Origin of the sequence: Solimonas aquatica (assembly GCF_900111015.1) — a bacterium.
GTDB classification, from domain to species: Bacteria; Pseudomonadota; Gammaproteobacteria; order Nevskiales; family Nevskiaceae; genus Solimonas; species Solimonas aquatica.
The window spans coordinates 1-182,836 of the sequence record NZ_FOFS01000013.1 but is presented as its reverse complement, the minus strand read 5'-3'; the positions used below and the strand labels follow the sequence as shown (position 1 = coordinate 182,836).

General features: G+C 67.0%; 164 protein-coding genes and 2 tRNA genes. 82 read left to right on the top strand and 84 right to left on the bottom strand.

What is annotated here, in order from left to right:
- Positions 1–378: 378 nt before the first annotated feature.
- The 3 genes from BMY12_RS16555 to BMY12_RS16545 are packed head-to-tail and all read right to left on the bottom strand — an operon-like array spanning position 379 to position 2,985.
- Positions 379–777 (bottom strand): hypothetical protein, encoded by a 399-nt coding sequence (locus tag BMY12_RS16555; protein ID WP_093288770.1) that lies wholly within the window; start codon positions 775–777, stop codon positions 379–381.
- A 3-nt stretch (positions 778–780) separates the two neighbouring features.
- Entirely contained in the window at positions 781–1,869 is a 1,089-nt protein-coding gene (locus BMY12_RS16550; protein ID WP_093288768.1) for a fatty acid desaturase family protein, read from the bottom strand.
- An 18-nt stretch (positions 1,870–1,887) separates the two neighbouring features.
- Positions 1,888–2,985: a ferredoxin reductase gene (locus tag BMY12_RS16545; RefSeq protein ID WP_093288767.1), complete on the bottom strand. Its 1,098-nt coding sequence runs from the start codon at positions 2,983–2,985 to the stop codon at positions 1,888–1,890.
- 156 nt (positions 2,986–3,141) lie between these two features.
- Between BMY12_RS16545 and fabR the strand changes: the two genes are divergently transcribed.
- The 13 genes from fabR to BMY12_RS16480 all read left to right on the top strand — a co-directional run bounded on the left by fabR (position 3,142) and on the right by BMY12_RS16480 (position 14,698).
- Positions 3,142–3,810: an HTH-type transcriptional repressor FabR gene (gene fabR / locus BMY12_RS16540; RefSeq protein ID WP_093288765.1), complete on the top strand. Its 669-nt coding sequence runs from the start codon at positions 3,142–3,144 to the stop codon at positions 3,808–3,810.
- 108 nt (positions 3,811–3,918) lie between these two features.
- Positions 3,919–5,196 (top strand): serine hydroxymethyltransferase, encoded by a 1,278-nt coding sequence (gene glyA / locus BMY12_RS16535; RefSeq protein WP_093288764.1) that lies wholly within the window; start codon positions 3,919–3,921, stop codon positions 5,194–5,196.
- 91 nt (positions 5,197–5,287) lie between these two features.
- Complete coding sequence (nrdR, locus tag BMY12_RS16530) at positions 5,288–5,815, top strand: transcriptional regulator NrdR (RefSeq protein WP_093288762.1); 528 nt, start codon at positions 5,288–5,290, stop codon at positions 5,813–5,815.
- A 2-nt stretch (positions 5,816–5,817) separates the two neighbouring features.
- Positions 5,818–6,900: a bifunctional diaminohydroxyphosphoribosylaminopyrimidine deaminase/5-amino-6-(5-phosphoribosylamino)uracil reductase RibD gene (gene ribD, locus BMY12_RS16525; RefSeq protein WP_245732585.1), complete on the top strand. Its 1,083-nt coding sequence runs from the start codon at positions 5,818–5,820 to the stop codon at positions 6,898–6,900.
- 13 nt (positions 6,901–6,913) lie between these two features.
- Positions 6,914–7,507 (top strand): riboflavin synthase, encoded by a 594-nt coding sequence (locus BMY12_RS16520; RefSeq protein ID WP_093288761.1) that lies wholly within the window; start codon positions 6,914–6,916, stop codon positions 7,505–7,507.
- A gap of 2 nt (positions 7,508–7,509) precedes the next feature.
- A complete protein-coding gene (ribBA, locus tag BMY12_RS16515) occupies positions 7,510–8,661 on the top strand; it encodes a bifunctional 3,4-dihydroxy-2-butanone-4-phosphate synthase/GTP cyclohydrolase II (protein ID WP_093288759.1) in 1,152 nt (383 codons plus the stop codon).
- The gene (gene ribH / locus BMY12_RS16510) at positions 8,654–9,193 is read left to right on the top strand and encodes a 6,7-dimethyl-8-ribityllumazine synthase (protein WP_245732584.1); all 540 of its coding nucleotides are present in this window, start codon (positions 8,654–8,656) and stop codon (positions 9,191–9,193) included. Before ribBA ends, ribH begins: the two co-directional genes overlap by 8 nt.
- Positions 9,190–9,648 (top strand): transcription antitermination factor NusB, encoded by a 459-nt coding sequence (gene nusB / locus BMY12_RS16505; protein WP_093288756.1) that lies wholly within the window; start codon positions 9,190–9,192, stop codon positions 9,646–9,648. The genes ribH and nusB overlap by 4 nt, the downstream gene beginning before the upstream one ends.
- 6 nt (positions 9,649–9,654) lie before the next feature.
- Entirely contained in the window at positions 9,655–10,590 is a 936-nt protein-coding gene (gene thiL / locus BMY12_RS16500) for a thiamine-phosphate kinase (RefSeq protein ID WP_093288754.1), read from the top strand.
- 10 nt (positions 10,591–10,600) lie between these two features.
- Positions 10,601–11,122 carry a phosphatidylglycerophosphatase A family protein gene (locus BMY12_RS16495; protein WP_093288753.1) on the top strand — a complete coding sequence of 174 codons (522 nt, stop codon included), beginning with the start codon at positions 10,601–10,603 and terminating at the stop codon, positions 11,120–11,122.
- A 137-nt stretch (positions 11,123–11,259) separates the two neighbouring features.
- Positions 11,260–12,912, top strand: a complete 1,653-nt coding sequence (locus BMY12_RS16490; RefSeq protein WP_093288751.1) for an electron transfer flavoprotein-ubiquinone oxidoreductase — start codon at positions 11,260–11,262, stop codon at positions 12,910–12,912.
- Between the two features lie 85 nt (positions 12,913–12,997).
- The gene (locus BMY12_RS16485; RefSeq protein WP_093288749.1) at positions 12,998–13,744 is read left to right on the top strand and encodes an electron transfer flavoprotein subunit beta/FixA family protein; all 747 of its coding nucleotides are present in this window, start codon (positions 12,998–13,000) and stop codon (positions 13,742–13,744) included.
- Positions 13,745–13,762: 18 nt separating this feature from the next.
- Complete coding sequence (locus BMY12_RS16480) at positions 13,763–14,698, top strand: electron transfer flavoprotein subunit alpha/FixB family protein (protein ID WP_093288748.1); 936 nt, start codon at positions 13,763–13,765, stop codon at positions 14,696–14,698.
- Positions 14,699–14,853: 155 nt separating this feature from the next.
- On the opposite strand, the gene BMY12_RS20830 is transcribed toward BMY12_RS16480, so the two are convergent.
- Positions 14,854–16,362, bottom strand: a complete 1,509-nt coding sequence (locus tag BMY12_RS20830) for an OmpA family protein (protein WP_093288746.1) — start codon at positions 16,360–16,362, stop codon at positions 14,854–14,856.
- A gap of 321 nt (positions 16,363–16,683) precedes the next feature.
- On the opposite strand from BMY12_RS20830, the gene BMY12_RS16470 reads away from it, so the two are divergent.
- Positions 16,684–18,222 (top strand): Ig-like domain-containing protein, encoded by a 1,539-nt coding sequence (locus BMY12_RS16470; RefSeq protein WP_177189039.1) that lies wholly within the window; start codon positions 16,684–16,686, stop codon positions 18,220–18,222.
- Positions 18,223–18,288: 66 nt separating this feature from the next.
- Here the strand turns inward: BMY12_RS16470 and BMY12_RS16465 are convergent, their stop codons facing one another.
- Positions 18,289–19,236, bottom strand: coding sequence for an alpha/beta fold hydrolase (locus tag BMY12_RS16465; RefSeq protein ID WP_093288743.1), 948 nt, complete (start codon positions 19,234–19,236; stop codon positions 18,289–18,291).
- 49 nt (positions 19,237–19,285) lie between these two features.
- On the bottom strand, positions 19,286–20,017 hold the full coding sequence (locus BMY12_RS16460) for a TetR/AcrR family transcriptional regulator (protein WP_093288742.1): 732 nt from the start codon (positions 20,015–20,017) through the stop codon (positions 19,286–19,288).
- 114 nt (positions 20,018–20,131) lie between these two features.
- Here BMY12_RS16460 and BMY12_RS16455 point away from each other — a divergent pair, with 114 nt between their 5' ends.
- A complete protein-coding gene (locus BMY12_RS16455) occupies positions 20,132–20,977 on the top strand; it encodes an SDR family NAD(P)-dependent oxidoreductase (protein WP_093288739.1) in 846 nt (281 codons plus the stop codon).
- Here BMY12_RS16455 and BMY12_RS16450 read toward each other — a convergent pair.
- The 8 genes from BMY12_RS16450 to BMY12_RS16415 form a co-directional block, all read right to left on the bottom strand.
- The gene (locus BMY12_RS16450) at positions 20,972–22,105 is read right to left on the bottom strand and encodes an alanine racemase (protein WP_093288738.1); all 1,134 of its coding nucleotides are present in this window, start codon (positions 22,103–22,105) and stop codon (positions 20,972–20,974) included. The genes BMY12_RS16455 and BMY12_RS16450 overlap by 6 nt on opposite strands.
- 66 nt (positions 22,106–22,171) lie before the next feature.
- The gene (locus BMY12_RS16445) at positions 22,172–23,440 is read right to left on the bottom strand and encodes a DSD1 family PLP-dependent enzyme (RefSeq protein WP_093288735.1); all 1,269 of its coding nucleotides are present in this window, start codon (positions 23,438–23,440) and stop codon (positions 22,172–22,174) included.
- Positions 23,437–24,819, bottom strand: coding sequence for a D-arabinono-1,4-lactone oxidase (locus tag BMY12_RS16440; RefSeq protein WP_093288733.1), 1,383 nt, complete (start codon positions 24,817–24,819; stop codon positions 23,437–23,439). Before BMY12_RS16440 ends, BMY12_RS16445 begins: the two co-directional genes overlap by 4 nt.
- A gap of 10 nt (positions 24,820–24,829) precedes the next feature.
- A complete protein-coding gene (locus BMY12_RS16435; protein WP_093288730.1) occupies positions 24,830–25,183 on the bottom strand; it encodes a c-type cytochrome in 354 nt (117 codons plus the stop codon).
- Positions 25,184–25,207: 24 nt separating this feature from the next.
- Positions 25,208–25,801: a TetR/AcrR family transcriptional regulator gene (locus BMY12_RS16430; protein WP_245732583.1), complete on the bottom strand. Its 594-nt coding sequence runs from the start codon at positions 25,799–25,801 to the stop codon at positions 25,208–25,210.
- Positions 25,802–25,889: 88 nt separating this feature from the next.
- The gene (locus BMY12_RS16425) at positions 25,890–26,663 is read right to left on the bottom strand and encodes a C1 family peptidase (RefSeq protein ID WP_093288728.1); all 774 of its coding nucleotides are present in this window, start codon (positions 26,661–26,663) and stop codon (positions 25,890–25,892) included.
- A 106-nt stretch (positions 26,664–26,769) separates the two neighbouring features.
- Positions 26,770–27,546 carry an SDR family oxidoreductase gene (locus BMY12_RS16420; RefSeq protein WP_093288725.1) on the bottom strand — a complete coding sequence of 259 codons (777 nt, stop codon included), beginning with the start codon at positions 27,544–27,546 and terminating at the stop codon, positions 26,770–26,772.
- A 33-nt stretch (positions 27,547–27,579) separates the two neighbouring features.
- Positions 27,580–28,350, bottom strand: coding sequence for a hypothetical protein (locus BMY12_RS16415; RefSeq protein WP_143068984.1), 771 nt, complete (start codon positions 28,348–28,350; stop codon positions 27,580–27,582).
- A gap of 265 nt (positions 28,351–28,615) precedes the next feature.
- On the opposite strand from BMY12_RS16415, the gene BMY12_RS16405 reads away from it, so the two are divergent.
- The 6 genes from BMY12_RS16405 (at position 28,616) to BMY12_RS16380 (ending at position 34,096) form a co-directional block, all read left to right on the top strand.
- Complete coding sequence (locus BMY12_RS16405) at positions 28,616–30,040, top strand: 3-oxoacyl-ACP reductase (RefSeq protein WP_093288718.1); 1,425 nt, start codon at positions 28,616–28,618, stop codon at positions 30,038–30,040.
- 393 nt (positions 30,041–30,433) lie between these two features.
- Positions 30,434–31,036 (top strand): GTP cyclohydrolase II, encoded by a 603-nt coding sequence (gene ribA, locus BMY12_RS16400; RefSeq protein ID WP_093288716.1) that lies wholly within the window; start codon positions 30,434–30,436, stop codon positions 31,034–31,036.
- 2 nt (positions 31,037–31,038) lie between these two features.
- On the top strand, positions 31,039–32,076 hold the full coding sequence (locus BMY12_RS16395; RefSeq protein ID WP_093288713.1) for a quinone-dependent dihydroorotate dehydrogenase: 1,038 nt from the start codon (positions 31,039–31,041) through the stop codon (positions 32,074–32,076).
- A gap of 135 nt (positions 32,077–32,211) precedes the next feature.
- Positions 32,212–33,324 carry an OmpA family protein gene (locus BMY12_RS16390; RefSeq protein ID WP_093288711.1) on the top strand — a complete coding sequence of 371 codons (1,113 nt, stop codon included), beginning with the start codon at positions 32,212–32,214 and terminating at the stop codon, positions 33,322–33,324.
- Positions 33,325–33,436: 112 nt separating this feature from the next.
- Entirely contained in the window at positions 33,437–33,631 is a 195-nt protein-coding gene (locus BMY12_RS16385; RefSeq protein ID WP_093288708.1) for a DUF1289 domain-containing protein, read from the top strand.
- Positions 33,632–33,649: 18 nt separating this feature from the next.
- Positions 33,650–34,096: an acyl-CoA thioesterase gene (locus BMY12_RS16380; RefSeq protein ID WP_093288706.1), complete on the top strand. Its 447-nt coding sequence runs from the start codon at positions 33,650–33,652 to the stop codon at positions 34,094–34,096.
- Between the two features lie 212 nt (positions 34,097–34,308).
- Here BMY12_RS16380 and purB read toward each other — a convergent pair whose 3' ends face one another.
- Entirely contained in the window at positions 34,309–35,676 is a 1,368-nt protein-coding gene (gene purB / locus BMY12_RS16375) for an adenylosuccinate lyase (protein WP_093288704.1), read from the bottom strand.
- Positions 35,677–35,783: 107 nt separating this feature from the next.
- On the opposite strand from purB, the gene BMY12_RS16370 reads away from it, so the two are divergent.
- Complete coding sequence (locus BMY12_RS16370; RefSeq protein ID WP_093288702.1) at positions 35,784–37,169, top strand: class II fumarate hydratase; 1,386 nt, start codon at positions 35,784–35,786, stop codon at positions 37,167–37,169.
- A 29-nt stretch (positions 37,170–37,198) separates the two neighbouring features.
- Here BMY12_RS16370 and BMY12_RS16365 read toward each other — a convergent pair whose 3' ends face one another.
- The 3 genes from BMY12_RS16365 to BMY12_RS16355 are packed head-to-tail and all read right to left on the bottom strand — an operon-like array spanning position 37,199 to position 40,624.
- Complete coding sequence (locus BMY12_RS16365; RefSeq protein ID WP_177189038.1) at positions 37,199–38,734, bottom strand: ArnT family glycosyltransferase; 1,536 nt, start codon at positions 38,732–38,734, stop codon at positions 37,199–37,201.
- Positions 38,727–39,725, bottom strand: coding sequence for a glycosyltransferase family 2 protein (locus BMY12_RS16360; RefSeq protein WP_093288697.1), 999 nt, complete (start codon positions 39,723–39,725; stop codon positions 38,727–38,729). Before BMY12_RS16360 ends, BMY12_RS16365 begins: the two co-directional genes overlap by 8 nt.
- A complete protein-coding gene (locus tag BMY12_RS16355; RefSeq protein WP_177189037.1) occupies positions 39,722–40,624 on the bottom strand; it encodes a lysylphosphatidylglycerol synthase domain-containing protein in 903 nt (300 codons plus the stop codon). Before BMY12_RS16355 ends, BMY12_RS16360 begins: the two co-directional genes overlap by 4 nt.
- 315 nt (positions 40,625–40,939) lie before the next feature.
- Here BMY12_RS16355 and BMY12_RS16350 point away from each other — a divergent pair, with 315 nt between their 5' ends.
- The 5 genes from BMY12_RS16350 to BMY12_RS16330 all read left to right on the top strand — a co-directional run bounded on the left by BMY12_RS16350 (position 40,940) and on the right by BMY12_RS16330 (position 45,997).
- Complete coding sequence (locus BMY12_RS16350) at positions 40,940–43,102, top strand: M3 family metallopeptidase (protein ID WP_093288692.1); 2,163 nt, start codon at positions 40,940–40,942, stop codon at positions 43,100–43,102.
- Positions 43,102–43,872, top strand: coding sequence for an acyl-CoA thioesterase (locus BMY12_RS16345; protein WP_093288690.1), 771 nt, complete (start codon positions 43,102–43,104; stop codon positions 43,870–43,872). Before BMY12_RS16350 ends, BMY12_RS16345 begins: the two co-directional genes overlap by 1 nt.
- A 200-nt stretch (positions 43,873–44,072) precedes the next feature.
- Positions 44,073–44,690 (top strand): alpha-ketoglutarate-dependent dioxygenase AlkB family protein, encoded by a 618-nt coding sequence (locus BMY12_RS16340; RefSeq protein WP_093288687.1) that lies wholly within the window; start codon positions 44,073–44,075, stop codon positions 44,688–44,690.
- A gap of 216 nt (positions 44,691–44,906) precedes the next feature.
- Positions 44,907–45,326: a hypothetical protein gene (locus BMY12_RS16335; protein ID WP_093288684.1), complete on the top strand. Its 420-nt coding sequence runs from the start codon at positions 44,907–44,909 to the stop codon at positions 45,324–45,326.
- A 116-nt stretch (positions 45,327–45,442) separates the two neighbouring features.
- Positions 45,443–45,997 carry a uracil-DNA glycosylase gene (locus tag BMY12_RS16330; protein ID WP_093288681.1) on the top strand — a complete coding sequence of 185 codons (555 nt, stop codon included), beginning with the start codon at positions 45,443–45,445 and terminating at the stop codon, positions 45,995–45,997.
- A gap of 108 nt (positions 45,998–46,105) precedes the next feature.
- Here the strand turns inward: BMY12_RS16330 and nth are convergent, their stop codons facing one another.
- From nth to BMY12_RS16310, 4 genes are all read right to left on the bottom strand, one after another.
- Entirely contained in the window at positions 46,106–46,762 is a 657-nt protein-coding gene (nth, locus tag BMY12_RS16325; protein WP_093288678.1) for an endonuclease III, read from the bottom strand.
- Positions 46,759–47,358, bottom strand: a complete 600-nt coding sequence (locus BMY12_RS16320; protein WP_245732581.1) for an RnfABCDGE type electron transport complex subunit B — start codon at positions 47,356–47,358, stop codon at positions 46,759–46,761. The genes nth and BMY12_RS16320 overlap by 4 nt, the downstream gene beginning before the upstream one ends.
- A gap of 13 nt (positions 47,359–47,371) precedes the next feature.
- A complete protein-coding gene (gene metG, locus BMY12_RS16315) occupies positions 47,372–49,426 on the bottom strand; it encodes a methionine--tRNA ligase (RefSeq protein ID WP_093288675.1) in 2,055 nt (684 codons plus the stop codon).
- 94 nt (positions 49,427–49,520) lie between these two features.
- Complete coding sequence (locus BMY12_RS16310) at positions 49,521–52,481, bottom strand: Rne/Rng family ribonuclease (RefSeq protein WP_093288672.1); 2,961 nt, start codon at positions 52,479–52,481, stop codon at positions 49,521–49,523.
- A 311-nt stretch (positions 52,482–52,792) separates the two neighbouring features.
- On the opposite strand from BMY12_RS16310, the gene BMY12_RS16305 reads away from it, so the two are divergent.
- Both BMY12_RS16305 and BMY12_RS16300 read left to right on the top strand, forming a co-directional pair.
- Positions 52,793–53,710: an RluA family pseudouridine synthase gene (locus BMY12_RS16305; protein ID WP_436278869.1), complete on the top strand. Its 918-nt coding sequence runs from the start codon at positions 52,793–52,795 to the stop codon at positions 53,708–53,710.
- 12 nt (positions 53,711–53,722) lie between these two features.
- A complete protein-coding gene (locus BMY12_RS16300; RefSeq protein ID WP_093288667.1) occupies positions 53,723–54,385 on the top strand; it encodes an HAD-IA family hydrolase in 663 nt (220 codons plus the stop codon).
- Positions 54,386–54,508: 123 nt separating this feature from the next.
- Here BMY12_RS16300 and BMY12_RS16295 read toward each other — a convergent pair whose 3' ends face one another.
- The 5 genes from BMY12_RS16295 to BMY12_RS16275 all read right to left on the bottom strand — a co-directional run bounded on the left by BMY12_RS16295 (position 54,509) and on the right by BMY12_RS16275 (position 60,434).
- A complete protein-coding gene (locus BMY12_RS16295) occupies positions 54,509–54,940 on the bottom strand; it encodes a universal stress protein (RefSeq protein ID WP_093288665.1) in 432 nt (143 codons plus the stop codon).
- Positions 54,941–55,009: 69 nt separating this feature from the next.
- Positions 55,010–55,798 carry a 16S rRNA (adenine(1518)-N(6)/adenine(1519)-N(6))-dimethyltransferase RsmA gene (gene rsmA / locus BMY12_RS16290; protein WP_093288662.1) on the bottom strand — a complete coding sequence of 263 codons (789 nt, stop codon included), beginning with the start codon at positions 55,796–55,798 and terminating at the stop codon, positions 55,010–55,012.
- Complete coding sequence (gene pdxA, locus BMY12_RS16285; RefSeq protein ID WP_093288660.1) at positions 55,795–56,790, bottom strand: 4-hydroxythreonine-4-phosphate dehydrogenase PdxA; 996 nt, start codon at positions 56,788–56,790, stop codon at positions 55,795–55,797. Before pdxA ends, rsmA begins: the two co-directional genes overlap by 4 nt.
- 26 nt (positions 56,791–56,816) lie before the next feature.
- The gene (locus tag BMY12_RS16280) at positions 56,817–58,151 is read right to left on the bottom strand and encodes a peptidylprolyl isomerase (RefSeq protein WP_093288657.1); all 1,335 of its coding nucleotides are present in this window, start codon (positions 58,149–58,151) and stop codon (positions 56,817–56,819) included.
- Between the two features lie 63 nt (positions 58,152–58,214).
- Entirely contained in the window at positions 58,215–60,434 is a 2,220-nt protein-coding gene (locus BMY12_RS16275; RefSeq protein WP_245732578.1) for an LPS-assembly protein LptD, read from the bottom strand.
- 154 nt (positions 60,435–60,588) lie between these two features.
- Here BMY12_RS16275 and BMY12_RS16270 point away from each other — a divergent pair, with 154 nt between their 5' ends.
- From BMY12_RS16270 to BMY12_RS16240, 7 genes are all read left to right on the top strand, one after another.
- Positions 60,589–61,587: an aminoglycoside phosphotransferase family protein gene (locus BMY12_RS16270; RefSeq protein ID WP_093288655.1), complete on the top strand. Its 999-nt coding sequence runs from the start codon at positions 60,589–60,591 to the stop codon at positions 61,585–61,587.
- The gene (gene murU, locus BMY12_RS16265; RefSeq protein ID WP_093288652.1) at positions 61,584–62,288 is read left to right on the top strand and encodes an N-acetylmuramate alpha-1-phosphate uridylyltransferase MurU; all 705 of its coding nucleotides are present in this window, start codon (positions 61,584–61,586) and stop codon (positions 62,286–62,288) included. Before BMY12_RS16270 ends, murU begins: the two co-directional genes overlap by 4 nt.
- A 313-nt stretch (positions 62,289–62,601) precedes the next feature.
- Positions 62,602–63,957, top strand: a complete 1,356-nt coding sequence (pmbA, locus tag BMY12_RS16260) for a metalloprotease PmbA (protein WP_245732576.1) — start codon at positions 62,602–62,604, stop codon at positions 63,955–63,957.
- A gap of 44 nt (positions 63,958–64,001) precedes the next feature.
- Complete coding sequence (locus tag BMY12_RS16255; RefSeq protein ID WP_093288647.1) at positions 64,002–64,517, top strand: molybdenum cofactor biosynthesis protein MoaE; 516 nt, start codon at positions 64,002–64,004, stop codon at positions 64,515–64,517.
- Positions 64,514–65,431: a bifunctional molybdenum cofactor biosynthesis protein MoaC/MoaB gene (moaCB, locus tag BMY12_RS16250; protein ID WP_093288644.1), complete on the top strand. Its 918-nt coding sequence runs from the start codon at positions 64,514–64,516 to the stop codon at positions 65,429–65,431. The genes BMY12_RS16255 and moaCB overlap by 4 nt, the downstream gene beginning before the upstream one ends.
- Positions 65,432–65,443: 12 nt before the next feature.
- Positions 65,444–66,679 carry a molybdopterin molybdotransferase MoeA gene (locus BMY12_RS16245; protein WP_093288642.1) on the top strand — a complete coding sequence of 412 codons (1,236 nt, stop codon included), beginning with the start codon at positions 65,444–65,446 and terminating at the stop codon, positions 66,677–66,679.
- 168 nt (positions 66,680–66,847) lie between these two features.
- Positions 66,848–68,053 carry an acetylornithine/succinyldiaminopimelate transaminase gene (locus BMY12_RS16240; protein ID WP_093288639.1) on the top strand — a complete coding sequence of 402 codons (1,206 nt, stop codon included), beginning with the start codon at positions 66,848–66,850 and terminating at the stop codon, positions 68,051–68,053.
- A gap of 68 nt (positions 68,054–68,121) precedes the next feature.
- Here BMY12_RS16240 and BMY12_RS16235 read toward each other — a convergent pair whose 3' ends face one another.
- The 12 genes from BMY12_RS16235 to BMY12_RS16180 form a co-directional block, all read right to left on the bottom strand.
- The gene (locus BMY12_RS16235) at positions 68,122–68,568 is read right to left on the bottom strand and encodes a CopD family protein (protein ID WP_093288636.1); all 447 of its coding nucleotides are present in this window, start codon (positions 68,566–68,568) and stop codon (positions 68,122–68,124) included.
- A gap of 28 nt (positions 68,569–68,596) precedes the next feature.
- Positions 68,597–69,406 (bottom strand): general secretion pathway protein GspB, encoded by an 810-nt coding sequence (locus BMY12_RS16230; protein WP_093288634.1) that lies wholly within the window; start codon positions 69,404–69,406, stop codon positions 68,597–68,599.
- Positions 69,403–71,058 carry an ExeA family protein gene (locus BMY12_RS16225; RefSeq protein WP_093288631.1) on the bottom strand — a complete coding sequence of 552 codons (1,656 nt, stop codon included), beginning with the start codon at positions 71,056–71,058 and terminating at the stop codon, positions 69,403–69,405. The genes BMY12_RS16230 and BMY12_RS16225 overlap by 4 nt, the downstream gene beginning before the upstream one ends.
- A 64-nt stretch (positions 71,059–71,122) precedes the next feature.
- A complete protein-coding gene (locus tag BMY12_RS16220) occupies positions 71,123–71,587 on the bottom strand; it encodes a GNAT family N-acetyltransferase (protein WP_093288629.1) in 465 nt (154 codons plus the stop codon).
- Positions 71,588–71,615: 28 nt separating this feature from the next.
- On the bottom strand, positions 71,616–72,974 hold the full coding sequence (gene astB, locus BMY12_RS16215) for an N-succinylarginine dihydrolase (RefSeq protein ID WP_093288626.1): 1,359 nt from the start codon (positions 72,972–72,974) through the stop codon (positions 71,616–71,618).
- A 77-nt stretch (positions 72,975–73,051) separates the two neighbouring features.
- Positions 73,052–74,575, bottom strand: coding sequence for a cryptochrome/photolyase family protein (locus BMY12_RS16210; protein ID WP_093288624.1), 1,524 nt, complete (start codon positions 74,573–74,575; stop codon positions 73,052–73,054).
- Positions 74,572–74,712: a DUF2256 domain-containing protein gene (locus tag BMY12_RS20940; RefSeq protein ID WP_093288621.1), complete on the bottom strand. Its 141-nt coding sequence runs from the start codon at positions 74,710–74,712 to the stop codon at positions 74,572–74,574. The genes BMY12_RS16210 and BMY12_RS20940 overlap by 4 nt, the downstream gene beginning before the upstream one ends.
- A 200-nt stretch (positions 74,713–74,912) precedes the next feature.
- The gene (gene lepB / locus BMY12_RS16200; RefSeq protein WP_093288619.1) at positions 74,913–75,590 is read right to left on the bottom strand and encodes a signal peptidase I; all 678 of its coding nucleotides are present in this window, start codon (positions 75,588–75,590) and stop codon (positions 74,913–74,915) included.
- A 73-nt stretch (positions 75,591–75,663) separates the two neighbouring features.
- The gene (locus tag BMY12_RS16195) at positions 75,664–76,509 is read right to left on the bottom strand and encodes a DNA ligase (protein ID WP_093288617.1); all 846 of its coding nucleotides are present in this window, start codon (positions 76,507–76,509) and stop codon (positions 75,664–75,666) included.
- A gap of 595 nt (positions 76,510–77,104) precedes the next feature.
- Positions 77,105–78,559 carry a succinylglutamate-semialdehyde dehydrogenase gene (astD, locus tag BMY12_RS16190; RefSeq protein ID WP_093288615.1) on the bottom strand — a complete coding sequence of 485 codons (1,455 nt, stop codon included), beginning with the start codon at positions 78,557–78,559 and terminating at the stop codon, positions 77,105–77,107.
- 2 nt (positions 78,560–78,561) lie between these two features.
- On the bottom strand, positions 78,562–79,569 hold the full coding sequence (gene astA / locus BMY12_RS16185) for an arginine N-succinyltransferase (protein ID WP_093288612.1): 1,008 nt from the start codon (positions 79,567–79,569) through the stop codon (positions 78,562–78,564).
- Positions 79,566–80,780 carry a hydrolase gene (locus tag BMY12_RS16180; protein ID WP_093288610.1) on the bottom strand — a complete coding sequence of 405 codons (1,215 nt, stop codon included), beginning with the start codon at positions 80,778–80,780 and terminating at the stop codon, positions 79,566–79,568. Before BMY12_RS16180 ends, astA begins: the two co-directional genes overlap by 4 nt.
- Before the next feature lie 107 nt (positions 80,781–80,887).
- Here BMY12_RS16180 and BMY12_RS16175 point away from each other — a divergent pair, with 107 nt between their 5' ends.
- From BMY12_RS16175 to BMY12_RS16165, 3 genes are read left to right on the top strand one after another with little or no spacing between them, the layout of a single operon-like run.
- On the top strand, positions 80,888–81,715 hold the full coding sequence (locus BMY12_RS16175) for a transporter substrate-binding domain-containing protein (RefSeq protein WP_093288607.1): 828 nt from the start codon (positions 80,888–80,890) through the stop codon (positions 81,713–81,715).
- Positions 81,705–82,658, top strand: coding sequence for an amino acid ABC transporter permease (locus tag BMY12_RS16170; protein ID WP_093288605.1), 954 nt, complete (start codon positions 81,705–81,707; stop codon positions 82,656–82,658). The genes BMY12_RS16175 and BMY12_RS16170 overlap by 11 nt, the downstream gene beginning before the upstream one ends.
- The gene (locus BMY12_RS16165; RefSeq protein WP_093288602.1) at positions 82,651–83,403 is read left to right on the top strand and encodes an amino acid ABC transporter ATP-binding protein; all 753 of its coding nucleotides are present in this window, start codon (positions 82,651–82,653) and stop codon (positions 83,401–83,403) included. The genes BMY12_RS16170 and BMY12_RS16165 overlap by 8 nt, the downstream gene beginning before the upstream one ends.
- Positions 83,404–84,189: 786 nt before the next feature.
- Here the strand turns inward: BMY12_RS16165 and BMY12_RS16160 are convergent.
- The 6 genes from BMY12_RS16160 to BMY12_RS16135 form a co-directional block, all read right to left on the bottom strand.
- The gene (locus tag BMY12_RS16160; RefSeq protein WP_093288600.1) at positions 84,190–85,335 is read right to left on the bottom strand and encodes an acyl-CoA dehydrogenase family protein; all 1,146 of its coding nucleotides are present in this window, start codon (positions 85,333–85,335) and stop codon (positions 84,190–84,192) included.
- A gap of 16 nt (positions 85,336–85,351) precedes the next feature.
- Entirely contained in the window at positions 85,352–86,044 is a 693-nt protein-coding gene (locus BMY12_RS16155; protein WP_093288597.1) for an acetoacetate decarboxylase family protein, read from the bottom strand.
- Complete coding sequence (locus BMY12_RS16150; protein ID WP_093288594.1) at positions 86,022–87,725, bottom strand: GMC family oxidoreductase; 1,704 nt, start codon at positions 87,723–87,725, stop codon at positions 86,022–86,024. The genes BMY12_RS16155 and BMY12_RS16150 overlap by 23 nt, the downstream gene beginning before the upstream one ends.
- Positions 87,722–89,215, bottom strand: coding sequence for a flavin-containing monooxygenase (locus BMY12_RS16145; protein ID WP_093288591.1), 1,494 nt, complete (start codon positions 89,213–89,215; stop codon positions 87,722–87,724). The genes BMY12_RS16150 and BMY12_RS16145 overlap by 4 nt, the downstream gene beginning before the upstream one ends.
- Positions 89,216–89,500: 285 nt before the next feature.
- A complete protein-coding gene (locus BMY12_RS16140; RefSeq protein ID WP_093288784.1) occupies positions 89,501–90,184 on the bottom strand; it encodes a DUF4336 domain-containing protein in 684 nt (227 codons plus the stop codon).
- Positions 90,185–90,228: 44 nt separating this feature from the next.
- Positions 90,229–90,870 carry a class I SAM-dependent methyltransferase gene (locus tag BMY12_RS16135; RefSeq protein WP_093288783.1) on the bottom strand — a complete coding sequence of 214 codons (642 nt, stop codon included), beginning with the start codon at positions 90,868–90,870 and terminating at the stop codon, positions 90,229–90,231.
- Between the two features lie 133 nt (positions 90,871–91,003).
- Here BMY12_RS16135 and BMY12_RS16130 point away from each other — a divergent pair, with 133 nt between their 5' ends.
- From BMY12_RS16130 to BMY12_RS20380, 5 genes are all read left to right on the top strand, one after another.
- Positions 91,004–91,762 (top strand): class II aldolase/adducin family protein, encoded by a 759-nt coding sequence (locus BMY12_RS16130; protein WP_093288588.1) that lies wholly within the window; start codon positions 91,004–91,006, stop codon positions 91,760–91,762.
- 81 nt (positions 91,763–91,843) lie between these two features.
- Positions 91,844–92,401, top strand: a complete 558-nt coding sequence (locus BMY12_RS16125; RefSeq protein ID WP_093288585.1) for a hypothetical protein — start codon at positions 91,844–91,846, stop codon at positions 92,399–92,401.
- 108 nt (positions 92,402–92,509) lie between these two features.
- Positions 92,510–93,139, top strand: coding sequence for a LysE family translocator (locus tag BMY12_RS16120; protein ID WP_093288582.1), 630 nt, complete (start codon positions 92,510–92,512; stop codon positions 93,137–93,139).
- Positions 93,140–93,390: 251 nt separating this feature from the next.
- Positions 93,391–94,278, top strand: coding sequence for a dienelactone hydrolase family protein (locus BMY12_RS16115; protein ID WP_093288781.1), 888 nt, complete (start codon positions 93,391–93,393; stop codon positions 94,276–94,278).
- 44 nt (positions 94,279–94,322) lie between these two features.
- Positions 94,323–94,469 (top strand): hypothetical protein, encoded by a 147-nt coding sequence (locus BMY12_RS20380; RefSeq protein WP_177189036.1) that lies wholly within the window; start codon positions 94,323–94,325, stop codon positions 94,467–94,469.
- A gap of 17 nt (positions 94,470–94,486) precedes the next feature.
- Here BMY12_RS20380 and BMY12_RS16110 read toward each other — a convergent pair.
- From BMY12_RS16110 to BMY12_RS16090, 5 genes are all read right to left on the bottom strand, one after another.
- Positions 94,487–94,563: transfer RNA gene (locus tag BMY12_RS16110), tRNA-Arg, on the bottom strand.
- Between the two features lie 92 nt (positions 94,564–94,655).
- A complete protein-coding gene (locus tag BMY12_RS16105; RefSeq protein WP_143068982.1) occupies positions 94,656–94,802 on the bottom strand; it encodes a lmo0937 family membrane protein in 147 nt (48 codons plus the stop codon).
- A gap of 114 nt (positions 94,803–94,916) precedes the next feature.
- Entirely contained in the window at positions 94,917–95,492 is a 576-nt protein-coding gene (locus tag BMY12_RS16100) for a lipid-binding SYLF domain-containing protein (protein ID WP_218140234.1), read from the bottom strand.
- An 85-nt stretch (positions 95,493–95,577) separates the two neighbouring features.
- Positions 95,578–95,790, bottom strand: a complete 213-nt coding sequence (locus BMY12_RS16095; RefSeq protein ID WP_093288574.1) for a CsbD family protein — start codon at positions 95,788–95,790, stop codon at positions 95,578–95,580.
- A complete protein-coding gene (locus BMY12_RS16090; protein WP_093288571.1) occupies positions 95,787–96,071 on the bottom strand; it encodes a hypothetical protein in 285 nt (94 codons plus the stop codon). Before BMY12_RS16090 ends, BMY12_RS16095 begins: the two co-directional genes overlap by 4 nt.
- A 186-nt stretch (positions 96,072–96,257) precedes the next feature.
- Here BMY12_RS16090 and nhaA point away from each other — a divergent pair, with 186 nt between their 5' ends.
- On the top strand, positions 96,258–97,589 hold the full coding sequence (gene nhaA, locus BMY12_RS16085; protein WP_093288568.1) for a Na+/H+ antiporter NhaA: 1,332 nt from the start codon (positions 96,258–96,260) through the stop codon (positions 97,587–97,589).
- A 70-nt stretch (positions 97,590–97,659) separates the two neighbouring features.
- On the opposite strand, the gene BMY12_RS16080 is transcribed toward nhaA, so the two are convergent.
- Positions 97,660–97,735: transfer RNA gene (locus tag BMY12_RS16080), tRNA-Arg, on the bottom strand.
- Positions 97,736–97,770: 35 nt separating this feature from the next.
- Positions 97,771–99,258, bottom strand: a complete 1,488-nt coding sequence (locus BMY12_RS16075; RefSeq protein WP_143068981.1) for an alpha/beta hydrolase family protein — start codon at positions 99,256–99,258, stop codon at positions 97,771–97,773.
- A 269-nt stretch (positions 99,259–99,527) separates the two neighbouring features.
- On the opposite strand from BMY12_RS16075, the gene BMY12_RS16070 reads away from it, so the two are divergent.
- Complete coding sequence (locus BMY12_RS16070) at positions 99,528–101,033, top strand: cellulase family glycosylhydrolase (RefSeq protein ID WP_245732573.1); 1,506 nt, start codon at positions 99,528–99,530, stop codon at positions 101,031–101,033.
- Between the two features lie 6 nt (positions 101,034–101,039).
- Here the strand turns inward: BMY12_RS16070 and BMY12_RS16065 are convergent, their stop codons facing one another.
- The 3 genes from BMY12_RS16065 to BMY12_RS16055 form a co-directional block, all read right to left on the bottom strand.
- Positions 101,040–101,318: a metal-sensing transcriptional repressor gene (locus tag BMY12_RS16065; protein ID WP_093288559.1), complete on the bottom strand. Its 279-nt coding sequence runs from the start codon at positions 101,316–101,318 to the stop codon at positions 101,040–101,042.
- Positions 101,319–101,415: 97 nt separating this feature from the next.
- Positions 101,416–102,159, bottom strand: coding sequence for a trehalose-phosphatase (gene otsB, locus BMY12_RS16060; protein ID WP_093288555.1), 744 nt, complete (start codon positions 102,157–102,159; stop codon positions 101,416–101,418).
- Entirely contained in the window at positions 102,156–104,411 is a 2,256-nt protein-coding gene (locus BMY12_RS16055) for an alpha,alpha-trehalose-phosphate synthase (UDP-forming) (RefSeq protein ID WP_093288552.1), read from the bottom strand. Before BMY12_RS16055 ends, otsB begins: the two co-directional genes overlap by 4 nt.
- 189 nt (positions 104,412–104,600) lie before the next feature.
- Between BMY12_RS16055 and BMY12_RS16050 the strand changes: the two genes are divergently transcribed.
- Complete coding sequence (locus tag BMY12_RS16050) at positions 104,601–106,367, top strand: glycoside hydrolase family 15 protein (protein ID WP_093288549.1); 1,767 nt, start codon at positions 104,601–104,603, stop codon at positions 106,365–106,367.
- Positions 106,368–106,377: 10 nt separating this feature from the next.
- On the opposite strand, the gene BMY12_RS16045 is transcribed toward BMY12_RS16050, so the two are convergent.
- Genes BMY12_RS16045 through BMY12_RS16025 form a run of 5 tightly spaced genes read right to left on the bottom strand, consistent with a single transcriptional unit; the run spans position 106,378 to position 110,721 of the window.
- The gene (locus tag BMY12_RS16045) at positions 106,378–106,689 is read right to left on the bottom strand and encodes a hypothetical protein (protein WP_093288546.1); all 312 of its coding nucleotides are present in this window, start codon (positions 106,687–106,689) and stop codon (positions 106,378–106,380) included.
- A gap of 43 nt (positions 106,690–106,732) precedes the next feature.
- Positions 106,733–107,482 (bottom strand): PepSY-associated TM helix domain-containing protein, encoded by a 750-nt coding sequence (locus BMY12_RS16040; protein WP_093288543.1) that lies wholly within the window; start codon positions 107,480–107,482, stop codon positions 106,733–106,735.
- A complete protein-coding gene (locus BMY12_RS16035) occupies positions 107,479–108,030 on the bottom strand; it encodes an FMN-binding protein (protein ID WP_093288540.1) in 552 nt (183 codons plus the stop codon). Before BMY12_RS16035 ends, BMY12_RS16040 begins: the two co-directional genes overlap by 4 nt.
- Positions 108,031–108,046: 16 nt before the next feature.
- A complete protein-coding gene (locus BMY12_RS16030; protein ID WP_093288779.1) occupies positions 108,047–109,336 on the bottom strand; it encodes a putative porin in 1,290 nt (429 codons plus the stop codon).
- A gap of 41 nt (positions 109,337–109,377) precedes the next feature.
- Entirely contained in the window at positions 109,378–110,721 is a 1,344-nt protein-coding gene (locus BMY12_RS16025) for a cytochrome-c peroxidase (RefSeq protein ID WP_218140232.1), read from the bottom strand.
- A gap of 219 nt (positions 110,722–110,940) precedes the next feature.
- Between BMY12_RS16025 and ald the strand changes: the two genes are divergently transcribed.
- Positions 110,941–112,083 (top strand): alanine dehydrogenase, encoded by a 1,143-nt coding sequence (gene ald, locus BMY12_RS16020; RefSeq protein WP_093288537.1) that lies wholly within the window; start codon positions 110,941–110,943, stop codon positions 112,081–112,083.
- Positions 112,084–112,935: 852 nt separating this feature from the next.
- On the opposite strand, the gene BMY12_RS16015 is transcribed toward ald, so the two are convergent.
- A complete protein-coding gene (locus BMY12_RS16015; RefSeq protein WP_093288534.1) occupies positions 112,936–114,333 on the bottom strand; it encodes an aminotransferase-like domain-containing protein in 1,398 nt (465 codons plus the stop codon).
- Between the two features lie 290 nt (positions 114,334–114,623).
- Between BMY12_RS16015 and BMY12_RS16010 the strand changes: the two genes are divergently transcribed.
- The 7 genes from BMY12_RS16010 to BMY12_RS15980 are packed head-to-tail and all read left to right on the top strand — an operon-like array spanning position 114,624 to position 120,328.
- Positions 114,624–115,106: an MSMEG_0572/Sll0783 family nitrogen starvation response protein gene (locus BMY12_RS16010; RefSeq protein WP_093288531.1), complete on the top strand. Its 483-nt coding sequence runs from the start codon at positions 114,624–114,626 to the stop codon at positions 115,104–115,106.
- Between the two features lie 8 nt (positions 115,107–115,114).
- Positions 115,115–116,131, top strand: a complete 1,017-nt coding sequence (locus BMY12_RS16005) for a Nit6803 family nitrilase (protein WP_093288776.1) — start codon at positions 115,115–115,117, stop codon at positions 116,129–116,131.
- Complete coding sequence (locus BMY12_RS16000; protein WP_093288528.1) at positions 116,088–117,185, top strand: MSMEG_0568 family radical SAM protein; 1,098 nt, start codon at positions 116,088–116,090, stop codon at positions 117,183–117,185. The genes BMY12_RS16005 and BMY12_RS16000 overlap by 44 nt, the downstream gene beginning before the upstream one ends.
- Before the next feature lie 10 nt (positions 117,186–117,195).
- Positions 117,196–117,747, top strand: coding sequence for an MSMEG_0567/Sll0786 family nitrogen starvation N-acetyltransferase (locus BMY12_RS15995; RefSeq protein WP_093288775.1), 552 nt, complete (start codon positions 117,196–117,198; stop codon positions 117,745–117,747).
- Positions 117,747–118,790: a sll0787 family AIR synthase-like protein gene (locus BMY12_RS15990; protein WP_093288525.1), complete on the top strand. Its 1,044-nt coding sequence runs from the start codon at positions 117,747–117,749 to the stop codon at positions 118,788–118,790. Before BMY12_RS15995 ends, BMY12_RS15990 begins: the two co-directional genes overlap by 1 nt.
- The gene (locus BMY12_RS15985; protein ID WP_093288522.1) at positions 118,753–119,034 is read left to right on the top strand and encodes an MSMEG_0570 family nitrogen starvation response protein; all 282 of its coding nucleotides are present in this window, start codon (positions 118,753–118,755) and stop codon (positions 119,032–119,034) included. Before BMY12_RS15990 ends, BMY12_RS15985 begins: the two co-directional genes overlap by 38 nt.
- Before the next feature lie 22 nt (positions 119,035–119,056).
- Positions 119,057–120,328, top strand: a complete 1,272-nt coding sequence (locus tag BMY12_RS15980) for an MSMEG_0569 family flavin-dependent oxidoreductase (RefSeq protein ID WP_093288774.1) — start codon at positions 119,057–119,059, stop codon at positions 120,326–120,328.
- Between the two features lie 812 nt (positions 120,329–121,140).
- On the opposite strand, the gene BMY12_RS15975 is transcribed toward BMY12_RS15980, so the two are convergent.
- The 4 genes from BMY12_RS15975 to BMY12_RS15960 form a co-directional block, all read right to left on the bottom strand.
- Positions 121,141–122,397 carry a c-type cytochrome gene (locus tag BMY12_RS15975; RefSeq protein WP_093288519.1) on the bottom strand — a complete coding sequence of 419 codons (1,257 nt, stop codon included), beginning with the start codon at positions 122,395–122,397 and terminating at the stop codon, positions 121,141–121,143.
- A complete protein-coding gene (locus tag BMY12_RS15970) occupies positions 122,394–123,071 on the bottom strand; it encodes a c-type cytochrome (protein ID WP_093288517.1) in 678 nt (225 codons plus the stop codon). The genes BMY12_RS15975 and BMY12_RS15970 overlap by 4 nt, the downstream gene beginning before the upstream one ends.
- Positions 123,072–123,138: 67 nt before the next feature.
- Positions 123,139–123,393: a hypothetical protein gene (locus tag BMY12_RS15965; protein WP_143068980.1), complete on the bottom strand. Its 255-nt coding sequence runs from the start codon at positions 123,391–123,393 to the stop codon at positions 123,139–123,141.
- Between the two features lie 255 nt (positions 123,394–123,648).
- Entirely contained in the window at positions 123,649–124,698 is a 1,050-nt protein-coding gene (locus BMY12_RS15960; protein WP_093288512.1) for a hypothetical protein, read from the bottom strand.
- A 161-nt stretch (positions 124,699–124,859) separates the two neighbouring features.
- Here BMY12_RS15960 and dinB point away from each other — a divergent pair, with 161 nt between their 5' ends.
- Positions 124,860–125,918, top strand: a complete 1,059-nt coding sequence (dinB, locus tag BMY12_RS15955; protein ID WP_093288772.1) for a DNA polymerase IV — start codon at positions 124,860–124,862, stop codon at positions 125,916–125,918.
- 317 nt (positions 125,919–126,235) lie between these two features.
- Positions 126,236–127,171, top strand: coding sequence for a patatin-like phospholipase RssA (gene rssA, locus BMY12_RS15950; RefSeq protein WP_093288509.1), 936 nt, complete (start codon positions 126,236–126,238; stop codon positions 127,169–127,171).
- Between the two features lie 147 nt (positions 127,172–127,318).
- On the opposite strand, the gene BMY12_RS15945 is transcribed toward rssA, so the two are convergent.
- Positions 127,319–127,966 carry an alpha/beta fold hydrolase gene (locus tag BMY12_RS15945; protein ID WP_093288505.1) on the bottom strand — a complete coding sequence of 216 codons (648 nt, stop codon included), beginning with the start codon at positions 127,964–127,966 and terminating at the stop codon, positions 127,319–127,321.
- A gap of 201 nt (positions 127,967–128,167) precedes the next feature.
- Between BMY12_RS15945 and BMY12_RS15940 the strand changes: the two genes are divergently transcribed.
- On the top strand, positions 128,168–129,007 hold the full coding sequence (locus tag BMY12_RS15940) for an aldo/keto reductase (protein ID WP_093288502.1): 840 nt from the start codon (positions 128,168–128,170) through the stop codon (positions 129,005–129,007).
- Between the two features lie 107 nt (positions 129,008–129,114).
- On the opposite strand, the gene BMY12_RS15935 is transcribed toward BMY12_RS15940, so the two are convergent.
- From BMY12_RS15935 to BMY12_RS15915, 5 genes are all read right to left on the bottom strand, one after another.
- The gene (locus BMY12_RS15935) at positions 129,115–129,876 is read right to left on the bottom strand and encodes a hypothetical protein (RefSeq protein WP_093288499.1); all 762 of its coding nucleotides are present in this window, start codon (positions 129,874–129,876) and stop codon (positions 129,115–129,117) included.
- Positions 129,877–129,986: 110 nt separating this feature from the next.
- Entirely contained in the window at positions 129,987–130,751 is a 765-nt protein-coding gene (locus BMY12_RS15930; protein ID WP_093288496.1) for a hypothetical protein, read from the bottom strand.
- Positions 130,752–130,931: 180 nt separating this feature from the next.
- A complete protein-coding gene (locus BMY12_RS15925) occupies positions 130,932–132,812 on the bottom strand; it encodes an OPT family oligopeptide transporter (RefSeq protein ID WP_436278870.1) in 1,881 nt (626 codons plus the stop codon).
- An 85-nt stretch (positions 132,813–132,897) separates the two neighbouring features.
- Positions 132,898–133,299: a TM2 domain-containing protein gene (locus tag BMY12_RS15920; RefSeq protein WP_093288490.1), complete on the bottom strand. Its 402-nt coding sequence runs from the start codon at positions 133,297–133,299 to the stop codon at positions 132,898–132,900.
- A 24-nt stretch (positions 133,300–133,323) separates the two neighbouring features.
- Complete coding sequence (locus BMY12_RS15915; protein WP_093288487.1) at positions 133,324–133,740, bottom strand: DoxX family protein; 417 nt, start codon at positions 133,738–133,740, stop codon at positions 133,324–133,326.
- Positions 133,741–133,947: 207 nt separating this feature from the next.
- On the opposite strand from BMY12_RS15915, the gene BMY12_RS15910 reads away from it, so the two are divergent.
- From BMY12_RS15910 to BMY12_RS15845, 14 genes are all read left to right on the top strand, one after another.
- Positions 133,948–134,604: a carboxymuconolactone decarboxylase family protein gene (locus BMY12_RS15910; protein WP_093288484.1), complete on the top strand. Its 657-nt coding sequence runs from the start codon at positions 133,948–133,950 to the stop codon at positions 134,602–134,604.
- Entirely contained in the window at positions 134,601–136,271 is a 1,671-nt protein-coding gene (locus BMY12_RS15905) for a class I adenylate-forming enzyme family protein (protein WP_093288481.1), read from the top strand. Before BMY12_RS15910 ends, BMY12_RS15905 begins: the two co-directional genes overlap by 4 nt.
- Positions 136,272–136,305: 34 nt before the next feature.
- Positions 136,306–137,055 (top strand): SDR family NAD(P)-dependent oxidoreductase, encoded by a 750-nt coding sequence (locus BMY12_RS15900; protein ID WP_093288479.1) that lies wholly within the window; start codon positions 136,306–136,308, stop codon positions 137,053–137,055.
- A gap of 11 nt (positions 137,056–137,066) precedes the next feature.
- On the top strand, positions 137,067–137,573 hold the full coding sequence (locus BMY12_RS15895) for a flavin reductase family protein (RefSeq protein ID WP_093288476.1): 507 nt from the start codon (positions 137,067–137,069) through the stop codon (positions 137,571–137,573).
- Positions 137,570–138,382 (top strand): IclR family transcriptional regulator, encoded by an 813-nt coding sequence (locus BMY12_RS15890; RefSeq protein ID WP_093288473.1) that lies wholly within the window; start codon positions 137,570–137,572, stop codon positions 138,380–138,382. Before BMY12_RS15895 ends, BMY12_RS15890 begins: the two co-directional genes overlap by 4 nt.
- 24 nt (positions 138,383–138,406) lie before the next feature.
- Positions 138,407–140,014, top strand: a complete 1,608-nt coding sequence (locus BMY12_RS15885; RefSeq protein ID WP_093288471.1) for an SMP-30/gluconolactonase/LRE family protein — start codon at positions 138,407–138,409, stop codon at positions 140,012–140,014.
- Between the two features lie 350 nt (positions 140,015–140,364).
- Positions 140,365–141,210: an SDR family NAD(P)-dependent oxidoreductase gene (locus BMY12_RS15880; RefSeq protein ID WP_093288468.1), complete on the top strand. Its 846-nt coding sequence runs from the start codon at positions 140,365–140,367 to the stop codon at positions 141,208–141,210.
- Positions 141,211–141,222: 12 nt separating this feature from the next.
- Positions 141,223–142,590: an aromatic ring-hydroxylating oxygenase subunit alpha gene (locus BMY12_RS15875; RefSeq protein WP_093288465.1), complete on the top strand. Its 1,368-nt coding sequence runs from the start codon at positions 141,223–141,225 to the stop codon at positions 142,588–142,590.
- Between the two features lie 50 nt (positions 142,591–142,640).
- Entirely contained in the window at positions 142,641–143,456 is an 816-nt protein-coding gene (locus BMY12_RS15870) for a TauD/TfdA dioxygenase family protein (RefSeq protein ID WP_093288462.1), read from the top strand.
- Between the two features lie 8 nt (positions 143,457–143,464).
- Complete coding sequence (locus tag BMY12_RS15865; protein ID WP_177189034.1) at positions 143,465–145,285, top strand: flavin-containing monooxygenase; 1,821 nt, start codon at positions 143,465–143,467, stop codon at positions 145,283–145,285.
- 36 nt (positions 145,286–145,321) lie between these two features.
- Positions 145,322–146,734, top strand: a complete 1,413-nt coding sequence (locus tag BMY12_RS15860) for an aromatic ring-hydroxylating oxygenase subunit alpha (RefSeq protein WP_093288456.1) — start codon at positions 145,322–145,324, stop codon at positions 146,732–146,734.
- A gap of 4 nt (positions 146,735–146,738) precedes the next feature.
- Positions 146,739–147,911, top strand: a complete 1,173-nt coding sequence (locus BMY12_RS15855; RefSeq protein WP_093288446.1) for an FAS1-like dehydratase domain-containing protein — start codon at positions 146,739–146,741, stop codon at positions 147,909–147,911.
- A 64-nt stretch (positions 147,912–147,975) separates the two neighbouring features.
- Positions 147,976–149,751 carry a thiamine pyrophosphate-binding protein gene (locus tag BMY12_RS15850; RefSeq protein ID WP_093288443.1) on the top strand — a complete coding sequence of 592 codons (1,776 nt, stop codon included), beginning with the start codon at positions 147,976–147,978 and terminating at the stop codon, positions 149,749–149,751.
- Positions 149,751–151,178, top strand: coding sequence for an aldehyde dehydrogenase family protein (locus BMY12_RS15845; RefSeq protein WP_093288440.1), 1,428 nt, complete (start codon positions 149,751–149,753; stop codon positions 151,176–151,178). The genes BMY12_RS15850 and BMY12_RS15845 overlap by 1 nt, the downstream gene beginning before the upstream one ends.
- 68 nt (positions 151,179–151,246) lie before the next feature.
- Here BMY12_RS15845 and BMY12_RS15840 read toward each other — a convergent pair whose 3' ends face one another.
- Together BMY12_RS15840 and BMY12_RS15835 are read right to left on the bottom strand one after the other, a co-directional pair.
- On the bottom strand, positions 151,247–152,563 hold the full coding sequence (locus BMY12_RS15840; RefSeq protein ID WP_093288437.1) for an amidohydrolase family protein: 1,317 nt from the start codon (positions 152,561–152,563) through the stop codon (positions 151,247–151,249).
- A gap of 177 nt (positions 152,564–152,740) precedes the next feature.
- A complete protein-coding gene (locus BMY12_RS15835) occupies positions 152,741–153,994 on the bottom strand; it encodes a cytochrome P450 (protein ID WP_093288433.1) in 1,254 nt (417 codons plus the stop codon).
- Between the two features lie 190 nt (positions 153,995–154,184).
- On the opposite strand from BMY12_RS15835, the gene BMY12_RS15830 reads away from it, so the two are divergent.
- The 3 genes from BMY12_RS15830 (at position 154,185) to BMY12_RS15820 (ending at position 156,511) form a co-directional block, all read left to right on the top strand.
- A complete protein-coding gene (locus BMY12_RS15830) occupies positions 154,185–155,594 on the top strand; it encodes an aromatic ring-hydroxylating oxygenase subunit alpha (RefSeq protein WP_093288430.1) in 1,410 nt (469 codons plus the stop codon).
- 142 nt (positions 155,595–155,736) lie between these two features.
- A complete protein-coding gene (locus BMY12_RS15825) occupies positions 155,737–156,279 on the top strand; it encodes a hemerythrin domain-containing protein (RefSeq protein WP_093288427.1) in 543 nt (180 codons plus the stop codon).
- A 43-nt stretch (positions 156,280–156,322) separates the two neighbouring features.
- Entirely contained in the window at positions 156,323–156,511 is a 189-nt protein-coding gene (locus BMY12_RS15820) for a hypothetical protein (RefSeq protein ID WP_093288424.1), read from the top strand.
- A gap of 66 nt (positions 156,512–156,577) precedes the next feature.
- Here the strand turns inward: BMY12_RS15820 and BMY12_RS15815 are convergent, their stop codons facing one another.
- Together BMY12_RS15815 and BMY12_RS15810 are read right to left on the bottom strand one after the other, a co-directional pair.
- Entirely contained in the window at positions 156,578–157,675 is a 1,098-nt protein-coding gene (locus BMY12_RS15815; RefSeq protein WP_093288421.1) for an NAD-dependent epimerase/dehydratase family protein, read from the bottom strand.
- Positions 157,672–158,532, bottom strand: coding sequence for an alpha/beta fold hydrolase (locus tag BMY12_RS15810; protein ID WP_093288418.1), 861 nt, complete (start codon positions 158,530–158,532; stop codon positions 157,672–157,674). Before BMY12_RS15810 ends, BMY12_RS15815 begins: the two co-directional genes overlap by 4 nt.
- 227 nt (positions 158,533–158,759) lie before the next feature.
- Here BMY12_RS15810 and BMY12_RS15800 point away from each other — a divergent pair, with 227 nt between their 5' ends.
- Positions 158,760–159,563, top strand: coding sequence for an SDR family NAD(P)-dependent oxidoreductase (locus BMY12_RS15800; RefSeq protein ID WP_093288411.1), 804 nt, complete (start codon positions 158,760–158,762; stop codon positions 159,561–159,563).
- Between the two features lie 13 nt (positions 159,564–159,576).
- Here BMY12_RS15800 and BMY12_RS15795 read toward each other — a convergent pair whose 3' ends face one another.
- On the bottom strand, positions 159,577–160,389 hold the full coding sequence (locus BMY12_RS15795) for an IclR family transcriptional regulator (protein ID WP_093288408.1): 813 nt from the start codon (positions 160,387–160,389) through the stop codon (positions 159,577–159,579).
- 128 nt (positions 160,390–160,517) lie between these two features.
- Here BMY12_RS15795 and BMY12_RS15790 point away from each other — a divergent pair, with 128 nt between their 5' ends.
- The 6 genes from BMY12_RS15790 to BMY12_RS15765 all read left to right on the top strand — a co-directional run bounded on the left by BMY12_RS15790 (position 160,518) and on the right by BMY12_RS15765 (position 167,428).
- A complete protein-coding gene (locus BMY12_RS15790) occupies positions 160,518–162,071 on the top strand; it encodes an acetate--CoA ligase (RefSeq protein ID WP_093288405.1) in 1,554 nt (517 codons plus the stop codon).
- A 272-nt stretch (positions 162,072–162,343) separates the two neighbouring features.
- Positions 162,344–163,480 carry an FAS1-like dehydratase domain-containing protein gene (locus BMY12_RS15785; protein ID WP_093288771.1) on the top strand — a complete coding sequence of 379 codons (1,137 nt, stop codon included), beginning with the start codon at positions 162,344–162,346 and terminating at the stop codon, positions 163,478–163,480.
- Positions 163,481–163,554: 74 nt separating this feature from the next.
- Complete coding sequence (locus tag BMY12_RS15780; protein WP_093288402.1) at positions 163,555–164,673, top strand: NADH:flavin oxidoreductase; 1,119 nt, start codon at positions 163,555–163,557, stop codon at positions 164,671–164,673.
- A 302-nt stretch (positions 164,674–164,975) separates the two neighbouring features.
- On the top strand, positions 164,976–165,272 hold the full coding sequence (locus BMY12_RS15775; protein WP_093288399.1) for a DUF1330 domain-containing protein: 297 nt from the start codon (positions 164,976–164,978) through the stop codon (positions 165,270–165,272).
- Positions 165,269–166,483, top strand: a complete 1,215-nt coding sequence (locus BMY12_RS15770; RefSeq protein ID WP_093288396.1) for a CaiB/BaiF CoA transferase family protein — start codon at positions 165,269–165,271, stop codon at positions 166,481–166,483. The genes BMY12_RS15775 and BMY12_RS15770 overlap by 4 nt, the downstream gene beginning before the upstream one ends.
- A 33-nt stretch (positions 166,484–166,516) precedes the next feature.
- Positions 166,517–167,428, top strand: a complete 912-nt coding sequence (locus BMY12_RS15765) for an SDR family NAD(P)-dependent oxidoreductase (RefSeq protein ID WP_093288392.1) — start codon at positions 166,517–166,519, stop codon at positions 167,426–167,428.
- 8 nt (positions 167,429–167,436) lie between these two features.
- On the opposite strand, the gene BMY12_RS15760 is transcribed toward BMY12_RS15765, so the two are convergent.
- The 8 genes from BMY12_RS15760 to BMY12_RS15725 form a co-directional block, all read right to left on the bottom strand.
- Positions 167,437–169,776: a CaiB/BaiF CoA-transferase family protein gene (locus tag BMY12_RS15760; RefSeq protein WP_093288388.1), complete on the bottom strand. Its 2,340-nt coding sequence runs from the start codon at positions 169,774–169,776 to the stop codon at positions 167,437–167,439.
- Positions 169,773–170,618, bottom strand: coding sequence for an alpha/beta fold hydrolase (locus tag BMY12_RS15755; protein WP_093288385.1), 846 nt, complete (start codon positions 170,616–170,618; stop codon positions 169,773–169,775). Before BMY12_RS15755 ends, BMY12_RS15760 begins: the two co-directional genes overlap by 4 nt.
- Positions 170,619–170,627: 9 nt before the next feature.
- Positions 170,628–170,909 (bottom strand): phosphopantetheine-binding protein, encoded by a 282-nt coding sequence (locus BMY12_RS15750; RefSeq protein ID WP_093288382.1) that lies wholly within the window; start codon positions 170,907–170,909, stop codon positions 170,628–170,630.
- 52 nt (positions 170,910–170,961) lie between these two features.
- Complete coding sequence (locus BMY12_RS15745) at positions 170,962–171,732, bottom strand: CatB-related O-acetyltransferase (protein WP_093288378.1); 771 nt, start codon at positions 171,730–171,732, stop codon at positions 170,962–170,964.
- An 834-nt stretch (positions 171,733–172,566) separates the two neighbouring features.
- Positions 172,567–173,334 carry a CatB-related O-acetyltransferase gene (locus BMY12_RS15740; RefSeq protein WP_093288375.1) on the bottom strand — a complete coding sequence of 256 codons (768 nt, stop codon included), beginning with the start codon at positions 173,332–173,334 and terminating at the stop codon, positions 172,567–172,569.
- Between the two features lie 44 nt (positions 173,335–173,378).
- Complete coding sequence (locus BMY12_RS15735; RefSeq protein ID WP_093288372.1) at positions 173,379–174,980, bottom strand: alkaline phosphatase family protein; 1,602 nt, start codon at positions 174,978–174,980, stop codon at positions 173,379–173,381.
- Positions 174,981–175,002: 22 nt separating this feature from the next.
- Entirely contained in the window at positions 175,003–179,862 is a 4,860-nt protein-coding gene (locus tag BMY12_RS15730) for a type I polyketide synthase (protein WP_093288369.1), read from the bottom strand.
- Between the two features lie 7 nt (positions 179,863–179,869).
- The coding region (locus BMY12_RS15725) for an SDR family NAD(P)-dependent oxidoreductase (protein ID WP_143068979.1) at positions 179,870–182,836 on the bottom strand (2,967 nt) is incomplete at its 5' end.

Genomic DNA, 182,836 nt, shown 5'->3' with positions numbered 1-182,836 from the left:
CTGCTGTTGCTGTTGCCGTGGCTTTTGACCTACCCCCCTTTGCCTCGCACCGAGCAGCGCAGCGAGCGCAGTGGGAGAGCCGGACACGAAGTCCGGCTCAGTTGCAGCCGCGCCATGGATGGCGCGTCTGCAACGGCCCCGAGCACGCGAGCAGCGCAGGCTGCCGGCGCCGCGACAGCGGCGACGGATGCGAGGCGTAGGGCGTGCTTTCTCTTGGGTACTTCTCTTTGCACGAGCAAAGAGAAGTACCTCGGGCGCCGAAGGGCGCACGAAACCAAGGGCAGATCTAGCGACTAGCTAAGAGCCAAGAGCGATGGCTTACGGTGCGCACGCGCCTTGTCCTCTGCTGAAGATTACCTGCGGGTGCGCGGCACCAACTTACTGACTCGTCATCTTCTTTGCTTTGCGCTTCGTCGCAGCTTTCTTTTTCGCGGCCGGTTTGCGTGCTGGCTTCGGCGCTGCCGGCTTGGCCGCCGGTTCGGCTTCACGCAGAGTCTTGGCAATGTGCTCGCCGTCTTCCGCCAGCTCGAACTGATCCGAGATCAGCTGCCCGATCTGGCGATTGATGCTGCGGATCGCGTCGTAGACCATGCCGATGGTGCGCCGCTGCTTCTCGCGCAGCTTCAGCTTGTCATCGCGCAGCAGCCCGCCTTTCTCCAGCATCTCGAAAGGCAGATCGGCGATGTACTGATGAATCTGCTCCACCGAAGTCGCGCCCCGGTCGATGGCCTGCTGCGCCAGATCCTTGAGCAGCTCGATGCGTTGCAGCTTGTTCATGCCTCAGGCTCCGCTGGTCGCCGGCTTGAGCGCGGCAGGCGAGGACGGTAGCGCATGACGCAGCACCTTGCCCAGCACCGTGCCGTACTGGCGCCAGATGCTGGCGTTGTTGTAGGGCAGGCCGTACTTGCGGCACACCGCTTCCACCTTGGGTGCGATCTCGGCATAGCGCGCCGCCGGCATGTCCGGGAACAGGTGGTGTTCGATCTGATGGCTCAGATGCCCGCTCATGATGTGAAACCAGCGGCTGCCCTTGATGTTGGCCGAGCCGATCATCTGCCGCACATACCAGTCACCCCGCGTCTCGTTCTGGCAGTCCTCCTCGCGGAACACCTTCGTGCCTTCCGGGAAGTGTCCGCAGAAGATGATGGTGTAGGCCCAGAGATTGCGGATCAGGTTCGCCAGGAAGTTGCCCAGCAGCACGCGCGGCGCATTCCAGAAGCTCAGCAGCGGGAACAGCACGTAGTCCTTGATCAGCTGCTTGCGGATCTTGCGGCGGAAGGGCTTGGCGCGCTGCTGCATCTGCGCAAAGCTCATCTCGCCCTTGAAGTAGCGCTCGGCCTGCACATCATGGCCACCCACGCCCCATTCAAAGGCCAGGGCCAGCACCGCGTTGGCGATGGGGTTGAGCAGATACAGCGGATGCCATTTCTGTTCCGGCGAGAGCCGCAGGATGGTGTAGCCGTAGTCGCGATCCTTGCCCAGGATGTTGGTGTAGGTGTGATGCTCGTAGTTGTGGAAGTGCTTCCACATGCCCGAATCACAGACATTGTCCCAGTCGTAATCCTGCGAATTGAGCTTGGGATCGTTCATCCAGTCGTACTGACCATGCAGTACGTTGTGGCCGATCTCCATGTTTTCCAGAATCTTCGCGTGCGCCAGCGCCGCCACGCCCAGCACGAAGCTGATGGGATCAAAGCCGAAGGCCAGCAGGCCGCGACCGGCGATGGCGCTGCCGCGTGCGATCTTCACCATGCTGCGGATATGCGCGGCATCGCGCGCGCCGAGGCTGGACATCACCTCGTCGCGGATGACGTCGAGGTCCTTCTGCAGTTCGGCGATCTGCTTGCGGCTCAGGGTATGGGTGCTCATGGCTTTAAGGCTTCGGTTTCAAAGATCGAGTTCCAGATCCGACTGCGCGCTGCTCACGCACAGGCGGATCCATTCATTGGGCTCACTGCTGACGGTGCCGGTCACCAGGTCCTGCACGGTGCCGCTGCGCTTGCGGCATTGGCAGCTGCGGCAGATGCCGATGCGGCAGCCGTAGGCGGGTGCAAGGCCGGCGCGCTCGGCTTCCGTGAGCAGGGCCGCGCCGCGACGGCTGGCAAAGCCGGCGCCACTGCGCTGCAGCTGCACCTGCACGGCCGGCGCATCGGGTGCCAGTTCAAGCGGCGCGGCGCCAAAGCGCTCCAGGTGCAGGGGCGCTGCGTCGGGAAGGCTCTGCCAGTAGCTTTCGACGTTCCGCATGAAGCCGGCCGGCCCGCAGAGATAGCTCAGGCGCTGGGCGTGGTCCGGCGCCAGCGCCAGCAGCTGCGCGGCTTCCGGGCGGGACTGCTGCGCGCTGTACCAGCGGATCAGACGCAGCGCCGGCCACTGCGCGGCGAGCGTGTCCAGCTCCTGGCCGTAGATGCAGTCCTGTTGGCTGCGGCAGACCTGAATCAGGCAGATACTGCCGGGCGCCGCGACGCCGCGTGCGTGCAGGGTCTGCAGCAATCCGCGCATGGGCGTGATGCCCGAGCCGGCCGCGATCAACAGCAGGCCGGCGGCCGGCAGCGTCGTGGGCGGAGTGAAGTCGCCGCTGGCCTGGCTCAGCTCGACCACCGCGCCCAGCGGCAGCTCATCGTGCAGATAAGACGAGACCTTGCCGCCGGCCTGACGCTGCACCGTGATTTCGATGCAGCCATCGGCCTGCGGGGCGGTGGACAGGCTGTAGGCGCGTTCGCAGCGCACACCCTTGATCTCCACGCTCAGACGCAGGTGCTGGCCGGCGACGAAGCCGCGCCACCAGCGATTGGGCTTGAAGCGCAGGCTGCAGCAGCTGGCGGTCTCGGCCTGACGGGCGACCAGGCGCGCCTTGACCGTGCCCAGGCTCAGCAGCGGGTCGATGCCGGCCAGCATTTCTTCGAGGGCGTGACGGTCATTGAGCGGATGCAGCCAGCCGGCACGCCAGAAGGCAGAAGTGCGGGGGGCAGTGAGTACGCTGGACATCGTGACTCCGGATCGGCTTTGAGTGAACAAATGTTTACTTAAAACCGGTTTGTAGTCAACAACTGTTCACTGAATGCTCTGTGTCAACTCCGGATATTTGGTAAATGTCAATAAAAAACAATATAGTGCTGCCGTGAACAAAGACCAGGACCCGTGATGGCCAAGCATGTGGAACCCCTGCCGGTAGCGGTGCTGAGCCGCAGCGAGCGCAAGCAGCACACCCGCGAGCGCCTGCGCGAGGCAGCGCTGGATCTGCTCAGCCGTGGCCAGAGCTTTCCGGGCCTGAGCCTGCGCGAGGTGACGCGTGAGGCGGGCGTGGTGCCCACGGCCTTCTACCGGCACTTCCGCGATCTGGACGAGCTGGGGCTGAGCCTGGTGGAGGAGGCGGGGCTGGTGCTGCGCCGTCTGCTGCGCGAGGCGCGCCAGGCCGGCCTGCCCACCGAGGACATCATCCGCAGCTCGGTGCGCATCTATTCGGCCTACGTGCGTGCACACCCGCGCCAGTTCCGCCTCGCCGCCAGCGAACGCGCCGGCGGTTCGCCGCTGCTGCGTCAGGCGATCCGCAGCGAGGTTGCGCACTTCGTGCGCGAGATGGCGCAGGACCTGCGCCTGCTGGGCTTTCGCGCCGATCTGCCCACTGCCGATCTGGAGCTGATCTGCAGTCTGGTGGTCAATACCATGCTGGGGGCGGCCGGCGAAATCCTGGATCTGCCGGAAGGCCAGGGTCAGGCCGCGCGCGAGCTGGAAGAGCGCTTCGTGGGCCAGCTGCGCCTGATTTTTCTGGGGGCCGAACGCTGGCGTGCCACAAGCGCTAGCGGCCCGTAGCCGAGGCCGGCCCCAGCCATCGTGGGGGCAGGGACGCGTTGCCAGGGCGGACCGGTTAGAATACGCGCCCTTTTTGTCACGCCCGTTTCTTTAAAGGACCGCCCCGCCATGTTCGAGCGCGCCCCCCGTCTTGCCGACTTCGACCCTGAACTGAACCGCGCCGTGCAGGCCGAAGCGGCGCGGCAGGAAGCCCATATCGAGCTGATCGCCTCGGAAAACTATTGCAGCCCGGCGGTGATGGAAGCCCAGGGCAGCCAGCTCACCAACAAGTACGCGGAAGGTTATCCCGGCAAGCGTTACTACGGCGGCTGCGAGTTCGTGGACATCGCCGAGCAGCTGGCCATCGACCGCCTCAAGAAGCTCTTCGACTGCGACTACGCCAATGTGCAGCCGCATTCCGGCGCCCAGGCCAATGCCGCGATCTTCCTGGCCATGGTCAATCCCGGCGACACGGTGATGGGCATGAACCTGGCGCAGGGCGGTCATCTCACGCACGGCAACCCGGCCAACTTCTCCGGCAAGCAGTACAAGATCGTGCCCTACGGTCTGGACCCGGAAACCGGCCTGATCAATTACGACGAGATGGAGCGCATCGCGCTGGAGACCAAGCCGAAGATGCTGATCGGCGGCTTCTCGGCCTACTCGCGCGTGAAGGACTGGAAGCGCATGCGCGCCATCGCCGACCAGGTCGGCGCCATCTTCTGGGTGGACATGGCGCATATCGCCGGTCTGGTCGCCGCCGGTGAATATCCCAGCCCGCTGCCCTACGCGCACGTGGTCACCAGCACCACGCACAAGACCCTGCGCGGCCCGCGCGGCGGCATCATCCTGTCCAAGGGCCAGAGTGAAGAATTCAACAAGAAGCTCAACTCCGCGGTGTTCCCGGGCATCCAGGGCGGTCCGCTGATGCACGTGATCGCCGCCAAGGCCGTGGCTTTCAAGGAAGCGCTCGATCCGGGCTTCAAGACCTACCAGAAGCAGGTGGTGGCCAATGCCCGCGCGATGGCCAAGGTGTTTCTGGATCGCGGCTACAAGGTGGTGTCCGGCGGCACCGACAATCACCTGTTCCTGCTCGATCTGATTGCCAAGAACGTCACCGGCAAGGATGCCGAGGCGGCGCTGGGCAAGGCCCACATCACCGTCAACAAGAACTCCGTGCCCAATGATCCCAAGTCGCCGTTCGTGACTTCGGGTCTGCGTCTGGGTTCGCCGGCCTCCACCACGCGCGGCTTCAAGGAAGCCGAGATGGCCCAGGTCGCCGGCTGGATCGCCGACATCGTCGATGCCATGAGCGCCGGCGATGCGGAAGGCACGATCACCAAGGTGCGCGGCGAGGTGGAAGCGCTGTGCGCACGCTTCCCGGTCTACGGAAAGCGTCCGGCGTGAGGAGCGCGGCGTGAGGCGTAAGGACAAGAGTACGGCAGGCGGCTGTTCGCGCTGCACGCCTCACGTCTGCCGCCTCACGGGCGTCTAGCCCATGCAATGCCCCTTCTGCAAAGCGCCCGACACCCGCGTGGTGGATTCGCGGCTGGCGGAGGACGGCACGCAGGTGCGACGACGGCGCGAGTGCGAGCACTGCGGCGGGCGCTTCACCACCTTCGAGCGCGCGCAGCTGACCATGCCCAATGTGGTCAAGCGCAGCGGCGTGCCCGAGCCGTTTCGCGAGGACAAGCTGCGCGAGGGCATCGGCCATGCGATCTACAAGCGGCCGGTGTCGCCGGAGGCGGTGGATCACGCGGTGGAGAACGTGATGCGCAAGGCGCGTGGCAGCGGCGAGCGTGAACTGCCCTCGCGCCAGATCGGCGAGTGGGTGATGGAAGAGCTGCGCGATCTGGACCATGTCGCCTACGTGCGCTTCGCCTCCATCTACCGCGCCTTCGAGGACGTCAACGCCTTCCGCGAAGAGATCGAGCGCCTGCAGTCGCAGCCGACCGCCGAAGAGCGCCGCTCGCAGCTGCCGCTGCTGGAAAACGAAACGCCCGCCAAGCGGCGCAAGAACGCCTGAACATGAGCAGCAGCGCCGCCGCAGCGGCCGAATACATGGCGCGCGCCCTGCAGCTGGCTGAGCAGGGCCGCTGCAGCACGCATCCCAATCCGCGCGTCGGCTGTGTGATCGTCAAGGACGGTCGGGTGATCGGCGAAGGCGCGCATCTGCGCGCCGGTGAGCCGCATGCCGAGGTGCACGCCCTGCGCGCAGCGGGTGCGGCGGCGCGTGGCGCCGAGCTCTATGTCACGCTCGAACCCTGCTCGCATCATGGCCGCACGCCGCCCTGTGCCGATGCCCTGATCGCCGCGGGCGTGGCCAAGGTCTGCGTGGCCAGCATCGATCCCAATCCCAAGGTCGCCGGCAGCGGCGTGCAGCGCCTGCGGCAGGCCGGCATCGCCGTGGAAACCGGGCTGCTGGAGGCGCCGGCGCAGGCGCTCAATCGCGGTTTCTTCTCACGCATGCAGCGCGGCCGGCCCTGGCTCACGCTCAAGCTCGCGGCCAGCCTGGACGGACGCACGGCCATGGCCAGCGGCGAGAGCCAGTGGATCACCGGCGCCGCCGCCCGCGCCGATGTGCATCGCCTGCGCGCCGAGGCCGGCGCGGTGCTCACCGCCTCCGGCACGGTGCTGGCCGATGATCCGCAGCTCTCAGTGCGCGACTACGCCACGCCGCGCCAGCCGGATCGCGTGGTGCTGGATGGCGGTGCGCGGGTGCCGGCCACGGCGCGTGTCTGGGGCGAGGGCGCAGCGCGCTGGTGGCTCACCGCCGAGGCGCAGCCGGCACCGGCCGGTGTGGAGAACCTCGTCATTGCGCGTGATGCGCAGGGGCAGCTGAGCCTGCAGCATGCGCTCAGCGCGCTGGCGCAGCGCGGCGTCAACGAGCTGCTGGTCGAATGCGGGCCGCGCCTGGCAGGCAGCCTGATGCGCGAGCGGCTGGTCGATGCGCTGATCGTGTACCTGGCCCCCAAGCTGCTGGGCGAGGCGGCGCGGCCGCTGCTGACGCTGCCGGGGCTTGAGACACTGGCGCAGGCGCCGCAGCTGCGCCTGCTGGATGCGCGCAGCGTCGGCCAGGACCTGCGTCTGCACTATGTTCCCTTGTGGTAATCGGAGTTTTCGAATGTTCACCGGCATCATCGAGGCCCTGGGCCAGATCGAATCCGTCGAAAATCACGGCGGCGACCGGCGCATGGTGTTCGCCGCGCCCGGCTATCTGCGCGGCGTGCGCATGGGCGACAGCATCGCCGTCAACGGCGTCTGCCTGACCGCGATTGCCTTCGACGAAAACCGCTTCACGGCGGACCTCTCCGGAGAGACCCTGAGCGCCACCACGGCTGGCGGCTGGCAGGCCGGGCGCCGCGTCAACCTGGAACGCGCGCTCACGCCGGACAAGCCCCTGGGCGGGCACCTGGTCTCCGGCCATGTCGATGGCGTCGGCCAGCTCGTCGAGCGTCACGAGGAGGACCGTTCCACGCGCATGGTCTTCGAGGTGCAGGCGGCGCTGGCGCGCTATGTGGCGCGCAAGGGCTCGATCTGCATCGACGGCATCAGCCTGACGGTGAACGAAGTCGATGGCCGCCGCTTTGGCGTTAACATCATCCCCCACACCCTGACGCATACCACGCTGGGGGGTCTCAAGGCCGGCGATGCCGTGAATCTGGAAGTGGACCTGATCGCGCGCTATCTGGAACGCCTGCTGGAAGCCAGGAGCTGAACATGAACAAGCCGGTAAAACTCGACACGCCGCGGCCCACGCATGGGCCGCTGGGCAAGCTCGATCCCATCGAGGACATCATCGCCGACTTTCGCGCCGGCAAGATGGTGGTGCTGATGGATGATGAGGACCGCGAGAACGAGGGCGACATCCTGATGGCCGCCGAGCTGGTCAAGGCCGAGGACATCAACTTCATGGCGCGCTTCGGCCGCGGCCTGATCTGCCTGACGCTGACCCGCGAGCGTTGCCGTCAGCTGCGTCTGCCGCAGATGGTTTCGCGCAATGAAGAGAATCACAAGACTGCGTTCACGGTGTCCATCGAAGCCGCGCAGGGTGTGACCACCGGCATCTCCGCGCATGACCGCGCGCACACCGTGCGCACCGCCGTGCAGCGCGAGGCGCGGCCCGAAGATCTGGTGCAGCCTGGCCACATCTTCCCGCTGATGGCGCAGCCCGGCGGCGTGCTGACCCGCGCCGGCCACACCGAGGCGGGCTGCGATCTGGCGCGTCTGGCCGGTCTGGAACCGGCGGCGGTGATCGTCGAGGTGCTCAACGAGGACGGCACCATGGCGCGGCGCGGCGATCTGGAAAAGTTCGTGCGCGAACACGATCTCAAGCTCGGCACCATTGCCGATCTGATCCGTTACCGGCTCGACAATGAGCACACGGTGGAGCGCGTGGCGGAGACGCACGTCAACACCGAGTTCGGCGAGTTCCGTCTGGTGACCTATCAGGACACCATCGACAACACCGTGCATCTGGCCCTGGTGAAGGGCGCGGTGGATTCGGACAAGCCGACCCTGGTGCGCGTGCATCTGCGCAACACCCTGCAGGACGTGCTGGGCGTGCAGCATGAAAACTTTCCCTGGCCGCTGCGCCGCGCCATGAAGCGCATCGCCGAAGAAGGCAGTGGCGTGGTGGTGCTGCTGCGCAAGTCCGAGTCGGCACGCGAGCTGGTGCAGCAGATCGTGGCCCTGAACATGCCCGATGAAGTGCCGCACGATCAGCGCCCGCTGCTGCGCACCTATGGCATCGGCGCGCAGATCCTGTTCGACCTCGGCGTGCGCCAGATGCGCGTGCTGTCCGCGCCCAAGCGCATGCAGGGCATTTCCGGCTTCGGTCTGGAAGTTCTGGAGTACGTGGCTTGTGACTAAGCTTGTGAAGAAGAACGTGAAGAAGAAAGCCGCTGCGCAGCTGCCGGCCGATGCCAAGACCGGCTATGCCGCGCCCGATGAGGCCAGGCCCGGTGAATTCGCCAAGGCGCGCATCGCGCTGCTGGCCACGCGCTGGAACACCGATATCGTCGATGCCCTGGTCGCCGGCGCCAGGCAATGCCTGCTGGACTGGGGCGTGGCCGAACAGCGCATCGAGCTGATCCGCGCGCCCGGCGCGTTTGAAGTGCCGCTGGCCTGTCAGCTGCTGCTGGAATCGCGCTTCGACGGCGTGGTGGCCCTGGGCGCGGTGATTCGTGGCGACACCCCGCATTTCGATTACGTGGCCGGTGAGTGCGCGCGCGGCCTGATCGAGGTGCAGCTGAAAACCGGCAAGCCGCTGGGCTTCGGTGTGCTCACCGTGAACACGGTCAGGCAGGCCAGGGAGCGCGCCGGTCCCGGTCGCGCCAACAAGGGTTATGAAGCGGCGGCGGCGATGCTGGAAATGCTGCGTCTGCGCAAGGAGCTGTCATGAGCGAGATGCCTGCCAATGCGCAGCCGCAAAGCCGTCGTGGTCTGGCGCGGCGCCTGACCGTGCAGGCCCTGTATCAGTGGCTGCTCAATGAAACGCCGGTGGAGATTCTGCTCAAGCAGTTCCGCGAGCAGGAAGAGGGCCTGGGTCGCGCCGATCCGGCTTACTTCGAAACCCTGCTCAACGGTGTGATGCAGGAGGCGCCGCAGCTGACCCTGGCCATCGTGCCGCATCTGGATCGTCCGCTCGCGCAGCTGGATCCCGTGGAGCACGCGATTCTGCTGCTGGGCGCCTACGAGATCGCGCATCGCAGTGATGTGCCCTGGAAGGTGGCGGTGAACGAGTCGGTGAACCTCGCCAAGATGTTCGGCGCCGAAGACGGCTACAAGTTCGTCAACGGTGTGCTGGACAAGCTCGCGCACGATCTGCGCGCCGACGAAGTCCGCACCGGCCTGTAAAAACGCATGGATGAGTTCGCGCTCATCCGCCGGTACTTTGCCGCGCTCACGCCGGCGCACCCGGCGGTGGCGCTGGGCATCGGCGATGACTGCGCGCTGCTCACGCCGCCGCCGGGCGAGCAGCTGGCGATCAGCAGCGACACCCTGATCGCCGGCCGGCATTTTCCGCGCGACACCGCGCCCGCCGACATCGGCCACAAGGCGCTGGCGGTGAATCTCTCCGACCTTGCCGCGATGGGCGCGCAGCCCCTGGCCTTCACGCTCGCGCTGACCCTGCCGCAGGCGGATGAGGCCTGGCTCGCCGCTTTCGCCGAAGGCCTGGGCGCACTGGCGCGTGCCTCCGGCATGGCCCTCATCGGCGGCGACACCACGCGCGGGCCATTGAGCATCAGCATCACGGTGCTGGGCAGCGTGCCCCCGGGGCGGGCGCTGCGCCGCGACGGCGCGCAGCCGGGCGATCTGGTCTGCGTGACCGGCACGCTGGGCGATGCCGCGCTGGCCCTGCAGCAGTTGCAGGTCGGTCAGTCGCCAGACCCGGTACTGCGTGCGCGCCTGGACCGCCCCAGTCCGCGCAACGCCGCAGGCCTGGCCCTGCGCGGCCTGGCGCACGCCGGCATCGATATCTCCGACGGCCTGTGTGGCGATCTGGGCCATGTGCTCGATGCCAGCGGCCTGGGCGCCGAGCTGCAGGTCGGGCAGCTGCCGATGTCAGATGCCTTTGCCCGTTCGGTCATGCCGGCGCAGCGTCTGCGCCTGCAAAATGGCGGCGACGACTACGAGCTCTGTCTCTGCCTGCCGCCGGCGGCGCTGGCGCAGGCCCGCGCAGCTTGCGGCGCGCTGCCGCTGAGCGTGGTGGGGCGCGTCGTCGCGGCACCCGGCTTGCGTATGCTGGATGCGTCCGGCGCGCCGCTGCCGGCGCCGGATTCCTATCAACACTTCTAGAACGACAGGCATGGCCGAGCATCCCCGCATTCCCAAACCGCCGGCGCAGCTGATTCTGTCCACGCCCGAACATCTGCTGGCCTTCGGCTTCGGCGCGGGCCTGGCGCCGCGTGCGCCGGGCACCTTCGGCACCCTGGTCGGCGTGCTGCTGTTCCTGCCCTTGCTGTGGCTGCCCTGGCTCTTGTACGCCGGACTGGTCGCGCTGCTGTTTGTCGCCGGCTGCTGGATCTGCGGCGAAAGTGCGCGGCTGCTGGGCGTGCACGATTACGGCGGCATCGTATTTGACGAGATCGTCGGCTATCTCATCGCCGCCGCGCCGCTGGTTTATGCCGCACCCGCCGGTCCCGGCGGCTGGGCGCTGGGCATGTTTCTGGCATTCGTGCTGTTCCGGCTCTTCGATATCGCCAAGCCCTGGCCGATCCGGGTGCTGGATCGCCGCGTCGGCGGCGGCCTGGGGATCATGGCCGATGACGTGCTCGCAGGCCTGGTGGCGGCCCTGTGTCTGCTCGGAATTCGCCGCCTGATGGCCTGATTTGCTTGGCCTTATTGCCAGTTTTGATTGTTCGCGCGGCGCTGCGTCAGAGACCGTCACGTAATACAATGATGGACTTGAAATCGGGTAGGCCGTGCGATGCCGGCCGCAGCCAGCCACTTTAGGAAAGCGAGCGAATGTCTGTAGAACGCGATGTGATGGAGTACGACGTGGTCATCGTCGGCGCCGGTCCTTCCGGACTCGCGGCGGCCTGCCGTCTGAAGCAGAAGGCGGCGGAGGCGGGCAAGGAGCTGGCAGTCTGCGTGGTGGAGAAGGGCTCGGAAGTGGGCGCCCATATCCTCTCCGGCGCAGTGCTCGAACCGCGTGCGCTCAATGAGCTGTTTCCGGACTGGCAGCAGCGCGGCGCGCCGCTCAACGTGCCGGTCAAGCGCGACGAGGTCTACTTCTTCCTGAGCGAGACCAGCGCCCTGAAGGCGCCGGGCCTGTTCATTCCCAAGCCCATGCACAACGAGGGCAATTACGTCATCTCGCTGGGCAATCTCTGCCGCTGGCTGGCCAAGCAGGCCGAAGACCTGGGTGTGGAGATCTACCCGGGCTTCGCGGCGCAGACGCCGATCATCGAAGACGGCGTGGTCAAGGGCGTGACCATCGGCGACATGGGCATCAACCGCGAAGGCGAGCACAAGGCCGACTTCGCGCCCGGCATGGAGCTGCGCGCCAAGTACACCTTCTTCGCCGAAGGCTGCCGTGGCCATATCGGCAAGCAGCTGATCGCCCAGTACCGGCTCGACAGCGAGGCCGATCCGCAGCATTACGGCATCGGCATCAAGGAAGTCTGGACCATCGATCCGGCCAAGCATGAGCCGGGCCTGGTGATTCACGGCGCCGGCTGGCCGCTGGGCAATGACACCCCGGGCGGTGCGTTCCTGTACCACTTCGAAAACAATCAGGTGCTGGTCGGCCTGATCGTGCCGCTGTCGTATTCCAATCCGCATCTGTCACCCTTCGACGAGTTCCAGCGCTTCAAGCACCATCCGGTGATTGCCAAGTATCTGGAAGGCGGCACGCGCACCAGCTACGGCGCACGCGCGCTGATCAAGGGCGGCCTCAACTCGCTGCCCAAGCTCACCTTCCCGGGCGGCGTGCTGATCGGCGACGACGCCGGCACGCTCAACTTCGCCAAGATCAAGGGCAGCCACACCGCGATGAAGTGCGGCATGCTGGCCGCCGATGCCGCCGCCGAAGCGCTGCTGGCCGGCGCCGAGGGTGGCGACGAGCTCAAGCGCTATCCGGAGCTGTTCAAGGCCAGCTGGCTGCACGAGGAGCTGTACAAGAGCCGCAACTTCGGCGTGCTGCTGCACAAGTTCGGCGTCTATATCGGCGGTGCGCTCAACTACATCGAGCAGAACTGGTTCGGCGGCAAGTTCCCGTTCACGCTGCATGATCTGAAGCCTGACTATCAGACCCTGAAGAAGGCTTCCGAGGCGCCGCGCATCAGCTATCCGAAGCCCGACGGCAAGCTGTCCTTCGACAAGCTGTCCTCGGTGTTCCTGTCCAGCACCAATCACGAAGAAGACCAGCCTGTGCATCTGCAGCTCAAGGACCCGAGCGTGCCGATTGCGCAGAACCTGCCGCTGTACGATGAACCGGCGCAGCGCTACTGCCCGGCCGGCGTGTATGAAGTGGTGGGCGAGCCGGGCGCCAAGCGCTTCCAGATCAATGCGCAGAACTGCGTGCACTGCAAGACCTGCGACATCAAGGATCCGGCGCAGAACATCAACTGGGTGGCGCCCGAGGGCGGCGGCGGACCCAATTACGCGAATATGTAAGACGGTAAAACCATAAGCGTGCCGCCTGCGCGCGGCGCGTATTGCTCGAAGATTTCTACAGCATCCGTAGTTCAAGAGGGAAGAAATGAAAGCCTTAGTCAGCGTCAAGCGCGTGGTGGACTACAACGTCCGCATCCAGGTGAAGTCCGACGGTTCCGGTGTGGTCACCGACGGCGTCAAACACTCGATGAACCCCTTCGACGAAATCGCCATGGAAGAGGCGGTGCGTCTGCGTGAGAAGGGCAAGATCACCGAGATCGTGGCCGTCTCCATCGGCAGCGAGAAGTCCGAAGAAACCCTGCGCACCGCGCTGGCCTTCGGCGCCGACCGTGCGATCCTGATCAAGGAAGCCGGCGAAGTGCAGCCGCTGACCGCCGCCAAGGCCCTGGCCGCCGTGTTCAAGAAGGAAGGCGCGCAGCTGTTCATCGCCGGCAAGCAGGCCATCGATGACGATGCCAACCAGACCGGCCAGATGGTGGCGAGCCTGCTCGACATCGCCCAGGCCACCTTCGCCTCCAGGGTGGACGTGGACGGCGGCAAGGCCGTGGTGACCCGCGAAGTGGACGCCGGCCTGGAAACCCTGGAAGTGGATCTGCCGGCGGTGATCACCGCCGACCTGCGCCTGAACGAGCCGCGCTATCTGAAGCTGCCGGACATCATGAAGGCGAAGAAGAAGCCGCTGGACACCACCACGCTGGGCGATCTGGGCGTGACCGCCGCCGCCGGCATCAAGACCACCAAGACCAGCCCGCCGCCCTCGCGCTCGAAGGGCATCGTCGTCAAGACCGTCGATGAGCTGGTCGCCGCGCTGAAGGCCAAGGGCCTCCTCTAAAGGATTGGGTGAAGACACATGAGCAAGATTCTCGTCATTGCTGAACACGCCGAAGGCAAGCTCAACGCCTCGGTGTCCAAGACGCTCGCCGCCGCCGCCAAGATCGGTGGTGAGGTGGATGTGCTGGTGCTGGCCGCCGATGGCGCCGCCGTCGCCGCGCAGGCCGCGCAGCTGGCCGGCGTCACCAAGGTGCTGGTGGTGAACAACGCCGCCAACACCCAGGCCCTGGCCGCCCTGCTGGCGCCGCAGATCGTGGAAGTGGCCAAGAGCGGCTACACGCATCTGCTGTTCCCCGGCACCACCTTCGGCAAGGACCTCGCGCCGCGCGTCGCCGCCAAGCTCGACGTGCAGCAGGTTTCCGACATCATGGCCGTGCACGGCGCGTCCAGCTTCGACCGTCCGACCTACGCCGGCAACGCCATCACCACCGTCGAGGCGCCGGCCGGCATCGTGGTCGCCACCGTGCGTCTGGCCTCGTTCACCGCCGTCGCCCAGGGCGGCAGCGCCGCAGTTGAAACCCTGAGCATCAGCGCCACGCTGCCGGGCCACACCCGCTTCGTGAAGCTGGAAGCGCAGAAGTCCGAGCGTCCCGACCTGCAGTCCGCCGCCCGCGTGGTTTCGGGTGGTCGCGCCATGGGTTCGTCCGACAACTTCAAGATCATCTACGAGCTGGCCGACAAGATCGGCGCCGGCGTCGGTGCCTCGCGCGCCGCCGTGGACTCGGGCTATGTGCCGAACGATATGCAGGTCGGTCAGACCGGCAAGATCATCGCCCCTGAGCTGTACTTCGCCATCGGCATCTCCGGTGCGATCCAGCATCTGGCCGGCATCAAGGATGCGCGCACCATCGTCGCCATCAACAAGGATGCCGAAGCGCCGATCTTCGAAGTGGCCGACTTCGGCCTCGTCGCCGATCTGTTCACGGCGGTGCCGGAGCTGAGCTCCAAGCTGTAAGCGCGGCTGGCGGTACACACAAAGGCCGGGAGCGATCCCGGCCTTTGTCGTTTCCGGCGCTTTTTCTGCAAGCCTGCGCGCCTGCCGGATCGCGCCAAGAAAAAGGCCCCGCGTTTGCACGCGGGGCCTGGTCAGGGAACGCCTTACTTCGTCGTTTATTCGATGACCGTCAGTTCCACGCGTCGGTTGTTCTCGCGGCCGGCGTCGGTTTCGTTGCTGTCGATCGGGCGCGTCTCGCCGTAACCCACCGGGCGCATGTGATCGGCCTTCACGCTGTGCTCGACCAGATAACGCTTCACCGCAATCGCACGACGCTCCGAGAGGCCCAGGTTGTAGCTGTCCGAACCGATGTTGTCGGTGTGACCCGCCACTTCCACGCTCACGTTCGGATAAGCCTGCAGGGTCTGCGCCACCTGATCCAGGATGCGCTTGGCTTCTGCAGTCAGGCGGTCGGAGTCGAACTCGAACTTCACGCCCTTGAGGATGAAGCTCTTCTCCAGCGCGCAACCGTTGGCATCGACCTGCTCGCCCGGACGCGGCTTGCGGCAGTCGCCGACCAGCGCGCAGCCATTGGGCAGCACCTTGGCGCCCGGCGGGGTGTGCGGGCATTCATCCAGATAATCCGGGATGCCGTCGCCGTCGCTGTCCAGCGGGCAGCCATCCGGACCCACCGGAATGCCCTTGGGCGTGTTCTTGCAGCGGTCGAGATCGTCCGGAATGCCATCGCCATCGGAATCGGCGCTGGAGCAGCCGTCGGCGTTGACCTTGGTGCCGGGCGGGGTGCCGGGGCACTTGTCGAGGTAGTCGGGCACGCCGTCGCCGTCGCTGTCGAGCGGGCAGCCTTCCGCATCCACCTGTACGCCGCGCGGCGTGTTCGGGCACTTGTCGAGACGATCCGGCACGCCGTCGCCGTCGGAGTCGATCTCGCAACCATCCGCGCCCACCGGGATACCCTTCGGCGTGTTCGGGCACTTGTCGAGGTAATCCGGCACACCGTCGCCGTCGCTGTCCAGCGGGCAGCCATCGGCATTCACGACCACGCCCTTGGGCGTGTCGGGGCAGCGGTCACGCCAGTTCGGCACGCCGTCGCCGTCATCGTCGTTCGGGTCGGGGCCGAAGCGGTAACGCAGGCCCACGGTGCCGCTCCACAGATTGAAGGTTGCATCCTGCACGGCGCCCTTGGAGCTGGCGAAGTCGAGGTTGTAGCGCACTTCCGTACGCAGATCGAAGCTGCGGCTGAGATTGAAGATCAGGCCGATGCCGGCGCCCGCGCCGCCACCGGTGAGCTTCTCCTGCAGGAAGTGGATGTAGTGGCCGTTGAGGTTGCCGACCAGGTAAGGACGGATCGCGGACTCGTCGCTGGTCAGGTAACCCAGCAGGTTGAAGCCGAGCACACCGCGCTTGTAGTCATTGGCCTTGATCAGGTCGCTGACGTCGTAGTAGCCGTAGCCGCCTTCGACTTCAACACCGAACCAGGGTGAAATGGAGCGGCCCAGGGCCAGGGAGCCCATGGGACCCGAGCCCGTGTCAGAGAAGAGGACGCCCAGCGAAGGCGCGATATACCAGCGCGCATCGTAGTCCACACCCCTGGGCAACTGCGTCTGAGCCATGGCGCTGGTCGCCCAGAGCGCGACGGCAGCAAGCAGCCAACCGAGTTTCCGCATTCCCAATCTCCCGTCCCTAGATGAGTCGCCGTTCCATCGCGAAATTGGCAATGAAGGGCGTCGAGCGCTTCTTACATCCTTACGTGTTTGTCTGTACTTCTTGTGCGGGTTTTCAATCGCACACAAAGTCTTGCTGATACTGTACCGCAGCAATTTCTGGATTATGATTGCTTCGCTCGGCGCCGTAAACACACAGTGCGGACTCCGATCAATATAATCTGGCCGGGAAGCGTTCCAAACAGGGAGTGTGAAATGAAAGCGGTTCGATTGCTTTTGGCTGCGCTGGGCCTCTTGGCCCTGGGCGCCTGCAGCGGGGGATCAGTGCAGGCTCCGGATTTCGAGTCTTCGCTGGACCAGCTGACGCTGAGCCTGGCCACGGGGCAGTCCGCCACGCCGGCTTTGGGACAGACTGTGCAGCTGTCGCTGCAAGGTCATTACAGCTGCCAGCCCGGCGTGGATTGCCCGAGCAGCAACACCTCGGCTGTCACCAGTGCCGACTACACGGCCTCGCCGGCTAACTCGGCAACGATCAGCAGCGCGGGTCTGGTGACCACCAAGGCCGCCGGCACGGTGATCATCACGGCGAGCAAGAATGGCGTGACCAGCAACTCGGTGACGCTGAACGTCACGCCGCCGGTGCTGACCTCGGTGGTGGTGCGGGTTCCGAACGACGACGGTACGCCTTCGGCCAATCCGGCGACGGGCGCTTCGCTGAATCTGCCGCTGGGCTCGACGCTGAAGCTGAAGGCCTATGGTGTCTACTCGGACAGCAGCATTTCGAATCTGCCCAGCGATGCGGTGGTGGACTGGACTGCGGCCGATACCGGCAAGCTCACGGTTTCTCCGGGCAGCAATCCGAATACTCAGGCGGACAAGGTCACGGTAGCGACGCCGGTGGCCACCGGCACCACCACCGTGAGGGCGGCGACCACGCTGGCCAGCACCGCGACGCTGCCTGACGCCACCGTGACGGTGGTGGTTGGCAATGCCGCGCTGACCGGCATCCAGGTCGATCTCGATCCGGCAACCGCCAGCATCGGCACCGGCAATACCAAACTGTTCAAGGCCATCGGCATCTTCGGTTCCGGCAGCAGCGCCACGACCGCGACGCTCGATCCCAGCCTGCTGAACTGGACCAGCTCGGATACTGCGGTGGCGACTGTCGATGCGACTGGTACCGCCACCGGCGTGTACACCGGCGCGGGCAGCAGCAATGCCTTTGGCAACACCACCATCACCGCGACGCTGAAGAACACCAGCGGCATGAGCAACAGCACCGCCACGGCGGCGCTGCTGGTGGGCAACAGCACCGTCGGCTGCACCACGCCGTTCCCGACTAACTCGCCACCTCCAACGGTAGCCTATGGCGGCCTGTGCAGTGGCGGCTTGCTGTGCAACGTCAGCGATGAGATCAACATCGTGGATGCCGATCCGGAGAACTACGGCAAGATGTCCACGCTGGTGGGCCTGCTCACCCTGGGCACCATGTCGGTGACGGTGACGGCACCGACCGGCACTCAGTTTGCGGCCAGCACCACAACGCCGCGCCGCGTTGGTTTCATTGTCGGCAACGATACCGGCTTGCTGGCGCAGGTGGATCTGGCGGCGCAGTTCACGGTTGACGTGCTGAGTGGCGGTACGGTGGTGGAATCCACCAGTTCGACGACCACGCCGAACTCACCGCTGACGGTGGATCTGCTGGGTCTGCGTCTGAGCGGCGCCGATACCGCGCTGGTGTCCATGCAGTCGCACAACAACTTCGACGCGATTCGCCTGACCTACAACCCCGGCGTTCTGGCCGTCATCGGCACGCGGCAGGTCTACGCCGCCTGCTCGACGGCAACCAGCGTCACGCCGTGATGATCTGAGCGGGACAGGTAAAAAAAGGGCGCCCTCGCGGCGCCCTTTTTTGTTTTGCCGATCCGCTCAGTGGCTCGCGGCAAGCCCGGCGCGGAAGCGCCGGTAATCCGCGGCGACGTGATAAGGATCTTCCAGCATCGGCAGATGGCCGATGCCCGGCAGCACCACAAGCTGCGAGTTCGGCAGCGCCTTGTGCAGCGCTTCACCGCCGCTGACATCCAGCACGCGATCCAGCTCGCCCCAGACGATCAGCGCCGGCGTGGCCAGGCCCGCGGCGGTCTGATCGAGTTCCGGCATGCCATCGACCAGTGACTTGAAGATGCGCGTGTGCAGCGGATAGTTGGCGGCGGCGGCCAGCGCCAGCTCGTGCTTGAGGCTGTAGGGCAGGGGCGGCTGCCTGGCCATGGCGATGTCCATCACCCCGGCGAACTGTTCCGGCGTCTGCGCGAACAAGGCCATGTCGCCGTGCTCGCGATAGCGACGCAGCATTTCCGATTCCTTGGCATGGCCGCGCACGCCGGCGGGATCCAGCAGCCACAGACTCTGCACGCGCTCGGGATGCTGGCGCGCGTACTCCAGCACGATGGCGCCGCCCATGGAGTTACCGCCGAGATGAACCTGCTGCAGATGCAGGGCATCGAGGAACTGGCCCAGATGCTCGGCCTGCGCCGTGATGGAGTAGTCGCCGTCCAGCGGTTTGTCACTGGCGCCGAAGCCCGGCAGATCCAGCGCAATCACGCGGTAATCGCGCAGGAACATGGCCAGCATGCCGAAGTTGTCCTTGTCGGCGCCGATGCCGTGCACCAGCACCAGCGGGACGGCGTCGGTGCTTTGCGAATCGAGATAGGCGATGCGGAATCCCGGAATCTCGGCTTGCGCAGGCTTGAGGCCTGCCAGCCGGTGTTGCAGCGCGAGCGTGGCGCGCGCCATGGGCGCCGGCGCCAGATGATCGGCTGCCAGATAGACGACCGCGAGCAGAGCCAGCCCCAGCAGGCTCTTGAGCAGCAAACGCATGGTGTTCCCCTTCTTGAATGGCGATGAATGAAACGAAACCGCGAAATCCTCAGTGCCGCGTCGTCTGTGCGGGCGTCGCAAGCAGGCGCTGCGCCTGCAGGCCGAGCGCTTCGTAGAACAATGCGCAGTGCGCGACGATGCTCTCCAGCGGCTCGCGAAAACCGCCGAAGGCCCAGTGCATGATCAGGTGCAGCGTGGAGCCCACCAGGCCGTTGGCCAGCAGCTCCACCTCGACGCCGTGCGCCGGCAGCTGCGGATACATCGCTGCCACCAGCTCGCCGACGATGCGCACAAAGCTTTGCGTGGCCAGGCGCGATTGCGCGCTGACCTCGGCGCCGATATCCAGCACATCGATCAGCAGGATGCGCGACAGGCGTGGATCGTCGCGCAGGGTCTGCAGCACCGCGCGGATCGCCTGACGCGAGAGCTGGCTGATGTCCTGCGGCGCGCTGGCGATGGCCACGGTCACCGCGTTGCGCAGACGCGCAAAGGCCTGCTCGTAGACGGCTTGAAACAGCGCTTCGCGATTGGCGAAGGATTCGTAGAAATAGCGCTCGGTGAGCCGCGCCTGCGCGCACAGCTCGCGCACGCCGCAGGCGGCAAAGCCGCGCGTGCCGAACAGTTCGAGCCCGGCCTGCACGAACTGCTCGCGACGCTGGGCCTGACGTTCGGCCGGCGCCAGCCCACGGAAACGGCGGCCCTCGGGTGCGGCCTTGGCGGCTTTCTTTCGTGCCGGTGCGGGCGCCTTGGCGCCGCGTCCGGATTTGCGTTTTTCAGGCATGCGGCAATGTTGACATGAACTGTTGTCAAATTTAAAGTGACAACGTCTTTTGTCAAATTTCAAAGAGCCGCGCGCTTGCGCGGCGATTCAATTCGGATAGCCAGGGGAGCGTCGATGAAATCGTTTCAGGACAAGGTGGCGGCCATCACCGGCGCCGGTTCCGGCATGGGCCGCGAACTGGCCATCGAGCTGGCCAAGCAGGGCTGTCATCTGGCCTTGAGCGATGTCAACGAGCAGGGCCTGGCGCAGACCATGTCGCTGCTCAAGGCTTATCCGGTGCGGGTGACGAGCACGCGCCTGGATGTCTCGCAGCGCGAGGCGGTCTACGCCTGGGCCGATGCGGTGGTGCGCGAGCACGGCAAGGTCAATCTGATCTTCAACAATGCCGGCGTGGCGCTGGGCAGCACGCTCGAAGGTGTGGCCTATGAAGACTTCGAGTGGATCATGAACATCAACTTCTGGGGCGTGGTCTACGGCAGCAAGGCCTTCCTGCCGCATCTGCGCGCCTCGGGTGATGGCCACATCATCAACACCTCCAGCATCTTCGGCCTGTTCGCGGTGCCGGCCAACGGCTGCTACAACGCCAGCAAGTTTGCGGTGCGTGGATTCAGCGAATGCCTGCGCCAGGAAATGGAATTGACGGCCGCGCCGGTGAGTGTGACCAGCGTGCATCCCGGCGGCATCAAAACCAACATCGCCCAGGCGGCGCGCATGTCCAGCAATCTGGACGGGCTGCTGGCCAAGGACGGGCAGTCCGCGCGCGACAACTTCGACAAGCTGTTCATCACCTCGGCCAATCGCGCCGCGCGCATCATTCTCAAGGCGGTGCGGGGCAACAAGCGCCGTGTGCTGGTGGGGCCGGATGCCAAGTTCATGGATCTGCTGGTGCGCCTGCTGCCCAGCGCCTATCAGCGCCTCGTCACCGCCGGCGCGCGCATGCAGGCGCGTCGCTCGCTATAAGAACAGCTGCTGCTGGCCGCGATAGGTCGGCCAGCGATCCACGAGCTGTTGTTCACGCACGACCAGCAGTTGCTCGCTGCGTTCCAGCAAGGCGAGAGTGTCCTGGCTCGAAAAGAATACCGGCTCGCCGAGCGTCGGCCGCGTGCCGGTGTCCAGGCGCAGGACCGGTCCGTCCGCGACCGACCGGAGCAGGCTGACGCCGCCCGGCAGCTGCACTTGCAAGGGCAGGCCACCGCCATGACAGACCCGTTGCGCATCGCCGGCACAGCGCAGCACCGGTAGGGCCAGCAGCAGCGGCGGCAGTTCATCGTTGCTGCCGCGCAGCAGGGCGTCGCCGACGCAGAGCTGCGTCAGGCCGCGCGCGCGCTCGGCGCCGGATTCCGGGTGCAAGGCACCGAGCATCAGCTCCGGCTCGAAGCCGACGTCGTGCAGCGCGGCGAGAAAGGCTTCGCGGCGTCTGATGCCAAGGCTTTGCTGGCGCTCCAGACGCTTGCGCTGCGCCAGACCGGCGAGCCCGGGCTGCAGGCGCTGTGCATCGCCGGCAAAACGATGCGCCAGCACGCCGCGCAGATGCACCAGCCCATTGCTGGCGCCGATGCGCTTGGCCAGACGCACGGCCTGCGTCGGTTCGCGCAGCGCGCTGAGCTGCGGCTGGCCGGCACGCGGCGAACCCAGATGCAGGTCCAGCATCAGTTCCAGCCGGCAACCCAGTTCGCGTGCCGCGTCCTCGGCCGCGTCGATCTGCAAGGGATCATCGATGGCCAGGCTGATGCGCCGGCCCAGCGTGGCCTGATGGGCAATGGCGCGCAGCTGTACCGGATCGAGGGTGGGCTGGCTCAGCACGATGTCATCCAGGCCCTGCGCCGCGAGCCAGATGGCTTCGCGCGGATCGTGGCAGAGCAGGCCCTGCCAGCGCGGATCCAGGTCGAGCAGGTGACGCAGCATCGGCAGGCAGCGCAGCGAGGAACTGAGCAGGCGCAGCGGCAGGTCGCCGGCTTCGCGCAGCAATTGCGCGGCGCGAGCCTCCAGCCGCTCCAGACAGAGCAGCGCCGCAGGCAGGCGCTGCTTGTGCAGCGCGCCGGCCAGCGCCGCGTAGCGTTCGGCGGCCGAGGGGGCAGGGCGGTTCATGGCGCGACACTTTAGCGGGAACGCGAGCCGGCGGCCTGCGCCCTGCGCCGTGACGCGGTGCTGCGATCAGCCGCGGAACACCGGCCAGCGCTCGACGATGCGGCCGCCGCGCAGCGCCAGCAGATCGCCGAACTCCAGAAGCACCTCCTCCGTGACCGTGGGCCGCAGGAACACCTGATCCTCCACGCGCAGGCCGGCGGCCGGCGAGGCGTTGACGATTTCCTGATTGGAGCTGTGTCCGAAGCTGGCATTGAACTGCAGGCCCGCCGGCGCTTCGTACTCGGCCATCCAGTTGCCGCCGTAGATGAAGTAGGTCTGGCGCTGGTTCACATCCCACCAGGAGATGAGGCGCGACTTTTCATCCAGGCCCGGCAGCTCGATGGCGCCGGTGGCCTTGAGCACCGGCGTGGCGATGTATACCGCCGGCATGTGCGCGGCCAGCGTGTCCAGATCGTAGTGCGAGGGCTTGAGCAGGCCGGTGCCGATGGAGACCTCGTTGCTGATCTGCTCCTCGCCATGCAGCTGATAGGTCGGGCTGCCGGCGCTGTTGAGCGTGAGGCTGTCCTGCCACAGCTGCGGGAACTCGCGGCGGACGAGCGCGACGCGCTCCTGGTAGATGGTCAGCGAGCGTGCCAGCAGTGTCTCGCGCGACGCGACGAGGGCCGGGATGGCGACGATATGCGGGTCATAGCCCATGAAGCCGGCAAACTGCAGCTGCTGCGGGTGCGCCGCGATCAGGCTCAGCATCTGCTGCAGGGTCTGCGCATCGCGCACGCCGCCGCGGTGCAGGCCGACGTCGATCTCGATGTTCACCCGCAGCCGCGTGTTCAGACCCTGCGCCAGCTCCAGGTACTGCTGCAGGCGCTGCGGGGTATCGAGCAGCCACTGCAGCTGTCGGGCCGGATCGAAGCCGCCCTTGAGCTGTTCGTAGAACAGCGCCGCCGAGCGCACCGGCAGCGGCTTGCCGAGCAGCAGATCGGCATCGGGAAAATACTGCGCGTCGTGATTGAGAAAGGGCTGGTGGAAGGACATCAGCCGGCGCGTGCCGCAGCGCTGCGCGATGTATTCGATCAGCGGCGCGCTGGGCAGGGACTTCTCGACGATGCGGTAATGCTTGCCGCTTTTCACCATGAAGGCCTTCACCACCTCGATGTTGTGGTCGAGGCGGTCGAGATCGATCAGCAGGCTCGGCCGCATCGGGCCATGCGCCTTGAGCTCGGCATTGAGCTGGCGGAAGTAATCGTTGTAGGGCGCGCCGTGATCGCGCGGCCTGAGTGCCGCCGCGCCACCGGCCAGCAGCGCCGCGCCGCCCAGCAGGAAGCTGCGGCGCTTCACGGGGCGACTCCGAACAGGCTGCGCAGATGCGCATTGAGAAACACGCCGCGCGGGTCGAGTTCGCGGCGCAGTTCGGTGAATTCCTTGAGGCGCGGATACAGCGCGCTGAGCTGACGGAAGTTGAGCGAGTGCAGCTTGCCCCAGTGCGGACGGCCGCCGTGCTTCCAGAAGATGGGCTCCACCGCCGCGAAGTAGTTGTGGTAGTCCATCGTGTAATGCTGATGCACGGAGATCGCGCAGCGTGCGCCGCCCTCGAACATGCTCAGCGGGATGTCCTCGCCCTTCACATAGCGATACTCGATGGGAAACCAGGTGGGCAGATGCTTGTCGCGGATCAGCTTGAGAATCTCGCGCAGGCAGGCCGGGCCGGCTTCGGCCGGCACCGAATATTCCATCTCGTTGAAGCGCACATTGCGGACATTGGCGAAGATCTTGTACGAGTCGTCGACGCGATCCTCGAAGCGGGCGGTGCGCGCGATCAGATTGAGAATCGCGGTGCGCGCCGCCGGCCAGTCGCTGCCGTACTTGTCCAGTTTCTCGATGGCCTTGACGTAATCATTGCCGCCTTCCGAGCCCGGATCCTTGGCGGGTGTGGCGGGGTCTTCGGTTTCGTTGTGCGAGATCGCGGCGGCGTAATCGGAGTTGGTGAGAACCTGCATCTCCCAGTGCTGGTTGTCGCGGACCAGGTTGTGCACATCGTCGAGCAGGTCCTCGGTCCTGGCCACCCACATGTGCTCGCGCAGGCGAAACGCCTTGCGGTTCTGCAGCCGCACGCGGGTGATGATGCCCAGCGCGCCCAGCGCGCAGCGCGCGGCATTGAACAGCTCCGGGCGGTGCTGCGCATCGCAATCGATGATCTCGCCCTGCGCGCTGAGCAGGCGCAGGCCGGCGACCTGTCCGGAATAGGAGCCGTAGCCGATGCCGGTGCCGTGCGTGGCGGTGGAGATCGCGCCGGTCAGGGTCTGGTAATCGATGTCGGCCATGTTGGGCAGCGCCAGCCCCGCCTGCTTCAGCGGCTCGCCCATCTGCGACATCGGTGTGCCGGCGGCGAACTCCGACTGCAGCTGCTCGGGATCGTGGCCGAGCATGCCGCGCAGGAAGGCCAGCGAGACCAGCGTGCCATCGGTGGGCACCAGCGGACTGAAGGAGTGCGAGGAACCCACCGCGCGGATCGGACCGCTGCTGCTGCGGATCAGCTGCGCGAGTTCGTCCTCGCTCTTGGGCGCCAGGCGGGCCAGCGGAATGCAGGACTGCGCGCCCGACCAGTTGCGCCAGGGAATGATGCGCCCGGCCTGCGCCAGTTCGCCGAAGGCACTGCCGCCCAGCAACAGGCCCAGGCGGCCGAACTGCGCGAGCAGCTCACGTCGGGTGATGGTCATGCCATGCTCCTCACTGCAGCTCGCTGCCGGACATGAAGGCGATCAGCGAAGCAAAATCATCCTCGCTGCAGCTCATGCACATGCCCATCGGCGGCATGCCCAGATAGCCGTTGATGGTGTGGTCGAGCAGGCTGTCCTTGCCTTGCGCCAGACGCGGCGCCCAGGCCGCGGCATCGCCCGCCTGCGGCGCGCCGGAGCCCGGCGCGGTGTGGCAGTCCCGGCAGCTGGATTCGTAGAGCGCCGCCAGCGCCGGATCGGCCGGCGAGGCCTTGCTGGCCGCAGCGGGCGGCGGCGCGGAACGGCCGCAGGCTGCAAGCGCGAACAGCAGCGCGACGAGTGGCAGGCGATGGGCTGTGATGTTCATCGTGTGGCCTGGCAAAGGAAATCCTCAGGGCAGCTTGCCGCCTTCGACGGCCAGACTGCGCAGTTGTTTGAGCACCCGGTTGCGCTGGCTCTTGCTGAAGGGGCTGGCATCGAGCAGCTCCATCAGCCACAGGCCTTCGGTGGCCAGATACACCAGCGCCGCGCGTTCGAAAGGCACCTCGCGCGCCAGCTGCTTCAGGCGCGCCGCGTAGAACTCGCGTACCGGGGCCATCAGCTGCGGATTGCCGGTGACCACGCCCAGCAGTGCGCGGCTGACGCGGTCGTTGTCCAGCGGATCGCCGACGCTGGCCTGCAGATAGGCCAGCAGCTCCTGGCCGTGTCCGGCCGGCAGCCTGGCGCGCTGCGCCGCGCGCGCCTGATGCGAGCGCTCGATGGCACGCGTCACCAGCGCCTGCAGCAGCGCGTCCTTGCTGGGGAAGTGGTACATGAGCCCGCCCTTGCTCACCGCCGCGGCCCGGGCCACGGCATCGAGCGTCAGGCGTGCCGCGCCTTGCTCGATCACCACGGTTTCGGCGGCGTCGAGCATCGCATCACGCGCACTGGGACGGCCTCGGGCTTTGCGGGCGGCGGGCATGGCGGCGCGCTGGGATTCTCGCATCGGATGGAGTCCTGACCTTAAAACAGGCGGATGCGAATTACTATGCCGACTGGTCGGTAAATTAAACCTAAGCGGGCGCCGCCGGGCTTCAGCGGCGCACGGTCCAGAAGTCGTCGGACAGGTTGCGGTTTTCCAGATACGCGTAGGGCATCGTGAAATAGCCTTGCTGGCCCCAGTCGCGAGCCCAGGAATTGCGGACCAGGAAGCGCCGCGCCCTGTCGTCGTAGCCCACCGCCATCACCGCATGACCGCCGAGTTGCGCCTCATGGCGTGCCGGCATTTCCAGCACGCCGCTGCGCGCCACGCGGGCCGATTCGAAACTCTCGTAAATGGAAAAGCCGAATACGAAGGGATAGCCCTCGGCCAGACAGTCGCGCATTTCCTCCAGCGTTTCCAGGCGCTGATAGGAACGGATGCAATGCCGGGTGGCCTGACGATAAGTGGGCGGTGGCGGCCGGACCTGGAACTCGCGGATGCGATACGGCCACAGCGCCTCTTCGCAGACGCCCTGTCGCACCAGGGTCTTGATGCCGTTGCGCAGCGAGGCGCCGGCGTCGCGCTCCACGCTGTGTTCGATGACCCGTTCGTTGTAGTAGACGAACAGGCGGCTCAGATTCACCAGGCGCTGGCCCGCACGCAGTTCCAGAAACTCCAGGGCGCTGCTCAGGGCATGCGCGGTGCAGCTGCCCAGGCTGCCTTGATTGTCCACGGGCGGGCAGTGCGCACGCAGATCGACCTGGCGCGGCAGGCGCCGCCGGCGACCGTGCACGGCGGCGTAGGGATGATCGCGATGATCGGGCAGGTCCGGCTGCCAGCCGTACCAGGGCACCCGATGCTGGCTGGCCTTGCGCAAGGCAGGCATGACGAGACTCCTTCGGGGGGAAGAATCGTCATAGCTTGCGCGAGCCGGCGCGCGCGCTGCTGTGAAACGGTGCTAGCTAGTGTGAAACGGATCCAGCGTCACGCCGCTAGATGCCACCGCAGCCGAGCAGGCCGCCATCGACGGCGAGCGTGGTGCCGGTCACATAGCTGGCCGCATCCGAAGCCAGATACAGAATCGCCGGCGCGATTTCCTCGGGCTGCGCGTAGCGGTCCAGTGGAATCTGCTTGAGCACCGAACTCAGGATCTGCTCGTTCTTGACCAGGGCCGAGGCGAACTTGGTGTCGGTGAGGCCCGGCAGCACGGCGTTGACGCGCACCTTCCAGGGTGCGCACTCGCGCGCGAAGGACTGCGTCATGTTGATCACCGCCGCCTTGGTGATCGAATAGATGCCCTGCATGTAGCCGGGCTTCACGCCGTTGACGCTGGCGATGTTGACGATGGCGCCGCCGCCTTGCGTGCGCATCTGCTGCGCGGCCAGCGAGGACAGTTCGAAGTAGCCGCGCAGATTGACCTGCACGGTCTTGTCGACCATGGCCATCGGCGTTTCCGCGACGTGGCCGAAGAAGGGATTGGTGGCCGCGTTGTTGACCAGCACATCGAGCCGGCCCAGCTGGCGCACGGTCTCGGCGACCAGGCGCTGCAAGTCCTCGCTGACGCCGGCATGCGCGGCAATCACCGTGGCCTTGCCCTGGCGGGCGATGATCTCTTCGCGCACTTTTTCCAGGTCCTCGGCCTTGCGCGAACTCAGCACCACGTGCGCGCCCTGCTGCGCGAGCAGATGCGCGGTGGCGGCGCCGATGCCGCGCGAGGCGCCGGTGACGACGGCGACGCGGCCGTCCAGATCAAACAGTGCGGTACGCATGACTTGCGGGCTTCCTCGAAGGCGATGGCTGAATCAGCGGACCTGGATGCTGCCCTGCAAGGCAGTGCCCAGCGTGCGGTTCTGGCGGTCGCTCAGCGCCGCGCCGATCTGCACGCGGTAGACGCCGAGATCGGCGAGCGGAAACACCAGCATGCTGGGATTGACGCTGTTGAGTTCCCAGTGCCCGCTCACCGGCTTGCCCGAGGCGTCGAGCACCTTGATCGTGGTGTTGGCGCTGTCGGCACTGGCGAAGGGCGCATTGCCCATCACCACCAGCGCACGGCGAAACGCCGCGGAGCCGGCATAGATCACGCTGAAGCCGGACGACGAGGCGGTGGACTGCCACCAGGCCTTGCCGCTGTCCTCGGCTTCATGGTTCGGGCTGCTGGCCTTGCCGGTCTTGGTGGCGGCCTCGGCCGGCCTGGCCTTCGGCGCCGGCTTCTTTTCCACCGCCGGCGGCGGTGCCTTGGGCGGCGGTACGACCTTGACCTCCGCGGCGGCTTCGCTGCTGGGCTTCTGGGTGTCGGCGGGTGGCGGCTCGGCCGCGACTTCGGCCGCACCCTGCGCGGCGGCGGGAGCTTCGACGGCAGCCGGCGCGGGCGCTGGCGGCGCGGCTTCGGTGGAAGGGCTGCTGCCCTCGTCACCGCTGGCCGCGGTGGCCGCGAACACCTGCTCGGCGGGCACCAGGCCTTCCATCTTCACCTCGACATGGTGGTAAGGCCTGAGCCATTCCAATGCGAGGTAGAGACCACCGCCGACGACCAGCGCCGCGATAGCCAGTTTCAAGCCTGCGTGCTTGCTCATGCCTTTTCCCTGAAGTGTGATCAACCATTCATCTGTGCCGGCGACAGGGCCGTGCCATATGCGTTATGGACCTTCGCAGCCTGCGATGAAGCGGATGGGTCGCGGCTGCAGGTACTGATGTGAGGGCGGCAATATGAGCAGCACCCCCGCGCGAGTCAATGGCAGCTGCGTCGACAGGCCGTGTTGGCGGAGCGGCGCTATTGCTTGTTGCAGTGCGTCGCGATAATTCGGGCATTCCTTTTGCCCTTTACTTACTGGAGCCGCGATGAGCGACCGCTACCTGGACTTCACGCATTCTTCTTTCGGCAAGAGCCTCGCCGGTCTGCTGGGCCTGCCCTCGCCGCCGCGCCTGAAGCGCGCCAGCGCGGCCTGGGCCGGCAATGTTCTGGAAGATCGTCCGGTGCTGGTCGGCGCGGCCAGCGGTTCGCAGCTGGCGGCGCCCCTGCTCGCGGCGCTGGCCGGGGCCGGCGCGCCGCTGCGCATCGTGCCGGAGCTGCCGGGTCTGGGCGTGATCAAGACCGCCGCGGCCGAGCTCAAGCTCTCGCTGCTGGGCAATCCCGCCGCCGAGTCGGGCGAGGCGCGCAATCATGCGCTGCTGTTCGACGCCAGCGGCCTGAGCTCGCCGGCGCAGCTGCGCGAGCTGTACGACTTCTATCAGCCGCAGCTGCGCGGTATCGCCGGCAACGGCCGCATCCTGGTGGTATCGCGCGCGCCGGAATCGCGTGAGGGCGTGGCCGGCAAGACCGTGTCCACCGCGCTGCGCGGCTTCATCCGCTCGCTGGCCAAGGAAGTGGGCAAGAACGGCAGCACCGCCAACCTGCTGGAAGTGCAGGCCGGCGCCGACGGCGCGCTGGATGCGCCGCTGCGTTTCTTCCTGAGCGAGCATTCCGCCTTCATCAGCGGCCAGGTGCTCACGATCAGTCCGCCGGCCAAGAAGGGCCCGCCGCTGCCCGGCAGCCTGGAAGGCAAGGTGGCGCTGGTCACCGGCGCGGCACGCGGCATCGGCGCGGCCATCGCCGCCACGCTGGCGCGCGAGGGCGCGCGCGTGATCGGCGTGGATCATCCGTCCGCCGAGGGCGGCCTGGGTGAAACCATGGCCAAGCTGGGCGGCGTGGGCCTGGCGCTGGACGTCACGGCGGCGGATGCCGCCGAGCGCATCGTCACCGAGGTCAGCGGCAACTACGGCGGACTGGACGTGATCGTGCACAACGCCGGCGTCACCCGCGACAAGATGCTGCGCAACATGCCGCCGCATTTCTGGGATCTGGTGCTGAACATCAACCTCAATGCCATCCTGCAGATCAACGAGGGCCTGCTGAAGAACAAGGGGCTGCGTGAAGGCGCGCGCGCGGTGTGCATCTCCTCCATCGGCGGCATCGGCGGCAACGCCGGCCAGACCAATTACGGCGCCACCAAGGCCGGCGTGATCGGTTATGTGGAAGCCATGGCGCAGACCTTTGCCGGACAGGGCGGCGCGATCAATGCGGTGGCGCCGGGCTTCATCGAAACCGCGATGACTGCTGCCATGCCCCTGGGCCCGCGCGAGATCGGCCGTCGCATCAACTCGCTGTCGCAGGGCGGTCTGCCGCAGGACATCGCCGAGGCGGTGGCGTTCTTCGCCTCGCCGGCGGCCGATGGCGTCAACGGCCGTACCCTGCGCGTCTGCGGCCAGAACTTCTTCGGCCAGTAAGACCGGCAGGGACGGCGCCCGGCGAAAGTCGGTTATGCTTGCGCCCCCCAAGAACTTATCCGTGGATTACGCACGCTAGCGTTGCTGCCGAAAATCGCGCCGGGCAAGGCGCGAAACGCAGGCCTTGGCCCAAAAGCGATTGAAGGGGCCAAGGCCAAGTTTCGCAACGCCGCGCGGCGCGATTTTCGGCGCAACCCTTCGGGACGGGGCCGTTTTGCCGCAGGGCGGCGTTGGCAGCCGCTGGCTTGGAATCACCAAGCGGCGCGTCTGCCGCCTTGCCCTGCGGCAAAACGACCTCCGTCGCAAGCGCGCGCAATTCACGGATAAGTTTCAAGGCTGCGGTCCACGAGGGCCGCAGCCTTTTTGAGTTCATGCCGCTGCCGTGAGATCGCTTTGAAGGGCCCGAAACACAAGCTGGAACGCATCGCCGAGTCGCGGCTGCCGACGCCGTTCGCCGAATTCCGCATCGCCATCTACCGCTCCGCCGATGGCAAGGAGCATGTGGTGGTGGCGCTGGGCGAGCTGTCCGGCGAGCCGCCGCTGATCCGCATCCATTCGGAATGCCTGACCGGCGATGCCCTGTTTTCCCTGCGCTGCGACTGCGGTGCGCAGCTGCAGTCGGCGCTCAAGCGCATCGCCGAAGAGGGTCGCGGCGCGGTGCTGTACCTGCGTCAGGAAGGTCGCGGCATCGGCCTGGGCAACAAGATCCGCGCCTATGAGCTGCAGGATCGCGGCGCCGATACCGTGGAAGCCAATCACCAGCTGGGCTTTCCCGACGATGCGCGCGAATACAGCCTGGCCGTGGAACTGCTGCGCGAGCTGGGCCTGTGCCGCATCCGCCTGATGACCAACAATCCACGCAAGCTCGACGCGCTGGTGCGCGATGGCGTGGAGATCGTGGCGCGCGTGGCCATCGAAAGCGGCCGCAATCCCTACAACGAGAAATATCTCGACGCCAAGGCGGCCAAGCTCGGCCATCTGCTCGGGTCCGAATAAGCATGTACGCCGCCGCCCGCAGCCTGTTGTTCCGGCTCGATGCCGAGCACGCGCATGAGCTGACCCTGGATCTGTTCCGGCGCCTGCCGCGTCTGGCCACGCTGCCTTTCGCGCACGGCCATGTGCAGGATCCGGTGGAGCTGCTGGGGCTGCGCTTCGCCAATCGCGTGGGCCTGGCTGCCGGCCTGGACAAGAACGGCGAGTGCCTGGCGGCCTGGAGCCGGCTGGGTTTCGGTTTCGTGGAGATCGGCACGGTGACGCCGCGTCCGCAGCCCGGCAATCCCAGACCGCGCATGTTCCGCCTGCCGCGCGAACAGGCGCTGATCAACCGCCTGGGCTTCAACAACAAGGGCGTGGACTATCTGCTGCAGCGCGTGGCGGAAAACGCGCAGAACCCGCAGGGCTTTCGCGGCGTGCTGGGCATCAACATCGGCAAGAACTTCGACACACCCATCGAGCGCGCCGCCGAGGACTACCTGATCTGCCTGCGCAAGGTCTATCGCGCCGCCAGCTATGTGACGGTGAACATTTCCTCGCCCAACACCAAGAACCTGCGCGAGCTGCAGGGCGAGGCGCAGCTGCGCGAGCTGCTGCAGCTGATCAAGCACGAGGCCGTGGGCCTGGCGCGCGAGCACGGCAAGCGCACGCCGATCCTGGTCAAGATCGCGCCCGATGTCAGCGAGGAACAGCTCGACGCCATCGCGCGTGTGGTGCGTGAATCGGGCATCGACGGCCTGATCGCCACCAACACCACCATCAGCCGGCCGCTGCCGGCCGACGAGCCGCTGGCGGCGGAAACCGGCGGCCTGTCCGGCGCGCCGCTGCGGCCCCTGGCCCAGGCCACCCTGCAGGGCCTGCGCCAGCGCCTCGGACCGGATTTTCCGCTGATCGGCGTCGGCGGCATCGACGCTGCGCAGGCGGCGCGTGAACGCGCGGCGGCCGGCGCGCAGCTGATTCAGGTCTACACGGGTTTCATCTATCGCGGCCCGATGCTGGTGCGCGAGTGTGCCGAGGCACTCAAACAGCAGGCATTGGGCTGATTTCGCGCTTGCCGCTGTCACAAATGATTCGCTAGAGTGGCCTGACTGAACCGGGTCTGTGGTCAAAACAAGCAATCGTGTCACCAAAAGCGCCGCAACCCGAGGCGCGCAAAAATCTGACGAGAGGGTTAGGCAATGCGCTTAATGCAGGTGTGCGCGGCTGTGGCCGTGTTGTGGGCGGGCAGTGCGGCGGCGATCGGTCCCGACAGTTACGACGACATTCCGTACTTCGGTGCGTCCTACCTCTACGAGCTGCCGGACTCCGACCGCGATTCCGACAACGGACAGGGCTTCCAGCTGCACTTCGGACTGCCGCTGCAGGAACAGGGCCTGCCGCGCCTGACGCCGGAACTGACCGTGCACAGTCTGGCGCGCAAGCGCGATGTCGACGGCAAGAAGGACTATCAGACCGCCGTCAATCTCGATCTGATCTACGACCTGGGCAGCCTGGGTGAGGGCTACAAGTTCAAGCCTTATCTGGTGGGCGGCCTGGGTGTGGTGCAGAACGATGTGCGCGGCAACAAGCACGAACGCCTGGGTGTGGACTTCGGCGCCGGCCTGATGCTGCCGCTGGCGCCGTGGCTCGACTGGCACGGTCTGGCGGCGCGGGTGGAAGCGCGCGCCCTGGTCTCGATCAACGACGACAGCACCGAAAACGCCTATCCCATCGACTACCGCGTCACCGCGGGCCTGCAGCTGCCGCTGTTCTTCCTGTTCCCCGAGCATCACCCGGTGGTGCCGGCGGCGCCGGAGTGCGAGCTGGCGGTGGTGGACCCGGACACCGGCCGCGCCGACTGCAGCGCCGATTCTGATCACGACAGCGTGCCGGATTCGGCCGACCAGTGCCCGGGCACCGTGCAGGGCATGGCGGTGGACAGCCGCGGCTGCCCCTCGGCGCCCGCGGCTGCGGAGGCGCCGCTGCTGAGCGTGCAGTTCCAGGAGAACAGCTCGCAGCTCGATGCCGAAGCCACCAAGCGCCTGGACAGCGTCGCCTCCACCTTGCAGGCGCAGGCCAATCTGTCGCTGCAGATCATCGGCAACGCCGACAGCCAGGGCGACAAGAGCTACAACCTGATGCTCTCGCAGGAGCGCGCCGACGCCGTGCGCCAGTATCTGATCGGCAAGGGCATCGACGGCAGCCGCCTGGTCACCAGCGGGCGCGGCGAGTTCTATCCGGTGGCCTCCAATGCCTCGCCGGAAGGTCGCGCCGAGAACCGCCGCGTGGAGTTCAAGCTGATCGTGCCGTAAGGCCCGGGCAGGCTCATGAAGACGCAGCCAGCTTCGGGTGGCTGCGTTTTTTTATTGCCGCGATTGCGCTGCGGGACTGGCAAGCCGGCCGCCGCTTGCCTATCGTGTCGCCATGAATGGTGAAGCGCATGGGCAGCCGCAGGGCACGCCCTCTCCTTGTATCGGTGTCTGTCAGCTGGGACCTGAGCAGTTCTGCCTGGGCTGTGGGCGCAGCCTGGAGGAGATTGCGGGCTGGCTCAAGGCCAGCGAGCAGGACAAGCGCGTGATCTGTGCTCACGCCGCGCAACGCCTGCAGGGTTCAGCTTAAGCAGAACAGGGGAGATCGATGCGCAGTCAGCTGCCGCAGCGCGAGGACTTCGCGCATTTTCATCGTCTGGAAACCCGCTGGTCGGATCTGGACATGCTGGGCCATGTGAACAATGCCCGCTATTTCAGCTTCGACGAGTCGGCGCGCCTGGATTACTTCGCGCCGCTGGCCTCGGCGCCGGATTTCTGGAAGAAGGAAGGCTTCATCCTGGCCCGCATCGGCTGTGACTTCCTGCAGCAGCTGCATCATCCGGCCGTGGTCGAGGTGGGTTTTCGCATCACGCGCATCGGCCGCAGCAGCATGGACACCGAGGGCGCGATGTTTGTCGGCGACAAGCTGATTGCGGTGACGCGCGGGGTGCTGGTGTGGTTCGACTACGCCAGCAACCGTGCCGCGCCGGTGCCGCCGCACGCGCGCAGCTTCATCCGCGGCAAGGAGAAGCTGGCGCCGGAAGAGACGGCTTAGCGCCGCGCGTCAAAGCGTGAAGCCGCACGCCAAAGGACAAGACGGCAAGAAGCAGCAGTCGCCAGGAGCCAGCCTGTCATTCCCGCGCAAGCGGGAATCCAAAGACCGCTGATGGCGTCTTGCCCGCCTGCCTGCCGGATGCCCGCTTGCGCGGGCATGACAGTCCTTGTTTGGCCTGCGCCTCTGCGCGATGCCGTTGCTGCGAAGAACCCTCAGCAGTCGCGCGCCTGGCTCGCAGCGTTGCCGGTGTAGCTGGCCGGCGTCATCTGCAGCAGGCGCTGCTTCTCGGCTTCCGGCAGGGCCAGGCCCGAGACGAATTCGCGGATCGCTTCGCGGCCCACTTTCTGGCCGCGCGTGAGGCGCTTGAGCTGCTCGTAGGGTTCGGGCAGGCCGTAGCGGCGCATCACGGTCTGGATCGCTTCGCCCAGCACTTCCCAGTTCTGATCCAGATCCTGGCCCAGGCGCCAGGCGTCGGCTTCCAGCTTGCCGATGCCCTTGAGCGCGGCCTGGTAGGCGATCAGCGCATGCGCCGCGCCCACGCCCAGATTGCGCAGCACCGTGGAGTCGGTGAGATCGCGCTGCCAGCGCGAGATCGGCAGCTTCTCGGCGAGGTGCTGCAGGATCGCGTTGGCAATGCCCAGATTGCCTTCGGCGTTTTCAAAGTCGATGGGATTGACCTTGTGCGGCATGGTGGAGCTGCCCACTTCGCCGGCCACCGGACGCTGCTTGAAGTAGCCCACCGAGATGTAGGCCCAGATGTCGCGGCAGAAGTCGATGAGGATGGTGTTGAAGCGGCTGAGCACATGGAAGTACTCGGCGATGTAATCGTGCGGCTCGATCTGCGTGGTGGCCGGGCTCTGCGTGATGCCCAGGCCGTCGAGGAACTGCCGGGCCACGGCCGGCCAGTCGATGTCCGGATACGCGGCGTAGTGCGCGTTCCAGTTGCCGACCGCGCCATTCATCTTGCCCAGGATCGCCACCTGGGCGAACTGCTCGCGCTGGCGGCGCAGGCGCTGCACGAACACCGCCATCTCCTTGCCCAGGGTGGTGGGCGAGGCCGGCTGGCCGTGGGTGCGGGCCAGCATCGGCTGCTCGGCATAGGCATGCGCCAGCTGGGTGATGGCGTGAATCACCTTGTCCAGCATCGGCAGCAGCACCTTCTCGCGCGCATCCTTGAGCATCAGGGCGTGCGAGAGATTGTTGACGTCTTCCGAGGTGCAGGCGAAGTGGAAGAACTCGCGGATGGCGGCCAGCTCGCCGCTCGCGCCGATCTTTTCCTTGAGGTAGTACTCCACGGCCTTGACGTCGTGGTTGGTGGTGTCCTCGATGGCCTTCACGCGCTGCGCTTCATCGATGGTGAAGTTCGTCACCAGCTTGTCGAGCTTGCTGTAGGACTCCGGCGAGAGGCTGGCCACCTCGCTGATCTGCGGATGCGCGGCCAGGGTCTCCAGCCAGCGGATCTCGGCCAGCACGCGGTAACGCATCAGGCCGTACTCGCTGAAGATGCCGCGCAGCTGCACGGTCTTTTCGGCGTAGCGGCCGTCGATGGGGGAGATGGCGGAAAGCGAGGTCAGATTCATGGGCCTGGGGTTCAAAAGGGAGCCGGATCAGTTCAGCGCCCGGGGTAGGGGTGCTAGGCTGGCCGGGTATTTTATCCGAGGCGGCCGTCCGATACGGCCGAAGGCGCATGACAGCGGAAACGCAGGTCTACCGCATCGAGCAGGACAGTTTCGGGGAAATGAGCGTGCCGGCCGAGGCGCTCTGGGGCGCACAGACCCAGCGTGCCGTCGACAACTTCCCGGTTTCCGGCCTGCGCATGCCGCCCGGTTTCATCCGCGCCCTGGGGCTGATCAAGGCCGGCGCCGCCGAGGTCAATGGCGCGCTGGGCCTGCTGCCCAAGAGCGTGGCGCTGGCCATCGCCCGTGCCGCGCAGGAAGTGGCCGACGGCGCCCATGACGCGCAGTTTCCCGTGGACGTGTTCCAGACCGGCTCCGGCACCTCCAGCAACATGAACGCCAACGAGGTGATCGCGCGCCTGGCCAGCCAGCGCCTGCGCCGCAGCGTGCACGCCAACGACCAGGTCAATTTCGGGCAAAGCTCCAATGACGTGATTCCCACCGCGATTCACGTCGCGGCGGCGCTGGCCCTGCAGCAATCGCTCAAGCCCGCGCTCAAGCGCCTGCAGCAGACCATCGAGGCGCGCGCCCGCGAGTTCAAGGGCGTGACCAAGACCGGCCGCACGCATCTGATGGACGCCATGCCGCTGCGCCTGGATCAGGAGCTGTCCGGCTGGGCGCAGCAGATCCGCCATGCGCTCGCGCGCCTGGACGCGGTGCAGCCGCGCCTGCTGCAGCTGGCCCTGGGCGGCACCGCCGTGGGCACCGGCGTCAATGCCGATCCGCGCTTCGGTCCTCGCGTGGCAGCCGCACTGGCGCGGCGCAGCGGCCTGCGCTTTCGCGTGGCCGACAATTATTTCGAAGCGCTCTCTGCGCAGGACACCGCCGCGGAGCTGTCCGGCCAGCTCAAGGTGCTGGCCTGCGCGCTGATGAAGATCGGCAATGATCTGCGCTGGATGAACTCCGGGCCGCTGGCGGGCCTGGGCGAGATCGAACTGCCGGCACTGCAGCCGGGCTCCTCGATCATGCCGGGCAAGGTCAATCCGGTGATTCCGGAAGCGGTCTGCATGGTCTGCGCGAAAATCATCGGCAACGATGCGGCGATCACGGTGGCGGCGCAGTCCGGCAACTTCCAGCTCAATGTCATGCTGCCGCTGATTGCGCACGAGCTGCTGCAGAGCATCGAACTCGCGGCCAGCGCCGCGCAGCTGCTGGCGGAGCGCGCCATCGCCGGATTGCGCGTGCGCCGCGAGCATCTGCGCGAGGCGCTGTCACGCAACCCGATTCTGATCACCGCGCTCAATGCCCGCATCGGCTACGAGAAGGGCGCCGAGATCGCCAAGCAGGCGTATCGGGAAAACCGGCCGATTCTGGAGGTGGCGGTGGAGGCCACGGGGCTGCCCAGAGCGGAACTGGCGCGGCTGCTGGACCCGAAGCGGCTGACGCAGCCGGGTTGAGCGGGTTTCACAGAGGGGGCTTTCCCCCGCTAGGACAGCCGCAGCAGCAGCGCCACGCCGCCCTGGCTGTATACCGGGCTCAGCTGCGCCTGCGGCAGTTCCTCGCGCAGCCCCGCGAGCTTGTCGATGCGCACGAACACCAGCTGTCCCACTTCCGGCAGGCCTTGCGGCGTGGGCGCGCCGCGATAGACGCTGAAGGTGGGCAGATAGGTGCGATACATCACCGCCGGCAGATTCAGCTCACGGGCCTTGAGCGCGGCCTCGCGCGTCGGTTCCTGATAGGCCTGCGCGAAGCGCGGCACGGCGATGCCCCAGAGCAGCACCGCCTGCACGCAGCCGGCCAGCAGCAGCGCCAGGCGCCAGCGCCTGGGCGCGATCCAGATCGCATACAGCAGCGCCGCCACGGCGAGCGAGGCCAGCACCACGTAGAGATGATCGAACTGCTGCGCCGCCAGCTCGAGCACGCCACGCTCATAGGCGCGCTTGCTGCCGGCGGCGAGGCGCGGCAGCAGCCAGGGCAGGCTCAGGAGTGCGCCCGCCAGGATCAGCCCGGGCAGCAGCGCCGCACGGCGCCATTTCACCTGCGCGTGATGCCGGCCCATCAGCACGAACAGCGGCGTGCAGCCGTACAGCAGGTAATGCGGCAGCTGCGTGGAGGAGCCGGAGAAGATCAGCAGCACCAGCAGGAACCAGAACAGGCAGTAGCGATCCAGCGCATCCCCGCCGATGGCGCTGCGCGCCAGCGACACGCGCAGCAGTCCGGTGTAGGGCAGCAGGATCAGCGGCAGCACCGCGAGGTAGTACCACCAGTGCCCGCCGTGGCTCTGCAGGGTTTTCTCGTAGCGGCCGATGTTGTGGTCGAGCAGGAAGTGCCGCAGGAACTCGCCCTGATCGTACTGATACGAGGCATACAGCCACGGCCCCACCACCACGATCAGCAGCAGCCAGCCCAGCGGATTGAACACCGCACGCAGCCAGTCGCCGAAACGGCCATGCGTGACAAAGAGCAGGAAAGAGGCGGCGCCCGGAATCACCGCTGCCACCGGGCCCTTGCACAGCAGGCCCAGGGCAATGGCCAGATACACGCGCAGCAGCACGCTGCGGCGCGGCTGCTCGAACCAGCGATAGATATCCAGGCCCGCCCAGGCGATGCAGAAATTGAGGATGGCATCGGCGGTGGCGGCGTGGCCGATCACGCTGCTCATCAGGCCGAAGCCCAGCGCGGCGCTGGCGATCAGGGCCTGACGCGGCTGGGTCTCGCGCTCCTTGACGAAGCCGTAGAGCAGCAGCAGCCACAGGCTCGCGGCGATCAGCGAGGGCAGGCGGAAGGCAAACTCATGCGCGCCGAAAGCCTTCACCGCGCCGGCCTGCAGCCAGTACGAGAGCATGGGCTTGTCGTAGCGCGGCTCGCCGTTGAGCGTGGTGGTGACGTAGTTGCCGCTGTCGATCATCTCCAGCGTGGCCTGGCTGAAAGCGCCTTCGTCCAGATCGAACAGCGGCGCGCTCCAGCCGTTGAAGGCGAAGCCCAGCAGGATGATCAGCGGCAACCACCAGCGCTCAGACATGGGGCTGCTTCCAGGACGGCGCGCTCGAGGCCAGCTCTGCCGGCGGCAGTTCGCGCGGCGCATACAGCACGCGCGAGACCATCTCGGCCAGAATGCCGGTGGTGATGAACTGGCCTGCAAACATCAGCAGCATCACGCTGATCAGCAGCAGCGGACGCGAGCCGATGGACTCGCCCAGTGCGAACTTCACGAAGGCCAGATACGTCATGCCCAGGCCGCCGAAGAAACCCAGGGCCAGGCCGATGGAGCCGAAGAAATGCCCGGGCCGCGCACGGAAGCGCAGGAAGAAGAACACCGTGAGCAGATCCAGAATCACGCGGAAGGTGCGCGAGATGCCGTACTTGGACACGCCATGGATGCGGGCGTGGTGCGCCACCGGAATCTCGGCGATGCGCTTGGGCGAGGTGACGGTGGCCACCCAGACCGGAATCAGGCGGTGCATCTCGCCGTACAGGCGCACGCGGCGGATCACGCTGGTGCGCATCAGCTTCAGGCTGCAGCCGTAGTCGTGCAGGTTCACGCCGGTGACGCGCGCGATCAGGCGGTTGGCGATCATCGAGGGCAGCTTGCGCGACAGCCAGGCGTCCTGACGCTTGGCGCGCTGGCCGCAGAGCAGGTCCAGCTTGCGCTCCAGCAGGATGTCCACCATGCGCGGAATGTCCACGGGGTCGTTCTGCAGATCGCCGTCGAGCGTGCAGATCAGCTCGCCGCGGGCGTGGTCGATGCCGGCCTGCATGGCGGCGGTCTGGCCGCTGTTGCGGGCCAGGCCGATGTAGTTCACATGCGCGCCGTACTGCGCCACCGCCTGCTCGATGCGCTCGGCGGTGGCATCGCTGCTGCCGTCGTCCACCAGCAGCAGCTCCCAGTTGCCCTCATACGCGGCCAGGCCTTCGTGCACGCGCGCCACCAGGGGCTGGATGTTGTCCTCCTCGTTGTAGACGGGGATGACGATGGACAGATTCGGTTTGCCCGCACTCTGGTTCTGGCTCATGGCTGTTTTTGAAGTTTGTGCAGTTCAGGAAGAGAGATCAGCGCGCAGCCCAGGGCGGTGCCCAGCAGCAGCAGATGCAGGGTGACCGCGCCGGCCAGGGACTGGTTCCAGTTGCTGAGCACGGACAGGCCCAGCATCACGCCGGCCTCGAAGGTGCCGGCTCCGGCCGGCGCGTGGAAGGGCAGCAGGGTGCTGGCATCGCCGCCGATGGCACCGAGCATGGCAGCCGCGTAAGGCAGGCCGGTGAGCACCTGCAGCACGGCGGTGAAGGCGGCGAGCTTGGCGATCCAGGCGGCCCAGGTCAGCGCCAGCTCGCGCAGCAGCACGCCCAGGCGCTCGGGCACCGAGGCGGCGATCACGTGCAGCCTGGGGATCTGCAGCAGCCGGCCACGCAGCAGGAACAGGCCGAAGGGCAGCAGGGCCAGGCCGGCACCGCCCAGCAGCGCCAGGGTGGCCAGCTGCTTGGGCAGCAGGTCCATCAGCGCAATCAGGGTCAGCGCCGCCACGCAGTGCAGGTCCAGCACCCGCAGCCAGACCAGCACGCTGCCACCCAGGGTCCAGCTGGTGCCGAAGCGCCGCCGCAGCAGCCAGGGCAGGCTCAGCTCGCCCAGGCGCGCGGGCATCAGGATGTTGGCGGCATTGTGCAGCCAGAGCAGGCGCAGGCTGGTGCCCCAATGGCCGCGCGGAATCTCCTCGCAGCTGCCGTAGAGGCGCAGCGCGCGCAGCGCATAACTGGCCAGCATCAGCAGCAGAAAGCCGGCCAGCAGCAGGGGCGAGAGCTGCAGCGCCGCCGCCAGCAGCTTGGGCCAGCCACAGAGCCATTGCACCAGCGCGATGTACGCCAGCGCCACCAGCAGCAGGATCAGGCTCTGGCGCAGGGCAGGGGTAAGGGCTTGCATAAGCGGCGGATTATAGACGCTCATGCTTGCGGCGAAGCCCTGCGGGACAGCGCGCGGCTCCTGCTGCGCCGCGCCGGCAGCGGCGAGGTCAAGGCGCAGGCGCGAGATCGTGCTGCGGCGCTGAGCCTTCAACTCCCTCTCCCTCATCGCGCAGCGATGGCGGAGAGGGTTGGGGTGAGGGTGCATCCGCATGCGATGCGGCCCGCTGGTGGAAGCCACCGGCTTGTCGCCCGCCGTCGCCCTGTGAAACGATCCGGGGCTTCGTGCGCCGCTGCTGCCGGCGGCGCAGCCCAGACAAACAAACCGAAGGAGCCGATGATGACCTCCGTCCGTATCGCGCTGGCCGCCGCCTTGCTGATGGGCGCCGGCCAGACCCTTGCCGCTGACACCGCCATGTCCAAAGACAATCCTTTCGCCCAGCCCAGCAGCCTGCCGTACCAGCTGCCGCCCTTCGACCGCATCCACGACAGCGACTTCATGCCCGCCTTTGCGGCCGGCATGGCCGAGCAGTTGCGCGAGGTGCAGCTCATTGCCGACAACGCGGAGGCCCCGAGCTTCGACAACACCATCGTCGCCCTGGAGCGCAGCGGCCGGCTGCTGTCGCGCGTATCCACGGTGTTCTTCAACCTGAGCAGCTCCGACACCAACGACACCCGGCAGAAGATCGAAGAAGAGATCGCGCCGCAGCTGTCCGCGCATCAGGACAGCATCCTGCTCAATGCCAGGCTCTATGCGCGGGTCGCGGCCCTGTATGAACAGCGCGACACGCTCAAGCTCGACGCCGAATCGCAGCGCCTGCTGGAGCGCTACCACACGCGCTTCGTGCGCGCCGGCGCGCAGCTCAGCGAGGCGCAGAAGGATCAGCTGCGCAAGCTCAACAGCGAACTCTCCGAGCTGACCACACGCTTCGACCAGAACCTGCTCAAGGAAACCAAGGCCGGCGCGGTGGTGGTGGACAAGGCCGAAGACCTGGCGGGCCTGTCGGAAGGCGAGATTGCCGCCGCAGCGGATGCCGCCAAGGCACGCGGCCTGGACGGCAAGTACCTCATCACCCTGCAGAACACCAGCGGCCAGCCGGCCGAGCAGTCGCTGCGCTCGCGCGCCCTGCGTGAAAAGCTCTACCGCGCCTCGGTGACGCGCGCCAATCACGGCGGCGATTCCGACAACAAGGCGGTCATCGCGCGCATCGTGCTGCTGCGCGCACAGCGCGCCGCGCTGCTGGGTTACGGCGATCACGCTTCCTATGTGCTGGAAGACGAAACCGCGCGCACCACGGCGGCAGTGAACAAGATGCTGGGCCAGCTGGCGCCGGCGGCGGTGGCCAATGCCCGTCGCGAGGCAGCCGACATGCAGAAGCTGATCGACGCGGATCGCGGCGGCTTCAAGCTCGCACCCTGGGACTGGTCCTACTACGCCGAGAAGCTGCGCAAGGCGCGCTACGACTTCGACGAGTCGCAGATGAAGCCGTACCTGGAGCTGGAGAACGTGCTGCAGAACGGCGTGTTCTACGCCGCCAATCGCCTCTATGGTCTCAGCTTCAAGGAGCGCAAGGACCTGCCGGTGTATCTGCCGGACGTGCGCGTGTTCGAAGTGTTCAACGCCGACGGCACGCCGCTGGCGCTGTTCCTGGCGGACTACTTCAAGCGCGACTCCAAGCGCGGCGGTGCCTGGATGAACGAGTTCGTCTCGCAGTCCGCACTGTTCGGCACCAAGCCGGTGGTGGTGAACAATCTCAACATCCCCAAGCCGCCGGCCGGCGAGCCGGTGCTGCTCACCTTCGATGAGGTGACCACCCTGTTCCACGAGTTCGGTCACGCCCTGCACGGCATGTTCTCCAATGTGCAGTACCCGTATTTCGCCGGCACCAATGTGCCGCGCGACTTCGTGGAGTTCCCCTCGCAGGTCAACGAAATGTGGGCCACCGATGCGCAGGTGCTGAAGAACTACGCGCGTCACTACAAGACCGGCGAGGCGATGCCGCAGGCCCTGCTGGACAAGGTGCTGGCCACGCAGAAGTTCAATCAGGGCTTTGCCACCACCGAGTATCTGGCCGCTGCGATTCTGGATCAGCGCTGGCACCAGCTGCCGATCGCGCAGGCCGAGATCAAGGACGTGAACCTGTTTGAAGCCCAGGCCCTGCAGAAGGCCGGCGTGGCCATGAGCCAGGTGCCGCCGCGTTACCGCAGCACCTACTTCGCGCATGTGTTTGCGGGCGGCTACGACGCCGGCTACTACGCCTACATCTGGAGCGAGGTGCTGGACGCCGACACCGTGCAATGGTTCAAGGAAAACGGCGGCCTCAAGCGTGAGAACGGCGACCGCTTCCGCAGCCTGCTGCTCTCGCGCGGCGGCAGCACTGATGCCATGACCCTGTATCGCGCCTTCCGTGGCCGCGATCCCGACATCAAGCCGCTGCTGGAACGTCGCGGTCTGGATCAGCCGGCGCCCAAGAGCAAGGCCAGGAAAAAGGTTCAGTGATGAAGTTTTCGCAAGTGCTGGCGCTGGATGATGCCGCGCCGGTTCCGGAAAGCTGGGCGCAGGGACGCACCTTGTTCGGTGGTCTGCAGGGCGCGCTGCTGCTGCGTGCCATGCGCCGCCTGGTGCCTGGCGAGATTCCGCTGCGCAGTCTGCAGGTGAGCTTCATCGCGCCGGTATCGCCGGGCGTGCCGCGCATCGAGGCGCGCCTGCTGCGCAGCGGCAAATCCGTGGTGCAGGTGGAAGCGCGCATCCTGGATGGCGACAACGTGGCTTGCCTGGCGGTAGGCATCTTCGGCCGTGCGCGTGAATCCAGCATCCGCCTGCAGCCCGCCGCGCCGCAGAATGTCGCGCCGCCCGAGCAGACGCCCGAGCGCGCCTACAAGGCCGGGCGCATGCCCGAGTTCCTGCAGCACCTGCAATTCCGCTGGGTGCTCAATCTGCCCTGTTCGGGCGCCAGCGAGGCCCGCACGCAAACCTGGGTGCGCTTGCTGGACGAAGCGCCGGTTGGCGAAGCCCAGCTCATCGCCCTGGCCGATGCCATTCCCACGCCGGCGATCTCGCTGCTGCGCCAGTCGCCCATGGCCAGCTCCATGACCTGGACCCTGGAACTGCTGCGGCAGGACTACGACGCCGATCCTGCCGGCTACTGGCTGATAGACGCCGAGGCCAATGCCGCCGCCGACGGCTACGTGAACCAGACCGCGACGCTGTGGAGCCCGGACGGCAAGGCCGTGGCCCTGAGCCGGCAGACGGTGGTGGTGTTTGCGTAAGCCTTGCAGGCTCACGCGTTTTAACAGTCTCAAGCGCTGGCATCCAGCAATCGCAGCCAACGCAGCAATCGCAGCCAGCCCGCAAAGCCGGCGCTGCGCTGTTCCCCTCTCCCCTCGCGGGAGAGGGGTAGGGGAGAGGGGGCGCTGGCGCAGCCAGCGTACCCGCCGCACAAACGCATCGCAGTCCTGATTCCATAAGCGTGGATCTCTTCCAACCCAGCTCAAGCTTCACGCGCATCGCACTGCACGATGCCGATGTACGCCTGCTGCCCGCCTTTCTCTCGCCAACCGAAGCCGCGCAGCTGCAACAGCAACTCATCGCACAAACGCCCTGGCGCTGCGACGAAATCTTCGTCTGGGGCAAGCGCCATCTGCAGCCGCGACTGGTCGCCTGGTACAGTGATGAAGGCTGCCGCTACACCTACTCCGGCATCCAGATGCAGCCCCTGCCATGGACGCCGCTGCTCGCCGATCTCAAGGCCCGCGTCGAACAGGCTTGCGAGGCGCACTTCAACAGCGTGCTGCTCAACTACTACCGCAACGAGCGCGACAGCATGGGCATGCACAGCGACGACGAACCCGAGCTGGGCCCGCAGCCCTGCATCGCATCGCTGAGCCTGGGCGAAGAACGCGTGCTGAGCTTCGCCTCACGCGGCATCGGCCCGCGCCGCACGCTGCGCCTGCCGCTGCCCTCCGGCAGCCTGCTGCTGATGCAGGGCGACACCCAGCACCACTGGAAGCACGGCATCGCCAAATCCACGCGCCACATGGCGGCGCGGGTGAATCTCACGTTTCGGCGCATTCTTCCGCCGGCTTGAGTGTCCGCTGACTGGAAACTGTTTCCTCCGATTGCTGCGGGTGCTATACCTTTGCCGTGACGCCTCAGGCTGCGAGAGCTTACTGGACATGAAATGCGTCGTTTTGCGTTGCCGATTTTCTAGATTTAGAGCGTTTGTCGGAGCAGTGATGATTTTATCGGACAGGACTGCGGTTTATTAGAAACGCTTGGCATCATCGAAATTTTTGAGCTCATCATGACGGCTGTTACCGCCACCATCGCTCTGCTGATTTCGCTAGCGAGCTTTGCATTCAGTGTTTATCAGTACCGCATTCTTCAGAAGGTGCGCGTCGGAGAGAAGGCAAGCGTAATGCTGCGTCTTGCGTATGATCTTAGGCGAAAATCTGAAGATCTAAAGCATAAGGTCGACTCCACAGATAACGTCCCTGACTATCCAGAATTGTTCGCCAAGGTAGATACATTCGTTGGAGAAGGAATCAAAGGCCTTATGCTCTCGCAAAAGCTATCGTGGGACGAGCTGCTCAAGATTGAGCAGCGTCTCCTTCCGCTTGAGCTAGAACTCGACCTCTTCTACAAGCAGGTCGTGGAAGCAGGCAGATTCAATGACGAAGTTCGAGCCTATGAGAAAGCCAAGGCGCAGAAACATGAACTCTAACCATCGCATGCAGCCAGCTTAGCCCGGATGCAATGAAATGAAATCCGGAATTGAGGCGGTCGACGCCACTGCCGTGCTCAGGTTTGGCAGTTATTTTTGTTCAATCTGAGAAGCCGATGAAGTCATTCGCCGAGATTGTCGAGAAAATCCGCACTGAACGCGGATTACCAAAGGAGAAGGTGCCCGCGTTTGATCCTCGTAATGGCAACGAGTCGGCAATATTTTTGTTTCTCCTGGAGGCTCCTGGTGCAGGCGCAGTCACGTCTGGAATTGTCTCTTTCGAGAACCACGATCAGACCGCAAAAGAATTCCAGCGGCAATTGGCAGCAGCGGGCATTTCTCGTGAGCAGATCGCCATTTGGAATACTGTTCCATGGTATGTCGGGTCAGAGGGAATCGAGAGAATCAGGGCGGCACAGGGATCTGATATACAAGCAGGACTTCAGTATCTGGAGCCTGTAATTCGCGCGATGCCGAATCTGAGGTACATCGTGCTTATGGGAGGTGCCGCGCGCCGTGCGCATGTGTTTCTGTCGCGAATAACCACAGCGCGGATCGTAAGTTGTCATCACACTTCGCCGAAGGTGAGTGCCAACAATAAGTTGGCAAGAGACGAAAACATTGCGGTGCTCAGGTTTATCAGCCAGCGCAGCCCAGATGCAATGAAATGAAATTCGGGCTGCCATGGTTCGAAAAGAGCCGCGCATGAATACAGTCACGAGCGGCCAAGCATCATTCGGCGCTGGTAATTGAAACCATCCAAGGCAAGATAAAAAGCCTCACCCCACCACCGGCGCCAGATCACGCGCCGTCTTGCCGCGATACTCGCACAGCTCATAAATCCCGCAGCGCGCGCACTCGGGTTTACGCGCCTTGCAGACGTAGCGGCCGTGCAGGATCAGCCAGTGGTGCGCATCGCGCGCGAACTCCGCCGGCGTGAACTTCAGCAGGCGGTCTTCCACCTGACGCACGTTCTTGCCGGGCGCGAGGCCCGTGCGGTTGGCGACGCGGAAGATGTGCGTGTCCACGGCGATGGTGTGTTCGCCAAAGGCAGTGTTGAGCACCACGTTCGCGGTCTTGCGGCCGACGCCGGGCAGGGCTTCGAGTGCTTCGCGGCTGCGTGGCACTTGGCTGCCATGCTGTTCAATCAGCCGCTGGCAGAGGCCGATCACGTTCTTGGCCTTGGTCTGATACAGGCCGATGGTCTTGATGTATTCGCGCAGGCCGGCTTCGCCCAGGGCCAGAATCTTCTCCGGCGTGTTGGCGACGGGAAAGAGTCTGGCGGTGGCCTTGTTGACGCCGACGTCGGTGGCCTGCGCGGAGAGCACCACGGCCACCAGCAGTTCGAACGGCGTGCTGTAGTGCAGTTCGGTGGTCGGCGCGGGATTGGCGGCCTGCAGGCGGCGGTAGATTTCCTGGCGCTTGGTGGGGTTCATGAGGATTGGTTCTGTCGCTTGGCCTGCGCCGCCGCCAGGGCGCGTGCCACGGGGTCGGCCAGATTGCGCAGACGCGCTTCGCGCTCGGCGCGGGCTTCGTCTTCCCAGCGTTGCAGGCGGGCCGCGCGCGCTTCATAGCGCTGCCGATACTGCGGCGCGGTCTGTTCGACGGGCAAGGCTTCGCCCACATCCACCATGCTGATGCAGTCCACCGGGCAGGGCGGGATGCACAGCTCGCAGCCGCTGCATTCCTCGGCGATCACGGTGTGCATGAGATTGGCGGCGCCGAGAATGGCGTCGGTGGGGCAGGCCTGGATGCACTTGGTGCAGCCGATGCACACGGCTTCATCGATGCGCGCCAGCAGACGCCGCGTGATGGCCAGACCGTTGACGGGATTCAGCGGCAGCGCTTCGCGTTGCAGCAGCGAGGCCAGCGCCTGCACGCCGGCCTCGCCGCCGGGCGGGCATTGGTTGATCTCGGCTTGCCCGCTGGCGATGGCCTCGGCATACGGACGGCAGGCCGGATAGCCGCAGCGCGTGCACTGCGTCTGCGGCAGCAGGGCGTCGATCTGTTCGATCAGTGCCGGCAGGCTCACGGCGAAGGCGCGCTTACTTCACCCGCATGCCGGGCTGCGCGCCCTCGTCGGGAATCAGCACGAAGGGCCGGCCGCCCTCTTCGCTGGCGGCCAGCACCATGCCTTCGCTCATGCCGAACTTCATCTTGCGCGGCGCGAGATTGGCCACCATCACGGTGAGCTTGCCGATCAGCGCTTCGGGTGCGTAGGCCGACTTGATGCCGGCAAACACCTGGCGCTTGCCCAGCGCGCCGAGATCCAGCTGCAGGCGCAGCAGCTTGTCGGCGCCCTCCACCTGCTCGGCGTTTTCGATGCGCGCGATGCGCAGGTCCAGCTTGGTGAAGTCGTCGATGCTGATGGTGCCGGGTTCGCTCACGGGTTCACTCTTGGCCTTGGCGGATTTGGCCGGCACCGGCGAGGGCGGCGGCGGCAGACTGGCGGCGGCTTCTTCGCCGAGCATGGTGGTGATGGACTTCTGTTCGATGCGGGTCACCAGCGCCTCGTAGGGCGCGATGCTGGCGCCCAGCAGGGGCTTGTGCAGATCGGCCCAGCTCAGCGGCTCCACGCGCAGGAAGGCTTCCACCTTGGCGACAATCGCCGGCAGCACGGGCTTCAGGTAGATGCTCAGCTGACGGAAGACGTTGATGAAGGTGGTGCAGACCTGATGCAGCCGCTCGCGCTGGGTCTCATCCTTCGCCAGCGTCCAGGGCGCCAGCTTCTGGATCTCGGCATTGGCGTCGTCGGCCATCAGCATGATTTCGCGCAGCGCGCCGGCAAAGTCGCCGTCCTGATACAGCTTGGCGATGGCATCCGCCTCGCCGGCCAGGTCTTCGAACAGCTGGCGATCATGCATCTGCACCGCGAGGCGGCCGTCGAACAGTTTTTCGATGAAGCCCGCGCAGCGGCTGGCGATATTCACGTACTTGCCCACCAGATCGCTGTTCACGCGGTTGGCGAAGTCGGTGAGATTCAGGTCCAGATCATCCACGCCGCTGCCGAGCTTGGCGGCGAAGTAGTAGCGCAGATATTCCGGCTGCAGATGGTTGAGATAGGTGCGCGCCTTGATGAAGGTGCCGCGGCTCTTGCTCATCTTGGCGCCGTCGATGGTGAGATAACCATTGACGTGCAGCTTGCTGGGCGTGCGAAAGCCTGCGCCCTTGAGCATCGCCGGCCAGAACAGGCCGTGGAAGTTGACGATGTCCTTGCCGATGAAGTGGTGCAGCTCGCTGCTCTGGGCCTCGGCGGCCCAGAAGTCCTCGAAGTTCAGGCCGGCCTTGTTGCACAGGGCCTGGAAGCTGGCCATGTAGCCGATGGGCGCGTCCAGCCATACGTAGAAGAACTTGCCCGGCGCGTCGGGAATGGCGAAGCCGAAGTAAGGCGCATCGCGCGAGATGTCCCAGTCCTTCAGGCCGGCTGCGAACCATTCCTTGAGCTTGGCCTTCACCGAAGGATGCGCCACCTCGCCTTCCAGCCACTGCTCCAGAAAGCTCTGGAACCTGGACAGCTCGAAGAAGTAGTGCTCGGAATCCTTCATCACCGGCGTGGCGCCGGAGACCACGGAGCGCGGGTTCTTCAGATCGGTGGGCGAGTAGGCGGCGCCGCAGTTCTCGCAGTTGTCGCCGTACTGATCCGCCGTGCCGCACTTGGGGCATTCGCCCTTGATGTAGCGGTCCGGCAGGAACATTTCCTTCACCGGATCGTAGAGCTGCTGGATGCTGCGCCGGGCAATGGCGCCGGCATCGCGCAGGCGGCGGTAGATCAGCTCGCTGTAGTGACGGTTCTCTTCCGAATGCGTGGAGTGGTAGTGATCGAAGCCGACCAGAAAGTCCGCGAAGTCGCGCGCGTGGTCTTTCTGGATGGCGGCGATGAAGGCCTCCGGCGCCACGCCGGCCTTTTCGGCGGCGAGCATGATCGGCGTGCCGTGCGCGTCGTCGGCGCAGACGTAGTGCACCTGATGGCCCAGCAGGCGCTGGAAGCGCACCCAGATGTCGGCCTGCACATAACCCACCATATGGCCGAGATGGATCGGGCCATTGGCGTAGGGCAGGGCGTTGGTGACGAGCAGTCGCTTGGTCGGGGAGCTGGGCATGGCGGCGCGCGGTATTCGTGAAGGGCGGGATTATCGCACGCATGAAAAAGGCGGCCACCAGGGCCGCCTTTTTCTCCAGCTCGCTTGTGCCTGTTCAGCCGGCGTTGCTGTTGCTCTCCGAACCGTTCTTCTGCGGTTGGGTGGCGTTCTCGAACAGCTTGAAGTAGTCCGAGGCCGGCGCGGTGGCGCGGTACGGCGAGTTGCCGGCCGGCTCCTGCGTGCCCGGCTCCGAACTGGGCGCGGGCTGTGGCGCCGGCTCCGCCGCGCTGGGCTCGCTGGCAGGCGGCTCCGGCTCCGGCTGCGGCGCAAGCTCCACCAGCACCGGTGCCGGCGCGGCCGCTTCCGCCGGTGCCGCGGGTTCTTCAACAAGCGGCGCGGCCGGCTGCGTCTCGGTCAGCACGGGCGTCACGGTTTCGACCGCTTCGGGCGCGGCCTCGGCCACTGCCGGCGCTGCGACTTCAACGGCGGCCGGCTCGACCACCGCTTCCAGCGGCTTGAGCTCGACCAGCACCGGCGCAGGCGCCGGCTCGACCTCGGCGGGCGACTCGACTGCCGCAGCTTCCTGCGGGGCGGGTTCCACCACCACCGTCACCGGGGACTGGGCCGGGGCCGGCGCGGCGCTGCGCTCTTCACGCGGAATTTCGCGCAGCAGCGGCAGCTGCTGTTCGATCGGCGTGTCCTGCGCCTCGCCGGTGCTCTGCAGCTGCGGTGCGTCTTCGGACAGCGCGTCGGCGGCTTCTTCCTCGCCTGCAATCAGCACCACGGCGGCGCCGGCAGCCGCAGCGGCTTCGCCGTTGCGCTCGCCACGTTCGCCACGCTCGCGACGGTCGCGGCCACCACGACGGCGACGACGGCCCCCGCCTTCGCGACCCTCACGCGGCGCCTGCTCGTTGCGCGGCTGCTCGCCGTTCACGGCGGCTTCGGTCACGGCGCCCACTTCCAGCAGCATCACTTCCTCGCTCGGCGTTTCCGGCTTGGGCTCGGGACGCGGCTGCGCCTGCGGAGCCGGCTGCTGCGGATTGCGCGGCTGCTGGTTCTGCTGCGGGCGCTGCTGCTGGGGCTGCTGCTGCGGATTGCGCGGCTGCGGGTTCTGCTGCTGCGGACGCTGCTGCTGGGGCTGTTGCTGCGGCTTGTTCTGCTGCTGGCCACGCTGCGGATTCTGCTGGCCGCGCTGCTGGCCGCGATCACCGCGATCATTGCGCTCGCCACGCGCATCGCGACGGTCCTGGCCACGCTGATCGCGACCGCGACGGTTGTCGTCGCGACGCTCATCGCGGCGGCCATCACGACGCTGCGGCTGCGCGGGTGCGGCAGCGGCCGGCGCGCTCTGACGGCCGAAGCCGAGCAGGCGCAGCAGCTTGGTCCAGAAGCTGTCGCCGTTCACCGCCACCGGCTGCATGGCCACGGGCGCGGCCACCGGCGCCGGCTGCGGGGCTTCCACCACCGGCGCGGGCGAGGACGGCAGAATCTGCTTCACCGCCGGCTCGGCCAGGCTGCGGGCCGGCGCGGCGCCGGTCTTCACCAGCTCCTCGACGGGCTTGGCGTTGAAATCCTCGCCGAGCAGATAGCTGCTGGCGCTGTTGTTTTCCTGCTGCAGATGATCGGCGCGGACGCGCTTGATCTCGTAATTGGGCGTCAGCAGGCTGGCATTGGGCACCACGGTGACGGCCACGCGGTTGCGCGCTTCCACCTCGCGGATCGCCATGCGCTTCTCATTGAGCAGGAAGGTGCCCACGTCCACCGGCACCTGCACGATGATGCGGCCGGTGCGCTCCTTCATGGCCTCTTCTTCGATCAGGCGCAGCACCGACAGCGCCATCGACTCCACGCTGCGGATATGGCCACGGCCGGCGCAGCGCGGGCAGGGCACCTGGGTATGTTCGGAGAGGCTGGGGCGCAGGCGCTGGCGCGACAGCTCCAGCAGGCCGAAGCGCGAAATCTTGCCGAGCTGGATGCGTGCGCGGTCCATCTCCACGGCGCGTTCCAGGCGCTTTTCCACTTCGCGCTGGTTCTTGCTCGAATTCATGTCGATGAAGTCGATCACCACCAGGCCGCCGAGGTCGCGCAGGCGCAGCTGGCGGGCGATTTCGTCGGCCGCTTCCAGATTGGTGTTGAAGGCGGTGTCTTCGATGCTGCCGCCGCCGGTGGCCTTGGCCGAGTTGATGTCGATGGCGGTGAGCGCCTCGCCCACGTCGATCACGATCGAGCCGCCGGAGGGCAGGCGCACGTGGCGCTCATGCGCGGTTTCGATCTGCGATTCGATCTGGTAGCGCGAGAACAGCGGGGTTTCTTCGCGATAGAGCTTGAGCCGCTGCAGGTGCGCGGGCATCACATGCTCCATGTGCGTGCGCGCCTGCTCGTAGATCTCGGGGTTGTCGATGATGACTTCGCCGATGTCCGCACGCAGATAGTCGCGCAGCGCGCGCAGGATGATGTTGTTTTCCTGATAGATCAGGAACGGGCCGGAACGCTCGGCGGCGGCTTTTTCCACCGCGCTCCAGATCTCGATCAGGTAGTTGGCATCCCACTGCAGCTCTTCGACGGTGCGACCCACGCCATTGGAGCGGATGATCACGCCCATGGTGTCGGGGATTTCGAGCTTTTCCAGCGCTTCCTTGGCTTCCTCGCGCTCATCGCCCTCGGCACGGCGCGAGACGCCGCCGGCCTTCGGGTTGTTGGGCATCAGCACCAGATAGCGGCCGGCCAGGGACACGAAGGTGGTCAGCGCCGCGCCTTTGTTGCCGCGCTCTTCCTTCTCGACCTGGACGATGATTTCCTGGCCTTCCTGCAGCTGCTCACGCAGATTGCCGGAGCCGGACTTGAAGTACGAACGCGCGATTTCCTTGACCGGCAGGAAGCCATGGCGCTCGGCGCCATAGTCGATGAAGCAGGCTTCTAAGGAAGGTTCGACGCGGGTGATGCGGCCTTTGTAGACGTTACCTTTTTTCTGTTCGCGGGCAGCGGTTTCGATATCAAGGTCTTGGAGCTTCTGGCCATCAACGATGGCGACGCGCAACTCCTCGCGCTGTGTCGCATTGATCAAAATACGCTTCATGTACAAATTCCTCTGAGGCGCAGCCGTGCTGGCAGGACGCTCGAGCTTGGACAGAGCGGTGTTGTTCGCTGGTCGTCATGGAGCTTTTCCCGGCGCAGCTGCTGCGCATTGTGTCGTTTGGATCGGGGCCGCGACGCTCTGACATCGTCGCGGAATTGGTTCGGAGTGGGTGTCGGGCTGGTACAATTCGAATCCGCCCTTCACCTCAAGTGTCTTCCGTAACCGTAGCTTCGGGAACGGAAAAGACTCGTTCCCTAACCCACGGATTGGCTATTTTGACACAAGATCGCCCGCAAGTCAGATATGTGTCGGTGGGGGCCAAGGAAGACGGCCAACGCATCGACAATTTTCTTTTAAAACAATTGCCTGGTGTGCCGAAATCGCACGTTTACCAGCTCCTGCGCTCGGGTCAGGTCCGGATCAACGGTGGCAGAGTCAAGGCTGAGCGGAAGCTGGCCAAGGGTGACGAGATCCGTATCCCGCCGGTGCGCGACGTGGACAAGTCGCAGGCGGTGCGTCCGCCGGACGCCATGCTCAACCGCCTGCGCGCGACCATCATCCATGAGGATGAGCACTATCTGGCCATCAACAAGCCGGCCGGCGTGGCCTCGCATGCCGGCAGCGGCATCCCGTACGGCGTGATCGAGGCGATCCGCGCCTGGAACAAGTACGAGTTCATCGAGCTGGCGCACCGCCTGGACCGCGACACCAGCGGCGTGCTGCTGCTGGCCAAGGACCGTCCGGCCCTGCTGCGCGCGCAGCGCGCCTTCAAGTACGGCGACACCGAGAAGCGTTACTTCGCGCTGCTGATCGGGCGCTGGCGCGGCGAGGATCGCGACGTTGACGCTGCCTTGGTGAAAAATCGCCTCAATGGCGAACAACACCGCGTGCAGATCGACGAAGAAGACGGCAAACCCTCGAAGTCGCGCTTCTCGCCCAAGGAGCGCTACCGCGACGCCACGCTCTGCGAGGTGCAGATCTTCTCCGGCCGTACCCACCAGATCCGCGTGCATGCCCTGGCGCTGGGCCATCCGGTGGCCGGCGACCAGAAATACGGTGAGCGCACGGACAACAAGCCGCTGCGCGAGCTGGGCCTGAAGCGCATGTTCCTGCATTCGCACTTCCTGAAGCTGCTGCCCGACGGCACTTTCGACAAGCTGATCGTCAATGCGCCGATGCCGGACGAGCTGCGGGACGTGCTGAGCCGGCTGCCGAAAATACGCTCCTGATCCAGGCAGGCCATGCACCGCGTCAAACTGCTGATCTTTGATTGGGACGGCACCCTGTCCGATTCCGCCGCGATGATCGTCGGCGCCATGCAGCGCGCGATCACCGACCTGAACCTGCCGCCGCGTCCGGACCAGGCGATCCGGGAGCTGATCGGCCTGGGTCTGAATGAAGGGCTGACGCTGCTGTACCCGGACATCGAGCTCAAGGCCTTGCGAGGCTTGCTGGACAGCTATCGCGCGCAATGGCTCAGCGAGGGCGCCGGCGAGGCGCCGCTGTTCCCCGGCAGCCTGGAGGCCCTGCAGCGCCTGCACGGCGAGGGTTATCGTCTGGCGATTGCCACCGGCAAGAGCCGCCGTGGCCTCAACCGTTCCCTGCGTCATCACGGCGAACTGGCCGGCTTGATCATCAATTCACGCACCGCCGACGAGACCCTGTCCAAGCCCGATCCGCTGATGCTGCGCGAGCTGCTGGCCGACGAGCAGCTGCAGCCCGAGGAGGCGCTGATGATCGGCGACACCGAATACGATCTGGCCATGGCCCGTGCCATCGGCATGCGTTCGGTGGGCGTGCTCTGCGGGGTGCATCATCCGGAGCGCCTGCTGGATGCCGGGGCGCATTGCTTGTTGGACGGTGTCTGTGATTTGCCGGGCTGGCTGAGCACGGCGAGGGCATGAGGGCATCAGCAGCTAGCAGCTGTTACCGCATTTTCGGGGTCGCTTGGCTTCTGTGGCTTTTGTAGGGCGGGTTAGGCGCGCTAGCGCCGCCCTGCGTCTTTATCTTTCTGTGATGTGGTGCTTTCAGCGCAGGCGCAGCGCCAGTACATCGCAGGGCGCGCGGTGGACGAGATTGTCTTCGGTGTGGCTGAGCCAGGCGGCCAGACCTTTGCGTGGCTGGTGGCCGACGATCACCAGGTCCACGCCCTGTTTCTGCACCAGCTGCTCGATCTGCGTCACCACCGTGCCGGTGCTGACGTGCGCGCAGTCTTCCGGCAGGTTCTGCTTGCGGCACAGCGCCAGCAGCTTGCCGCGCGCCTCTTCTTCCAGCTGCTGGGTGACGTCATAAGGGGTGGTCATCAGCAGCTCGCCACTTTCGATCGGCGTGTACTCGATGACGTGCAGCAGGCTCAGGCGGGCGCCAAAGTGCTGGGCCAGAACGTGGGCGCGGTCCAGGACGGCGAGACCGGCGTCGTCGAACACGATGGCGGCCAACAAGTGTTGGTAGGGCGGCATGATCGACTCCGATGCGTACGGGCGAGCCGGCAGTATCACCCACCCGCGCGCGCGGTCAACTGCGCAAAATCAATGCCCGGCGGACGGCAGCAGCGCGGCCAGACGCGCGAAGTCGCGCGCATGCAGGCGTTCGGCGCGGATGCCGGGGTCGATGCCGGCGGCGCGGATGGTGTCCGCATCCGCCACGCCGCGCAGGGCATTGGCCAGAGTCTTGCGCCGCTGCGAGAAGGCTTGCGTGATCACGCGGTCGAACTGTCTCTGGTCGGCGATCTCGAAATCCGGCGCGCGCGGAATCAGGCGCACGATGGCCGAGTCCACCTTCGGTGCCGGCTTGAAGGCGCCGGGGCCGACCTTGAACAGATACGCCACTTCGCAGCGCGCGGCCAGGGCCACGCTCAGACGCCCGTAAGCGTCCTCGCCGGGCAGCGCCACCATGCGCTCCACCACTTCCTTCTGCAGCATGAAGTGCATGTCATGAATCACCGCGCTCTGCTCCAGCAGATGAAACAGCAGCGGCGTGGAGATGTTGTAGGGCAGGTTGCCGACCAGGCGCAGACGCTTGCCGGGCTGCGCGAACTGCGCATAGTCCACGCGCAGCGCGTCGGCCTGCAGGATGTGCAGCTTGTCGCTGTGCGCGCAGGCCTCGCGCAGCCGCGGAATCACGTCGCGATCGATCTCCACCACCTGCAGCCCGCCGGTTTTCGCCAGCAGCGGCGCGGTGAGCGCGCCCAGGCCCGGGCCGATCTCCACCAGCACGTCCTCGGGCTGTGGATTGATGCTGCGGATGATGCGCTCGATCACCTGCGGGTCGTGCAGGAAGTTCTGGCCGAAGCGCTTCTTGGCCTGATGCTCGCTCATGTGCTTTTCGTGCTCAGCGTGATCGCCAGCTGCAGCGCGGCGCGCAGGCTGCCGGCATCGGCCTGGCCGCTGCCGGCCAGATCCAGCGCGGTGCCGTGGTCCACCGAGGTGCGCAGCATGGGCAGGCCGAGGGTGATGTTGATGCTCTCGCCAAAGCCGGCGTACTTGAGCACCGGCAGGCCTTGATCGTGAAACATGGACAGCACCGCGTCGGCGTCCTTCAGGTGGCGCGGCGTGAACAAGGTATCGGCGGGCAGCGGGCCCTGCGCAGCGATGCCCTCGGCGCGCGCCTGCGCGATGGCCGGCGCGATGATGGCTTCATCCTCGTGGCCCAGATGGCCGGACTCGCCGGCATGCGGATTCAGGCCGCAGACCAGGATGCGCGGCTGCGCAATGCCGAAGTGCTGCTGCAGATCGTGATGCAGGATGCGCAGCACCGCGAGCAGCAGCGGCTGGCTCAAGGCATCGGCCACCGCGCGCAGCGGCAGATGGGTGGTGGCCAGCGCCACGCGCAAGGGCTTGTCGCCCACGGTGGCCAGCATCATCACCGGCAAGGGCGCGCCGCAGCGTTCGGCGAGAAATTCGGTGTGGCCGGAGAAGGGGATGCCGGCGTCGTTGATCACGCTCTTCTGCACCGGCCCGGTGACCAGGGCCTGGGCCTGATGCTGCAGGCAGGCGTCGGTGGCGCGGCGCAGGGTTTCCAGCACGTAAGAGGCGTTGCGCACATCCAGCTGTCCCGGCTGCGCCGGCGTTGCCAGGGCCACCGGCAGTACGCGCAGCGTGCCCGGCGGCAGCGGTTGCGCCGGGGCGCCGAGATCCGCAGGCAGCAGCTTCAGCGGCAGCTGCAGCTGTGCGGCGCGCTCTTGCAGCAGCGCGACATCGGCCACCGCCACCAGCTCTGCAGGCCAGGCCTGCTGGGCGATCACGCAGAGCAGGTCCGGCCCGATGCCGGCGGGCTCGCCCGGGGTGATCAGAATGCGCGGCGTGCTCATCGGCGGCCGCCCGGCTCCTGGCCGCCTTAGCTGTTCTGCGCGCTGGCCGCAGCCGCGGCGTCTTCGGGCAGGCGGAATTCGACGTAGGCCTCGTTGCGCAGACGGCGCAGCCAGACGTCGTATTCCTCGCCAGCCTTGCGGTTGCCGATGGCGGTGCGGGCGCGGGCGCGGCGCTGGTCGTCGGTGACGTCGCGCTCGCGGCGCTCGATCACGCCGGCCACATGCCAGCCGAACTGGGTGTGGAAGGGCTGCGAGATTTCGCCGGGCTTGAGTTCGTCCAGGCGCGCCTGGAATTCCGGCACGAACACGCCGGGCGGCTGGAAGCCCAGATCGCCGCCGCTGTTCTTGGAGCCGGGGTCGTCGGAGAATTCCTTGGCGAGCTTGTTGAAGTCCTCGCCGGCCTGCAGGCGGGAATACAGATCGCGCGCGAACAGGCGCGACTGCTCGTCGTCGCGGATCGCATTGCTCTGAATGAGGATGTGGCGGGCGTGGGTTTCGGTGACGGTCTTGCGCTGCTCGCCGCCGCGGCTGTCGGCGAGCTTGAGGATGTGATAACCGCTGCCGGTTTCGATGATGTCGCTGACCTCACCCTTCTTCAGTCTGGCGGCGGCCTGCGCGAAGGCCACCGGCAGATCACTGCCCTTGCGCCAGTCCAGATCGCCGCCCTGCAGGGCCTGCTGGCCGTTGGAGTTGGCGATGGCCAGCTGCGCGAAGTCTTCGCCGGCGCGGGCGCGCTTGATCAGCGCCTCGGTTTTCTTGCGCAGCTGATCGCGCTGGCTCTGGTTGGCGCCGTCGGGCACTGCGATCAGGATGTCGGAGAGGCGGTATTCGCTGTTGCCGCTGCCGCCCTCGGATTTGAGGAAGCCTTCCACGTCCTGGTCGGTGACCACCACATGGCTGTCCACTTCCTTGCTGCGCAGGCGCTGGATGGTGACTTCGTCACGAATCTGTTCGCGCACCGCCAGATAGTCCATGCCGTTCTTGCGCACGGTCTCGGCAAAGCCGGACAGCGACAGGCCGTTCTGCTTGGCGATCTGGGTCAGCACCTCGTTGAGTTCGCGGTCGTCGATGCGGATGCCGGCCTGCTGGGCGCGCTGGGTCTGCACGCGCTGCTGGATGAGGCGCTCCAGCACCTGCTGGCGCAGCACGGCCTCGGGCGGCGCGCCCAGGCCACGCTGGCTGATCTGCTCGCGGGCACTGGCCATGGCATCGTCGAGCTCGCTCTGCAGAATCACGCCGTCGTTGACCACCACCAGGATGCGATCCAGGGGCGCGGCGGCGGCCAGGGCCAGACAGGGGGCGAGCAGCATCAGCAGCGCGGCCAGGATGCGGCGGGACGGCAGGCGCGGCAGCGGGATCATAGGCTTGTGAGTCCGGGTTAAGGCTGGCAGGAAAGGCGCGGATTATGGCGCAAGGCGGGTGGCTTAGTAGACATCGTTGTCGACGCGAAGGTTCGGGAAGCCCGAGCCGAGCTGGCCGAGTCCCTTGAGTTCGAGCTGGATGTAGTAGCCGTTATCGAAATTGCCCTGGGAGTCGACGATGTGGCGGCGGAACGCAAAATCGACGGCCCAGCAGCAGGTGTCGAAGCGCAGGGCGGAGTAGGTGTCCAGGCTCTGGCGGTCGCGCAGCGAGTAGCGCCAGCGGCCGGAGAAGCTGAAGCCATAGGCCAGCGGCGTGATCGCCAGCAGGTCGGTCTGCTCGAAGCTGCCGCTGCGATACCGGTAGGTCGCCTGGAACAGCTGCTTGCCGTCGCCGGTGTAGCGCAGGGCTGCGGCATTGCGGCTGAAGCGTGCATCGGCCGGCGACCACTGCGTCTGCAGGCGCGTGCCCCAGTGCTCGGAAAGCTTGTAGTCCAGACCGCCGACGAAGTCGGTGGCGCCGCTGTCGGGCGGCGATTCACCGGGCAGGCTCACGCGCGGCGCGCTGATGCGGTACAGCTGGCCCAGGGTCACTGCCGCCTTGACGCTGCCGTCGCTCATGTCCAGCTGGCGGCCGGTCAGGGCGAGCGCGAATTCGTTGGCGTCGGAAATGCGGTCCAGTCCGGAAAAGCGGTTGCGCGCGAACAGCTGCGTGATGTCGAAGTCCGGCTCGCCGCTGTCGAACACCGGCAGCTCGCTCTGGTCGCGGTACGGCACGTAGAGATAGAAGAACTGCGGCTGCAGGGTCTGCGGCGTGCCGTCGGCGAGCTGGCGCTCGAAGCGCAGGCCGTATTCGGTGCTGAGCACCGGCAGGGTGCGGCTGGGGCTCTGCGGCTGTCCGGCCGTGGCGTCGTGCAGCGCATAGCCGGTGTAGCGGTAATCGAGCTGGGTCTTGCTGTACCAGGCCACCGAGTCGCGCTCCATCTTCAGGTACGGGTCCAGGTCGTAGCGCAGACCCTGTACGGAGTTGGAGCGGGTGAAATTGCTGAACTCGCCGATGAAGCCGGCGCGCGTGTGGTAGTAGCTGTTGCGGGTCTGCGCGTTGAAGACGAGCTGCGGCAGACGCCGGTACGGTTCCTCGCCGGCCACCAGATTGCTGGCGATCTTCTGGTAGTCCTGCACCAGGGCCTGGATCGAATACGAGGCCGGGGCCTGATAGGTGAGCCTGGCGCTGCGCTCCAGATACGAGATCGAACTCAGGTCGATGGTGCCGCCCAGGTCTTCGAAATACGTGGGATCGCTGACGTTGGCGTAATGCGTTTCCAGGGCCAGGCGCCGGCTGATCAGCTCCTCGTGATTCCAGTAGAGATAGTCGCGGCGGCTGTCGGTGGCGCGGTCGTGGTTCAGGACCTGATAGCCCAGATCGCCCTCGGCGCGCGGAAACAGATAGCGACCGGCGCTGTTCAGCGCCAGGCCACGGTCGGACATGAAGCGCGGGGTCAGCGTCAGGTCGTAATTGGGCGCCAGATTCAGATACAGCGGGGTGCGGATGTCGATGCCGGTGCGCTTGGTGTCGGCGATCACCGGAAACAGCATGCCGCTGTGGCGCGCATCGTCCACCGGGAACTGCAGCCAGGGCGAGTAGAAGATCGGCACGTCCTGGAAGCGCAGCTGCGCGTTGCGTGCGGTGCCCACGCCCTTGTCCTGGTCGATGTCGATGCGGCTGGCTTCCAGATACCAGCTGTCGTTGCCGGGGGCGCAGCTGGTGAAGCGCGCATCGGCAAGGCGCGCGGTCTTGTCCGCGCTCAGCCACAGACGCCGGGAATTGCCGCGCGCCGGATGCGAGAGCAGGGTGAAGGCATTGTCCTTGAACAGTCCGCTCTTGTCGGCGAAGCTGATTTCCGCCTGCTGCGAATCCACCAGCAGGATCTCGCTGCGAAACAGCGACTCGCTGTTGATGATCGCGACTTCGCGGTTGTTGTCGTAGTCGATCTGGTTGGCGCTGACCTCGGTGAGGCCGCGGCGCAGCTTCACCGCGCCCAGCAGCTTGGACAGGCCATCCTGCGACAGGTCCACCTGGTCGGCGGTGAGCGTAACCTTGTCATCGCCGCTGGCGGTGAGCGGCGGCAGCGAATCACTGAGCTGCGCGCAGGAGGCGTTGATCTTTTCCTCCGGCCGCTTGCCGTACTGCCCCAGCGTGGGCAGGGTGTTTTGCGCAAGCGCCGTCGACGCCAGCAGGAGCGCAAGCGCGGGACAAGCCAGTGGCAGCAGTCGCAGGGAAGACAAAGCGGTGAAGGGCTGGGGGTGGAGCGAAAGACGCAAGTATCGGCGCAGGCTCGCCGACAGTGCAACGGCGGCACATCCGCGCTTCAGTTAAGCTTGCCGCCGGGCCGGCCCCGCGTGGCTGGCGTCCTCGCAAGATCATGACGACGAATTTTCCGTGAGCCCCGATTCGCCCCTGGACGAGCGCGCGCTGCGCGCCCGTGACTGGGCTGGCACGCAGCTGTCCCTGAGCGCCGCCAGCCGTTTTGCCCCGGCTTCCGCCGACGCCAGCTTCCGCCGCTATTTCCGCATCGAGGATCAGGGCGCCAGCTGGGTGCTGATGGACGCCCCGCCCGAGCGCGAGGACTGCGCGCCCTTCATCCGCATCGGCCAGCTGCTGCTGGACGCCGGGCTCAATGCCCCGCGCGTGCTGGCACAGGACCTTGCGCAAGGCTTTCTCTTGCTCAGCGACCTGGGCCGGCAGACTTATCTGCAGGCCTTCACCGAGGACAATGCGCAGGCGCTGATGGACGATGCCATCGCCGCGCTGATCCGCTGGCAGCTCGCCAGCCGCGCGGAGGTGTTGCCGGAATACGACGAGGCGCTGCTGCGGCGTGAGCTGTCGCTGTTTCCCGACTGGTATGTGGCGCGTCATCTCCAGCGCGAGCTGAGCCTGGCGCAGCGCGAGGCCCTGCGCGGCGTGGAAGACCTGCTGGTGGCCTCGGCCCTGGCGCAGCCGCGCGTCTATGTGCATCGCGACTACATGCCGCGCAATCTGATGCCGGCCACACCCAATCCCGGCATCCTGGATTTCCAGGACGCGGTGTACGGCCCCATCACCTATGACCTCGCCTCGCTGATGCGCGATGCCTTCTGGTCCTGGCCCGAGGCGCGCATCGAGCGCTGGCTGGCGCTGTACCAGCAGCAGGCGCGTGCCGCCGGCCTGCCGATTGCGCCCGAGCCGGAGTTCCGCCGCGCCTTCGACTGGATGGGCCTGCAGCGGCATCTGAAGGTGATCGGCATCTTCGCGCGCATCTGCTATCGCGACGGCAAGCCGCATTACCTGGCCGATGTGCCGCGCTTCATCCGCTATGTGCGCAGCGTCGCCGTGCGCTATCCGCAGCTGGCGCCGCTGCTGGGTCTGTTCGACGAACTGGGCCTGGTGGCCGCCGCGTGAAACCACGCGCGCTGATTCTGGCCGCCGGTCGCGGCGAGCGCATGCGTCCGCTCACCGACACCACGCCCAAGCCCCTGCTGCAGGCGGGGGGCTGCGCGCTGATCGAGCATCATCTGCATGCACTGGCCGCCGCCGGCGTGCAGGAGGTGGTGATCAATCTCGGATGGCTGGGCGCGCGCATCCGCGAGGCGCTGGGCGAGGGCGCGGCCTATGGCCTGCAGATCCGGTATTCCGAGGAAGGCTGGCCGGCGCTGGAGACCGGCGGCGGCATTCATCAGGCTCTGCCGCTGCTGGGCGGGCAGCCCTTTATCGTGCTCAACGGCGATGTGCACTGCGACTATCCGCTGGCGCCGCTGCTGGCGCAGGCGGCCCACTGGCCGGCGCAGCGCCTCGCGCATCTGGTTCTGGTGGCCAATCCGCCGCACAACCCGCAGGGCGATTTCTCGCTGCAGGACGGCCTGCTGCGGGAGCCGCCCGGCGCAGAGCGTTACACCTTCAGTGGCTTTTCGGTGCTGCACCCGCAGCTGTTCGCGGGCTGCACACCGGGCGCCTTCCCCCTGGCGCCGCTGCTGCGCGCGGCCGCGCGCCAGCAGCGCGTCTCGGCCGAGTACCATGCGGGTCTGTGGTCGGATGTCGGCACGCCCGAGCGCCTGACGGCGCTGCGCGCGCAGCTGGACGCCGGCCACACCAGGGTCGGTTGACATTTACTTTGCCCACTGCGTTGCTGCCGCAAATCACGCCAGGCAAGGCGCGAAACGCAGGCTTTGGCCCAAAAGCGATTGACGGGGCCAAAGCCAAGTTTCACAACGCCGCATGGCGTGATTTGCGGCGCAACCCGAAGGGACGGGGCCCCAGGTGGACTACTGGGGCCGCAGTGCGGCGTTGGCAGCCGCGGGCTTGGAACCACCACGCGGCGCGTCTGCCGCCTTGCCCTGCGGCAAAACGACCTCCGTCGCAGCGGGTAAAGTGAATGTCAGCAGACCCTCGATAGACATGACAGAACAGCACGAGACGATGAACGCCGAACTCAAGACCCGCGAAGCGCCGCTACCCGAGCCTGCACTGCTGCGCGAGCGCATCGAACACGCGCTGGCGCGGGCGCGCCAGGGCGGCGCCAGTGCCGCCGAGGCTTCGCTCTCCGCCTCGCGCGGTTTCAATGTCAGCGTGCGTCAGAACGAGATCGAGAGCCTGGAGTTCCAGCAGGACCGCGACTTCGGCCTCACCGTGTATCTGGGGCATCGCAAGGGCAGCGCCACCACCGGCGACTGGAGTGATGCAGGCTTGAACGCCGCCGTGGACGCGGCCCTGGCCATCGCCCGCGCCACCGGTGAAGACCCTTGCAACGGCCTGGCCGATGCCGAGCTGATGGCGCGCGAGTTTCCCGATCTGGATCTGGATCATCCCTGGGATCTGAGTGCGGATGCGGCCGTGGATCTGGCGCGCGCCTGCGAGGCCGCGGCCTTTGCCGTGGATGCGCGCATCAAGACCAGCGAAGGCGCCGGCGTGAGCAGCCATCGCGGCGTCTCGGCCTATGCCAACAGTCACGGTTTCTTCGCCGCGCGCAGCGGCAGCCAGCACTCGCTGAGCTGCGCGGTGGTGGCGGGCGAGGGCGAGGACCTGCAGCGCGACTACTGGTACAGCAATGCCCGCGACGCCAGCCGCCTGCTCGCGCCCGAGGCCATCGGCCGCAAGGCCGGCGAGCGCGCGGTGGCGCGTCTGAACGCGCGCAAGCTGTCCACGCGCAGCGCGCCGGTGCTGCTGCCGCCGGAAATCGCGCGCGGTTTCTGGAGTCATTTCATCGGCGCGATTTCCGGCAGCGCGCTGTATCGCAAGGCCACCTTCCTGCTCGATGCGCTGGGCCAGCCGGTGTTCGCGCCGCATGTCAGCCTGCGTCAGCAGCCTTATCTGCGCGGCGCCGCCGGCAGCGCCGCCTGGGATCAGGAAGGCGTGGCCACGCGCGAGCGCACCCTGGTCGATGCCGGTCGCCTCGAAGGCTGGCTGCTGGGCAGCTATTCGGCGCGCAAGCTCGGCCTGCAGACCACCGGCAATGCCGGCGGCGTGTACAACCTCATCGTCAGTCACGGTGATCTGGACTTCGCCGGGCTGCTGCGCGAGATGAAGGAAGGCCTGGTGGTCACCGAGCTGCTGGGCCACGGCGCCAATCTGGTGACCGGCGATTACTCGCGCGGCGCGGCCGGCTTCTGGGTGGAGAACGGCGAGATCGCCTATCCCGTGGACGAGCTCACCATCGCCGGGCATCTGAGCGAGATGTTCAAGGGCGTGGTGGCGGTGGGCAAGGATGTCGATGCGCTGGCCAATGTCCGCACCGGCTCGGTGCTCATCGAGAAGATGACCATCGCAGGGCATTGAGGCGCGCCTGCCCGGATAGGGCCTTTGCGCCATAATCCGGGCTCATGAATTCCGAACTTCCCGACTTCCCGCGCATCCAGCACCAGAGCCTGCAGCTGCAGGGCCTGCTGGCCGAGGGCGTGTTTGCCGATTGCGGCGGCATGGCGCTGTTTGCCGGCACCGTGCGCAATCACCATGAAGGCAAGCGCGTGCTGCGGCTGATCTACACCGCCTATGCGCCGCTGGCCGAAAAGCAGATCCGCGAGATCGAACAGGCGGTGGCGGCCAGGCATGGCGCGCCTTATGTGCGCGTGCTGCATCGCGTCGGTGAACTCGCCATCGGCGAAACCGCGATCTACGCCATCGCCCGCGCCGCGCATCGCGCCGAAGCCTTCGCCGCCTGTCGCGAGGCGGTGGACCGCGTCAAGCATGAAGTGCCGATCTGGAAGGAAGAGTTCTACGCCGATGGCAGCAGCGCCTTCGTCGAAGGCTGCTGCATCCGCCAGGACGGCGATGAGGATGGCGCGCCGCTGGCGCCGCCGTCGCGCTCCACGACATCACCCGGCAAGCCGCCCGCATGAAAGACGTCAGCCTCAAACCCGACAGCCAGCGCCGTGCCACCGCCAGCGCCGAGCTGCTGGCGCCGCCGCACTGCCTGGAGATGCTGCGCACGGGCCAGACCGAGAAGGGCGATCCGCTGAAGACCGCGCGTGTCGCCGGCATCCTCGCCGCCAAGCGCACCGATGAGCTGATTCCGCTCTGTCATCCGCTGCCCATCTACCGCGCCGATGTCGAGTTTGAGATCGAAGCGGACTGCGTGCGCGCCATCGCCACGGTGGAGACCATCGCCGCCACCGGCGTGGAGATGGAAGCGCTGACCGCCGCCAGCATCGCGGTGCTGACCATCTACGACATGCTCAAGCCCTACTGCGAGCCCGCCGAGCTGTGCATCCGCAGCTGCAAGCTGGATGAAAAGCTCGGCGGCAAATCGCATTTCGTGCGCCAGCTGCCGCGTGCGGTGCCGGCCGCGCTGCTGGTGATTTCCGATGCGATTCTCGCCGGACGCAAGCCGGACGAAGCCGGGCGCGGCGTGGAACAGGAACTCCGGCAGGCGGGCTTTGCGCCCCTGCATTACGAGCTGCTGCCGGATGACGGCGAGCAGCTGCGCGCGCGCGTCGAAGCCTTGCGCGCCGGCAACGCGCTGATCATCACCCTGGGCGGCACCGGCCTGGGCAAGCGCGATCTCACCGTGGACGTGCTGCGGCCGCTGATCCAGCGCGAGCTGCCGGGCCTGATGGAAGCCGCGCGCAGCTTCGGTCAGCGGCGCACGCCGTATGCGGCCTTGTCGCGCGGCGTCGCCGGGTTTTGCGCGGACAACACGCTGCTGGTGACGCTGCCCGGCAGCCGCGGCGGCGCGCGCGAGTCGATGGCCGCGATTCTGCCGGCGCTGGTGCATGTGTTCGCGGTGCGCCGCGATCTGACGCTGGGCAAATAGGTCTTCTCCGCCATGAGCGAATCCGACTGCGGTCACGGCGTGCTGCTGGCGCTGGACGAGGCCATCGCGCAGTACCACCGCCAGCTGCGGCCGCTGCCCGTGCAGCGCGCCGCGCCCGATGTGCTGCGCGGCCAGATGCTGGCGCAGGAGGTGTTTGCGCAGGTCGATCTGCCGATGTTCACGCAGAGCGCGGTGGACGGTTACGCGCTGCGCAGCGCGGACACGCAGGCGGCCAGCGCCGCGCAGCCCGCGCGTCTGCCGGTGGTGGCTGAGGTGCGCGCCGGCGTCGAAGCGGCGGCGCCGCTGGCGCCGGGCGAGGCCATGCGCATCTTCACCGGCGGCCGTGTGCCCGAGGGCGCCGACACCATCGCGCGTCAGGAAATCGTGCATCGCGACGGTCAGCACATGCTGCTCGCCGCGGCGCTGCCGGCGGGCACCGATATCCGGCCGCGTGGCGAGGAGCTGCGCGCCGGCGCCAGGGTTGCCAGCGCCGGACAGCGTCTGCATTCGGGGCTCATCGCGGCGCTGGCCATGGCCGGCGTCGGCGAGGTGGCGGCGTATCGCGCGCCGCGCGTCCGCGTGCTGATCACCGGCGATGAAATCAGCAGCGCGCCGGCTGGCGGCGCGCAGGTGTTCGACGCCAACGGCCCGCTCACGCGCAGCTGGTTTGCCGAGCGCGGCTATGCGCTGCCGGAGTGCCGCCTGGTGGCCGACACCCGCGAGGAGCTGCATGCGGCGCTGCGCGAGGCCCTGGACGAGGCGGACCTGGTCATCACCACCGGCGGCGTGTCGGTGGGCGATTACGATCTGGTGCGGCCGGTGTCGGTGGCACTGGGCGTGAAAGAGATTTTCTGGCAGGTGGCGCAGAAGCCCGGCAAGCCCCTGTACTTCGGCCTGCGCGAGGAGGCCGGCGCGCAGAAGGTGATCATGGGCCTGCCCGGCAATCCGGGCGCGGTGCTGGCCTGCCTGCAGGTGCATGTCGCCGAGGTGCTGGCGGCGCTGGGCGCGGGCGAGCGGCCGTGCTGGCGCGCCGGCGTGCTGACCGCGCAGCTGCGCGCCGACAGCCGCGAGCAGCTGCTGCGCATGCGCCTGGCGCTGGACGAGACCGGCCGCGCGCAACTCACGCCGCTGCCGCGCCAGGCCTCGCACATGCTCAGCAACATGGCCCAGGCCAGCGCCCTGGTGCGCATCGCGCCCGGCCGCGCCGTGCAGGCGGGCGAAACCGCGCAGTGGGTGGCGCTGCCGTAGGGCATCAGCAAAGCTGCGCGGGCGGGTCAACACCCTGCGCAAAAGCCCTTATAATCCGTTCGTTCCGACTGCGGATTCGCGGCGGAACCGCCATCCCGCCGAAGCGCGGGATTTTTTCTTTCACCCTTTGAGACCGCGTCAAACTCAGCGACGCTAAAGGCCAAGCCGATGTCCACGTCCGTCACGCGCCAGACCTTCGATCAGGTCATGGTTCCCAACTACAACCCCGCCGAAATCATCCCGGTGCGCGGTCAGGGATCGCGCTGGTGGGATCGTGACAACCGCGACTACCTCGACTTCGCCGGCGGCATCGCGGTCTGCGTGCTGGGCCATGCGCATCCGGCGATGGTGCAGGCCCTGCACGAGCAGTCGCAGAAGCTCTGGCATCTGTCCAACGTGCTCACCAATGAGCCGGCGCTCAAGCTGGCGCAGCGGCTCACCGAGCTGACCTTTGCCGACCGCGTGTTCTTCTGCAATTCCGGTGCAGAGGCCAACGAGGCCGCCTTCAAGCTCGCGCGCCGCTACGGCAACACCAGCTCCGGCGGGCGCAAGAACAAGATCATCTCCTTCTTCAACGCCTTTCACGGCCGCACCCTGTTCACGGTCTGCGTCGGCGGCCAGGCCAAGTACACGCAGGGCTTCGAGCCGCTGCCGGGCGGCATCCAGCATCTGCCCTTCAACGATGTCGCGGCCCTGGAAGCGGCGATGAGCGACGAGGTCTGCGCGGTGGTGCTGGAGCCGGTGCAGGGCGAGGGCGGTGTGCTGCCGGCCACCAGGGAATTCGTGCGGGCCGCGCGTGCGCTCTGCGACAAGCACAAGGCCCTGCTGATTTTCGACGAGGTGCAGACCGGCAATGCCCGCAGCGGTACGCTCTACGCCTATCAGCAGTACGGCGTGCAGCCCGATGTGCTGACCACCGCCAAGGGTCTGGGCGGCGGCTTTCCCATCGGCGCGATGCTGGCCACCGAGGCAGCGGCGCAGGCCCTGGCGTTCGGCACGCACGGTTCCACCTACGGCGGCAATCCGCTGGCCTGCGCGGTGGCCGGCGCGGTGCTGGAGGAACTGGTCAAGCCCGAGCTGCTGGCCAACGTGCAGGCGCGCTCGCAGCAGCTGCGCGAAGGCCTCACGCAGATCGGCGAGCGTTACGGCCAGTTCAGCGCGCCGCGCGGCATGGGCCTGCTGCTGGGCGCACCGCTCACGGACAGCTGGAAGGGCCGCGCCAAGGACATCGTCAACGCCGGCCTGAAGCAAGGTGTGTGGCTGCTGGTGGCGGGTCCGGACGTGCTGCGCTTCGCGCCGGCGCTGAACATCAGCGCGGCCGACATGGCCGAGGGTCTGGCGCGTCTGGATCGCGCCTGTGCGGCGCTGAAGTAAGAAGTAAACCGCCGCTGCGGCTCGACGCGGCCCCGCTTCGCCTCGTGCGAGCGGGGCCGTCTTGTTTTTCAGCGCGCCGACACGGCGGCGATCAGCACCAGCAGCGACAGGAACAGATTCACCGCCACCAGCCGGCGGATCGAGTTGAGCGCCGCAGCGGCCGCCGGCCATTCGCCGGCCTGGCTGTGGTGGCGCAGACGCGGATACAGCGCGCCGTAGACATAAGCGAAGATCGCAGCCATCAGCAGGCCCAGGCCCATCATCGCGTGCCAGCCGGGCGGTGCGTCGGCAAAACCGACATTGAGCAGCATCTTCAGGCCGCTGCCGATCAGCAGGATCAGCGCCAGACTCACATAGCGGAAGAAGCGGTGGAAGGTCTGCGTCCACAGCGGCAGACGCTGCGGCGGCTGCAGCAGCTGCACGGCGGCGGGGCGCAGACAGAAGTAGGCGAAGAACATGCCGCCCACCCAGATGATGACGCTGGCCAGATGCAGGAGCAGCAGAACGGCGTGCATGGTGTGCGGGCTTCCGGTGCGGGGCCGATCAGCGATTCGGCAGCAGCACCTGCGCGCCGCCGTAGTCGTAGATCACGCCGTCTTCGATGATGTGCGCGATGCGCGCGCCATTGGCCAGGCTGTCGCCTTCCTTGTAGCGCTGGCCGCCGACCATGATCCAGCTGCGGCCGGCCTCGCTGCTGTAATTGTGGATTTCGAGATTGAACTGCGGGAACTGCGCGCGATAGGACTCGGGCATCTCGCCCAGCTTGCGCGCCGTTTCGTTGACGGGCGCCGGATTGCCGTTGTCGGCGGGCGCGGTCTCGCGCGCGGGCGCCGGCGGCAGCGCCGGGTCCACCTTGATCACCTGGCGCTGGTCCAGGGGCGAGGTGTTGGGCGCGCTGGCGGCGGCCTGGTCCTCGGCGCTGCGGCTTCGGGCGCGGATCACGGTGGCGCCATCCTGCTCGGCAGCGGATTCATCGCTGGTCATCACATCATCGAGGCTGCTCAGTCCCTCGCCATTGCGGATGGCGGTGGCCGCATCCATCGCCGGCAGCGGGATGGCTTCGCGTGGGCTCGGCGCGCTGGCGGCGGCGGGCGCTGCCACTGGCGCTGCGGGCGCCGGCGCGGCACTGGCCACCGGCGCGGTTGCTGCGGGCGGCGGCGCGCGGTGATCGCGCAGCGCCAGCAGCAGCGCGGCGACGGCCACCGCCAGCGTCAGCAGCGCCAGCACCCAGATCGCCGGCGGCAGCCGCGCGGCGCCGGCGGCGATGCCGTGGCTCAGGCTCTCCACGCCCGGCGTCCTGCCGGCGTGGCGCTCGCGTTCCGCGCGGCGCAGGGCGTCGAGTATGTAGCTCATGGTTTCTCGCGGACCTGGAGGGTCGGCGTGTTGGCCTGGCCGCTGCTGAACGCAATCAGCGTGCGCGTGCCCACCACGCCGTCCACCTTCATGCCGTGCTCGATCTGGAACTGGCGGATGATCGCCGCCAGTTCCGGCGTGTAGCGATCGGGAACCGGGGAGGGCAGACGGGTGAGCTTGAGTTCGGCCAGACGGCGCCAGAGCCAGACGATGGGCGCGCCCCGGCTTTTCTGGTCGATGCGCCGCTCGCCCAGTTCACGACGCCAGAGCAGCAGGTAGTCACCGCTCCACACGCTCTCCAGGGTTTCGCGGGCCAGACGCACCGGGCCCAGCGCGGTGCCCAGGGTGGCATCCTTGTCGCCGAGCGCCGTGACCAGGAAGTACTGTGCGCCCAGCTTGGGCAGATCCAGGCGCAGCACCGCAGGATGGTTGAGCAGGCGCAGATCGTCCCACTTGCCGCTGTCGCGCAGGCATTCGAGCTTGCGCTTCTTGATGTCGCTGCACAGCTTGCGGCCGTCATCGACTTCGAAATCCGGCTCCCAGAGCTGGATCAGGCGGCCCATCACCGTGGCCAGCGGCTCGCTGGTCTTTTCCAGCATGTCGAGATCGGCCACCGGATCGACCTTCACCGCTGCCGGGCTGGCTTCGGCCGCAGGCGCGGCCGCTGCCGGCGCCGCTGCGGGGGCCGGGACGCCGGCCGCCGGCACCGCTGCCGTGGCCTGGGGCGGGTGCTGACGGGTGAAGCTCCAGACCAGCAGGCCGATGCAGATCAGCAGCGCTCCGCCCCAGCCGACCTCGATCAGGCGCCAGCGGCGGCGGGCCTGCGGATCGAAGACCTCGGGCTGGTGGCCCACCGCCTCACGCGCGGCATTGCGCACGATGGCGGGCGAGACGCGGCGCGCGTTCTGCGCATAGGCGCCGAGCAGGGCGCGGTCGCAGATGATGTTGATCAGGCGCGGGATGCCGCCGCTGTAGCGGCGCACGGCGGTCATCGCCGCCGGCGTGAAGATTTCGCCGGGCGCGCCGGCGATGCGCAAGCGATGCTCGATGTACTCGGCGGTTTCGCGCGCGCCCAGCGGCGTCAGGTGATAGCGCGCGGAGATGCGGCTGGCGAGCTGGCGCAGATCGGCGCGCGCCAGCAGCGCCGAGAGTTCCGGCTGGCCGACCAGCATGATGCGCAGCAGCTTTTCCTTGGCGGTTTCCAGATTGGTGAGCAGGCGCACCTGCTCCAGCACCGCCGGCTGCAGGTTCTGCGCCTCGTCGATGATCACCACCGTGCGCCGGCCCCGGGCATGCGCCTGCAGCAGATGCGCATTGAGCGCATCGATCAGGGTCTTCAGGCTCAGCTGTTCGCGCGCGTAGGGCACGCCCAGCTCGTCGCAGAGCGTCTGCACGAATTCCTGCTCGGACAGGCGCGGGTTGTGGATATAGGCCACGTCCACGTCCTGCAGCTTCTGGTCGAGCAGGGCGCGGACGATGGTGGTCTTGCCGGTACCCACCTCGCCGGTGAGCTGCACGAAGCCGCCGTACTGGCCGGTGCCGTAGAGCAGATGGCCCAGCGCCTCCTGGTGGCGCGACGACATGTACAGATACGCCGGATCCGGCGTGATCGAAAACGGCAGCTCCCGCAGCTGGAAGAATTGGAGATACATGCCTTGAGCGGTCTGCGTTTATTGAAGAGCGCGGGATTTTAAGCGCGATGGCCGGTGGGCATGCTCAGCGCGTCCAGGCCTTGCGCATGTCCACGTGCCAGATGCCGTCTTCCAGATACGGCTTGGAGCCGACTTCGAAGCCCATGCGCCGGTAGAAATCCTCCAGGTGCTGCTGCGCGGAGATGGCGATGTCCTGCTCCGGATAGCGCTCATGGCAGGCGCGCACGCCGGCCTGCAGCAGGCTGCGCGCCAGGCCCTGGCCGCGCGCCGAAGGCGCCACCACCAGGCGGCCCAGGCCGGGATAACGCGACTTCAGGCCCGGCGGCAGCAGGCGCAGATAGCCCAGCAGCGGACCGGCCGGATCGCGCGCGCAGAGATGCTCGCAGCGCGGGTCCAGGCCGTCGAGTTCGGAGAAGGCGCAGTTCTGTTCGGTGACGAAGGCGTCCACGCGCAGGCGCAGGAAGGCGTAGAGCGTGTCCGGGTCCAGGTCCTGCCAGGGATACCAGCGCCAGTTCAGATTCAGTCGCATCGTCTACATGAGTGTGGGGCCTGCGGCTTCAGGCCAGCTGGAAATCGTACACGTTGCCGAGCTCCAGCAGCACGCTCAGTTCGTCGAGCGCGGTATAGGTTTCGGCCAGCAGCTGCGGATCGGCCAGATCGGCGAGGCTCAGCCGGTCGCGGTAATGGCGATGCACCCAGCTTTCCAGCCGGCGCGCCTGCGCCGCATCGATCCAGCATGCCCGATTGACCGCCAGACGCTGGCTCTGGTTCAGCACCACGCGCAAACGCAGGCAGGCCGGGCCGCCGCCGTTGTGCATGGACTGGCGCAGATCGAAGACTTCCACGCCGCTGATGGGATTGTGCTCGTCGGCGATCAGGCGCTGGATGCAGGCCCAGACCGCCGCCTGCTCGCGGCACTCCGCCGCCACGATCAGGCGCATGCCGCCGCCCGGCAGGCAGACCAGCTGCGAGTTGAACAGGTAGGAACTCACCGCCTGCGCCAGACTGACTTCGCTGGCCTCGATGCGCACCAACCGCGGCGCACGCGATCCGGGCCAGGCGGCGCGCAGGCCGGCGAGCAGGGCCTCACCGTGCAAAAAGGCCTGCTCGTGATACAGCAGCAGCTCGCGATTGCCGACGGCGATGACATCGTTGTGAAACACGCCGGCGTCGATGGCGGCGGGATTCTGCTGCACGAAGAAGCAGCGCGCCTCGTAGAGTTCGTGCAGCCGCGCCACCGATTCGCTGGCCAGGCGCGTCTGCCGGGCCGGATAGCGCTGCGGTCGCGGCGCGGCGGCGTCCGCGGCGCCATACACGAACAGCTCCAGGCCGGGCTCGCCGTAATCGCTGCACAGGCGGGTGTGATTGGCCGCGCCCTCGTCGCCCAGCGCCGGCACGCCGGGCAGCGGCGGGTGGTGCACGAAGTGCAGGGGATCGGCGAACACCGCGCGCAGCACCCGCGCCGTGGTTTCGGCCTCGATGGCGCGATGCAGCTGCGTGCAGAGATTGGCCGGCGTGAAGTGCACGCGGCCGTCGGCGCAGTCGGCGCCCGGTGAAACCGTGGCGGCATTGGCAGTCCACATCGCCGCCGCCGAGCCGACCATGCCCAGCAGTTCCGGCGCCTGTCGCGCGACCCGTTCCAGAATCTGGCGATCGCTGCCGCTGAAGCCCAGGCGGCGCAGGCTGGGGATATGCGGACGCGGCTGCGGCGGCAGCAGGCCCTGCGCCAGACCCAGCGTGGCGAGGGCGCGCATCTTGGCCAGACCCTGCAGCGCCGCCTCGCGCGGATTGGAAACCTGCGCGGCATGCAGCTGGGAGGCGAGATTGCCGGCGGCCAGTCCGCCGTAATGATGCGTGGGGCCGACCAGACCATCGAAATTGGCTTCCACCGCAGTTGCTTCGACGCCGCCGTCCATAGACTGACTTCCGCCGCATCAAGACGATGCGTCCGATTCTACGCGTGCGCTTGCGCCGGCGGCGTCGGGGATTTCCGCTATTGCAGGCTGTCCAGAAAGCGCGCGGCGTCCTGCGTGATGGCCTCGCGCCGTGCCGCCGGCAGACGCTGCAGCGTGCGATAGGGCATGGCCAGGCGCGGGTTGCCGCCCAGCTTGTCCTGGTGGCGCTGCAGAAAATCCCAGTAGAGATAGTTGAAGGGACAGGCCTTGGGGCCGTTCTTCAGGCGCACCTGATACACGCAGTGCCGGCAGTAGTCGGACATGCGCTCGATGTAGGCGCCGGAGGCCGCATAAGGCTTGGAACCCAGCAGACCGCCGTCGGCGTGCAGCACCATGCCGTGGACGTTGGGCAGCTCCACCCATTCGAAGGCATCGGCGTACACCAGCAGATACCAGCGCTGCACCTCGAGCGGATCCAGTCCCGCCAGCAGCGCGAAGTTGCCGATCACCATCAGGCGCTGGATGTGATGCGCATAGGCATGCTCGCGGGTGTTGCGGATGCATTCGCGCAGGCAGTTCATCTGTGTCTGCCCGCTCCAGAAAAATTCCGGCAAGGGCCGCTGCGCCTCGAGATGGTTGCGCTGCGCGTATTCGGGCATGAAGGTCCAGTAGATGCCGCGCACGTATTCGCGCCAGCCCAGGATCTGCCGCAGGAAACCTTCCACGGCATTGAGCGGCGCCGCGCCGCGGGCATGGGCCGCCAGCGCCGCCTCGCAGACCTCGCGCGGCAGCAGCAGGCCCAGGTTCAGGGCCGGCGACAGCGCGCTGTGAAACAGCCAGTCCTGGTTCTGGCGCATCGCATCCTGGTAGTCACCGAACTGCGGCAGGCCGTGGGCGATGAAGGCATCCAGCTGTTGCAGCGCCTGCTCGCGCGTCACCGGCCAGGCGAAGGTATCCAGCTCGCCGAAGTGATGGCCGTAACGCGCCCGCACCAGCGCCATCACCGCCTGCGTGAGTTCATCGGGCGCAAAGCCCAGGCGCGGCGGCGGCACGACGTCATCGCCCAGAGGCTTGCGGTTGTCGGCATCGAAATTCCAGGCGCCGCCCTCGGGCTGATCACCGTGCATCAGCCAGCCGGTCTTCTGGCGCATGAGGCGGTAGAAGAATTCCATGCGCAGCTGACGCTTGCCCCGGGCCCAGCGCTGGAACTCGGGCAGCGGGCAGAGGAAGCGCTCGTCCTCGCGCAGCTCCAGCTGCAGGCCGAAGCGCTGCGGCCAGCTGCGCAGCATCTCCAGCACCCGCCATTCGCCCGGATGCGTGACGATCAGCCGGCGACTGCGGTGGCGCTCCAGGGCGCGCGCCAGCTCGGCGCTGAAGCTGCCGCGATTGTGCGGATCATCCAGGCGCACATAGTCCACGCGCACGCCCCGCGCGCGCAGCCGCTGCGCGAAGTGGCGCATGGCGGCCAGCACCAGCACCAGCTTCTGCTGATGGTGCGGCACATAGCTGGCTTCCTCGTGCACCTCGAACATCAGCACCACGTCCTGCGCGGGGTTCAGATCGCGCAGGGCGCTGAGCGAGTCGCTGAGCTGGTCGCCCAGCACCAGTCGCAGCGTGCTCATGGTTGCTTGCGCGCACGGCGGCAGCGCGCCGAGCAGTAGCGGACCTGCTCCCAGCAGCGCTGCCATTTGCGGCGCCATTGAAAGGGGCGCGCGCAGTGCGCGCAGGTTTTTTCGGGCAGCTGGGGTTTGCGGTGCATGCCGCTGATACGGCGCGCCGCAGGAAGCGGATGCCGGGGCTAGTGCAGCGCTGCCAACAAACCGTTAGTTCTGGCCGGCGCTTTTCGCGCAGCTCTGCGTTGTTCATCGTCGCCGTAGTGCCGGCTACGCCTCCGACTCACGCCTTGATCTGCGCGAAAAGCGTTCAGCCATCTCCTAACGTTTCGTTGGCAGCGCTGCACTAGGGCCGCAGACTCTGGCCGAAGCGCTGCAGGCGGGGCAGTCCGTGCTGCTGCAGGTCGGCAGAGGCCAGGATGAATTGTGCGCGACCGATCAGCAGCTCGCGCGGCACCAGGCCGAAGTATCGCGAGTCCGCGCTGTTGTCGCGGTTGTCGCCCAGCATCAGGTAATGATCGGGCGGCACCTGCAGCGCCGCGAAGCGGTCCACGGGCAGGGCCCCGGGCGGACTCAGCCACTGCACCACATGCCGGCCGCCGAGCAGGTTTTCATCCAGGCGCAGCGCGCCGATCACCCGGCCGTCCGGCAGCGCCTCCCGGGCTTCGGACAGCGCCGCATAGCGGGCGGCCTGGCCGTTGATGATCAGGGTCTTGTCGCGCATCTCCACGGTGTCGCCGGGCACCGCCACCAGACGCTTGATCAGACGCGTGCCGTCGCGCGGCGAGAAGAAGGTGACCACATCGCCGCGCTGCGGCTCGCCGGTGTGGGCGAGCACGACATTGCTCAGCGGCAGCTTGAGGTTGTAGGCCAGACGGTCGACAAACACCACATCGCCTTCCAGCAGCGTGGGGCGCATGGAGCCGGAGGGAATCGGATTCCAGTCGGCCACCGCGGTGCGGAACAGGCCGAACAGCAGCGCCAGGATCAGGAAGCCTCGGTTATTGCGTATCCATTGATTCATCGCATCTCATCCCTGGGGTCCGCAGCAGCAGACCGGCGCGCGGCGGCGCAAGTTCCCGCGAGGCCCTGCACGCTCAGGGTGGATCGCTGCGCAGGCCCAGGTAACGCGCGAAGCGCGGCAGGCCGCTGGCGGTGAGGCCGTTGTAGGCGTAGCGGATGCGGCTGCCCGGTGCGGGCGGCTTGCGACGCTGCGCGTCACTGAAGCCGCTACCGATACGAAACCGGCGGCCATCATCGCTGCGCACTTCCAGTGCGCCCATCAGGCCCGCAAGCCGACCTTGTCCCGGCACGGTGGCGATGACCAGGGCTTCGGCATCCTCATAGGGCTTGAACTTGCGCAGGTCCTCGCTGCGTCCGCTCACATAGCGCGATGCGCCCCGATGCAGCATCAGGCCCTCCCCGCCGGCGGCGACGACGGCTTCGAGGCGGGCTTGCAGGGCGTTGGCATCATCGAGCCGGAACTGTTCGACCGCCTGCGCCGCGGCGCCGAGCGGCAGGCTGCGCAGCGTCTGCAGGCGCTGATCGAAGCTGCCGGCCGTCTCCGGCAGATCGAAGATCATGTAGCGCAGGCTGCGCCAGCCGGCGTCATCGTCAGAGCCGTTGCGCACGATGCCGCTGGCACGCTCGAAGGCGCCGCGTCCGGCCCACAGCTCGCCATCCAGGCTGAAAGCCGGCAGTTCGCGCGTAAACCAGTCCGGCGCGGCGATGGCATGGCCGCCCCGGGTCCAGAGCCGCTGGCCATCCCAGCAGGCGCGCACGCCGTCGAGTTTTTCGCTGATCCACCAGTCGGCGAAATCCAGTGGCTGTTGCTTGCTGTACACCTGCGCGAGCATCAGGCCGCGGGGCTGGGGGTGTGCGGTCGGGCTGAGGCCGAGGCTGCCGAGGGCGAGCAGTTGCAGCAGGACTTGGCGGCGGTGCATGGCGGTCTCCTTGGAATGCGGGGATGAGCGCTGGCGAAGCAGACTAGTCCTGCGTTCGGGACTGAGCTGAGAACTGCGGCTCGCTGTGGCTTTGCTGATTGTTGCTGCGTGTGTCTCTTGATCTATTGGCTTCTTCCGCCGCCCTCCGGCGGCGGCGAGAAGCGCTCCCGTAGCTCGCTTCACGCTTTTCTTTGCTTGTGCAAAGAGAAGTAAGCAAGAGAAAGCACACCCCGGCTCTGGCGTCGGCTGCGCCGGTGCCTTCGCTACAGGCTGTGCTCGGGGCCGTTGCAGACGCGCCATCCTGGCGCGGCTGCTCTTTCGCCGGACTTCCCTGTCCGGCTCTCCCCTGCGCGCAGCCTTCCGCTCAGCGCCAGAGACAGGGACCCCAAAGGCAAAAGCCGCAGCAAAAGCAAAGCAGCAGGCGTAGCCCGGATGCAGCGCAGCGGAATCCGGGGACTCATCGCCCACCGCCATCAACAGCCCCGGATTGCGCTTCGCTTCATCCGGGCTACACAGGCTTCTGCCTGGCCTTTCAGCCCCCTTTTGCATCGCGCCGGGCGGCGGCGGGCGGTGAGGGGTGTGAGGGCTGGGCTTTCTAGAGCTGCATGCCGGGTGGCAGTTGTGCTGGCAGGCTGGCTTGCGGGGCTTCCTGGCTGGCGACTGGATAGTTGCAGTAGTCCGCGGCATACCAGGCGCTGGGATGATGGTTGCCGCTGGCGCCGGTGCCGCCAAACGGCAGTGCGCCGGAAGCGCCGGTGGTGGGACGGTTCCAGTTGAGTACGCCGACACGGGCGCGACGCGCGTAATGACGATACTCGGCCTCGTCCTCGCCGAAGAAGCCGGCGGCCAGACCGTAGCGCGTGGCATTGGCGATGGCGATGGCTTGGTCGAGTTCGCGATAGCGGATCAGCTGCAGCAGCGGTCCGAAGTGCTCCTCGTCGGGCACGTCGATGCCGCTGACCTCGATGAGGCCAGGGCTGAGAAACGCGGCGCCCTGCGGCAGACGCTGCATCGGCAGCAGCGCGCGGGCGCCGAGCGCCAGCAGCTGGTCTTGTGCCTCCAGCAGCTGCTGCGCCGCGCGCGGCGAGATCAGCGGACCCATGAAGGGCTGCGGCTGGTCTTCGCAGGCGCCGACGCGCAGCGTGGCGGTGGCGGCCAGCAGGCGCTGCAGGAAGGCCTCGCCCCAGTCGCCTTCCGGCAACAGCAGACGCCGCGCGCAGCTGCAACGCTGTCCGCTGCTGAGGAAGGCCGAGAGCAGCACATCATGCAGCGCAGCGTCCACGGCCTGCAGCGGCCGCACGATCAGCGGATTGTTGCCGCCCATTTCCAGGGCCAGGATGCGCCGCGTGTCGCCGGCGAACTGGCGATGCAGCAGCGCGCCGGTGCGCGAGCTGCCGGTGAAGAACAGGCCATCGAGTTCGCCGTCGGCGGCAATCGCCGCGCCGGTGTCGCGCTCGCCCTGCAGCAGATTGAGCAGGCCCGGCGGCAGACCCGCGTCCTGCCAGCAGGCGACCATGGCCTCGGCCACGGCCGGCGTCTGTTCGCTGGGCTTGAAGATCACTGCATTGCCGGCGAGCAGGGCAGGGACGATGTGGCCATTGGGCAGATGCCCGGGAAAGTTGTAGGGGCCGAACACCGCCACCACGCCGTGCGGACGATGCCGCAGCACCTGCGCGCCGTCCTGCCGCGTGCCGGCGCGCTCGGCCTGCGCGCGGATCGACAGCTCGATCTTGCCGATCATGCTCGTCACTTCGCCGCGCGCCTCCCACAGCGGCTTGCCCACTTCACGTGCGATCAGCAGCGCCAGCGCCTCGCTGCGCTGGCGCAGGCATTCGGCGTAAGCGCGCAGCAGCGCCTCGCGCCCGGCGGGCTCGCGCTCGGCCCAGGCGCTCTGCGCCACGCGCGCCGCAAGAAAGGCCTCGTGCACGTCACGGACATCCGCGCTGCGGCCCTGCCAGAGCAGGGTGCCATCGGCGGGATTGAAACTCTGGAGCGGCGCGCCGCGCCCTTCGCGCCACTGTCCGTCGATGAACAGCTGCCCCGTGTGCATGGCTACAGGCAGGCAACGCGCGCGAGTTCGCCGCTGCGCAGCTGCAGCGCGTCCAGCATCCCGGCGTCCAGACGCGGCGCCTCCGTGCTTTCATCGAGCTCGCCCAGCACGCAGCGCCAGTCGCGCAGGCGCTCCGTCGCGATCAGATGCGGCAGGCCCTTGGCCCCGCCTTCGCGCGCACTGATCAGGCGTGAGTGCTTGACGCTGACGATCTCCGCCAGCGGCGCTTCGACGGCGGGGCCGGCATCGAAGATGTCCACATAACCCTGGTAGCGAAAGCCCTCGCGCTCCAGCAGGCGCAGCGCCGGCGCGGTTTCCGGATGCACCTGGCCCAGGGCGGCCTGCGCGTCCTCGGGCAGCAGCACGGTGTAGATCGGATGCTGCGGCATCAGCTCGGCAATCATGGCCTTGTTGCCGCGCCCCACGGCGTGCTCGGCATCGTCGTAATCGATGCTGAAGAAATGCCGGCCCAGGCCATCCCAGAACGGTGAGCGGCCGTGCTCATCGGAGATGCCACGCAGCTCGGCAACGACCTTGCTGCCGAAGCGCTGCGGATGCGCGGCCATGAACAGGAAGCGTGAACGCGCCAGCAGCTGGCCCAGACCGGCGGCGCGCGCATCACGGCGCAGGAACAGCGAGCAGAGCACTGCGGCTCCGGTGAGATCGTTGGCCAGATACAGCGTGGGCACGCGCCGGTAGACCTGCAGGCGGCGGCTGGCATGCACGGTGAGGCCGACGCGGTAGTTGTAGAAAGGCTCGTCCAGACCGCAGGCGGCCTCGATGGCGCAGCAGCCCAGCAGCTCGGCGCGCTCGCCATCTTCCAGCACGAACATGTAACGCTCCAGACCCGGGGCCTGCACGCTGCTCGCGAACGAGGCCAGCGAGCGCTCGATCTTGCGCTGCAGGACACTGCGCACCGGCGGCAGCGAGGTGAAGCCGGTGCCGGCGGTCTGCGCGAGATGGAGCAGACCGTCGAGATCGGCTTCGGCAATCGGCCGGATGATTTTCATGACCAGCTCAGCGCGCCGCTGGCGAAGCGCAGCAGCAGCAGCGCGGACAGCTGCGCGCGCTCGGCGAGACTGGAATAGCGCATGGTTTCCTTGGCGGAGTGGATGTCGCGGCCCACCACGCCCATGTTGTCGAGATTGGGCAGGCCCAGGGCGGCGAGGTTGTTGCCATCGCAGCAGCCGCCGGTGGGCTTGAAGCTCAGCGGCAGTTTCAGTGCCTGTCCGCAATCGCCCACCCAGTGCATGAGCCGCTGCTGGGCCTCGTTGATCAGCTTCGGCGGACGCGTGAAGCCGCCGCGGATCTCGAAGCACAGGCCGTCGCCGCCCAGCTCCGCGCAGATGCGGTCGATCTGGTTGCGCAGCCAGGCTTCGTCGGCCGGCGCACTGGTGCGGACATTGAAGCGCAGCAGGCAGAAGTCGGGCACCACGTTCACCGCGCCGCCGCCGCGCACATAGCCGGGATTGAGCGTCACGCCCTCGCGCTGGCCGTTGAGGGCCTGCAGGCGCGTGGTGAAATGCGCGGCCGCCACCAGGGCATTGCGGCCCTGTTCCGGGTTGCGTCCGGCGTGCGCGGCAATGCCGTGCACCAGCACTTCGAAATTGCCGCTGCCCTTGCGCGCCGAAACCAGACAGCCGTCGGGCAGGGAGGGTTCGTAGATCAGGCCGAAGCGGTGGCGCGTGGCGGCCTCGGCCAGCAGCGGCGCCGAGGCGACACTGCCGATCTCCTCATCGGGATTGAGCAGCACCTCCCAGCCGATGCGCTCGCGCTGCGGGCTGCGCTCCAGGGCGGCCAGCGCCAGCCACAGGGTCAGCAGCCCGCCTTTGAGATCGGCCACGCCCGGACCATGCACGGTGTCCTCATCGGCGAAGCGTGCGGTCTGGAAGGAATGGTCGCGCGGATAGACCGTATCCAGATGGCCGGCCAGGAACACCTGCAGCCGCGCCTGCGGCCGCTGCCGCAGACGCAGGGCCGGACCGATCTTGCGACGGGTCTGCGCGCCGCTGTCGGTGGTCAGGGTGTAAGCCGGCAGTTCCAGCCATTCATGGCTGGCGCCCAGCTGGGTGAAGCGCGGCAGCAGGCGCTCGGCCACCGCGCGCACGCCGCCGGCATTGAAGCTGCCGGAATTGAGATTGGCCAGACCCAGCAGCTCCTCGCGCAGGCTCGGCGCGGTGTCGGCAATCCACTGCAGCTCGCTGGCGAACGATCCGGACATGGGCTCTCACAGGCTTGGCGCGGAATCTGCTGTAATCGAGCCCATCTTCGAACGAACAAGGCCGCAAGCGCCTGAGGAATAACCCGTATGCATCCGGTGCCCGCACGATGAGGCGTAGAGAACTGCTGACCGGCGGTGCCGGTCTGCTGCTGTGGGGGGCGCTGGGCGGGCGCGCGGCGCTGGCGCAGACGCTCTGGGAGCAGTCCGCGCTCAAGCAGATATTGAAACGCGGCGAGCTGCGCGTGGGCATGGAAGCCGGCTACATGCCGTTCGAGATGCGCGACAAGAGCGGCAAGATCGTCGGCTTCGACGTGGATCTGGCGCGGCTCATGGCGCGTTACATGGGCGTGAAGCTGAACCTGGTCAACACCCAGTGGGATGGCATCATTCCGGCGCTGCTCACCGCCAAGTTCGATCTTCTGATGTCGGGCATGACCATCACCCCCGAGCGCAATCTGCAGGTGAACTTTGCAGACCCCTACGTGAGCATCGGCCAGACCGTGCTGATCCGCAAAGGCCTGATCGGCACCATCAGCAAGCGCGAGCAGCTGGACGATGCCAAGTACGTGATCGCCACCAAGCTCGGCACCACCGGCGACATTGCCGCGCGCAAGTACTTCGCCAAGGCGCGCTTCAAGGCCTTCGAGACCGAGGCCGAGGCGGTGCTGGAAGTGCGCAACGGCCGCGCCGATGGCTTCGTCTACGATCTGCCCTTCAACACCATCTACGCCGGCCGCTATCCGGGCGAGGTGGGTTTCTTGAACGAGACCTTCACCGACGAGCCCATCGGCTGGGCGATCCGCAAGGGTGATCCGGACTTTCTCAACTGGCTGAACAATTTCCTGCGCGTGATCCGCGCCGATGGTTCCTACGATGCGCTGTACCAGAAATGGTTCCAGAGCACGGCCTGGCTGAAGACCGTCAATGCGCAGTAATCCCCTGGCAGGGCGCGCCGGCGCCTGGCTCATTTACCTGGTGGTGCTGGGCGGGATCATCGGCGGCCTGTATGTCGCCACCCAGCGCATCGACTACAGCTGGAACTGGCAGCGCATCCCGCAATACCTGATCAGCAATGAAGGTCAGGAACGCGTCGCGCCCTTCGACGGTTTCGTGGCCGTGGCGGAAGATGGCCACAGCCTCACGCTCAAGGAGATGAAGGGCTCGCGCAGCATCACGATCCGCGACTTCGATGAACTGCTGGTCGGCGATGGCGATCTGGTGTTCGAGAACGATCCGCTGGCGCGCAAGCGCGGCCTGGTGGCCGGGCCGCTGCTGGTGGGCCTGTGGATGACGCTGAAGATTTCCGCGCTCTCGCTGATGGCGGCGCTGGTGCTGGGTCTGCTGATCGGCCTGGGCCGGGTCTCGCGCAACAGCGCGGTGAGCGGTCTGGCCGCGACCTATGTGGAAGTGATCCGGGGCACGCCGCTGCTGGTGCAGATCTTCATCTTCTACTTCTTCGTCGGCACGGTGATGGAGCTCTCCGCCTTCACCGCCGGTGTCGCGGCGCTGGCGGTGTTCACCGCCGCGTATGTCGCGGAGATCATCCGCGCCGGCATCGAGGCGGTGCCGCGCGGCCAGATGGAAGCCGCGCGCAGCCTGGGCCTGAGCCTGCCGCAGGCCATGCGCCATGTGATCCTGCCGCAGGCCTTCAAGCGCACCCTGCCGCCGCTGGCCGGACAGTTCATCAATCTGATCAAGGATTCCTCGCTGGTCTCGGTGATGGCGCTGACCGATCTCACCAAGGCCGGTCGCGAGGTGGTGAGTTCCACCTTCAGTCCCTTCGAGGTCTGGTTCACCGTGGCGGGGATGTATCTGCTGCTCACCGGCTTGCTCTCGTATCTGGTGCGGCGTCTGGAAAAGAGGCTGGCGCATGACTGAGTCGCAGGTGTTGATCGAGGTGCGCGAGGTTGGCAAGGTCTACGGCAATGGCGTGGTGGGCCTGCGCGGCGTGTCGCTGCAGGTGAAGCGCGGCGAGGTGGTGTGCATCATCGGCCCTTCGGGTTCGGGCAAGTCCACGCTGCTGCGCACGCTCAATGCCCTGGAGCCGATCAGCGCCGGCGAGATCCGCGTGCTGGGCGAGTCGGTGCACGATCCGCGCACTGACCTGAACCGTCTGCGTGCACGTCTGGGCATGGTGTTCCAGAGCTTCAATCTGTTTCCGCATCGCACGGTGCTGGACAATCTGATGCTGGCGCCGCGCGTGGTCAGCGGCGTGAAGCCGGAACGCGCCCGCGAACGCGCGCTGGCCCTGCTGGCCAAGGTCGGTCTGGCGGACAAGGCCGACATGCATCCGGGCCAGCTCTCCGGCGGTCAGCAGCAGCGTGTGGCCATCGCCCGCGCACTGGCGATGCAGCCGGAGATCATGCTGTTCGACGAGCCCACGTCGGCGCTGGATCCCGAGAAGGTGGGCGAGGTGCTGGATGTGATGAAGGTGCTGGCCAGCGAGGGCATGACGATGTGCGTGGTGACCCATGAGATGGGTTTTGCGCGTGCGGTGGCGCATCGCGTGGTATTCATGGAAGCCGGCGAGATCGTCTACGAAGACGCGCCGGAGCGTTTCTTCACGGCGCCGGCCAATGAGCGTTTGCGGGCGTTTCTGGGGCAGGTGTTGAAGTCGGCGTAAGACTGAGCATCAGCATCCCATGCCAGCCATCGTAACCCGCCAGGGCTTTGCTGTTGCTGCTTGGCGTTCCGCGCAATTGAGCCTTGGTTTCGTGCGCCCTTCGGCGCCCGCGGCAGAAGCTCCCCCGTAGGTCGCTTCTGCTCTCTTTGCTCGTGCAAAGAGAAGTACCCAAGAGAAAGCACGCCCTACGCCTCGCATCCCTCGCCGCTGTCGCGGCGCCGGCAGGTAAGCGCTGCTCACGTGCTCGGGGCCGTCGCATACAGGCCATCCATGGCCTGTATGCAACTGAATCGAACATCCTGTTCGATTCTCCCCTGCGCTCGCTGCGCTGCTCGGTGCGAGGCAAAGGGGGGAAGGTCAAAAGCAAAGCAACAGCAGCTTCCAGCGATGAGCGTCGCTGTGCTGTTGCTTTTGATGTTGGGGTCCCCGTCTCTGGCGCTGAGCTGTGCGGCGAGCGCAGGGGAGAGCCGCCCAGGAAGGGCGGCTCAGTTGCGGCCACGCCAGGGATGGCGTGTCCGCAACGGCCCCGAGCACGTTGCACAGCGAAGGCACCCGCGCAGCGGGCGCCAGAGCCGGGGTGTGCTTTCTCTTGCTTACTTCTCTTTGCACAAGCAAAGAGAGCAGAAGCGACCTACAGGGGAGCTTCTGCGGCCGCCGCCGGAGGGCGGTGGAAGAAGCCAATCGATCAAGAGCCAAACCCAGCAGCAAACAACAAAGCCAAAGCGGCGGCTTACGGCGCTCACGCGCCTAAGCCGCCCTGCGCTTGGCTATGGTTTTGTGCGTGCATCAATCCGCATCGAGTGTCGAACGCGCGATGATCTCTTTCATGATCTCCGAGGTGCCGGCCAGGATGCGGTGGATGCGCTCGTCCTGATACATGCGGCAGATCGGATACTCTTCCATGTAGCCCGCACCGCCATGCAGCTGCACGCCCTCATCCACCATGCGGCCCTGCAGCTCGCTGGTGTAAAGCTTGGCGCGCGCCGCATCGGTGGCACCGAGCTTGCCGAGATTGTGCTGTTCCACGCAGCGGTCCACATAGACCTGCGCGATATCGATCTCGGTGTCCAGCGCGGCGAGCTTGAAGCGCGTGTTCTGCATCTGGCTCAGACGCTTGCCGAAGACCTTGCGGTTGCGCACGAACTCGCGGGTCACGTTCATCGCCGCGCGTGCACCGGCCAGATTGCCGACGGCGGCAATCAGACGCTCCTCGGCCAGACCCTGCATCAGATGATAGAAACCGCGATTCACCTGGCCCAGCACATGGCTCTTGGGAATCTTCACATCGCGGAAAAACAGCTCGGCGGTGTCCTGCGACTTCATGCCCATCTTCTTGAGCATGCGCCCGCGCTCGAAGCCTTCCATGCCGCGCTCGACCAGAAACAAGGTCACCGCATGAGCATTGCCCGGATCGGTCCTGGCGGCGACGATCACCAGATCGGCGAGGATGCCGTTGGAGATGTAGGTCTTGGAGCCATTGAGCAGCCAGTAGTCGCCCTTGTCCTCGGCGCGCGACTTCATGCCGGCCAGATCGGAGCCGGCATCCGGCTCGGTCATGGCGATGGCCAGAATGGTCTTGCCGCTGAGGATGCCGGGGTAGTAGCGCTGCCGCTGCTCCTCGCTGCCGAAATGCTGCAGGTACGGTGCCACCAGGCGGCTGTGCAGAGTGATGAAGTAACCCGTATCGCCATGCAGGGTGTTCTCCTCCATCAGGATCTGCTCGTAGCGGAAATCCTTCAGGCCCAGACCGCCGTAGCGCTCGTCGATCCACATGCACAGATAGCCCGCCTCGCCGGCCTTGAGAAAGGCCTCGCGATCGACGATGCCGGCCTCGCGCCAGCGCTCGCTGTGCGGACGGATCTCGGTCTGGAAAAACTTGGATACGGAGTCGCGGAACAGTTCCAGCTCGGGCTCCAGGGGCAGACGCTGCATGAAGAAGTCCTGATGATCAGTAATGGTCGAGAATCCGTGAAACCGGGAACACCATGCGAAAGCGCGAGACCGCCACGCTCAGCGGCGCGCGGGCCTGACTCAGATCGGCAAACAGCTGCGGATTGCTGTGCATGCGCTTGAGCTGCGCCGGCCTGATCCAGCCGCTGGCGCTGGGGGTGTAGATGAAGGTCTTGCCGTCGCGATGCTGGCCCAGGGTGCGCAGGCTGCCGGGCGTGAGCTGGCCGGGAAAGGGCAGGGGCAGCGGATAGCTGCGGTAATCGAGCTCGGCAATCAGCGCGCCGTCCTGCGTCACGCGTACGCGGTCCAGGCCCTGCTCGCCGTAGCGCACCTCGAACTGCGCCACTTCCTTGGGTATGCCCCAGTTGTTCTGGCCGTTGACCACGCTGGCGAGCGTGGAGACGAAGATGCGGCTGATGGAGAGATGACGACGGCCATCGGCAAAGGGAAAGCTGCCGGGGATGAACAGCAGTTCGTGGTACGGGCCCACGTCCGACTGGCTGTAATCGACGAACATCATCCAGGCCGTGCGCGAGTGGCCGCGACGTCCTTGCAGCGAGGCCGGCACGAAGCGGTCCTGTTCGCTGCTGCCCGGGGCGAAGCGCAGCATGCTGATGTAGCCGCGTCCGTGCAGCAGCCAGGGCGCAGGGGCGCGGGCGACGCCGGCCTCAGTGTGCGCTGGCAGGTTCATGGGGCTCCTTGCGGCGGATATCAGCGGCTGGATTGTCGGACTTTGCCGCCGGGAAATGGCGATTGTTTGCGTCCCGCAGAATCAGCTCGGCGGCCTTCTCGGCAATCATGCTGGTGGGCGCATTGGTGTTGGAGCCGTTGAGCGTGGGCATGATGGAGGCATCCACCACGCGCAGGCCCGCGATGCCATGCACGCGCAGCTGCGGATCCACCACGGCCTTTTCGTCCACGCCCATCCTGCAGGTGCCCACCGGATGATAGGTGCTCTCGGCGGCCTGCGCGATCCAGGCCCGCAGCGCGGCATCGCTCTGCACGGTCCAGCCCGGCGAAAGCTCTTCGCCGCGAAACGGATCCAGCGCGCGCTGCGACAGCACACGGCGGGTTTCACGCACGGCGTCGAGCAGGCGCTGCCAGTCGCGCTCCTGCGTCAGATAACAGGGATCGATCAGCGGCGGCGCCGTCGGATCGGCGCTGGCCAGCGTCACGCGGCCGCGCGACAGCGGCCGCAGATCGTAGACATAGGCGATATAGCCATAGCCCTTGAACATGGGCCGCAGATCGAAGCCGTGATGCACATTGGGCGCCGGCGCGAAGTGCCACTGGATATCGGGGATGGGCTCCTGCGGATTCGATCTGAAGAAGCCGCCGGCCTCCACCACATTGCTGGCGAACTCGCCCTTGCGCCAGAACACATAGCGCAGCACATTGCCCAGATTGCGCAGCAGCGAGAAGGGGTGCAGGGAGACGCCGGCGCGACCCTTGGCGCGGGTCTCGATGATCACCTCCAGATGATCCTGCAGGTTTTCGCCCACGCCGGGCAGCTCGTGAATCACGCCGATGCCGTGCTTCTCCAGCTCGGCCCGCGGGCCGATCCCCGAGAGCATCAGCAGCTGCGGTGACTGCAAGGCCCCCGCGCAGAGCAGCAGCTCGCGCCTGGCCAGCGCCGCCTGCTCCTGACCTTCGTGACGATAAGTCACGCCCTGCGCGCGACCCTGCTCGATCAGAATCCGCGTCGCCAGTGCACCGGTGCGGATCTGCAGATTGGGCCTTGCGCGCACCTCGGGCGGCAGATAGGCGCGGGCATTGCTGCAGCGCTGGCCGTCTTTCTGAAAGACCTTGAAACTGCCCACGCCTTCCTGGCGCGCGCCGTTGAAATCCTCGTTGCGCGCATGCCCGGCCTGCTCGGCGGCGCGGATGAAAGCCTGGCTGATGGGATTGAGCTTCTGTGGCGGCGCGATGTGCAGCGGTCCGTCGAAACCATGATAGGGACGGTCTTCCGCCGAGAGCGGGGCGCCGTAGCTTTCCGATTTGCGGAAGTACGGCAGCACTTCCTCATACGACCAGCCCTCGCAGCCCTGCGCGGCCCAGTGGTCGTAGTCCCAGCGATGGCCGCGCGTGCAGACCATGGCGTTGATGCTGCTGCTGCCACCCAGCACCTTGCCGCGCGGCTGGTAGGTGGGGCGATTGCCCAGCGCGGCCTGCGGCGTGCTCCAGAATTTCCAGTTGGCGAACCAGCCGCGCACCAGGGCCACCACGCCCAGCGGCATGTGGATCAGCGGATTGCGATCATCCGGACCGGCTTCCAGCAGCAGCACCTGATGACGCCCGTCGGCGGAAAGACGATTGGCCAGCACGCAGCCGGCCGAGCCGCCGCCGACGATCACATAGTCGTAGGTGTTCATGAGCCCTGGGTGCTTGCGCGCGGCTGGAAGCGGTAATGCGCGAGTTGCGGCGCACGCGTGCGGCGCGCGAACTCCAGCATCGAGCCCACCCAGTTGTTGGTGTTGCGGCCTTCGGCAGTCTTGTACCAGCTCTGGCAGTCGCCGCTGTAGGTGGTGCCGGCGCTGCGCTGCTCCATCTCCTGCACATAGGCCTGCTGCGCCTGCGCCTGAATCTCCACGCTGGCGGCTCTGCGTTTGTCCCGTTCGAGCAGCAGCTGCACCAGATAACGCTGCTGCCGTTCCAGCATGAACAGGATGGAGCCGGAGCCGACGTTGGTGTTGGGGCCGTAGAGCATGAAGAAGTTGGGGAAGCCCGCCACGCTCATGCCCAGATAGGCTTCGGCGCCGCGCGTCCAGGTTTCATGCAGGGACTTGCCGCCGGAACCCAGCACGCGCATCGGCGCCAGGAACTGCGTGGCGGCAAATCCGGTGCCGTAGATGATGGCGTCCACGCGATGCAGGCGGCCCTCGCCATCCACCACGCCCTCGGGCTCGATGCGGCGGATCGCGCTGTCGATCAGTTCCACATTGTCGCGTGCCAGGGTCGGCAGCCAGGCATTGCTGAGCAGGATGCGCTTGCAGCCGATGGGAAAGTCCGGGCGCAGGCGCGCGCGCAGCTGCGGATCGCGGATCTGCCACCAGGCCTGCAGGCGCGAGCCGGCGGTGATCAGCCAGGCCAGCGCGCGGTTGCCGTTGTAGGCGGCGGCCAGCAGCTCGGTCATGAAGAACACGCGCAGGCGATCCAGATCATGCAGCAGCGGCAGCGTGTCCAGCAGCCAGCGCTCGAAGCGCGAGAACCGCTTTTCCACCTTGGGGAAGGTCCAGCCCGGCGAGCGCTGGAACAGCTTCAGGGTCTGCACCTTGGGTGCGATTTCCGGCACGAACTGCACGGCGCTGGCGCCGGTGCCGATCACCGCCACGGTCTTGCCGCGCAGATCGAAGTCATGGTCCCAGTGCGCGGAGTGGAAGCTGCGTCCGGCAAAGCTTTCGCGGCCGGGGAGGTTCGGATAGGCCGGACGATGCAGCTGGCCCACGGCGCTGATCAGAATCCCGGCGCGCAGGCGGCGGCCATCCTTCAGCTGCAGCAGCCACAGCGCGCTGGCCTCGTCGTAGCGGGCCTCGCTGACTTCGCTGTGGTAGCGGATGTGCGCATCCAGCCGGTACTTGCGCGCGACATGCTGCTGGTAGGCCAGGATCTCCGGCTGCTGCGCATAGCGCCGCGACCAGGGGTAATGCGGCTCGAAGGAAAACGAGTACAGATGCGAGGGCACGTCGCAGCCGCAGCCCGGATACGTGTTCTCGCGCCAGGTGCCGCCCAGGCCGCCGGACTTTTCCAGCATCACGAAGTCTTCGATGCCGGCCTGCTTGAGCGCGTAGGCCATGCCCAGGCCGCCGAAGCCCGCGCCGATGATGGCCACCTTCAGCGGTGTGCCACCGTTCTCCTCAGTCATGTTCGTTTCCCGATTTTTAGTGGTGCAGCCTTGGGGCATGATGCCCGGCTTGTGGCCGCACGGGGGATGACGCTTGCGGCCAGTAAATTGATAGTTCTGGCCAATCGGCTCCGAAGCCGGCATGTCCGCGCCCGCCGTCCGCTGCTCACCACGGCGCATCTGAAGCGGGAGGAAGTGGCGCAGCGGGGCGATGCCGGACCGGCGAGCCCGATTCACGCCTGCAAGCGCCGGGAGGGCATGAGCCCGGCGGCGCTGGCGGCGCAGCGCACCGGCGCGGCCCGAAGCTTATACCTGCAGCCAGGCCAGACCGGCACGCAGCTGCGCGTGGGCGTCCTGCGTGATGATCTCGCCGTGCGCCAGGATCAGGCGCTCGAAGGGCAGGGCCAGCACGCGTTGCAGGCTGGCGCGCGCCTTGGCGCGGCGCACGTAGAGCAGACGCAGCAGCGGATGCCAGCCCACCTTGTCGAGGATGCCGCCCATGCGCAGGTACCAGCGCGTGAAGCCATGCGCGTGACCGTGGAAGTTCTCCACCAGATCGGAGCTGATCAGGCTGCGGCTGGCGGCGTGATAGAACACGGTTTCAAACAGCAGGCTGCCCTGGATGGTGATGGGCTGCAGATCGTCCTGCCATTCGCGATCCGGCGTGTCGGACAGCGCGGTGTCCAGACGCAGGTCGGGACGCTTGCGGCGCAGCAGCTCCGGACCGTAGCGGCGCGCATCCGGCCACAGCGCGGCCGCGGGCGCCGCGTACATGTGATGAAACATATTGGGACAGACGATGTGCCGCACCGGCCCCAGGGCTTCGATCTCGGCCTGCAGCGCCGCGTCGATGGTCACCGGCGAATGCAGCCACAGCGCGCCGCCCGAGAGCCGCACCACGGTCATGCGCGTGCCGATGTGCAGGCCGGCGAAGGCGTGCGGCGAGTCCACCACCCAGAGGTTGTCGGCGAGGGCTTGGAGTCTGGCCATATGCTGATTGTCCTGCATGCCTCCGGTTCTGTGCGTCGCGGCGATCAGGCGGCGCGGCGGCGCGCCACCGCGCGCATCACCACGGCCTCGCCCTGATGATAAGGGCCTTCGTCCAGTTCGACGACGGCGGTCTGCAGCTCGATGAAGTCCAGCCAGGCGCCGAACTCCGCGCGCAGCTGCGCTTCGCTGTACAGCCAGTCGATGTCCTTGGGGCCGCCGCTGGCGCGGCCCAGCTGCTCGCGGGCGAAGCCTTCCAGGATCAGCACGCCGCCGGGCTTGAGCGCGCGCGCGAAGCGGCCGTGCAGCAGGCCGCGCTGTGCCGGCGGCAGATGCGCGTAGATGCTCACCACGGCGTCGTACTGCCGCTCCGGCAGCTCGGCCGCCAGCAGATCCCCGACGCGCGCCTCGATGAGCACGCCGCGCTGCGCGGCCAGCGCCAGCGCCTTGGCCACGCCGACCTCGGAGGCGTCCAGACTCGACACCCGGTGGCCCTGCTGGGCCAGCCATACGCCGTTACGGCCTTCGCCGTCGGCGGGCACGAACAGCTGCGCGCCGGCCGGCAGATAGCGCGGCGCGGTCTGCGCCAGATAGGCATTGGGTGCCTGGCCGTAGGCAAAACCGGGCTCACCGTAGCGCTGGTTCCACTGCAACTGCGGCGCTGCCTTGCTGAGATCGGGCTGGGTCATGAGGCTTTCGCAAAAATCCGTGGCGATCATAACAGTGAGGCCGCGGGTATCCAGGCCTTGACCGGGCGCAGCGCAGCCGCGGGCGCGGCGCGGCACAATGGGCGCAGGAACAGACCCAGACCAGGAGAGATACATGTCCGCCGCATCCACAGTTCGCGATCAGGTTTCGCCCGAGGAATGGCAGCTGCGCGTGGATCTCGCCGCCTGCTACCGACTGGTGGCGCGCTACGGCTGGGACGATCTGGTGTTCACCCACATCAGCGCCAAGGTGCCGGGCGGCCAGGAACACTTCCTGATCAATCCCTACGGCATGATGTTCGAGGAGATCACCGCCTCCTCGCTGGTGAAAGTCGATGCGCAGGGTCGCAAGGTGCAGGACTCGCCGTATCCGGTGAACCCCGCCGGCTTTCTGATTCACAGCTGCGTGCACGGCGCGCGCGCCGACGCCGGCTGCGTGATGCACACGCATTCGCTCAACGGGGTGGCGGTGTCGGCGCAGAGAGACGGTGTGCTGCCGATCTCGCAGCAGGCGTTCTTCGTGCTGTCTTCGCTGGCGTATCACGATTACGAAGGCGTGGCGCTGCTGGAAGACGAGAAGCCGCATCTGGTGCGCGACATCGGCGCCAAGACCTTCCTGATGCTGCGCAATCACGGCCTGCTGACCGTGGGCAAGACGCCCGCCGAGGCGTTCATGGCCATGTACATCTTCGAGGCCGCCTGCGCGGTGCAGGTGCGCGCGCAGGCCGGCGGCGAGCTGATCCCGATTCCGCAGAAGATTCTCGACCTGGCCACGCAGCAGATTGCGCAGGTGACCCTGGGCATGGGCGGTGCGCTGGCCTGGCCGGCGCTGCTGCGCAAGCTGGATCGCGACAACCCGGGTTACGCCGGGTAAAGCCGCGGCGAAACGTTCACAATGGCGCCCCATTCGGACGGCGGCTCTCCGCAGCCGTCCTGGATCAGGAGCTTTGATGTCATGAGCTGGCGCAAGATCAGTGTCGGAATCTGCGGCGCGCTGCTGCTGGGCAGCGCCGCGGCGCAAGCCGAACCGGCGGTGCTCAGCGGCGAGGCGCTGGCGGCCTGCGCGCAGGCCGCCCTGCAGCTGCGCGAGCAGTCGCCGCGCCTGCTGCAGAGCAGCGAGCAGCTGGAAGCCGAGCGCGCCCGCATCAACCAGCGTTCCGCCGAACTCAAGGCGCAGGCCGCCGCCACGCCGCGCGACGATCTGCGCGCGCAGCTGGAACTGCGCGAGCGCCGCAACGCGCACAACGCGCAGGCGCGCGATTTCAATCTGCGCATGGACGCGCTCAAGCACGACATCGATGCGCTGAACGTGGTGAAGGACGATTACACGCAGCATTGCGCGCAGCAGTCCTACCGCCGTTCCGAGCTGGCGCAGCTGCCGCCGGCGGCGCAGGAGGCGATGCGCATGGGCCTGCAGGATCTGCAGGTGCCGTACATCGACAGCGCCGCGCCGTCGCCGGCCGCGCCTGCCCTCAGCGCGCCGGCACCGGCACCGGCCCCAGCGCCGCACTGAGTACAGCACGCGCTGCAAATCCCCTCGGCCTCATTGCGCGGCGACGGGGGCGAGGGCCGGCCTCGGTCAGGCGCCATCCGCGCAGCCTTCATTGCCAACAGGCTTCCCATGCTCGGCATCCACGACTTCCCGCTGTTTCTGCTCTCCTGCATCGCGCTCAATCTCACGCCGGGGCCGGACACGCTGTACATCCTGGGTCGCAGCATCGGCCAGGGCCGTGCGCAGGGCCTGGCCTCGGCGCTGGGCATCTGCAGCGGCTGCGTGGTGCATACCTTCGCTGCCGCGCTGGGTCTGTCGGGACTGCTGGCCGCGTCGGCTTCGGCGTTTCTGCTGGTGAAGCTGATCGGCGCGGCTTACCTGATCTATCTGGGCCTGAGCATGTTGCTGTCGCGCGGCGCGGGTCGCTTCAGCGCGGCGCCCGTCAGCGGTGACCGGCATTGGCTCGCGGCCTACCGCCAGGGCGTGCTCACCAATGTGCTCAATCCCAAGGTGGCGCTGTTCTTCCTCGCCTTCCTGCCGCAGTTCATCGCCGTGGACAGCGCGCACAAGCCGGCGGCCTTCGTGCTGCTGGGGCTGAGCTTCGTGGCCACCGGCACCGTGTGGAGCCTGTGTCTGGCCTGGTTCGCCGCTCCCATCGGCGCCTGGCTCAGGCGCAGCGAAAGGCTCGCCGCACGACTGGATCGTGCCCTGGGCGCGGTCTTTGTCGCGCTGGGGCTGCGCCTGGCCCTGAGCCGATGACGGACAGCGTGCTTAAAAAAACGAAGTGTCCGGCACGCGGTGCTTGGCACCTGGAGCTGCCGAGGGCCATCGAGCGCGCCAGCGCTTGACGGCCGGCAGCGCAGGAAAACCACGCTTTTGCGCAGCGACCTGAAAAACGCCTGGGATGGCGTTTTTCAGCAAGCTGGTAAAGTGCCGAAGCGTCGCCGCGCGCGCCTGCGCACCGGCCCATGTTCTTCGCCCCGAAACAGAGCCTGAAACGGAGAATGTTCATGCATCACCAGCAATACGGTCTGCTGCCGCTCGACTTCGCCAAGGCCAAGCCCGCCAATGGCGCGGTCTCGCGTCGCGGTTTCATCGTCAGCTCCCTGGCCAGCGGCTTTGCGCTGGCGGCCGGCGCCGCGCAGGCCAGCACCATCGTCACCGACAGCCGCGGCCTGATTGCCGGCGAGGTGAAGATTGCGGTGCAGGGCGGCGAGATTCCCGCCTATCGCGCCATGCCCGAGAAAGGCCGCGATCTGCCGGTACTGCTGGTGATTCAGGAAATCTTCGGTGTGCATGAGCACATCAAGGACGTCTGCCGCCGTTACGCCAAGCTCGGCTACTGCGCCATCGCCCCGGAGCTGTTCGCGCGCCAGGGCGATGTGTCGAAGATGAGCGACATCGGCCAGATCCTCGGCGAGGTGGTGAGCAAGGTGCCGGACGCGCAGGTGATGAGCGATCTGGACGCCGCCGTCGCCTACGCCAAGGGCACTGGCCGTGTGGACGTGAAGCGGCTGGGCGCGGTGGGCTATTGCTGGGGCGGGCGCACCGTGTGGCTGTATGCCGCGCACAATCCGCAGCTCAAGGCCGGCGTCGCGTATTACGGTCTGCTCAATGGCATGAAGTCCGAGATCAAGCCCGCCGATCCCATCGATCTGGCCGCGAACATCAAGGCGCCGGTGCTGGGCCTCTACGCCGGTCTAGACAAGTACATCAAGGAGGACGTGGTGGAGCAGATGCGCGGTCTGCTTGCCAAGGGCAGCTCGGGCTCCGAAGTGCTGATCTTCCCCGGCGTGGACCACGGCTTCAATGCCGACTACCGTCCGACCTACGACGCCATCGCCGCCGAGTACGCCGCCAAGCTCGCGCGTGAGTGGCTGCACGATCACGGCGCCTGAGACTTCAGGCAAAAGGCAGCGCGCCGGCGGCATCCTGTTAGCTATTGCGTGCCGGCCGATATCCGGAAGCGCGCCAGATTCTGCAGCTGCTGGCCGCGCAAGCGCATCAGTCCGATGCTGTTGAACAGGCACAGCGCATGCTCGCGAGTCTGGCGGAGCGCGAAGCCGCTGCGGCGCCGGCGACGCCGTAGCTGCACGCTGCGGGAAATGGTGCGCCCGGAGAGACTCGAACTCCCGGCCCTCTGGTTCGAAGCCAGATGCTCTATCCAACTGAGCTACGGGCGCATCGCGAAGGCGCGCATAGTACGCCGGGCCCGACGGCGGTGGCTATCCTGGGTCGTCCTGATGCGTCTGGCGGGCGGATGCGCCGACCGAACTCAGACCCGCCGGCCCTGGATGACGCGCACCAGAATCACGACGATGGCGACCACCAGCAGCAGGTGGATGAAGCCGCCCATGGTGTGGGCCGAGACCAGGCCCAGAAGCCAGAGCACCAGCAAGACCACGGCAATGAGTTCGAGCATGGCGAGTTCCTTCAAGAGCAGGCGATGGCCGGCCCACACAGCGGACGGGGCAGGAGCCGCGGTGTGGGCGGGATGTTGGCCGCCGGTCGAGAGGCGCGGTGGCGATGCGGGCGCTTAGCGCCTGATGCGGCTGATCTTGGTGCCTTCGATGCTGAAGCTCGCCATCAGGCCCTGCTGATCGAAGATGAAGGCGTAGGCGTCGTCCTTGAGCGTGGAGCTGGAAAGGTTCTTGGCGATGCCCTCATTGACCACGACCACCGTCGGTCCGACACCGAGTTCCCAGCCTTCGGACTTGTCGAGATAGCGCAGCGCCTTGTCGTTCATGAGGAAGACCGCGTAGCCGTAGGACTGCGCGCCGGCCTGCAGGCCCCAGGAGGCAGACACGGAGTTGTAGTAGCTGGTCTTGGCCGCGCCGTTCTTCAGCACGCCTTCGCCATAGGCGCCGCCAAACACCAGGCCGGCCCTGATGATCTTGGGAAACACCAGCGTGGCCTTGGCCTGCTTGGAAATCGACAGCGCCGTGGCATTGCTCTTGTAGAGAATCTGCAGGGCCTGCTCGGCGTCCTTGTCCAGTTCCTCGGCAGTGGCGGCCGCCTGTGCGGCAAGGCTGAACAGTCCGGCGCACAGCGCCGTGGCCCCGGCCAGAAGCATGGCGGGGAAGTGGAATCGGCTTGATGTCTTGGTGTGCATGAAAGTCTCCGTAATGGGGTGGCGTCGCGGCCACGCGCGCGGCCTCGCCCCTGCTCCGGCAGGGGCGACGGACGCGCGGCGAGGATCAGCGCCGCGACTTGTCGATGAAGTCCGCGACCTGCTTGTCGGCCTGTTCGCGGGTGATGGCGTAGCGTTCCTGGATCAGGCCCGCCAGCTTCTGGGCATGGCCTTGCGATTGCAGCAGCTCGTCTTCCGTCAGCTTGCCCCAGATGACCTTGGCGGCGCCGACCTGCTGCTTCCACAGGCCCTTGGCCTGCTCTGCACTGGGAAGGCTCATGAGCGCTTCTCCTGGGGCTTGGCAGACTTGTCGCTCTTCCCGCCGGCGGCAAGGCCCAGGGTGCCGGGGCGGGCGGCTGTGCCCGGACTGGGTTGATCGACAGCTTTCTTGGCAGTGACCTGATGATGGGTCTCCTGCGCGGTATCCTTCGGGTTGCCTTGAATGCGAGGCGTGGTGGACGGCGGCGCGCTGCCATTCTGCGCGCTGGCCGGGCGCGGCGCGGCGCCCTTGCTGAGGTTGGCGGCGTTGGCGGCGGGTGGGTGGGAGTTGGCGTTTTTCATGGGGTCTGCCCTCTGTGTCCTGTCGCCAGCGAAGCTGCGGGCGATCGGAATCGATGCGAGTGGCAAGCCTATCGCCGCAGCCACGCAGCGTCGGTGCGGCAAGCCACTTAGCGGTGCGGATGCAAAACCCGCCGGGCATCACCCTGTTAAGGTGGGCATCGCCGAACAGCGGATGAAGCGGATCAGATGAGCCAGCACCCAGCAGTTGGCGCGGACCTCGGCAAGCTCCCGAAGATGCCGGTCGATCGGCTGACGAAGCCGCTGGCCCGTTTTGTACAGATCGAGACCGCCGGCGGCGGCGCCTTGCTGCTGGCCACCTTCACCGCGCTGCTGCTCTCCAATTCGCCCTGGGCCGAAGCGTTCGCGCGCATCTGGGAAACGCCGGCGGGCCTGCACATCGGCAGCCTTGATTTCGCCCGCTCGCTGAAGGAATGGATCAACGATGCGGCGATGACCCTGTTCTTCTTTCTGGTGGCCCTGGAACTCAAGCGGGAACTGGTGCTGGGCGAGCTGCGCGATCCGCGTGTGGCCGCGCTGTCCATCGCCGGCGCCCTGGGCGGCATGACGGTGCCTGCCTTGCTCTATCTGGCGCTGCAGTGGCAGCAGCCGGGCGAGCGCGCCTGGGGCGTGGTGATGGCCACCGACACCGCCTTTGTCATCGGCTGCCTGGCACTGCTGGGCTCACGCATTCCGCACAGCCTGCGCGTCTTCATGCTGTCCCTGGCGATCGTCGACGATGTCGGCGCGATTCTGGTCGTGGCCATCGGCTACAGCGGCCCGATCGTGTGGAGCGCCCTGGGTCTGGCCGTGCTGGGTTTTGCCGGCGTGCGGCTCATGGGGCGCATCGGCATCCGCGGCTTTGCGCAGTACTTCCTGATCGGTGGCCTGATCTGGCTGGCGATGGATGCGTCCGGCATCCACGCCACGATCACCGGTGTGATTCTGGGTCTGATGACGCCGGCGCGGCGCTGGGTCAGCGATGATCGCCTCTACGCGATTCTGGACAAGGTCGTCGCCCATCCCGCCGGCGAGGCCAGCAGTGAGGACACCAAGGATCGCAGCACCTTGCAGCTGGCGGAAATCGCCAGCCGCGAAACCCTGTCGCCTGTCGAGCGGCTGGAGATCGGCTTGCATACCTGGGTGGTCTTCATCGTCATGCCGCTGTTCGCGCTGGCCAATGCCGGCATGCCGCTGCCGGTGACGGGCTTCGTGCCGGGGCTCACGCTCGCCGTGTTCCTGGGCTTTGTCATCGGCAAGCCGCTGGGCATCCTGCTGTTCACCTGGCTCGCGCTCGCCTCGGGCCTGGCGACGCGTGCGGACGATCTGAGCTGGCGTCTGCTGGCGGGAGGCGGCCTGCTCGCGGGCATCGGGTTCACGATGGCGCTGTTCATCACCCAGCTGGCGCTCGGCGATGCACTGATCGGCAGCGCCAAGCTTGGCATCCTGCTGGCTTCCATTGCCTCGGGTCTGGCCGGACTCGCGGTGCTGGCCGGCGCGTCGCGCCAGGCCGCGCCATAGGCGCCAGCTGTGGCCTGGTTTGGCTGCGGGAATGGCCGGGCCGGTGATGGCGCGAGGGCGGGGCAAGATCTGGTGCCCTCGGCAGGAATCGAACCTGCGACCTACCGCTTAGGAGGCGGTCGCTCTATCCACTGAGCTACGAAGGCTTGCGGCGCGTAGTTTAACCGCATCGCCCGCCGCCTCAGCAGCCAGCGCGAATATCCGCGCAGTCCGCGCGCTGGCCATCGCGCAGCACGAAGCTGCGTGCGGAGTGGAAGTGGAAGCTCATCCGATCCGCCCAGCTGGCATCGTCCAGCAGGCGGGCATCGGCGTCGGCGTAGCCGGCTTCGCCGGGCTGCTTCAGCCAGCGGTCGAACCAGGCCAGGGTGTAGTGCTGTGCCAGCGGCTGGCCCCAGCCACCGCTGCAGCGGCCATCGACGATCTGCGGGCACCAGGAGCTGGCGGGGAACGCCGGAAGCAGCGACCACTCGTAATGCGTGCTGCCGCGCAGTGTCACTTGCATCACCGGCAGGTTTTGCGCGCGCCAGGCCTGGTAGACGCTCAGATGGCTGTCGGCGGCCGGCTGCGTGAGGAACGGCGTGGGCACCAGGCCGTATTCGGATTGCTGCTCCAGCAAGGGCAGATGCGGCTGCAGAGTGATCCGCGTCTGAGTAAGTGCCAGGCCCGCTTCAGCCACGCCGGGCAATTCGGAGAGACCACCGAGCGAGATGTTGGGATTGAAGGTGCTGTCCCAGGCCACGGCGGCGCGCACCGGATTCTGTGCATCGATCAGGCCCGGCCAGGGCGCGGCGCCGCTGGCGCCGAACGCCTGTACGTTGTGCACGGCGTTGGCCCCGGCCGAGTGGCCGGCGATGCCCAGGCGCGCAGGGTCGATGGCCGCATGCAGCGGATTGAAGGCAGTGACCACCGTGGGGTAAGTGCCGGCGCAGCTCTGGTTGTGCGGGTAAGGCTGCACGCTGCTGGAACGGAAGAAGTCGATGGCATTGACCAGGCCGCTGGTGAAGACCTCGACATTGAGATTGCCGCCTTGCTGGCCACTGGGCGATTGCCAGTCCGACCGTCCCTGTCCGCGCGGATCGCTGGTCATCACCACATAGCCGGCGCGCACCAGCAGCTGCGCGGCCCACCAGTACAGGGTTTCACTGGCCTGCACCGAGCCGTTTTCGATCACCACGCCGGGCAGGCTGGCGCCACTCTGGCGGTTGCGCGGCGCCCAGATGCGGCCGGAGATGCGCGCGCAGTCCTGGTCGTAATACACCACCGGAATCACCTCGGCTTCCCCGGTGTAGAAGGGCGCGCCATCCAGGCCTTCGGCCTGCGCGTAGCGGAATGGATCGCCCACGCAGGGCAGGGCCCAGGTGGTGCACAGCGGAATCAACTCGGTGTTGGCACTGCGCAGCGCCAGCCAGCTGGGGTCATCTGCTGCGCGCGCCAGCCAGGACAGCTGATTGCTCAGCGACTGCGCCGAGAGCCGCGCGACGAAGGCCGGCTGCAGCTGTTCGGTCGGCGCCTCGCTGACGTGGGCATAGTTGAGTAGCTCGCATTGCGTCCAGGCCAGCGAGGGGAAGCGCGCCTCATCGCAGCTGCGGTCCCAGCCGGGCGTGCCGCTGCGTGGCGCAGCAACGCTTTCGGGACGGCTGGAGCTGCTGCAGCCAGACAATGCGGCCAAGCCCAGCATGGCCCACACCGCGCACCGCATGGCGCTCGTCATCCGCTTCATCGCTTCCCCCAGGTTCTTGGTGTTCACGCTGCCGCTGGCCGGCAGGCTGCGATGGATTATCGCGGGCCCGCTTCGCACAGCATTGGCCGCAGCGCAGTGCCCTGGGGCCTGCCGACCGCTTCTGGCCAGCCTCCCGCAGGCGGACGAGGCGCGCCGCGATACGCGGCCGACAATGCGGGGCATAGCGGCCGGATCAGAGCCGCGTTGGAGGGGCGATCATGCGTATCCGAATGGCCGGGTTGCTGGCGATCTTGCTATTGAGTGCCTGCGGCAGCCCGGAGCCGCCCACGTCCAGCGTCGCGCCACGCGATGCCGAAGCCGCGCCGCAGCTGCGTCGTGATGGTCGCTGGCTGGTTGATCCGCAGAATCGCGTGGTGCTGGTGCATGGCGTGAACGCGGTGTGGAAGCTGCCGCCGTACTACCCGCCCGACGATGCCGAAGGCTTTACCGCGCGTGATGCGCAGTGGCTGCGCGAGCAAGGCTTCAACGGTGTGCGTCTGGGGGTGCTGTGGGCCGGCGTGATGCCGCAGGAAGGCGTGATCGACAACGCTTATCTGCAAGCCTCGGATCGCGTGGTGCAGCTGCTGGCGGCACAGAAAATCTGGACGCTGTACGACTTCCATCAGGACATGATGAGCGAGGAGTTTGGCGGCGAGGGCGTGCCGGCCTGGGCGGTGGAAAAACTCAAAGGCCCGCTCAACACACTGCCGCCGCCGCAGCTGGGTTTCCCCTTCAATTACTTCACGCCGCAGGTCTCGACCCTGTTTGATCATCTCTGGGCTGGGCAGGCCGAGGTCTGGGCCAGCCACGCACAGGCCTGGACGGCAGTCGCCAGGCGCTGGCGTGATCAGGCGTATCACATGGGCTACGACCTTCTGAACGAGCCCTGGGCCGGCACGCTGTGGATCAACTGCCTGAACCCTGCGCTGGGCGGCTGTCCGGATGCGGATCGCGACAAGATCCAGCCGTTCATGGACAACGCACGTCGCGCGCTGCGCAGCGTGGATGCTGCAAATCTGGTCTGGTTCGAACCGCAACTGCTCGCGGGTGGCAGTGGTCTGCGCACTGGCTTCACGCCAGTGGTGGGCGAGAGCCAGCTGGGCTATTCCTTCCACAACTACTGCCCGCATGCCGCGCTGCTGCAGTCCGGCGCGCTGCCGATTCCGCTGGACCTTTCCCAGACCTGCCGCTACTTCATCGATCAGGTCACGGCGCAGGGCGAGGCCGCCGCGCGGCGCATGGACGCGGTGGCGGCGATGAGCGAGTTCGGCGCCTCGGACGATCTCACCATCATCCGCGACACGCTCGCCGCCGCCGACGCAAACCTCGGCAACTGGTTCTACTGGCAGTACAAGAACTGGCGCGATCCCACCACGCAGTCGCAGGGCAGCGGTGCGCAGGGCCTGTTTGCCGATGATACGGATCTGTCCAGCGCCAAGCCCGACAAGCTGCGCCTGCTGGTGCGCACCTATCCGCAGGCCACCGCCGGCATTCCGCTGGCGATGTCCTTTGATCCGGACAGCGGCGAGTTTTCGTATCGCTACACGCCGCGCGCCGCACAAGGGCTCACCGAGATCTATGTGCCGCTGGCGCTGCACTACCCGCAGGGCTATCAGCTGCAGCTCAGCGGCGCGCTGCAGCGCTCGGCCGACAACGCGGCCCTGCTGCTGCTGGAGAATGTGCCGGGCGCCGGCGAGGTGAGCGTGCTGCTGCGTCCGCGCTGAGCGCGCTCAGCGCAGATAGGTGCGGATCGCTTCGTCGATGCGCGCCATGTCCTTGCGGGCGGCGCGGCTGTTGCTGCTGAGCTGCTGCCGGGTGCAGCGCTGGATGCAGTCGGCGATGAAGTTGGCCACCAGGCCATCACTGGCGCCGCGCACGGCGGCCATCTGACGCAGGACTTCGCCGGTGTCGCGATCCTCGCTCAAGGCGCGCTCCAGTGCTTCCAGCTGTCCGCGCAGGCGCCGGATGCGGGCGATCTGCCGGGCCCTGGACGGGGCATGCGATGTCATGGTGCGATCAAAACCCTGATGTGGTGGGCGGACCGGAGCGGCCCTGAGCCCCTTATCTGGCAAAGTGCAGGCCCGCGCATTGATGGGCCTCAAGGCATCAGCGCAGCGGCGCGCGCAGCAGTTCCAGCAGCTCGTCGATGTCCGCTTGCGACTCCAGCAGGTATTCCGCCGCCGTGCGTTCGCAGCGGCCGACCCGCACGCCGAGCAGGCGCTGCGGATCGCGCCAGCGGAACACGGACTCGTCGGTTTCGTCATCGCCCACGAACACCGCGCGCGGGCAGCCCAGGCGCTCCAGCACCTGCCGCAGCCCCTGGCCCTTGCACGGGGCGTCGACGGGCAGGAGATTCAGCACCGATTTGCCGCCCAGCAGGCGCACGCCGGGCAGCTCGCGACACAGGCTGCGCAGCTGCTGCTCCACGGCGGCCGCATCATCGCAGTGGCGATAGTGCAGGCTCAGCGACAAGCGCTTGTCCTCGATCTGCACGCCCGGAAATTCCTGCAGCCGCGCCTGCAGCTGCTGGCGCCACTGCTCCACCCTCAAGGTCACCAGCCGCGGCGGCAGGCCATAGGCCTCGGCGCCGTGATTGCCCACCACCTCCAGCAGCGGAATGCCGGCCAGCAGACGCAGCACATCGGCGCGCGCGCGGCCGCTGAGCACGGCGGTCGGACGGCGTCGTGCCAGCGCCTGCAGCAGGCGCTGCGTGCGAGGGCGCAGCTGCGCTTGCGCGGGATCGTCGACGATCGGCGCCAGCGTGCCGTCGTAGTCGAAGGCGAGCAGGGTGTTGGGTCGCAGGAATTCGGCCAGTGCCGCGCGGCCACCGGGGCTGAGGATCGGAATCATGCGCTGCGTGCCAGGGGGTAGTCGTGCTGATCGGTCAGCAGCTCGATCAGCTGCTCGCGGCGGCGCAGGCGGCTGGCGTCGATCAGCATGCGCCCGGCCCAGCGGTAGACATTGGCTTCCGAGATTGCACGGCGCATCGCGCGCATGCGCGCGGTCTGCTCCTCCGCCGGCATCAGCAGGGCCTGCGCCAGCGCGCCGCTGGCCGCTTCGATGTCATAGGGATTGACGATCAGCGCCTCGCGCAGCTCGCGTGAGGCACCGGTGAACTGCGAGAGCACCAGCACGCCCAGTTCATCGTCGTGCGCGGCCACGTATTCCTTGGCCACCAGGTTCATGCCGTCGTGCAGGCTGCTCACATAGCAGAGCTGCGCGGCGCGGTAGAGCCTGAACACATCGGCGGGCTCGGTGTGGCGGCGGCGCAGCAGGATGGGCTGCCAGCCTTCGCGGCCGAAACGCGCATTGATGCGTGCGGCCAGTTCCTCCACATCGCGGTTCACCTGCTGATAGCGCTCGATCTGCGTGCGGCTGGGCGAGGCGATCTGCAGGAACACGAAGCGGCCGATGAGCGCCGCTTCTCTTTCCAGCAGGCGCTCGACGGCGCGGAAGCGTTCCTCGATGCCCTTGGTGTAATCGAGACGGTCGATGCCGATGCCCAGCAAGGTGTCGGGCGGCAGCTGCAGCTGTGCCAGGAGTTCGGCGCGGCATTGCGCCGCGGGCGGCGCCTCGCTGGCATGGTGATGCGGCCATTCGACCGAAATCGGGTACGCGCGCACCAGGGTGCGCTGGCCGTGACGGATCACCGCGAAGTCCTCGCGGTCCAGACGCGATTCGATGAAATGATCGGCCGCTTCCATGAAGTTGTTGCAGTGCTGCTGGGTGTGGAAGCCCAGGATGCTGCTGCCCAGCAAACCTTCCACCAGCTCGCGATGCCAGGGACAGATGCTGATCTGCTCGACGTTGGGCCAGGGGATGTGCCAGAAGGTGATGATGGTGGCGCGCGGCAGCCGCGCGCGCAGCATGCGCGGCGCCAGCGCGAAGTGATAATCCTGCACCAGAATCACCGGGTCCTCGCTGCTGGCTTCCTGGCAGACCGCGTCGGCGAATTTCTGGTTGACCTGCTGGTACTGCTGCCAGTCCTCGGTGCGGAACGTAGGCCGTGCGTGCGCGACATGACACAGCGGCCAGAGACCTTCGTTGGCAAAGCCGTAGTAGTAGCCACGCTCCTGCTCTTCGCTCAGCCACAGACGGCGCAAGAGATAGGACTCCTCGCCCGGCGGCACGCGCACATGATCCTGCGCGTCCACGGTCTGGCGGTCGGCATCGCCGGCGCCGTGTGCCACCCACACGCCCGAGCAGGCGCGCATCACCGGTTCCAGCGCGCTGACCAGACCGCTGGCCGGATGCACCACGCCGATGCCGCCTTCCGCATCATGCTGATGGATATAGGGCTCGCGATTGGCCAGCACGATGATGCGCTCGCCGTGCAAGTGCCGGCGCAGGGTGAGCTTGAGCCGCTGCGGATTCCAGATGCCGCCGTGCTGTTCGGCCTGCTCTTCCTGGGCAAGACGGTCGAGCAGATCACGCAGATCCTGGAGCAGCGGCTGGAACTCCGGGCGCTTGTCCACTTCCTGGGTCTCGCCCTTGGCGATGCGGCGCAGGCTCTTGTTCCAGGCCTGCCAGAGCAGACGCGAGGACACCAGGGTGATGGTGGCCGAGCCCAGCGCCAGCACCACGAAGGCCAGCAGCAGGAACAGCTGCGCGCTGCGCTCGCGGCGCGAGACGAAGCTCAAGTCGTGCACCAGCACCACGAAGCCGCGCAGCTCGCCCTGCTCCAGCAGCGGAATCGCGGCCAGGTAAACCGTGGTCTGCTTGAGCGGCACGTTTTCCCGCCAGGGCTTGTTGCCGGACAGCACCGCGCTGCGTACGCGCGCCAGCAGCGAGGGGCAGGAAAACACCGGCGGGTAGCTGGCACTGGCCGCCAGGGCCTTGCCCTCGGCATCGCACACCGCCGCCGCCATGATGCGTTCGTCGGTGATCAGATCGCCGAGCAGTAGCTGCAGATCCTGGGTGTCCTGTCCGTGCAAGGCGGAGAGCAGGGCGCGACGCGCGCTGCTCACGGCCAGTTCCGTGCGCAGATCGATATCACGCTCCGACCACTGGCGCGTGGTGTGCGTGACGGCGAACCAGGCGCCGACCACCAGCACGCTCAGCAGTGCCAGCCAGATCAGGACTGAAGGCGTGGCGCTTTTCATCGCCGAAGGCTAGCACGCCGATTGCGGCGCAAGGCAAGCAGCCCAGGACCATCAGGCGAAATGCCGGAGTGACTCACAAAATGCAGGAATCTCACTGGAAATTGCAGGGCCAGGAAAAATCGGTGGCAATGCCGAAACCGGCATGGGCAGTGGTTTTGGTGTGTGTCTTTATTTGATAGGGTCCTGTCCATGCGACTCGAAGATCTTGGTCTGATCGGCAACTGCCAGATCGCCGCGCTGGTGGCGCGCAGCGGCCAGATCGTCTGGTGCTGCCTGCCGCGTTTCGATTCCGAGCCGGTATTCGGCAGGCTGCTGGATGAGGACGGCGGGCAGTTTGCGGTGGGGCCGGCCAGCGGCGTGCCCGGCGAGCAGCGCTATCTGCCCAATACCAATGTGCTGGAGACACGCTTTGAAACCGCAGACGGGCGATTCCGCATCCTGGATTTCGCACCGCGCTTCATGCAGAACAACCGCATGTTCCGGCCCACGCAGCTGCTGCGCATCATCGAGCCGCTGGAGGGCACGCCGCTGATCGGTGTGCATTGCGAGCCGAGGCTGGGCTGGTCCAGGCGCGTGCCGGTGGCGGTGCAGGGCTCCCATCACATCCGCTATGAGGGTTATGCCGCGCCGCTGCGGCTCACCACCGATATCCCGCTTTCATACCTGGGTGGACAGAGCTTCGCGCTGAGCCAGAGACGGCATCTGATTCTGTCCTGGGGCGCGGAAGTGGACGAGTCGATTCCGCTGCTGGCCGAGCGTTTCCTGGCCGAGACCAGCCGCTACTGGCAGCGCTGGGTCAAGCATTCCAATATTCCGGCGCATTACCAGCAGGAAGTGATCCGTTCGGCACTGGCCCTCAAGCTGCATTGCTACGAAGACACCGGCGCCATCGCGGCGGCGCTCACCACCTCCATTCCGGAGTCGCCGGATCGCAGCGGCCGCAACTGGGACTATCGCTACTGCTGGCTGCGCGATTCGTATTACGTGCTGGGCGCGCTGCGCCTGCTCGGACACTTCGAGGAGCGCGAGCAGTTCATCCACTACCTGCTCAACGTCGCCGCCAACGAGCCCGAACTCGATCTGCGACCGCTGTATCGCATCGACGGCGGACGGGATCTGGACGAGCAGACCCTGCCGCACTGGGCCGGCTTCAATGGCCTGGGGCCGGTGCGCATCGGCAACGCCGCGGCGCAGCATCGGCAGCACGATGTCTTCGGCGAGATGATTCTGGCGCTGGCACCGATCTACCTGGATGACCGCTTCATCGATGATCGTTCGGTGGCCACGCTGGATCTGCTGGAGCGTCTGGCGCGCAAGGCTGCTGCAGTGGCGGGCACGCCCGATGCCGGCATCTGGGAATACCGCAAGGCCTGGGAGCCGCAGACCTTTTCCAGCCTGATGTGCTGGGCCGGCATCGACCGCGTGGCGCGCATCGCGCAGCGGCATCGCCCGCTGCATGCCGGCGAGTTCCGCGAAATGGCCGACCGCCTGCGCGCGCAGATCCTGCCGCAGGCCTGGAGCGCGCAGCGGAACAGTTTCGTCGGCGCCTACGGCGGCCAGGAACTCGACGCCGCGCTGCTGCAGCTGGTGCCGCTGCGCTTTCTGCCGCCGGACGATCCGCGTCTGGTCTCGACCGTGCAGGCCATCGCCGATGGCCTCACGCACGGCGGCTGGCTGTATCGCTATCGCGATGATGACGGCCTGGGTGTGCCCACCGTGGCTTTCGTGATCTGCACCTTCTGGCTGATCGAGGCGCTGGCGATGACCGGCAGCAGTGCCCAGGCCAAGGCGCTGATGGCGCGCGTCCACGAGGCCTTGTCGCCGCTGGGCCTGCTCTCGGAGGATTACGACACGCAGCGGCAGCGCATGTGGGGCAATTTCCCGCAGGCCTATTCGCATGTGGGGCTGATCCATGCTGCCTTCGCGGCCGCGCCGCGCTGGAGCGAGCTGCTGTGAGGCGCGTGGCTTAGGGTCGCGAGGCGCGTCGCAGCAGCACGACGAGCACGAAATTGCCCAGCGCCGCGACCAGCGCGATGAGTCCCGCGCCCAGACCGGTCTCCAGTTCGCGGCGTTCGCGGGCAATGTCTTCGCGCAGTTCGGCGACGATCTTGTCGCGCTGCTCGCTCTGCAAGGAGGGCGTGCGCTGCTGATCCAGGTGCAGGTTGAGTTCGGCGGACGCGGCGATATCCGCCTCGCTGTATCGCGGCAGCTGCCTCAGCGCCAGGCCGTAGTAAGCGCACAGGCCCAGGCCGACGGCGAGCAGGAGATAAGGCGTCATCAGGCGGCGGCGTGGTTTCATGTTAGGAAGGAAGACTGAGTTCTCAGTGCGGCCGGTGATGGCGCCGCCGCAGCGTCGCCCACAGGCCAGTGACGGCCAGCAGAATCGCCGCCAGTGCCACCAGATCAATGACGCGCTTGCCGGCCGTGCCAAAGAGCTGCCCGCTGTGCAAATCCGCCAGCACCCGCGTCAGCGGCAGGCTGGGGCGAAGACCGGCTGCGGCCTGCTGCGCCTCGCTCAGGGGCTGCGCCTGCGACCAGTTGGCGCTGGTCAGGTTCACCGCCTGCCAGCTTTCGCCGTCGGCCGAAGCGTAAAGCTGGTCCGCTTCCAGCAACAGCGCGTTGTCGTGCAGTGCCAGGCGGCGCAGCGGCGTGGCCGGCAGCGGCGGCGCGCGCAGCTCGTCGATGCGCTGACCATCGTCGGCCTTGAGCAGCACCAGACTCATCGGCGTGGCCACATAGAGCAGGCCGCCGAGTTCCACCATGCCCAGGGCCTCGGGAATCGGCAGCGCCAGTGGCTTGCCATCGAGCAGGGTCTGGCCCTCGTTGTTGAGCAGGTAGTGAGAGCCGGCGCTGAAGGCGGGCGTCTGTTCGCCATGCAGGCCGTAAGCGCGCATCAGCCAGGGCCAGTCCAGGCGCGTGCTGTCCAGGCCCAGCAGCGCGTGCTCGTTGAGCAGCAGGCCGGAGACGGCGAGCCAGATCAGGAACAGCGCCGCGAACAGACCCGCGCGATGATGCCAGCGATGCAGCAGCACGCCGATGCGATGGCGTTTTTGCGCGCGATGCGGACTCATGGCGCCAGGGCGTCGAGCGTGAGGGCGGTGCGCGCCATGCGCTGCATGGCGTCCACCGACATCGAGGCGCCGGAGATGGAGTCGATGCGCTTGTCGAGCTTGCCGTCCACCAGACGCGCGCCGTGGAACTGTTCGAGGAAGGCCGGGTAACGCACCTCATCGCCGCGCGATTCGCGATACACCAGCACGCGCGCGGCTTCCAGCACGCCGCCCTTGACCACGAAGCCGGCGGTGATCGGATATTCCTTGCCGATCTCGTCCAGCACCCAGAGGCTCTTGTTCTCGCCGCGCCAGTAGCGGATGCGTGCCTGCGGATAGCTGTGTCCGAGCGCGGCCTGCACGCGCGCCTGGGTGGCGGCGTCCAGCCACAGGAACTGCGGCGGCGGGGTCTTGCTGAAGGCTTCGCGGATGAACTGCTCGGGCGGCAGATACACGGTGTCGGCCCGTGCCGGCGTGCCGCAGGCCAGGCCCAGAACCAGCAGCGCGGCCACAGCAAGACGCCGGCGGGTGCCGGCGTCTTGCTGCGTGTCGGGTAGAGCGGGATTCATTGCGCGCAGTATAAAACTAGAAGGCCAGACCCAGGCCGAGATTCCAGCGGTCGAGGCTGTCGTCGAGGTCGAACATCTGGTAGTCGGCCTTGATCACCACCTGCGGATTCAGGTAGTAGCTGGCACCGAAGGTCCACACCGTTTCCGTGGGCTTGGGGCCGACCGTGGCGCCGCTGATCAGGCCCTTGTAGTCGTGCGCGAGGTTGTAGCGTTCCCAGCGCGCGAAGGGCACCAGACGCTGCTCCTGGTTCTTCCACACCGCGTAGGCGGCCTGCGCGTAGTAGCCGAAGAAGGATGAGGGAATCGGATTCACCGCGCCCGGATACAGGCCATTGGCCTCGGCGGTATTGGACACCGTGCCGCGCGCATACAGCGCGGAGAGATCCAGGTCGCCCGGCGTCCAGCGCGTGTGCGCTTCCCAGAGCGTCACGCGCAGCGGCGAGAGATCGCTGGTGGAGGTCGGCGCCGTGGCATTGCCGGTGTAGACGCTGGCGCCGAGGTTGTAGCCGGGGATGCCGTTGTAGTTGAGCGCCAGATATTCCTGCAGATGCGAGGCGTCGGCGTTCATCAGTTCCTGATGCGTGGCCGCCAGCACCGCCTGGTCTTCCAGCTCCGGCACTTCGATGAAGTTCCAGTCGGCGAAGTTCACGCCGGTGGTCACGCCGCCTTCCCAGGACAGACCGCTCGCCGTGCTGCCGTAGAGCGCGGCGCCGCCTTCGCGCCAGGTGGAGGGAATGATCAGGGTCTCGATGAAATTGCGGCGCACGCCGTAGTAACGGTTCGGCTCGTGCGACTGATTGATGTAGCCCGCCGGCATCAGGAACAGACCGGCCTTGGCGCCCAGCTGCGCGCCGAGCTTGTGATCGATGTAGAACTGCTCGACCTCCACCTCACCCTCGTCATCTGCCGAGGCCACGGCGTGCTCGATTTCGAATTCCGAGTTGAAGCGCGTGCGCTCGTTGAAGCGATAACCCACGCCCACCACCGCGCGCGCCAGGTCCATGGTCGTGCTGTCGGGATCATGGATGGGACGCGAGTAGACGACTTCGCCATAACCCCAGAGCGTGGCGGCGCCCGTCGCTGCGGCGCTGGCCGTGCTGCTGTTCGCGGCGGGCGCGGCCTGCTGTTCCTGCTGCGCGGCCAGCGCTTCGTTCTGCGCCTTGAGCTGCTTGATCTCGGCCTGCAAGGCTTCCACCTGCTGGCTCAGGGCGTCGAGACGCTGCTCGATGCCCTGCTTGCTGGAATCGGCGGCCTGGGCGCTGAGCGAGAAACTGGTGAGGGCAAGCGCGATGAGCGTTTTTTTCATGATGCGGTTCATCCGGCTGTGAATCGGTAAGGACAATGGGGTCAGGGCTGCGCCTGCGGGCACTGCGCAGGCCAGGCGAAGCTGGCGGGCGCGGCCGGGTCGTAGCCGTCGGTGAGGGTGCAGAGGAAGGCCAGCAGCTGCGTGATCTCGCTGCTGTTCAGATGCGCGGCCTGGCCGATGTGGCGCTCGTAGGGCACTTCGCTGGTGTTGACGTTGCCCAGGTAGGACAGATCGCTGCCGGCGAGATGGGGCGTGACCACGAACTGCCCGCCATCCGCGGCCGGCAGATCATCGAACTTGTTCACCGTGCCGTCGCCATTGAGCGTGAACCAGTCCTGCGGCGCGGTGTCGCGGGTGACGTAGAAGCGCAGCGCATCCTGCAGCGTCGCGAAGCGGCCGTTGTGGAAGTACGGCGCGGTGAGCGCGATGTTGCGCAGGGTCGGCACCTTGAAGGCGCCGCACAGCGCGGTCTTGTCGGCCAGGTCGCCGCGGACCGGTCCGCACAGGCCGGTGTCGTAGAAGCGGTGCACGCCGTCCGTGCCGTTGTAGTTCACATAGGCCAGGGTCTGGGCGTCATCGTTGACGGCCAGGTCCGCATTGCGCGGCACGCCGAGATTGTCGTAGGTGAAATCGGTGAACAGCGCCGGCACGGATTTGGAGACCGGCGTGCTGGGATGACAGCCCGCGCAATTGCCGCGCGTGGCGTCGTTGAAGATCGCCAGGCCCGCCAGCTCATCGCCGCTCAGGCTGGCCTTGCCGGCGGTCCAGGCGTCGTACTTGCTGCTGAAGGGATGAAACTTCGGGTCTTCGCTCTCGTAAGCGGCGATGGCCAGGGCCATGCGCTGCAGTGCGGTGGCAGGCGTGTCCAGCACCGCGCTGCCGTAGAGCGCGGTGAACTGTGGAAGATAAGGACGGGTCTTGAGGCGCGCGATCAGCTCGGCGGCGTCGGCATTGGCCATCTCGAAGGACGACAGGAACGGCCCCTGCGCCTGCTCCACCAGGGTGTTGGCGCGACCGTCGCGGAACATGCCGCCCACCGGCGTGCCGTCGCTCTCGAAATGAAAGGGCGGGGTGAAGGAGGCATACATGATCGAGGGCGTGTTGCGGATGCCCTGCAGGTCCATGTTCGGTCCGCCCAGGGGCACGGCCAGGGCGTCGTCGCCGGCAAAGGCGCGCGATTCCACATGGCAGCTGGCGCAGGACTGCTGGCCGGAAGCCGACAGCGCGGTGTCCTCGAACAGCAGCTTGCCCAGCTGGGCCTGTGCGGAAAGCTCGCCGCTGTCGGCCGAGCCGCTGTTGCCGCCACTGCAGGCGGCCAGCATGGCCGCCGCCAGCAAGACGATGACGCGGCCTCTACCCAGGCCCCGGGATTGCCCCTGTGACACGATGGATCCGCTCCCCATTTCCCAATACTGCAATTGATGCGAATTATGATGCTACTGAGAAATATTATCATCTACCGACGTCAATGCGGGCTTGCCGGTTTTGTGCTAGCCGCCCAGGTCCTGCAAGCCGCCCGCTGAAGGCTTTCCCGCTGGTCGTGACGGCCGGCCGGCCGCTAAGGTCGGCGGCAGAACCATCCCCCGAGCTGCCAGGAGTCCGCGATGCGTATCGGCACCCCCAAGGAAATCAAGAACCACGAATACCGGGTGGGACTGACGCCGGCCGGCGTGCGCGAGCTCTGCGCGCGCGGCCATGAGGTGCTGATCCAGAGTCAGGCCGGCGCCGGCATCGGCATCCGCGACGAGGACTATCAGCGCGCCGGCGCCACGGTGCTGGCCGATGCGGCGGCGGTGTATGCGGCGGCCGAGATGATCGTGAAGGTCAAGGAGCCGCAGCCTTCGGAGTTTCCGCTCCTGCGGCCGGAGCAGCTCCTGTTCACCTATCTGCATCTGGCGCCCGATCCCACGCAGACCCGCGCTTTGGTGGACAGCGGCTGCGTGGCGATTGCCTATGAAACCGTCAGCGACGGTCGCGGCGGTCTGCCGCTGCTGGCGCCGATGAGCGAGGTGGCGGGACGGCTGTCGATCCAGGCCGGTGCGCATGCCATGGAGAAGGCGCAGGGCGGCAATGGCGTGCTGCTCGGCGGGGTGCCCGGCGTGCCGCCGGCGCAGGTGCTGATCATCGGCGGCGGTGTGGTGGGCTACAACGCCGCGAAGATTGCGGTGGGCATGGGTGCGCGCGTGAGCATCGCCGACCGCTCGCTGGCGCGGCTCAACTGGCTGGACACGGTGTTCGACGGCCGTCTGGGCACGCTGTATTCCACGGCCGATGCCATTGATCAGGCCCTGGCCACGGCGGATCTGGTGATCGGTGCGGTGCTGGTGGCGGGTGCTGCCGCGCCCAAGCTGGTGACGCGCGCCATGCTCGCGCACATGAAGCCGGGCACGGTGATGGTGGACGTGGCCATCGACCAGGGCGGCTGCTTCGAAACCTCGCATGCCACCACGCATCAGAACCCGACCTTCGTGGTCGATGGCATCGTGCATTACTGCGTGGCCAATATGCCCGGCGCGGTGGCGCGCACCTCCACCTTCGCGCTGACCAATGCCACGCTGCCTTATGTGCTGGCGCTGGCCGACAAGGGTTATCAACGTGCGCTGCTCGATGATGCAGGTCTGCGCGAAGGTCTCAACGTCCATCTGGGTCGCGTCACCTATCGCGCGGTGGCGGAGACATTGGGTTACGAATACCTGCCGGCGATGGATGCGCTGAAACCTTGGTGGGTGCCGGGCACGATGGTTTGATGGCGGCGCGCCGTCGCGCGTGCCCGAAGTAGTGTGCAGATACGTAGGGCGGGTTAGGCGCGATAGCGCCGTAACCCGCCTTGGCTTTGCCATTCTGCGCTTTGCGCTGCTCTTGATCTATTGGCTTCTTCCACCGCCCTTCGGCGGCGGAGTCCGCGAAGCCTCCCCCGTAGGTCGCTTCGCTCTTTGCTTGTGCAAAGAAAAGGAACCAAAAGAAAGCACACCCCGGCTCTGGCGCCCGCTGCGCGGGTCCCTGAGCTGTGCAACGTGCTCGGGGCCGTCGCATACAGGCCATCCATGGCCTGTACGCAACTGAGCCGGACATCGTGTCCGGCTCTCCCCTGCGCGCGCCGCACAGCTCAGCGCCAGAGACGGGGACCCCAACATCAAAAGCAACAGCAGCTTCGCGCGACGAGCGTCGCTGCGCCGTGCTTTGCTGTGGCTTTGCTCTTAAACCCCTTTGCCTCGCACCGAGCAGCGCAGCGAGCGCAGTGGGAGAGCCGAACAGGAAGTTCGGCGAAAGAGCAGCCGCGCCAGGGATGGCGCGTCTGCAACGGCCCCGAGCACGCGGAGCAGCGCAGGCTGCCGGCGCCGCGTCAGCGGCGACGGATGCGAGGCGTAGGGTGTGCTTTCTCTTGCCTACTTCTCTTTGCACAAGCAAAGAGAGCAGAAGCGACCTACGGAGGAGCTTCTGCGGCGGGCGCCGAAGGGCGCACGAAACCAAGGCGAGATCGAGAACAACACGAAGCAACCAACAGCAAAGCCCGGCGGGTTACGGCGCTCACGCGCCTAACCCGCCCTACGAGAGCTTACCCGCGCTACGGTTGCTGCGACGCGCACATCTCACGGACCTCACAGCACCCGCGAGGCCAGCTCCGGTGCCTGCTCGATGGCGTCTTCGATGATTTCCAGCGAGTGCGCGCAGTCCTCGCGCGAGGCGCTGCCGCCCAGGCAGACGCGTACCGCTTCCGGTACCGGACCGCTGACGGTGAAGGTGTCGGCGATCACCACGCCCACGCCATGCGCGCGCAGGTGCGCGGCGAATTCGATGCGGTTCCAGGGTGGTGGCACCGAGAGCCAGAGATGAAAGGCCTCGGCCTTGCTTTGGTATTCGGCGCGCTTGAGGATCTGGCGCGCCAGCAGCTGGCGTTGACGCGACTCTTCACGGATCGCCAGCGTCACCGCCTCCACCGTGCCGTCCTGTATCCAGCGCCGCGCCAGGCAACAGGACAGCGGCGAGTTCATCACCGCCGTGGTGCGCAGCGTGGCGGCCAGACGCGCGGCGTAGCGGGCATTGGGTGAACACAGATACGCCACGCGCGGGCCCGCACCCAGATGCTTGGCAAAGCCGGTGACGTAGAAGCTCAGCTCCGGCGCCAGCGCCGTGAGCGTCGGCGGCACCTCGCTGGGCAGCAGACCGTAGGCATCGTCCTCGATGATCGGCACGCTGTAGCGGCGCGCGATTTCCACCACCGCCTGCCGCCGCGCCAGCGACATCACCGCCGTGGTCGGATTCAGATACACCGGATTGCAGTACAAGGCCTTCGGCGGCTCGGCGGCGCAGAGTGCGGCGAAGGCGTCGGGGTCGATGCCTTCATCATCGGCCGGCAGACCCTGCAGGCGGATGCCCAGCTGCGTGGCCAGCCCCTTGATGCCGGGGTAGGTGACGGCTTCGCAGGCGATGCTGTCGCCCGGCCGCGCCAGCACCGCGAACAAGGCCAGCAGCGCCGACTGCACGCCGGGACAGAGCAGCACGCGCTGATGATGCAGCTCGGGCACGCGCTTGCGCAGCCACCAGGCGCCGGCCTCGCGTTCCTCCACGTTGCCGCCGAATTCGCAGTAACGCAGCAGCTCGTAGGGATCATGCTCGGCCAGCCCCAGCAGGCCCTGACGCAGACGCTCCAGCAGCGCGCGATCGCGCGGCTCCGGCGGCATGTTCATGGTCATGTCCAGCAGGCCGCCGGCGCGCGGCCGGTGCACCGGCTGGCTGGCCACCAGCTCGCGCACCACGGTGCCCTGACCGGGACGCGCATCGATCAGGCCGCGCTTCTGCGCCTCGCCATAGCCGCGCGCCACGGTGGTGAAGTTCAGCTTCAGGTCCGCCGCGAGCTTGCGCAGCGTGGGCAGGCGCTGGCTGGCGCTCAGCGCGCCGGTCTGGATGTCCTCGGCAATGGCATCGGCAATCGCCAGGTAAGCCGGCCTGTCGCTGCCGCGCAAGGCCAGGGCCCAGCGCTTGGAATGATTGGACATTGATTGCATCCGAAAGTGTGTTTTGTGGTGCGGGCAGGCACTAAAAAGCCGCTGCGCCGCCTCGAAACGAAGCACGGCTTCCCTGGAGAAAAGCCTGCTGGCTTCAAGCTCCAATCGTCATGCAGCGACAGTGCCAGAAAAATTTTGAAGGCTTACAGAATTGTCTCGAATTGATTGCATGGCCTCGCGAAATTCCATGCAACAACTGGCACATCGGTTGCGATTTGACGTGGTGAAGCCGCCGGTCCGCAGCGGCCATCGACAACCAACATCGCTTTCGGAGATTGCACATGCCTGCCGTTACCGCCCCCGCGCACAAGAAAGGTGATTTCTTCGTTGACTACGAAGAGAAGGTGTTTGAAGACGTCAAAGCCAAATCCGGCGAGAAGGCCCTGGTCACCTTCCACACCGTGGCCTTCGAAGGCTCCATCGGTCTGGTCAATCTGCTGCAGGCCAAGCGTCTGCTGCGCAAGGGCTTCGAAACCTCGGTGCTGCTCTACGGTCCGGGCGTGACCCTGGGCATCCAGCGCGGTTTTCCCACCATCGGCGACGAAGCCTTTCCCGGTCATCAGAACTTCAACAATCAGCTCAAGGCCTTCATGGATGAAGGCGGCAAGGTCTACGCCTGCCGCTTCGCGCTGCAGGCGCTCTACGGTCATGGCGAGCCCTCGCTGCAGCCGGGCATCCGTCCGATCAATCCGCTCGACGTGCTGGACCTGATTCTCCTGCACCGCAACGACAACGCCTTCATGCTGCACACCTGGACGGTGTGAAGCGCGCGATGGCCTCGCGCATCGTCAAGGCCGCGGCTGCCCAGCTCTCGCCGGTGCTGGGCAGTCGCGAAGGCACGCTGGCCAAGGTGCTGGCGGCGATCGCATCGGCTGCGCGCGAAGGCGCGCAGCTGATCGTGTTCCCCGAAACCGTGCTGCCTTACTACCCGTACTTCTCCTTCATCACGCCGCCGGTGAGCATGGGCCCGCCGCACCTCCAGCTCTACGAGCAGGCGGTGACCGTGCCCGGCGCCGCCACTCAGGCGGTGGCCGATGCCGCGCGTGAGCACGGCATCGTCGTGGTGCTGGGCATCAACGAACGCGACCACGGCACGCTCTACAACGCGCAGCTGATTTTCGATGCCGACGGCAGCCTGCTGCTCAAGCGCCGCAAGCTCACGCCCACCTATCACGAGCGCATGGTCTGGGGGCAGGGCGACGGCAGCGGCCTGAAAGTGGTGGACAGCGCCATTGGCCGCGTCGGCGCGCTGGCCTGCTGGGAGCACTACAACCCGCTGGCGCGCTACGCGCTGATGAGCCAGCACGAAGAAATCCACTGCAGCCAGTTCCCGGGCTCGCTGGTGGGGCCGATCTTCGCCGAGCAGATGGAGGTGAGCATGCGCCATCACGCTCTGGAATCGGGCTGCTTCGTGGTCAATGCCACGGCCTGGCTGGACGAAACGCAGGTGGCGTCGCTGACCGCCGATCCGGGTCTGCAGAAGGCGCTGCGCGGCGGCTGCTACACCGCAATCATCTCGCCGGAGGGCAAGCACTTGTGCGAACCGCTGCGCGAGGGCGAAGGCCTGATTTTTGCGGATCTGGATCTGGCGCTGATCACCAAGCGCAAACGCATGATGGACTCGGTCGGCCATTACGCGCGGCCGGAATTGTTGTCGCTGAATCTGGACGCGCGTGCCACAAGCACCGCGCATGTGCAGGCCGGACCTGCGCCCTGGAGGCAAGATGAACCTTCCCACGGATTTGATGACGCAGCTGCAATCCCAAGGCCTGCGCCTGGCCAGCGATGAGGGCGCCCCCAGCCGTCGCGGCGGCGCCGGGCCTTCCGATCACAAGGCCCTGACGCTCGACGGCCGCACCCTGATGGTGCCGGTGCACACCGGCAGTGCCTCGGCCTCGCCGTTTTCGCTGGACCGTGCCGACGCGCAAGGCCGCGCCACGCTGCGCCTGCGCGATATTCCGGTGGCACAGATCAGCCTGCCCAGGAGTCCGCGCTTCTATCGCCTGCAGACGCTCGACGGCGTGCCGTACTCGCAGATCGCGCAGCTGCATGCGCAGGACGTGCTCGCCACCACGGTGCTGCAGACCTGCATCCGCTACGGACGGCGCAGCACGTCCTGCCAGTTCTGCTCGATTGGTGAATCGCTCCAGAACGGCCGCACCATCAACCGCAAGACACCCGAGCAGCTGGGCGAGGTGGCGCGCGCGGCGGTGCTGCTGGATGGCGTCAAGCACATGGTGATGACCACCGGCACGCCCAATTTCACGGATCGCGGCGCGGCCATCCTCTGCGAGAGCGCCATCGGCGTGAAACGCGCGGTGGCGCTGCCGATCCAGGGCCAGTGCGAGCCGCCGGACGATCCGGTCTGGTTCACGCGCCTGAAGCAGGCCGGCATCGACAGCTTGGGCATGCATCTGGAAGCGGTCACGCCCGAGGTGCGCGCGCGCATCATGCCGGGCAAGGCGAGCGTGAGCATCGAGCAATACCTGCAGGCCTTCGCCGATGCCGTGGCGGTGTTCGGGCGCGGCCAGGTCAGCACCTACATCCTCGCCGGTCTGGGTGATACGCCCGAGGCGATTCTGCGCATGAGCGAGCAGCTCATCGCCCTGGGCGTGTATCCCTTCGTGGTGCCCTTCGTGCCCAATGGCGGCACGCCGCTGGAACACCATCCAGCGCCCGGCAGCGACTTCATGCGCGCGCTGCTGGAACCCCTGGGCCGCATGCTGATGGCCGGCGGCCTGCGCTCGGAAGAGATCAAGGCCGGCTGCGGCAAGTGTGGCGCCTGCTCCTCGCTGTCGGCCTACGAGCAGCGCGCGCAGCAAGCGCCGGCGGTTGCCGCCTGAGGAGGCCGCCATGCAAATGCCCAACACGGTGTTCATGCCCGGCGCCTATCTGATCAAGGAGGTCGATGCCGGCTGGGAGCGCGCCGCCTGTGCCGCGCTGCGCCGCGAGGTGTTCTGCCGTGAGCAGCAGGTCTTCGAGCACGATGACCGGGATGCGATTGACGAGCAGGCCATCGTGATCGCCGCCATCGCCTGCGTCGCCGGCATCGGCGAGCGCGTGGTGGGCACGGTGCGCATCCATCGAGCCGATCCGCTGCGGCAGCCCGGACTCTGGCAGGGCTCGCGGCTGGCGGTGCAGCAGGATTACCGGCGCAGCGCCTGGCTGGGCAGCGAGCTGATCCGGCACGCGGTGGGCCGGGCGCATGCGCGCGGCTGCACGCGCTTTCTGGCGCAGGTGCAGGTGCAGAACGTGAAGCTGTTCCAGCGTCTGCACTGGCAGGGCCTGGAAGCGATCAGCGTGCAGAATCGTCCGCATGTGCTGATGCAGGCGCAGCTGGAACACTACCCGCCGCGCCACGCGCGCGAGCGCTGCTTCTACACGCAGCTGCGCGAGGCCGCCTGATGTTCGCGCAGCTGCTCGATGAAATCGTCGCGGGCCTGAAGGCCAGTCGCGGCCTGCGTGGCAAGCGCGATATTGCCTCGGTGGTTTCGCGCCTGGGCATCGCCGACCCGAAGGCCGCGGTGCCGGTGGGCGATGACTGCGCCGCGATTGCCGATGGCGACACGCATCTGCTGCTGGCCATCGAAGGCTTCATCAACGAATTCGTGGCCAAGGATCCCTGGTTCGCCGGCTGGTGCGGGGTGATGGTCAATGTCTCGGATGTCTACGCCATGGGCGGACGGCCGATGGCGGTGGTGGATGCCAGCTGGAGCGCGGATGCCGCGATGCAGGCGCAGCTGCTCGATGGCATGGCGGCGGCCTCGAAGACCTATGGCGTGCCGGTGGTGGGCGGGCACAGCAATCTGCGCAGCGAGCGCGAGCAGCTGGCGGTGGCCATCCTCGGCCGCGCCAGCAAGCTGCTGAGCAGCTTCGCGGCGCGGCCCGGTGATGCGCTGATCGCCGTCACCGATCTGCGTGGCGCGTATCGTCCGCCGTATCCGCACTGGAACGCCGCCACCGATGCGCCCGCGGCGCGTCTGCGTGGCGATCTGGAAGTCTTGCCGCGTCTGGCCGAGGACGGCTTGTGCGCCGCGGCCAAGGACATCAGCCAGGCCGGGGTACTGGGCACCTTGCTGATGCTGATGGAATGCTCGGGCGTGGGCGCGCAAGTGGAGCTGGACAGCGTGCCGCGACCGGCGCGCGTGAGCTGGGCGCACTGGCTGCTGTCCACTTTTCCCAGCTACGGCTTTCTGCTCGCGGTGAAGCCGCAGCAGGTGCGCAAGGTGCTGGCGCGCTTTGCCGCGCGCGAGCTGGCGGTGGCGCGCATCGGTGTCTGCGATGACAGCCGGCAGCTGCATCTGAGCCTGGGCGGGCAGCGGCGTCTGGCCTGGGATTTTGCCGTGCAGCCGCTGATGGGCTGCGGTGCCGGCGCTGCGCCGGCTGCATCGTTCACCGAGGAATCGACTCATGCCGGAAATGCATTTCCGCGTGCGCTGGCCGGATGACAGCACCAGCGTCTGCTATTCGCCGTCGAGCACCATCCAGGAGGCTTTCGTGCTGCAGCAGGCCTATGCCCGCGATGAGTTCGTGCAGCGCAGCCGCGACGCGCTGCTCCACGCCAGCGAGCGCGTCGCGCAGAAGTACGGCTATGGCTGCGGGCATGCGCTGGCGCAGATCGCCGAGATCGAGCGCCGCGCCCAGCAGTACCCGCCGCAATCCACGGTGACCGTCGAAGCTTTCGGGGTCTGAGGCCATGTCGCAGGAGCGCGAGATGAATCTGAAGTTCAGTGGCGCCGAGACCGGCGTCAGGCATATTCCGGTCGCCGTGATCGGCGGCGGACAGGCGGGCCTGGCCATCAGCTGGCATCTCAAGCAGCACGGCATCGAGCATCGCGTGTTCGAGCGCAAGCGCGCGGCAAACGAGTGGCGCGAGTCGCGCTGGGATTCCTTCTGCCTGGTGACGCCCAACTGGCAGTGCCGTCTGCCGGGCTTTCCCTATGCCGGCGATGATCCGCAGGGCTTCATGCTCAAGGATGAGATCGTCGCCTACCTGGATGCGTATGTCGCGTCCTTCAATCCGCCGCTGCTGGAGGGCGTGGACGTGCAGCGCCTGCGTCCGCTCAAGCAGGGCGGCTTCGAGCTGAAGACCAGTGCCGGCGACTATCAGGCGCAGCAGGTGGTGATTGCCACCGGCGGTTATCAGCTGCCGATCATTCCGCGCGCCGCCGAACGGCTGCCGGCGTCCGTCGCGCAGCTGCATTCCTCGCTGTATCGCAATCCGCAGCAGCTGCCGCCGGGCGCGGTGCTGGTGGTGGGCACCGGGCAGTCGGGCTGTCAGATCGCCGAGGACCTGCATCTGGCCGGACGCCAGGTGCATCTGGCCGTGGGCACTGCGCCGCGTTCGCCGCGCGTGTATCGCGGCCGCGAGGTCACCGACTGGCTCACCGAATCCGGCTACTACGCGATTGCCTACGAGGATCATCCGCAGAAGGAGACGGTACGCGAGAAGACCAATCACTATCTCACCGGCCGCGACGGTGGCCGCGAGATCGATCTGCGCCGTTTCGCAGTGGAGGGCATGAAGCTCTACGGACGCTTTGCCGATGTGTGCGGCAGCGAGGTTCACTTCGAGCCTGACCTGCGCCGCAATCTGGATCGTGCCGACGAGAGCTATCTGGCGATCCGCGCCAGCATCGATCAGTACATCGCCGCCAAGGGCATCGAGGCCCCGGTCGAGCCGCCCTATGTGCCGGTCTGGCAGCCGGAGGCGGAAATCACCGCGCTGGACTATCGCGAGGCGGGCATCGGCAGCGTGATCTGGTCGATCGGTTTCACCAGTGACTACCGCTGGCTGGAAGCGCCGGTCTTCGACGGTCGTGGTCAGCCGGTGCACCGGCGCGGCATCACGCCGGTCAGCGGTCTGTATTTCCTGGGCCTGCCCTGGCAGAACACCTGGGGCTCCGGGCGTTTTGCCGATGTGGGGCAGGACGCGGCGTATCTGATGAATGCCATCGAGCTGCAAGTGGGTCGGCGCGCTGCCTGAGGCGTGGCGGGCGGCTGTACGGTCGAGAGGCTTAGGCGCGCGAGCGACGTAACCCGCCAGGGTTTTGCTGTTGCTGCTTGGGCTGTTGCCTGATCCGGCCTTGGTTTCGTGCGCCCTTCGGCGCCCGAGGTACTTCTCTTTGCTCGTGCAAAGAGAAGTACCCAAGAGAAAGCACGCCCTACGCCTCGCATCCGTCGCCGCTGTCGCGGCGGCGGCAGCCTGCGCTGCTCGCGTGCTCGGGGCCGTTGCAGACGCGCCATCCCTGGCGCGGCTGCAACTGAATCGAACTTCCTGTTCGATTCTCCCGCTGCGCTCGCTGCGCTGCTCGGTGCGAGGCAAAGGGGGTTTAAAAGCAAAGCCACGGCAACAGCAATAGCAGCTTTGAGCACGGAGCGTCGCTACGCTGTTGCTTTTGATGTTGGGGTCCCCGTCTCTGGCGCTGAGCTGTGCGACGAGCGCAGGGGAGAGCCGGACATGGAAATCCGGCGAAAGAGCAGCCACGCCAGGATGGCGTGTCTGCAACGGCCCCGAGCACGTTGCACAGCGAAGGGCGCTTGCGCCAGCAAGCGCGCGCAGCCGGAGCTGGGGTGTGCTTTCTCTTGCTTACTTCTCTTTGCACAAGCAAAGAGAGCAGAAGCGACCTACGGGGGAGCTTCTGCCGCCGCCGCCGGAGGGCGGCGGAAGAAGCCAATAGATCGAGAAAAAACCAAGAAAAAAACAGCTGAATCTGAGGCGCCAGACGACACCGCAACGCCGCGAATCTACCAACGGTCAAGCATCTCAGCAGTCTTCGCAGACACGATGCCGCGCCGCTAGCGCTTCGCCACCTGCGCCGGCAACACCGCTCCCGCCTGATTGCCCCAGGCCGAACGCACATACGTCAGCACCGCTGCCACATCCTCATCACGCAGCTGCGGCCGGAACGGCGGCATGCCGTAGGGCATGGGATTGGCGGCCGTGCTCGGTGGATAGCCGCCATAAAGCACGATGCGGATGGCATTGGCCGGTGACGGACTGCCCAGCAGGCGACTGCCCGCCAGCGCCGGATAGTGCGAAGGCTTGCCTTCGCCCTGCTCGCCATGACAGTCCGCGCAGTGCTCGCCATACACCTGCTCGCCGCGCTGCTGCAGCGTCTGCAGCAGACGCGCATTGATGCGATCGGGCTTCGGCGTCTGTGCTTCGCCCGGCAGGCTGCGCAGATATTCGATCATCGCCGCCAGGTCTTCGCGGTGCAGGTATTGCAGGCTGTGAAACACCACCTCGGCCATCGGCCCGCTCACGGCATGGCGCTGCGACACGCCGCTGCTCAGCAGCGCCAGCCATTCGCCGGCCTGCGCATCGTCCAGCGGCGGTTCGCGTGTCAGCGGCAGCGCTTCCCAGTCCAGGCCGGCGATCTCGCCGCCGGCATAGGCGCGTGAATCGCGCACGCCGCCCAGCCAGTCGCGCCGCGCATGACAGGCATTGCAATGGCCCAGACCATCCACCAGATACGCGCCGCGGTTCCAGCTGGCGCTGCGCTGCGCATCGGCCGCGAACTCAGCAGGCCGGAAGTACAGGCGTCGCCAGAGCTGCAGCGCCAAGCTCGTGTTGTAAGGAAAGCGCAGCTCGGCGGCGCGTGGTGCGCGACGCACCGGCGGCAGCGTGCGCAGATAGGCCAGCAGCGCGTCGCTGTCGGCGCGCGTGATGCGCGTGTAATTGGGATAGGGAAAGGCCGGCGTGAGCAGGCGGCCGTCGCGCGAGCGGCCTTCGTGCAGGGCGCGGTAGAAGTCGGCCGCGCGCCAGGCGCCCAGGCCGGTGTCCACATCCGGCGTGAGATTGCTGCTGTAGACATCGCCGAAGGGCGTGGCGATGCGCCGTCCGCCGCTGTACTCGGGCGCACCGGGCTGCGTGTGGCAGGCGATGCAGTTGCCGGCGCGCGCCAGATAGGCGCCGCGCTCGATCTGCGCAGGACTCATCGGCAGCACGCTGTCGGCAATCGCCGGGCGATACAAGGCCGGCCAGTACAGCCACAGCGCGGCGCTGAGCAGCAGCAGGAGCAGACCGGCGCGACAGAGCCAGCAGCGCTTCACGGCACACTCCCGCAGTCCAGCGGCAGCTTGCCGTCCGGATGTTCGGCCGGCCGCGTCTGTGCGTTCACCGGCAGCGCCGCGATGTAGGCGCTGAGCGCGTTGATCTCGGCCTCGTCGAGCTTGCGTGCGATCTGCGCCATGCAGTCCGGCGCCAGCGCCTGACGCACGCCGCTGCGCCAGGCGCCGAGCTGCGCGGAAAGATAGTCGCGGCCCAGGCCGGCAAGGCTCGGGATGGCCGGCTGCACGCCGGCCAGCTGCCCGCCATGACAGCGGCTGCAGGCCGGCAGCTGGCGTGCGGCATCGCCTTCGCGCACCAGCTTCGCGCCGCGCGCCAGCAGCGCGGCATCGGCCACCGGCTCGCGGGCGGCGAGCGTGGGCGGCTGCTGGGCGTAGTAGGCGGCGATGGCGCGCAGATAGTCATCGGACAGCGGCGCCAGCAGCTCGGCCATCACGGTGTTGTGGCGGCGGCCTTCGCGGAAATTGCGCAGCTGCTGCTGCAGATAGCCCTGCGGCTTGCCGGCGATGGAGGGGTAATAGACCTCGTCGCGCGAATGCCCGCCTTCGCCATGACAGGCGGCGCAGGGCTTGAGACGCTCGGCCATGGCCTGGTCCTGCGCCTGCGCGGCGGCGCTGGCCAGCAGCAGGCTCAGTACCGCAGCTGCGAGCACGCGCATTGGTGGCGACTCCCGGGTGTTCAAGCGGCCGCAGGGCGCGGTGGCGGCCGTGCAAGGGACACAGACCTTACAGTCCCTGCGAGTACGGACGCATCTGGCTGAAGTCGTTTACCGCGTCCTTGCAGCCGCGCGTGAATTCGAGGCTATAGCCCTCGCACTGCTTGGGATCGGACAGGGTGCCGCTCTGAGCCCACTGGTAACCGTCCTCGTGCGTCTCGCAGCGCCCGGCGCAGCGCAGCCCGGCGTCGGCCACCGGCGTGCCGGCGCAGGCGCTGAGCGTGGCGAAGCTGGCCAGAAGAAGCGAGCGGGCGGTCACGGACATGAAGCTCTCCAGCATTCGTTATATGAGGTGGCAGACCGCCGCAGGGCTGCGAGGGTTCCGCATCCGGGCAGTTTAGCAGCGTGCTGAAAAACGACGTTTTCGGCACGCTGTGCTTGGCACATGGAGGTGCCAACGGCCATCAAGCGCGCAAGCGCTTGATGGCCGGGAGCGTAGGAAAACCGCGCTTTTCCGTAGCGACCTGAAAAACGCCAGGGATGGCGTTTTTCAGCAAGCTCTCAGAGCATTGCCACGCGCTCACGGCCGCTTGCCGAAGGGCATCTCCACGCCCACGCCCACCTGCACCGAACCGTCGCGCCGGTCCGTCACGTCCTCGCGCGGATAGCTGTAGCCGACCACCCATTCGCCGTAGAGGCGGCGTGCCAGCAGGGGGTGGCGGAAGGTGGTGCGCAGGCCGTATTCGTGCAGGGGCACGTCGTCGCCGGTCTCGCCGCGCACGAACAGTTCATAAGCCAGGCCCGCGTACTGGCCCACCGCCTGGTACAGCGTCCAGGTGCTGCGCCAGTCCAGACCCTGACGGTGTTCGGAGACGGTGCCGATGTTGCCCCAGCGGAACAGCAGGCGCTCGCTGAAGACGTGGCTGTAGTCGGCGCCGGTGGTGAAGCCCAGGCCCTGGCGCGAGGTCCAGAACGGCGTGGCGCGCAGATGGATCAGATTCAGCGAGTCGGCATAGGCGTTGTAATGGCCGCGCGCCTGCACGAACAGCTCGGTGCCGACGATGCGGTGCACGCCCACCCGGAAGTCCGCCCACCAGACGTCATTGCTGGGCAGGGAATAGCCCAGGCCGGCCAGCCACTGGTCCTGCGTCTCCACGCGCGGGAAGCGCGAGCGCAGCAGGCTGTTGTCGGAGCGGTCGCGGATGAAATCCTCGTCGTCATTGCGACCGATGAAGCCGGACAGGCGGTTCTGCAGCGCCGGCAGGTCCACGCGTGCATCGAAGCGCACGCGCGGGCGGTTGCCGTAGAACTGCGACCAGTTGTCGCTGATCTCCAGCGTGCCGTAGGGCTTCTTGGCCGGCTTCAGCGGCCGCTGCGCCTCCGAGCTGAACAGATCATCCACCCAGTGCGAGCTGCGCTCCAGCATGTTCTCGATGCGGCTGCTGGTCTGATCGACGCGCTCGGCCAGCGTCGGCTTGGCAGTTTCTGCTGGGGCTTCTGCTGGCGCTTCTGCTGGGGTTTCGGCGGCCGGCGGCGTGGCCGGCTGTGCGCGGGCCAGAGCGCAAACCAGCAGCAGCGGCATGGCGCAGCACAGGCGCAGGAGGTTGATCGGCGTCGTGGCGGAGGGCATGAGGGTTCGGTGGTACCTGGGTCGGCTCGATATGCCGGTTTGTGCATGGACCGGCGATGAATGAAAAGGGCTGCCGGATTGCCGCCGCTTCGCTACAGTCGCGCGATGCGCAGCGTCCCGTCCAAAGCCGATCAAGCCCGATTGTTCCGGTGAACCCGCTCGTGCGCAAGATCATCCACGTGGACATGGACGCGTTTTACGCCTCCGTGGAGCAGCGCGACGACCCCAGCCTGCGCGGCCGCCCGGTGGTGGTGGCCTGGCGCGGCGCGCGTTCGGTGGTTTGCGCCGCCAGTTACGAGGCACGACGCTACGGGGTGCGTTCGGCGATGCCGGCGCTGCGCGCCGAGCGTCTGTGTCCGGAAGCGGTGTTCGTGCCGCCGGACTTCACACGCTACCGCGCGGTCTCGCGCGCGGTGCGCGCGATCTTCCTGCAGCACACCGATCTGGTGGAGCCCTTGTCGCTGGACGAGGCTTATCTGGACGTGAGCGAGAACAAGCAGCAGCTCGCCACCGCCACCGAGGTGGCGCAAGCCATCCGCGCGCACATCCGCGAGGAGCTGCAGCTCACCGCCTCGGCCGGCGTGGCGCCCAACAAGTTCCTGGCCAAGATCGCCTCTGACTGGCGCAAGCCCGATGGTCTGTTCGTGATCCGCCCGCATCAGGTGCTGGAGTTCCTGGAGCCGCTGCCGGTGGCGCGCCTGCCCGGCGTGGGCAAGGTGATGGAAGGCCGGCTCGCGGAGCTGGGCGTGCGCACCGTGGGCGAGCTGCGCGCGCGCAGCCTGGCCGAGCTGCAGGAACGTTTCGGCCGCTACGGCACGCGTCTGGCCGAGCTGGCGCAGGGCATCGACTCTCATCCGGTATGCAGCGACCGCCCCACGCAGTCCGTCTCCGCCGAAGACACCTTCGAACAGGACCTGCCGCTGTCCGCACTGGAGCCGCACATCCGCCGGCTGGCGGTGAAGACCTGGGAGGGCGCGCGCAAGAGCGGGCGCGTGGCGCGCACCGTGGTGCTCAAGCTCAAGACCCGCGAGTTCCGCATCCTCACCCGCAGCGCCACGCCGCGCGAGCCGCCGGCCGATGTCGAGACGCTGACGCGCATCGCTCTGGATCTGCGCGAGCGCGTGGAGGAACCGGAGCAGACGCGCTATCGCCTGGTGGGCGTGGGCCTGAGCAATTTCTTCGATCCTGTCGAAGCGCCGCAGCAGAGCCTGCTGATCTGAACGCGCGCGCGCAGGCGCGGGCTTGCCCGCTGCCCCCCGTCATTCCCGCGCAAGCGGGGGGCAGCGATCAGTTGCAACACTCGCCTCATACCGCGCACTGGATGCCCGCTTGCGCGGGTATGACAAGCAAACCGTAGGGGCGAGGCAGGCGCGCAGCGCCGTAACCCGCCATCGCGACCTCGCCAAGCTGCGCTGTCCCATGCTGGCCCGCAGCTTGCGCGGCAAAACCAGGCGCTGCAGCCACTGAACCGATGCCGCCATCATTCAGTCTCAAGCTGCCATCATCCCCCACTCATCGATACACAAGGCCCTTTGGCATGCATTCAGAAGACCTCAAGCCCGTGATCGGCCTGGCCCTGGGCAGCGGCTCGGCGCGCGGCTGGTCGCACATCGGCGTGATTCAGGAACTGGAAGCCATGGGCGTGCGCGCCGAAGTGGTGGCCGGCACCTCCATCGGCGCGCTGGTGGGCGCGGTGTATGTCTCCGGTCAGCTCAATGAATTCGCCGACTGGGTACGCAAGCTGGGCGTGCGCGACGTGGTGCGGCTGATGGACCTGACCATGACCGGCGGCTTCGTGAAGGGCGAGCGCCTGTTCGGCTTCTTCAACGAACAGCATCGCAATCCCAATATCGAAGACGTGAGCCAGCGCTTCGTCAGCGTGGCCACCGAAATGAAATCCGGACGTGAAGTCTGGATCAGCAAAGGTCCGGTCTGGGACGCGGCGCGCGCCTCCTGCGCCATGCCCGGCATCTTCACGCCGGTGAAGCACGACGGCCGCTGGATGCTCGACGGTGGTCTGGTCAATCCGGTGCCGGTCTCGGCCTGCCGCGCCCTCGGCGCCGACGTGGTGATCGCCATCAACCTCAACACCCAGTTGATCGGCGCGCACATGTCCAAGGCCAGCCTCAAGGAAGCCGAGCAGGTGGTGGTGGCGCAGGACGAAAGGAACCGCAGCATCTGGCGCAAGCTCGCCGACTATCTGCACGGCAGCAACGAGACGCCCAGCTTCTTCGACTCCGTGGCCTCCAGCATCAACATCCTGCAGGACCGCCTCACCCGCAGCCGCATGGCCGGCGATCCGCCCGAACTCACCCTGTCACCGCGCCTGGAAGATTTCGCCCTGATGGATTTTCACCGCGCCGGCGAAGCCATCGAAGAAGGCCGCCGCATCGTGCGTGCCCACGAAGCCGAAATCCGCGCCTGGACCGGCGTGAACGCGCCCGAAGTGGCGGGGCAGGCGGAGTCGGGTTGAGGTCCAACCCACCCGTAAAGCGTGTCTGCAGCCGTTGCAGTTGCAGGGTGGGTCAGCGCGCAGCGCGTCACCCGCCATTCGTGCTCGTGTTCCACACACAAGCTTTGCTCTCGATGCCTCAAGCGCTGCAATCGCCCCCCGCGCCGTTCAAGTCTCTGGCGCTTCCTTTCGTGCAACCGCCCCCGCCAGAAACCCATCGATCAAAGGCGCCAGCTCGGGGGCATGGCTTTCGGCCAGATCGTGATCGCCGCCTTCCACGATGTGCAGGCGCGCATCGGGCAAGAGCGAAGCGAGACGTTCACCGACGCGCACCGGGCTGATCGGATCGCGGTCGCCCCAGAGCAACAGCGTGGGAATGCGGACCTCGTGCAGCTGCGCGGCCAGGTCCTGGCGATCATGCACGAACCAGTCGGGCAGCTGCGGATGCGCGGCCTGCAGCGAGGCTCGCCAGTCGCTGCCGCCGAGCGCGGCGACATCGAGGCCGCCGGAGGTGACGGCGAGCACCAGATGCGTGATGGATTCCGGTTTTTCCAGCGCCAGCCGCATCGCGATCACGCCGCCCATGGACTGCGCGATCAGCGCCGTGGGCCGCTCGATGCGCGTGGCTACCATCGCCACCAGATCGTCGATGCTCTTGATCTGCGGATCGGCCGGCACGCCGGCGAAGCCGGGCCAGCCGATGTGCTGCCGGCTCGCGGGATGGCGCAGCAGGTCCGCCAGCGGTCGCCACAGTTCGGTGCGGCCCAGCGCGCCCGGCAGGAAGAGCAGTTGCGCTGGCGTGGTGGAGGTTTTCATCGGGTGCGGGAAGAGGCGGGTGTTTCGATGGTGGCGCTCCGTCCGCAAGCGCCTGCGCGGGCGCGGCGGCGCAGCGAGCTGCCCTGCGTGCGAACGCTTTGAGTATGCTACGCGCGCTCAGAAAACGCCTGCGGTATCGCGTTTTTCCTGATCAAAGATTGATGTGTATTGATGGACGGACGAGTCATAAGGAGAACAAGGATGTCATCGACAGACAGGCTGGCAGCGACCGTGGATCTGGGTGGCGGCGTGCGCATGCCGCAGCTGGGTCTGGGCACCTGGCCGATGAACGACGCCGAGGCGGCGCGGGCGATTGCGCAGGCCATCGGCCTGGGCTACCGGCTCATCGATACCGCCGAGAATTACCAGAACGAAACCGGTGTGGGGCAGGGCATCAAGGCCTCCGGCATCGCGCGCGAGCAGGTGTTCGTCACCAGCAAGTTCAACCGTCGCTGGCACAGCCTGGCCGGCGTGCGCGAGGCCTGCGAGCACAGCCTGCGCCGTCTGGGTCTGGATTATCTGGATCTGTTCCTGATTCACTGGCCCAATCCGGATCAGGATCGCTACGTGGAGGCGTTTGAAGGTCTGGTGAAGCTGCGCGAGGCGGGTCTGGTGCGCGCCATCGGCACGTCCAACTTCAAGCCTGCACATCTGCAGCGCCTGTTTGCGGTGGGCCTGCAGCCGCAGCTCAACCAGATTCAGCTCGACCCCTATCATCGTCGCGATGATCTGGTGGCCATTCACCGCGCGCATGGCATCGTCACCGAGTCCTGGCGACCGCTCGGCTGCGGCAGCGACATGCTTTCGGATCCCGTGGTGGCCGGCATCGCGCGTACCCATGCGCGAACCGCCGCGCAGGTGCTGCTGCGCTGGCAGGTGCAGCAGGGTTTCGTCACCTGTCCGAAGTCTTCCGACGCGCTGCGTCAGGCGCAGAACCTGTCGGTGTTCGACTTCGTGCTGAGTGCGGCCGAGATGGCGGCGCTGGATGCGCTGGATCGTCCCGATCCGCAGATGTTCGATGCGGATCACTTCGGGCACTGAAGCCTGGAAAGCGAGCGTAGTCCGGATGGCGATGCAATCCGGGATGGAGCGGAACCGGTCCCGGATTCCGGCGCCAAGGCGCCTGCATCCGGGCTGCTTGCTCACCGCTAGAAGGCCACGCCCTTGGACAGCATCTCCAGCAGGGACACGATGCGGTAGTCGCCGGGCGCGTGAAAGCGCTCCGCCGGCAGGGTGTGGTGCGAAAGACGCTGCAGGCGGCCGCCGCCCTGATAGCGCTGCGCGCCGAAGCTGCCGGCGTAGCGCAGCGGCAGGCCCGGCACTTCGGTCAGCGGCCGCCAGGGGCCGCGCGTGTCGCGCAGCAGCTGCAGCACGCCGCGCAGGGTTTGCAGATCGCCGCGGCTGAGTTTCAGATCGCTGAAATCAGCGGCGCAGAGCTTGCGTGTGTCGCCGGTGCTGGATCGCTGCCGGTAGATATCGCAGGCGATGCCGGCCTCGGCCGCGCGTGCGCCGGTTTTCAGAAACGGATAGTTGGCATCGGCCTGCGCCTGACGCAGCAGGCTCTCGGCTTCCTGGCGCCTGCCCTCGGGTAGATTTTCCAGGGCCAGCTGCACCAGCGTGGATTGCGAAGGGTCCACGCTGTTGATGCGCTGCATGATCTCCCGCACCTGCTCGATGCTGGTGGTGGTGTAGCTGCGCGAGGGCACGTCCACCAGCGTCACGGTGCGCGCCGGCAGATCGACGACGGTGTAGGCGATGCTGCTGGTTTCGATGCGCAGGCGCGAGCCGGAAACACTCAGCACCAGCTGCGGCACCTCGGTCTGCTCGTCCACGTACACGAAGTAGGAATCGGCGCGCGCCAGCGGGCTGGCGGCCAGGCAGATGAGCAGGGCAAGAAATTTTCGCAGCATGAGCGCCAGTGTGGCGGTGCTGGCCGACTGCGGACTGAACGCGGTTCGCCCAGCGGCGTGATGTGGTCCGGGCGGCTGCTTCGGCGCGATGAGCGGCGCGCGGATAGCTCTCAGTCGCCGCCGCTGCCCGACATCATCTCCAGCAGCGACACCAGTCGATACTCGCGCGGCGCGTAGAAACGCTGCGCCGGCAGCGCTGCGCGCGAGACGGCTTGCAGCTTGCCGGCACCGCCGTACTGGTCATTGCCGAAGCTGCCGGTGTAGCGGATCGGCAGGCCCGGCACATCGGCGAGGCGCAGCCAGGGGCCGCCGGTTTCGCGCAGCAGCTGCAGGGCGCCGCGCAGGGTGCGTTCATCCTGCGCCGACAAACCCAGCGCGGCGAAAGCGGCGACGCAAAGGCTGCGCGTGTCGCCGCTGCTGGAATGCTGCTGATAGACCTCGCAGGCGATGCCGGCCTCGCTGCCGCGCTGGCCGGTCTTCACATAGGGAATCGCCTCGTCGGCCTGCGCCTGACGCAGCAGCTTCTCGGCATCACGGCGCTGCGAGTCGGGCAGGTTTTCCATGGCCAGCTCCAACAGCGGCGAGGCAGCAGGGTCCACGCGGCTGAGATTGCCGATGATCTCCTGCACCTGTTCGATGCTGGTGGTGGTCGTGGTCTTCTGCGTGGCGTTGACCTGCGTGAGCGTGCGCGCGGCCAGATCGATGATGGTGTAGGCGCCGCTGCCGGCGGTTTCGAAACGCAGGCGCGTGCCGGCGACGCTCAGGCGCGCCTGCTGCGTGTTCTCGGGATCGTTGACGAAGTCGAGCAGGGCGTCGGCGCGCGCCAGCGGGCTGGCGAGCAGCAGCAGAGCGGGAATCAGAGGGAGTTTGCGCATGCGCGCATCATGCCGCGTTTGGCCGGCTTGTGGCTGAACCGCGTTGCTGCTCCCAGCGATGAATCCTGCAAGAGCGGGCCTCCAGCGGCCGGCTCACCGCAAGGAAACACGCCAAGGTGCAAAACCGCGGATGCGCCTTTTTCAGCGCCTCTGCGTGATTCTGGTCTTGTCCTGTGCGCGCTACAGGGCGCGTGCCTCACGCGTGGCCGTGCGATACAGCAGGCCGGCAATCACCGCCAGCACCACCAGTCCCACGAACTGGCCGAACTGGAACTGCGCGGGCAGGGCCAGCACGTCGGCGCGGCCGGAGACCACGATGGGAATGGCGATGATGATGCCGGTGAGCGCCTCGCCGGTGATCAGGCCGGCGGAGAACAGCGTGCCGGGGCGATGGATGCGGTCGCGCTCGGCTTCATCAGCAGTGTGGCTGTGCACATAGCCATGCCGGCGCTCCACCACATGCGCCAGCACGCCACCCAGGAAGATCGGCACCATCAGCTCCAGCGGCAGATACAGGCCGATGGCGGCGCCGAGCACGGGCACGCGGAACAGCGCCTTGCGGGCCTTGAGCCATTCGTCGAAGGCGATGGTGGCGGCGCCGATCAGCGCGCCCACCGCAATCGTGTCCCAGGGCAGATGGCCGCCGAACAGACCCTTGGAGACGCTGGCCATCAGCGTGGCCTGCGGCGCGGGCAGGGGATTGGGATGCTCGGGCGTGGGCGTGCCGATGCCGTAGGCGGCGGCCAGCAGGTTCAGCACCGGCGCCATCACCAGCGCGCAGGAGAAGGCGCCGATCGCCAGCATCAGCTGCTGCTTCCAGGGCGTGGCGCCGACCATGTATCCGGCTTTCAGATCCTGCAGATTGTCGCCGCCCACCGAGGCCGCGCAGCACACCACCGCGCCGATCATGATCGCCGCCACCGGGCCGATCTCGGACGTGCGGCCGAGCAGCAGCATCAGGATCAGCGAGGAGAACAGGATGGTGGCGATGGTGATGCCGGAGACCGGATTGTTGGACGAGCCGACGAGGCCGGCCAGATACGCCGAGACCGACACGAACAGAAAGCCCGCGACGATCATGATCAGCGTCATCGGAATGCTCACCGACCACTGATGGACGATGGCCTGATACAGCGCCGCCAGCGGCAGCACGAAAATCACCAGGGCGATCAGCATCCACTTCATCGGCAGATCGCGCTCGGTCTCCGCCACCACCGTACCGCTGTTCTGGCGGGCCGCCGCCAGGCCGCTCTTCACGCCGGAGATCAGCGAGTGGCGCAGCGAGAACAGCGTCCAGATGCCGCCGATCAGCATCGCGCCCACGCCCAGATAACGCAGCTGCTTGGACCACAGCAGGCCGGCCACTTCTTCGGCGTGCAGGCCGGCGGCCATCGCCGAAAGCTCGGCATTGCCGTCGAGCAGAAAGGCCTTGTAGAAAGGAATGGCGATGTTCCAGGTCACCACGCTGCCCGACACCACCACGATGCCGATGTTCAGGCCCACGATGTAACCCACGCCCAGCAGCGCCGGCGACAGATTGCTGCCCATGAAGGCGAGGAACTTGCCGATGTAGCCGGCGCCGATGGCGGCGTCCGGAATCAGGCGCAGGCCGCTGGCGGCGGAGAGCTTCACCAGCGCGCCGAGCACGCCGGAGAAGGCCAGGGTCTTCACACCCTGCTCGGGGTTCTCGCCGGCCTTGAGCACTTCCGCTGCGGCCTTGCCCTCGGGAAAGGCCAGCGGCTGGTCCACGATCATGCTGCGCCGGAGCGGCACCGAGAACAGCACGCCGAGAATGCCGCCCAGGCCGGCGATGGCCAGCACCCAGGAATATTTGAAGTCCTGCCAGAAGCCCAGGATGATCAGGGCCGGAATGGTGAAGATCACGCCGGCGGCAATCGAGGAGCCGGCCGAGGCGCCGGTCTGCACGATGTTGTTTTCCAGGATGCTGCCGCCGCCCAGCACGCGCAGCACCGCCATCGACACCACCGCCGCTGGAATCGCGGTGGCGATGGTCAGACCCGCGAACAGGCCGAGATAGGCATTGGCGGCGGCGAGAATCATCGCCAGCAGCATCGACAACAGGACAGCGCGCAGGCTGAGCTGAGGCACGGCAGGGGTCATGGCGTGGGTTCTTCTTGGGTGTGGATCAGGCGCCGCGATTGATTTCATCGACCTGGCCGTTGAGGGTCAGCAGGTCGTAGAGCAGGCCCATGAGAAACAGGCCGCCCGTGCACAGATAGAGGATGCCGGTGATCCACTTGCCCAGATAAAAGCGATGGATGCCGAAGATGCCGAGGAAGGTCAGCAGCAGCCAGCTGACCGTGTAGTCCTTGGCGCCGGCCTGATAGCGGCGATCCGCCGCGCGGTCCATGCCCGGAATCAGGAACAGGTCCACGATCCAGCCGACGAAGAACAGCCCCAGGGTGAAAAACCACAGCGCGCCGGTGAGCTGCTTGCCGTAGTAGAAGCGGTGCGCGCCCATGAAGCCGAAGATCCACAGCACGTAACCGATCACGACGCTGTGGGTGTTGTTGGTCTGCGTGTTCACATCAGCCCCCGTGTTGTTCTGTGTTCAGCTCAGTGCCGAATAAGCCGCGCTGCGCCGCGAGGGCGCTCTGGTGCTCCAGACGATGCAGATCAGCAGCAGCACCTGCAGGACCAGGCGCAGGCCGAGCAGCATCGGGTCGAACCTGGGGAACAGTTCCGGATGCTGCCACATGTAGATATTGGCCGGGCTCACCGCCAGCGTGAGCAGGAACAGTCCCCAGCCGGCGAGCCGGCGCGTGCGGCCGAACAGCAGCCCGGCGGCGCCCAGCAGCTCGAACACGCCGCTGAGGTAGACCAGGGCGCGCGGCGCCGGCACATAAGGCGGCATGATGCTGAGAAAGAAGTCGGTCAGCACGAAGTGGCCGATTCCGCCGAGCAGAAACCAGCAGAACACGAACGTCAGGCCGAGCAGACGGCCGATACCCAGGTTTGGTCGGAGCATCGCCGCATTATCCCGATATCGCCGCGCCTGTGCAGCCGTGCAATCCCCCATCTCTGCCTGCGCAGGCGCTGCGGCTCGGCGCGCGGCACCGTCGCCACAGGCGCGGAATATGGCGTCACGGATCAATACAGCGATGGCGGCGGCAACAGACCCTACTATTGCGCACCGGGCCGATCCGAGCCTGCTGCGGACCAAACGGGATGCGAGATGAGGAGATCTGATCGACAGCCGGCCGATTCCGGCCCGGAGGCGCCGCGCATCGCGCCGGCCCTGCCGCCGGAGTGGGACGAGGCCATGCTGCAGGCGCTGGCCGCCTTTCCCAGCAGCCGCGACTTCGTGCAGGCCAATTACCAGGGCGATGATCCGCGCGGCAGCAATGGCCTGGGCGTGCTCCTGCGGCATCCGGAAGCGGCCAAGGCCTTTCTCACCTTCAACTGCTATGTGTCCACCCGCAGCAGCCTCTCGCGCCGCGTGCGCGAGCTGCTGATCCTGCGCCTGAGCTGGCTGCGCCGCGCCGAGTACGAGTACATCCAGCACCTGGTGCTGGGCAGGCGCGCGGGTCTGAGCGATGCCGAGATCGAGCGCATCCAGCAAGGCCCGGAAGCGCCCGGCTGGGACGCGCTGGATGCCGAACTGCTGCGCGCGGTGGACCAGCTCTGCGCCGATGCCGGCATTCACGCCGACACCTGGGCGCGGCTGGCCACGCAGCTGAGCCAGGAGCAGCTGATGGATCTGGTGTTCGTGGTGGGTTGCTACGAGGTGCTGGCGATGGCCTTCAAGAGCTTTGCGGTAGCGCTGGAAGCCGGCGTGCCGCCCCTGGATCCGGCGCTGCGCGCGCGCATGCACCAGGCCCCTGCGGCATGAACGCCGCGGCGCAGGTGCAGGGCGGGCCGCTGGCCGAGGAAGCGCTGGGCGCGCTGACCCTGGGCGGCTTTCTGCGCGAGGTCTGCGAGCGGCATGGCCCGCGCGAGGCGATGGTGTTTCACGCCGAGGACGGCAGCGTGCAGCGCCTGAGCTATGCGCAGCTCTGGGAACAGGCCAATGCCCTGGCGCGCGCGCTGCTGGCGCGCGGCGTGCTCAAGCAGACCCGTGTCGGCCTGCTGGCCACCAATCGTCCGGAATGGCTGATCGCCGCCTTCAGCATCGTTCTGGCCGGCGGCACCTGCGTGGCGCTGAGCACGTTTGCCAAGCGCGCGGAACTGGAATACCAGCTGCGCGTGGCCGATGTCTCCCTGCTGATTTTCGAGCGCCGGGTGCTGGAGCGTGATTTCGCCGCCGAGCTGCTGGACCTCTGTCCGGCGCTGGCCACGCAGTCGCCGCTGCTGTCGCCGCAGCTGCCCTTCCTGCGCGCTGCGGTGAGCATCGGTGCGCCGCCGCAGGCGGCGGGCATCGAATCCTGGACGGCGCTGCTGGACTCTCCGCGCCAGGTGCCGCAGGCGCTGGTGACTGCCGCCGCTGCGGAAGTGGCGCCCACCGATCACGGTCTGGTGTTCTTCTCCTCCGGCTCCACCGCCAAGCCCAAGGCGATCCTGCACACGCATCGCGCCGCCGCCATCCAGTGCTGGCGCTGGCCGCGCATCTTTGCGGTGGACCGTGAAGTGCGCACCTGGAGCGCGAACGGTTTTTTCTGGTCGGGCAATTTCGCCATGGCCCTGGGCACCACGCTCGCCGCCGGCGGCAGCCTGGTGCTGCAGCGCGTCTTCAATCCCGGCGAGGCCCTGCGCCTGATGCAGGCCGAGCGCGTCAGCCTGCCGGTGGCCTGGCCGCATCAATGGGCGCGGCTGGTCGAAGATCCGGCCTATGCCGGCACCGATCTGAGCAGCCTGCGCTACGTGGGCGAGGCTTCGCCGCTGCGCAGGCATCCGAGCGTGAAGAGCGACTGGCAGGAGCCGGTGTCGGCCTATGGCAACACCGAAACCTTCACGCTCAGCACCATGCATCCCAGCGGCACGCCCAGCGAGATCGCCGGAAACAATCACGGCTATCCGCAGCCGGGCAACAGCGTGCGCGTGGTCGAGCCGCTGAGCGGCCGGGTGCTGCAGCGTGGCGAGGCCGGCGAGATCGCGGTGAAAGGTCCGACGCTGATGCTGGGCTATCTGCGCGTGCCGGCCGAGGAGACCTTCGACGCCGAAGGCTTCTTCCGCACCGGTGACGGCGGCTTCATCGATGCGCAGGGCCGCCTGCACTGGCAGGGGCGGCTCAACGACATCATCAAGACCGGCGGCGCCAATGTCTCACCGCTGGAGATCGACGCGGTGATTGCCGAATGTCCCGGCGTGAAGATCATCGCCACCGTCGGCGTGCCGCACGACACCCTGGGTGAGATGGTGGTGTCCTGCGTGGTGCCGCAGAACGGCGCCAGCCTCGACGAGGCGGCGGTGCGCAGCTTCGCCGCGCAGCGCCTGTCCAGCTACAAGGTGCCGCGTCGCGTGCTGATCCTCAGCGAAGCGGACCTGAGCATGACCGGTTCCAACAAGGTCAAGACCGCACCGCTGCGCGAGCTGGCCGCGCGCCGGCTGCAGAACGCCTGAAGTACCCCCACGACGAAATTCCGGAAATAAGACCATGTTCTCTCTCGCAGGCAGGAATGCCATCGTCACCGGCGCCGCTTCCGGCATCGGCCTGGCCGCCGCACGCGCACTCGCCGCCAATGGCGCCCGGGTCGCGATCTGGGATCTCAACGAAGCCGGCGCGCAGGCCGCCGCTGCCGCGCTGAAGGCCGAAGGGCACAGCGCCATCGCGGCGCGCGTGGATGTGTCCAGGCGCGCCGATGTCGATGCCGCGCTGGCGCAGCTGCATCAGGCCTTCGGCAAGGCCGGCATTCTGGTCAACAACGCCGGCATCACCCTGTTCCGCGATTTCATGGAGATGACGGAAGAAGCCTGGGATCAGGTGATGAACGTCAATCTCAAGAGCATGCTGGTCTGCACGCAGGCGGTGCTGCCCGACATGCTGGAAGCCGGCTGGGGGCGCGTGATCAATGTCTCCTCGTCCTCGGCGCAGACCGGCTCGGCGCGCATGAGCGCCTACGCCGCGTCCAAGGGCGGCGTGATCGCCTTCACCAAGGCGCTGGCGCAGGAGTTCGCGGCCAAGGGCATCACCGTCAACAACGTGCCGCCGGGTTTCGTGGATACGCCGATGCTGCGCGCCAGCGAGATCGGCAAGGTGGTCGATCAGGTGGCGGCGGCCTCGCCGATGAAGCGCGCCGGCCGTCCCGAAGACATGGCCGCCGCCATCGCCTTTCTCGCCTCCGACGAAGCCGGCTACATCACCGGTCATACCCTGAGCGTCAACGGTGGCCGCTATTCCAATTAAGCTGTGCGCCTATGAGCACAGCTTTCGATCCAAATCGTTTCCGTCAGGCGCTCGGCTGCTTTCCCACCGGCGTCACCATCATCACCGCCCGGGGCGGGGATGGTGGCGATGTGGGCGTCACCGCCAACAGTTTCAACTCCGTCTCGCTGGACCCGCCGATGGTGTTGTGGAGCATCGGCAAGGCGTCCACCAAGATCGCTGCGTTTCTCACCGCCACGCACTTCGCCGTGCATGTGCTGGCCCTGGATCAGGAGCCGCTGGCGCGGCGTTTCGCCACGCGCGGCATCGACCGTTTCGCGGGCCTGAGCCCGGCGCGCGGCCTGGGCGGCGTGGCGCTGCTGGACGGCTGCGCGGCGCGGTTCGAGTGCCGCCTGGCCTTTCAGTATCAGGGCGGCGACCATGTGATTCTGGTCGGCGAGGTGCTGACATTCGACAGCAGCGAGCGCGAGCCGCTGGTGTTCAGCAAGGGCTGCTTCGCCAGCGCCGTGCCCAGGTCCGGATCGTTCGCCAGCCAATGAGCAGGACCAAGCCCGCCAAGGCCGAACGCGCGTTTCACTCGCCGCAGTCGGTGACGCGCGTGATCCAGATTCTCGAAGCCCTCAGCGGCAGCGAGACGGCGCTGGGTCTGGCGCAGCTCGCCCGCCAGCTGGCCGCGCCCAAGAGCAGTGTCGCGGCCCTGCTGCGCGGTCTGGCCGAGGCCGACTTCGTGCTGGCCGGCGAAGGCCTGTATCGCCTGGGGCCGGCGGCCTATGGCCTGGGCAGCGCGCTGCTGCAGGCCCGGCAGCGGCTGCAATCCTCGACGCTGATCCGCGAGGGCCTGCAGCGTCTGGCGCAGCGCAGCGGCGAGACCGTGCTGCTGGCGGTGGGCGACCAGGACGGCCAGACGCTGAGCTATGTCGAGGTGATCGAGAGCCGCAAGGTGGTGCGCTTCGCCGTGGCGCTCGGGGACCGCCGGCCGCTGTATTGCACGGCCGGCGGCCGCGCCCTGCTGGCGGCGCAAGCGCCGGAGGCGGTGCAGCGCTATCTGAAGACGCTCAGGCCCAAGGCCCTGTGTCCGCACACCGAGACCGACAAGCGCCGCCTCGCCGAGGCCATCGCCGAAGCGCGGCGCAGCGGCGTGGCGCAGACCGAAGACCAGACCGCCGAAGGCGCCACCGGCACCGCCGCCGTGCTGCGCGATGCCGGCGGCGCGGTGCTCGGCGCGCTGATCGTGGCCGCGCCGGGTTCGCGGCTGCGGGATCGTCGCGGCGAACTCGCGCAGCTGGTGCGCGAGGAAGCGGCGGTGATCTCGCGCAGCCTGGGTTATCGCGCGCCGCGTCAACCATGAAGATCCGCATGGGGGAAAGCAAGCATGTCCGAGGCCCGTTATCCGCAGACCGCGCCGCAGCTGGCCGAAGGCTGGCAGCTGCAGCGCCTGACGCCGCCCAGCCGTCTGTACGGCGCCAACGGTCTGCGTACCGGCGCTGACGGCCGGCTGTATGTGGCGCAGGTCACCGGCAGCCAGATCAGCGCGGTGGACGTGCACAGCGGCGCGGTGCAGACCATCAGCGCGCGCGGCGGCGAGATCATCGCGCCCGATGATCTGGCCTTCGACAGCGCCGGCAATCTCTACGCCACCGAGGTGATGGACGCGCGCGTCAGCGTGCGCGGGCGCGACGGCAGCACGCGCGTGCTGCGCGACGATGTGCCCTTCGCCAACGGCATCACCGTGCATCAGGATCGTCTCTACGTCAGCGAGTGCCGGGTCGGTGCGCGGCTGATGGAGATCGACCGCGACAGCGGCGCCACGCGCCTTTTGCTCGACAACATCCCCATGCCCAATGCCATGGAAATGGGGCCAGACGGTTTGCTGTATTTCCCGGTGATGGGCGCCAACGAGATCTGGCGCATCAGCCCGCAGGGCGGCACCCCGGAAGTGGTGGTGCGCGAGCTGGGCGTGCCCGATGCGCTGAAGTTCGATGCGCAGGGCCGCATCGTCAGCACCCAGGTCGCCAGCGGCCAGGTGCTGCGCATCGATCCGCGCAGCGGCCAGCGCGAAGTGCTCGCGCAGCTGGCGCCGGGCCTGGACAATCTGAGCTTCGTCGACGGCCGGCTGTTCGTGTCCAGCTTCAGCGGCCTGATCACCGAAATCGGCGACCGGGGCGAGCAGCGCGCGCTGCTGCCGGGAGGTCTCAACTGGCCGCTGGGCTTGAGCGTCACGCCCTCGGGCGCGCTGTACATCGCCGACGGCAGCACCTGCTACCAGCTGCTGCCCGGCGGCGAGCTGCGCATGGCCGGCATGCTGTTCACACCCGGCTATCCGGGCTTTGTGCGGGGACTCGCCGCGGTCGGCGAGGATGAATTCATCGTGACGACTTCGGGCGGCCAGATCGCACGCTATCAGCCGGCGGCGGGCAGCAGCCAGGTGCTCGCGGAGGGACTGGATCAGCTCTACGGCGTGGCAGTGTCGCCGCGCGGCCAGATTCTGGCTGCCGAACTCGGCAGCGGCCGCGTGCTGGCCGTGGGCGAGGGCGGCGCGGTGACGGCGCTGGTCAGCGGTTTGCGCGAGCCGCTGGATCTGGCCTTCACCCGTGACGGCAGCTGCCTGGTCAGTGAAGCGGCTGGCGGCCGGGTGGTGAGGCTCGGCAGCAGCGGCGTGCAGACCGTGCTCAACGGCCTGGTCAGGCCGCAGGGTCTGCTGGTGCAGGACGAAACGCTGTATGTGATCGATGCCGGCAGCAAGTGCCTGCTGGCCTGCGATCTGAACGGTCGGCAGCGCCGGATCATCGCCCGGGATCTGCCGCTGGGCTCCGCGCCCGGCGTGGAGCCCAAGCCTCTGCGTGGCCTGCCGCCGTTCTCCGGCCCGCAAGGGCCATTTGCCAGCATCGCCGCCGGCGCCGACGGCACCTTGTATCTGGGCGCCGACGGCGACGGCAGCGTGCTGGCCCTGCGGCCGGCGGACGCGGTGCGCCGGCACTGAGCAGCAGCGCCCCTCTCCCCTGATCCCTCTCCCGCAAGAGGAGAGGGAAACGGCTTCGACATAGGTGGCGTGCCTTCAATCCCAATCCAGCCTGAAGCACGTTCCATTGGCAGGAGAGGTCAGCTTCGAAGCGCTCGCGCCACTACGAATCTGCTCCCCTCTCCCCTCGCGGGAGAGGGGCCGGGGGAGAGGGGGCGCCATCACCCCAAACCAAGCCTGTCGTCTCACGCGCCGCCGCTGTCATGAGGCGTCAAGAAGCCCCGGGTAGCGGGTGATAGTTTGCTGTGCAGGAGAAATGGGTCGGGCGCTGCCCGGCGCATGGCAAAAACAGCATACGAGACCCGCCGGACATGGACGACAAGCCCCTGCAGTTCGATGGCCGCATCGTGGTGGTGACGGGCGCGGCTGGCGGCGGCATCGGCACCGCGCTGACGCGGCGCCTGGCGCAGGCAGGCGCCACGGTGATCGCCACCAGCCGCTCGGCGGAGAAGATCGAACGGAATCTCGCCCCGCTGCTTGCGCAGAAGCTCGCCGTGCTGCCGGTGCTGGCCGACGTCTCCACCGACGAGGGCATCGCCACGGTGATGGCCAGGGTGCGCGCCACGCCCGGCCAGCTCTACGGTCTGGCCAATGTCGCCGGCGGCGCGGCGCCGCAGACCTGGATGCGCGCCACGCGCGCCACGCGTGAGGACTGGCGCGCGCTGTTCAATCAGAACCTGGAAACCATGTTCTTCATGAGCCAGGCGGTGGCCGCCGAGCTGCAGGCGCAGCAGCTGCCGGGCGCCATCGTTTCGGTGTCCTCGATCAGCGGCATGAACAGCGCGCCGTTTCATCTGGCCTATGGCGCCGCCAAGGCCGCCATCGTCGCGGTGACGCGCACCCTGGCCACGGAACTGGCGCTGGCCAATATCCGCGTCAACGCCATCGCGCCGGGCACCACGGTGACGCCGGGTTCCGGGGCCTATATCGACGAGGACGCGCAGCGCGACCGTCGCGCCATCGCCATGGGGCGCCGCGCCACGCCGGACGAACAGGCCGGCGCCATGCTCTTCCTGCTGTCGGAGCTGTCCAGCTACATCACCGGGCAGACCATCCTGGTGGACGGCGGCCTGAACCTGAAATGGACGCATCTGGGCGCCGACAACACCTCGCTGTTTCTGAAGGACGAGAACTTCCGCGCCGCGATCAAGCGCTAGAGAGCCCTGAGCATGTCGCAGAGTCCGCAGACCCCCGTCACCGAGGAATTGAGCGAGCCGCTGAGCATCGGCGCGGAAGCCTATGTCAGCGCCGATTACGCGCGCGCCGAGCGCGACCGTCTGTGGCGCAAGGTCTGGCTGCAGGCGGGACGCGTCGAGGAGCTGCCGGAAGTCGGCAGCTATCTCAGCTACGAGATCCACGACGATTCGATTCTGATCGTACGCAGCGGCGAGCACAGCATCCGGGCCTATCACAACGTCTGCCCGCATCGCGGCCGCCGTCTGATCGACACCCCGCCGGGCGCGCGCAATGCGCAGGGCCGCAAGGCGGTGTTCGTCTGCGGCTTTCACGGCTGGCGTTTCGGCCTGGATGGCGCCAACACGCACATCCTGCATCGCGAGGACTGGCAGGGCGCGCTGACCCTGGACAACACGCGGCTCACGCCGGTGAAGCTCGACACCTGGGGCGGCTGGCTGTGGATCAACATGGATCCGGACAGCGTCTCGCTGCGCGAGTATCTGCAGCCGGTGATCGAGATGCTCGATCCCTTCGAGCTGCAGAACATGCGTTACCGCTGGCGCAAATGGGGCATCTTCGACTGCAACTGGAAAGTGGCGATGGAGGCCTTCAACGAGACCTACCACGTACAGACCACGCATCCGGAGTTCAACCAGTTCGGCGAGTTCCGCGGCTGGGCGCGGGTGCAGGGCCTGCACAGCCACATCGGCTACGAAGCGCCGAAGAACATGGATCAGAACCAGGCCGCCAAGCTGCGCGTGGGCAGCGGTGCCGATGCGCGCCTGTCCACCGCCGAGCTGCAGCGCTACACCTGGGAAAAGGCCAACACCAACACCACGCAGACCCTGGTCAACGCCGCGCAGCGTCTGGCCGATGAGCTGCCGCCGGGCACGCCGTCCGGCGAGGTGCTGCAGCACTGGCTGGCGCGCGCACGCGCCGACGATGCCGCGCGCGGCGTGATCTGGCCCAGCGTCGATCCGCAGCACGTCGGCCGGAGCGGCACCGCCTGGCAGATCTTTCCCAATTTCCAGATCGGCCACGCCGTCAACAACATGCTCTGCTACAGCGCGCGGCCGTATGGCAACGATCCCGACCGCTGCTACTTCGAAGCGGCGGTCTACGAGCTGTTCCCGCCAGGCCAGGCGCCGCAGACCGAATGGGTCTACGCGCCGGCCACGGAAGCGGGCTGGTGCTATGTGCTGGGCCAGGACTTTTCCAACATGGCCGCCGTGCAGAAGGGCATGAAGTCCGCCGGCTTCTCCGGCACCAAGCCCAATCCCTACATGGAGCGCGCGACCGTGAACCTGCACGACAAGCTGGCGCGCTACCTGAATCGCGGCGCACCGCGACCGCTGAAGTAAGGCCCCCTGCAAACCACGTTTTGTGAAAGATCGTTTCACCGGAGTCGCTCATGAGCTTTACCACCACCGACATCGCCCCCCGCATCGCCACTGCGATTCACGCCGACAAGAAAACCCTGCTCAGCGGCGAGTACGCCGGCAGAATCCGCGAGCTGCTGGAACGGCGCGGCGTGCTGGTCTTCCCGCAGATCAATTTCAGCGACGAGGAGCAGGTGGCCTTCACCAACACCCTCGGCACCTTCGCGCCGGAGCTGGCCGGCGAGATCGTCTACAAGGTCACGCTCGACACCAACGAGAACGCGCGCGCCGATTACCTGAAAGGCTCCTGGTACTGGCATATCGACGGCACCATGAACGAGGTGCCGATCCTGGCTTCGATTCTCTCGGCCAAGAAGCTCGATCCCAATGGCGGTGACACCGAGTTCTGCAACACCTACGCCGCCTACGATGAGCTCCCGGCCGGGGATCAGCAGGCTTACGAGAAGCTGCGCGTGATGCATTCGGCCTGGAACTCGCTGTTCTATTACGACCCCGAGCCGGATCCGCGCGTGCTGGCCGGCATGATGGCGATTGGTGATCAGGAGCTGCCGCTGGTGTGGAAGCACCGCTCCGGCCGCAAGTCCCTGGTGCTGGGCTGCACCGCGCGCCATGTCGTGGACATGGACTTCAAGAAGAGCGCCGAGCTGCTGGTGCGTCTGCGCCACTGGGCCACGCAGCCGCAGTTCGTGTACCGCCACAAGTGGACGGTGGGCGACATGGTGATCTGGGACAACACCGGCACCATGCACCGCGCCACGCCGTATGACCCGAAGTCGGGCCGCATGCTGCACCGGACCAAGCTGCAGGGCGAAGAGCCGTTTGCCTGAGCATGTCCATGAATTGCAAACCCACCGATACGCCGCAGCAGATCGACATTCCGGCGCTGCGTGAGAAGTATCGCATCGAGCGCGAAAAGCGCCTCACCCGCGAAGGTCAGCAGCAGTATTACCGGCCCAGGACCGGCGCGCTGGCCGAGCAGATGGATGACCCTTACACGCCGGTGCAGCCGCGCGCGGCCTTGTCGGAAGATCTCGACGTGCTGGTGCTGGGCGGCGGCTTCAGCGGCATTCTGGCGGCGGTGCAGCTCAAGAAGGCCGGCATCGGCAATGTCCGCAATCTCGATCACGCCGGCGACTTCGGCGGCGTGTGGTACTGGAACCGCTATCCCGGCATCCAGTGCGACAACGAGTCCTACTGCTATCTGCCGCTGCTGGAAGAGACCGGCTACATCCCCGGCAAGCGCTTCGCCGACGGCCTGGAGATTCAGCAGCACTGCGTGCGCATCGCCCGCCAGTTCGGCCTGTATGAAGGCGCGCTGTTTCACACGCAGGTGCGCAGCCTGCAATGGGACGACGCGCTGCGGCGCTGGCGCGTCGCCACCGACCGTGGCGACGAGATCCGCGCACGCTTCGTGATCATGGCCTGCGGCGCGCTCAACCGGCCCAAGCTGCCGGGCATTCCCGGTCTGGAAGCGTTCAAGGGCCAGGTCTTTCATTCCGCGCGCTGGGATTACCGGGTCACCGGCGGCAGCTGGGAGACGCCGGTGCTGGACAAGCTGGCGCAGCAGCGCGTGGCGGTGGTCGGCACCGGCGCCAGCGCGATCCAGATCGTGCCTTACCTGGGCCAGTACGCGAAGCAGGTCTACGTGCTGCAGCGCACGCCGCCGAGCGTGGATGCGCGCCCCAATCCGCCCACCGATGCGGCCTGGGTGAAGACGCTCACGCCCGGCTGGCAGAAGGCGCGGCAGGACAATTTCCATCGCGGCGCGATGGAAGGCTTCATGCGCGGCGAGCAGGATCTGGTCTGCGACTTCTGGACTGAGATCAACCGCAACATCGCCGCCAGGCTGGAAGCGCAGGGCTGGCCCGAGCTCACGCCCGAGGCGCTGATGGCGATGCGCGAGGAGGAGGACTATCACGTCATGGCGCGCTTCCGGCGCCGCATCGACGAGATCGTCAACGATCCGCTCACCGCGGAAAAGCTCAAGCCCTGGTTCCGCTTCCACTGCAAGCGTCCGCTGTCCAGCGACACCTATTACCCGAGCTTCAACCGCGCCAACGTCCAGCTGATCGATGTCTCCGCCACCAAGGGTGTGGAGCGGCTCACGCCGCATGGCTTCATCCATGAAGACCGCGAGTACCCGATCGATCTGCTGATCTGCGCCAGCGGCTTCGAGGTCACCAGCGAGCTGCAGCAGCGCTGGGGCATCGACGAGATCCGCGGCCGTGACGGCCTGTCGCTGTACGAGGACTGGGCGGAGGGCTACAAGTCCCTGCACGGCGTGCTGGCGCGCGGTTTCCCGAACCTGTTCTACACGGGCTATATCCAGGGCGGTCTGTATGCCACCACGGTGGAGCAGTACAACCGTCAGGGCTATCACATCGCCCAGATCATCCGGCAGGCGCGCCGGCAAGGCATCACCGCGATGGAGCCGACGCAGCAGGCGCAGGAGGACTGGGTGCGCACCGTGGCGCCGTCCACCGAGTTTGCCAGGTATCTGCAGAGCGAGTGCCCGCCCAGCTATCTCAACAACGAGTCGGGCAAGTTCCGTTACTACCTGGGCGAGTTCTATCTGGCCGGCTTCACCGCTTTCGAGGCGCTGCTGGCGCAGTGGCGCGAGCGGGGCGACATGGCCGGGCTCGAACTGCGGCGCTGAGGCGCCGCCGTTCCGCAGCACTGCGAGGAGAAGATCATGACTGAGCTGCGCAATGTCAGCGTTGAAGAACTGAGCGAGCCGGTGACCTTTCCGGTGGAGGCCTATCTGTCCGCCGACTACGCCCGTGCCGAGGCCGACCGGCTCTGGGCCCGGGTCTGGCAGCACGCCGGCCGCGTCGAAGAGATTCCCGAGGTGGGCGACTATCTCACCTACAACATCGGCCGCGACTCGATTCTGATCGTGCGCACCGCGCCGGATCGCATCAAGGCTTATCACAATGTCTGCTCGCATCGCGGCCGGCAGCTGATCGACACGCCGCCCGACAGCAATGGCGTGGCCGGGCATCGCAAGCTGTTTCTCTGCGGCTTCCACGCCTGGCGCTACGATCTCGACGGCAACTGCACCTTCAAGCTCGACGAGCAGGACTGGAAGGGCATGCTCAGCGACGAGCGTACGCATCTGGCCGAGGTGCAGGTCGATACCTGGGGCGGCTGGCTGTTCATCAACATGGACCCGCAGGCCATGCCCCTGCGCGAGTTCCTGGAACCGGCGGCCGGCATCCTCGATCCCTTCCAGTTCGAGAAGATGCGCTACAAGTGGCGGCAGTGGGTGATCTTCGACTGCAACTGGAAGACCGCCATCGAAGCCTTCATGGAGCCCTATCACGTCGAGGGCACGCATCCGCAGCTGGTGGCCTATGGCAACACCTACGCCTGGAGCAAGGCGTATGGCCGCCACGGCGTGAGCGGCTTTCAGGAGCGCGACGCCAAGCTGCAGATGGATCAGGCCAACACCATCACCCGCGCCGGCAAGGGCGGCGATCCGCGCGTCTCCACCTACCAGCTGCAGAACGAGATCTACACCACGGTCAATCAGGCCAGCACCACGGAGACCCTGGTCAATGCTGCAAGGCGTCTGGTCGATGAGCTGCCGGAAGGCACGCCGGCGCCCGAGGTGATCCGGCACTGGCTGGCGCGCGCGCGCGCCGATGATGCCGCGCGTGGCGTGATCTGGCCCGACATCACGCCCGAGCAGATGGCCAAGGCCGGCCTGGCCTGGGCGGTGTTTCCCAATATGTCGATCCTGCAGGGCATCACCTTCGCGCTGTGCTATCGCGCGCGCCCGTATGGCGATGATCCCAACCGCTGCATCTTCGAGTCCTACGCCATCGAGCGCTTTCCGCCGCAGGCCGAGCCCAAGCCGCAATGGGTGTATGCCGAGCCCAGCGCCGGGAAGTGGGGCAAGGTGCTGGCGCAGGACTTCTCCAACATGGCGGCGGTGCAGCGCGGCATGCACTCACGCGGTTTCCGCGGCACGCTGCCCAACGCGCATCAGGAACGCAAGGTCACCAACTTCCACCGCAATCTCGCCGAGTACATGGGGCGCGGCGCGGTGCGGCTGCTCACGCCGGCGGCCGGCGGCACGAACACTTTCGGAAAACAAAGATAAAGACATGAGCGACAAGACCCTGGACTGCTCCGACCTCGACCGGCACATGGGCGTGCCCATGCAGAGCGGCCGCATCCGCGATCCGCTGGGCAATATGGACATCCGTCGCTGGGCGCAGGCCATGCACTATCCCAACCGCCTGCACTACGACGATGCCTACGCCGCCGACAGCCGCTTCGGACGTCTGGTGGCGCCGCTGTCCTTTGCCATCGCCACCGACGACGGCCACGGCGCGGCGCCGGCCTGTGTGGGCAGGATTCCCGATTCGCATCTGCTGTTCGGCGGTGACGAGTGGTGGTTCTACGGTCCGCGCATCGTCGCGGGTGATCTGATCGAGGTGCAGCGCATTCCCTTCGACTACGTGGTGAAGGACACCAAGTTTGCCGGTTCCACCTGCTTCCAGCGCGGCGACAACTTCTATCGCAACGGTGGCGGCGAGCTGATCGCCAAGCAGCGTTCCACCACCATCCGCTACCGCGCCGATCTGGCGCGCGAGATGAGTTCGCTGGAAGCCAGCGATGATCCGGACTGGAGCGATGCGCAGCTTGAAGAACTGGAGGCGCGCAAGTTCGAGTACATCAAGTCCCTGCACGAGCTGGGACACGGCAAGCGCTGGTGGGACGAGATCGGCAAGGGCGATGCGCTGCCCACGCGCGTGATCGGTCCGCACAGCATCGCCAGCTTCACCACGGAGTGGCGCGCGTACCTGTTCACCATCTGGTGCGGCGTGCATCGCCGCACGGATCTCGACATGGAGGCGCTGGGCTTCACCGGACCGATGGCTGGCAAGGAGCAGGACCCGGTGCTGGAGCTGGAGAATCCGGAACTCACCGACGGCGCCTACATCGGCCCTTCACGCGGCCATCTGTTTCCGCGCTGGGCGCGTTACATCGGCATGCCGCGCGGCTATGGCTACGGCGCTTCGATGGGCGCCTGGATTCTCGACTACCTGTCCGGCTGGGCGGGCGAGTGGGGCATGGTGGTGCATTCCAGCTGCTCGTATCGCGGGCCCGCCTTCACCGGCGACATCACGGTGATGACAGCCAGCGTGGTGGACAAGCTCGTGGACGAGCGCGGCCGCGCGCTGGTGCAGATCGACGTGAAGATGGCCAATCAGCTGGGCGTGGTGATGGCCACCGCCAAGGCCGAGGTCGAGCTGCCGCGCCGCCAGGGCTGAAGCCCGGCTGCCGCTTTGCTTCCGCATTTTTTAATCGTTGCGATCCAGACAAGGTAGACGACCCATGTACGGTGAAGAGAAGACGCCCGCCGCCGCCGCTTCCGGCAGCGTGCGCAAGATCAAGGTGTACGAGCGCATCCTGGAGCTGTTCGAGGCCGAGGGCATCAAGACCGTGTTCGGCATTCCGGACCCGAACTTCGTGCATCTGTTCGACGCCGCCGAGCGTCGCGGCTGGGACATCGTCACGCCGCATCACGAGCTGGCCACCGGCTTCATGGCCGAGGGCTGGGCGCGCATGAAGGGCAAGCCGGCGCTGGCGATCGCCACGCTGGGCCCCGGCATCGCGCTGGCTTCCGGCGCGATGATGGACGCGCTGGTGGAGAACTGCCCGGTGATCTTCATCGGCGGTCAGCGTGCGCGCATCACCGAGCGTCGCGTGCGCCGTGGCCGCATCCAGTTCATCCAGCAGGAAGACCTGTTCAAGAACTCGGTGAAGTGGAGTACCAGCATCGAGTACGCCGACCAGACCGATGAGACCTTCCGTCACGCGTTTCGCGTCTGCCAGTCCGGCACGCCGGGGCCGGTCTACATCGAGTATCCCTCGCATGTGATCCAGCAGGAGCTGGAAGTACCGGCGGCCTTGCCGCCCTCGGCCTATCGCCTGGTGGAGCCCGGCGCCGACGGCAACATGGTGGCCAGGGCGGCGGCGCTGATCCGGAACGCCGAGTGCCCGGTGCTGCTGGTCGGTCACGCCGTGCAATGCACGCGCGCCGGCCAGAAGGTGCGCGAGCTGGCGCAGCTGATGGGCTGCCCGGTGCTGCAGACCTCCGGCGGCAATGCCTTCATCGAAGGCATCGAGGATCGCACCTTCCCGTATCTGTTCGCGGAAGTGGCCGACGAGATCGTCGCCAAGGCCGATGTGGTGGTGGCCATCGGCACCGAGATCGGCGAGCCCGTGCACTACGGTCGCGGCTATCTCTGGGCCAAGGGCAAGGTGGATCGCAAATGGATTTACGTGGAGCTGGACGCCGAGGCCATCGGCCAGAACCGGCCCATCGACGTGCCGCTGGTGGGCGATCTGCGCAGCGTGGTGCCGCAGCTCTGCGCGGCGCTGAAGGGCAGCCCGCGTCAGGATCATCCGGACCTGCCGCGCTGGATCGAGGCCGACCGCAAGCGTCTGGCGGCTCTCGCCCGGCAGGACTTCAAGACCGGGAGCGGTCGCGTGCACACCGGGCAGTGGGTGATCGAGGCCACCAAGGCCATGCCCAGGAACGCCATCCACGCGCGCGACGGCGGCTGCACGGTGATCTTCACCTGGACCTATCTGCAGTCCAAGCCGCATGACGTGATCTGGAACCAGAACTTCGGTTGCCTGGGCACCGGCCTGCCCTATGCAGTGGGCGCGTCCATCGCCGATGGCGGCAAGCGCCCGGTGCTGTTCACCACCAGCGACTCGGCTTTCCTCTATCACATCGGCGAGCTGGAAGTGGTTCACCGCTTCAATCTGCCGATGGTCATCGTGGTCGGCGTGGATCACTCCTGGGGCCTGGAAGTGGGCGTGTACAAGCGCACCTTCGGCCACGGCAACAGCAATGAGCCGGGCGTGCACTGGAGCAAGGACGTGCGCTTCGACAAGATCGCCGAAGGCCTGGGCTGCCAGGGCATGTACGTGGACAAGGGCGAGGAACTCGGTGCCGCCATCACCAAGGCCTTTGCCAGCGGCCGGCCCACGGTCATCCACGTGCCCATCGATCCGGTCATCAATCATGGCGGCAACCAGAATCTCGACACGCCGAACTACGATCGTTTCCGTACCTGGTACGCAGAGGGCCAACAGTAATGCGCGAATATCTGAAGTTCTACATCGACGGCCAGTGGCTCGCGCCGCTCGAGCCGAAGACCACGCAGACCATCAACCCCGCCACCGAGGCAGTCTCCGGCGTGATCGCGCTGGGTTCGCCGGCGGATGTGGACAAGGCCGTCGCCGCCGCGCGCAAGGCCTTCGTCAGCTGGTCGCAGACCACGCGCGAGCAGCGCGTGGCGGTGCTGGAACGCATCCTGGTGGAATACCGCAAGCGCGCTGCGGATCTGGGCGCGGCGGTCACCGAGGAGATGGGTGCACCCGCCGGGCTCGCCAATGGCTTTCACGTCGCGCTGGGCGAGGGGCATCTGACCACCGCCATCGCCGTGCTCAAGGACTTCAAGTTCGAGGAGCAGCACGGTGCGACCCTGATCGCCAGGGAGCCGATTGGCGTCTGCGGCATGATCACGCCCTGGAACTGGCCGATCAATCAGGTCACGGTGAAGGTGTTTCCGGCGCTGGCCGCCGGCTGCACCGTCGTGCTCAAGCCTTCGCAGGAATCGCATTTCTCCGCACACATCCTCGCCGAGATCTTCGCCGCCGCCGGTCTGCCGCCCGGCGTGTTCAATCTGATTCAGGGCAAGGGTTCGGTGGTGGGTCATGCCATGGCCGCGCATCCGGGCATCGACATGATGTCGATCACCGGCTCCGAGGCCGCCGGCATCGAAGTGGCGAAGGCCGCCGCCAGCACCGTCAAGCGCGTCTGCCAGGAACTGGGCGGCAAGAGCGCCTTCATCGTGCTCGACGATGCCAGGCTGGCCGAGAACGTGGCCGGCGCCACCAGCGGCATGATGATCAACTCCGGGCAAACCTGCAGTGCCGGCTCACGCCTGCTGGTGCCGGCCGCGCGCATGGATGAAGCGATCGCCGCAGCCAGGGCCGCGGCGGCGGCGGTCAGCGTCGGTGATCCCAGGACCGAGGTCGCCATGGGGCCGGTGGTCTCCAAGAACCAGTACAACGAAATCCAGCGCTACATCGAGCTGGGCATCAGCGAAGGTGCGCAGCTGATCGCCGGCGGTCCTGGTCGCCCCGAGGGCATCGGCAAGGGCTTCTTCGTCAAGCCCACGGTGTTCGCCAGGGTCCGCAACAGCATGAAGATCGCCCGCGAGGAAATCTTCGGGCCGGTGCTGGTGATCATCGGCTACCGGGACATCGACGAGGCCGTCGCCATCGCCAATGACTCCGACTTCGGCCTGGCGGGTTACGTCAATGGCGCCGATCTGGAGCAGTGCCGCGCGGTCGCGCGTCGCCTGCGCACCGGCTGGATTTCCATGAACGGCGGCTTCGACTTCAACGCGCCCTTCGGCGGTTACAAGAGGAGCGGCAACGGCCGCGAATGGGGCGAGTTCGGCTTCCACGAGTACCTGGAAGTCAAAGCCATTCTGGGTTACGCGCCGGCAGCTTGAAGCCGAAGCCTGGTCGGAAACGCCCGGCGCTGGCCGGGCCCTTCCGATGGGCGCAGCGCCCAGGCTGATCAGGCCGCGCGCGCCTGCTTTTCAAACATCTTCACGATATCGCCCGAGGTGATGCGGCGCGCCGTCTCGCCCTCGGCCAGCGGTGCTGCGCCGCCGGTGGAGATCGGCTTGATGTCCACCTGGTCGGCCGCCGCCCTGGCGCGCAGCGCGCCGACGGTGAGCTGCTCGCGCGCATACTTCTGGAAGGGATCGAAGCGCAGCATGCGCATCGCGTTCAGATGCGTGACCTTGTCGATCTGCTGATCCGTCAAACCCTGCACGCTCTTCCACAGCCATTCCGGCACCTCCGGCCACAGCGCATCGGAATGCGGGTAATCGCATTCATAGGCCACCATGTCCTCGCCGATCTCGGCCAGGTTCTTCAGGCCGAAGGCATCGTCGATGAAGCAGCTCATGAAATGCTTGCGGAACACCTCGCTGGGTTTGCGTCCGCCGAAACCGGAATGCGTCCAGGCCTTGTGCCGCCAGTGGCTGAAGTCGGCACGCTCCAGGAAGTACGGCACCCAGCCGATGCCGCTTTCGGAGAGGATGATCTTCATGTCCTGATAGCGGTTCAGCGCATCCAGCTGCAGCCAGTCGGCGGCGCCGGTGGCGATCGACATCGGCATGGTGGTGATCCAGGCCTCGATGGGCGTTTCCATGGAGGCATGCGGCGCGGCATTGCCGGAGCCGATGTGCAGGCAGATGGTGATGTCGTGTTCCACCAGCGCCTTCCACATCGGTTCCCAGTATGCGTTGTGGATGCTGGGCAGGCCGGCCTTGGTGGGGTTTTCGCTCAAGGTCACCGAGCTGCAGCCGAGTCTGGCGATGCGCTCGATCTCCTGCACTGTGGCATGCATGTTCCAGGTGGGCAGCAGCGCGCAGGGAATGAAGCGCGCGCGGTCGTGGCCGCACCATTCCTGGATATGCCAGTCGTTGTAGGCGCGCAGATGGGTGAGCGCCAGATTCTTGTCCGCCGCCTTGTGGAAGCAGCGGCTGCCGTCGAAGCCGCCGACGCTGCCGAAGTTCAGTGAGGCGGCGATGCCGTTGACGTTCATGTCATCGATACGCGCCTTCGGGTCATAGCAGCCGCGACGCACCTGCGCCAGCGACTGCGGCTCCATGCCGTACTCCTCCGGCACGCGACCCACCACCGCATTCAGGCCCACCGAGGTCAGGGTCATGCCCTGATACGTCCAGTAGTCCGCGCCGCTGTCGGTGGTGTGAAACTGCGGCGCGCTGGCCAGCTCATAACCCTGAAGATGGCGCCGGAACATGTTCGGCGGCTCGCTGATGTGATCATCGACGCTGATGATCACCATGTCGTTCATTTGCATGATGGCTCCTTTGATTTGATTGCAATGATTCGTTTGTCATTCCCGCGCAAGCGGGAATCCGGAAAAGAACAGCAGGGAGGGCTGGCGGCGTCACCGCGTAACCCGCCGTGGGCGCGATGGCGGCTTGCGCGGCTGCGCCGCCGGGCCACCCCGCGATCAGCCTGCGCTTGAGGGGCCTTACGCCTTCCAGCTCAGATCCATCACCTCGATGCTGATCACATTGCCACCATGGAAGCGCGGCGGATGTCGCGGGTCGAGGCGGAACTCCGGCAGGCGTCCGAGCATTTCCTCGAACAGCACCTGCAGCTCCACGCGCGCCAGATGCGAGCCCAGACAGCGGTGCGGGCCGGCGTTGAAGGCGATGTGGGTCTTGTTCTCGCGATCCAGATTGAAGCGCTGGGGTTCCGGGAACACCTTTGGGTCCAGATCGGCGGCCGGCAGGTAGAGCATCACCTTGTCGTTGGCCTTCAGCTGCACGCCTTCAAACAGCACATCGCGCGTCACGCGTCGCGTCGGCACGGTGAAGGTGTAGCGGCGCAGGATTTCCTCCACCGCTTCCGGAATCAGCGCCGGGTTGGCGCGCAGGCGCCGCTGCACGTCCAGATCGCCGGCCAGATAGCGCACGCCATGGCCCATGCCCTGCATCACCGTGTCCAGGCCGGCCACGAACAGCAGCACGCCGAAGTTGTCCATGTCGTCCATGCTGGTCTTCTTGCCGTCGATCTGAAGCGTCCACAGCAGGCTGATCAGGTCATCCTGCGGCTGTTCGCGACGGGCGATGAAGATGTCGCGCATGCTCTCGGCCACGCGCTGCAGGATGGCGATGGGCTTGCGGATGTCGGCCTCGGTGGTGGCCGCCATGTTCTCCTTGACCAGCGCGCGGTACTGCGCAAAGCGCTCCAGCGGCAGGCCCATCATGTTCATGAACACCTTCACCGGCAGATGCTCGGCGATGTCGCCCATGAACTCGCAGCGGCCTTGCGGCTTCACGCCTTCGATCAGCCGGATGGCGAACTCGCGGATCTCCTCCTTGAGCTTGTTGATGGTCTTGGGCGAGAACGCGCCCTGCAGGGGCATGCGGTACTGGGTGTGCTGCGGCGGATCGAGATTGATCGGCACCGGCGTGGGGATGTGCTTGCCACCCACGCCGGCATCGCCCAGCAGCATCTTCATCAGCTCCGGGGTGAGAAAGGAGCTGGAAAAGGTTTCGGTATCGCGCGCGGCCTGGAAGTTGGCGGCGTGGCTCAGGAACACCCAATGCCCGCCGCAGCGCGGCGTCCAGAACAGGGGCGGGGCGTGCTGGACCAGATCCCAGACGCGTTGATGCGGATCGAAATTCAGTGCGGCGTCATGGCGCATGTCGAAGTCATAGACCAGCGACTCGGGTACATGCGCGGGGCGTGCGGCGACGGCTGCGGCGGCCAGGACCATGGCGGACTCCTCCGGAAATCTCGGCTGTTATTAATCAACAAGGTTGTCTAATTAGCCTGGAGGAGAGGAGCCATGTCGGCATTGATCTGGATCAAGGCGGCCGGCGCATGCCGCTGCTGAGGATAACGGCCACCCGACGCAGGCCCTGCAGGCGCTGCGCACAAACCGACAAGCCGATGAGGAGAGAGTCATGAGCGTTCCCGCCAGCTGCGCACCGATTGCGGGCCAGGATGCATCCGTCCCGGGCCAGGACTGGCCACGCCGCTGGCAGAGCTTTGCGCAGGGCGTGGGCGTGGGCCGCTATACCGATCCTGCGTTTCTGAAACTGGAGTTCGAAAAGCTCTGGAGCCGCGTCTGGCAGGTGGCCGCGCGTGTCGATGAAATCCCCGAGCCGGGCGACTACACCACCTACAGGATCGGCAAGCAGTCCGTGCTGCTGCTGCGCGTGACTGCCGACTCAGTCAAGGCTTATTACAACTTCTGTCCGCATCGCGGCACCACGCTGGGCGAGGGCAGCGGTCACTTCGAGAACGGCCGCATCATCTGCCCGTTTCACGGCTGGCGCTGGTCGCTGGCCGGCAACATCCAGATGATTCTGGAGCGCCATGAGTTCAAGAACGGCGAGCTGCGCGACGCCGACGTGCAGCTGCGCGAGGTGCACAGCGTGCTGTTCGCCGGCTTCGTGTTCATCAATCTCGACGAGCAGCCGCAGAGCTTCGATGCATTCATCGCGCCGCTGCGCCGCTATCTGGAAGACTTCGCGCTGGAGCAGATGCATCCCATCTGGTGGAAGAAGGCGCCCGTGCCGGCCAACTGGAAGGTGGCGCAGGAAGCTTTCTACGAGGCGTATCACGTCTCCGCCACGCATCCGCAGCTGGAGAAGGTGGGCCGCGAGATCGTCTACGGCGAGCGCGAGGACGGCGATGTGTTCTACCGCAACATCCGCTACGACGCCCTGGCCCAGGGCCACGGCCGGTTCTTCGGTGGCGAGAAGACGCCCATCGGCGGGCATGTGCAGGAACCGTCGGGCGACCGCCTGCAGGCGATGGCCGAGCGCATGAACCTCACCGCCGAAGGTCTGGGCGCGATGATCACCCGCGACGACATCCAGCTGCTGCTGTCCCTGCGTGACAAGAACCTGCCGCCGGATGCCAACCTGGGCGCCGAGTACGTGAAGGTGCAATACGAAACCGCGGCCAGGCAGCAGCGCCCGATGCCCAGGCCGGATCCGGAGATTCTGGCGATGTGGGGCGGCGTGATCGTGCTGTTTCCCAACGTGCTGATTCTGCCGCAGGCCGGCAACGCCGCCATCTACCGCGTGCTGCCCGACGCCGACGATCCCGACCGCTGCACCTTCGAAATCATCTCGGTGAAAACCTATCCCGCCGGCGTGCAGCCGCCGCGCGCCAGCCTGCAGCTCGCCACCGACATCCACGACCCCGAACAACTCGGCCTGATCCCGCGCCAGGACATGAGCAACATCCCGCGCATCCAGGAAGGCCTGCATTCACAGGGCATGAAGCAGACCTATCTGGCGGCCAAGCAGGAGCGGCTGATCTTGAACATGCATCAGAGGCTGGACGTCTATTTGCAGGGGTAGAAGCGAGCCGTACCGGTCAAATCGCAAGCTGCGGGCGCGGGCCGATCAGGGCCTGCGCCGCTAGGCGCGCTGGCGTACCGACACTGGGTCGGCCTGAAAGTTACGGTCGTGGCTTACCGTATTTCACTGAAAGGTTTATCTCATGGTCACAGCAGCCAGACGCAGCCCCGCTTCCGTAGCGACCGAGGCGGAAGACGCCATCGCGATGCTCATCGCCGATCACAAGAAGGTGAAGGACATCTTCAAGCAATTCGAGAAGCTGAACGATCAGAAGGGCTCCGAGCAGCACAAGGCCGAGCTTGCGCTTCAAGCCGGCCAGGAGCTGAAGATCCACATGCAGATCGAGGAAGAAATCTTCTACCCGGCGGTGCGCAAGGCCCTGCATGACGAGGACATGATCGACGAGGCGGTGGTCGAACACGCCGGAGCCAGGAAGCTGATCGAGGAAATCGAATCGATGCAGCCCAGCGAGGCGCTGTACGACGCGAAGGTCATCGTGCTCGGCGAGCAGATCGAACATCACGTCAAGGAAGAAGAGGCGGAGATGTTTCCCAAGGTCCGGAAATCGAAAGTCGATACGCTCGAACTGGGCGCGGAGATGATGAAAAGAAAGTTGGCGCTGATGCATGCGCAGGGCCTGTCCGGCCCGCGAGAGACCACGGCCGGTGCGGGCCGCAAGAAGTAAAGCCCGCCCCCGGCATCAAGCGCAGCCTCGCAGAGGACAGGCCATGCCAACCGAGGTCCAGACGGTGCCAATGATCAGGGAGTCACTCGACAAGCGTTCCGGTCAGTTGCGGCAGGACCTGCAATTGATGAAGGACTACCTGATCCTCTGCGTGCGCAAGGAAGACTGGCACGGCGTCATGGACGCCTCGGCCGATATCCGGGAGATCGTCGCCAAGCTGTCGATGCTGTGATGCGCGGCTTCTGCCGTCCCTGCGGCCGGCGCCCGGCTGCCGGGCCGCTTCTGTCCGGCACCGCGCTCAGGTCGCCGGATGCTGGCTGGCGTACCAGGCCACTGCATCGCGAATCGTCTCCGCCAGCGGCCGCGGCTGCCAGTGCAGCTCGCGGCTGGCCTTGCCGTGATCCATGCGGCCAAAGGCATTGGAGAGGAATACCGAATCGGTGCTCAGCAGCGAGTCCTTGCGGTCGACGAGTTTGAAGAGGCGTTCGACCACCCAGGCGATGACGTAGGCCGTGCGCAGCGGGATGCGCTTCGGCGGCTTGCCGCCGCCGGCGGCGCAGGCCAGGGCGCAGAACTGTTCCTGGCTTACGTATTCATTGGCGATGATGTAGCGCTCGCCGGCGCGGCCGTATTGCTCGGCGAGCAGCGCGGCCTGGGCGGCGTCGCGCACGTCCACGGTGGGCTGGCTGGAATCGAGCACATGCGTGGCGCGGCCGAAGGCGACATCGGCCAGCATCTGGCCGTGCGGCGTGGGCTGGAAGTCCTGCGGGCCGTAGGTGTTGGCGATGCACAGGGCGACGCCGGGCAGGCCGCGTTCGCGGCAGGCGGCCAGCAGCTGCGTTTCGGCTTCCAGACGGGTGAGGATGTAGGGCGAAGCCTTGTCGCACCAGTTGAAGGGAATGTCTTCCGTGACCGCACCATCGGGATTGAAGCCGAGCGTGCCCATGGTGCTGGTGAAGATGAAGCGCTGCACGCCGCATTCCAGCGCCGCGTCGATGGCATTGCGCAAACCTTCCACATTGTTGCGATACAGCGGCGTGGCGTCCGTGAGCCAGAAGCGCGGATCGAGCACGCTGTAGAACACGCTGCCGCAGCCGGCCATCGCGGTGCGCAGCGAGGCAGGGTCCAGCACATCGCCGTAGACGATCTCGGCATTCAGATCACGCAGCGCGTCCAGCTTGCTGCTCTTGCGCAGCAGCAGGCGCAGCTGGCGGCCTTGGGCGCGGAGCTGGCGTGCGATGTGGCTGCCGACGAAACCGCTGGCGCCGGCGACGAGTACGGGTTTGCTGAGCAGGGATGGGTAGGTCTGGTTGTCCACGGTCTGGTCGGTTTGCGCGCCTTGAGCGGCTGTTCGGTGGTGATGGTTCTTGTCAGGCCCGCGCAGCGCTTGCTTCATCGTGCCGTGAACGCCAGCAGCAGCGGCGCCAGCACCGGCCAGCCCGCGAAGTGGCCGCTGCCGTGCTGCGCGGCGTAGGCGGAGCGCTGGTTCCATTCATCGTCGGGCCAGGGCGGATCGCGCACTTCGGCATGCGCAAGCAGGCGTGCGAGGGCTTCGCTGGTGGCGCGGGGGTGGCTGAGATCGCTCAGACCATTGCGCAGAATCAGCACCGGCATGGTCAGACGCGCGTAATCCGCGGCGCGCATGCCGGGAATGGGCGAGCCCGGTTCAGGCAGAAAGGCGGCGGCCCAGCGCTCCATCTTTGCGATGAAGGCCGCAGGCGCCTGCGCCAGCAGGATTTCGCGATTGCGCGGATTGCGCTGGAGCTGCAGCGCCCAGGCCGGCAGCGTGGCCACCGCAGCCATGCCGCCGCGACTGGCGGCGAGCGCGGATTCGAAGCAGTAGTAGTTGGCCAGCGAGATCTGGCTGAGCAGGCCGCCGCTGATCCACCACAGCGCCAGATGCGAGATCGTCTGCGGTGCGAGCGCGGCGGCCAGCAGTGACACGCGCGAGCCTGCCGAACCGGCGGCCAGTGCGGTGGGGCCCAGCTGCAGTGCCTCGATCAGCGCAATCAGGCTGCGCGCCTGCAGCGCGGATTCACCATCGCCTTCGAAGCTGAGGTCGGAGGCGCCGCAATTGGGCCGGTCCCAGAGCAGCACGCGCCGGCCGGCGGCGGCAAGCGCCTGCGCCAGTTCCGGCAAGCCGGGGCTGTCCATGGCAAAACGCCCGCCGGGCGTGAGGGCGATGGCAGGAGCACCGACGCTGCCGTGCAGTTCGTAGGCGATGCTCAGGCCGTCGAGGCTGATGCGCTGCATGCTCCTCCCTTTCGCTTTTTATTCCCGCGCCGGCATCTGCCGTGCGCGCTGGCGCCGCGAGATCCGGTGGCGGCTGCGGTGCCGGCGAGACCCGATGCTGTTGATGGCGGGACTTGGTGTCGTCGCTGGGCCGGCGCGGCTTGTCTGTTGTGATATCGCGCTTAAAGTCGGCCTGCAAGCGCGGCTGCGCCTGGAGGCTGCTTTGGATGATGCTCGGGACAAATGAGATGAATCTGCCAGCGCGTTACGGACCCTGGGCGGTCATCACCGGTGCTTCGGAAGGCACGGGCCGCGCCTTCGCCCGCGAACTGGCGGCGCAGGGCATCGCCAGTGTGCTGGTCGCACGTCGCGAGGCGCCCTTGCGTGCGCTGGCGGCGGAGATTCATGCGCAAAGCGGTGTGCGCTGCGAGATTCTCAGCCAGGATCTGAGTGCGCCGGATGCGGCGGATCGCATCGTCGCTGTAGTGGGCGTGCGTGAAGTGGGTTTGTTCATCGCCAATGCCGGTGCCGATCCCAATGGCGCACGTTTTCTGGATCGTGAGCTTGCGGTGTGGGAGAGCCTGCTGGCGCAGACCATCGGCTGCACCGTGCGCTGCACGCATCACTTTGCGAAAGGCATGCGTCAGCGCGGCCGGGGCGGCGTGCTGCTCATGGGTTCCGGTGCCTGTTATGGCGGCGGCAGCTTCATGTCGCTGTATGCGGGCGCCAAGGCCTTCGGTCTCTGCTTCGCCGAATCGCTATGGGCCGAGCTGCGGACGCAGGGCGTGGACGTGCTGTATGCCGCACCGGGCCGCGTCGATACGCCGGCGCTGCGTCAGCTCTTGCAGCAAAAAGGCTTGCCGGTGCCGGACAATCTGCCCGAGGCCGACACCGTGGCGCGCCTGAGCCTGGCGCAGCTGCCGCACGGCCCGGTCTACAACTACGGCCAGACCGAGGACGAGACCGGCTTCGCCACCAGCTCCGCAGCGGCGCGCCGCCAGCGGGTGCTGATGATCGATCGCGCGAGCCGGAGCGTGTTCGGTCAGGACTGAGCCCGCGCGCTGCTCAGACTTCGCCGCAGAGCTGCGTGGACAGCGTGCGGGCGGCACCGAGCAGTTCCTGCTGCAGGGCCGGCAGGCCTCTGCGCTTGAGATTGCTGCCGATGCCGATGGCCACCAGCGCGTGGCTCGGGCGCTCGCGGGATTTCCACACCGGCGCGGCCACCACGGTGACGCCGGCGATGTAGTGGCCATCGTCCACGGCAAAACCCTGCGCACGCACGCGCGCCACCTGCTTGAGCCATTCCTCGAAGCCGGGCGGATGATCCCAGCGCAGCTCCTTGAAGCGGCTCTTGAGTTCTTCCTCGGGATGATTGCCGAAGGCGGCGATGCAGCGGCCGGTGGCGCTGATCAGCGCCGGGAAGCGGCTGCCGATCTGCGCGCTGACCTGCAGATTGGCGCCCGATTGCGAGCAGGCCACCACCACGATGTGCTCCAGGCCCACGATCTGCACGCCCATCATGGTCACGTCGAAGGTCTTGCTGATGCGTTCCAGGGCGGCCTGCGCCAGATCGTTGAAGCGGTTGCGACGCAGCCAGTGCCGCGCCAGGGTCAGCACGCCGGCTTCCAGCGAATAGCGCTTGGTGTCGAGGTCGAAGGCCACGAACTCTTCGGCCACCAGCGCACGCAGCACGTACAGACAGGTGCTGGGCACCAGGCCCAGTTCGCGCGCAATGGTCTGCAGACCCAGCGGCGCGTCGCTCTTGCCCAGCAGGCGCAGCACGGCGGCGGCGCGCGAGATCGCCGGCGCCTTGCTGGCCTGCACGGCCTTGGCCAGTTCACGGTCGGGGCGGGTGCTGCGGCTGCGGACTTCGCTCATGGTGCTGTTCCCGGGGGCGGCTGGAGTCTTCAATATATCGAAGTAATTTCATTATCTGCAATTGCTCGGGCATAGTGCCGCGGCAAGGGGAGGCGGCCAGGACCGCGCCCGGACACCAGCTCTGATCGATGCCCAAGCTCACCGACTACATCCGTTACGCCGATGCCCAGCAGCACGCCAGTTCGCAGGCGCTGTGGGACTTGTTCGACGGTGACCGTGAACGGTTCAACATCGCGCATGAATGCATCCTGCGGCATGCCGATGGCAGCCGGCGCGCGGCGGTGCGCATCGCGCATGCCGATGGCCGCGACGAGATCCTGAGCTTCGATGCGCTGGCCGCCGGGGCCTCGCGCTTTGCGCACTGGCTGGAAGCGCAGGGCATCAAGCCCGGCGATCGCATCGCCTTCATGCTGGAGCCCTCGCTGCCGTTTTACGTGAGCCTGTTCGGCGCGATGCTGATGGGCGCCATCAGCGTGCCGCTGTTCACCCTGTTTGGTCTGGATGGTCTGCGCCTGCGCATGGACGACTGCGCGCCGCGCCTGCTGATCAGCAATGCCGAAAAAGCCGCGATGGCGCGGCAGCTGCCCGGCGTGCGCGTGGTGGTGGCCGACGAGGCGCTGCTGCGGCAGCTGGAGTCTTACCCCGCGCGCTATCAGCCGCGCAGCCGCGCCGATGATCTGGCGGTGTTCCAGTACACCTCGGGCACCACGCGCGAACTGCCGGCGGCGGTGAAGCACACGCATCGCGCCCTCGTCACCCTGATGTTCGCGGCGCTGTACGGCACCGGCATCCGCCCCGGCGATGAATACTTCTGCCCGTCCTCGCCGGCCTGGGGGCACGGCCTCTGGCACGGCACGCTGGCGCCGCTGGCCCTGGGCGTGAGCACCGGTACCTTCTCCGGCCGCTTCGACGCGCTGCGGCTGATGCAGGCGCTGCAGGATTTCGAGATCACCAACCTGTCGGCGGCGGCCACGCACTACCGCATGATGAAGAACACCGGTCGGGCCGGCGCGTATCGCTTCTTCATCAACAAGCTGTCCTTTACCGGCGAGCCCATCGATCCGGCGACGCTGGAATTCATCGAGCAGACCTTCCGGGTGCCGGCCTGCAGCATGTACGGCACCACCGAGATCGGCGTGGTGCTGGTGAACTATCCCGGCGCGCCCGACTTCCAGGTCAAGCCCGGTTCGCTGGGCAAGCCGGTGCCGGGCCTGAAGCTGCAGGTGCAGAACCGCGATGGCACGCCGGCGGCGCCGGGCGTGGTGGGCGAGCTGATGCTGTGGAAGAAGGATCACTGGGAGACCACCAAGGATCTCGCCAGGCGTGATGCCGAGGGCTATCTGTATCACTGCGGTCGTGCTGATGACGTGATCATTTCCGCCGGCTGGACCATGAGCGCGGTGGAGATTGAAGCCACCCTGCTCAAGCATCCCGATGTGCGCGAGGCCGCCGTGATCGGCGTGCCCGACGACACGCGCGGCCAGGTGGCCAAGGCCTTCATCGTCAGCGCGCGCGCGGCCGGCGAGGCCTATGCCGACGAGCTGAAGAACTTCACGCGCGAGCGCCTGAGCCAGCACGAGTTTCCCCGGCATATCGCCTTTGTCGCCGAACTGCCCAAGACGCCGGCCGGCAAGGTCAATCGCAAGGTGCTGCGCGAGCGCGAGGCGGCGGCCCGGGCCTGAGCGTGGATGCCGGCGCGCGAGCGCGTGGACGGGAATGACAGATGAAGGTTTGCAGCGGAGAAGGAACAACAGTCCCCTCTCCCTCATCGCATCGCGATGGGGGAGAGGGCAAGGGTGAGGGGGCAGGCGCCTGCGCGGAGTGAGCAAGCTCAATCAGGCGGCGTCCCCCTCAACCCCACCGTCTCCCTGCGACGGCGTCGGAGGGAGCGGGAGCTGGATTCGATGGCGGCCTGGGGCCCAGGCCCGGCGGAATTTGTTCAGGAGAGATGAAGATGGCAGACGGCACCAATCGCTTCCCCAAGATCACCGAAGAAGGTCTCGACGAGCTGCGCAAGCGCATCGGCGTGAAGATCGAAAACACGCTGGAGCCCTGGAACTACGAGGCCACGCGCGATGCGATCCGGCATTACGCGCAGGGCATCGGTGACGACAATCCGCTGTGGTGCGATCCGGAGTACGCCAACAAGACCCGCTACGGCAGCATCGTGGCGCTGCCCAGCTTCCTGTTTTCCACCAGCCGCATCATCTCCGGCTACTGCGGCGGCTTGTCCGGCGTGCATGCGATGTGGGCCGGTGCCGACTGGACCTGGCACAAGCCGGTGCTGCGCAATGATGTGATCAGCACGCAGGCTTATCTGAAGGATCTGGTCGAGCATCAGACCAAGTTCGCCGGCCGCTCCTTCCAGCAGATCTATCACGTGGACTTCTACAACCAGCACGGCGATCAGGTGGCCGGTGCCGACAGCTGGGTGTTCCGCACCGACCGCGACGAGGCGCGCGAGCGCGGCACCAAGTACACCGAGGTCAAGGGCAAGGTGGAGCCCTTCACGCAGGCGCAGCTCGATGAGTTCTACAAGCTCTACGAGGCCGAGGAGATTCGCGGCGGCAAGACCCGCTACTGGGAAGACGTGCAGGAAGGCGAGGCGCTGCCGCGCATGATGAAGGGGCCGATGACGGTCACCGGCTTCATCTGCTACGCGCAGGGCTGGGGCGGTCTGTACATCCGCGCCAACAAGCTCGCCTGGAAGATGCAGCAGAAGCATCCCGGCACCGGCATCAAGAACCGCTTCGGCGTGCCGGACTGTCCGGAGCGCGTGCATTGGGACGAGGCCTTCGCGCTGGAAGTCGGCGCGCCGGGCGCTTACGACTACGGCCCGGAGCGCTGCTCCTGGCTCACGCACCAGATCACCAACTGGGCCGGCGACGATGGTTTCCTGCGCAAGGCCAAGAGCCAGATCCGCCGCCACAATCCCGACGGCGATGTGGTGATCATCGACGGCGTGGTGACGCGCAAGTACGTGGACAAGGGCCAGCATCTGGTGGAGATCAGCCAGAAGGCGCTCACCCATCGCGGCGAGCTGTCCGCCAGCGGCATCGCGGTGGTGGAGCTGCCGAGCCGTGCGCGCTGAGTGCGCGCGCAACAGTTGCAGTGTGAATTGGCGGCCGCGTACGCGCGGTCGCTTCTTTTCCTGAGGAGATTGCGGTGTCGCAGGCCTTGACCGGGGTGCTGTTCCAGCCGCTGCGCATCAAGTCGCTGCAACTGAAGAATCGCATCGTGATGGCGCCGATGACGCGCTCGTTTGCGCAGGACGGGCTGCCCGGCGCCGCGCATGTGGACTACTACCGTCGCCGCGCCGAGGGCGAGGTGGGCCTGATCCTGTCCGAAGGCGCCGTGGTGGAACATCCGGCTTCGCGCAATGATCCGGGCGCGCCGTTCTTCCATGGCGCGGCGCTGGCCGGCTGGCAGCGGGTGATCGAGGCCGTGCACGCGGCCGGCGCGGCGATGGGGCCGCAGCTCTGGCATGTGGGTGCGGTGAGCAGTCTCACCGCCGACTGGCAGCCGCCGGTGCCCATGGAAAGTCCGTCCGGCCTGCTGGCGCCGGGGAAGCCGCGCGGCAAGGCGATGCGCGAGGAAGACGTGGCCGACTGCGTCGCGGCCTTCGTGCGCGCGGCGGTGGATGCCAAGCGCCTGGGCTTCGACACCATCGAGCTGCACGGCGCGCATGGTTATCTGATCGACCAGTTCTTCTGGGGCGGCACCAATCGGCGTGAAGACCGTTATGGCGGTGCCACGCTCCAGCAGCGTTCACGCTTCGCCGCCGAGCTGGTGGCCAGCATCCGCCAGGCCGTGGGGCCGGACTATCCCATCATCCTGCGCGTGAGCCAGTGGAAGCAGCAGGACTATCAGGCGCGTCTGGCGTCGAGCCCGCAGGAGATGAGCGACTGGTTGCTGCCGCTGGTGGAAGCCGGTGTGGACGTGCTGCACTGCTCGCAGCGGCGCTTCTGGACCGCGGAGTTTCCCGAGATCGACGGCGAGCAGGGCCTGAACTTCGCGGGCTGGGCCAAGAAGCTCACCGGCGCGCTGACCATCAGCGTCGGCTCGGTGGGGCTGTCGGGTGATTTCATTCACGTCTTCAAGGGCGAGGAATCCGAGCCTGCGCGCCTGGACGCGCTGACCGCGCGCATGGCACGCGGCGAATTCGATCTGGTGGCGGTGGGCCGCGCGCTGATCGTCGATTCCGACTGGGCGGCGAAGGTGCGCGCGGGCCGCTGGGACGAGATGAAACGCTTCACGCCGGAGGCGCTGGCGAGCTTTGTGTGAGCGGGCGCCTGCGTTCCCGCTGCGCGGGAATGACCGATGAAGGTCTGCAGCAGAGAAGGAACGACAATCCCCGCTCCCTCATCGCGTCGCGATCGGGGAGCGGGTCAGGGTGAGGCGGCGGGCCATCGACAAGCGGTGCAGCTTGATTGAGTGGCGTGCCTCACCCAGCCTTCAGCCTGCGATGGCGTCGCAGGCTGGGAGCGTGGGAATCGTCGGGCTGCGCGCAGGCGCAGCGCGCGTGGTGGCAAGAAGATTCCTTGCCCGAGGTCGCAGGGTGAGGGAACCCATACGAGGAGCGTCCGATGTCTGCCTATCTGCTGTTCATCCGCGAAGGCCAGGTCCAGGATCCCGCCGAGTTTGCGATCTACCAGCGCATGAACCGTGCAGCGCCGCGTGATCCCCGGCTCAAGCCCTGCGTGGTCTACGGCAGCATCGAAGCGCTGGAAGGCGAGGCGCCCGACGGCGTGGTGCTGCTGGAATTTCCCAGCGCCGAAGATGCCCGGGCCTGGTATCGGAGTCCGCAATATCAGGCGGCGCTGCCGCACCGGCGCAAGAGCGCGGATTACCGCGCGCTGCTCATCGAAGGCCTGTCAGCATGAGCCCGCAGCAGACGCAGGCGTGGGCGGGGCCGCTGCAAGGCATTCGCGTGCTGGATTTCACCCGCGTGCTGGCCGGGCCTTCGGCGGCGCTGGCGCTGGCCGATCTGGGCGCGGAGGTGATCAAGGTGGAGCCGCCGGATGGCGGCGATGAAACCCGTTCCTTCCCGCCGTTTCGCGAGGGCGAGAGCCATTACTTCCTCAGCGTCAATCGCGGCAAGAAAAGCATCGTCATCGATCTGAAGACCGCGGCCGGCATCGCGCTGGCCAGGGAACTGGCCACGCACTGCGATGTGCTGATCGAAAACTACCGGCCCGGCGTGATGGCGCGTCTGGGCCTGGGTCATGAAACGCTCGCCGCGCTGAACCCGAGGCTCATCTATTGCTCGATCTCCGGCTTCGGCCAGACCGGGCCGCTGCGCGATCAACCTTCCTTCGACATCGTGCTGCAGGCGCTGTCGGGCGCGCTCAGCGTCAACGGCGAGGCCGGCGGCGCGCCCACCAAGCTCGGCATTCCGCTGGGCGATCTGGTGGGCGGCATCAACGGCCCCATCGCCATACTCGCGGCGCTGCACGAGCGGCATGCCACGGGACGCGGGCGCCTGATCGACATCAGCCTGCTCGACGGCATGATCGGCATGCTCGGCTATCTGGCGCAGCTGGCCTTCTTCACCGGGCAGGACCCGCAGCCGCGCGGCTGCGAGCATCCCAATCTGGTGCCTTACGGGCGCTTCCCCGCGCGCGACGGCGCGATCATCATCGCCTGTCTCACCAACGGCTTCTGGAAGCGCGTCTGCGAGGCGCTGGACAGACCCGAGTGGCTGCGTGATGAGCGCTTCGCCAGCATCGCGCAGCGTCGCGATCATCGCGAGCAGGTCAATGCCTTGATCGGCGCGTGCACGCGCGAGCGCACGGTGGCGCAGCTCTGCGAGCTGTTCACGCGCTTCGAAGTGCCGCACGCGCCGATACTCGGCGTGCAGGCGGCGCTGGCGCAGCCGCAGGTGCGCTCGCGTGAAATGGTGGTGCAGACGCAGCACGCGGCTCTGGGCAGCATTCCCGTCATCAACCGGCCCATCCGGTTTTCCGGTGCCTCACAGCCCATTCCGGCGGCGCCGCCGGTGTTGGGCGAACATACCGACAGCGTGCTGCGCGAACTGCTGGGCTATGACGCGCAGCGCATCGCGCAGCTGCGCCGCGACAAGACCGTGGCCTGAACAGGTCCGCAGGCAGGATCAGGAGAGTTGTGCATGAACGAGCTGAGATTCGATGAGCGCGTGGTGGTGATCACCGGCGCCGGCCGTGGCCTGGGCCGCGCCTATGCCGAGCTGCTGGCGGCGCGCGGCGCCAGGGTGGTGGTCAACGATCTGGGGGGCAGCCTGCAGGGCGAGGGTGCCGACGCCGGTCCCGCGCAGGCGGTGGTGAATGCCATCCGGGGCGCCGGCGGCGAGGCGGTGGCCAATACCGATTCGGTGGCCAGCGAGGCCGGCGGCCGCGCCATCATCCAGGCGGCGCTGGATCATTACGGACGCATCGATGCCCTGATCCACAACGCCGGCAATGTGCGCCGTGCGCCAATCAAGGAGATGAGTCTGGCCGACTTCAAGGCCGTGCTCGATGTGCATCTGCACGGCGCTTTCCATGTGCTGCAGCCGGCCTTCGCGCGCATGTGCGAGGCGGGCTACGGGCGCATCGTGCTCACCTCCTCGGTGAGCGGCCTGTATGGCAATCAGGGTGTGGCCAACTACGCGGCAGCCAAGACCGGCATGATCGGCCTGTGCAATGTCGCGGCGCTGGAAGGCGCCGCGCACGACGTGAAATGCAATCTGATTGCGCCCGGCGCGGTGACGCGCATGGCCGAAGGCCTGGACACCTCGGCCTATCCGCCCATGGGTCCGGAACTGGTGGCGCCGGTGGTGGGCTATCTGGCGCACGAGGCCTGCGCGCTCAGTGGCGAGATTCTCAGCTCGATGGCCGGCCGCGTCTCCAAGCTGTATCTCGCCGAGACGCAGGGTCTGTATCAGCCCGCGTGGCGCATCGAGGATGTCGCGGCGAATCTGCAGCGCATCGGTGATCAGCGCGAGCCCTGGGTGTTTCCGGTGCTGCCCTCGGGCCAGGGCGATCACATCCGCCGCAGCTTCGAGATGGCGCGGCGCGGCTGAGCCTTTCCTCAATACAGATCGTAGGCGGTGCCGAGCCGGGCGGGACTGAGGTCCGGCGGCACGAGCTGCAGGCGCGCGAACAGTTCGGCATTGGCCTGGCCCAGGTCCGGACCGCGTGTACGCAGGCTGGCGCCGCCGCGCGCCAGACGGAACGGAAAGCCCGGATAGCGCTGCGTCGCCAGCTGCTGCCACCAGCCGCGCGCGGCCAGATGCGCGTCCTCGGCGAGATCGCGGGCATTGCAGACCTGGGCGGCGGCGATGCCCAGATCCTGCAGCTGCGCGGCGAGTGCGGCAGCGTCCTGCGTGAGAATCCAGGCGCCGAGCAGGGCATCGAGCGCGTCGTGCTCGCGCTGTCTGCCTTCGAGGCTGGCATAGCGCGCATCCAGTGCCGCGCCGCCGATGCGAGCGGCCAGCGCCTGCCACTGCGCATCACTGCGCACGCTCAGCGCCAGATAGCGGTCTTCGCCGGCGGCCTTGTAGCAGCCCTGCGGTGCGCAGCGCGCATCGCGGTTGCCGAGCGGCTGCACGCTGCCGGGCGCGCGCGCTTCGCGGATGAAGTATTCGCCCATCAGATACGCGGCGGTTTCCGATTCGCCCAGATCCAGCCACTGGCCGCGACCGGTCTGCGTGCGCTGCCAGAGCGCAGTCAACGCCGCGCAGGTGCCGAAGATGCCGTTGGTGACGTCCATCTCGCGCACGCGCATGCGCCGGCCTTGCGGCGCGTAGGCGGTGAGATCCTGGATGCCGCAGATGGCCTCCAGGGTGCCGCCATAGCCGGCGTAGGCGGCGTAGGGGCCGCTGGCCCCGAAGGCCGACATCGACAGCAGGATGATGTCGGGCTTGAGCGCGCGCAGCGCCTCAAAGCCGAAGCCCAGGCGCGCCATCACGCCGGGGCGCGAGTTCTCCACCACGATATCGGCTTCGCGCACCAGGGCCGTGAATACCTGGCGATGTTCTTCATCGCGCAGATCCAGCGCCGCCGAACCCTTGTTGCGATGCAGCTGCCAGAAGCGCGCGTGTTCATTGACCTTGGCGGGAAAGCCGCCGCGCATGCCGTCGAGACGCTTGTGGTATTCGACCTTGAGCACCTCGGCGCCGTAGTCCGCCATCACGCGGCAGCAATGCGGGCCGGCCCAGTCATGCGTGAGATCCAGCACGCGGATGCCGGCCAGCGGCGGCGCCTCGGCTGCGCGCTTGCCGGCGCCGGTCTGCTGGCGGCGGGAGGTTTTTTCCCCGGCGCCGAAGCGCGCGGCCAGAGCGGTGCCTGCCGGTTCAGGCGTCGGCGCCGGACGTGTCTGCCAGCACAGTTCGCTGCCGCGAAACGGCGCATCCGGCATGCGGCAGCGGCCGAGCTGCGGATCGTGGACGTCGGTGAAGTAGCCGCGCGCCGCGTACTGCGGATCATCCAGCGCCTCGCCGATGCTGGCGAGATAGGACCAGGCCAGACCCGCGGCCTGACCGCGCGCGAACAGCTCACGCTTGCCGCTCTTGTCCAGAAACGGCTTCATCAGCGCCTCGACCGCAGCGCGATGGGCCATGCGCTGGCCCATGTTCTCGTATTGGGGGCCGGTGAGTTCCGGTTCCTCGAACATCGCGGCGGCGCGCAGCCAGTTGCGGATCGGGCCGCCGATGATGGTGGCCTCGCCATCGGCGCAGGGATAGGTGCGCCAGGGCACCATGGCGTGATTGTCGGCGGCGCGGCGCGCCAGCTTGCCGGTGGCGGCGTATTCCATCAGCGCCACTTCGCCGTTCTCCATCGCCGATTCCTGCAGCGACAGATCGATGTGCTCGCCGCCGCCATCGCGCTCGCGGCGCAGCAGCGCCATCAGGCAGGCGATGTAGGCATTGAGGCCGCCGGTGGTTTCCACCAGATGAAAGCCGGCATTGAGCGGTTCACGCGCGCCATCGCCGGTGCAGTGCATGAGCCCCGAGGCGGCGTAGAGCGTGAGGGCACTGGCCTGCCAGTCGCGGCGCGGACCCTCCTGCCCGAAGGGCGCGATCTGGCAGATGATCAGCTGCGGATACGCGGCGCGCAGCGACTCGATGCGGCCGCAGAGTTTGCCCAGCTCGCCGGGCGCCCATTGGTCGATGAGGATGTCGGCCTGCGCCAGCAGGCTCTGCAGCTGCGCAGCGGCCTGTTGCGCATCGAGCAGGCCCCAGTGCTTGCCGGTATGCAGCCAGGCCTGTTCTTCGGCGCTGAGTGTCTCGCTGCGGCCTTCGCGCGTGAGGCGCAGCACCTGCGCGCCGAAACCCGCCAGCAGCTTGCCGCAGAAAGCGCTGGCCACACCGCCGGACAGTTCCAGAACCTTGAGTCCGTCCAGTCCCTTGGCGGTGTGCGATGCGCTCATGGCAGTTCCCCCAGAAATTGTCTTAGATGTTCCAGGCAGATCTCGCTGTGGCTCATCGGAAAGAAATGTCCGGAGCGCGGTATCTGCAGGAAGCGCGCCTGCGGCCAGGCGGCCTGCAGGGCTTGCGCGCTCTTCAGGGCGCGTGTGTGGGAGGCGTACATCAGCAGTGCCGGCACGCGCAGGCGCTGAATCTCATCGAGCGTGGCGCCGGCTTCGAGAAATTCCGCGCGCGCGGCGGTGTGGTCGAGCAGATGCAGCCAGGCCTGCGCGGCACGCTTGGCGCCGCGCCCTTCGCCAAAGGGCGTGACCTCGTCGCGCACCTCCAGCTCGATATTGCCGGTCACGCAGCGCGCCGCCGCTTCGATGAAACGGAAGCCCACCTCGCGTTCGTGCTCCCAGCTGTTCTCGCCTTCGCCCGGCTGGCTTGCCGCCACCGCCTGCTCGAAGGGCGTCAGCGGCTGCGCATCGTGCAGGCGCAGCTCGGGCTGCAGGCGCTGGATGCGGGTGTCCATCAGGCACAGTGCGCGGCAGCGCTCCGGCGCACGCAGCGCCGCTTCCAGCACGATGCCGCCGCCGTAGCTGTGACCGATCAGCACCGCGCGCTCGATGTTCTGCGCGTCCATCAGGCGCAGCAGATCATCGGCCTGCGCGCTGGCGCTGTAACCGTCCTGCGTGCGCTCGCTGTAACCGTGGCCGCGCAGATCGTAGAGCGTGACGCGGTGCTGCGCCGCCAGGGGCGCGGCGAGGCGCGGATACCAGAACGCGCGGCTCGCACCCAGGCCATGCACCAGCACCAGGTCCGGCCCCTGCCCGAACTGCTGGACGGCGAGCTTGGCGCTCATGCCGGGGTTTTACGCGGTGTGCTGGGCGAGGAAGTCGGCGATCTGGCCGATGCTCAGGTCATCCACGTAGCGGCCCTTGCTCATCAGCAGCTGATCGAAAGGCACTTTCTTGTGGGTGATGTCCTGCTCGATGGCCACCAGCAGCTGGATGATGTCGATGGATTCGAAACCCAGATCGGCGAGCAGCTTGGTGTCGCGCGTCATCGGCGCTTCGCTGTCGCGATCCCAGTCCTGCGTGAAGTCTTCCAGCAGGCTGACCAGTTTGGGCACGAGGCGGTCGCTTTCGCTCATGATGATGTCGTCCGTCTATGACAGTGGAAAAGAAAGAAAAGGGGGATGCTTTTTAGAACAACGGTGCCGGCAGCTCGCGCACATCGAAGCGCGGGCCCGGCTTGCGGCGCACTTCGTAGCTCTTCGGCTGCAGCGGCTGCAGCGCGCCGGCGGCGAGCTGTGCCTCGAACAGGTCCAGGGCCTCGGGCATGCGCGACAGATCGATGCGGTTCTTCAGCGGCGCCAGATCGTAGTTCCACCAGGCCAGGCGCAGCAGGCGCTCGACCGTGCGCTCGTCGAAGCGCAGGCGCTGCACCTTGCCGGGCGCGCCGACCACGATGGCGTAGTCCGGCACGTCGCGCGTGACCACCGCATGCGCGGCAATCACCGCGCCGTTGCCGATCTTCACGCCGCGCTTGATCAGGCAGCCGGCGCCGAGCCAGACGTCGTGGCCGACTTCGGTCTGGCGCTTGTTGATGGAATCTTCCGGCGTGCTGTCGCGGGCGATGGCGGCATATTCCGGGAAGCGGAAGAAGGGCGGGAATTCGTCCGGGCCGGAGAAGGCGAAGGTATGGGTGGTGAGGCCGTCGGTGGGGTGCTCATAAGGGCCGAGCACCACGGATTCGGCGATGGAGCAGTAGCGGCCGACGCGGCAGTCGTAGAGGCTGCTGGTGTACTGGCCGTTGATGTACGAGAACGCGCCGAGCGTGACGTTCTTGATGCGTCGCGCATCGAACAGGTACGCCGGACGCTCGAAGCGCAGCGTGCCCATCAGGCCACGCGCTTCACCGCCCCAGAGGCCGTAGTCGTAGAGGGATTCGGCGTCGAGGTCGAGCTGGCTCATGAGGCGAGGCCTGGCAATGTCGGGACGATCCGGCGCGTCTGCAACGCCGCCAAAACCGTAGGGCGGCTTAGGCGCGCGAGCGCCATAGGCCGCTGGGCTTTGCTGTTTGTTGCTGTGTATGGTGCTCGATTACGCCTCGGTTTCGTGCGCCTGTCGGCGCCCGAGCTACTTTTCTTTGCTTGTGCAAAGAAAAGTAGCCAAAAGAAAGCACACCCTACGCCTCGCATCCGTCGCCGCTGACGCGGCGCCGGCAGCCTGCGCTGCTCACGTGCTCGGGGCCGTTGCAGACGCGCCATCCATGGCGCGGCTGCAACTGAATCGAACTTCCTGTTCGATTCTCCCACTGCGCTCGCTGCGCTGCTCGGTGCGAGGCAAAGGGGGGGCAAGTCAAAAGCAGCAGCGCAGCGACGCTTATCGCTCGAAGCTGCTGTTGCTGTGGCTTTTGACTTTGGGGTCCCCGTCTCTGGCGCTGAGCTGTGCGGCGAGCGCAGGGGAGAGCCGGACATGGAAGTCCGGCTCAGTTGCAGCCACGCCAGGATGGCGTGTCTGCAACGGCCCCGAGCACGTTGCACAGCGAAGGCACCCGCGCAGCGGGCGCCGGAGCCGGGGTGTGCTTTCTCTTGCTTACTTCTCTTTGCACAAGCAAAGAGAAGTAAGTCCGCCGCCGAAGGGCGGTGGAAGAAGGCAATAGATTGAGCATCACGCGAAGCAAAAACAGCAAACTCACAACGGCGGCTTCCAGCGCGCGCGCGCCTGACCCGCCCGACGGTTGGGCCGGGGAGCGCGCTTGCCGCGCAACGAGAGAGCTTTGGCGGGCACGCGTGCATCAGGCTTTCAGGCGAACAGGGGCTCGGGCAGCTGCTGCACGGCATAGCCATGGCCTTCGCGCCGCACCTCATAGGTGTCGGGACGCAAGAGCTGCAGGCGGCCGGCGGCCAGCTCGTCTTCCAGGAAGCCCAGCGTGGGTTCCACCTTGGACCAGTCCACACGATGCTTGTACGGTGCCAGATCAAAACGCCACCAGGCCAGCTTCTGCATGCGCGCCACGATGTTCTCGGCAAACCGCAGACGCAGCACGCGCGCCGGATTGCCCACCACGATCGCGTAGTCCGGCACATCACGCGTCACCACCGCCCGCGCGCCGATGGCGGCGCCGTTGCCGATGGTGATGCCGCGTCGCACGAAGGCACCCGCGCCGATGTAGGCCTCATGGCCGATGATGGTTTCGTTGCGCACCGTGTTCACGTAGGAAGGCGCATCCGACTCCTCCGGTGCCAGCCGCGCGAAATCCGGTAGCTGGTACATGCGCGGCATGTAGCGCGGCCGCGTGAAGGCAAAGGGATGGTTCGAAAACCAGTCCTGCGGATGCTCGGGCGGGCCCAGAATCGTGGACTCGCCGATCTGCACATAGCGGCCGATGCGGCAGCGATACACGCTGACCTTGCCCGCTGCGTTGGCAAAGCTGAAAGCACCGATCGTGCAGTCCTTGAACAGATGCGAGTAGACGTAGGCTGGACGTTCGAAGCGGATGGCACTGCCGATGTTGCCGGAGGGATCGAGCATCAGGCCGTACTCGCGCAGGGCCTGAGTGCTGGTGGTCATGGGCTGGTCATCGGTCGGGGGAGGTGTACCAGTCATGCTCCGGGCTATTCCATGTAGCCCAGCATCTGCAATTGTTCGAGCAGCTGCTTCTGTTCGTTCGCGTCCATTTCCTGCTCCATCTCCATGCGTTTGGCGTGTTGGGTGCGTGCGCCCTTCTTCACCGGGTGCTCGGCCAGCCAGGCTTCGCTGAAGAAGCTCGGCGGCACTTCGCCCTCGAAATCGGAAGGGACGGCAACGCCCGCACTGTAGAGCAGCGTCGGCGCCACGTCGACGATCTTGCGCGTCTCCACCAGGCCCGCCGCCGGGATGCCGGGGCCGACGGCGATGAAGATGCCATCCGGGTGATGCGTGCCGATGGGGCTGGGACGATGCACGATGGAGGGCTTGAGATTGCGGATGGAGACGAAGCCGTGGTCGCGCAGCACCATGGTCAGATCCGGCGCCAGCTTCATGTGCTGACCGGGGAACCATTCCTCGCGCTTGAGCAGATCGACGATCACCGGCTCACCGCTGACCGGGTCCTTGAGCTCGTAGAGATCCTTCATCAGCTTTTCGCGGAAGGCCTCGTATTCGGAAGGCTCGATGCCCGGGTCGCCCGGCTTCTGCTTGACGCGGATGCTGATGCCGTTGGAAGAGGGCGTCAGGCAGCAGGCGGTGGTCTGCGACCAGTCGAGATTGGCGAAGTCGGAAGCCTCGCGACGCAGCGCCATCTCGCTGCCGTCGTTCACGCCCCACTTCAGGTAACCCTTCTCTTCGAGATAGGTGTTGATGCGCAGCACGAAGTTGGAAGCGGTGAAGCCGTGGTCGCTGGCGAAGAACACCTGCGTGTCCGGGCCGGCCATTTCCACCAGGCGCTTGATGTAACCGTCGAGATTGCGGAAGTACTCCAGGCAGACCTCGCGCATTTCCTTGTCGTGACCCTGCGGGTTCTTCGGCAGCAGGCTCTGGTCCAGCCAGGGCCAGGCCTGATGCTGGATCTTGTCGGTGCCGTCGAACATCACCGCCATCAGGTCCGGCTTGTCGGTGCCCAGGATGTATTCGGCGACGCGGAACCATTGCTCCTCGCGCGGCAGGTGGTAGCGCACCCACTTGGCGGTCTCATCCGCCGAGAGCGATTCCATGGCCTGCTTTTCCTTGTCGAAGTCCCAGGCCAGTTCCTTGGGATCGAAGCCCGGCACGTCCTGCTTGATGCGCTCGAACAGTTCACGCGGATGCGTGTTGCGGCGCAGATGCTTGGCGGGAATGAAGCCCGGCACCACGGCGCCCTTGATGTTCTCCGGCGCCGGCGCGGTGAGCGGGAAGTTCAGTGCGGCGATGGTCTTCTTCTTGCGCGAGGCCACCGACCAGATGGTTTCGGCGTCCACGTTGCGCGCGTCGTAGAGCGTCCAGAAGACTTCGTTGCCCTTGTCTTCGGCGCGGATGAATTCGAACACGCCGTGCTCGCCGGGATTCTTGCCGGTCATGATGCTGGTCCAGGCCGGCGGCGTGAGCGGATTGGGCGTGGAGCGCAGACGCGCGCGCACGCCGCGTTCGATCAGGCTCTTCATGAACGGCATGGTGATGCCTTCGCCCGGCAGATCGCTGATCAGCTGATCCAGTACGGTGAAGGTGCAGCCGTCGAGGCCGATGAATAGGGTCGTGGTCATGGGATCGAGTGTGGACGGAAAGTCAGTGGGAGGCACCCAGCGGCTGCGACTGCGCCGCCGCGGTGACGCAAAGCGCAAGAATCGCACCGTGTTCGAAGTGCAGGGCAACGTCGTAATCCTGCTGCGCGTGACGCACGCGCGCCACCGGCGGCGCGCCATTGCGGGTATCGAGTGCGGCGGCCACCACCTGCCAGTCCAGCGGGCGGCCCTGCAGTCCGCTGCCGGCAGCCTTGGCCGCCGCTTCCTTGGCGCACCAGAGCGCCACCAGATTGCGTTCGCGCGTCGCGGCATCGGACTGCTGCGCCAGCGCCAGGGCCTGCTCGGCGGCCGAGAAACCGCCGGCCAGCAGGTCTTCGCTGCGCACGCCGCCCAGGCGCTGGTAGTCCAGGCCCAGGCTGACGCTGGCATCGGCCGCCACCGCGCCGGCCCAGCGCTGGCTGTGCGCCAGCGACACCGCCGGCGCGGCGAGCGGCGCGGCGAGTGCGCAGCGCACATAGGGGCGGCCCTGCGCATCGCTGAGGATTTCGACATCGGCCGGCGCCAGATCGGCGTGGCCGCGCTGCGCATACCAGTCGCGCACCGCGTCCTTGGCGGCGAGCCGGCCCATCAGCCATTCCTCGCGACGCGGACCTTGTGCGGGCAGGGCGTAGAACAGCTCGCGTTCGGCGCGGCTCAGGACCATGTGCGCGAACATGCGCTTCCAGATCGTGCCGCCTTCATCGAGCGTGCCTTCCGGCAGCGGTTCGAGACGGCGCAGACACAGTTCCGTCGGCAGACGTTCGGCCAGGGCCGGCGTGCTCAGGCGCGCGCGGACCGGATCGAGCCGGAAGGCAAAGAAACGTTCCGGCGCGCTGAACACGCGATCATCCCAGCCCTCGGCGCGCATGATCAGGCGCTGCTGCGCATCCACCACATCCCAGCGCGCGGACAGCTGCGTGTCGCCCTGCATCTGGATCGCGCCATGGCAGACGAAGCGCAGGCCGGCGGCCGGCGGTGGCGCGTACAGGCTCAGGCGCTGCACGCGGAAGGGGAAGCAGTTGGGCAGGCCCACGCTGCGTTCGCGCAGCCAGAAGCCCGCCACTTGCCCTGCGGCATCCAGCAGCGCGGCGTCGAACTGGAAGCGCGGCGTCGCCGTGCTGGCGAAGTAATCGCGCGTGGCGATGGACACCATGTCGGCAATCATGCCGGCGGCGTTGAAGCCGGCCAGACGCGTGCAGCCCTGCAGGCGCGGGCCATGGAACATGCCCTGGCTGTACAGCTGACCGGGCTGATGCAGCACCGGCGGCTGCAGGCCGGTGCTCGGCAGCGGCTGCGCCGGCGGTGCGGGCGGATAGCCCGCCGCCAGCAGCACCGTGCCTTCGAACACCAGCACGCCGCCGGGCGTATTGCTCTCGCCCAGCAGGAACACGCGGCAATGCGCCTGGTCCTCGCCGCGCTGCTCGGCGATCACGCGCAGATGCACGGTGCCCTTGTCCAGCGACAGCCAGCGGCTGCCGCGCGAGTTCTCGATGGCGATCACCACGCGGTCGGTGCGATTGATCAGGCGCGCGGCGGCCTGGGCAATCAGCTCCATGCTGAAGGTGAAGGGAATCACCGGCAGGCCGCAGAGTGACGGATCGCTGCCGCTGGGCGCATTGCCCAGGGTGTGATCGCGCAGGAACCGATCGTGCCCGATATCGAAGATGCGTTCGCTGGTCTGCTTGCCCGGCGCCTGCTCGGTGATCACACCGAGCATCGGATAAGCCGGATCAAAACCCTGCGGCACGCTGGTCGCGACGCCGGCAGGCGCCGCGACCGCAGCAGTCTGCGGCGCGCTGCTGCCGAGCAGACCCAGCACGCGCGCCTGGCTGTCGAGGAAATCCTGCATCAGCGAGAAATGTGCCTGCAGCGCGCTCAGGCGCGGGTCCTGCGTGCTGCCGGCGGCGGCCGGCAGGCCGGGCACTGCCGGAAGCGGCGGCGCGGCGCTCGCAGCCGGGCCAGGCGCGGGCGTGGGCGCCATCACGGTGACGGTCTGCGTGGGCAACGGCTTCTTGAACTGCTCGGGCAGCTTCCAGGTGGGATTGACCAGCTTGAGCTGCGGCACCGGCTTGACCGGTGCCTTGGGCGTGGCCAGGTCCAGCGCCGCGATCTCGCGATTGACGAACAGCTGCGAGGGATCGAAGCCGATGCCGATGGCGTGCAGCTGCGCCAGGGTCTGGTGCAGATGCGGCAGATCGGCCTTGCGGCGGCTGTTGCAGGACACCGCCAGCACATCGTCGTGACTGCGCAGGATGTCGCCGACGAAGGAGGTGAGATTGCCGCTGGGGCCCACCTCCAGGAACACGCGATAACCATCGGCGTACAGGCGCTCCACGGTCTGCGTGAAGCGCACCGGGTTCTCCCACTGCCGTGCGGCCAGCTCGCGGATGCCGTCGGCATCCTCCGGGAAGGGCGCGCCGGTCGAGGCGCTGTACAGCGCCGTGCGGCCGGGGCCGAGGTCCAGCTTCTTGAAGTAGTCGCGGAAGGCGTCGGCCAGGGGCTTGAACAGCGCGGTGTGATAAGCGCGGCCGAACGGCAGGATCTGGCAGATCGCGCCTTCGGCGCTGAGCCGTTCGCGCAGGCGCTCGGCGGCTGCCGGCGGTCCGAACAGCACCACCTGATTGGGGCAGTTGTCCATCGCCAGCAGCATCTCGCCCAGATCATCGAGCAGGCTCTTGCGCGTGGCGGCATTGAGGCCGCCGATGGTCAGCAGCGTGCCTTCGGCGATCTTGCCGGCGGCGTCGAGCTCGCGATAGATGCGATGGAAATCGCGCACCGCATCGGCGGTCTGGTTGCGGTGCTGCACGCGGTTGACGCCGGCAGCGGTGAGCACGGTGTTCTCGCCGGTGCTGTGGCCGAGCATGGCATCGGGTGCAAGATCCAGATGCTGCAGCAGGCTGTGCAGGCCCAGGCTCGCGGCGAACACGCTCTCCGAAGCCACGTCCATTTCGTAGAGGCGCTCTTCCAGGACCTGGCGCTGTGCTTCGGTGAGGCAGGTTGGCGCCGGGAACAGCAGCGGCGCACGCGACTCGCTGCCGCGCCGCGCCGCGTTCTCTTCCATGAAGTCGAACCACTCGCGCACCTGCGGGAACTGCACGCAGAGATCGGCGAGCATGTTCGGGTATTGCGAGCCTTCGCCGGGGAACAGGAAGCAGAGCTTGCCCGGTGCCGCGCCGCGCCCGTAATGCAGGCCGCCACGGGTCTTGAAGGGCTTGGCATCGGCGGCGCCGAGCTTGTCCTGCGCCTGCGCCAGCTTCTTGTCGAGATCGGCGCTGTTGCTGGCCACCACCGCGAGACGATGCTCGCCGCGCGCATGCACGCTGCAGGCCTTGGCAACTTCCGCCAGCGTGGCGCCAGCGGCCAGCTGCGCGCGCGCCGCCGTGATGCGTTCCAGCAGCTGCAGGCGCGAATCGGCACCGAGCGTCAGCAGCTCGGAATCACTGGGCGCGTGCAGCACCTGCACCTGGGTGGCGCGGCTTTCGACATGCTCCTCGAGAATCACATGCGTGTTGATGCCGCCGAAGCCGAAGGCATTGGCGCCGGCGCGGCGCGGATGCGCCTTGCCATGCGTCCAGGGCCGCGTCTCGGTGTTGATGTAGAACGGCGTCTGCTCCAGACCCAGCGCCGGATCGGGTTCCTCGCAGAGCATCGGCGGCAGCACCTTCTGGTGCAGGGCCAGCGCGGTCTTGATCAGCGAGGCGCCGCCGGAGGCGGGCATGCAGTGGCCGATCATGGACTTCACGGCCGTGATCGCGACCTGCGGTCCCGGACCGCGGCCGCCGTAGACGGCATTGAGCGCCTCGATCTCGGTCTTGTCGCCCACCGAGGTGCCGGTGCCGTGCGCTTCGATCAGATCGACGGTGTCGGGATCGATGCCGCTGCTCTCGTAGGCGCGGCGGATGGAGAGGATCTCGCCTTCCAGGCGCGGCGTGAGCAGGCCCTTGGCGCGCCCGTCGGAGGCCACGCCCAGACCCTGGATCACCGCGTAGATGCGGTCGCCGTCGCGTTCGGCATCGGCACGGCGCTTGAGCACCAGCACGCCCACGCCCTCGCCCAGCAGGGTGCCGTCGGCGCCTTTCTGGAAGGGACGGATGCGGTCGCGCGACAGCGCGTTGATGCGGCAGAACTGCATGAAGATCTGCGGCGGCGTGTGCACCTGCGAGCCGCCGATCAGCATCAGATCGCAGCGCTCGCTGCGCAGCTCGCGCACCGCCGCTTCCAGCGCAATCATGGTGGTGGCGCAGGCGGCATCGACGATGAAGCTTGGCCCCATCAGGTTCAGGCGGTTGGCCACCAGGCCGGCAATCACGTTCGGCGTGAGCACGCCGATGTGCTCGCCCTGGAACGGCGGCAGCTGGGCTTTCAGCGCGGTCTTCAGGGCGCGGATGTCGGCGTCGGTGAAGTCCGGACGCACGCCGCGGATCAGCTCCATGGCCTGATCCAGAAACGCGGTGCGCGACATGGTGCCGAGCATGCCGCGATTGCCGTAAGTGCCGCGACCGATGATCACGCCCGCGCGCTGGCGGTCGAAATCCTTGTGGAGATAGCCGGCATCTTCCAGGGCATCGTGCGCGCACTTGAGCACCAGCAGATGATCCGGATCGGCGCCGGCCGCCACGCTCGGCATCACGCCATAGAGCTGCGGATTGACGCGCGCATGTTCACCCAGAAAACCGCCACGCGTGGTGTAGATGCGGTCGTCGTCGGTGGCGTTTTCCTCGAAGGTGGGGCCCGCCCATTCCGGGGTGCCGTCGGTGACGGCGTCCACCTTGTCGAGAATGTTCTGCCAGTACTGACGCGCGTTGCCGGCACCCGGATAGATGCCGGCGACACCGATGATGGCGATATCGAGTTTTTTGCTCATGCCGGGCTCAGGCGCTTTCCTGCGGCTTGCCGCTGTCCGTGTTCACGGCCTGGCCGCCCAGACGGTTGAGTGCCGCGCTCATGGTGCTTTCGCAGCCGCGCATTTCCAGGCGCAGTTGGTTGCGCTCATCGAAGAACAGCGCGTCATAGACCACGGCGGCCTCGTGCGGCGCCGGCTGCATGCGCAGACAGAGCTTGAGCTGCGCGGGCAGCGGCGCGCTGCCGTAGCGGCGCACGGAGGCGAAGGCCGAGGGCAGGGCGGTCATGTTGCGGTTGATGCGCGCCCAGACGATGGCCATCTGCGGCGCCACGTCGAGCAGGCCCGGATCGAACAGCCAGCGGCCTTGTGCATCCGGCAGCCATTCGCCCGGCAGGGTCGGTCGCAGCAGCGCGTCCAGACCCTCGGCGGACACCGCCGGAATCTCGCGTGCCAGCTGGAAGCGCGGACCGTGGAACAGGAAGTGCGCATAGGCATCCTGCGCGGCAAAGGGCTTGCCCTTGTCCAGCGCCGCCACGCTGGTGGCGGGCGCGGCTTGCGGGGGCTGTTGCAGCAGCACGGCGGTGGCGCGGTAGAAGGGCAGCTTCCTGGCCGGATCGACGATCTCCACCGTCACGGTCTGACCGGAAAAGTCGGAGTGCGAGGAGGCCCGCGCGCGCAGCTGCACGCTGCGCTTGCCCTCGTGCTCGGCATCGAGCATCACGCTGTTGAGCTGACGCATGTCGCGCATCTCGATCACATGCCAGCCCGGCCAGGCGGCGCTGACGAACTGCGCCATCCATTCCAGCGCGGCGGTGGCGGGCAGCACGCCCTTGCCGTCGAGGCGGTGATCGATCAGATAAGGATCGGACTCCAGCGTGAACTGGTGGTCCAGCATCATGTTGCCGCCGGGGCCCATGCGCGGCGCGCCGCGCAGCAGCGGCAGGCTCGCGCCGCCCGCCGGCGCGGCCGGTTCGCTGGCCTCGGCCTCGCCGCTGTACCAGGGACCGGCGCCGGCGACGATTTCCACGTCGTGGCGCGGACCGTAGAGCAGCTCTTCGAGGAAGAAGCGGCGGCCCGAGGGCACCGGAATGGCTTCGATGCCGCGTTCGGCAAAGGCGCGGCGCACGCCCTCGCTGGCCATGCCGGCGTCCCAGGGACCCCAGTTGATGGCAATCACGCGGGTCTGCGTCCAGGCGTGCTGCAGCTGCCAGGCGAGACGGTTGAGCGTCTCGTTGGCGCAGGCGTAGTCGCCCTGGCCCTGGTTGCCGTAACGGCCGGCCACCGAGGTGAAGAAGGCCATCAGCTTCAGGCTCTGCGGACGCAGGCGCTGGGTGAGCACGAAGGCCGGATCGAGCTTGGTGCCCAGCACGCGCTCGAAGGACTCGGCGGTCTTGTCGGCAAACAGCTTGTCCTCGATCACGCCGGCGCCGTGCAGCACCGCGTCGATCTTGCCGTGACGCTCGTAGAGCGAGTCGATCACCTGCGCGAAGGCCGCTTCGTCGCGCACATCACAGGCCAGGTATTCGACCTTGGCGCCGGCGGCGCTGATGCGGGCCAGGTTCTGGCGGATTTCACGGTCAGTCAGCACGCGGCTGACTTCGCGGTCGATCTCCACGGGCTTGGGTTTCTCGCCGGCCGCGAGGCGACGCTTGAGAATCGCCGACTTGAGCTGTGCGGCATCGGCGCAGGCGGCGGTGTCGGCGGACTCGGGTCCCGGCGCGGCGGTGCGGCCCAGCAGCACCAGCTGCATGCCCGGACGCACGAGTTCTTCGACGATCTCGGCGGTGATGCCGCGTGCGCCGCCGGTGACCAGCACCACCCAGTCGCCGGCCGGCGTCACCGCCGCCGGGAAGGGGCTGGCGGACAGCGGCTGCGCAGCGGTGTAGTAGCCGCAGCGCTTGCTGTCCACATAGCCGGCTTCCGGCTCGCTGCAGTCGCTGGCCAGCTCGGCGCTGAGCAGGGCGGCGATTTCCGCTTCGCTCTGACCGTCGAAGTCCACCGCGCGCAGCCGCGACTTCGGATACTCCTGGCGCAGGCAGTTGAACAGACCGTTGGCGCCGCCACCGGTGGCCACGCCCTCGTCGATGGTGTCGCGGCCGAAGCTGCCGCCGAAGCGGGTGGCGGCCACCGCGCGCAGCTGTGCCAGATCACCTTCCACGGCCTTCAGGCCATGGAACAGGCTGAGGATGTCGCGCTGGTAGCAGCCGCGCCACTCGCTCAGGTTCTGCGGCTGCGAGGCTTCCATGCCGAACAGGTGCAAGACCGCGCGCGCCGCGCCGTGCTGCTGACGCGCGGCGACAATCGCCTCGCGCAGTGCCTGCGGCTGGCTGCTGGTGATTGCCACTGGCGTCATGCCTTCGGCGCTCAGCGCCGCGCTCAGGGCCTGCACCAGCGCGGCGGGGCCGCCGAGCAGCAGGGCCAGGCCCGAGAGCTTGACGCGCGCCTTGGGCAGCGGCGCAGCACGCGGCTTCATCACATAACGCGGCGTGACGCTGACCGCAGCCTCGCTGGCCTTCACGCCGGGCTTGACGCTGAGGCTGTCGCCGGCGGCGGGCGTGGCGGCAGCGGCGAGAGGCGCGCCGGCGCTGGGCAGGGCCGCGAGAATGGCGCTGAGGCTCTTGGCCTTGGTGTAACGCTCCATGCCGGTCTGCATCTGCGCGGCGATTTCCGCCGGCAAGACCTTCTGGAAGGCGCCGATGATTTCCACGCGCTTGATCGAGTCGATGCCCAGATCGGCTTCCAGGTCGGCATCGAGGCTGAGCATTTCGGTGGGATAGCCGGTGCGCTCGGCGACGATGCCGATCAGCAGGCTGCGGTAATCCACGCTCGCAGCGACCGGCGCGACGGCCATCACTGCCACTGCCGGCGCCGCGACAGCAGCCGCTGCGCTCTGCTGCGGCAGTGCCGCGAGAATGACGGCGAGGCTCTTGGCCTTGGTGTAACGCTCCATGCCGGCCTGCATCTGCGCGGCGATTTCCGCCGGCAAGACCTTCTG

Coding starts and splice junctions, on each gene's coding strand:
- nrdR (WP_093288762.1), top strand. CDS start 5,288: ATGCAATGCCCCTTCTGCAAAGCGCCCGACACCCGCGTGGTGGATTCG.
- rsmA (WP_093288662.1), bottom strand. CDS start 55,798: ATGAGCGAGCATCAGGCCAAGAAGCGCTTCGGCCAGAACTTCCTGCAC.
- BMY12_RS16350 (WP_093288692.1), top strand. CDS start 40,940: ATGATGACCTCCGTCCGTATCGCGCTGGCCGCCGCCTTGCTGATGGGC.
- BMY12_RS16300 (WP_093288667.1), top strand. CDS start 53,723: ATGCACCGCGTCAAACTGCTGATCTTTGATTGGGACGGCACCCTGTCC.
- BMY12_RS15965 (WP_143068980.1), bottom strand. CDS start 123,393: ATGTCCGTGACCGCCCGCTCGCTTCTTCTGGCCAGCTTCGCCACGCTC.
- BMY12_RS16065 (WP_093288559.1), bottom strand. CDS start 101,318: ATGACATCGCATGCCCCGTCCAGGGCCCGGCAGATCGCCCGCATCCGG.
- BMY12_RS15800 (WP_093288411.1), top strand. CDS start 158,760: ATGAATCTGCCAGCGCGTTACGGACCCTGGGCGGTCATCACCGGTGCT.
- BMY12_RS16030 (WP_093288779.1), bottom strand. CDS start 109,336: ATGAAAAAAACGCTCATCGCGCTTGCCCTCACCAGTTTCTCGCTCAGC.
- BMY12_RS16280 (WP_093288657.1), bottom strand. CDS start 58,151: ATGATCCCGCTGCCGCGCCTGCCGTCCCGCCGCATCCTGGCCGCGCTG.
- BMY12_RS16385 (WP_093288708.1), top strand. CDS start 33,437: ATGAATGGTGAAGCGCATGGGCAGCCGCAGGGCACGCCCTCTCCTTGT.
- BMY12_RS15895 (WP_093288476.1), top strand. CDS start 137,067: ATGAGCACAGCTTTCGATCCAAATCGTTTCCGTCAGGCGCTCGGCTGC.
- BMY12_RS15850 (WP_093288443.1), top strand. CDS start 147,976: ATGTACGGTGAAGAGAAGACGCCCGCCGCCGCCGCTTCCGGCAGCGTG.
- BMY12_RS15745 (WP_093288378.1), bottom strand. CDS start 171,732: ATGAGCCAGCTCGACCTCGACGCCGAATCCCTCTACGACTACGGCCTC.
- BMY12_RS15880 (WP_093288468.1), top strand. CDS start 140,365: ATGGACGACAAGCCCCTGCAGTTCGATGGCCGCATCGTGGTGGTGACG.
- BMY12_RS16180 (WP_093288610.1), bottom strand. CDS start 80,780: ATGTCCGGATCGTTCGCCAGCGAGCTGCAGTGGATTGCCGACACCGCG.
- glyA (WP_093288764.1), top strand. CDS start 3,919: ATGTTCGAGCGCGCCCCCCGTCTTGCCGACTTCGACCCTGAACTGAAC.
- BMY12_RS16055 (WP_093288552.1), bottom strand. CDS start 104,411: ATGAAAAGCGCCACGCCTTCAGTCCTGATCTGGCTGGCACTGCTGAGC.
- BMY12_RS16550 (WP_093288768.1), bottom strand. CDS start 1,869: ATGAGCACCCATACCCTGAGCCGCAAGCAGATCGCCGAACTGCAGAAG.
- BMY12_RS16220 (WP_093288629.1), bottom strand. CDS start 71,587: ATGCGACTGAATCTGAACTGGCGCTGGTATCCCTGGCAGGACCTGGAC.
- nth (WP_093288678.1), bottom strand. CDS start 46,762: ATGAACCCCACCAAGCGCCAGGAAATCTACCGCCGCCTGCAGGCCGCC.
- BMY12_RS20940 (WP_093288621.1), bottom strand. CDS start 74,712: ATGCACCGCAAACCCCAGCTGCCCGAAAAAACCTGCGCGCACTGCGCG.
- ald (WP_093288537.1), top strand. CDS start 110,941: ATGCGTATCGGCACCCCCAAGGAAATCAAGAACCACGAATACCGGGTG.
- BMY12_RS15730 (WP_093288369.1), bottom strand. CDS start 179,862: ATGAGCAAAAAACTCGATATCGCCATCATCGGTGTCGCCGGCATCTAT.
- BMY12_RS15980 (WP_093288774.1), top strand. CDS start 119,057: ATGAATCTGAAGTTCAGTGGCGCCGAGACCGGCGTCAGGCATATTCCG.
- BMY12_RS15985 (WP_093288522.1), top strand. CDS start 118,753: ATGCCGGAAATGCATTTCCGCGTGCGCTGGCCGGATGACAGCACCAGC.
- ribD (WP_245732585.1), top strand. CDS start 5,818: ATGAGCAGCAGCGCCGCCGCAGCGGCCGAATACATGGCGCGCGCCCTG.
- astD (WP_093288615.1), bottom strand. CDS start 78,559: ATGCACACGGGGCAGCTGTTCATCGACGGACAGTGGCGCGAAGGGCGC.
- BMY12_RS16335 (WP_093288684.1), top strand. CDS start 44,907: ATGACGGCTGTTACCGCCACCATCGCTCTGCTGATTTCGCTAGCGAGC.
- BMY12_RS15790 (WP_093288405.1), top strand. CDS start 160,518: ATGCCCAAGCTCACCGACTACATCCGTTACGCCGATGCCCAGCAGCAC.
- BMY12_RS16245 (WP_093288642.1), top strand. CDS start 65,444: ATGAGCGAATCCGACTGCGGTCACGGCGTGCTGCTGGCGCTGGACGAG.
- BMY12_RS15940 (WP_093288502.1), top strand. CDS start 128,168: ATGTCATCGACAGACAGGCTGGCAGCGACCGTGGATCTGGGTGGCGGC.
- BMY12_RS15865 (WP_177189034.1), top strand. CDS start 143,465: ATGAATTGCAAACCCACCGATACGCCGCAGCAGATCGACATTCCGGCG.
- BMY12_RS16015 (WP_093288534.1), bottom strand. CDS start 114,333: ATGTCCAATCATTCCAAGCGCTGGGCCCTGGCCTTGCGCGGCAGCGAC.
- BMY12_RS16405 (WP_093288718.1), top strand. CDS start 28,616: ATGAGCGACCGCTACCTGGACTTCACGCATTCTTCTTTCGGCAAGAGC.
- BMY12_RS15770 (WP_093288396.1), top strand. CDS start 165,269: ATGAGCCCGCAGCAGACGCAGGCGTGGGCGGGGCCGCTGCAAGGCATT.
- BMY12_RS16005 (WP_093288776.1), top strand. CDS start 115,115: ATGGCCTCGCGCATCGTCAAGGCCGCGGCTGCCCAGCTCTCGCCGGTG.
- BMY12_RS15765 (WP_093288392.1), top strand. CDS start 166,517: ATGAACGAGCTGAGATTCGATGAGCGCGTGGTGGTGATCACCGGCGCC.
- BMY12_RS16045 (WP_093288546.1), bottom strand. CDS start 106,689: ATGACGCCTTATCTCCTGCTCGCCGTCGGCCTGGGCCTGTGCGCTTAC.
- BMY12_RS16395 (WP_093288713.1), top strand. CDS start 31,039: ATGTACGCCGCCGCCCGCAGCCTGTTGTTCCGGCTCGATGCCGAGCAC.
- BMY12_RS16545 (WP_093288767.1), bottom strand. CDS start 2,985: ATGTCCAGCGTACTCACTGCCCCCCGCACTTCTGCCTTCTGGCGTGCC.
- BMY12_RS15970 (WP_093288517.1), bottom strand. CDS start 123,071: ATGCGCGTGCTCGCAGCTGCGGTACTGAGCCTGCTGCTGGCCAGCGCC.
- nhaA (WP_093288568.1), top strand. CDS start 96,258: ATGAGCCAGCACCCAGCAGTTGGCGCGGACCTCGGCAAGCTCCCGAAG.
- BMY12_RS15885 (WP_093288471.1), top strand. CDS start 138,407: ATGTCCGAGGCCCGTTATCCGCAGACCGCGCCGCAGCTGGCCGAAGGC.
- BMY12_RS15945 (WP_093288505.1), bottom strand. CDS start 127,966: ATGAAAACCTCCACCACGCCAGCGCAACTGCTCTTCCTGCCGGGCGCG.
- BMY12_RS16465 (WP_093288743.1), bottom strand. CDS start 19,236: ATGCGTTTGCTGCTCAAGAGCCTGCTGGGGCTGGCTCTGCTCGCGGTC.
- BMY12_RS15810 (WP_093288418.1), bottom strand. CDS start 158,532: ATGCAGCGCATCAGCCTCGACGGCCTGAGCATCGCCTACGAACTGCAC.
- BMY12_RS15835 (WP_093288433.1), bottom strand. CDS start 153,994: ATGGTCCTGGCCGCCGCAGCCGTCGCCGCACGCCCCGCGCATGTACCC.
- BMY12_RS15855 (WP_093288446.1), top strand. CDS start 146,739: ATGAGCGACAAGACCCTGGACTGCTCCGACCTCGACCGGCACATGGGC.
- lepB (WP_093288619.1), bottom strand. CDS start 75,590: ATGAATCAATGGATACGCAATAACCGAGGCTTCCTGATCCTGGCGCTG.
- nusB (WP_093288756.1), top strand. CDS start 9,190: ATGAGCGAGATGCCTGCCAATGCGCAGCCGCAAAGCCGTCGTGGTCTG.
- BMY12_RS15990 (WP_093288525.1), top strand. CDS start 117,747: ATGTTCGCGCAGCTGCTCGATGAAATCGTCGCGGGCCTGAAGGCCAGT.
- thiL (WP_093288754.1), top strand. CDS start 9,655: ATGGATGAGTTCGCGCTCATCCGCCGGTACTTTGCCGCGCTCACGCCG.
- BMY12_RS16450 (WP_093288738.1), bottom strand. CDS start 22,105: ATGAACCGCCCTGCCCCCTCGGCCGCCGAACGCTACGCGGCGCTGGCC.
- BMY12_RS16100 (WP_218140234.1), bottom strand. CDS start 95,492: ATGCACACCAAGACATCAAGCCGATTCCACTTCCCCGCCATGCTTCTG.
- BMY12_RS16495 (WP_093288753.1), top strand. CDS start 10,601: ATGGCCGAGCATCCCCGCATTCCCAAACCGCCGGCGCAGCTGATTCTG.
- BMY12_RS16480 (WP_093288748.1), top strand. CDS start 13,763: ATGAGCAAGATTCTCGTCATTGCTGAACACGCCGAAGGCAAGCTCAAC.
- BMY12_RS15815 (WP_093288421.1), bottom strand. CDS start 157,675: ATGAAGCAAGCGCTGCGCGGGCCTGACAAGAACCATCACCACCGAACA.
- BMY12_RS16330 (WP_093288681.1), top strand. CDS start 45,443: ATGAAGTCATTCGCCGAGATTGTCGAGAAAATCCGCACTGAACGCGGA.
- BMY12_RS16120 (WP_093288582.1), top strand. CDS start 92,510: ATGCTCGGCATCCACGACTTCCCGCTGTTTCTGCTCTCCTGCATCGCG.
- BMY12_RS16365 (WP_177189038.1), bottom strand. CDS start 38,734: ATGTCTGAGCGCTGGTGGTTGCCGCTGATCATCCTGCTGGGCTTCGCC.
- BMY12_RS16380 (WP_093288706.1), top strand. CDS start 33,650: ATGCGCAGTCAGCTGCCGCAGCGCGAGGACTTCGCGCATTTTCATCGT.
- BMY12_RS15860 (WP_093288456.1), top strand. CDS start 145,322: ATGACTGAGCTGCGCAATGTCAGCGTTGAAGAACTGAGCGAGCCGGTG.
- metG (WP_093288675.1), bottom strand. CDS start 49,426: ATGCCCAGCTCCCCGACCAAGCGACTGCTCGTCACCAACGCCCTGCCC.
- BMY12_RS16165 (WP_093288602.1), top strand. CDS start 82,651: ATGACTGAGTCGCAGGTGTTGATCGAGGTGCGCGAGGTTGGCAAGGTC.
- BMY12_RS15735 (WP_093288372.1), bottom strand. CDS start 174,980: ATGACCACGACCCTATTCATCGGCCTCGACGGCTGCACCTTCACCGTA.
- BMY12_RS16455 (WP_093288739.1), top strand. CDS start 20,132: ATGAAATCGTTTCAGGACAAGGTGGCGGCCATCACCGGCGCCGGTTCC.
- BMY12_RS16240 (WP_093288639.1), top strand. CDS start 66,848: ATGTCCACGTCCGTCACGCGCCAGACCTTCGATCAGGTCATGGTTCCC.
- astB (WP_093288626.1), bottom strand. CDS start 72,974: ATGGACGGCGGCGTCGAAGCAACTGCGGTGGAAGCCAATTTCGATGGT.
- BMY12_RS16095 (WP_093288574.1), bottom strand. CDS start 95,790: ATGAGCCTTCCCAGTGCAGAGCAGGCCAAGGGCCTGTGGAAGCAGCAG.
- BMY12_RS15785 (WP_093288771.1), top strand. CDS start 162,344: ATGGCAGACGGCACCAATCGCTTCCCCAAGATCACCGAAGAAGGTCTC.
- BMY12_RS16010 (WP_093288531.1), top strand. CDS start 114,624: ATGCCTGCCGTTACCGCCCCCGCGCACAAGAAAGGTGATTTCTTCGTT.
- BMY12_RS15845 (WP_093288440.1), top strand. CDS start 149,751: ATGCGCGAATATCTGAAGTTCTACATCGACGGCCAGTGGCTCGCGCCG.
- BMY12_RS16490 (WP_093288751.1), top strand. CDS start 11,260: ATGTCTGTAGAACGCGATGTGATGGAGTACGACGTGGTCATCGTCGGC.
- BMY12_RS16090 (WP_093288571.1), bottom strand. CDS start 96,071: ATGAAAAACGCCAACTCCCACCCACCCGCCGCCAACGCCGCCAACCTC.
- BMY12_RS16415 (WP_143068984.1), bottom strand. CDS start 28,350: ATGAGCAAGCACGCAGGCTTGAAACTGGCTATCGCGGCGCTGGTCGTC.
- BMY12_RS15755 (WP_093288385.1), bottom strand. CDS start 170,618: ATGAGCGCCAAGCTCGCCGTCCAGCAGTTCGGGCAGGGGCCGGACCTG.
- BMY12_RS16235 (WP_093288636.1), bottom strand. CDS start 68,568: ATGCACGCCGTTCTGCTGCTCCTGCATCTGGCCAGCGTCATCATCTGG.
- BMY12_RS16115 (WP_093288781.1), top strand. CDS start 93,391: ATGCATCACCAGCAATACGGTCTGCTGCCGCTCGACTTCGCCAAGGCC.
- BMY12_RS16485 (WP_093288749.1), top strand. CDS start 12,998: ATGAAAGCCTTAGTCAGCGTCAAGCGCGTGGTGGACTACAACGTCCGC.
- BMY12_RS15935 (WP_093288499.1), bottom strand. CDS start 129,876: ATGCTGCGAAAATTTCTTGCCCTGCTCATCTGCCTGGCCGCCAGCCCG.
- otsB (WP_093288555.1), bottom strand. CDS start 102,159: ATGATTCCGATCCTCAGCCCCGGTGGCCGCGCGGCACTGGCCGAATTC.
- BMY12_RS16390 (WP_093288711.1), top strand. CDS start 32,212: ATGCGCTTAATGCAGGTGTGCGCGGCTGTGGCCGTGTTGTGGGCGGGC.
- BMY12_RS16355 (WP_177189037.1), bottom strand. CDS start 40,624: ATGCAAGCCCTTACCCCTGCCCTGCGCCAGAGCCTGATCCTGCTGCTG.
- BMY12_RS15875 (WP_093288465.1), top strand. CDS start 141,223: ATGTCGCAGAGTCCGCAGACCCCCGTCACCGAGGAATTGAGCGAGCCG.
- BMY12_RS15830 (WP_093288430.1), top strand. CDS start 154,185: ATGAGCGTTCCCGCCAGCTGCGCACCGATTGCGGGCCAGGATGCATCC.
- BMY12_RS15900 (WP_093288479.1), top strand. CDS start 136,306: ATGTTCTCTCTCGCAGGCAGGAATGCCATCGTCACCGGCGCCGCTTCC.
- BMY12_RS16430 (WP_245732583.1), bottom strand. CDS start 25,801: ATGCGAGAATCCCAGCGCGCCGCCATGCCCGCCGCCCGCAAAGCCCGA.
- ribBA (WP_093288759.1), top strand. CDS start 7,510: ATGAACAAGCCGGTAAAACTCGACACGCCGCGGCCCACGCATGGGCCG.
- BMY12_RS16135 (WP_093288783.1), bottom strand. CDS start 90,870: ATGACCCAGCCCGATCTCAGCAAGGCAGCGCCGCAGTTGCAGTGGAAC.
- BMY12_RS16210 (WP_093288624.1), bottom strand. CDS start 74,575: ATGAGCACGCTGCGACTGGTGCTGGGCGACCAGCTCAGCGACTCGCTC.
- BMY12_RS16425 (WP_093288728.1), bottom strand. CDS start 26,663: ATGCCTGCCTTGCGCAAGGCCAGCCAGCATCGGGTGCCCTGGTACGGC.
- BMY12_RS16125 (WP_093288585.1), top strand. CDS start 91,844: ATGAGCTGGCGCAAGATCAGTGTCGGAATCTGCGGCGCGCTGCTGCTG.
- BMY12_RS16130 (WP_093288588.1), top strand. CDS start 91,004: ATGTCCGCCGCATCCACAGTTCGCGATCAGGTTTCGCCCGAGGAATGG.
- BMY12_RS16420 (WP_093288725.1), bottom strand. CDS start 27,546: ATGCGTACCGCACTGTTTGATCTGGACGGCCGCGTCGCCGTCGTCACC.
- BMY12_RS15820 (WP_093288424.1), top strand. CDS start 156,323: ATGCCAACCGAGGTCCAGACGGTGCCAATGATCAGGGAGTCACTCGAC.
- BMY12_RS16155 (WP_093288597.1), bottom strand. CDS start 86,044: ATGAACCTGCCAGCGCACACTGAGGCCGGCGTCGCCCGCGCCCCTGCG.
- BMY12_RS16520 (WP_093288761.1), top strand. CDS start 6,914: ATGTTCACCGGCATCATCGAGGCCCTGGGCCAGATCGAATCCGTCGAA.
- BMY12_RS16040 (WP_093288543.1), bottom strand. CDS start 107,482: ATGAGTCCGCATCGCGCGCAAAAACGCCATCGCATCGGCGTGCTGCTG.
- BMY12_RS15915 (WP_093288487.1), bottom strand. CDS start 133,740: ATGCTCCGACCAAACCTGGGTATCGGCCGTCTGCTCGGCCTGACGTTC.
- BMY12_RS15870 (WP_093288462.1), top strand. CDS start 142,641: ATGAGCTTTACCACCACCGACATCGCCCCCCGCATCGCCACTGCGATT.
- BMY12_RS16310 (WP_093288672.1), bottom strand. CDS start 52,481: ATGAAGCGTATTTTGATCAATGCGACACAGCGCGAGGAGTTGCGCGTC.
- BMY12_RS15960 (WP_093288512.1), bottom strand. CDS start 124,698: ATGCCCTCCGCCACGACGCCGATCAACCTCCTGCGCCTGTGCTGCGCC.
- BMY12_RS15890 (WP_093288473.1), top strand. CDS start 137,570: ATGAGCAGGACCAAGCCCGCCAAGGCCGAACGCGCGTTTCACTCGCCG.
- BMY12_RS16000 (WP_093288528.1), top strand. CDS start 116,088: ATGACGCAGCTGCAATCCCAAGGCCTGCGCCTGGCCAGCGATGAGGGC.
- pmbA (WP_245732576.1), top strand. CDS start 62,602: ATGAACGCCGAACTCAAGACCCGCGAAGCGCCGCTACCCGAGCCTGCA.
- BMY12_RS16145 (WP_093288591.1), bottom strand. CDS start 89,215: ATGACTGAGGAGAACGGTGGCACACCGCTGAAGGTGGCCATCATCGGC.
- BMY12_RS15795 (WP_093288408.1), bottom strand. CDS start 160,389: ATGAGCGAAGTCCGCAGCCGCAGCACCCGCCCCGACCGTGAACTGGCC.
- BMY12_RS16345 (WP_093288690.1), top strand. CDS start 43,102: ATGAAGTTTTCGCAAGTGCTGGCGCTGGATGATGCCGCGCCGGTTCCG.
- BMY12_RS15825 (WP_093288427.1), top strand. CDS start 155,737: ATGGTCACAGCAGCCAGACGCAGCCCCGCTTCCGTAGCGACCGAGGCG.
- pdxA (WP_093288660.1), bottom strand. CDS start 56,790: ATGAGCACGCCGCGCATTCTGATCACCCCGGGCGAGCCCGCCGGCATC.
- BMY12_RS15840 (WP_093288437.1), bottom strand. CDS start 152,563: ATGCAAATGAACGACATGGTGATCATCAGCGTCGATGATCACATCAGC.
- BMY12_RS20830 (WP_093288746.1), bottom strand. CDS start 16,362: ATGCGGAAACTCGGTTGGCTGCTTGCTGCCGTCGCGCTCTGGGCGACC.
- rssA (WP_093288509.1), top strand. CDS start 126,236: ATGCATTCAGAAGACCTCAAGCCCGTGATCGGCCTGGCCCTGGGCAGC.
- BMY12_RS16170 (WP_093288605.1), top strand. CDS start 81,705: ATGCGCAGTAATCCCCTGGCAGGGCGCGCCGGCGCCTGGCTCATTTAC.
- BMY12_RS15930 (WP_093288496.1), bottom strand. CDS start 130,751: ATGCGCAAACTCCCTCTGATTCCCGCTCTGCTGCTGCTCGCCAGCCCG.
- BMY12_RS16230 (WP_093288634.1), bottom strand. CDS start 69,406: ATGAGCTACATACTCGACGCCCTGCGCCGCGCGGAACGCGAGCGCCAC.
- BMY12_RS15905 (WP_093288481.1), top strand. CDS start 134,601: ATGAACGCCGCGGCGCAGGTGCAGGGCGGGCCGCTGGCCGAGGAAGCG.
- BMY12_RS16440 (WP_093288733.1), bottom strand. CDS start 24,819: ATGACCATCACCCGACGTGAGCTGCTCGCGCAGTTCGGCCGCCTGGGC.
- moaCB (WP_093288644.1), top strand. CDS start 64,514: ATGAAAGACGTCAGCCTCAAACCCGACAGCCAGCGCCGTGCCACCGCC.
- BMY12_RS16460 (WP_093288742.1), bottom strand. CDS start 20,017: ATGCCTGAAAAACGCAAATCCGGACGCGGCGCCAAGGCGCCCGCACCG.
- BMY12_RS16195 (WP_093288617.1), bottom strand. CDS start 76,509: ATGCACCGCCGCCAAGTCCTGCTGCAACTGCTCGCCCTCGGCAGCCTC.
- BMY12_RS16035 (WP_093288540.1), bottom strand. CDS start 108,030: ATGAATCCCGCTCTACCCGACACGCAGCAAGACGCCGGCACCCGCCGG.
- BMY12_RS16050 (WP_093288549.1), top strand. CDS start 104,601: ATGCGACTCGAAGATCTTGGTCTGATCGGCAACTGCCAGATCGCCGCG.
- astA (WP_093288612.1), bottom strand. CDS start 79,569: ATGAAAATCATCCGGCCGATTGCCGAAGCCGATCTCGACGGTCTGCTC.
- BMY12_RS16160 (WP_093288600.1), bottom strand. CDS start 85,335: ATGCAGCGTCTGCCCCTGGAGCCCGAGCTGGAACTGTTCCGCGACTCC.
- BMY12_RS15750 (WP_093288382.1), bottom strand. CDS start 170,909: ATGAGCGAAAGCGACCGCCTCGTGCCCAAACTGGTCAGCCTGCTGGAA.
- BMY12_RS16435 (WP_093288730.1), bottom strand. CDS start 25,183: ATGAACATCACAGCCCATCGCCTGCCACTCGTCGCGCTGCTGTTCGCG.
- BMY12_RS15910 (WP_093288484.1), top strand. CDS start 133,948: ATGAGGAGATCTGATCGACAGCCGGCCGATTCCGGCCCGGAGGCGCCG.
- BMY12_RS15760 (WP_093288388.1), bottom strand. CDS start 169,776: ATGAGCGCATCGCACACCGCCAAGGGACTGGACGGACTCAAGGTTCTG.
- BMY12_RS15995 (WP_093288775.1), top strand. CDS start 117,196: ATGCAAATGCCCAACACGGTGTTCATGCCCGGCGCCTATCTGATCAAG.
- BMY12_RS16370 (WP_093288702.1), top strand. CDS start 35,784: ATGACAGCGGAAACGCAGGTCTACCGCATCGAGCAGGACAGTTTCGGG.
- fabR (WP_093288765.1), top strand. CDS start 3,142: ATGGCCAAGCATGTGGAACCCCTGCCGGTAGCGGTGCTGAGCCGCAGC.
- BMY12_RS16105 (WP_143068982.1), bottom strand. CDS start 94,802: ATGCTCGAACTCATTGCCGTGGTCTTGCTGGTGCTCTGGCTTCTGGGC.
- BMY12_RS16140 (WP_093288784.1), bottom strand. CDS start 90,184: ATGGCCAGACTCCAAGCCCTCGCCGACAACCTCTGGGTGGTGGACTCG.
- BMY12_RS15740 (WP_093288375.1), bottom strand. CDS start 173,334: ATGACCACCAGCACTCAGGCCCTGCGCGAGTACGGCCTGATGCTCGAT.
- purB (WP_093288704.1), bottom strand. CDS start 35,676: ATGAATCTGACCTCGCTTTCCGCCATCTCCCCCATCGACGGCCGCTAC.
- BMY12_RS16360 (WP_093288697.1), bottom strand. CDS start 39,725: ATGAGCCAGAACCAGAGTGCGGGCAAACCGAATCTGTCCATCGTCATC.
- BMY12_RS15925 (WP_436278870.1), bottom strand. CDS start 132,812: ATGATTCTCGCCGCCGCCAATGCCTATCTCGGCCTGTTCGCGGGTCTG.
- BMY12_RS16175 (WP_093288607.1), top strand. CDS start 80,888: ATGAGGCGTAGAGAACTGCTGACCGGCGGTGCCGGTCTGCTGCTGTGG.
- BMY12_RS15775 (WP_093288399.1), top strand. CDS start 164,976: ATGTCTGCCTATCTGCTGTTCATCCGCGAAGGCCAGGTCCAGGATCCC.
- BMY12_RS16555 (WP_093288770.1), bottom strand. CDS start 777: ATGAACAAGCTGCAACGCATCGAGCTGCTCAAGGATCTGGCGCAGCAG.
- BMY12_RS16295 (WP_093288665.1), bottom strand. CDS start 54,940: ATGCCGCCCTACCAACACTTGTTGGCCGCCATCGTGTTCGACGACGCC.
- BMY12_RS16255 (WP_093288647.1), top strand. CDS start 64,002: ATGAATTCCGAACTTCCCGACTTCCCGCGCATCCAGCACCAGAGCCTG.
- BMY12_RS16225 (WP_093288631.1), bottom strand. CDS start 71,058: ATGTATCTCCAATTCTTCCAGCTGCGGGAGCTGCCGTTTTCGATCACG.
- BMY12_RS16150 (WP_093288594.1), bottom strand. CDS start 87,725: ATGAACACCTACGACTATGTGATCGTCGGCGGCGGCTCGGCCGGCTGC.
- BMY12_RS16070 (WP_245732573.1), top strand. CDS start 99,528: ATGCGTATCCGAATGGCCGGGTTGCTGGCGATCTTGCTATTGAGTGCC.